Here is a 230,686-nt window from a genome sequence, read left to right as displayed (position 1 = left end):
TCCAGCCATGTAAACCCAGAACAGGATCACCTGTACTGAAAAACCGTTTACTGTCCGGCGCATATTTTGTCAGCTTAGCTGAGTAATGCCGGTTATCCAGCCCCTCAAACATATGCCCGGTACAATCCACTGGTTTGGTGTATACGTTATGACTGCAGGCTGTCAGCGTGGTTATTGAAGCTAATGTGATTAATTTTGATATATTCATTCTTATATCCCCGTTGTATCTATTATCATTATATATAGCGGTATATCACATGATTCAAAAGATTGTGACGCATGCGGTCTGGAATACGTATCAACCAACAGACGTACTTCCAGTTTAGAACCGTTCATTCGCCAGAAATAAGACTCGAATTCCATATATTCATCATAATTTGTTCTTTTCTGAGCACCACCGCCAAATACAACTGCACAGTTATTACCATTATTAGGCATTGTCATAGACCACATTGTATCAGGCCATAGTTTAAGCCGCTGAACATGCAGTATATTTGCAACGCCCCAGTTAGTATTATATACCACCTGATTGGTTAGCGGGTTTATCACAACTATTCCCGTTTTTTGATTACGCACCTTAACAGGAGCGTTGCCAAACTCCCAGATTTCTATATTTCCGCCGGGACCGTCGCGGAAAGGCATCGAGACAAAAGCATTGTTATTCGTATTGTCAAACGCCTGACCACCTATTCTGACCCAGAATGATGCTCTGGCTGCGATCATTTGTGTTTTCGGATGAACTCTGGCAGGAAAATAAACCTCTTTGATGGTTCCCTGTCCGGCATCCTGTACTTTCGGACAATGAAATGACTGCTTTCTGATTAACCCTAACGCTATATTAGTACCGTCAATTTGCATCCGGCCGGTGTCACCAAAACATATAAAACCGTGTTTCATGATTTTACACCATATAATATACGCATATAAGTTTCCCTAGCTCTCTGTTCGTCGTTTCGCCTTAAATTACCCTCAAAAATAATAACGCCATTTTCAACCCGGCAATCGCACCAGCCGTTATGATTGAACCAAAAGCTCGGATTAACCCAGACGAAAATCTCCCCCATAGGGAGCAGGTTCCGGTGATCCCAGCTATATTTAAACTGACCGACCGGTGCAGGATTAATATCATGCCAACCGACGAACCGACCGAGTCTTTTACCGGAATCTAATATTTTATTACCGCGATCATCATATACAATAATCCCGTGAGCCATATTAATACCCCGATATATCACCAATAATGACCGTCAGCCGGTTATTGTCATATACTTTAATACCGCCCGCTGTAATACCGGTACCGTTTGTTGTTGTTCCGTCAAAGAACTCAAATTTATTAGCCTTTGCATCCAGAATAAAACCCTGTTTACCCGGCACATAGTTCTCCGACTGCATTTTGTCAGTGACAACCACACTGTTAAGCCATGTCTGATTAATGAACGCCTCACGCATAAAGACCTGTCCGTCCTTCATGTACATGAACATGTCCATCGATTTTTTCACCGGATTATAAAACGCAAACTGCTGAGCGTTAAAACCGATAAGGGTGTTCACCTGACCACCTTTCAGCTCAGCCCCGATCACCATACCGGCGGAATAATCCTCACCGTTATAACGGATCCGGACTTTCATATCGTGGACCACGGATGCCTGACCGGATGCCATATCCCACTGCGCGCGGATGGAGTTCTGCGCCAGCGCCAGTCCGTCTTCTGCTTTAACCTGTACCGCGTCCAGTTTCTCTGCAAGTGCCGTTGTTTCCGTAACCGTGTAGTTGCGGACTTCGATGATTTCTGCTTTCATCGCACCGTTTTCACGCTGCCAGTAACCCCACTGACCGTAAACGTTATTGGCGTTGTTGATAATGGCCTCGAAGTTATCATTCGCCTGAGACTGCAGGTCTTTAATGATGGCTGAGTCTTCGAGCTCTTTTTGCACTACATCGAATATTTCATCCGCATGGTTATTGGACTGACCTTTTTCTTCAATAAAATGAGACTTACCATACTCATTAATACTTCGGATATAAAACCAGTAATCATGTCCGGGCTTTAACTGACCTTTTGACCACACTTTTGCTCTGCCAAGGAATTCAGCCTTCTGTTCAATGTTATTAATGTTGGTGATTCTTTGCTCGCCGGAAAACCAAAATTCAAACTCAGTATTCAGTGTATGCGGAGCACTGATATGTGGTATCAATTTCACCTCAAAGAAGCCTGACTCAACTCTGATAAACGAAGGGGCCGCTGGTGCACCAATAACCATCTGCACTTTCGATTCGCTTCCCAGCATTCCATTTTTATCTTTGCCGCGTACGCCAACCAGATATTTCCCAGCAGCCAATCCGTTGAAATAATATTCAAGATCAGACGTTTCACCAGTAAAGACAACCTTGTCATCTTTATAAACAGAAACAACGTAAGAAATATTGCGGTTAGCGGTTGCCATGGCCCACATAACTCTGGCCTGAACCTGAGAGCTGTCATTGATATAAGCTACGGAAAGGCGTTCAATGTCAGGGATTCGAACCGTATTTTGTGCAGGCGGATTGCCGGTGAAATTAACACCATCATCAACAATGTGCTCCTTTTTTGGTTCATGGAGAATACAGTTAAACTGATAGTTACCGTCTTTATCTTCAGTAATAGTCAGTACCCGGAACATTCGCGTAATCAGCGTGTTTTTCGATACAGAAAACACACCGAATTTTTGCAGTCCGGCTGGTTCGCTCTTCAGGATAACAATATCGCCATCTACTGATGATATTTCTGTTCTGATGAACTTCCCGCTGCCGCCGAGGTACGCAAAATATCCCTTATCACCAGAAGACCATTTTATAGGTGCATCTGTTTTTACTCTGCTGCCAACAACATCTAAAACCCGGCCACCGACTTTTGAACCCGCAAATGAATCATCCGCTATTTCAATGATGTCACCCGGAAGACAATTAATACCCTCCCTGAAAGTCGTGAATGTTACACTTTCAGTCTCAAGCTTCTCTGTTTCCAGAATCCATTTACCAACACGATGAGCCTGCCCCCTGCTGGTGCAACCGAAAGCCGTTACTTTCTTAACATTCAGTCCGCCAAATCTTATGATCTGACCATCATCCTGTATAAACTCCCTCTCTTCCTTCCAGCCGTTATCCGGGTTAATCCATGAAACTTCAACTGCATTATGCCTTGCACTTTTAGCTGTTGATGTATAATTGAATTTCCCGCCGATAACATTTGAGTTTGTGTATGTCCATTCCGGATCTGCGGGCCTGTCCTGAAAGCAGGTTAACTGCACTCCATCCCATAAAGGCATTCCGCGAAATACGGATGCCAAATCATCAATAACGTCTTTCGCTTTCCGCTGTGAGGTAATATAGGCATTGAAAGTAAATCGTGGCTCTTTGCCGCCAAACCCATCCGAAACCATTTCATCGCAATACCTGGCTATCGCATACAAAGCAAACCGGTCACAACCAAAACGCCCCATCACGGAACCAATCCCGTAACGCTCATTGGTCACCAGATCGTAAAAAATCCATGCGGGATTGTCTGTCCATGCAGGCTTAAACCTCCCCGTCCATATACCGTTATAGCTGCGGGTTTCCGGGTCATAATTATCCGGGACCTGAACAATCAGCCCTTTGATATGATATGTACGTTTAGGCGTGTCACCATACTGAGATTTATCAATGCGCATACCAACCACAGCGGAGTTTGGGTATGAAAATTTAGCATCCGTAATTTCTGTATAGCTGGCCCACACCGTCCCGTTTTTAAGAAGGTCACTTTTACTGTCATCAGTGAGGCGCGATACTCTTATCTGAAACGGCTTTTGCTTTGGCGCGTTAATAATATGTGATTCAAGGTACTGACCACTTATTTTCCCGGGACCTATTGTGATTGTTTTTTCTGTCACCCATCCGCTGCCAACATTAATCTCGACAAGCATCTGAACAGAAGTGTTTTCCTGGTTGCCTTTGTTGTCCTGTTTTACCAGCGCCGAAACACCTAATGTAAAGCGAATGCGATCGACTTCCTGATCAGATACCGTACGCAATATCGGTGTTTCTTTTTTCACTTCCACGTTTACAGGTATTTCTTTCTCAACAAACGGGAAACCATCGAGCGGAGACTGAGACTGCGTACCCGATCTCCACTGAACCTCGACCCCGCGAATATTCGGATTACCTTGTTTATCGACTATAGGCGTTCCGTTCAGCAGGAATCCCTGCATTCCGCCAACCGGTCCTTCTATAGGACCTTCTGACACCAAATCAATAATGTTGAGAAATTGCTTATTTTTCAGGTTGTCATCAACCAGATTCGGCGTGCTTCCGCCGCCACCACCTTTGCCCATTTATACTGTCTCCAACCCCTGTGAAATCACATTTGAGCCAACCACCATCTCTCCATAACAAAGCGGAACGGGATATCCTTGCCCGATTCTGTTGGAAAGTGAGCTGAAATACTGGTTACTTTCTGAATTGCCTTCACTGAAATTTGGTGCGCCCGGTGTTCTTGTCAGCATCGTTGCCACCCCTGCTGCCGCTATCCCGACACCGGCAGCAAACATAGCCGTCGATGTCATCGTTGCCAGAAAACCGCCCGGAATAAAGAATGCCCCGGCAATTAACGCTGCGCCGCCGATAATGCCAAGGAAGCCACCTGATTTTGCGCCACCTATAACCGGCACTATCGTGATAACATCATTATCATTAAGTGGGGTGTTTAATCCTGCCACTATGCAGTCCTCAGTCATATCATGACCGGCAACGCGTACCCTGAACTGCCCACGGTTTATTTCCCGTTTTAATCCGTCAATCTGATAACACAGACATCTTAACGCCTCACCTGCACTGCTGACCTCTAATTCAAACCGGCGTCCATATCGGCGTAAATAGCCAGCAAACTGTAGTCTGACCACTGTTTGTGCCTCCATATGCTGTGTGTGAATTTAAACCAGTAGCCACCGTAAACATCCCGCTTACTCAAACGATCAGGGCGATGATGAAGAATCTCCTGATTACCGATATATAGCGCTGCATGACAAGGTTTTGATGTACCCAGGCAGATAAGAATAACGTCGCCATCCTGTACTTCATCAACCTGATAAAAACCCTGTCCGGAAATGTTATCCAGATACAGATTGTCACCGGTGTACCACCAATTATCATGTCGCTCAAAGTTATCAAGACTGATGCCGCACAAATGGTAAGCATCCCGGATAATGCTGTAGCAGTCCTGCACACCGTGATTAAACTCACGCCCCAGCAATCGCGGAACAGGATTAAATTTCAGTAACCGGTCATCACAAACGAGCCACCACGGTAATCCGGTTTTAACCTGCATATCCCTGTCGCCCGCGCTTAAAAATGGCAGTCCAGCCGGATGACTGTGCACGACAGCTTCCACTTCTGCATGACTCTCAGCTCTCAGCCATTCCTCTGAGCTGATTTCAAAATAATTTTCCGGGTCAGGGTGAATATTGGTACACGGGAAATAAATTCCTCCTGAAACCAGCCCACACGACTCCCTCACACCTTCCGTTGTTGCATGTGCGATAATGTTACTTTCAATCATGGGTTAACCTAGTTTGTTGGAGCCGAGAAACCCACCGAACGGCAATACTGAGGAGTGGCGAAGTTTGCAGCCACGGTACTTATGAGAGCACTGATCTTTTGTCGGTTCATTGGTCGGCTGATCCTTTTCGTCTGCGACAGGAGGCCCGTCATATCCGCAATCCTGTCCACGATATCGCCACGGGCATATATCAGCCTGAATAACCCGGGCGGGAATTTGTGCATTATCTGTTTCTGTCGGCAGCGCCAGCACATATGTAACGAAATCTGAGTCTGAATTTTCACGTTGCTCAATAACAAATTTCTGTACAGCCTCACGGGACGGATCTGCCTGATTGTTTCCATCCGGAAAATTTACCGCATCAAGATATTGCTCCATAACCTGCCGTCTGGTAACAATCGCCCCCAGTGCGTCGTCATAATCGTTATTGATTGCAGTCAGCAACCCATCAATGTTGGCGAATGTCATCTTCGGCCTTGCTGACGCTCCCTGCGCTGTCATGCTGAGTCCGGTTACCTGAACCGGATACGGATCATATCGGTTACCCTGCCAAATCACCGGTTTCAACAGGCCGTTCATTCCGTCATGAAAGCGGTATACATTCCCGCCGAAGCGACTTAAATCCACCTCATACAAATCAAGCATTGCTGATTGTTCAATCTGAGTAACCGCAATCCGCATATCTGCCGGAATATCTCTCACGCAACCACCTCCTCAAATACACAATCAATCTGCCAGACAGACTGTTTCCTCGTTACCTGCCAGTTACGGCACACGAATGTCCGCAGGGTTTTGTCATCCCCTGTCAGCCACAGGAATGATTCCACGGCCCCACGCTGACTGAGAAAATTATCTATTTCACGTCCGACAGAAACCGGTTTGATGAATGCCAGGTTATATGTTTTAAGCTGATTATTGATTCCGTCTTTGGCTCTCTGCTCGTAGCCATTGCCGAATTTTGCAACCCTGACCTTCGGTTCATTATTAATTTGGCAGGCATCCTCAGGACGCCATTTAAATTCATCCATTTATCGGTTCCATTAAAAAAGCCACCGTACTGGTGGCTGTTAATAGCGCTGATTACCTTGTATTGCACCGCTTCTGATTTCTGTCATCAGAACGTCATATACAGTACCTTTAACCATCCTGGTTATCATTGTTGCTTCCTTTTCTGTCATGCCATTGGGAGCCTGAACCTGAAAATTGAAGTACATATCCCCCATGCTGACACCACCATCGCCACCCATCTGCCGGTTACTGATTACTTTTCCGCTGTCACCGGGGATCATGTACTGATGACCGTTCGATGCCTTGAATATTTCAGGCTGCCCGTTCTCACCAACGCGATACATTTTGTTAGCGTCAACGGGGCCACCGTTATAACGGGCACCGGCGACAGCCATTGTTTTACTTGCCGCCATGGCTGACATGTAAGACGCTGAACCGGCTGTAACCGCCGCTCCCATCGTTGCAATAGCAGCACTCATTGCCGCTGGAGCCCATGCTGACTGTGCTGCCACGGCCTGAGCAACAGTAGATGCCTGCGCTGCTGTTGACATGGCCTCACCAACAACCATATTTTTAATCTGCTGCATCCCCATCTGAACTAACGCCCCTACAGCCTCATCAACAATGGTTGATGCTACATTACGGAATGCATCATTAAGACTCTGTGCGCCGGTAATAAGCCCTGTCAGTACGTTGGATGAGCGCTGACCGAGAGCATCAAGACCATCTGCGAGAAACTGATTGGCCTGACTCTGATTACGCCAGATTTCCCACTGAGCATTCAGTCTTGCTTCCTCATACTCAGTGTTTGCTGCATTTATCAGCGCAAGACTTTGCTGTGCCGTAATAACTTTCTGATTTTCAAAATTTTTAATCAGTGCCAACTTCTGAGCGTGCTCATTAGCCAGCGCCTGAACAGGATCAACCTGAGCCATCATATCCTGAACAGGAGTGACGGCTGATTTCGCATTTATCTCCGCCGTTTTTCTGGCGTGTTCCGCTTTTAACTCAATGCTGCGTTTCTGATACTGCTCCTCGGTGATGAGGTTGCCTTTCAGTTGCCGTTCAAGCTGCTCACCGGCATGTTTGATGTCCTGATCAACTTTTGCCTGAGGGTTTTGCTCAAAAGCCTCTTTTCGGTCTTTGATTTTCTGCGTAAGGTCGTACTCTTTACCGGCCAGTGCTGTAACTTCGGCGATCTGAGCGGAATTAGCTTTTGAACCAAGCTTCTGTACTGCTTCAAGAATTGCAGCCTCGCGGGACAGCCCTTTTGTTTCCAGCTCTGCAACCTTCGTCGCATTAGCCAGGTCTGTTATCTTCTGTTTGAGTTTTTCCGCTTCTGTTGCTTCTTTTTTTTGCTTCGGATACCGCCTCCCTTGATATTTTAATACCGGTTTTTTTGGCTTCGCTTGCCTCGCCAGCTTTAGCAGCTAATTCAGCAAGTTTTTCAGCTTCCTGCTCTGATATCCCTTTATCTTCAACATAATACTTGACCTGTAATTGACGTCTTACTACGTCATCCTTCGCTCCAGCCATTTCAATTTCACGTTCAAGCGTCTTTTTCATGTCAGCGCCAGCATCTGACCATTCAACTTTCAGGCTTGCTGAATTGAACTTTTGTTTTGCTTTTGTGGCTCCGTCAAGGTCAAGCCCGTAAGCGCGAAGTGCTGCTCCGGCATTAGGTAGCAAAGTACTCGCATCTCGCTTTAGCAGCTCCTCGCCCTGCAACAATTCCCCGTTTAACTTCGCTTGCGCTGCACTGATAAAATTCACAGTCTTGCTTCTGTCATTTTGCACGCGCTCAAGATTGGCTTCTGCTTTTGCTAATTTTCTGGATATTATTTCGAGGTTCTTCTGGGTACTGCCAAAGTGTAATACCCCATCAGAATATGCTTTGTATGCTGTTTTGAGATTTTTAACCTCCTGCTCTGCAGAGCGCTGAGCATCCGTCAGAACTTCGAGCTCGTCCCTGGCATCTGCTATTTTTGCTGCCAGTTCGGTGCGAGACATTTTATCCATGCTGGCACGCAATTCATTTAGTGAATCAGCAAACTCTTGTGCTGATCTTTTTGCTTCTTCAGCTTTTTGGAAAAAATAATACACAGCGGCTCCGGCCAACATCGCAGCACCAACCGGTCCACCAATCAAGGATAGAGCTTTGCTTGCCAACCCACTTGCAACATTAAGTCTGTTCTGTGCCGCAGCGAGACTATTTGTGGCTACGGTTTCCTGCTGTGTTAATCCTGTTATTACTGCTGAGTTTACTGCCAATTCACGGCGAATTCTGGTTCTCTGCGCTTCAGTAGTGGCTGCTGCCAGCTGCGCACCCAGCGACTGCTGAACTGTCACAGCCAGAGTCTTCTCAGTTGCAATTCTGTTGATGGTTGCCGTGGCGGCTTCGATCTCAACTCTGACCGCTTGTTTTGTCGCCGCCATACCGGCAAGTGTCTCTTTAACTTTCTTTGCCTGAGCGGTAGCTGATAGCGTAAGAGCTCCAACATATCTAGACCCCATGACACCGGCTGCAATAAGCAATACGTTAGTCAGTGATTCCAGATTGTTGCTGGCAGATACGGTAGCGTCGTTGAAGATGTTTATAAATGTCTTAACAGTGGTGTTTTCGCCAAAAAATTTAGTAATATTATTGCTGGCGATCTGAAGAGACTGCGACATTGTTTGTGTTGTATTCGCAAACTCCTTTTCAATAGCTGGTCCCATTTCGCGGAATGCTTTTAACAGTACATCCGTGGTTAATTTGCCTTCTGCGGCCATCGCTCTCAGCTTGCCGATGCTGACACCCAGTGAATCCGCAAGTCCTTTCATCAGTGCCGGAGCCTGTTCACTCATTGAGTTAAATTCCTGCCCGCGCAGTACACCAGATGCCAGTGCCTGTGATAACTGGACAAGTGCACCTTCTGATTCTGCTGCTGTGGCACCTGAAACGGTCATTGCCTTTGAGATAGTGGTGGTTATCTGCCCTAACTCTTCGCCACTGAGCCCGGCACTGCGCATCGCTCTTTCCAGTCGTGAATACAGCGTTGCGATACCGTCAAGGCTTGAACGACTGTTCTGAGCAATATCAAACACGCGCTGATTCACCACAGCCAGCGTCTCTCCGGTCTTTATGGAGTTGACGAGTTTGTTATTCAGCGCCGTCCAAGCTTCCGCGTAGCTGGTAACGGCTGACACAGACCAGTAAGCAGTCAGAGATGCGGCAACCCGCGACAGCGAGGCCATTGAGCGCTCAGTGCCATTGACGGCGGTCGTTGTGCGGTTAAATCTGCCTTCCATATTCCGCAGCCGCTGATCCAGTTGACGCTGTGATGTCAGCAACTGAGCAACATCCATCTGCACCTGATATACGATTTCACCGACGTTTGCCATTTACCGGCTCCTTAAAATGAAAAACCGCCAAATGGCGGATATGTTAAACTGTCTTCCTGCTCACCAACCGGCGCTTGCCCTTAATCAGGTCATCGTTACGGACATCATCGGCCTTGGTGATAGCCTCATACTCATCTGCTGTGAAGCCTTTCTCATCCGGATATTTCGCTTTCAGCATCATCACGAACTCAGTCATCGTGAGTTGCTCCGCTTCACTGCGAGTGATGTTGAAATGCACACGGGCGGCACTGATGTAATCGACGGCGTGGAACTCGTCGGAGTATTCGTCTTTACCTTCGTTGCGCTGGAGTTTTCGCACCTTAGCTTTACCGATAATGCCGTGGGTCATTAGCTCGCGCGCCAGCAGGATGATATCGCGATAATGCATAGCGCCGCGCCGGTACACCATGCCGGATTTGCCAACCCGCCATTCACCGATAACCTCAGAACAGTCATCGTTACAACATGCCTGCATCACGTCCATTGCTGTCGATAAAATGCTGCGCCCGTAAACCGGTTTATTTAACAGTGCAATCAGCCATTCAGGAACCACTCCGTAAGCGTCTACAGCAGACGCTATAATTTGTTGTACCTCTGCGCCATTTAATTGCGTAAACGCACTCACAATCTCTTTAGGCTCACCGATTCGCGTCATGGCATCCAGCGACGGGCGGAACAGGTAATCATTTTCGGCAGTGGATATCACCATCTCGCCGTATTCTAAACGCGGTGTCATATATCCTCCTGAACATTATCAAGGGCACCCGGAGATACCCTTTGTAATATTTAGGCCGCAGTGACTGTAACGACACATTTCGCCGCCTTACTGCCATCTTCCGATGTGACTGTAATATTCGCGGTACCGGCGGCGACACCGGTGACAGTGACAACATTCAGTAGCTTACTGACGGTAGCGAAGTTAGGCTTATCGCTGACCACTTCGTAATTTTTGTTTGTCGCGTCAACAGGATTAAATCCGACCGTGAATGTTGCAGTTTCACCAGCTTTCACAGTCAGTGTCGCGGGGTTGGCTGCGATGCTCTGAACCACGATTTCTTCCTGCAGCCATTCAAAGCTGTCAGCGTCTGCGACTTTCAGTTCACCGGAATACGTGGAGATTTCTTTGGTCGGGAACTCCATAGACCATGATGTGAAGTTCATGTAACTCTGAATCACATCACTACCATCGCCTTTCATGTCAAGCTGCACCCAATATGACGGCTGACGGCTGGCCTTGACTTCAGCAAGGATTTCTTTGGCGATATCAAAAGCAGACGTGGAACCATCAGCACCTTTGCGCTTCAGTTCACCATCAAACTTAATGGTTAAATCCAGACCGGTCACGATGGCCTCAGTCAGGCCTTTCGTGTCATCAGCCTTGGATGTAACTGTTTCAGTTCCGTAATCCACGCTTTTGCTGGTCAGTGCGCCGAGACGCAGAAATGCGGACTGTTCAGGAGCCGTACCGGGGCAACCGGACGCGATGCGGAGAATTCCCGCATTACCCATCACCAGGCCTTTATCATCAGGGCATTGTGCCATGTTGTAACCTCTTTATTTGCAAATAAAAAAGGCCGCCGAAGCGACCTGTTTGAAGTGTGTTTGTTTATGATGTGCAGCGGAAGGTCAGGGGAATCCAATACCTCCCCTCTGCCGTCTGAACCGGATTCACGAACCCGGAAATATTGATAATGAAATTCAAGCCATGAGACTGAGCATGGCACCTGACATAATCAAGTATTTCATAGGCTCTCTGAGCGACGAATTCAACCCAGCCCTTGCCAGAAATTAACGACACAGTGAAAAAATCATCACCACCAAGATCATTGATTCTTCCGGTTCCGTCCCGCTGCTGAAAAACCATGTACGCATCCAGGTCGTGTCCGCCGGATTCTGACCATTCATAGTCCTGAATGATAAAACCGTCAGACAGCCCCGACTCGGAAAAATAACGCTTAACCTGCTCAATGGTGGTCATATGCGCATTTCCTCCGCGACAGCCTGGTCAATCATCTGCTGTGTTTCCTCAAAGCCTTTAGTGAGGAATTCTTTCTTCGCTGTCGGTCTGCGGAAGCTCTGCTTCACATTCGGGTCGTGAACGAAAACAGCATAGGATGCTGAGTAACCCACACGCCCGGTAAACAACGTTCCTTTCACCTCCACATCACGGAACTGAGAGTTGATCAGTGTCTTTGTATCAATCGGTGTGTATACCGCAGCCTGTCTGCCGCCGATATCCAGCGCACGATGCATGGCCCTGCTGACTTTCTTTGACGTGATATTACCGACCAGCGCATTAAGGTCAGCAACAGCACGGTTAATACCGATTACTTTTGCTCCCATGTCACACCGCCGTTGTTAGAGTGTAGTCATCTTTGCCGCCGTCAATATCGCGGTCACGATCAACAGCTTTGATCCTGCTGGCTCCGGCCACGAACGGATCTTGTCCGTCATGCTTGCCGATAGAGATGTAATCATCTTGTGTGGCTTCGCTGTATTCCGTCCAGATGACATTTTTGATGACAATTTCAGTGCCTACCGTTTTTGTTCCGTCACTCATCCTGCTTCCGTAGTCACACCGGATATGAATGGGCTCTGAAAATTTCGGCTTGCCGTAACTGTCTTTGCCTTCAATCTTCCAGATAGTTGCCCATCCCTTGCAAAACCGGCGAAGGATTTTACCCATATCACCCCCGGTTCACGTCAAACTGAATAATGCTGACCGGCCGGTCAATAGGCAGGTTATCTGTGCATCCGGCGGTATCCAGTGCGGATAACAATTTCAGCAACGATTTTCTGCCGTCAGCAAAATACTGGTACGAAACTGAAGCACCGGACGGTGCATGTTCTGATGCAATTTTACGGACATCAGCCGCAGACAGGATGAGGATGACGGAATACACCTTGATAAGCGTCATCACCGCATCCGTATACCCCGCCTTATCAAGGCATCCGTCAATGCTGTCCACTACAGATAATGCGGCGGCAACCGCAAAATCAGGAGCCTCAAACCCCATCATTTCCAGTTGCTCGCCTATCTGCTCCGGACTGATTTGTACTGCCATATCACCTCCGGATTATTACTGCGATTACTTCGCAGATTTAGCAGCCTTACCGACTGCATCAGCATCTTTACCGAATGTCACCATAACCCCGGCAGTGTCTTTGATGCTTGCAGCAATTTGTTTCCAGTTATCAGTTGCGGCTACCTGTTCGTTAGTCGGTGACTTGATACTGTCCTTCGCCCACTGATAACCACGCAAACCGATGGTGAAATCATATTCCCCCTGCATCAGAGCCTTAATGTTTTCCTGTCCGAGAACGTCCTGCGCTTTCATGATCAGCGGTGAGGTCTGTACAGCCGCTGCACCGGTAACCAGACCGAGTGAATGCTGCTTATTACCTTCAGACAGAGACGGAATATCAGAAATTACAAAACGACGCCCGAATCCGTCCTGCTTGATGGCCACGTTACCAATCTGGAACAGGTTACTGGAGTTGGTTAGTGTTTCGTCCATAAAGTCATTGAACGTTGCACCGTCCATCAGCCAGGCGATAATACGGGAATACGCATCACCAAACGGGCGGGTGCCTTTGTTTAGCCCGCGCAGTGATGGTGCGCTTCCTGCTGCTGTCAGATCAGTAACTGCCGCAGCGTTGCCGGAGATTGCCGCTTTCAGTGCCGCACCTGCAGTGTTCAGATAATCCTGCAGCATCGCTTCTGCTGCCTGAGCAGACACCACCGCTGCCGCTTCTGCTACGTCTTTACCCAGGCGCTTCATCATCGTCGGAGTGACAGATACCGGCCCGATACGACCATCGACCTTAATCATCCGGTCGAGAATTTGCCCTAACTCCTGCGGTGTAAGATTACCTGATCCGTATGCATTACGACGCTGTGCCAGACCACCAAGTAACTGCCATGATGTCTGCTCGATGTAATCACCAATATGGTCACCATCACCGAAAACCAGCGCACCGCCGGATGCTTCATTAAACTGCTGTACTGCCTGAGCCACCAGCTCTGTCGCTGCCAGAGATACCTGGTGCTGAAAAATATGCAATGTCATAAATCTTATGCCTCTGTATTTTTTGCAATGATTTCACGTGCGCGATCCACCAATGGATTCACACTTTTGGGTTTATCACTGCCTCCGGCAGGTGATTTGTCTTTGCCTCCGTCACCCCTGGTTCCGGTTGCCTTACTGCCGATAATGACCGGCGCAAATAACTGATTATTTCTGAATTCTTTTTCCAGCTCATCGATAGTCAGAGCTGATAGTTGCCCAGTTGCGTCCACCACGCGGGTTTTACCATCTTCAACGGCAAGGCGTGATTTGATATGCGGCACAATCAGAGCAGCACTGTCACCCGCAAGTTTTGTCGCCAGCGACTGCGCGACGTTATCAACCAAAAGTTTTTGCAGGCTGGCATCTTTTTCCTGTAACTGTGTCAGTAACTCTTTTTCGCGGATGTTGAGTTTTTCAGCCCAGCTCTTTTCCAGTGATTCGATATCACCGTTTTTACGGGCCTGTTCTTCTGCAGCTTTCTTTGCGGCTTCTTCAGCCTGACGGCGCTTTTCCTGTTCTGATTTCTTCTCAGATAACAGTTCATCGACTTTCTTCTGAAGACCGGACACATCCGGGATGTCAGGCATGCCGTCAATCTGGATTTGGTATCCGTCACCGGCTTCTTTGTACATGGCCTTATGCTCTTCAGTCAGCACGTCAAATTCTTCTTTGGTTAATTTCCACTTAAACATCGTCAACCTCTGGTTTTGATGGTGTAGTCACTGACTACAGGTAATAAAAAACCCGCCGGAGCGGGTCATTTGAGTTCGATATCGGCCTTTCTGAAGGCATCGGGTATGATTTTCTGAAGTTCCTTCAGTGTTATTGGTCTGAAGTATTTATCGAGTTGTAATTTTGCGAATCGTTCCGGTGATAACCCGCCGTCACGGAATAACTGTGCCCTGGTCTTACCAAGCACAATGTTCTGCCTGTTCGCTGGCTGGCGGTAAAGCCACTCATAATAAGTTTCTTCGCCCCATTCAGAATTACCGACCGGCTCTGTGACAAACAAGTCTGCATATTTTTCATCAAGCACCGGGAGCAAGCGACTACGGCAGTTAGGGTGAAGCGGAGGCCTCGGTCCTTTACCAAGCGGATAACAGCGGCCGGACAGAGAACGGCACACTGCCGATGTTTTGTTATCCAGTATTGCACTGAATTCCTCATACTTAATCAGGTCAGAATTCTCTTTATAGAAATCCGTCGCCGCCACACTGTGAGCATGTTGTAATGTCGTTCTGGCAACAGTCTGAAATCCCCTGACCACCCTGCCAACCACTGCCGCTGCGATTATCAGCGGTTCCGCTGAGGTTCCGTTAATAGCCGATTGCAGGTCAGCCACACCCCCGCCTGACGACAACGATATCACCACCTGATTCTCTATCTGCTGCATGGCTGTATCGGCCCACGACTCAATGAATTTGGCGAGAAACAGGGAGCTGTTCCATCCCGTCAGAGAGAGCGGTATGTTTTGCACATCTCTGCGCACCTTGTCAGCATCAGCCGGATTAACGTTTTTTACCAGTGAGTTAAACCCGTGATATTCAGCGTCTGCCATCACAACAGCGGCGTTGATAATGTCATCAAGTAACCTGTCAGAATAACCGGAAAGAACTGGCTTCAGCGTTTTTCTCAGCGCCAGCGCAATTGATTTCGCTCTGCTGACTGAGGAAACACTACCGGAATATCCGGATAATGCAGATGCTACAGCAGCGCGAATATCTGACACCAGTTCACGTGTGTCAGCAGTTGATGATTTGAGCCTTTCCAGCATAATCTGAATCATCAGTGCATTATCAAAAATGAGACCCGGCCGCATATTTTATACTCCCAGCATATTTGTACCTCTGATCAACTCCAGCTCTTCAGCTACATCCTCCGGTTTCTCATCCTGCGGGACAAGGTTCGCCCCCTGCATATACCGGATAAAATCTACAATCCGCATATTGCCGGACTGCACAGATGCCAGAAGTGCAGTAATTGCTGCCGAATCAAACTGCGCAATCTCGTATGTCTTATTGAGTTCAACAGAAGCTTCTCCAGCTCCGGCAAACTGAATACAGAAAGCCAGCGCACGATTAAAAGCCTGCTCAACATTACCGGCGCTCAACGATAAAACAGAGTTATCCGTCTGTGCTTCATCCAGTGCCTGTGTTGCTGTTCTCGCCGATGAACCTCGCTCAACCAGCTTTGCTCCCAGCATTGCCATCTGCTTTTCCCGGCGCTCTGCCACAATAATCTGCATGGTGCGTTCTTCCGGCTGTGCAAACTTCATCTCGCCACCCTGAGGCAACAACACTCCTTTGCGGGAACCGACTGTGAACCCGCCTGACATGTGGTTTTTCACCCAGTCATCTGTCAGGCCTGACAGCGCAACCATCGGCTGACCGATAGTGTGTGCTGACTCTGCAATATCTGCCTCAATCTGGTAATGCTTTATATTCATATAAGCTATGTCAGCCAGTGGTGGCGCATCAGGAGTATGGTCATTGTTTTTTGACCCAATCCACGACCATGGCAACTCAGAAAGCGGCTTTCCCTGCGCATCAGTAAATTTTATCCACTCGCCAGAGCTGATTTCACTGTCCTTCTGCCACCGCCTTGAGTGTGCCAACCCGTCGATCAGACGTAACTCAATCCAGCGGTCCTGCATTTGCAGTTCAAAATCATCAGACTCAACCGGTTCCTGATATTTCACAACAACTAGTGATGTTTTCCCGCCGGTGACCCGCCAGTTGATAATCTCCTTCGCCGTAAACAACCGGACGTATGGTCTGCCTTTGTCTGCCTCAGTCTGGATACCTGCCCCACTGAAATCACTGAGCAGTCCGGCACGGCCACGCTGCAATACCTGAGACAATGCATCGCGGATCATCTGAGTCAATGGTTGCCCCTGACCATCAATATCAGCTTCAAGACTCTTTGTTCCACCCGATATACTGATTTTTACCGGCTTACTGAATGCAATACCGAGTAATCCGCTTAATGTTCGTCCGGTTGCATTCAGAAACGAAGCACGGAGAAGATATTTTTTGTATCGCTCACCATCATCGTCATCCCGCTTTTTATCTGCGGGGTGCGGCAGGTACTTTTCACCGCGGCTTTTCACTACGCGCTCACCGTCAACGCAGTCCCCGATCATATTCCATTCCGGTAAAAATTCGGTGTATGCCGGATGTTTGTAATCCACGTTTGTATTCATGTCAGTTCCAGTTGAATGTCAGAGACTTTGTCAGACGTTTGGCGTTGCGGCGACTGACCGCAAAATAACGGAATCCGTCAGCATCGTGTGATGTGTAGTCGTGAAGTGGTTTATCTTTCCAGCACCCGCGTTTGTCATCCCATTCTTTCCGGTACGCCTCAAGGTGGGTAATGCCTTCGCCACACTTGTTCTCATCGAATACACAGAGCGGCAGGATTTCGCGCACTGCCTCAATACCCTCATCAACGGATAGCTTCGGCACCACCTCAAAGCGGATGGAGTAGGTTTGCCCGTCAATTTCGTACCCTTCCTGTGCCAGTTCCCGGCGTGATTTCGCGTCTGAACCGAACTCGCGGTTGTCGATATCATGCGGCCCGTTGTGGCTGGCATATTCATAGCCTTTGTCTTTCAGTACTTTCATGTAGTGCCGCAGACCCTCACCGCTGTTTGAGTAGTGATCGATGATGTGAAATTCTTCACCGACTTCACGCACAAACCAGATTGAAGTGGAGTCACCCACACCGATATCCCAGTACGTATGCACCAGCAGATGTGAGTTATCAGGGATTTCGCCAATGCGTTTATTCTCGTACAGCCAGCGGAATTGCTTGGCGTAATACGCACCATCCACAGACTGCTGAAATGCTTCTGAAGATATTGACGGGTATTCCCTCTTCATATCGTCGCCGAGTGTTTTTTCTTTGGCGTAGTACCAGGCTTTCTGCCGGTCGTTGAGCGTAATTCCGTACTTGCCGGATAGCTCAGCAAAATAATCAGACAGGCGTTGCGGAAGTTGCTCAACAGGGTCGATTGCGTACTGCGGATTCTTCCACCAGGAGAAGAAGAAAAACTTCCAGTCCAGCGGAGATAATAATTTGCCCTGCATCTGCGCTTTTTCAGCCAGTTGGCAATAATCGAAGAAATAACCAGCCCGACCCTCTGCCGTGCTTTCAATCGTAGTGAAACATTCCGTTGATACTGCCTCAAACGCACCTGTGACAATCTCACGGGCCTTTTCCGGCTGCCTGGCGCATATCTTTCCGAACTCCGATACATGCAGGTAACGCAGCGTGCCGCCACGAAACGATACCGACACGGTCACCGAGCCGCCTTTGCTGAATACCAGCTCACCGGCAGAGTCATTGCTCGCAGGATTGGCCGCTTTGATTTCATCCGGAAGTCGCTCGTAGGCGTACTTTATCTTCTCCCTGAACAGGCGTTTTGCGTCCGGTAAGGTGTGCGCTATCAGTGCGCACTTAGCTGATTCAAATATGGCCGCGTCAAGCTGGATAATGCAGACCTCAGTCGTGAATCCAAGCTGACGGGCTTTCAGAATGATATTGCGGTTGTGGATGCCTTCGAAATATTCTGTTTGCTCAGGCGTCATTTTGAAGCGAACCGGATGACCTTCTTTATCGATGATCCAGTACAGATTATTCAGACGCCATTGCTTATTACGCAGTAACGCTAAATGCTCTGGCTTCATGTTATTTACTCGATAGTTCGTCCATCAGGTCAGAGAGTGTGCCGACAACATCATGCTCGCTTTTAACCTGCTCTCGGAATGCCTGGACAGATATGTGCTTACCGAGCAATTCAAGGTTCTTCACCTTGTCAGGCCATTTGATTTTTTTTAGGATGCCGACCATTTCCCGATCTTCACCGCGGCCCTCAAACATATCCGCAAGGTCGAAGCCGCTCAGGTAGCGCCGCCATGATGCAGGCCAGTCAGAAACCGGCCTTATACTCATGTCATCGGTCATAATGTCGAGAACATCCATCTGGTCTATTTCAACCAGGCGCCTCAGCACATATTCAGCATCAACCTTAAGTTGCTCACTGCGGCTGCGCATCAGTTCCTGAATCCGTTTTTCGATGTCAGGTTTTGTCAGGTTTTCATTCCCGACACTTCGCGCAGTTTTATCACTGTACCCCGCACGAATAGCCGCCTGTGTAGCGTTCAAATCTACGAGGTACTCACGACAAAACATTTCCTGTTTATCTGTGAGTGCCATAATTATTCCTTGCTCTTTTCCTCAACCACCGGAATGTATCTGATGTCGCTGATTTCATCCGGTGCGGTATATGTCCATGAGCCATCCAGACCAGAAATACCAATCAGTCCGTTAGTAATGCGGGGCTCTTTCGTTGTCGTCAGTCCGTGATATGTCGTACCGTCCTTTTTGGTTGCTGTGGCTTCGTATTTTTCAGTCATGTCCACCTCAGTTGATTGATGTTCACCATTTCTTCCACCACGGCAGGTGTCGCCGCATATGAGGGTGTCTTTATCCCGGTGTTACCGATTATTCTGGATGTCCACACGCTCGCTGTGAGGAGTGGCACTGGTCATGGCTAATGTGGCAGAGGAGATCGGCAGCTCGCAGGTAATAAAAAACCCGCCGGAGCGGGTTGTTGTGTTTTATTTGCTGAAATATTTAATATTCAGTCCATTCAGTATCCCGGGGAATAAACCGGAATATAATCTTATTGAAATATAAGTATTCTTTCTCTGTCAAAACCATGTTCACCGGCAAAGCTGAGATACTCATTTAACAGCTCTGTCGGCATAGCTGGTGTACGTGATAACACCCACAGGTAATCTTTATCGGGGCCAACAACCAGTGAGTACTGATAGTCATCATCAAGCTTAATAATATTGTAACCTCCATAGAAAGGTCCGAAGAAAGATACCTTTAACGCCCCTGTATCAGCTGAGTTAACAAAATAGGCCTTTCCGGTACTCTCTTTCCATTTATTGTTACTCGCATCCCAACCCCTGTTGATAACCTTCACACCACCATCATCACGAAGAGAATAGTTAGCTGTAACTTTGCTTAAGCCTTTTTCAAAACGATTATCTATCCTGGCAATTTCATACCAGTCACCTAAGTAATGAGATAAATCAAAAGGTTTAACCGGGGTTATATCTTTGGGCACTTTGACACTGCATCCATTAAGCAGAAACATACCCAAAAACATAAAAACTGACTTTATCTGCATCATAACCTCATCAAGTTATTAACCAATGAGATACTTTCGCATAAAAAATGTGTTTGTACGATCTATTCACTGTTCCACAGTAGCCATTACTGTCATCTCAATATCGGTGATACATCAGAGGAACAGCAGGAAATTTCCGGCAGATAAAACAATGCCTTTCCCGCCTGATATTACAGTGTCAACCATGGCACTGCGATATACCCTGTTTTTATGCAGTTATATTTTTCGTACAGACTGAAACACCGGGTAATATTTTTATACAAACTAAAACCAGCTCACAATATGTTAAGCTGGCTTTATGGTGTATTCTCACGTTTCAATAAGAATGATATTCATTATTTTTTAGTAATGAATAACATTTATGATTATATTTTTGGCGTAATTAGATTGCTAAAGGCTCCATATATACAAAGGAGCTTTTTACTGATTCTATATAATCATTCTGAGTTTCAGGAAACAGATATTCATAAGACACATGAAATATATTTATTATCTTAAATACAACACTGACATCTATTTTATTAACACCTCGTTCATACCTTGACAACTGTTGCTGTGACACTCCCAGCATTCTGGCTAACATCTTTGTAGTCAAGCCATTACGGTGTCTTAAATCGCGGATGTTCTGGCCTACAATAAAATTAATATCTTTCATTCTGAACCTCCTAATAAACATATATTAAGAGTAAAGCATAATATGCTGACTGACAAACCAAGTCATCAACAAAAAATAGACTATTCGGAATGATTACCCAACAAAGGAAGATATCTCGAGTAAAAAAACCCGAAACTATAATTTAATGACTATCAAAAAGATTAATTAACCTCATTAACCTTAATTATAAACCTCACACCAAGTAATTATACTTGTTTATGTTTCGTTTAACTTTTAGCAGGTATATTCGATTACAGGAGTCGTAAGTATCCCTTCTATTAATCATTTGCCCGGCAATTGCCGGGCTATTTTTTTATCCTCCCCGCTTCAATCTCCCGTATTGCCCTCTTATCGTGATTACAGTTAGCAATATATTTCATGGCATCAGCCAGCAGCTCAACTGCACCACCGAACGTCAGATCATCCGGTATATCTACCTGCTCACAATCAGCGGTCAGTTGTGGCGGAATCGGTATCACCGGTGCGGGTATTAATTCCGGTCGCGTATCTGCGCAACTCACTGACAGCATCAGCGGGAACAGGAGTAACAGCGCATTCACTGCCCTTAAATACTGTTTTGATAACTGTCTTAACTTTGACATGCTCTGTACCCTCGGTCTGTTTGGCTTTGATGTTGTCGAGTGATACGCGGTGATTGGTGACGATGGCTGAAAGCGTGGTGGTGTTTATCACCTGCTGGGCTGACAGTTGTCCGGACAACCTTGTGTTATTCACCTTCAGTTGCTGGTTATCCCGGTAAATGTCATATACCCACCAGACAGCAGCAATAAACAGCGCGGCAATTACCGCTTCTTTCCGGTTCATAACGCTTCACACTTATAATGGATCACACCACCCAGCGGGTTACCCGGCAGAGGCTTACAGTGATTCGGGAGTGAATACAGATAACAACCCGCCAACAGGGCAGTAGTCAGCAGGATGATAGCAATGATGATCAACGTTAAGGGGTTCCGTGGCATACCGCGTTCTCCGTATCCCGCCGGTTAATCAGACCCTGCCACCGCTTACCACCGGAAAATGTCCAGCGCTTCATTTCGTCACACGCACCGGCGATATCACCGGCGTTGAGTTTGCGCAGCATAGTGGAGTGCGAGAACGCGCCGGGGCCGACGTTGTAGACAAATGAATAGATGGCCGCCCGGGTATTGTCATCAATCGGCACTTTGATCATAGGATCAACCGCGCGCCGGACTTTCGTCAGGTCGTCATGCAACAGTGCCTTGCATTCAGCGTCCGTGTACAGCTTGCCGGGCTGAATATCACTGCCGGTATGGCCATAACATACGGTGAGCACTCCGGCCACATCACGATAAGGCATATACTCAACACCTTCATATACGGGGATCAGCACCAGCGCACCGGCAATTGCCCCGGCAGTACAAGCAGCCATTACCTTTTTAACCAATCGCTTATTCATGATGTTCTCCGGCTTTCAGCTGAAATTCCTTTCGTTTGTAATACCAGTTAACCAGGAACGTACCGACGGTACAGATGATCCCGGCAACAATAGCCCACTGATCCAGAGATAAAATGCCAAAGGCAGAGGTTATAAGCCCCCAGGCGTATGCTGTAGGGCTGGAATATTTGTCGGACATGCGCATATCCACCCCTTGCGGAGTGTTCCGTATGTTGAGTGATAGGGAAATCCCGCAACCGGGTTATATGATTTAAACAGGTTAAAGTGAGGTGGCTGCGGCATTATTCGGAATCCCACCAGAGGCGGGAAATCAATAAGAAGAGCACTGTGACCGAATACGGATTAGGTAATGAGCCTGTCGTATTCCTGTGCTCTTATTATTGCCATGAATAAAAAACCGCGTACAACTCTTATGTTAAGTGATAATAAGGTAATTGATGCTGTGGCAATATAAACGAAAAAGGCCGCAAAAGGCGACCTTTGGAATTTAAATAAATATTATACAACCTTTCTTAATCTATATGACGCACTACAATTGTAAATAATACATCTTAGTTATGTTGTTGGTATACACTTATACTTTCCCCGGTTGCTGTTTGCGGTTTTTTTTGTACACAACTAATGCTCTATCCGGTGATTCAACAGAATTGAATATGTGAGCTATCATTATGGTTTTTTATCATCCTGACTCAGGCATAGCGAACATAAAACAACAGGCCCTTTTGCTATAACAACAGCCTGTTGAATAGCTGCATGCTCTCCCCAGAAATATCCGACATACGCTGTACTTTTAGCCTGCTGTAACTTTTGACATGTAATTTTATGTAAAACAAAACTACTATCACTCTCAGTCAACGTTAAATAATAATCCATATACCCCGCCTGTTATTCTTTATACTTATAAAAACAGGAATAACATATTAACAGGGATTTTAAAAATTAAAAAATCTACTGATTCCCTGTCATAAGAATCCAGCCAGACAACTGATCCTGCCACACCATGGATCTGGTACATCTTTTTTTAAACAAAAAAACAGAATATTATGCATTACAGTCCTCTTGTTTATTCAATTCAGCAAGCGCTAATTCTCTCATCCAATCTGAAAGCAGTGGTTTAGTTTTTACCGCATCCATGAGCGCTCTCTCTTTTTTGGTCAGGCGAACAACAATTACTTCTGTTTTCATATTAGGCACAATAATTTCCCTCTGTTAAGAAATAATATTGGCACAAAATAAAAACAGAGATGTCGACTTTACACGTATTTACATAATAAAAAGCCCCACCATAACTGATGAGGCTGAAAAGACTCTGGTGGAGCACCTAGTCTCCCCGTCTTCATCTTTTACTCTTTAAGTATAGCAGATAAAATCAATACGACCCCCAAAAAACAAGATAATCAAATTTTAATTTAAAAATATAATGGCCGTTTTATGGATGGTGATGTTTTGTATCAATTTATTCCTGACATTTACATAACACAAGTAATCTGTGGATAGTTTTACACATACTTCAAATGTGATTTATGCAAAGTAAACAACCATCAACACAATGGCTAACACCAGCAAAGCAGAAACTGATAACCATTGAAATAAACGGAACACTGTATCAAATTGAAACGGGTTAAACATAGATACTCCTCTGGAACATAGTCCCGTGAGTGCCGCTCATTTCTCTGATTCACCGGTAAAGAAGATAACCTTACGGTTGTAAAGTCAGCTCCCAGACTGAGCCAACGGCACGGTATTGACAACACTACTATACCACATCGTCTTGGCACGGATTTTTTATTTACCTGATATTACTCAGCTTCGCAGTTTACCTTTTTTCTTTTAAGAATTGGTTTTTCTGTATTAGCTACATAAAGAGCAAATACTAATATCAGAATTGTAATTGAATACACGATTAATAATGATGGTTGTTTATGTTCGACTACTACCAGCCTGATAACCGCTGTTATTGCTATATATAAAAAATAATGCAGCGGAAAATGATAGTTTGATTGAAAGTACTTGATTATTAATGCAATAAATTCAAAATATAAAAAATATATAATTATCCCATCAACTAATGAATACAGCGACACCGGGTCATTTTTTTTAAATAACAAAGCAGCAAGGATAATTGTTTCTTTTATCAAAAAAACAATCAATATAATTGCCAAAAGTAACAGTGCCGCACTGCTGATCCACTGAAGCAACCGACTTATTAACTTTGATTGGCTCAACCCTGACATGATGGCTCCTGAGGTTTCCCTCTTCAATATCACATCTATTTTTTATAGAATACAAAAATAAAGAACCGAAGGTACGGAACTTGCTAAACGTCAGCTGATATGAAATGTGTTTATACAGTTTACCACATTCTATTTCTTTAACTGTCTTACTTACACGTGATTACAATAAATAATCAACTTCATCAACATGAGTATAAAAACCCGCAATACGAAGTTTTTGTTTATAAGCAATGTGATACAGAGATCATTCAATGACAATCTTTGTAACTTATTTGTACAGAGAATTTTCTCCCGGAGGTCTGGTCTTAAACCTTCTGTGTGCCCACAAGTATTGGTCCGGAGCATGCATGATTTCTGCCTCAATAATCTGATTTAGTTTCTCAGCATCTGCCAGGTCATCTCCACACGGAAAATCAGCAATTTCTTTACCAATTATTAATTCATAAGGCCTCTTACCACTTTCATTATTTCTTATCATCGTTGCAGTAAGTATCGGTGACTTCGATAATTTGGCTATAGCTGCCACTCCTTTTGATGTAGAAGCATTAGCTACCGAAAAAAAAGGGGCGAAGATAGTACCTTTAGTTCCAAAGTCCTGATCCGGAGCAAACCAAATAGCCTGCCCGCGTTTTAGTTCCGATACCATAAACTTCAGATTCTTACGGTCGATCATCCCGCTTCCGGAGCGGCTTCGGCATCTTGTTTGTATATACTCCATTGCTTTATTGTTGTGGGGACGATACATAGCATTTACAGGAAAACACAGCCCCATAACTCTGCCCCCAAGTTCCAGCGACATGGAATGAATACCAATAATTAAAACACCATTATTTTTGTCATATACATCATTAAAGTTATCACAACCCGTTACTCTAAATATTTCATTAATTTTTTTGTCATTCCAGAACCAGGCAATACCGGTTTCAAATAATGCAATCCCTAAAGATGACAGGTTGCTTGCAACCATACTCTCTATCTGGATTTTATTTCTGTCAGGAAAACATAATTCTAAATTTTTTTTAATTATGGATACCCGCCTTTTCAGGAACAAACCAGAAAAACGACCTAACTTATCGCCTAAAAACACAAGCCATGGATAAGGCATCTGAACCAAACAGAAAAGCAACAGGATACCAATCCAGGTTAAAATGTACCTTGGGTGAAGAAGCCTGATAGAAAATTTATTCAGAGAATACATTTTTTCCTGATAAGTAATAATTACTGCATAATAAAAAGGCCTGATAATATTATCAGGCCTTGTAATTTAGTTTTTCTATTGCCTGGACAACAGCATCACCGTTTTACAAAAAATGCATTTTGCACCATGCGGATTTGATGCAGAAACATCAAAGTGCGAAGTCCGGTATTGTGTTCCACTGCAACAGGGGCACTGAAAAAACAGTGCTATTATCATTGGTGCGCCTTAGAGACCCACCACATTTGATGCAGACGGACCTTTTGCCCCGTCTTCAATATTGAAGGTAACATTCTGACCTTCAAATAATGTTTTGAAGCTGTCACTCTGAATCGCAGAGAAGTGAACAAACACATCTTTGCTACCATCTGCCGGAGAGATGAAGCCAAAACCTTTCGATTCGTTAAACCATTTTACTGAACCAGTCATTGTATTAGACATAGAATTTCCTTTAATTTTTTGATTGCCATAAGGCATATGAGGTTTGTTTTTTATTTTTACTTATGGGAATTAATTAGAAGGAATTCGCAATGAAGTGGTATCGAGGATAACGCTAAATGGTGAACGACTTTAAACTGACTAGCATAAATAGGCCTGTACTTCCAAACCAGTGACCCCATTAAGCCACAGATGATCATAAATAGCAAACTTTATTATTTTATCCCTCAGATGTTACGTATCACTACACGTAAATCACGACTGATTTTAACCAATTATCTTATCTGTTTATCAACATAAAAAAACCCCGTAAAAACGGGGTTTCAGTTTGTAATCAATACGACACAGAAATAACTCTGATCACAATAGCGTCTTTTTTACGATCGTACAGCATTAATTTTTAAATCATGTAATTTGTTCATAAATGTCCGCATACCTCCATGATGTGATGTACCGTCCATTTCCAGTTTTACATCTCCCATTATGAGCATTCCTTCCACCAGCCCTTCTGCCTTCTGGAGTTTTTTCCCTATGTGAGTGTCTGAGCACCCGTATTTCTTGGCCAACTGAATAAACGTCTTACCGAAAACATAGTAATCAAAAAGCAGATCATGCATATCGCTGTTGCGGATGTTCAGTTTTGCCATAATGCCGGATATCACCAGTGCATCATTATCAGTACATTGCTGACGACTCTTAACTTTTTCAGGGATCAGCCCTTTAAACCCGGCAGCAATTGGTGACCAATATACTGATTCCTGATTATCAACAACCCAAGCCCCCCACCGTTCTAACACCTGGCGAATATCACGCATACATTACCTCGTTATTTTGCAGGCTATGAGGTTTAATATCTTCCGATAAAACAGAAATGACGCTTCCCGTATAGTTGCCCTGAAGAGTAGTGTTGCTCCAATGTTTCTCTCTCATTGTTCTCACTCCTGTATGCCTTTCATCTCGAACTCGGTCATAAGCACACCGATGTAGATTATGTACGCTTCGCACCAGGTATCCCGGTGAAACGTCCTGACTGTGTACCGGTTTATTTTCAACTCAGTCGCCAGTGTCGCCTGATTACCATAGTGTTCAGGTATCGGTGTAATTTCAGGTCTTACGCTTTAACTCCCTCACTTTCGCACGGTACTCATCGCGTATACGGATATAGTCTTCCCGCTTCCAGTGCGGTATCTCATGCGGACCGCGTAACCAGTCAACTAACTCCTGTCCAAATTTTTCAATCAGCCGTAACTCGTATTTGTGCGTTACAGTGTTATTTTTGTGTGAGAATTTACCGGCCCCCGCATTGCATGATTTACATTGCTTATAGGTATTTCGCTCCTCAAACCGCAGCTCAGGATGTGACCCGACAGACAGAAAATGACCGCAGTCCCACTGCCCACCATGTAAATCAGGCGGATTAGGTTCACCACAGCTGATGCATGGTTCATCGCGGTCTCTGAGTCTGATGAATTGGTTAAACGCTGTTTGTGCTTGCTGCCGGAAATATGAGGTAGGTTTTACTGCTAACTTGCGGATTTTTAATTTATCTTTTGCTTCACGCTCTTTTTGCTGCTGCTCCTTTCTTAATTTGGCTTCAGCCTTTTCCCTTTCCCTGCTTCGTCGCTTTATTGCCAACTCAGCACCATGCTCCGGACAGCACCACCATTCGTTACTGAATTTCGGGTGAAACCAGTCGCGGCATATCAGGCATTTTCGCCGCGGTTGCTTTGCCACTCTCACCATCTCCTTTTATCTTCTCGACTACTTCCAGATGCGGACATTCACCGGCGCACTGGTCGCAAACATAAACTTCATCGTCGGCCAGTCCTTCGCCGCATATTGCGCAGTTCATCAAACCCTCCCCTGTAATAAATAATTACGCGAACCCACCATGCTTTAGGTGCAAAGTGGAGTTTTTTCCGAAGATCATTGATTAATAACTGCTGAACGTTTTTTACTCACTTTTTAGCCAATCTGGTCTATTATTAATCTGAGTGAATAATGAATATCGGAGGAACTATGTACAAAAATATCCTTGTTCCGATTGATGTATGGGAAAAAGAACTCACTGATATGGTTACTCCTCATGTTGAAAGCCTCGCTAAACTTGAAGATGCCCGTATCCATTTTCTTGCGGTTATACCAGCATTCCCATATGGTGGTTTTGAAAGTGGTTTGTCTGTCGCGGATCTGGAAAAGCGACTGATAGATTCCACAAAAAAAGAATTAGGCGAGATAATCAGGAAATTCAGTTTGCCGGAGGACAGAGCAGACAGATATATCGTAATTGGTCGCCCAAAAGACAAAATACTTGAACGTGCCGAAGCTATTAGTGCAGACCTGATTATCATCGGCTCCCGTCGTCCGAGTATTTCTACCTATCTACTCGGCTCCACTGCTGCGGCAGTCGTCCGTTATGCCAAAACCTCAGTTTTAGTTGTCCGCTGACACCAGTCGCCCGCTCCGGCGGGCTTTACCATTTCTTCTCCTGACTCCCTGCACTAGCGAGTCGAACCAAGTAACATCTGACCGACCGAACCCCGGCTCAATGTATGCCTTGCTGACCACCTTCCCGCAAAATTCGATTAGCTTTCTCTCACCATGCCCGCTAACCGGCACTAACTCACCACTGGATTCACGCATGTAGCGATACAGTCTGGTGACAGCATCCGGCGATATTGCAAATAACTGACTCACATGGCGATTGTGCCTGGTTGTGCCGACTTTTCGCAAACATCCGATATACAGCATTTTGTTGGTAAACCACTTAATGAACTCTGCTGAGTTCCCCGTGTGCAGTCCGGCCTCGTGATTGGTGAACGAATCCAGATCGCGACATGCCCTGATTATGTCAACGCATACTTTGAATTGTTCGTCATTCATCGCCATATCCTGTTAATCATTGCCCGTGGTGTTGGTTTCAGATATCTGACTACCGGCAGATACACGGTGACGTCGAAATACTGAGGATTGATATTCAGTGACTTCACCGGGTTATACCCCTTACGCCTGTAGTAAATGCAGAGATTATCGGCTTCGTCATTGGTGAGAAGTCGGTGTATGTGCGGTTCTTTCATACGTCCTGCTCCTATTCCTGATGTCCGTAATGATTAAACCTGTATCGCGCGGCGCGGGGTTTTATACCTTCACCTATAGCCCACGCCTGCGAATATTCGATTAAGCTTGTCATGCGCTTCTTACTCATGTTTGCGGTACTTTCTCTTGCCAGCGGTACAATCTCTCCCTCAAGTCCCGGAATAAGCGTCCCGTCACGGCCTGTCGCCTTTGCATGTCCGGATACGAAAATACATTTCCAGTCCTGCAATCCCCACGTATTGCCAGCCCATACAATGCCCTGCTCTGCTACATTGCCGCACAGCGCATGAAACATGTCATTTTGGGGAAGGGTTCGCTTCGGATCGGATATTTTTACTTCGAGGGGGAATTCTTCGTTAAGCGGGAGATTGTCGAGCTCTGCCTTGAGATTTCTGAGTATCTGTATATTCCTGAGAAGGAATGTCTGTTTTTGCATTCAACCTCCTGAGGTTATCGGTTGCCGTTAGTTTCTTACGGGTGTATTTTAATTTCTTCGGGTCGTTAGCTCAGCCGGTAGAGCAGTTGACTCTTAATCAATTGGTCGGGAGTTCGAGCCTCCCACGACCCACCATTGCGGTCATCGTATAATGGCTATTACCTCAGCCTTCCAAGCTGATGATGCGGGTTCGATTCCCGCTGGCCGCTCCAATCATTTCAAAAAGTCTTCTGTCCTGGGTTATGACGCTACTTAACCTGCCTGCGGAAGCTTTCCCATGTGAAATTGATAACGGTCGGCGAACCCATTCTCAGGCGGTCAATAACCCGATCACCCAATGCTTTTGCCAGTTCGTCAAAATTGAGATTGGTCAGCACACCTACCGGTTTTTTATTCGATAACCGGCGGTCTACCACCTGAAAAATAATCAGTTCTTCGTTCAGGTTATTGCGCTGTACGCCGACATCATCCAGCACCAGTAAATCCACTTCACACAGGTCGCTGATCAGCTGCGACTCAGTAGTTTTTGCCCCTTTCTGGTATGTCTCACGGACACGCATCATCAGGTCTGGCAGAGTGGCAATCAGAATGCTTTTCCCGTTCCGGATTATCTGGTTGCCGATAGCCGCTGCCAGATGGTTTTTACCGGTGCCGGGATTACCGCTGAAAATAAATCCGCCAAATGATTTACCAAACTCAGATGCGTACTGCTGTGATTTACTGAGTGCCCGCTGTTGTTCCGGCGTTGTCACCAGATAGTTCTCAAACGTGCATTCCTGGTGTAACGGGCTGATACCGGAACGCCCCATGATTTTATGCAGTCGAGCCACACGGTTTTCGTCAGCAATCCGTTTCGCATCGATAGCGCCCTGCTCACGCTGCCACGCCATCAGCTCAGCAGCATTCGTGAATTTTGGCTTGATGTGCTCCGGCTTCATGCGGTTAAACCTCGCCAGAGTCTGTGCTGCTGTTGCCATCAGAAGTCCTCCGGTATGAATTGCTGAACACGCTTAGGCCGGACAATGCGTTGCCGTGTTGGTGGTGATTTCGGCATAAACAAGCCAGTCCACCCGTTTGATATCGATTCGTCGATTACGCTCTCAGGTGTATACCCAGCCTCGTAAAATTTAGTCAGCCTGGATATCAGCCCGTTTAGTGTCTGTTTTGTCCTGATCGGTTTTTTCAGGTCTTTCCGGTAGGTAACCCAGCTCACCCAGGTATCACGGCTCAACCAGTCAGGCAGCGGGTGTGCATTTGCATCAAAGGGTTCTGGCTTGGACGGTTTTTCAGGTTTAGGGGATATAGGGGTATATATATTTTCTTTTTTCTTTAAAGTATTTCTTTTGTGTGTCTCCAAACCAGAGACATCATTTGTCTCTAACTTAGAGACTTTTTTTGTCTCCAGATTAGAGACAGTGTCTCTAAGTTGATTTTTCCACGCCGAAACCTCCTTGTTAACCCCAATCTTATTGCCATCTTTCACGATGTAATTCATTGAAATTAATTCGTTCTTTGCCTTGTTAACGTTCTGACGGGACAGGCCGGTAATTTCCGACAGCTGAGAATCTGCTATCCGGTCATTTTTCTTCCCGAACCCGTATGTTTTTCTGATCAGTGCCAACATTACCCGGAACTGTCTGGCTGTCAGATTGCAGCATGAAAGAGACTCCAGCAGTTCGTTGGCGAGTTTAGTGTAACCATCGTCCAGGTCTGCCACTCGTGGTTGCTCCTGCTTAACAGGGAATTCATACACTTCCGCTGTATTCATAGCGACCTCCATATCTTTGTTTCATAATTACTTTCATGTATAATTACTCCGTTATTTGCTGTATCAAAAAAGGGAAACTTTATGTTTCCCTCTTTTCAACAATACTGGCTATTGATACAGTGTAAATATTAAGTGCTTTTCTTAATGCGCCTCTGCTGCTCCAACAGTCGGGGCGTTTTCTTTGATTCTCATCTGAGAGAGTTCACCAATCTGTTTCCACAGAAACCGATACTCCTCCTCACTGATTTTTCTCTCGCCAGGCAAAACAAAATCCGTGATACCGGCCGCGGCTAATGTCTCGCATATCTCCGGTAACTTTTCTGTTCTGCGCAGGATTGTTGAATCGTGAACACCGAGTAGCTTTGCAACTACCGTCTGTGTGGTGTTTCTGATTGCCTGATGAGCAGTTGTCATCAGATGATTTGACACAAACCGGTTGAACGATTTGCGTGGATTTGCATTTTCCATAATGTAAATTCCTTTTGGTATAGATAGTCCGTAGCTCACATCCTGTGAGGTAGTTTTATATGTAAATCGTCACTTTATCAGTGACTCCGTAGCAGCTAACAGCTCTGCGATTGTTAAAGAGCCAGGGTAACTACATATACCTCTGCGGATACAAAATCTGCATTTCAGTGATTTTTTTTTCGTAAAATTTCACCAATTTTTCAGCAATCTCAAGTGATGCCGTCTGAGCGCCACGCTCCAAACGACTGAGGTTCCCGACATCGTAGTTAATTGCGGCCGCCACCTCTGCAATTGTTAATTGCTTTTCCAAACGAATTTTCCTTAAAGGCGTTATTTGCATATCTCACTCCACCTTGAATGCGCCACACGCATATTACCATATACTTTGATATGCGCAATACGCTTTGTGTGAGACGCATAAATAAAGTTGAATGATAATATGAAAATAGGAACAAAAATTAGAGCTCTCAGAAAACAGAAGGGATTAACAATCCTGCAATTAGCCACTGCTATTGATAGCGACGTGGGGAATATCTCTCGCCTTGAAAGGAATATCCAAGGCTACTCCGAGAGCACATTAACAAAAATTGCGGCTGCTCTTGGTGTCACGGTAGCCGACCTATTCTCCGATACCACTACACAGCAACAAGATGATAATGTTGAGTTTGTTGGATTCGTCCCCAATGGCATGGTTAAAGTAGTTGGGGAAGCATTCCTGGGGATTGATGGCGCAGTGGATATGATAGAGGCCCTTGAGGGATGGGTTCAAATTTACAGCGATGATAAGGACGCTTATGCCCTCAAAGTTAAGGGTGACAGTATGTGGCCCAGGATTCAGTCAGGTGAGTATGTGGTTGTTGAGCCCAACACAGTAGTCAGATCCGGCGATGAGGTCTTTGTGCGCACTGTTGAAGGTAAGAACATGGTAAAAATACTGAATAAAACCAGAGATGGTAGTTACCAATTCACCAGCGTCAACAATACTCACCCGCCAATCACAGTTGACCCACGTGAAGTGGAAAAAATGCATTATGTGGCTGCGATTGTAAAACCGACTAAATTTATCGATAAGTGCGAACAATCATAAACCAGTACTGATAATCAAACGAGTTCTAAGGACAAACTATGGCATTCAATGACACTGAAGTCGTACAAATTAAACAATTTATGAACTATTTCATGGAAAAGCGTCGTCCACCAAAGCATATCCGGGATGAACATGATCTTCAGTATCGTATTGAAGACGATAGCGTAATCATTTTCGAGGTTAGACAACTGTCCTGGAGCACCGGACGTGCGGAAGAAATGCTGGCCAAAATAACAAACAACAGAAACAGCAACTCGTGGTCTCTGTTCTGGTCTACTGAGAATAATGAATGGCGACACTACGACGGCCGAATGATAGGCAGTTTTTCTGACGCAATAAAAATTATTGATGAAGATGCAAATCATCGATTCTTTGGCTGACAGCCTGATGACATATTTTAGAGTAAGGTGGTAGGTGTAGAAATACATAATAAGGATATGACAGTGATAAAAGTTGGCAGGGCTATCCTGGCGGTGAACGCATAGGTGAAGGGCAGCATAACCCCAGCCCTCCCCGCGAGGGCTTTTTTATATCAATTATCGCTCATCAGGTCGATAGCAACCTCATAAACCTCATTCATAAATCTGTCTATTTCTTGTTCTTTATGGGAGTACAGCAATTGCCTGATATTTCCTTTCGTTATCATCTGCCGTGAATCCAGTAACATAATAGCCGCTCTGCCTGTTACTCTGCATACTTCACTGTAAATCAGTTCTCGTTCGTCACTCATTCATCACCTCTGTATATTTATTCAACAATAACATCCACAGCAGCGCTTGGACAGAAAATAATTGTATATTTTTTGTTCCACCCCATGTAATCTACGCCAGATTTTGACGATTTTAAAAAAGACAAATCCCAAATAAAATCAACAATATAAATATCTTAAATCTTATCTAACATTACCCAAGCCAAAATATGCGCTTGACGCATTTGCGTCAAATGCATATCATCATATCCATCAACGGAACACAGCACGTTGATGTTCTTTAAAAACGATGATAGCGAGCTGTGTATTGGCTGTCAGAACGGTGACGCTGATAAAGCGTCAGCCTTCTCAGAAGGTTTCGGGATTGAAGCAACACATGGTTGTACCAATCGCCAAAGCCGACTGTTTGGAGGAAATATGGCAATAATCATAGTGAAAAAATCACGCAAGCCTGAATTTTTACGTGGCAACTCAGCAAACAGGCGTCACGCCAGGAGAAAGGCTGAAGCGATTGCCACCAAAAATGTAAAAATGAAGTTGGAGGAAATATTCAGAACTGAACCGGACAAAAGCCCAATGAGCCGAGTAGAAAAAGCCACATCCGCATGCAGCACCCCAGTTTATGATTCACCGGACAACTGCTGCTTAAACACAACTGCCCTGTATTCAACTAAGCGATATAAGTCAAAACCAAAAACAGAATTTGGTATCACGGCCAGAGCATAGCCCATCCTATGAATGGGCTGACCAAGTATTACTTAAGGTAGAGCAAGTCCAGTGCTGCTTTCTCTGCATCTTCTGGCTCATCAAATGACTCCAGAATGTGCGGGTACCTTGCTGCCTGACTCAAACTTTTAATATTTTTCTCAATTTCGGATTTTTGCTCGGTAGTCAGCGCGTCAAAAATTGATTTTAGCAAAATATGCTGCGCGTCCAGACGCTTTGCAATCACTTCATTATTCATCTTATTTATCTCATTTTATAGGGTTAAAAGCATCTTAACGGATTTCTATCTGTAACACACGGTACCTCATCTGATATGGTTAAAAGCAGACACTTCACCCCATCACATTTACGGTGGATGTTAGGTTAAATAAAACAGGAGATGGATATGACGTCTAGCAATAAGTACTGCATCGACTGAATTGAGCTCATCACATGTTGCTCAGGCAGAGGCGTATGCCGGAAGCTGCTGCAAAGAGTGCAACAATGAGAACATAGAGCCAACAGATAAAAGCATTTTTGATTACCTGAAATATATCGGGCGTCTTGGCGTCTGACAGCCCAGGATACGATCCCCCAGTCAGTAATCTGAAATTTATATTTTCTGCTTCAGAATAGAATAGTAACAGTCTGATATCTTAATTAGATTAACCCCGGGGCGGACGCTGGATTCAACAACTTCCAAAACATCTTTATCAATCAAACGCTTTGCTGCTTTTTTATAAATTCTGATTTTCCTTTTTTTGTATTTTCCATTAAGAAAATATATCAGTAATGCGCGTTCTTCATCATCGAAATTATTTATTACCTTAGGAGCTTTTATGAATCGAAAAATTACTTTTTTTATTAGCTCACTCATTATATCTCCATAGTTTATTGAACATATGAATGATATTTTAGCATAAAATAATATACGATTTTACTGAAATTTTAACTTTTCTCGCAATACGGGGATAACTATTCATTCATCACGTAGCACAGGGATGTGTATAAGAGGAATTACCTCGGATAAAGGAAATATCCGATTACCGCAAGGAAGATAAAGACAACAACAGGAATCCCGATAGTTAATTTCAGATACCTGATGAATGACTTGGTTATAGCTTTTTCTACAGCTTTCTCAATGATCGTCTCGAGTTGTTCAGGGGTTAAATTCATAACTGCTCTCCTTAGTTTTTCTAACTATATCCGGGGAGCGGGCATTGTGCCAGAGTGAAATTATGCGCCATTAATTTATGGAAAAGGCAGTTGGAATATAACTGCCTTAATGTCCATCAGTAGGAAACAAACATAAATGAGACAGGAAGAAAAAAGATACCGCCAGGAATGGTTGCTGTAATCAAAGGTAATAAAGCAAAAGCCTCCATAATCTGCTCCTCATTGTTATCACTAAATATATTTTAATCAGCATCAATAAAATTTAAATATATCCTTTATTTTTCAGGTATATCCGTAGGTAAACAACATGAAAACTAAACCTTGTCGCGCTTCGTGCGGTTCTGACGTGGCGTGCATCTCTATGCCATTTTTACGCCTTGCCCGATGTGCGGCAAGGGTAGCGATATCCACCGGAAAGTCCCGTATTTGGGATCTAGCTAACCAATTACAGATGAGAGCTTACGGGAGAAAGATATGTCGCTGATGACTGCAAAACAAAAACACACCAAGGAACAGGTTATTGAGTTGTTCAATCAGGCTGACATGGATGAAAAGCAGATTGAGCAGATTATGTCGGAGTGGCGTTGGCGCAGGGAGAACGCCAAAACAAGCCGCATTCTCCATCAGTGCAGAATGAGACTACCGGCATGAACACATACACAATACAGGATGCTCAGGTAGAACGGCAACGGATTGCCGAACAGCGCAGAAAACAAGAGCAGAAAGAAAAGGATGATTACTGGTTTCGTGAAAGTGTCGGATTGCCAAACGGACGGGTACCGGCAGAATTTTTAAGCGGAGAATTCACATGATGGAATATCCACGCCGTATAGGGAAACGTTCAGGCTCCGGCGGGACGTATGATGAAAATTATCAACACGCCCTGAAATCAGCAATTAAGCAAATGGATTTGCAACGACGGGGGAAACCGACCGGAGAGCCTTCACTGTCAGAGCAACGGGTTGCCGAGGCACTTTACAACATCTGCCGTATCACCGCCCTTCACTATCCCCCACTACCCGCAAACATCAAAGCAGCACGGAATGCTGCTGAGACACAGGCGTGGAGAGAATGGAGGACTGAACATGGAAAAGCTACCGGTGTCAGTGGTGTTGATTATTACGGCGGCGGGCGTACGGAATCACGCCCCGGCCAGAGATTGGGAGATTAATCATGTCTGAAGTCTATAAGGCAATAAGTGCCGTAGCCAAGGAACTGGCTGAGACAGGCATCAAAAAAGGGAGCAGGAATTCACAACAGGGGTTTATGTTCAGGGGTATCGACGCTGTATACAACGCACTTGCCCCGGCGCTGGTTAAGCATGGCCTGATTATCCTTCCCCGCATTATGGAGCGTTCTGTCACGGAGCGACAGACACAAAAAGGCGGTACCTTATTTTATGTCGTGGTGAAGGCTGAGTTTGATTTCATTGCCACGGAAGACGGCAGCAAACACACAGTGACCACCTTTGGCGAAGCTATGGATAGCGGGGACAAGGCAACCAACAAAGCAATGTCAATCGCCTATAAATACGCAGCCTTCCAGGCGTTCTGTATTCCCACCGAAGAAACTGCAATTGATGCTGATGCAGAGGTTCACGATGTTGCCCCGCGCAACCACACTCAGATTCTGAGTGACTATACCGAATTTCTTAATGTCACAAGTGACACAAAGACGATTGAGGCTGAATACAGAAAAGTGTGGCAAATGCTGAACGGCAGCGACAAGCAGGATGAATGTAAACGACTCACCGGCATCAGGATCAACGAACTTAAGCAGGCGGCATAAATGGCAATTAACGTAATTACAGTCAGCGGCAATCTCGGAAAGGATTGTGAGCAACGATGGACTCCGGCAGGGAAAGCCGTTGCATCGTTCAGTCTGCCGGTTAAGCAGGGATATGGCGAGCACGAAAAGACATCGTGGGTTATCTGCAAAATGTTCGGCGCGAAAGCTGAGAAATTGCCAGAGCACCTGAAAAAAGGAACGAAGGTGACGGTTATTGGCGAGTTTGTCATGGAGGAATGGACTGATCAGAATGGCAGTAAACGGTCTGCACCAGTGATTATCGTGAATCAACTGGATTTCGGCGGCAATCAGGCAGGAGGCCAGAAGCCGCAGACGCAGCAAGCTCCAGCACGGAATGAGCCACCGATGGATTTTGACTATGATGTTCCGTTTTAGGATGAAACGTAATGCAGGGATGATCAGGTAGACGGAAGCGTTAAGTTATAACCCCACAGAAAGCAGAGAACGGACGCAGACGAATAGCAAGGGATTGCCTGACGGAATTAATGCAGCACACATCAGACGAACAACACACCGCAATACTCGACAAATACACACCGAAATTCAAACCACTTAATCACCCGTGCTTTCCTGAGAAGAAAGTGCCCGGGTATTACGTGCGTACGTTACAGCAGGAGGATGAAGTATGGGGGTTGCAACTAAACCCACTTTAACCAGAGGCAGAGCCCTAACTTTATATTGGCCGACGGTAGACGCCTACCCGATGAATAGCAGTGAAGCCTGTGCCTTCATGGGAATATCTTACCCTACCCTGAAAAAATGGATTGATTCCGGCAGGCTGTCCGGCTCGAGAAAAGATCCGCTTAAGCCCAAATCGCCATGGCAGTTTACCCGTGCAAATTGCATTGCAGCCATCAACTACAAAATGCACAATACGCCGGAAAGCGTGATTAGTGCGGAAGAGGAAAGGATATGTCAATCTTCCGGAGAGGCGAGATATGGTACGCCAGTTACTCGCACAATGGTAAAAGAATTAAGGAGTCGCTTGGTACAACGGACAAAAAACAAGCGCAGGAGTTGCATGATAAACGAAAGGCCGAGCTGTGGCGCGTAAGCTCACTGGGTGAAACTCCGAAGGTTACTTTTGAGGTTGCCTGTACGCGGTGGCTCGAGGAAAAATCAGGCAAAAAATCTCTTGATGATGATAAAACCAAAATACTGTTTTGGCTCGATCACTTTGAAGGGATGCACCTGGCAGATATTGATGAGATTAAAATCTATGATGCTGTCAGTAAGCTGCAAAATCAGAAGCTGAAAGAAAATTGGGAAAAGCATATTTCCGGCAGGAAGCGGCGCGCAGTCAGTAAAAAATCAGAGCCGGTTTCTGTAGCAACCAAATCTGCTTACCTGGCTTTCATCAAGTCACTGCTCCGCGCCGCTGAACGCGACTGGAAGTATCTCGATAAAGCCCCGAATATCCGGGTGCCAAAACCGAAGAATAACCGGGTCCGATGGCTCGAGCCACGGGAAGCAAAACGCCTGATCGATGAATGCAGTGAACCTCTTAAATCTGTTGTGACATTTGCTCTGGCTACCGGCCTGCGGCGCTCCAATATTATTAACCTGGAATGGTCACAAATAGATATGCCGAGAAAAGTAGCGTGGATTCCCCCGGATCAGACCAAATCAGGGAAAGCATTGGGTGTTGCTCTTAACGACACTGCGTGCCGCGTCCTGCGTGAGCAGATAGGCAATCACACAAAGTATGTTTTTGTGCATACGAAGGCTAAAAACAGATCTGACGGCTCAATGACTCCGGTTGTCAGAAAAATGCGCGTTGACGGTAATACTGCGTTCAGGACTGCACTTAAACGTGCCGGTATAGAAAACTTCCGTTTTCACGACCTTCGCCACACATGGGCGAGCTGGTTAATTCAGGCGGGAGTACCGCTGTCCGTATTGCAGGAAATGGGGGGATGGGAATCAATAGAAATGGTACGCCGGTATGCTCACCTGGCACCAGGTCATCTGAGCCAGCATGCGCAGCAAATCGATGCTGTTTTTGGTGAGGATGTCCCAAATATGTCCCACCCGACCCTGAGTGTGGTTGGTGAGCACAAATGAAAAACCCGCTAACTGGTTGAGAGTTAACGGGTTTAATATGGTGCCGGCTACCGGAGTCGAACTGGTGACCTACTGATTACAAGTCAGTTGCTCTACCAACTGAGCTAAGCCGGCTAATTTGGCGGAAGGATAGAGATTCGAACTCTAGGACGGTCTCCCGTCGGCGGTTTTCAAGACCGCTGCCTTAAGCCACTCGGCCATCCTTCCATGGGGCGCGATTATGCTGAAAAATGAGGAACCTGTCTACCCCTGTGAGCAAAAAAATCCGATTTTTTTGTTTGTCTGCTCAACATTCACGCACCGGACAGGTCTGAAGGCTGAATACTGCTGTTATTGTGGCGGGAATTAGTATGATAGAATTACTTCCCGGTGAATTTACAGTCAAGTACTTACAATAAGGTCACAACGGAACATATGTACAGACAGTCACATTCCAAGCCTTATGCGATACCCGGCTTTTATGCATCATTTGTTTCGTTATTAGTCTTATCTCTCTTCTTATACGGATATAACTATTACGATGCCTGGCTGGGAAGCAAAAAAGGCGCATTATACAGTTTCAGCAACCGGATAGAACATCAGGTTGAAACGTACCGTTATCAGTCCGCTGAGCTGTTCAGGCTCGCCAATACCGCGGATACCGAGAAACGGCCGGAGCTCGTCCCCCCGCACAAGATCCTCAATGATATTTACTGGATTGACAGCCGGGTGCCGGTTGTGGATGCTATTCTGTTCGGCCAGACTAATGATGATACCTACGCTATCGCACGGCGCTTTTCTGATTATCTGACGATTCTGTGGGGCGGCGAAAATCAGTTTAACTCCATGTATTACCTTAATGGTCTGGATAACAGTCTGCTGCTGGTCACATCCCATTCAGCCCTGCGTCCGGAACTGCGCTACCGTGAAAGCCCGCTGACGCTGGGCGCCGATGAAAAACGGGCGGAAATGCTGGCGGATTCCACCGCACTGGATGAACGGGAGACACTCTCCTCCTTTACCAAGATGCCGTCAGAATCCACGTATTACTATACCTACCGCGCAATGTTTAATAATCCCGGTCAGCTGACCAGCGTGGTGGCGTTTGATTTGCCGGTGAATAACCTGGTGCCTGATAATCTGGATTTGTCCAACCTGTCTCTGATTCCGGCCGCCTCCCATAACCTCAGTAACCGCCAGAATGCCGTGCAAATCAGTATTAACGGCCTGTCGCTGAAACTCAGTTACCGCCTGCGTGAAATGCCGTATCAGGTGGTTTACCAGCTTTCGCTGCTGTCACTGGCAGAAGAGATGCTGGCCGCCAATATCTGGCTGTTAATTTCTGTTTTCCTGTTCAGTATGCTCTCGGTGGGCGGACTTATTTATATCCGCAAGCGATTCATCTCCCCGCTCAATGCATTAGTCCGTCAGGCCAGAAACAGTGAGGCGATAACCAATGAAATTGTGGCACAGGTGCCTGTCGGGCTGGCGATTTATGATTTTTCTGCCAATAAACGACTGGTCAGCAATACGATCGCCAGCCAGTTACTGAATCTCAGCGACCTGAACAAAACCCGCGATATGGCACGGGAACACCAGGGCCGTATCCAGACAACTATTGATAATGTGGTGTATGAAGTCAGTATAAATCCGGTCCGTAATATGAATGATACGTATCTGATTCTGTTCCGTGATGTGGATCAGGAAGCACTGACCGCCCGCCGCCTGCAATTATCTGACCGTGAATATAAGAAAAGTATCAAGGCCCGTCAGTCTGTATTATCGAATATCCGTTCGGAGCTGGTCGTCCCGGTCAAAAAACTCGGTAATGACCTGCATACGCTGGTTCCGTATATCACCGACCCGGCCGGCAGCCGTCTGGCAGAGAGAGTCGTGACGGAGTCCGGTTACCTCAGTGAGTGGATCGAAAATATTATTTTGCTGGCTGATCTGGAAACAGATGACTGGAAACCAACCAATGATGAATTCCTGTTATCACAGATGGCTGAGGATATTGTTAAACAATTTTCACATCAGATAAATGACAAAGGTATTCCGCTTTATTTTCATAACGCGATTAACAAGCAGCTGAATTATATTGGTGATGGCCCTATTATCAGTAAAATCTTTTTATTACTGCTGAATTATGCTGTCAGTAATTTAAAATACGGAAAATTGGTTATTCGTCTTAAGAATATATTTAAAGATGAACATAATAATATCAAGTTAGAAATAATCGCCAGCGGCTCCGGTTTACCGCAATCGGATCTCACTAATCTGCATGATCCGTTTATGTATCCGGTTGCGGATACCGCAGGTCGTCCTAATTCCGGTCTGGCATTCTATTTGTGTGATTTATTATGTAAGAAGCTGAAAGGTGAGCTGAAAATAGACAGCAAACCGGATATCGGCACTCACTATACTGTCGAGCTGCCGCTGCCTGCCACGGAGATGATCGGTGAACCGTCAGGGGTGCTGGAAGATACGCTGTTTAAGATAAATATCATTAACCCGAGCATTCGGGAAATAATTAACACAATTATAATTGAAAACAGCGGAATTTTATTTGATAAAAATCGCGCATTATTGCAAGATGAATATGACATCCTGATAACTGACTTTGATAAGAAAGCGAGAAAGCCAATACTCTTTTTACGAAATGACATTATTGAACACCGAATGATTACACCTTCCCTTGTGGAGTGTAATTATAATTTCAATGATGAAATTCTGAATGCTATTACGCTGCTTATCGAACAAAGCTTAACTTCGGATGAGTTTGATGATAGATTCTTACCCGGGAATCCGGGTATTAATACAGCAGCGCTTTCCGTCAGGGAAGTTGTTGCATTATATAAAAATCAGCTGGCGCAAAGTACGTATAAAGATTTGTTTGCCACCACAGTACCTCCTGATATAAGTAAGATGTACACGGAAGCAGAATTAAGTGAATTGCAGCCACTGGCGCTGACAGTACATCGGGTCAAAGGGGTCTTTGCTGTGCTCGACTTTGATTATCTGAAATCACGCTGTGAAGATATAGAACGCTATATCGCTGACAAAAACAAAATAAAGGTGGATGAAGGTATCCGGGAAATTGATGCCATTGTCACTGAATTGCTGCAGCAAGGTAACCAAGAGTATGAATAACCTGAATGTTATTATCGCCGATGATCATCCTATTGTTCTGTTCGGGATAAAGAAGTCTCTGGAACAACTGGAAACGGTTAATGTTGTTGGTGAATTTGAAGACTCTACTTCTCTTATCAACAGCTTAGCACGCCTGGATGCGGATGTTTTGATCACTGACCTCTCCATGCCGGGAGATAAGTACGGTGATGGTATTACACTGATTAAGTATATCAAACGCCATTATCCTGACCTGGCGATTATTGTGCTGACGATGAACAATAATCCGGCGATCCTCAGCGCTGTACTGGAGCTGGATATCGAAGGGATCGTACTGAAGCAGGGTGCACCGGCTGATTTGCCGAAAGCACTGGCTTCTTTACAGAAAGGGAAAAAATTCACTCCTGACAGTGTTTCCAAGCTGCTGGAAAAAGTGAATGCCAACGGATACGGTGATAAACGTCTTTCTCCGAAAGAGAGTGAAGTCCTGCGTCTGTTTGCTGAAGGGCATCTGGTTACTGAGATTGCGCGGAAACTGAACCGCAGTATCAAAACCATCAGCAGCCAGAAAAAATCGGCTATGCTGAAACTGGGTGTGGATAACGATATCGCGCTGCTGAATTATCTTTCATCTGTAACTATCGACAGTCACAGAGACGAGTAATCCGGAAGCGTATTACCGTACCGATGCAAAAACGCCATTCAGATGAATGGCGTTTTTTTATCCGGCTGTCTGTGATTCTCATTCCGGCCCGGGGGGAGTAACCTGCGGGATGTAACGCTGCATCATGGTTTTCAGCGCCTGCATGGATACCGGTTTGGAGAGGCAATCATTCATGCCGGAAACCAGGCAGCGCTCCCGCTCCTCCGCCATGGCGTTAGCGGTGATCCCGATAACCGGCAGTGTCATGCCCTTCTCCCTCAGCGTGCGTGTCAGGTCATAACCGTTCATATTCGGCATATTGACATCCGACAGAATAATATCCACTTCATGAGTTTCGAGGAAATTAAGCGCATCCAGCCCGTCATCTGCGGTTGCCGTATGGAAGCCGAACAGATGCAGCTGGTCAGATAACAGGTGACGGTTAATCGGGTGGTCATCCACAATCAGTATCCGGACATGCTGTGTCTGCTGATTATCAGGCAGCAACGGCGGCGGCAGCTCATCCGCTTCCTGACGACGGTTATTCAGGCAGTCGGAGACAAAATCAGACAACCCGTCAAGCTGATGGGTATTATGCCGCCAGCGATTACCGCCCTGCGGCACCGGTTTATCGGTATAACCGGCATCCAGCTCAATCAGCAACCGTGCCTGTTTCATCGCCGGGGTCACCACATCCGTTATCACCACCGCACCGGAAATATCACTGCATTCTGACAGCGAAACCGGTACCGGAGCAATATCCTGCCAGTAACGCCGCATGTAATCCGCCAGAACCCCGTTACGGAATTCAAAGACCAGCGGCACTGTCAGCGGTACTATATCCGCATGAGAACCGGGCGTATACGCGGTATAGCACGGGAAACGTATCCCGAACAGACTGCCGACCTCTTTCTGCGATTCGACCATCATATCGCCGTCCATCAGAGAGATCAGTTTTTCACAAATAGGCAGGCCCAGCCCGGTCCCTTGTGACGGACTGTCTGTATTCGGGATTATCTGATAGAACGGATCGAATAATTGCCGCAGTTCATCCCCGCTGATACCGCCGCCGGTATCCTGAATATCCACATGCAGATATTCACCGCAGACATAGACATGAATGCACACCATCCCGACGTGAGTATATTTAATCGCGTTATTAAACAGGTTGGCGATAACCTGCTGCATCCTCACCGGGTCATTACAGACCAGTTCCGGTACGTCCCTTTCAATAAAGCAGTACAGAGAAAGGTGTTTTTTCGCCACCAGCGGCAGGTAGTTTGCCACCACAAAATGAATATGTTCGCGGAAGTTAAACTCTCGCGGCTCAATTTTCAGCTGTTTGGATTCAATTTTAGAGAAATCGAGAATATCACTGATAATCTTCAGTAATAATGAAGAGGAGTTATTCATGGTGCCAAGCAGACGCTGTGCATCCTGTGAATGCGCCATGGACTGTAACAGCTCCAGGTTACCGATAATGCCGTACAATGGGGTACGCAATTCATGACTGACCGTGGCAAGGAACATAGATTTCGACTGGTTAGCCTGTTCTGCCGCCTGTGCCGCATCCTGTAACGAGCTTTCCAGCTGAACGCGGGCGCTGATATCCACCAGCACGCAAATCGCCACTTCTTCGTTCTGGTAACGCGAATGGACAAAGCTGACCTGCAGATGCCCCCCGTTACGGGTCACCATATCCTCCATCCCCTGCCGTTTATCTTTTATCAGCAGACCGATGCGGTTACGATCCTCAAATGAAAGCATACGCCAGTAATTATGAGCCAGTTCATTACTCAGCAGCGCTGTACCGTCAAGGGTGCGCAGGATACAGATCCCGACCGGCGCGGAGGCCACAATTTTATGGTTAAACTGCTCGTGCTCTTCCAGACGTATTGCGCTGTTCTCCGCCGGCATAAATATCCGCCGTTCCAGCAGCCAGGTAAACAGCCCGATAATAATGGCGGAAATCAGGTTAAGAATTGCACCGTAGAGGATCTGGAATTTCAGTTTTTCATAGATAGAATTCAGCGGCGTGGTATACACCACACTCAGCATCGACGGCGCCAGTCTGCGTTTGAAGACCAGTTGGGTAAATCCGTCGTCATAACCGAAATAGTTATCGTCCACCAGATAGCGGTCTTTATTTTTCTGGGTATTAATTTCTTCCGGATAGGAGAGCACGACATCGTCCTGCTCATTAATAATCACCATATTGGCCGGAAAATCGCGCAGACGGTTAAAGTTTTCCAGTTGCAGGTTACGCTCGATTCCCATCAACGCGAGAAAACGACCGTCGTAATACAGCGGCATCATCACAAACAGACTGGCCATTCCCTGATTGCCGCCGGGTGCAGCCCAGTAAATTGTGCGTTCTTTACCCTGACTTTTCAGCCGGAAATAGTTCTGAGAATAATCATTCACCATTCTGCGCAGCGTTTCGCTGCTGGTGGAGAGGTTACGGATCGGAAATGAAACCATACATAAACTTTTCGAGCCGACCAGAAAAACCTGATTCAGTCCCGTCGGAGCAGCAATGTTATTTTGCCAGTAGGTCAGGAGATCTTTAAACGCGATAATATAAGGGCCGCTGCCGGTACGGAAAGCCGCACAGTCCCCCTTGGTATTCAGTGCCCGGTAATCAATAAAAAAGCCGTCAGTGGTACGGTCAGCCGGCTCTCCCGGACGCACTTCTTTATTTTCGACAAACCGTTCATTCATATAACGGATATCGCGGGTAATATCGGTGGATTGCCGGAAATAGGCTAATAAGGCATCGTAATCAGAATAATATTGCTGGCGGATGTCATTGCGCATTCCGTTATAGATATTCAGTAAATAGAATACCGTCACCAGCGCACCCAGCCCCCATAACATCACACCGACGATCCGGAACAGGTAACGCGAAATTTTCAGTGATGTCTGGAAAGATGAAAAGTATCTCAAGGGGGCTCCGCCAATAATGAATCTGATATATTCATGAGGTTTCAGACTGTTATGTCTAGGATATACCACTGTGCGATGTTTACAAAATCCCCGGGGTAAATAAAAAGCAGGAACAATATTATTGTTCCTGCTTTATCGGTTTTTCTGATTTATATTACCGGAAACCGGTGATATTAATCATTATTCTCTTCTGTATTATCATCAGATGCCGCATCTGTTTCTTCGCCGTCGTCAGAAAAATCAGTTTCATCTTCCTCCGGCTCAGCAACACGCTGCAAACCAACCACTTTCTCTTCTTCTCCGGTACGGATCAGCGTCACACCCTGGGTATTACGGCCCACGATACTGACTTCAGAGACGCGGGTACGAACCAGCGTTCCGGCATCGGTGATCATCATAATCTGATCATCCGCATCCACCTGGATAGCGCCCACAACTTTCCCGTTACGCTCACTCACTTTAATGGAGATAACCCCCTGAGTGGCGCGGGATTTGGTCGGATATTCAGCTTCTGCTGTCCGCTTGCCGTAGCCGTTTTCGGTGACGGTCAGAATTTCACCTTCGCCGCGCGGAATAATCAGTGATACCACCACATCATCGTCACTCAGACGGATACCGCGGACACCGGTTGCAGTACGGCCCATGGCACGGACAGCATCTTCCGCAAAGCGGACAACTTTACCTTCAGCAGAGAACAGCATCACTTCATTGCTGCCGTCAGTCAGATCAACACCAATCAGCTCATCGCCCTCGTTGAGGTTAACGGCAATAATACCGGCGTTACGCGGACGGCTGAAGTCCTGAAGGGAGGTTTTCTTCACGGTACCGCTGGCGGTCGCCATAAAGACAAACTTGCCTTCCTCATATTCACGGACAGGCAGAATAGCGGTAATACGCTCGTTCTGTTCCTGATCCAGCGGTAATATGTTGATAATCGGACGGCCACGGGCACCACGGCTGGCTTCCGGTAACTGATACACTTTCAGCCAGTACAGCTTCCCTTTATTGGAGAAGCAGAGAATGGTGTCGTGCGTGTTCGCCACCAGCAGACGTTCGATAAAGTCTTCTTCTTTGATGCGGGCGGCAGACTTGCCCTTCCCGCCGCGGCGCTGAGCTTCATAGTCCGTCAGTGGCTGATACTTCACATAGCCCTGATGGGACAGTGTCACCACGACATCTTCCTGACTGATCAGATCTTCAATGTTGATATCAGCGGTGTTTTCGGTGATATCAGTACGGCGCGCATCATTGAACTGATCTTTTGCTGCCTGCAGCTCTTCACGGATAACTTCCATCAGGCGCTCAGGACTTTGCAGGATATGCAGCAGACCGGCGATCAGTTCCAGTAACTCACGGTATTCATCGAGCAGTTTTTCATGCTCCAGGCCGGTCAGTTTCTGCAGACGCAGATCCAGAATTGCCTGAGCCTGAACTTCGGTCAGATGATACAGACCGTCGCGGATACCAAACTGCTCATCCAGGCCTTCCGGACGCGCGGCATCATCACCGGCACCGGCCAGCATTGCTGCAACGGTACCCAGTTCCCATGCCTGTGCCAGTAAACCGGCTTTTGCTTCCGCAGGCGTTGGTGCACGACGGATAAGCTCGATAATCGGGTCGATATTGGCCAGTGCAATCGCCAGACCTTCGAGGATATGGGCACGTTCACGGGCTTTGCGTAATTCGTAAATTGTCCGGCGGGTCACCACTTCACGGCGGTGGCGCACGAACGCACTGATAATCTCTTTGAGATTGAGGATCTTCGGCTGTCCCTGATGCAGGGCAACCATATTGATACCAAACGTGGTCTGCATCTGTGTCAGCAGATACAGGTTGTTCAGTACCACTTCGCCGACCGCATCGCGTTTGATTTCAATCACAATGCGCATACCGTCTTTATCGGATTCATCACGCAGTGCGCTGATGCCTTCCAGACGTTTCTCTTTAACCAGCTCGGCGATTTTCTCAATCAGGCGGGCTTTGTTCACCTGATACGGAATTTCATTAACGATAATGGTTTCGCGGCCGGATTTTTCATCCGTTTCCACTTCAGCGCGGGCACGGATATGAATTTTACCGCGGCCGGTGCGGTAAGCATCGAGGATACCGCGGCGGCCGTTGATAATAGCAGCAGTCGGGAAATCAGGTCCCGGGATGTGCTCCATCAGGCCTTCGATGCTGATATCTTCATCATTAATATAGGCCAGGCAGCCGTCGATGACTTCACCCAGGTTATGCGGCGGAATATTGGTTGCCATCCCGACAGCAATACCGGATGAACCATTAACCAGCAGGTTCGGGATGCGGGTCGGCATCACTTCCGGGATCATTTCGGTACCGTCATAGTTCGGCACAAAATCCACGGTTTCTTTATCAATGTCGGCTAACAGTTCATGGGCAATTTTCGCCATACGGACTTCCGTATAACGCATTGCGGCTGCGGAGTCACCGTCGATTGAACCAAAGTTACCCTGGCCATCCACCAGCATATAGCGCATTGAGAACGGCTGAGCCAGACGGACAATCGTTTCATACACAGCACTGTCACCATGAGGGTGATATTTACCGATCACGTCCCCGACCACACGGGCAGACTTTTTATAGGCTTTATTCCAGTCGTTACCCAGTTCTTTCATCGCGAATAACACGCGGCGGTGAACCGGTTTCAGACCATCCCTGACATCGGGGAGTGCGCGTCCGACAATAACGGACATGGCGTAATCCAGATATGAGCTTTTCAGCTCTTCTTCGATGTTAACGGGCAAGATTTCTTTGGCATTGTCGCTCATGGAGCCAGTATCCCTCATTCACTCCGGATTCAAAGGTGTGGAACTATACCACAAATCGCCAATGTTTAAAAAAAGAGATAGAGAAATCGGGAGAGTATTTTATTTCTGACGCATCCGCGTCCGGCATTGTATACTGACGCCATCGCGTATTCCGGCAGGTTCTGCCGCAGCAAGAGAGAGAATAAAGACCATGAATGATACCGCTTCCCCGCTGACAGCCAACGTCGATCCTGCCGAAATTAAAAAATTTGAGGATGTTGCCTCACGCTGGTGGGATCTTGAGGGTGAATTTAAACCGCTGCACCGGATCAATCCGCTGCGTCTGGCCTATATTCAGCAGCGGGTTAACGGTGTATTCGGAAAGAAAGTGCTGGATGTCGGCTGCGGCGGCGGAATTCTGGCAGAAAGTATGGCGCGGGAAGGTGCGGACGTCACCGGACTGGACATGGGCACCGAGCCGCTTCAGGTTGCACGCCTGCATGCCCTGGAAAGCGGTACGGATATCACCTATGTTCAGGAGACTGTTGAACAGCACGCTGAACAGCATGCACAGCAGTATGATGTGGTGACCTGTATGGAGATGCTGGAGCACGTACCCGACCCTGCCTCCGTGGTACGGGCCTGTGCCCGCCTGGTGAAGCCGGGGGGCGATGTGGTGTTCTCCACCATTAACCGCAACAAAAAAGCCTGGTTTATGGCCGTTATCGCAGCAGAATATATCCTGAAGATGGTACCGCCCGGCACACACGACGCGAAAAAATTTATCCGCCCGGCAGAACTGATTGACTGGCTGAATAACACCGGCCTGCGTGAGCAGCATATGACCGGCTTACATTACAATCCGTTAAGCGATAAATTCTGGCTGGCACCTAATGTGGATGTAAATTATATGTTGCATACGCGTTTTATTTTATAGTGTCAAGTTAATTGCTCCGCCGATTAATAAAACGCCAAACAAATCGCATTTTTCTAAAATTATCGCTTTGCGTAATAAGGTAAGCACAGTTTCATTTTGTCAGTGATCTCGGTGCTTACCACTCTGTCAGCGGGTGACTATCCTCAAGTTATCCACAAAAGATCCTGATTTTATGCACTTGATCCGGAGCGCATTTATCATTATCTTGTTACCCATCTTTTACAGACACACTACATCTTGTGTTTAAATCGCTCAGCGCCCGCTATTGACTTTCCCGGAATATTTGTTCCGGGGATCGTTTTTTATCGGGCGGATACACGTTATCAGCGCGTTAATCACAATAAGGTGTCATTTTCAAAACAGGGTATATCAACTGATGAACCAGAATCTGCTTGTTACCAAACGTGATGGTCACAAAGAACGTATCGATTTAGACAAAATCCACCGCGTCATTACCTGGGCGGCTGAAGGCCTGAATAATGTCTCTGTCTCTCAGGTCGAGTTACGTTCCCAGATTCAGTTCTACGACGGGATCCGTACCGCAGATATTCATGAAACCATGATTAAGGCCGCAGCCGACCTGATCTCCGCTGAAACACCGGATTATCAGTATCTGTCCGCACGCCTGGCTATTTTTAACCTGCGTAAAAAAGCCTACGGCCAGTTTGAGCCGCCTGCGTTATATGCGCATGTGCAGAAAATGGTTGCCGCCGGTAAATATGACGAAAATCTGTTAACCGATTATACCGAAGCTGAATTTGACCAGATGAATGAGTTCATCGATCACTGGCGTGACATGAATTTCTCCTACGCCGCGGTCAAACAGCTGGAAGGGAAGTATCTGGTTCAGAACCGTGTTACCGGTGAAGTGTATGAAAGTGCACAGTTCCTGTATATCCTGGTTGCGGCCTGTCTGTTCTCGCATTACCCGAAAGAGACCCGTCTGGATTATATCCGCCGGTTCTATGACGCCACGTCAACCTTTAAAATTTCTCTGCCGACACCGATCATGGCCGGTGTCCGCACCCCGACCCGCCAGTTCAGCTCCTGTGTGCTGATCGAGTGCGGTGACAGCCTGGATTCCATCAACGCGACCTCCGGTGCGATTGTCAAATACGTGTCCCAGCGTGCCGGTATCGGTATCAACGCGGGCCGTATCCGTGCACTCGGCAGCCCGATCCGCGGCGGTGAAGCATTCCATACCGGCTGTATCCCGTTCTACAAACACTTCCAGACCGCAGTGAAATCCTGCTCTCAGGGCGGTGTGCGCGGTGGTGCGGCAACGCTGTTCTACCCGATATGGCATCTGGAAGTGGAAAGCCTGCTGGTGCTGAAAAACAACCGTGGTGTTGAGGGCAACCGTGTCCGCCACCTCGACTACGGCGTCCAGATCAACAAACTGATGTATGAACGCCTGATCAAAGGCCAGGATATCACCCTGTTCAGTCCGTCGGATGTACCGGGGTTATATGACGCGTTCTTCGCCGATCAGGATGCGTTCGAACGTCTTTATGAGCAGTATGAGAAAGATCCGTCTATCCGCAAACAGACGCTGAAAGCAGTGGAACTGTTCTCTCTGATGATGCAGGAACGTGCGTCTACCGGCCGTATCTATATTCAGAACGTGGATCACTGTAACACCCACAGCCCGTTTGACCCGTTTATCGCGCCGGTGCGCCAGTCCAACCTGTGTCTGGAAATCGCCCTGCCGACCAAACCGCTCAACGACATGAATGATCCGAACGGGGAAATCGCACTGTGTACGCTGTCTGCGTTCAACCTGGGTGCTATTGAGAACCTCGATGAGCTGGAAGAGCTGGCTATCCTGGCGGTACGTGCCCTGGATGCCCTGCTCGATTACCAGGATTATCCGATTGAAGCGGCACGCAAAGGCTCAATGGGACGCCGTACCCTGGGTATCGGTGTGATTAACTTTGCTTATTATCTGGCGAAGCACGGCGTGCGTTATTCCGACGGCAGCGCAAACAACCTGACTCACCGCACCTTTGAAGCTATTCAGTATTACCTGCTGAAAGCCTCCAATGAGCTGGCGAAAGAGTACGGTGCATGCCCGTGGTTTAACGAAACCACCTATTCACAGGGTATTCTGCCGATCGACACGTACAAGAAAACCCTGGATCAGCTGACTAACGAACCACTGCATTATGACTGGGAAGGCCTGCGCGAAGAGATCAAAAAACACGGTCTGCGTAACTCCACCCTGTCCGCCCTGATGCCGTCAGAGACATCATCGCAGATTTCCAATGCCACCAACGGTATTGAGCCGCCACGCGGCTATATCAGCGTAAAAGCCTCGAAAGACGGTATTCTGCGTCAGGTGGTGCCGGAGTATGAGCGCCTGAAATCCGCCTATGAGCTGTTATGGCAGATGCCGGGTAACGAGGGCTATCTCCAGCTGGTGGGGATTATGCAGAAATTTGTCGACCAGGCAATTTCGTCCAACACCAACTATGACCCGACCCGGTTCCCGAGCGGCAAAGTACCGATGAACCAGTTACTTAAAGATTTGCTGCTGGCTTATAAATACGGTGTAAAAACACTTTATTACCACAATACCCGCGATGGCGCGGAAGATACCCAGGAAGATCTCCCTGAGGAAGTGGTTATTGCCGACGATGATGGCTGTGAAGGCGGCGCGTGTAAAATTTAAGGTAAACAGAATGGCTTATACAACATTTTCACAGGTACATAATGATCAGCTCAAAGAACCGATGTTCTTCGGGCAGCCGGTAAACGTTGCCCGTTATGATCAGCAGAAGTACCCGATTTTTGAATCACTGATTGAAAAACAGCTCTCCTTCTTCTGGCGTCCGGAAGAAGTGGACGTGTCCCGCGACCGCATTGACTACAATGCCCTGCCGGATCACGAAAAACACATTTTCATCAGTAACCTGAAATACCAGACCCTGCTGGATTCCATCCAGGGCCGCAGCCCGAATGTGGCACTGCTGCCGCTGATCTCCATTCCGGAGCTGGAAACCTGGGTCGAAACCTGGTCTTTCTCGGAAACCATTCACTCCCGTTCTTACACGCATATTATCCGTAATATCGTGAATGACCCGGCGGTGGTGTTCGATGATATCGTGGCAAACGAAGAGATCATCAAGCGTGCGGAAGATATTTCCGGCTATTATGATGACCTGATCCGGATGACCAATGAATATCATATGTTTGGTGAAGGTACGCACACGGCAAACGGCAAAACCTTTACGGTTACCCTGCGTGCCCTGAAACGTCAGCTTTATCTGTGCCTGATGAGTGTCAACGCACTGGAAGCGATTCGTTTCTATGTCAGTTTCGCCTGCTCCTTTGCCTTTGCCGAGCGCGAACTGATGGAAGGTAATGCCAAAATCATCAAACTGATCGCCCGTGATGAAGCCCTGCACCTGACCGGCACCCAGCATATGCTCAACCTGCTGCGCAGCGGCCAGGATGACCCGGAAATGGCGGAAATCGCCAAAGAGTGTGAGCAGGATTGCTATGACCTGTTTGTCCGCGCAGCGGAGCAGGAAAAAGAGTGGGCAGATTACCTGTTCTGCAACGGCTCGATGATCGGTCTGAACAAAGATATCCTGTGTCAGTATGTGGAATATATCACCAATATCCGCATGCAGGCGGTGGGTCTGCAACTGCCGTTCAGCGTCCGTTCGAATCCGATTCCGTGGATCAACGCATGGCTGGTATCGGATAACGTCCAGGTGGCACCACAGGAAGTGGAAGTCAGCTCCTATCTGGTCGGTCAGATTGACTCTGAAGTTAATACCGACGAACTGAGTAATTTCGAGCTCTGATGTCCCGCTACAAAGTCACCCTGCATGGCAACATGCAGGGTATTCATCTGCATTATGTCAGTGAAGAACACAACAACCTGCTCAATACACTCGAACAATCCGTCCCGGTGGAATACCAGTGTCGTGAAGGCTATTGCGGTGCCTGCCGTGTCCGCCTGAAACGCGGAAAAGTCGGTTACCGGCAGCGGCCGGTGGCGTTTATTAATGATGGTGAAATTCTGCCCTGCAGTTGTTACCCGCTGAGTGATATTGAAATCGAACTCTGAATGATAATGTGACCGGATCAGCAATCCGGTTTTTTTACACCAGTAATGTAACGATATCTTTACGATATACGTAATTTAAATTTGACACCTTTCCGGTTTTTCATTACGCTTTGCTCACATATTATTGATTGAAATATCATGAGGTTTTGGTGAAAAATCGTACACTCGGCAGTGTTCTGATTGTTGCGGGAACAACGATCGGTGCCGGTATGCTGGCAATGCCCCTGGCGGCTGCGGGGATCGGTTTTCCGGTCATTGCGGTTATTCTGATCGGCCTGTGGGCTATCATGAGTTATACCGCATTACTGATGGTTGAAGTTTATCAGTACAGTTCACCGGATACCGGCTTAGGCAGTGTCGCCCGTCAATACCTCGGATTACCGGGTCAGCTCCTGACCGGTTTCAGTATGTTATTACTGATGTATGCGCTGACTACCGCGTATATCGGTGGCGCAGGGGAAATGATCTCCGCCAGCCTGCAGAACTGGTGGCAATTATCCGTTACACCGGGTACGGCTACTATCATCTTCACCCTGGTAGGCGGCCTTGTGGTGTGTGTCGGGACTCACTCCGTTGATTTTATCAACCGTATCCTGTTCACCGGCAAAATTATCTTTCTGATCATCATGCTCGCCGTCATGATGCCGCATGTGAATATGACTAACCTTGTCAGCATGCCGATCCAGAACGGCCTGGTGCTTTCCGCTATCCCGCTGGTATTTACCTCTTTTGGTTTCCACGGCAGTGTGCCGAGCCTGGTCAATTACATGAACGGCGACAGCAAAAAGCTGCGCTTTATTTTCCTGACCGGCAGTGCCATTCCGCTGGTGGCGTATCTGCTGTGGCAGGTTGCGACCCTAGGCGCGATCCCGTCTGATACCTTCTTCGGTATTCTGGCGCAGAAATCCGGCCTTGACGGGTTACTGACCGCACTCAGCGAAACCGTTGCCAATAAATATGTGGATATCGCAGTCAGCCTGTTTATGGATCTGGCACTGGCCACTTCATTCCTGGGCGTGGCGCTGGGGTTATTCGATTACCTGGCCGATCTGTTCAGACGTAAAAACTCCGCATTCGGCCGTACTCAGACCGGGATTCTGACGTTCGCTCTGCCGCTGATCTGTGCCCTGTATTACAAAAGCTTCACCGGTGCACTGGCGTATGCCGCGATGGCGCTTTCCTTCCTGGCGCTGATCCTGCCATCATTATTAGCGTGGAAAGTACGGCAGAACCCGAAAGCCGGTGCTTACCGTGTTGCAGGCGGTAATGGTGTGCTGCTCTTTATCTTCCTGTTCGGCCTGCTGGTGATCTCTATTGAGTTCATCAAAAGCGCCGGTTATCTGCCGAATATTTGATATTACCTTTCTGAGAATCAGCCCGGTCACGCCGGGCTGATTCTTTTCTGTCTCAGTGCACTGCGTTCAGCCGTTCAAATCCGGCGGTTAAATCCGCGATCAGGTCATCCGTATCTTCCAGACCGATTTGCAGGCGCAGTGTCAGCCCGCCCGGCTGCCAGCGGGTAACGGTCCGGTAACGGCTGCAGTCAAACGGGATAATCAGGCTCTCAAAGCCGCCCCAGGAATACCCCATAGCAAAAATATCCAGCCCGTCGAGCATTCCGGCCAGATCACCCGGGGTATATTTTTCATCCAGTACCACAGAGAACAGACCGGACGACCCGGTGAAATCCCGCTTCCAGATCTCATGTCCCGGGCATTCCGGAAATGCCGGATGCAGCACTTTGCTGACTTCCGGACGTGACTGTAACCACTCCGCAACTTTCAGTGCCCGGTTCTGCGCCTCCTTCAGCCGGATATGCAGCGTGCGCAGCCCGCGCAGTACCAGGAAACAATCTTCGGCTCCCGGCAGCATCGCCATCTGATCGTAGGTTTTGCGCAGTTCCGGCCACCACTGTTCATTGGCGGAAATCAGTCCCATCAGCACATCGGAATGGCCGCCGGGATATTTGGTTCCGGCTTCAAGGGAGATATCACAGCCGTGTTCATGGGCACGGAAAAAGAGCGGGGTCGCCCAGGTGTTATCAATAACAGTTGTAATATGGTGACGTTTTGCCACCGCCGTAATCGCCGGAACATCCTGCACCTCAAAGGTCTGGGATCCGGGGGATTCAAGGAAAATCACGGTTGTTTCCGGACGGATAAGGGATTCAATCCCCGCACCGATCAGCGGGTCATAATAGGTGGTGGTGACCCCCATTTTCGCCAGCAGGCCGCCGCATAACTGCCGGGTCGGGTGATAGACAGAATCGGTCATCAGCAGATGATCACCGCTCTTCAGTGTGGTCAGCAGTGCCAGAGTCACGGCACCGAGTCCTGACGGGGATAAAACCGTGCCTGCGGCACCGGTCAGCTCACTCCAGGCATTTTCCAGTGCCGCAATCGTCGGTGTACCGTCCGTGCCGTAATGGAATTCCGCGCGGCGGTTGATCAGTGCATCATACGACGGAAACACAACCGTGGAGCCGCGGTATACCGGGGTATTCACAAATCCGTGCTGCGCTGCCGGGTTACGGCCGCTTTGCGTCAGCCGGGTTTCTCTCCGCAAAGAACGGCGGGATTGTTCTGACATAATCACCTCAATAATAGTCTGCCTGGTTACACCGTTATCCTGCCATAAGGGCGGCAGCTTTCCTTAGTCGCTTTTCAGCTAAGATATGCCGTTATCCGCACTGCCCGTACAATCGGCTGTATAACAAAATATTTAACGATTTTGCCGTATCACTATTATTAATAAGCCACGAAACCTTATATTATCAACAGATTAATTTTCACATGACGGAAAGGATATGGAATCAGAAATCAGGGACAGACGTCCGATAAAGGCCCGGCAGACCCGCTGGGCGACCGCTGCCGCCCGCCTGCTGCAACGGCGCGGCGCAACACCGAATGGTATCTCTGTTGCCGGTTCTGTCTGTGCATTGTTTGCCGCTGCCGCCTTATATGGTGCACTGAACAGTGAACTCACTGTGCTGCGTATCGTCCTGTTTCTGCTGGCGGCGCTGATGATACAGGGGCGGCTTATCTGCAATCTGCTGGACGGAATGGTCGCGGTGGAAGGCGGACTGCGCAGCCCTGCCGGTGCCGTCTTTAATGATTTGCCGGATCGTATTTCAGACAGTCTTATTCTCGTTATTGCCGGTTACGGGCTGGCCGGTTTTGTGGCCTATGCCCCGCAACTGGGCTGGGCGGCTGCCCTGATGGCGATGATGACCGCCTATGTCCGCGTACTCGGCGGCAGTTGTGAGCAACCGCAGAAATTTTCCGGCCCGATGGCAAAGCAGCACCGGATGGCGCTGCTGACGGCCGGTACCGTTGCCGCCTGTTTTATCCCGCTGTATCAGGCCCAGTGGCTGTTTCTTATCATCCTGTGGGTGATCACCCTTGGCGCCTTCTGGACTGCTGTGCGCCGTACCCGCATACTGATAGAGGATTTACATAAGGATAATAAAGGATGACCCGTAAAACGTTTTCACCGGATCAAAAAATTGTCTCGGCGCTGCTGGTGTCGGTATGCCGGTTTCTGACCGGCATCCGTGCAAAGCAGAACGCTCCGCTGCCGGAAGGCAAACCCTGTATTTATTACGCCAACCACTCCAGTCATCTCGACGGGCTGGTGATCTGGTCCTGCCTGAGCAACGCCGCACGCAAACATGTTCATCCGGTCGCCGCTCAGGATTACTGGGATAAAACCCGGTTCCGCCGTTATATTGCCAAACGCATATTCGGTGCGGTGCTGATCGCCCGCGGTAAAAAAATTGAACCGGCCGCTGACAATGAGCAGCAGAATGCCACCCCGGCTGAAAATCCGCTGGACGTGATGCAAAACGTCCTCAACAGCGGGGATTCCCTGATTTTGTTCCCCGAGGGCACGCGCGGCGACGGTGAAAAAATTCAGGATTTCAAAGCCGGACTCTGGCATTTATCACGTAATAATCCGGACGCCGTACTGGTGCCGGTGTATCTGGAAAATCTCAACCGTGTACTGCCGAAAGGCTCGCGGCTGGTTGTGCCGGTGATCTGCACTGCCACATTCGGTGCCCCGGCTGAACCGGCCGGAGAAGAAGAGAGCAAAGCGGACTTTTTAGTACGGACCCGCCTGGCGTTAGAGGCAATACATCATGAAAGATAATGAATTATTCTGGATCTTCAGCGGACTGTTCGGGTTCCTGGCAGTGGCAACGGTTATCGGTCTGATCCTGAAACAGATTAAGGGAAATACCTCCGTTATCAGCAACCTCAATGCCCGCATCCGTGCCTGGTGGCTGATGTGTATCATTGCGGCAGTCGCTATCAGTATCGGGCCAATCGGCTCGGTGGTGCTGTTTGCCTTTATGTCCCTGCTGGCACTGCGTGAGCTTATCACGCTGACACCGACACACCGCGCCGACCACGGTGCGCTGTTCTGGTGCTTCTTTATCATCCTGCCGGTGCAGTATGTACTGGTCGGTATCCAGTGGTATAACCTGCTGGCGGTCTTTATCCCGGTATATGCTTTCCTGTTTATTCCGACCCGGATGGTGCTTTCCGGCGATACCCGCCATTTCCTGGAGCGGATGGCAAAAATCCAGTGGAGTGTGATGATTGCAGTTTACTGCCTCAGTTATGCCCCTGCACTGCTGGTTCTGCCGATCCCGGGTTTTACGGATAATATCAATCTGCTGCTGTTTCTGATGATCGTGGTTCAGATTTCCGATGTACTGCAATACGTGTTCGGCAAGCTGTTCGGCAAGCACCCGATTGTGCCGAAACTGAGCCCGAATAAAACCGTTGAGGGCTTTATCGGCGGGATCGTCAGTGCCAGCCTGGTCGGGATGGCGTTGTGGTGGGCCACGCCGTTCAGTCCGTGGGCCGCCTTCCTGCTGTCACTGATGATTTGCCTGGCCGGTTTTGCGGGCGGATTATGTATGTCCGCTATCAAGCGGGACAGCGGGATCAAAGATTTCGGTGCGATGATTGAGGGACACGGCGGTATGATGGACAGACTGGACTCCCTTTGCTTTGCCGCCCCGGTCTTCTTCCATGTGCTGAAATATTTTTATACCTGATAACAGAAAACCGGTGCGGTGATCCGCCGCACCGGTTCACCGGTTACCCCGAATTATGCTGATACGCCATCATCCAGCTGACCGCAAAATCCCGCATCTCCCGCGCACTGACCAGCAATGCCGCCGCACTACCAACATTTCCCTGCCGCACGTTGTTATTCTGCTGACAAAAATCCGCGACAATCTGTGCAAAATAGCCTTCCGGAAAACAGTCACACACCGGGTCCGCTGTATCAAACTCCTCACTCATCACCCAGTCCGTACTGCCGTCAGCCCGGCGCAGCGGTAACTCTTTGCGGCGGATGCGTTTATTCCTCAGCGGTGCAATGCTTTCCGCATGATGCAGCAGACTCATGGTATCCGCCGGCGCCCCCGGCATCAAAACCTTACCGTCCTCAGCCACCAGCCGTGCAAACGGTGAATCCTCACCATACCCGTAACACAGCGGATGATTTTCCGTAAAATATGCCGCTTTTGCACCGATTGCCGCGACAGAGGCCCCCGGATTCGCACTGCGCAGCGCGCCTGGCCGGGTACGGAAACATTCGGCAAACACACCATGATCCGGATTTGCCCGGGAAGTCCGCACATCAAACGGCGTAATCAGCGGTTTCAGTGCCGCCGGGACACATCCGTCATCTCCGGTACTGTCTTCATAATTTTCCAGCCAGTTGACATAACACAGCAGTGTGCCGTTCTCACCGGTACACTGTAAAAGTGCATCAATAAGATCATCTGCGCCGTTGAGACATGGCCCGGCGGCACGCAGAGAAGCATGTACCATCACTGCATCTCCAGGCTGTAAACCGAGTACCCGCAGTTGTTCTGCCAGCACCGGCTGTGACCAGTAATATTCATCACCAACGGCAATCATTTTTTGCATTTCAGCACCTTGTATTTATATTATTGATTCGGGTAATCCGCTGTTTTTATTATTTAAGGGAATAACATGATTCAGGAAATCCTGCTGATCCGTCACGGGGAACCGGTACCGGATAAGAAAACGCCGCTGGCACTGCGTGATCTGCATGCCTGGCTGGCAGAGTATGATGCGGGGGGCATTATTCCGCCATCCTCCCCGCCGTTATCCTTGTCCGCAGAGGAATTATCCCGTTATTTCCCGGTGGCCAGCCCGCTGTTCCGTACCACTGCATCACTGGCCGCACTCGGGATCACCCCCTGCGCCATTGTTGACGAACTGCATGAGGCCGTACTTCCGCTGTTCTCACCTGCACTGCTGATGCCGGTAAAACTGCCGCCGATGTGGTGGGTGACGGCATTCCGCCTGTTGTGGCTGGCCGGTGGCGGGAAATCCGTTCCCTCCGTGGCACAGGTGCGTGAACGGGCGCAAAACGCCGCCGGCATCCTGTCCGGCTATGCACAGGAACACGGTGCTGTGCTGGTCATGGCGCACCGGATTATCAATCATGCACTTCGTCCCGCACTGGAACAATCCGGCTGGCAGCTGGCAGAAAAAACACACAACAGTTATTGGGGGATGATGCGGTTCACCCGCACCGCATCACACCGCTGACATCAGCCGGTGTATTCTGATCCGGATCTGCCTGCCGGATATTAAGGTGGTATTAATCTGTATAAATTGTCACGTCCCGCCGCACGTTCCGCCACATCCGCTCTGTTTTTCTTAATTTCCCGTATAAGACTCTGCCTGCGCTGTCCCGCAGGCTGATCATCTGCTGCCTCCTTGCTTATTTTTAAATAGTTATTGCCATTAAATGAATATTTATGTATTTTTAATTAAAAATCACGCATAAAAATGAGGTTGTCATGTTTAAGAAATTGGTCTTTGCAGGCTGTTTATCACTATTAGCATTCACCGGGGTAAGTCAGGCTAAAGAAACTTATGTGGTTGGTGCCGGCGGCACTTATCGCCCGTTTGAATTTGAGAACAGTGAAAAACAACTCGAAGGATTTGATATCGATATTATTAAAGCGGTCGCTGCCGCCGAAGATTTTGATGTCAAATTAATCAACACGCCGTGGGAAGGTATTTTCGCCACACTGTCCGCCGGGGATCGCGATATTTTAATTTCCGGTATTACCATCACCGATAAACGCAGGCAGATGGTAGATTTCTCCGCCCCGTATTTCCCGGCAGAACAGGCTATTGTGGTGAATGAAAACTCACCGATAAGCGCATTATCTGAACTGAGCAAATATAACGTCGGTGTGGTGAACTCCAGCACCGGAGATATTGTGGTTTCTGATGTGCTCGGTAAAAACAGTACTGCTATCAAACGGTTCGATAATACCCCGCTGCTGTTACAGGAATTATATGAGGACGGTGTGGATGCGGCGGTCGGCGATGTCGGGGTCGTGAAGTTTTATATCAAAACCCACCCGGATAAGAAATTTAAACTGATTTACGATAATCATTTTGAAAAACAGTATTTCGGGATTGCCGTCGCCAAAGGTAATACCGAATTACAGGAAAAAATTAACCGGGGTCTGGCAAAAATCATTGCTGACGGAACTTACGCCAAAATCTATCAGAAATGGTTCGATAACGACGTACCTTCCCTGCCCGCGCAGTAATTTATTATTTATCTGATGAGAAACCCGCTCCTGCGGCGGGTTTGAACTGTTTTTTCAGGATGGATGTTATGTCAGCTTTCCGCTGGGAAATTATAGAAGAATACGCCCCGTTATTTATGGAAGGGGCACTGATGACGATTAAATGTACTATTATCTGCGTCATCTTAGGGACCCTGTGGGGACTGACACTCGGCCTCGGCCGGACAGCCCGCGCAGAGCGCGGTCCGGCGAAATGGCTGTTGTTGTTCTTTGTACAGTATCCGGTACGGTTTTATGTCAGTGCATTCCGCGGTACGCCGCTGTTTGTACAGATCATGGTAGTACACTTTGCACTGGTGCCGCTGTTTATTAATCCGCGTGACGGGCTGATGGTCACTGGCGGGATTATCTCTTCAGATACCGCCAGAATGCTGCGTTCAGACTATGGCGCATTTCTCTCCTGTATTGTTGCTATCACACTCAATGCCGGGGCGTATGTTTCCGAGATTTTCCGGGCCGGGATACAGTCCGTTGACCGCGGACAGACAGAAGCCTCCCGTGCTCTGGGCATGAGCTGGGGAAAAACCATGCGCAAGGTGATCCTGCCGCAGGCTTTCCGCCGAATTCTGCCGCCGCTGGGAAACAATGCCATCGCCATTGTCAAAGATTCCTCCCTGGCTTCCGCTATCGGCCTTGCCGACCTGGCCTATGCGGCACGGACAGTGTCCGGTGCATATGCAACTTACTGGGAACCGTACCTGGTCATCTCCGTTATTTACTGGATGCTGACATTCCTGCTGGCACAGCTGGTTCAATACACCGAAAGAAGGTTGAGCAGAAGTGATTCACGTTAAAAATTTACAGAAAAAGTTCGGCAACACGCATGTGCTGCGCGGTATCAGCTGTGATATCCGCCCGCAGGAAGTTGTCTGTGTGATAGGGCCGTCCGGCTCCGGGAAGAGTACCTTTCTGCGCTGCCTGAATGCCCTGGAGCGGGCGGACTCCGGTGAAATCGTGGTTAACGGCACCGATGTGTGTGACCCGAAAACCGACCTGAACCGGATGCGTGCACATGCCGGCATGGTATTCCAGCGCTTTAATCTGTTTCCGCATATGACCGTGCTGGATAATATCACGATGGCACCGCTGATGGTGTCCGGACTGAAAAAAGCCAATGCCCTGCTGAAAGCAGAACAATTACTGGAAAAAGTCGGTCTGCCGGACAAAATTGATGCCTGGCCGGAGAGTTTGTCAGGCGGACAACAGCAGCGGGTGGCCATCGCCCGTGCCCTCGCAATGGACCCGACCGTACTGCTGTTTGATGAACCCACCTCTGCCCTCGATCCCGAGCTGGTCGGCGAAGTGCTGAATGTGATGAAAAATCTGGCACATGAAGGCATGACCATGGTGATTGTGACCCATGAGATGAACTTTGCCCGCGAAGTGGCAGACCGCGTCTTTTTTATCGATCAGGGGGTCATTCAGGAGTCCGGTACGCCGGAGCAGATCTTTAATCACCCGCAAAACCCGCGTACTGCCGCGTTTCTCAGCCGCGTGCTGTAGTTCATAAGGACAGAGACAGACCGTCTCTGTCCTTTTTCCGTTTATGCGGTTAACTCACTGTGTGTAAAAACAAATTTATTCACATCATATAACCCGAGGCTGGTAAGTTTCAGCGTCGGGATCACCGGCAGTGACAGAAATGCCATCTGAATAAACGGCTCGTCCAGCATTACTCCGCAGTCGCGGCAGGCCGCTTTCAGGGATTCGATTTCAGCGGCGATCTCATCCGCCGTTTTATCACTCATCAGCCCGGCGATCGGCAATGTCGCATGACTCAGCACCCGCCCGTCAGCCACCACACACATCCCGCCGCCACCGGCAATCAGCTGATTCACCGCCAGCGCCATATCCATCGGATCAATACCGGCTACCACAATATTGTGGCTGTCGTGACTGACCGTTGATGCCAGTGCCCCTCGTATCAGACCGAAATTATGCAGCAATGCGGTTGCCGGCGGTATCTGGCGGCCATAACGTTCAATCACCGCAAGTGAGCAGATATTATCACAATCGTAGCGGCGTCCGTCCCAGCTGACACGCTGCTCACAGGTGATCAGCTCATTCGGGATCACACTGATGGCACGATACTCACGGCCGGTTTCCGGTACAAAAGCCAGAGATTGTGCGGTCACCGCCTGACGGCGGACCGTATTTTGCATCGGCGGACGTGATGCCGCCTGTTTCGCCTCCCGCTCACGCAACAGTGCCGCCTTATCCACCCAGCGGCCACCGCACATAACAGCCTGAATATCGACCGTTTTCTCATCCCTCAGCAGCACCAGATCCGCCTGTTTCCCCGGTGCCACCAGCCCCAGATTTTTCAGTCCGAAATGCCGTGCGGCAGACCAGCTGGCGACCCGGTAAGCCACATGCACCGGAATCTGATGCTGATTGATCAGACGATACACCAGCGCATTAATATGCCCTTCATGAATGATTTCCCACGGGTTGCGGTCATCTGTGCATAACAGACACTGCGGGCTGCTCATCGCCGTGAGCAGCGGTGCCAGTGCATCCAGATTCCGTGCTGCAGAGCCTTCGCGGATCATCAGTGTCATTCCCAGTGCCAGTTTTTCTAATCCTTCCTCATAGCGGTGAGATTCATGGCAGTTTTCTATCCCTCCGGCAATATAACCGTTAAGATCTTTTCCGGTGACCACCGGACAGTGGCCATCCAGTGTCATATCGCGGAATGCATCCAGTTTATCCAGCGTTTCTGCCTCACCGGCAATCACCGCCGGGAAATTCATCATCTCCGCCAGCCCCAGCACATGCGGATGATCTTTATATTGCAGCATCTCCGTCAGCGGAAAATCCGCGCCGTTCACATCACTGCCCGGCAATGCAGGCACACAGGAGCTGACCTGAACAAACTGATTCTGCTGAGCCTGCTCCGCGCAGCGCAGAAACCACTCTATCCCCTCCTTCCCCATCACATTCACAATTTCATGCGGATCACACACTATCGACGTAACCCCCAGCGGCAGTGTGGCGCTTTCAAACGTAACCGGGGTCATCATGCCGGATTCAATGTGCAGGTGAGAGTCGATAAATCCGGGTACAACCACCGCATTTTTACCGTCAACCACCTGATGTGCGGGGGCATCTTTATACACCGGGCCGACACCGGCAATCACCCGCCCGCTTATCACTACCGGCCCCGGAAATTCCCCGCCGTTAATCAGATCCAGTATCCGGACATTATCAATACGATAATCCGCAGGTACCTCACTGCGGGCTACAGCAAGGAGTGTTGTCATTTCTTCACGGCTGCGCGTGCAGGTGTGCTTATTTTTCTCACTGTTCATCACTGTCCCCTGTTTTTCTCTCACATTGATAATGCGGATTCACGGTGTTCTCTCTGTCCTGTGAGGCATACCGGAATAAAGGTGATCCCCGCCGCAACTGTTACAAATTATTGCGGGATAACCGGATGATTACGGTTTCTCACGGAAAGTCATTACGATGCTGGCATTGATTATGCATTTATCAGACCAGTTATCTTTTCCCCGGGAGACAGGAGCATAAAATGGATAATCACACACCGGAAAACATCCGGGAAACAGGTGTGCTGGGACGTTTATTCCGTTTACAGGCACACGGTACGACTGCACGAACTGAAGTTATCGCCGGTATAACCACCTTTCTTACCATGGTGTATATCATTTTTGTTAACCCGCAAATTCTCGGCGCTGCCGGGATGGACACTCAGGCAGTCTTCGTTACCACCTGTCTGATTGCTGCATTCGGCTGTATTCTGATGGGCTGTCTGGCAAATCTGCCGGTTGCACTCGCACCGGCTATGGGCCTGAACGCCTTTTTCGCTTTCGGCGTGGTTTCTGCCATGGGCTACTCCTGGCAAATCGGGATGGGCGCTATCTTCTGGGGCGCGCTCGGTATGCTGCTGCTGACCCTGTTCCGCATCCGTTACTGGATGATTGCCAATATCCCGCTTGGTCTGCGGGTGGGGATCACCAGTGGTATCGGGCTGTTTATCGCGATGATGGGACTGAAGAATATCGGCCTGGTCGTTCCGAACCCGGACACACTGGTTTCCATGGGCGATCTGACCTCCCACTCCGTCTGGCTCGGTGCACTGGGCTTTTTTATTATCACGATTCTGGCATCACGCCGTATTCACGCAGCGGTGCTGATCTCTATCGTGGTCACCACACTGATTGGCTGGCTGCTGGGGGATGTCACCTACAACGGTATTTTCTCCATGCCGCCGGATGTCACCAGTGTGCTGGGCAAGGTGGATGTGGCCGGTGCCTTTAATATCGGTCTGTCGGGTATAATCTTCTCGTTTATGCTGGTTAACCTGTTTGACTCATCCGGTACTCTTATCGGGGTAACCGATAAAGCCGGACTGGCAGACAAGGACGGCAAGTTCCCGAATATGCAGAAAGCGTTGTATGTGGACAGTGTCAGTTCAGTGCTCGGCGGTTTTATCGGCACATCGTCGGTCACCGCCTATATTGAAAGTACCTCAGGGGTTTCTGTCGGCGGCCGGACGGGGCTGACAGCTGTGGTCGTCGGGCTGCTGTTCCTGCTGGTGATTTTTCTCTCCCCGCTGGCCGGAATGGTACCTGCCTATGCGGTTGCCGGTGCGCTGGTTTATGTCGGGGTATTAATGACATCCAGCCTGGCGCGGGTAAACTGGGATGACCTGACAGATGCGGTTCCCGCCTTTATCACCGCAATTATGATGCCGTTCAGCTTCTCAATCACCGATGGTATTGCACTCGGTTTTATCTCTTACTGTGTGATGAAGCTGGGCACCGGACGCCTGAAAGAGCTGAATCCGTGTGTAATTCTGGTTGCTCTGCTGTTTGTGCTGAAATTTGTGTTTGTCGATCACTGATGTTTCTGCCGGATGGCGGATATTTCCCTCATCCGGCATTTACTTTGTTTTCTTTTTCAGGCGATGGTGCAGCGCCTTAAACGGAATTGCCAGCCCGAGCGTCAGAAAGATAAGGAATACAAACCCCATATTGACATAATCTTCTTTGCTGTTTTCCGCTGCCGGCTCCGGACCTGTCTCAACCGGTTCTCCGTCCTCATCAATCCCGAAATCACCATGATGATAATCCGCCAGAATATCCTGCGCACGGGTTAATTCATCCTGATTAACCAGCAGTTTTACACCGCCGACCGCCTGTGCATACATCTGATTATTCCAGACAATATTTTCATCCAGCAGCATCACCTCAATCCCTTCCGATTGCAGTAAACCGGCCTCAATCCGGGCATCCAGGGGCGACAGATACTGAGCCAGCAATGTATAACGGCTGCGTGTCGGGTGTATGTTCCACATAATACCTCCTTCAGCGGGCTGTATTTCCCTGACTGAAAAGCCAGGATTCAAATGCGTGATGAGCGGCGGATTTCTGAATTCCGGCCGGTGTCAGTGTGTAATAACAGAAAGGATCGGCGATAACTTCAGGGAAAACAATCTGAATTTCCCCTTTTTGCAGGCTGTACTGCAACATATTGCAGGGACCTGCAGCGAACCCCAGACCAGCTTTTATCGCCTCTGCTGTAACATAAAAATGGTCAAAGCGGCGGATAACAGCCTGCGGCCTCTGCTTAATTCCGGCAGCCCTGCACCAGCGCAGCCAGCTATCCGGCCGTGTCAGTGTTTCAATGCAGGGATACTGCATAACATCCTGCGGCGCTGATACCGGGTGACTTGCCACAAAATCCGGTGAGGCCAGAAGAACATGATGATCCCGGAAGAAAGGCGTGATATCCGCAGCCGGATCAATGCGTCGGCGAATCAGCAAATCATGGGCACTGCTGTTCTCCTGCTCCTCGCTGGTAGCGGAGTCAATTCGCAGATGAATATCCGGATGCATTTCATAAAATGAGCCAATGCGCGGCAGCAACCAATACATACAAAAGGAGGCCGGAACACTCACTCTGAGCGGATACCCGGCATTCCCGTTACGGTGGCGCAGCGCCACATCACTGACACCCTCCAGTGCCCGGGTTAATTCCTGTGCCAGAACCAGCGCATAGGGTGTCGGTGCACGCCGCGCACCTTTGCGCCGGAACAGAGTTACCCCGAACCAGGTTTCGGTAACCTGAATCTGCTTGCTGATAACACTGTGCGTCACATTCAGTTTTTCGGCCGCCTCTGTAAAACTGTCGCTCTGACAGGCGGCCAGGAATGCGCGCAATGCAGAAAGCGGTGGTAAATCCCGCATGGTGTTCCTCTTTTTATTCACAACCCGGTGAATTTTCGGCACAGCACCGGCTGCTGACTTTTATTACCCTGAATCACACTTAGCAACCAATTTCAGGAGCCGGATTAACTATGAGTTATCTCTTATTATCACTTGCCAGTATTATTGCAGGGCTTATCAGTGGTGTCACGGGCACCGGTTCATCCTTAATTTTGATTCCGGTGCTGACCGCCACACTCGGCGCAAAAGCTGCCGTGCCGGTGATGGCGATAGCGGCATTGCTCGGAAACATTTCACGGGTGTATCTGTGGCGGAAAAATATTAACTGGTCAGCCTTCCGCTGGTTCGGATTACCGGCACTCCCGGCAGTAATAGCCGGAGCCAACTCCCTGATTGTACTGCCGGAAGCGGGTCTGAATATCATTCTCGGCAGCTTTTTTCTGGTGCTTTGTCCCGTCCGCCACCTGCTGAAACATTATCAGTTCAGACTGCGTAAATCTCATTTGCTGTTCTGCGGGATGCTCACCGGTTTTCTGACCGGTCTGGTGTTTTCCACCGGTCCGCTGATGCTGCCGCTGCTCAGCGCTTACGGCTTATCCCCGGCACCACTACTGGCCACCGAGTCCGCCATTTCTTTTCTGCTGTATCTGACAAAGTCAGTAACATTTACGCAGCTCGGTATCCTCAGCCCGGATATTCTCTTATGTGGTTTTTTTACCGGCATTATGATCACGCTCGGTACTTTCGGTGGTAAACACATTGTCGCGGCTTTACCGGCAGTGCTTTATTCCCTCATTCTGGATAGTGTTTTGATTGTGGCGGGAGGCAGTTTAATAATCCGCGCAGTAATAACATATTAAATCATAATAAGTCATTAAGGTGAGATAAAAAATATCACTCCTTTCTGTTTATGACACCAGAAATGCAAATCTCCGGCCATCATAATAACATCAACAATTATGAGCCTCCTGGTAAATGCATTTATTTATAAACGTGATTTTACTGCACCTAACCTGGCCATGTTAGTCTTTTTTTCATGCATGCTTATTCTGCCAAACAGTAAAAATCGTTTTCAGTCATCACAGAAGGTACCATCATCCTGACACTTCCCCCTGAAATAGCTTGCCTTTCTGAATTAATGAACATTCATTAAACCGGGAGATAATTGAACCTGAAATAAATAATATCTGCGTCATTTTAATCTATAATCACTCCGTTCCCTTTCAGACCTATATTGATGAAAATAAATAATTCGTTACGTTTCATTTTACATTCAGGAAGATATCTGTTCTCTGCCGCTGTCATTTTATGTTCATGATTTCGGAAAAATAATAGTTATAACACCCATTGACTCATAAGATTATTCTGTAAAATATCAGAATTAATGAAATTTTATTACTCACTCATCCTGACCGGCCGATTCATTGTATTTTTGTTTAACCATACCCGCAGATACTCTCCCTGTTTTTCGTAAACATCCTAAATTTTCACTGTGACTCTTATGTTACAGTCAATACACGGTAAATATACAGGGAACCGTATTTCCATGAAGAATTGGATATTTTTAGCCTGGATGCTGAGTCTTCCGTTTACATCTTATGCTTATACTCATGAGCGCGCTCCGAAAGAGCAGGCCATGTCATACGTCATTAAATACTCGGGCAGTCAGACTGATGAGGGGAAAGAAAAAGCGCTTAATCAGTTTGATACACTGATCCGCCAGTACCCGGATGATATTGCACTGCGTCAGCTCTACAGCGATTTACTGATTGTGGATAACCGCTATGAAAAGGCAATCACTCAACTGAAAATTGTATATCAGAATACCGGAATTCCGTCACTGAAACTGATGGAGTGCATGTTAACCGAGCGCATTAAATTGCCTCATAATGTCTGTTACCGGGAAGTGATTTCTGTATTTGAACAGAGTGATATCCGTGATTTTGATTATCTTCTGGCGTTGTATCTGAGTGAATCTCCGGATTTCGAGCGGTATAAAGATCGCTGGCTGGAAACACATACATTATCGGAAGAACAGAAAAAAGTGATTGCATTACAGCCGCGTATGCTGGTTAATGCCTATTACCCTTAATATTATTTCTGCCGGATTATATTGCGTGATAATACGTAATTATCAGTAATCATTATTCTGCCGGAGCAATAAAAACAGGAGTGTTATCATGCCGTTTTTACATAAAAGAATGCACCTGACAGCAGGTGATACTGTAGTGGTGGATTGCGGTCGTTCATGCAATGTTTTAATGATGACCAAAATGAATTTTAATCAGTTCCGGAAAGGAATGCCGTTCCGTACCCATGGCGGCAGCGGTTTTTTTCATGAGCTTCCTGCCAGAATGGTGGTACCTTTTGATGCCGACTGGAATATTACGCTGGATATTGAAGATGGTGCGATGACTGTCGAACACGCCATTACCATCGAGCCGCACGCCGATAAAGCCATTGCCAAAAAATAACCGGGTGATACAGCAGTATTCCCCGCAGAGAATATGTGCTGCGGGGCGGTGTTTATAACGCCAGTAATTTATCCAGCCCTGCCGTTTTTTCTGAATGGCGGGAAACAAAACAGAGCTGATACCAGAGAGAACCACTTTCTGACTGTAATTTTTCCGTGTAAAACGCATTGGCGGATAATTCACGGATAAGCAGCCCGGTTTTGTAAAGTGTCACAACCATAACAAGTGCGGATAATGCCCCGGCCAGCGTGGTCAGGCTGAATACATCTGCCTCTGTCCGGATATACTGAACCAGCAGCAACACAATAAAGCCGGCCTGTGTAATACCTTTCACTATCAGCAGGCGAAAAAAAAAGTCTTTCATATTTTGCTCAAGCGCAAAACACGGATTTTTTAAAATCGCCCGCTCTTCTTTCACCGGTATACTGTAAACATACACTATCCAATGGCTGATATCATGACTGCGGGATACCAGCCCCTTCTCTTTTAAAGTATGTAAACGAAGGGATACCACCAGCTGCCAGACAATACCGTAAAATAACAACCAGAGCAGAAAAGCATTCATGCCCGAAAAACCGGTAAGTACAGCGAGTAATATAAAAAAGGCGGCTCTTCCTGAATAGAGCCAGTAAGGAACAACCTGGTAATTCATCGTCGTTCCCCGGGTTTTTTTGTCCATAAATACGATCCCTCAATAAAAAATACTCCTGTGATATATCGCCAGTATAACCGGAAAGCCCCCAAAATATACTATTCTGACCCGCAACCACAGATTTCCGTTTTCTTCTTAATGTTCCTGAAAAAAATGCCGTTTCTCTCCGCTATGTATACAGACACAATACTATTTTCACCCATAAAAAAACTAATGCGAAACAATAGCTGACAACCTATATTTACTATCAACCCCATGAATTTAACGGAAAATTTCGCGTTACTCATTCTGAGAAATGTGTCACACTATTCGCTGATAACACCATTTTTGAATGAATAAAAATAATGGTTATTTTTTAGCTTAACGGATTTGTTTATGGACGAAAAAACGCCTGCCACGCCGCCGCGCGGCGAACTCAAACGCAGTTTAACCAACCGGCATATCCAGCTGATTTCAATCAGCGGGGCAATCGGCACCGGGTTATTTATGGGCTCCGGTAAAACTATTTCGCTGGCAGGCCCTTCTGTATTATTTGTTTATATGATAATCGGGTTTGTGCTGTTCTTTGTTATGCGGGCAATGGGCGAGATCCTGCTGTCAAACCTGAATTATAAATCGTTCAGTGATTTTGCCGGTGATCTGATCGGCCCGTGGGCCGGTTTTTTTGTCGGCTGGACTTACTGGTTCTGCTGGGTTATCACCGGTATTGCCGATGTGGTGGCCATTACCGGATATATCATGCACTGGGCGCCTGATTTTCCGCGCTGGGTCAGTTCACTGCTCTGTATTCTGCTGCTGTTGTCTCTCAACCTGGCGACCGTTAAATTATTCGGCGAGATGGAATTCTGGTTCTCCATGATAAAAATTGTCGCGATTGTGGGGCTGATTGTCATCGGCGGTATCCTGATCGGCACACACTTTGTCTCACCGGAGGGGCATCAGGCAGCATTATCCAATATCTGGTCTGACGGCGGTATGTTCCCGAAAGGGATAATCGGGTTCTTTGCCGGATTCCAGATAGCGATCTTTGCCTTTGTCGGTATCGAGCTGGTGGGTACGGCCGCAGCGGAAACCCGCGACCCGGTAAAATCACTACCGCGTGCCATTAATGCGATTCCGTTCCGTATCATTGCATTCTATGTACTGGCTTTGATCATTATTATGTCTGTCACACCGTGGCGTTCAATCCCTGCGGATAAAAGCCCGTTTGTGGAACTGTTTATTATGATCGGGGTACCGGCGGCAGCCAGTCTGGTGAACTTTGTGGTGCTGACGGCTGCGGCATCCTCCGCAAACAGCGGTGTGTTTTCCACCAGCCGGATGCTGTTCGGATTAGCCAAACAAGGCAGTGCACCAAAACAGTTCTGCCGTCTGTCCAAACAGTCTGTACCGGCAACAGGGCTGATTTTTACCTGCATCTGTTTGTCTGTCGGGGTCATTCTGCTCTATTTTATTCCTGATGTGATGCATGTCTTTACCCTGGTAACGACGGTATCAGCGATCCTGTTTATGTTTATCTGGAGCATGATCCTGTACAGCTACATTATGTTCCGCCGCCGTCGTCCGGAGCTGCATGCCGCATCCGTCTATAAAGTACCGTTCGGCAGCTGGATACCGTGGGTTTGTCTGTCTTTCTTTGCTTTTGTGATTGTTCTTCTGACACTGGAAACTGATACCCGCCAGGCACTGATTGCCACACCGCTATGGTTTATCCTGCTGGCATTCGGTTACCGGAAAGTCAAAAAACATCGCCTTGCGGAAGCACAAAAATAATAAACAAAAAAATCCCGGCAACGCCGGGATTTTGTTTTCAGACTATGTTATTCCGTCCGTCCGAGGTAACGATCCTCTGCCTCAGAGAAACGCCCCTGAACAGATTTATCCGGCTCACGGCCTGTGAGGCTGACCACCACAATGGCAATACCTGCCAGAATAAAGCCCGGAATAATTTCATATAAATTAAACCACTTATATTCAATCCAGATAAGGACAGTAACCGCACCGGTGAACATTCCCGCCAGTGCGCCGTTACGGGTCATCCGCTTCCAGATAACAGAGAACAGGATCACCGGCCCGAATGCCGCACCGAACCCGGCCCATGCGTTACTGACCAGCCCCAGCACTTTGTTGTTTTTATCCATCGCAATGTAGATAGCAATCGCCGCAATCACCAGCACCATAATACGCCCGACCAGCACCATCTCTTTTTGTGAGGCATTTTTGCGGAAAAACGGCTTGTAGATATCTTCCGTCAGGGCGCTGGCACTGACCAGTAACTGACAGCTCAGGGTACTCATGACCGCTGCCAGAATGGCAGAGAGCAGAATACCGGCAATCCACGGATTAAATAAAATGGATGTCAGGCTCATAAAAATCCGCTCGCGGTTTTCAGTAACCGATCCCGCCAGTTCCGGATTCTGCTGGAAGAAAGCAATACCGAAGAAACCGACACAGATTGTCCCCGCGAGGCAGAGCACCATCCAGGTCATACTGATACGGCGTGCACTGCGGATGGTGTGATGAGAATCCGCTGCCATAAAGCGCGCCAGGATATGCGGCTGCCCGAAATAACCCAGTCCCCAGCCCAGCAGAGAGATAATCGCGACAATATCCAGCCCGCGGAACATATCCACATACGCCGGGCTTTTCGCCTCAATAATCGCCAGCGCAGTATCAAACCCGCCGACAGACGTAATCACCATAACAGGTGTCAGGATCAGGGCGAAAATCATCAGGGTGGCCTGTACGGTATCTGTCCAGCTTACCGCGAGGAACCCGCCGAGGAAGGTATACGCAATGGTTGCCCCTGCCCCGAGCCACATGGCTTTTTCATAACTGATGCCGAATGTGCTTTCAAACAGCAGCCCGCCGGCCACGATGCCGGACGCACAGTAAATGGTAAAGAAAATCAGGATCACGGCTGCAGAGACAATCCGCAGGATGCGGCTTTTGTCCTCAAAACGCTGCGTGAAGTAATCCGGCAGCGTCAGCGCATTATTGACTTCCGTCTGAAGACGCAGGCGTCCGGCAACAATCCGCCAGTTAAGCCAGGCGCCGATACACAGACCGATGGCAATCCAGGATTCGGAAATGCCGGAGAAAAAAACCACTCCGGGTAATCCCATCAGCAGCCAGCCGCTCATATCAGAGGCACCGGCGGATAATGCCGTCACAAAACTGCCCATCCGGCGGCCGCCGAGAATATAGTCGTCGAAGTTATTGGTGGAGCGGTAGGCCATATAGCCGATGAACAGCATCCCGGCGATATAGACAATAAATGTCACAATCAGCGGTGTGGTCAGCGTCATTGTCATAATTAAGTTCCTGTACTGAATTTATAGTCCGTCATGTATCAGCATTGCGTGTACCAATCGCTGTACAGGATGTGCGCGCACCAGTGTCACAGTGTTGCACACCGCCTCAGCCATCCCTGGTCTGCACAGACAATGCCCCGTTAATTATCATTATTTGTTAAATCTGTGATGAGTTGTGTTCAGCCAGATAGTAACGACAACAACAATAAAACAACAATTAATTAACGATATTAAAGTGAAAATTTGTGATTTTTATCACGGGATGTATTATCGGAAAGTGATGCAGTTAATCACTTGTTCTGATTATTATACGCCTTAAAATCGGTAATATACTATTGTTATATAATGGTTTTATTTTAACCAGTACGGTTTATTAATTAATCATTTTCTCCGATCAGTATAAAACAGCGACATTATTCACACTTTATGCATCTCGTTATTTAACAATGTTGCACAAAGTTGCAACCTCATAGATATTAATGTGCAACGCATGACCTGTTGCCGTTTATGAGGAGTGAACATGGTGAGTACCACAATGGGCGTCAGACTGGATGAGGAAACCCGTGAGCGGATCAAAGCTGCGGCACAAAAAATCGATCGCACGCCACACTGGCTGATCAGACAGGCTATTTTTGATTATCTGACTCAGCTCGATTCTTTGCCGGACGGCACACTGCCCGCTGCCGGTGTTTCTTCCGCACCGGAAGATGAAACCGCGCCGGCTGAGCCGCCGGTCAGCCGCCAGCCGTTTCTGGCATTTGCCGGTGACATTCTGCCGCAATCTGTTACCCGTGCGGCTATCACATCCGCCTACCGTATTCCGGAACCGGAAGCTGTGGCCATGTTGCTGCCGCAGGCTCAACTCTCCCCGGAGGCTGCGCAGGCAACCCACAAGCTGGCTTACGGGCTGGCAGAAAAACTGCGTAATCAGAAAAACAGCAGCGGACGTGCCGGGCTGGTCCAGGGGCTGCTTCAGGAATTTTCCCTCTCCTCTCAGGAGGGGATCGCACTGATGTGTCTGGCGGAAGCGCTGCTGCGTATTCCGGATAAAGCCACCCGCGATGTGCTGATCCGCGATAAAATCAGCCACGGTGACTGGAATTCCCACCTCGGCCAGAGCAAATCCATGTTTGTCAATGCGGCCACATGGGGCCTGCTGTTCACCGGTAAACTGGTTTCCACCCATAATGAAGCAGGACTGAGCCGCTCACTGAACCGCATCCTGGGCAAAAGTGGTGAGCCGCTGGTGCGTAAAGGTGTGGATATGGCGATGCGACTGATGGGTGAACAGTTTGTCACCGGTGAAACCATCGCCCGCGCACTGGCAAATGCCCGCAAAAATGAAGCCAAAGGTTTCCGTTATTCCTACGATATGCTGGGGGAAGCAGCACTGACAGAGGCCGATGCGCAGGCTTATCTGGTTTCTTATCAGCAGGCGATTCACGCCATCGGCAAAGCTTCCGCCGGACGCGGTATTTATGAAGGGCCGGGAATTTCCATCAAACTGTCCGCCCTGCATCCGCGCTACAGCCGTGCGCAATATGATCGTGTCATGTCTGAACTTTATCCGATCCTGCGTGACCTGGTGGTGATGGCTCGTCAGTACGACATCGGCATTAATATTGATGCGGAAGAAGCCGACCGCCTGGAAATCTCCCTCGATTTACTGGAAAAACTCTGTTTTGACCCGCAGCTTGCAGGCTGGAACGGTATCGGTTTTGTGATCCAGGCCTACCAGAAACGCTGCCCGGTGGTGGTGGATTACCTGATAGATCTGGCGTCGCGCAGCCACCGCCGCCTGATGATCAGGCTGGTAAAAGGCGCTTACTGGGACAGCGAAGTCAAACGCGCCCAGGTGGACGGGCTGGAAGGCTATCCGGTTTATACACGCAAAGTTTATACGGATATCTCCTACCTCGCCTGTGCCCGTAAGCTGTTGTCAGTACCGAATCTGATTTATCCGCAGTTTGCCACCCACAACGCCCACACGTTATCGGCCATTTATCAGCTGGCGGGCAATAACTATTATCCCGGCCAGTATGAATTTCAGTGCCTGCACGGCATGGGCGAACCGCTGTACGAGCAGGTGGTCGGCAAAGTGGCGGACGGTAAACTGAACCGGCCGTGCCGTGTGTATGCGCCTGTCGGCACCCATGAAACACTGCTGGCCTATCTGGTACGCCGCCTGCTGGAAAACGGCGCAAATACCTCCTTTGTAAACCGGATCGCCGACGGCACTATTCCGCTGGAAATGCTGGTGGAAGACCCGGTTACCGCTGTTCAGGCGATGGCAGCCAAAGAAGGCGCGGTCGGTCTGCCGCATCCGAAAATTCCGCTGCCGCGTAATCTGTACGGCAGCTCACGGGTCAATGCCGCAGGTTTAGATCTGAGTAATGAACACCGCCTGGCGTCACTGTCGAGCGCCCTGCTCAGTCACGCCGGTGATAACCTGCTCAGTGAACCGCTGATCGGCGGGACATTCACATCCGCCGCACCGGCAGACACACAACCGGTGAGAAACCCGGCAGATCATCACGATATCGTCGGGCAGGTTCGTCCGGCGGCGGAAGATGAAGTGAATCATGCACTTGCCACCGCATCTGATGCCGCAGAGATCTGGTTTGCCACACCGCCGCAGGATCGGGCAGAGATCCTTATCCGTGCCGCACAACTGATGGAAGCACAGTTACAGCCGTTGCTCGGGCTCCTGGTGCGTGAGGCCGGTAAAACCTTTGCCAATGCTATTGCCGAAGTCCGTGAAGCCGTTGATTTCCTGAATTATTATGCCGCACAGGTGAAAACGCATTTTGCCGGTGATACACATCGTCCGCTGGGACCGGTCGTCTGTATCAGCCCGTGGAACTTCCCGCTGGCGATATTCACCGGCCAGGTTGCCGCTGCCCTCGCAGCCGGAAACCCGGTACTGGCAAAACCGGCGGAACAAACCCCGCTGGTGGCATCCGTCGCCGTTTCACTGCTGCATGACGCCGGTGTACCGCACGATGTCCTGCAACTGCTGCCGGGAGACGGCGAAACCGTCGGTAACCAGCTGGTGTGTGATCCGCGTGTTCAGGGTGTGATGTTTACCGGCTCCACCGCGGTCGCAAAAATTTTACAGCGCAATCTCGCCGCCCGTCTGAGCAGCGAAGGCCGGGTCATTCCGCTGATCGCCGAAACCGGTGGTCTGAATGCGATGGTAGTGGATTCCTCCGCCCTGACAGAACAGGTGGTGACGGATGTGGTCAGTTCGGCCTTTGACAGTGCGGGACAACGCTGTTCAGCGCTGCGCCTGCTCTGTATTCAGGAGGATGTGGCTGATCGCACCATTGAAATGCTGAAAGGCGCGATGGCAGAATGCCGCCTCGGCAACCCGGATGTGCTGGCTACCGATATCGGCCCGGTGATTGATGAAGAGGCCCATAACGGTATTCGTCAGCATATTCAGCAGATGCGCGGCAAAGGCAGACCGGTGTATCAGTCTGCTTTCGGTATGGATGCCGGTGCGCCGGAGCTCCTTAACGGCACCTTTATCCCGCCGACACTGATTGAGCTGGATGATGTGTCTGAACTGACACGGGAAATTTTCGGCCCGGTGCTGCATGTGGTCCGTTACCCGCGCGACACCCTGCCGGAACTGGCGGAGAAAATTAACGCCGCCGGTTACGGGCTGACATTCGGTATCCACACCCGTATCGACGAAACCATTGCACAACTGACGCAACAGGTTGAAGCCGGTAATATTTATGTTAACCGCAACATTGTCGGCGCAGTGGTCGGGGTTCAGCCATTCGGCGGCGAAGGGCTTTCCGGCACCGGTCCGAAAGCCGGCGGACCGCTTTATCTCCATCGTCTGCTGGCGGAACAGCCTGATGATTCAGTGGTGACGCTTCTGGCAGAGCAGGATGATCGCAATCCGCCGGATGTGACAGTGCGGACTCAGTTGCTGGCGCCGTTTAATGCATTCCTTGCCTGGCTGGAGGCGCAGCGCCGCCACGATGTGCTGACCGCGGTCAGCCGTTACGGTGAATTATCACAGGCCGGAACCTGCCGTCTGCTGCCGGGACCGACCGGGGAGCGCAACAGTTACTATCTGCTGCCGCGCGGAACCATTCTCGGCCTGAATGATTCAGAACAGGATGCCCTGCTGCAACTGGGTGCCACGCTGGCATCAGGTTGTCGTCAGCTCTGGCCTGCGGCGGAACACACCCGTTCACTGTATAATGCACTGCCGGACAGTGTCCGTGCGCAAATCACCCTGACGGAAGACTGGTCAGCGGAGACGGTGGTCTTTAACGGTGTGATTTTCCACGGTGACAGCGACCACTTACAGGCGCTGAACCATACTGTTGCCGCACGCAGCGGGGAAATTGTGCCGGTCGCGGGTCTCAGTCACGGTGACACAAACATTCCGCTGATGCTGTTACTGCATGAGCGTGCTGTCAGTGTGAATACGGCTGCGGCGGGCGGAAATGCCAGCCTGATGACTATCGGCTGATGACTATCGGCTGATGACTATCGGCTGATAATCACAGGGTCTTAAAACGGAAAAAGGGAACGAAAGTTCCCTTTGTTTTATCAGTAAATGATAAAAGGTGGTCTGACAGAAAAATCAGTGCTTGCCCTGCCAGTCAAGATACTGTTCGTACTTGCGCAGTGCAATATTGTAGTTGCTCAGTGCTGAGTCCGATAAATCTTCACTCAGCTGTGCCTGGATAATTTCAGTGGAAAATTCCGTGGTCGCCGGGAAAGCTTTGGAGGACAGCAGCTCATCGAGACGGCGCAGACGGACAACATATTCACGCACGGTGCTGTGGCTCATTTCCGTTTCTTCAAACAGATACTGTTTGAATGCCATGATATCGAAATAATCGGTTGCACTGTTGCAGTAGATCTCGCTGCAAAAACGGCAGAGTGCCACAAATTTGTCCTGTAAGCCCATCCAGGTGGTGTCATCGATCATATCTGTCATTTCAGAAATAGCTTCTTTATTGATCAGCTGACCGTTGAAAACCAGAGAGATGCGATCGAGGGTTTTGTGGCAATGACTGCAGTGAGTCTGACTGTGTTTGAAATCTTTAATGTAACGGCTTACGGGCCGTTTCTTTTGTTTTGAAACAGACATATTCTGGCGCCTTGTGTAGTCTAGTCTAATAAAATAAATCAAAGATAAAGTCAAAGTTACTTCATGGATTTTAAGCGCGCCCGCAGCCTTTTGATTGCCTGGCTGTGTAACTGGCTGACGCGGGATTCCCCCACTTCCAGCACTGCGCCTATCTCCTTAAGGTTCAGCTCTTCCTGATAGTAAAGAGTCAGAACCAGTTTTTCACGTTCAGGCAGTTGTTTTATCGCCTCAACCACCTGGTGACGCAAACTCTCGTCTACCAACAAACCGAGCGGGTTGCCCCCGTCATCATCATCACGGACGGGTTCGCAGCTCTCACCGTGGATTTCATGCCACTCATCGTAAGAAAACAGCTGGCTGTTGTTGGTATCGGTCAACACCTGACGGTATTCCGCGATATCCATCTGTAACGAATCAGCGATTTCCTGCTCAGTGGCTGCGCGCCCCAGAGACTGCTCGAGCGCACGCACGGCTTTGGTTATTTCCCGCGCCTGACGGCGCACACTGCGGGGAGCCCAGTCTCTCCCCCGCAATTCATCCAGCATTGCCCCGCGGACCCGTTGTACCGCATAGGTTGCAAAGGTCGCCCCCTGCATGGCGTCAAAACGTTCAACCGCATGCAGCAAGCCGATACCCCCGGCCTGAATTAAGTCGTCAATATCAACGCTTGCCGGTAATCTTACCTGCAATTTCAGGGCTTCGTGCCGGATAAGGGGATAATAACGCTCCCACAGGCTATTTTTGTTGATAACACCTTCGGCGGTATACAAATCACTCACAACCTGAAACACCCTTCGAGATTCATGAAAGGCTTTTATTATCGTGCCCGAAAAAGATTTCAATCCGGTGAGTAGTGAGGTAAATCACGCCTTATTTGCCTTATCCTAAATCACCTCATTAACAAATAGCAATACTCTCTTTCATTTTTATCATATATTTTGCAAAATTCCGGTTATTTTATATGACAAAAAGAAAAATAGGCGTTCATTAATAGAATAAAAAAACAAATAGTTAGAATATTATTTGTTCTGTTATGGGTAACATCTATAAAAAAAGGTCAGAATATTCTGACCTTTTAAATACCTTAAAGCAACTACGTAAATTAACGTAACAGACTCAGAACACCCTGTGGAACCTGGTTTGCCTGTGCCAGAACAGCGGTACCCGCCTGCTGCAGGATCTGACCACGGCTCATGTTAGACACTTCTGTTGCGAAGTCAGCATCCTGGATACGGCTGCGTGCTGCGCTCAGGTTGTTAACAGAGTTGTTCAGGTTGTTAATGGTAGACTGCATACGGTTCTGGATAGCACCCAGTGAAGAACGGAATGAGTCAACAGTTTTCAGTGCGTCATCCAGTGCTGTTAATGGATTTTTGTTAGAGTCATCCATTGTGCGGCCGGTAGCTGCAGTTGCAGTTACATCAATTGTTGCTTTATCATTTACGGTCGCATCAGGTGTACTGCCTGACTGACCCTTTGTAACACTAGCTTCCAGATGTTTAACTGTACCATCTTTATCTGTAGTTTTAATGACCAGCTTGCTGGCATCAACTTTACCATCAGCATCTACTGCCTGCAGAACTTCATAAGAAGCAAAGTCGCCGGCCTTAACTTTTGCATCTAATGCACTGGTATCCAGTTGTTGCACAACATCAGCATTAGCAGTATTTTTTACAGTAACAGCGCTTGCTGAACTACCGAATTCTTTAACGGTCAGATCAAACTTGTCCAGACCTAATGTACCACGGTCAATTTTCTGCAGTTCGATATCAATTTTCTCACCATCATTAGCACCAACCTGAATAGTCATTTTGGTATTTTGGCTCAGAACTTTCACACCGTTAAACTGAGTTTGTTCAGAGATACGGTTGATCTCATCCATACGCATTTTAACTTCGTCCTGGATAGACTTGGTATCAGACTCTGAGTTAGAACCGGTTTTCGCCTGAACAGTCAGTTCACGGATACGCTGTAAGTTATCGTTGATTTCGTTAACAGCACCTTCAGCGGTCTGTGCGATAGAGATACCGTCATTGGCATTACGCGCTGCCTGAGTAAGACCACGTACGTTAGCGGTGAAACGGTTAGCGATTGCCTGGCCTGCAGCATCGTCTTTTGCACTGTTGATACGTGAACCTGAAGACAGACGTTCGATGGCTGTACCCAGTACGCCCTGTGAACGGTTTAAGTTGTTCTGAGTAGTCAGAGACAGAATGTTAGTATTGATAACCTGTGCCATGATATATGTCCTTGTTATTGAAAATAATAAACAGCGTTTATCTGTTTGGCTTTCTGATTTTCGCCAGCAATAACACTATCGGCACCCTGAGAGGCCACTTTAGGTTTTTTAGTAAATAATTTTATAAAATCGTCGCCAAAATCATTTTCTCAGACATAAAAAAAGCCGGAACAGAGGTTCCGGCAACATCATAAAACAGAGGAATTTATTGATTTATAAAGTTATATTATCAGCCACGCAGCAGGCTCATCACATTGTTAGGGATGGCATTTGCCTGCGCCAGTACCGCTGTACCTGCCTGCTGCAGAATATTGCCGCGGCTCATATTGGATACCTCGGTCGCGAAATCTGCATCCTGGATACGGCTGCGGGCAGAACTCAGGTTATTCACGGAGTTGTTCAGGTTGTTAATGGTGGACTGCATACGGTTCTGGAACGCACCCAGCTGGCTGCGCTGTGTATCCACTTTCGATAATGCTTTATCTAAAGTTCCCAGCGGGCTTCTGTCATCAAGCACTTTCTGGTCAGCGGCATCTAATGCTGCAATATTTTCAATTTTCAGTTCTGCGGCATCTGTTGCCGTTGCTTTCTTTACAGAGACCTCCGCTTTTAACGTGACATCTTTACCGTCAACTTTACCCTGAATATAGACTTTGGTTTTGTCCACCGTACCATCAGCGGCCACCTGGTAAGACACTTTCGCCCCTTCGACAGCTTTACCACCAAACTGAATACCCTTCAGGGCGTCTTCTGCAACCTTTTGTGCATCCTTTTCAGTACCGGCTCCTTGCAGGTCAGCCACAAAATCTCTTGCTGACAGCGTTGGCCCGAATCTAGACGCTGAAATATCCAGTTTATCCAGACCCAGCGCTTCACGATCCACTTTCTTCAGATCAATATCAATCGTTTCGCCGTCATTGGTGCCGACCTGGAATGTCATTTTATTATCGCCGGACAGCACTTTAATGCCGTTAAACTGTGTCTGTTCAGAAATTCGGTCAATCTCTTTCATACGCTGATCAACTTCTTCTTTAATAGAGCTGATATCGCTTTCCGAGTTGGTGCCGTTTTGTGCCTGTACGGTCAGTTCACGAATACGCTGGATATTGTCATTAATCTCATTAACTGCGCCCTCTGTTACCTGCGCCAGAGAAATACCGTCGCTGGCATTACGGGACGCCTGGGTCAGACCTTTGACATTAGCGGTAAAACGGTTGGCAATCGCCTGACCTGCCGCATCATCTTTTGCGCTGTTGATACGGGAGCCGGAAGAGAGGCGCTCAATCGCCGTGCCTAACGCACCCTGTGAGCGGTTTAAATTATTCTGGGTAACCAGTGACAGAACATTAGTATTAATAACTTGTGCCATAATGATATTTCCTTTTTTTGTTTAAAATAATGTGAATTATTTTTCTGCTGCTGCAGTGAGGTAATACTGTTAACGGGAAATAATTCACTTTATTTACAGACAAAAAGACGCCATCTTATTGATATACGGCGTTTTATCCCGATAAATACCAAGCACAAAAAAACCGGAACACGGGGCTCCGGCCAAATCATAAAACAGAGGAATTTATTAATTTATAAACGGATATTATCAGCCGCGCAGCAGGCTCATCACATTGTTAGGGATGGCATTTGCCTGCGCCAGTACCGCTGTACCGGCCTGCTGCAGAATATTGCCGCGGCTCATATTGGATACCTCGGTCGCGAAATCTGCATCCTGGATACGGCTGCGGGCTGAACTCAGGTTATTCACGGAGTTGTTCAGGTTGTTAATAGTGGACTGCATACGGTTCTGGAACGCACCCAGCTGGCTGCGCTGACTGTCGATTTTTGACAGTGCTTTATCCAGTGTGTCCAGCGGAGCTTTCGGTGCTTTGGTACCATTGGCAAGGACTTCTACCTCTTTATTGGTTGCTTTAAACTGTGCAGTGACGTCACTTCCCACTTTTTCAGTTTTATCCAGTGTCACTTCCAGTTTGACGTCTTTACCGTTAGCTGAGCCATCATCAACTTTACCGACAACATAATATTTACCCTGAACAACCTGACCATTCTCATCTTTCACTGCGTGTATATCACCAGCAGCGGGAGCCGTCCCTTTCCACTGCATCCCGGCAGGTGCTTCCACCGTGGCTTTTGCTGCCGGTGCATTGGTGCTGTCCTTAAAATTATTGAGATCAATCGTACCACCATCCCATACATAATTCTTAGAGACTGCCGCGATATCCAGCCCATCCAGACCCAGCGCTTCACGATCCACTTTCTTCAGATCAATATCAATCGTTTCGCCGTCATTGGTGCCGACCTGGAATGTCATTTTATTATCGCCTGACAGCACTTTAATGCCGTTAAACTGTGTCTGTTCAGAAATACGGTCAATCTCTTTCATGCGCTGATCAACTTCTTCTTTAATCGAGTTAATATCGCTTTCCGAGTTGGTGCCGTTTTGTGCCTGTACCGTCAGCTCACGGATACGCTGGATATTATCATTGATTTCATTGACCGCGCCTTCGGTAACCTGCGCCAGGGAAATACCGTCGCTGGCATTACGGGAAGCCTGGGTCAGACCTTTGACATTGGCGGTAAAACGGTTGGCAATCGCCTGGCCTGCCGCATCATCTTTTGCGCTATTGATACGGGAGCCGGAAGAGAGGCGTTCAATCGCTGTGCCTAACGCGCCCTGTGAGCGGTTTAAATTATTCTGGGTAACCAGTGACAGAACATTAGTATTAATAACTTGTGCCATAATGATATTTCCTTTTTTTGTTTAAAATAATGTGAATTATTTTTCTGCTGCTGCAGTGAGGTAATACTGTTAACGGGAAATAATTCACTTTATTTACAGACAAAAAGACGCCATCTTATTGATATCCGGCGTTTTATTACGATAAATACCAAGCACGAAAAAACCGGAACACGGGGTTCCGGCCAAATCATAAAACAGAGGAATTTATTAATTTATAAACGGATATTATCAGCCGCGCAGCAGACTCATCACATTGTTAGGAATGGCATTTGCCTGCGCCAGTACCGCTGTACCTGCCTGCTGCAGAATATTGCCGCGGCTCATATTAGACACTTCGACAGCAAAGTCTGCATCCTGGATACGGCTGCGCGCTGAACTCAGGTTATTCACGGAGTTGTTCAGGTTGTTAATGGTGGACTGCATACGGTTCTGGAACGCACCCAGCTGGCTGCGCTGTGTATCCACTTTCGATAATGCTTTGTCCAGTGTACTTAGCGGACCTTTATCATCGAGTACTTTTTGGTCAGCAGCGCTTAATTCAGCTACACCGGTAAATTCCAGCTTTGCTGCTTGTGATGCACCAGAATCAGCCGCTGTTGCAGTCACACCTGCTTTTAGTATGACATCTTTACCATCGACCTGACCCCGGATATAGACATTTTTCTTATCAACCGAACCATCCGCATTCGTCTGGTAAGAAATTTTCACATCTGTAACATCTTTTGAGCCTAATTTAATTTCTTTTATTCCATCCTCAGCAGCTTTTAGTGCATCAGCATCATTACCATCACCTATAATGTCTGAGACGAAATCGCTTGCTGACAGCGTAGCTCCGAATTTAGACGCTGAGATATCCAGTTTATCCAGACCCAGCGCTTCACGATCCACTTTCTTCAGATCAATATCAATCGTTTCGCCGTCATTGGTGCCGACCTGGAATGTCATTTTATTATCGCCTGACAGCACTTTAATGCCGTTAAACTGTGTCTGTTCAGAAATTCGGTCAATCTCTTTCATGCGCTGATCAACTTCTTCTTTAATCGAGTTAATATCGCTTTCAGAGTTGGTGCCGTTTTGTGCCTGTACGGTCAGCTCACGGATACGCTGAATATTATCATTGATTTCATTGACCGCGCCTTCGGTGACCTGCGCCAGGGAAATACCGTCGCTGGCATTACGGGAAGCCTGGGTCAGACCTTTGACATTGGCGGTAAAACGGTTGGCGATCGCCTGACCGGCGGCATCATCTTTTGCGCTGTTGATACGGGAGCCGGAAGAGAGGCGTTCAATCGCTGTGCCTAACGCACCCTGTGAGCGATTTAAATTATTCTGGGTAACCAGTGACAGAACATTGGTATTAATAACTTGTGCCATAATGATATTTCCTTTTTTTGTATAAAATAATGTGAATTATTTTTCTGCTGCCGCAATGAGGTAACACTGTTAACGGTAAATAATTCGCCTTATTGACATACAAAAGGCCGCAATATTATCAAAATAAAGCATTTTGATTCAAAAAATCATTTTTGAACATTTAAGGGCTGTTTGTCATTATGCTGTCTCTTTTTGCTTCTTAACCTTAATGGTGACAATAACCGCCCTTTCTCTGCGTAACTCCACCCATCATTTTTTGTCGTTAACGCTAAAATTCTTCCGCTGCCAACCGATAACTATGTAAAACCAATTAAATTCAGGAGAAGTACATGGCAGGCATAGCAACGTTAGGAATCGGCGCGGGGATGGATCTCAATTCACAGCTGGATATGCTGGAGAAAGCAGAAATGCGCCGTCTGGAACCATTAACCGCCCAGAAAACAGCATGCGATGCTCAGATTAGTGCATTCGGAAAATTACAGGCAGCACTGGAAAAATTAAAATCGGCTGCAGAGGGTCTGAAGAAATACGACGATATCAGTACAACCAAAGTCAGCGGTGAATATAAAAGCTTTGATGTAACTACTGACGGTAAAGCGGTACCTGGTGTCTATGATGTAAAAGTGGATCAGTTAGCCAAATCCCAGACTATTGCCACAAAGGGTCAGGACAGTAATAAAACACCGCTGGGCGACGGAAGTTCTGAACGCACCATCACCATTACCCAGGGTGACGGAAGTGATCCGAAAAAAACCTTTACTATAAAACTATCCCAGGATCGTACTTCATTAATTGAAATCGCCGATGCAATTAATAAAGCGGACAAAGGGGTAACAGCAGCAGTCATTAAAACCGCGGATGGCAAGTATGTACTGTCGATGTCATCAAAAACCGAAGGTACTGAAAGCCGGATTTCAGTCAGCGTACAGGGAGACGACAAATTAAACAATGTCCTGTGTGTTAAATATGATAGTAACGGTAAATTAGACACCACTCAAAGTGCAATGGTCGAGAAGGTCCCGCCGCAAAATTCAAAATTTTCCATTAATGGTTTTGATTTTGAAGAGCAAACCAACACAATTAAAGATAAATTTCCGGGTTTAACACTGACCCTGAAGAAAAAAAGTGAAAACGGAGAAGCCGAACATTTATCTGTTACTGCTGACAGCGAACCGGCAAAAAAGAAAATTAAAGAATGGGTGGATGCTTATAATGAATATCAGAAACTCTGTAAAGATCTGACCAAATATACCCAGACAGAAAAAGGCCAGGCTGCTGATAAAACAAACGGCCCGTTAATTGGTGATTCAACCATACGCGGTATTCAGAACACCATCCGTGCACAAATCAGAACACCAAATGGTAATGGCGATCCTAATACCATGAACAAAATGGGTATCAAACAAAAATCAGATGGTACCCTGGAAATTGATGACAAAGTTCTGGATAAGGCACTGAAAGAAAATGGCTCCAGTGTAAAAGAGTTCTTTGCCGGTGACGGAAAAGAAACCGGTTTTGCCACCGAAAACTTCAATTATCTGAAAAAGACATTAGACAGCCGCGAAGGTACGATTCATAACGCAACCGACGGTCTGGAGAAGAAGAAAAAAGGTATCGATAAACGTATTGAACAAACCACCAAGCAGATTGAAAACACCATGGATCTGTATCGCCGTCAGTTCCAGAATCTGGACAAAATGATGAACTCCCTGAGTGGCACCACACAAGCACTCGGCAGAATGTTAGGTTAAAAATAATGTATCAGCGCAAGGCAAATCAGGCTTATCAACAGGTTAATCTTGAAAGTGAAATTACCAATGCCTCGCCTTATCAGTTGATCCGGATTTTGTTTAACGGGGCGCTCAGCGCCCTTCGCCGCAGCGAAATCTTTATGGAGCAAAATGATATTGCCGCCAAGGGTAATGAGTTATCAAAGGCCATTAATATTATTGATAATGGTCTGAAACAGGTTCTGGATTATGACGCCGGCGGTGAGCTGGCTCATAATCTGGCCTCTCTGTATGACTATATGATTATGCGGTTACTCAACGCAAATATCGAAAATAACGTGGCCTACGTAAAAGAGGTCTATCAACTGCTCTCCGATCTCGCGGCAACATGGCAACAAATCGGGGCAAATGTGGATGAAAGATAATCAGGTGAGTATTCAAACAACCATCAATTTACACGATATATACCAACATGTACTGACACTGAGTGAAGAACTCGTTACCCTGGCTAAAAACAGTGAGTGGGATGATTTAATTTCCCGTGAAACTGATTATGTTTGCGCGGTTGAACACCTGACACAGTTATCTCATGAACTGGAAAAAGAACAACCGGTTACCGGCGAGCTGGTAGAAATACTGCAGGCTATTATTGAAAATGAACGGGTAACAAAAATCTATTTGCAGGATCACCTCAACTTTCTGAGTAAAGAAATAAAACAGCTTGACCAACAACGGGTGATTAATAAAAGTTACGGGCAATTCAGTGACCCGGATTATGCTATTCATGTTAAACCAGTGGAATAAGTTTTTTTGATCAGCGCAATGTCTTAAAATAATGAAAAAAAAGCCTGATCTGTTCCTGCCGGACAGTCGTTCCCTGTCCGGCAGGAACTTTTTACTATCCGGCGGTATTTTTCACTCCGGGCTTCACACAGTTCCCCAAAAATAACCCCGCCATTACCGCAGCAAAACCACCGATCATACTGACCAGCAGATAGGTTATTCCGGTACCCAGCAGCGCCGGAGATGACATTATTTCGAATGTTCCGTACACAAAACTGCTGAACGTGGATAATCCGCCCATAATACCGGTTGCCACCAGCGCATTCACATACTGATTAATCCGGTTACGCTGTAATAATGCCGCCGTTATTCCCAGCAGGAATGATGCAATAATATTAGCCGCCAGGATATCCGCCGGAAAACCATCACTCAGGGACGGTACACCGAGCATCAGTAATTCGCGGCAGATTGCGCCGAATGCGCCGCCAATAAAAATAAGAATGACCATATTCATATTGCTGTCCTCATGCCGCCAGCCAGACACCCAGTGCAGCGGCTGCAAGACCCGCCACAACCGAGAGCAATAAATACACGAAAGCCAGCATCCGCTGTTTTGAATTCACCAGTTTTGCCGCATCCAGCTGCATACTGCTGAATGTGGTATAACCACCGAGAATACCGGTCAGAACAGCCGCATGCAGGAATGAACCAAAGCGGTCATGCCAGTCAATGACGAATAATGTGCTTAAAAAACCGATAATAAAAGCACCGGAGACATTAATAATAAAGGTGCCCAGCGGGAAGTGACCGTGATAACGCTCACCGGTCAGTTTGCCGACCCACCAGCGCAGTAATGATCCGCTGCCGCCGCCGATACCGACCCAGAAAATATCAATTGCTGTCATATAGCCTCACCTGTAAAGACCATCTTCAGGAGAAATACGTACAGCTGATAGTGTAGATCCTCTCTCTTTACTTCTCAATGACCTGAGTGAAACCGGCTGAATTTGTACAAAGATGCCTGAATTGTAATCCGGTTACAGGTTATACCCTGTAATATTCTGTGTTTATACGAAGAACGGATACCAATAATTGATAATCAGCAGAAAAATACTCCCCCCGCCTGCCAGCGCCGCGATTGCCGGATAACGCTGATGCCGTAGTGCGGCAATTACCGGCTCCCGCAGCATATTACGGTAAAAACGGATAAGATCAGCCGGGAATATCAGCGACAACACAACCAGAAAGAATGTACCTGCCAGATAAAGCGTATTCCAATATTCAGCGGAAACAGGTGGTACCCGCTGATCGTTATTTATCCATTTTGCCAGCATAATTCCGGTTACCGTATACAGCGCGGTTCTGAAATAAAAACCGGCCAGCATCATTATAATTTTTATCAATGACTTATATACTTTCATTCACACTCTTTATATGGATAAAAAAACCAGCTATACGGAACTAATCCTGTTTTTACACTGTCGAAAATAAAGTGAAAGTACACTATTTTAACACACATTAAGGACAACTGATGAAATCAGCCTATGTTATTGCCCCTCTCTTCTTATTAATGGCAGGATGCAGTCAGAATACCCTGACAGAGACAGCAACAGATAATACCAAAACGCTCTATATTGATGCTGAACTGGCAGACTGTGTTGGTGTCGCGCCGATGAAATGCATGAAAGTGAAAGAATCACCGGACGCAGACTGGGAATTCTTCTATCAGAACATTGACGGTTTTACTTATGAACCGGGATATCAGTACCGTGTGTCCGTCAAAACCACCAATGTGCCGAATCCGCCTGCGGACGCACCCAATATCCGTTATCAGTTAATCTCTGTACTGAATAAAGATCCGGTTCCGGCAAAAGGTACAAATATTGGCATGGCAAACCCGGCATCTGTGTATTGTCAGCAATCCGGCGGTAAAACAGAAATCGTAAAAGCAGAATCGGGCTGGACCGGTTACTGTAATTTACCGGGCGGTGAGCGGGTTGAAGAATGGACTTATTACCGAAAAAATCATAAATAAGACGATCAAAAAGAGCGGGCTCTGAAGTGACCCGCTCTCTTTATTTATCTGCGATAACAAAAATGCGCTTTGTTATTTCACTAATTTACAGGTACGGCCTTTATCTTCGGCAATACGCCCGTTCACTGTATCATCTTCTGAGATAGTGGCCAGGTTCAGTTCATTTTTTCCGTTTGCCCAAAGCTGGAAAGTCTCCCCGACATAGCGGGCACCGCTGGCAGCCACAGCCTCTTTCAGAACAATAATTTCATCGCTGTATACCATCACTGCCGTTTTGGGATCAGGGAAAGAAACTTTAATTTTTTGCCCTTCACAATTATAGGTATCTGTTTTTGCAGCAAACGCCTGGCCTGATAATAATGCGGAAACTAACGCGACAGCAGATACAGACAAAATTTTACGCATTGAATTCTCCTGAAAAACGAGTAATACAACCTTTCATATTGTTGCGTTATAATTATGCATCCGGTATCAGGAAGCAATATAGGATATCTCTGTAATCCGGCAGTCCTGTTTATTTTTTGCTGTTATGCAGTGATACTTAAATTACGTTATCCCGGACAGTACTGTTATTGGTGAAATTGCGTAGCCGTTATTTAACATTTATTCCGGCTGACTGGTTATCCGGCGCCGGATATTACTATTTTTATGACAGGATGTAATGGTGAAAAAATTATTATCTGCTTCACTTCTTTTATTCTCACTGACTGCTTATTCAGCAGAAAATCAGGATATTGAAGGAATTTGGGCTATGGTGCCGCTTAAAAACGGAATAGCCAATGTTGTACAGTATAATGCAGACGGTACATCTTCCCTGTATTCCTTTAATTGTGCCAAACCGGATATGAAAGAACCCCCTGAAACAGCATCCTACGCCGTGGATAAAAAAAATAATACGATTGTGCTGACTTCCGGCACTGCTATGGTCAGTCTGAAAATTACCGGTATTACGCAAAAAACCATGAAGCTGGAACAGAAAATTAATGATGATTTCAGTGTGTCATTGCTGTATCTGAAAGTCTCTGAAGTGGCGCCTCTTTGCAGTCTTTATACCGGTGAGGTTAATCCGCCGCCGAAAACCGCCTATCAGCCTGACGATTTTATACCTGCACCGGTGATCCCGCCGCACCCGGAACTCCGCCGTTTTGAAGGAAAGTGGCTGTATAATCATGTTGTTCAGATTGAAATCGCAAAAGACAACAAGGGTAATTTTATTCTGAAACTTGACAGTAATCAGAACTGGAATCATCTGTATAATCAGGTGCACTGGGTTGGTGATGAGCTGCATTTCAAATCATATGCGTATTCAGATAAAGAATCACTGTACGATCACCCGTATCATAAATCGCTGTCAGCGACGATTCTCCGGCTGACATCGGATACCACCATGACTCATTCACATATTACCGGAAAAGAACGCTACGACACCGGACTGATAAAACAATAAGCCCCGCCGGGCTTATTGTTTCTGCCGGTTGACCGCAGCGGTTAGTCTTTTTTCATATTCGCCACTAATTTCTCCAGCATTTCGGCTTTATAGAGTACCGGTGCGATATTACCGCTTTCGATTAACGCATTAGAAACGTCAGATAACCTAAAGCGGACCTCTTTAGCTTCAATACCGACACGGCCCGCAATCAGCGGTTTATTATTCGCTTCCGTACCGGTCATAAACACACTCATCGCCGCAATATTCGGGATCGGTAACTGACCTTTTTCCAGCACCAGTGTCATTTGCAGCTTAAGATCGCCGGGGGTGGATTCTTTAGCGGATTTCAGACGCTTAATCGCTTCCGGGGTAATCATAATACCGGCATAGAGTTCGTCATTTGATAAAATGTAAATCTCAGCATTCACCGCTTTCATATCTTCCGCGATAAACCCGACCCCGACAGGAACGGTAAAACTGGCATAGGAATTAAACCGCTCTTTATAACACTCTTTGTATTCCGCACCGGAGAATACCGCAGGCATTTTTTCTTTAATTCTGATCAGACTTTTTGATTCTTTCCGTGAATCTTCGAAATCATTACAGGCCGGTACTTCCACATTGATATTACCGGTGACCAGTTTATGCTCATGCGACACCAGATCGTCCGTATTTACCTTTGTTTCAACATCGACTTTACACCCTGCCAGTAATGAAACAGAGATAAGAACGGGAAGTATTTTTTTCATTTTTTCACCAATATATGTTTCAGATTCATCTATTTAAACATACCGGCAGTGAAATTAAATAAGTCAGGGGAGTTTTTGTGATATCACTACAGGGTGGCAGGGAAAAGGTTACTGCGTGTGACTGCCGGGGCCTTGTGACACTCTGTTGCCGGCACTGAAATTAATCACGATAGCGGCGGGATATTTGTGGCTTAATCCGGCAAAAAATAAGCCCCTTCCGGGGCTGATTTACTCTTACCGGTGTTTTCCCGGCTTACTTATAGGATGCATCAAACTGTGTCCCTTTAGCCTTGCCATCTTTAATCTCACAAATAACTTTTTGCGCCTTTAAGTTCATCCATACTGTTGATTCGTAAACTTCATTTTCAATATCCCGCTCAACGGTGATTGGATATTCTGAAAAATTAGCAGCACGGCTCAGTATCCTGTCCTTACATGATTTTATATCCGCAACATCACCACCGCCTGTTTCTTTGTATTCAGTAACAGCCGGATATTTTCCGGATTCAATCATTTTATGCAGTTGCTCTGATGAATATCCTTTTCCTTCTTCAGCATAGGCGCCAAAGGCAAGCATGGCTGCAACTGATACTATCAATAACTTTTTCATAGGTACCACCGTTTAGTTTTAACGCCATGATACTAAGCGATACGTACTCTGTTTGTAGTAAGAAAGAACCGAAACATTGCGGATACTGATGTTTTGTCACACCCTCTTCCTGCTTACCAACCGGCGCTTTCCTTCAGTCAGATCATCATGACCAGGCTGACGCGGCAATTAATAAAGCGATTGGTAAAAATCCGTAATACACATTATGCAGCAACAGCGAATGCAAACAGTACCGGCAGAATTCCTGCAATGAGCGGGGAACTAAAAGTATAAAACATGGCAAACATGGTAATCACAATTATCATCCTTAATTAGTTTTGTTCCAATTACTATACCACCCTATCCCGCCCCCGGGATATCAGCAGGTAAACAACATGAAAACCAAACCTTGTCGCACTGTGCGCGGTGCGTATTGTCACACCTCGGGCCGGGCGGAATAAACACGTTCCGCACCGGGTTGAGTATTCAGCACTCGTAATTATCACCGCCATAGCTGTTATCCCGGCGGCGATGTAAGGGGAATTTATTCAGATAACTTGCGGCCACTTCAGCGTTTCAGGAAGAAGCAGTAAGCTGTGTGCCCCGTCGCGGGAAGATATCGGCTTCTCCGCCAAGACAACCACAGACACAAAAAATATATTTAATCTTTCATATCAATATGTTAACGCCATCACACCGGCATTGACATAATTTCCTGGTAAGCGGCCACCAGTTTATTACGTACCTGAATACCCATTTGCAGGCTCAGGCTTGCTTTCTGCATATCCACCATAACATCGTTAAGGGAGATATCCGCTTTACCCAACGTGAAATCTTCCACCTTTTTCGCTGAATTCACACGGGTGGTATTGATCTCATTAACCGCTGAGATCAGATGATCACCGAACCCCGGTGCATCAACGACCGGTTTCGTCTGGCTTGCTGCCTGTGCTGCTGTTACATTCAATTGGGAGATGACTCCCTCAATTGCCTGAATTGTCATGTTTTTTCTTCCGTTAACAGGGATGAATGCGTACAGCGGAAATCATTTCCGGCTGAAAAAGACATCTGTCACATTCTATTGCCTGCATACCCTAACACACCCTTTTTAACTTGAAGCCCGTAAATAACACCAAAATCACGGGCTGATTCTGTCATTAGATTTGTGATTTGCAGGGAATAATAGCAGCGTAAAAAAGTGACGTTACAAAGAGGGAAATTACGTTGTTTCGCCAAAACTATTTTCACCCGTCAAATCTGCAAGGCAGGGAATGTTTATGAGTGCCGCACCACAAGACACCGGAGATACCAAAAAGGGATTAGCCCTGATTATTGACCGCATTAAGGCTGATCCGAAGGTTCCGCTGATGGTCGCCGGCGCTGCCGCAATCGCCATTATTGTTGCATTGTTCCTCTGGATGCGCAGCCCGGATTACCGCGTTCTGCTCAGCAACCTGAGTGCCAAAGACGGCGGCGATATCGTCGGTCAGCTGACACAGATGAATATGCCTTACCAGCTCGCGGATAATGGCAGTGCCATTCTGGTTCCTGCCGATAAAGTGCATGAACTGCGCCTGAAACTGGCGCAGGCCGGTCTGCCGAAAGGCGGTAATACCGGTTTTGAACTGCTGGATAAAGAACAGTTCGGTATCAGTCAGTTCAGTGAGCAGGTGAACTACCAGCGCGCCCTTGAGGGGGAACTGTCACGCACGATTGAATCACTCAGCCCGGTACAGACCGCGCGGGTGCATCTGGCTATTCCGAAGCCGACCCTGTTTGTCCGTGAGCAAAAATCACCGACAGCGTCCGTCACCGTCGGATTACTGCCGGGCCGCGCACTGGATGAAGGCCAGATCAGTGCAATTGTGCATATGGTCTCCGGCAGTGTGTCCGGATTAACATCATCCAACGTTATTATTGTTGACCAGGCCGGACGCCTGCTGACAAACAATGATAACAGCCAGCAGTCTGTCAGCACGTCGCAGATGCGTATGACGCAGGAAACTGAAGCCCGCCTCAAACAGCGTATTGAAGATTTGCTCGCCCCGCTGGTCGGCCGCGCCAACGTACAGGCACAGGTCACCGCTCAGGTGGATTACTCCAAAGTTGAGCAAACCGCTGAAGAATACAAACCAAACCAGCAGCCGGATTCCGCCGCTGTCCGCTCACGTCAGAGCAGCCAGAGTCAGCAGAACAGCAACGGCGGCCCGGGCGGCGTACCGGGTGCATTATCCAATCAGCCGGTCAGTGCCCCTTCCGCCCCTGTTGAAACAGCAAAAGCGGATACAAAAGATAACAAAAATGCATCCCCTGCCGATAATAACCGTAACAGCAACATTAATTCGCAGAGTGATGAAACCACAAACTACGAAGTGGATCGCAAAATCAGTCACACCCAGCGCCAGATCGGTGTGGTTGACCGTCTCTCTGTTGCGGTGATTATTAACTGGCTGCCGCAGAAGAAAGAAGACGGCAGTGAGGAAATGCAGCCACTGCCGCCGGAGATGCTCAAAGAGATTGAATCACTGACCCGTGAAGCAATGGGCTATTCCTCCGGCCGCGGTGACAGTCTGAGCATCACCAACTCCCGCTTTACCGATGAAGGTCCGCTGACCGAAGAGCCGTCTGTCTTCACAAGCCCGGTCATCATTGCGCAGGCACTGGAGTACGGCAAGATTCTGCTGCTGTTACTGGTGGGCTGGCTGCTGTGGCGCAAAGGTATCAGACCGCAGTGGCAGCGCTACCGCAAAGCACAGCAGGCGGAAGCGGAAGCCCGTATGTTTAAGGCGACTCAGATGAAAACCCCGCTCGTGGCTGATGATGTTATCAGTGACGACATGGACGAGAAAACCCGCCGCCGCCTGACCCGTCAGCGTGTCAGTGCCGAAATTCAGAGCCAGCGTATCCGTGAGATGGCGGATAAAGATCCGCAGGTTGTGGCAATGGTTATCAGTCAGTGGTTAGGAAAAGCACAATGAATTTAAGCGGAACAGAAAAGAGCGCCGTCATGCTGATGACGCTCGGTGAAGATCAGGCCGCCGAGGTCTTTAAACACCTGAACAATAAAGAAGTCCAGCAACTGAGTATGGCGGTTTCCAATATGCGCCAGGTTTCCAACGCCGAACTGGCGGAAGTCCTGACGGAATTTGAGGAAGCGGCGATTCAGTACGCGGCGCTGAACATCAATACCAATGACTATCTGCGTTCCGTGCTGGTCAAAGCGCTGGGTGAAGACCGCGCCGCCAGTCTGCTGGAAGATATCTTCGAGAAACACGAAAGTGCGTCCGGGATCGAAAGCCTCAACTACATGGAACCGCAGACGGTGGCCGATATTATCCGCGACGAGCATCCGCAGATTATCGCCACCATCCTGGTGCATTTAAAACGCAACCTGGCCGCCGACGTACTGGAGCTGTTCGACGAACGCCAGCGCAACGACATCATGCTGCGTATCGCCACCTTTGGTGGTGTGCAGCCGGCAGCACTGGCAGAACTGACCGAAGTTCTCAACAACCTGCTGGACGGCCAGAATCTCAAACGCAGCAAAATGGGTGGCGTGAGAACCGCAGCCGAGATCATCAACCTGATGAAGAGTCAGCAGGAAGAAGGTGTTATCGGTGCAATGCGCGATTACGACGGCGAACTGGCACAGCGTATTATCGACGAAATGTTCCTGTTCGAAAATCTTATCGAAGTGGACAACCGCAGTATCCAGCGCATCCTCCAGGATGTCTCCAACGACTCGCTGGTCATTGCACTGAAAGGCTGCAACGAAGAGCTGCGTGACCACTTCCTGCGCAATATGTCGACCCGTGCGGCTGAAATTGTGCGTGATGATCTGGAGTCCCGTTCTCCGGTACGGATGTCACAGGTTGAGAATGAACAGAAATCCATTCTGCTGATTGTCCGCCGTCTGATGGAAACCGGCGAAATTGTGATTGGTGGTGGTGACGATGTCTATGTCTGATAAGGAAAACGCCGGTCTGCCGTGGAAACGCTGGCAGCCGCGGGAGCTGAACCAGTGGGATCTCAATTCCTCTGTACTCCCTGCCCTGTCCGATGAGCCGGAGCCGGAAAAGCCCAAAGTTCCCTGCCTCGAGCCGAAAGAAGTGCTCGAGCAGATCAACCTGCTGGATAACCTGAAAGAAGAGGCGCAGCGCAGCGGTTTTCAGTCCGGTCATGAGCAGGGAGAAAAAGCCGGTTATGATGCCGGGTTTGCCCGGGGTTTGCAGGAAGGAGCGGAACAGGGGCGTCAGCAGGTACTGGCAGAGCAGCAGCCGGTTACTGAAGCCTGGCAGAAACTGTTATCTGAGTTCAGTTACTCACTCGACAGCTTTGACAGCGTGGTGACCCCAAAACTGTTACAGATTGCCCTGACCGCCGCCCGCCAGGTGCTCGGACAGCCTGCGGTCTGTGACGGCACGGCGCTGCTGGAAGAGATCAGCCGCCTGCTTCAGCAGAAACCGCTGTTTGCCGGTCAGCCGGAACTGCGGGTCAACCCGGTACATATTGAGATGCTGGAGCAGCATCTCGGCACCCAGCTCAGTCTGAACGGCTGGCGTCTGGTACCTGATCCGCAACTGCATGCGGGCGGATGCCGTGTGGTGGCGGATGACGGTGAAATTGATATGAGTGTTGCCACCCGCTGGCAGGAGCTGTGCCGGTTATACGCGCCGGAGACATTATCATGACCGCGCGGATTGGCCGCTGGATAGGCGCGCTGGAAGGCTTTGAATCACGGATGTCCGGTGTGGCGATGACCCGCCATTACGGGCGTCTGACCAAGATTACCGGGCTGGTGATGGAAGCCGAGGGCATTAAAATGCCGCTCGGTGCCACCTGCTTTATCGAGCGTGTGATCAACGGAAATACCGAAGAAGTCATCTGCGAAGTCGTCGGTTTTAACGGACCGCGTATGCTGCTGATGCCGCTGGCTGAACTGGACGGTATCGCGCCGGGTGCACGTGTCTATGCACAATCCACCGGAAGCGGCGGGCAGACCAGCCGTCAGCTGCCGCTGGGTGATGAGCTTCTTGGCCGTATTCTGGATGCCTCCGGCAACCCGCTGGACGGCAAAGGGCCGCTGGATGCCAAAATCCGCGCTCCGCTTACCACGCCGCCGATTAACCCGCTGGAACGTTCACCGATTAAGGATGTGCTGGATGTCGGTGTCCGCGCTATCAACGCCCTGCTGACCGTCGGGCGCGGTCAGCGGATGGGGCTGTTTGCCGGTTCCGGTGTCGGGAAAAGTGTGCTTCTCGGCATGATGGCGCGTTTCACACAGGCAGACATTATTGTGGTCGGTCTGATTGGTGAGCGCGGTCGTGAAGTCAAAGATTTTATTGAAAATATCCTCGGCGCGGACGGATTAAAGCGCGCCGTGGTGGTGGCCGCCCCGGCGGACGTTTCCCCGCTGCTGCGGATGCAGGGTGCGTCTTATGCCACGCGGATCGCGGAATATTATCGTGATCTGGGTCGCAACGTGCTGTTAATTATGGATTCACTGACCCGTTACAGTATGGCACAGCGTGAAATTGCGCTCGCCATCGGAGAACCGCCTGCCACAAAAGGCTATCCTCCGTCCGTGTTCGCAAAATTACCGGCACTGGTCGAACGGGCAGGTAACGGCAAAAACGGCGGTTCGGTGACGGCGTTTTACACTGTTCTGACCGAAGGGGATGACCAGCAGGATCCGATTGCTGACTCCGCGCGGGCCATTCTTGACGGCCATATCGTGCTTTCACGATCGTTGGCTGAATCCGGACACTACCCTGCTATCGATATTGAAGCCTCCATCAGCCGTGCCATGACCGAGCTGATTGAGAAAAGTCATTACCGGAAAATTCAGCGCTTTAAACAACTGACCTCGGCTTACCAGCGCAACCGCGACCTGATCAATGTCGGTGCTTACGCGGCGGGCAGTGATCCGATGCTGGATGAGGCTATTCAGCTGTTCCCGTATATGGCGAAGTTTCTGCAACAGGATATCGATGAGCGCTGTGATTACCCGGCCGCCTGTGAGCAGCTCAGTCAGGTGATACCGGACGCATAACGAGGTCATCAATGTCAAATACGCATGCACTCACCACACTGTTAAATCTGGCCGAAGATGCCGCCGAAGAGGCGGCTAAAGTGCTGGCGCAGGTTCGTCAGACACACACGCAGATGAGTCAGCAGCTGACCATGCTGGAGAATTATCAGGCAGATTACCGGCAGAAACTGAATCAGACACTGCATACCGGAATGGCTGCCGATAAATGGCAGAACTATCAGCAGTTTCTGGTCACGCTCGAGCTGACTATTGAGCAGCAGCAGGGCCAGCTGACATTGTGGGAGCAGCGGGTCAGTGATGCCAACCGTCACTGGCAGGAAAAACAGCAGCGCGTCAATGCCTTCGATACGCTGATCCGCCGTGCGGATCATGCAAAAAATCAACGACAAAACCGGCTGGAGCAAAAACAGATGGATGAATTTGCCCAGCGCGCGACTTTATGGAGAACCCGTTAATGGATGTCAACGCCGGTACCAAAGCCGTCAGCTCCGCTGACAATGCACTGAATAAACAGGAATCACCGCGTGCGGAAGATGTACAGGCAACCGCCCTGCCGTTTCAGGCAGTGATGGATGCACAACAGCCGCGCCCGGAAAAACCGGCACAGGCAGTACATGCAGTGAAACAAACCCGCAACGATGCTGCACATAAACAGGCGGCAGACAGCAAAACGGCTGCTGCGCAGGGAAAACAGACCGGTGCGGATACGATGGCACAGCTGAATTTCTCACGCCGCCTTGCCGGAGATACGGCCTCGCCGGCGCTGGATGCAAAACTGCTGACCACCGGGGATGATGCACCTGCATTACCGCTGACAGAAGGTGAAGCGGACAATGCCCTGGCTGCGCTGCTGAAAGAACGGCTGACCGGACGCGAAAGCCGCACTGCGGATAAAGCGGCTGCCGATACAAAGCTGCATATTGATGACAGCGGAAAAAACAGCGCCAAAACCACAGATCTGCCGGAAGAGGTGCTGACGAAGACCAGTGATAAGCCTCTGCTTACGGATGAAAATAATGATGCCCGCACCCTGTTTGTTGATGATAAATCCAAACCGCGCGTGGATCAGCCGCGTTTTTCACTGACCGATGCCCAAAAACCGGATCAGAACACGCTGCCGGATGATTTCCTGCCGCTGAATAAGAAATCCGCGGATACCTCCGTGCCGTTATCTCTGGCTTCCGCCGCTGATAACAGCGCCGATAACAGCAAGAGCGCATTCAGCATCAAAACAGAAAGCTGCGCCTTTCAGACGATAACCGCGCCGGGCAGTCATACTGCTGTGCAGAGCCCGGCACTGATGCCAACTGCGGCACAAAGTACCTCAGCTCAGACAAATGCGCCGGTGGCTCAGCCCGCCATGCAGCTGACCGCCCAACTCGGCAGTGAGTTGTGGCAGCAGCAGGTCAGTCAGAATATGCTCTATTTCTCCCGTCAGGGATTGCAGCAGGCACAGTTGCGTCTGCATCCGGAAGAACTGGGCTCACTGAATATCCATCTTAAAATTGAGGATAATCAGGCGGTTATGCACTTTGTTTCTCCGCACAGCCACGTCCGTGCTGCTATGGAATCCATGATGCCGGTTCTGCGTAACGCCCTTCAGGAGAGCGGCATTCACCTGGCACAGAGTTCCGTCGGGCAGGAATATCACGGTGATCAGCAAAGCGGCGGTGACGATCGTCACAGCAGTAACAGTGCTGATGCCGTGGCATCCGCCGGTGGTATCAGTGGTGTAAATATCAGCACAGATACCATTTCCCGTCCTGCGGCACTTCACGATGCCCGCGCCCGCGGCGGGATCGATACCTTCGCCTGATTTCAGCGCATAACGGCGGTACAGGGACTAAAGCCCCGAGTTACCGCCTTTTTGCTTCGTTTTTCCCCCCTTTAGTCCTTCAGAAGCACGCCATAATGGACGGGCTTACAGAGTATGAAACCCCTGACGGGTTTTGCTATCAAGAAATAGGAATTCAGTTAACATGTCGTCTTCACGCAATGCCTCAAAAGGTTCCAATACCGGGTTACTGGTTATCTTCGCCCTGATTGCCCTCGCAGGAGCAGGTTTCGGGGGTTACAGCTGGTGGTCTTCTCAGCAGGACAACACCACCGCCGGTACCGCAGACGAAATACGGGCCAACATGCCTGAGCCTATCTTTATGGGCATTGAACCGTTTACCGTGAACCTTCCCGGTGCGGATAACGGCCGTGATCGTGTGCTGTATATTGATATGACACTGCGCCTGGCCAATGAGCGTTCCCGCAAACAGCTTCATGAATATCTGCCGGAAGTCCGCAGCCGCCTGTTACTGCTGCTCTCTCAGCAATCACCGCAGGTCCTCGGCACCCACGACGGCAAACTCCGGCTGATGACGGCAGTTAAAACCACCTTAGCCCCGACATTAGTACAGGGACAGCCGGATCAGGAAATTTCGGATGTGTTATTCACCACCTTTATTCTCCGGTAAAACTGATGAGCGATAATATTTTATCTCAGGCAGAGATAGACGCGCTGCTCAATGGTGACTCGCCGTCAGAGCCGCAGCCTGCCGATACAGCACAGGGTAAGGGTAAGGACAAAGTCCGCCCTTATGACCCGAATACCCAGCGCCGCGTGATCCGCGAGCGTATGCAATCCCTGGAAATTATTAACGAGCGCTTTGCCCGTCAGTTCCGGATGGGATTGTTCAATATGCTGCGCCGCAGCCCTGATATCACCGTCGGTGGTATCAAAATTGAACCTTATCATGAATTTGCCCGCAACCTGCCGGTGCCGACCAACCTGAACCTGGTGCATATGCCGCCGCTGCGCGGAACGGCGCTGTTCACCTTTGAACCGGCACTGGTCTATATCGCCGTGGATAACCTGTTCGGCGGTGACGGCCGTTTTCCGGTCCGTTCTGAAGGCAAAGAATTCACCAATACAGAACAGCGTATTATCCACCGCATGCTGAAGCTGGCACTGAATGCCTACCGCGATGCCTGGAAGCCGATTGCTGAACTGGATGTGGAATATGTGCGTTCTGAAATGCAGGTGAAATTCACCAATATCACCACCTCCCCCAACGATATCGTGGTCACCACCTCTTTCCTGGTGGAAATCGGCAATACCGTGGGTGAGCTGAGCATCTGTATTCCGATCGCAATGATTGAACCTATCCGCGAGCGGCTGATTAACCCGCCGATGGAACACGGTCATCAGGAAAATGAAGCCTGGGTTTCCAGCCTGGTCACTCAGGTGAAACATTCCGAGCTGGAGCTGGTGGCGAACTTTGCTGAAATCCCGTTGCGGATTTCAAAATTACTGCAACTGCAAAAAGGGGATGTGATCCCGGTGGAGAAACCGGATCGCCTGATCGTCAGTGTGGATGGCGTACCTGTCCTGACCAGCCAGTATGGCACCCGGGACGGGCAGTATGCGTTGCGTGTGGAACATTTGATTAATCCTGTATTAAACACTCTGGACGAGGAAAAAACCAATGAGTGAGGCGAACAACACTCCTGATATGAACCCGGAACACGATGGCGAGTCTCTGTGGGCAGAAGCAATGGAACAACAAAAAAAAACAGAAACCGGGAGCAGCCAGGCGTTTGATAATCTCGACAGCCAGAATCCGCTGAATCAGCTGTCTGATATCAATCTGATTATGGATATCCCTGTCCGTCTCTCTGTTGAACTGGGCCGGACAAAAATGACCATCAAGAAGCTGCTGAGTTTATCCCAGGGCTCTGTGGTGGCACTGGACGGACTGGCCGGTGAGCCGCTGGATATCCTGATCAACGGCTATCTGATTGCCCAGGGTGAAGTGGTGGTGGTTTCCGATAATTACGGTATCCGCATCACCGATATTATCACCCCGTCAGAACGTATGCGTCGTCTGAGCCGCTGATATGACACCGACCGCTTCCGGAAACCCCGTTTTACCGGCCGCAGAGAAAACGGCAGACAGTGCCGTTTTTTCTTCTGTTTCCCTGACGCCGCCTGCCGTTGGTTCTCAGGCAATTAACAGCACGGACAGCCTGATTCAGGTGTCCGGTGCCCTCAGCGGCATTATCCTGCTGATCCTCGGTCTGACCTGGTTTATCCGTAAATTCGGTTTTACGGCAAAACTGGCCGGGAAAAACCCGCTGCTGACAGTCAGAAGCACCTGCTCTCTGGGTAATAAAGAGCGCCTGGTGGTGGCGGAAATTCAGGGAGAGTGGCTGGTACTGGGCGTCACCGCGCAGTCGGTTAATCTGCTGCACCGCTGCCCGGCCGATCCGGCTGCGGTGACCGATGCCCCTTCCGCCTTTCAGGCGCTGCTGAAAACCAAACGTGCCGCCGGTAAAAATGCGGCACCGGCTGACGAACCACGCTGAGATTTTTCATGATGTTATTGTTCAAACGCGCCATTCCGGCTCTCGCTCTGTTTCTGCTGGTTCCGCAGGCTCACGCTTCATTACCGGGTGTCGTCAGTCATGTGCTGCCGGACGGCGGCCAGAGCTGGTCTCTGCCGGTTCAGACCCTGCTGTTTCTGACACTGCTGGGCTTTATTCCTGCCCTGCTGCTGATGACAACCAGTTTTACCCGCATCATTATCGTGCTGGGATTATTACGCAACGCCCTGGGAACGCCCTCCGCGCCCCCCAATCAGGTTCTGCTGGGTCTGGCCCTGTTCCTGACCTTTTTTGTGATGTCGCCGGTCTTCGATAAAGTCTACGAAGATGCTTACCGTCCGTTCAGTGAAGACAAAATCAGTCTGGAAACGGCCCTTGACCGGGGCACCGCACCGCTGCGCACCTTTATGCTCGGCCAGACGCGCGAAAATGACCTGGCGCTGTTTGCCCGTATCGCCAAAACCGGTGAGATTCAGGAAGCCAAAGATGTGCCGATGCGTATCCTGATCCCGGCCTTTATTACCAGTGAACTGAAAACCGCTTTTCAGATTGGCTTTACCCTGTTTATTCCGTTCCTGATTATTGACCTCGTGGTGGCCAGTGTACTGATGGCGCTCGGGATGATGATGGTACCGCCCGCCACGGTTTCCCTGCCCTTTAAGCTGATGCTTTTTGTGCTGGTGGATGGCTGGCAGTTACTGCTCGGTTCGTTATCACAAAGCTTTTTTTAGTCAGGAGAGAATATGACACCGGAATCCGTAATGGCGATGGGCACTGAAGCCATGAAAATCGCCCTGATGCTGGCAGCCCCGCTGCTGCTGGCCGCGCTGGCCGCCGGTCTGCTGATAAGCCTCTTACAGGCTGCCACACAGGTGAATGAAATGACCCTGTCATTCATTCCGAAAATTCTGTCTGTTATCAGTGTGATTGTGATTGCCGGCCCGTGGATGCTCAATCTGCTCACTGACTACATGCGCACATTGTTAACCAATCTGCCGTTCATTATCGGCTGACCTATGCTAAGTATCACCAGTGAAACACTGACGCTGTGGCTCAGCCAGGGATTTTATCCGTTTATCCGGGTACTGGCACTGCTGGGAACAGCACCGTTTTTCAATGAAAAGCAATCGATCAGTAAAGTGCGGGTGATGCTGGCATTCTTTACTGTCCTGATTGTCTCCCCGCAATTGCCGGTGGTGAATATCCCGCTGTTTTCCGCTCCCGGTTTATGGGTGATTTTACAGCAGGTGGTTATTGGTGTGGCGATGGGACTGACCATGCAGATGGCATTTGCCGCTGTCCGTCACGCCGGTGAAGTGATCGGTCTTCAGATGGGCTTATCTTTCGCCACCTTTTTCGACCCGAGCGGCGGGCCGAACATGCCGATTCTGGCGCGGATACTCAACCTTATCACCCTGCTGCTGTTTCTCGCGTTTGACGGGCATCTGTGGCTGATCCACATCGTGATAAGTTCGTTTGACCTCATACCGGTACAGGTCACCCCGCTCAACCGCGAGGGGTTCCGTATGCTGGTACAAGCCGCTAACCATATCTTTCTCAACGGATTAATGCTGGCATTACCGTTTATCACGCTGTTCCTGATTCTTAACCTGGCATTAGGTATTCTGAACCGGATGACACCGCAGCTGTCTGTTTTTGTGGTGGGTTTTCCGCTGACACTGACTGTCGGTATCAGTATGATGGGTCTGATTATTTCCGTTCTGCCGGGATTTACCGAACGCGTGATCCATCAGGCGTTCGAGCAGCTATCACTTATTTTAAATCTGTTTGCTTTACAGTAACTGCTTCTGACTCATATCCGGCGTCATAACCGCATAAATATCCGCTACCCCCTGTTAATAAAAAAACCGGTAATCACCGAGAAAGTGATTACCGGCTCCGGTAATGGCGTACAAATGAATATTGCTGTGTATAATCCGGAAAACGACTTGAGAAATAACACGGTTACCAGTTACCTGCTGAATATCCGCCATCAACCGGCATGATAGTGCCGTTAATATAGTCAGACTTCAGCAGAAAACGAATGCTTTCAATAATATCATTAATGGTTCCGACTTTATCCGCCGGTGATACTAAATTAATAAAATCCTGATTGAGTTCTGTATTTGCTGCCCCGGCGATATACCCCGGAGCCACTGCATTCACGCGGATGTTTTTCTTCGCATACTCCAGCGCCAGTGCTCTGACCAGTCCGTGCACACCTTCTTTTGCCAGCACACTCAGTGCGGCGGGTATTTTTTGTGACGGTTGCAGGGCAATACAGGAGGTTACCACGATAATTTTACCACCGTGATTTTTCAACATGTTTTTAATCGCCAATTGACTCAGATTAAATAAACTATAAATATTACTGTTTATTAAATGCATGAAATCATCCGGCGTCGTCTTTTCATAAGTTTTGCTGAGAAAAGCACCGGAATTATGAATAATAATATCGATATTTCCGAAGTTAATAATACCCTGCTGTATTAGTTGTCCGGCAAAATCGATGCAGTGGCTTTCACCGGTAACAGGCAGAAATGCGGTTTTATTATCCAATTCCTGTAAAAAATTTTGTTTATTCTCTTCACTGCTGAATATTCCGATCACATTGTAATGCTCATCAAGCAGTGTTCTGACTAATGCTTTCCCCAGACAACTTTCTGCATCAGTGATGATGGCAGTTCGCTGTTGTGGTTTCATAGATAGCCTGTGATTATGATTTAATACTTGCAATTGATGTAAATTATTATATTTCTTCGTTGCGTGAAATAAACTACCCTGATATCACTTCATTACCAACCTGAGGTTAATAATGCCGCGCCATTTTGATGACCTGATGCTGGGAACACTGGAACTGTTTTGCTGTGCTGCTGAACTGAAAAGCTTTACCGGTGCTGCCAAAGCCATGAATATTTCACCGGCAGCCGTCAGTAAAACCATATTACGGCTTGAGCAGAAGCTCGGCAGCGCGCTGTTTCTGCGCTCCACACGACATATCCGCCTGACAGAAGCCGGTGAACAGTATCTCGGTTACTGCAAAACCGCATTGCAGGCTATGTATACCGCCGAAGAAACGCTGCTGGATATGCGTACCATTCCGGCCGGGAAAATCCGCGTCAGCCTGCCGAATGACTATGCTTACCGCAAAGTGTTTCCGCTGATGCCTAAATTTCGTCACCGTTACCCGCAGATAGAGGTCGATTTTCATCTGCGCTTCCGTATCCTGAATCAGGAAACCACGGAGTGTGATGTGGTGGTCACCAGCTGGATTAACCGCCTGCCGGACTGGGTGGCAACCAAAATCGATTATGCCCGGTTCTGGATCCTGGCCTCGCCGGACTATCTGAAACATGCGCCTCCGCTGAACACCCCTGATGATTTGGTCCATCATAATTGCCTCCAGATGCACCTGCCGGAACATACCCGCCCGCTGCCATGGCCGCTGGTGATCAATAATGAAGTGGTACATGTCGAAACCACCGGCGATCTGGCCTTTTTTGAGGATGTGATGGCAGCTTATTATATGGCGGTTGACGGTAACGGCCCGGCGATGATGCATGATTTTATCGCGCATAAAGCGGTGGAAAGCGGAAAACTGGTGCGGGTCCTGGAAGAGTACGCCAATGTCTCACATATCTATTATCTTGCCTGTCCGGCAGATACCCGCCATTCACCGCGTATCCGTGCATTTATGGATTTTCTGACCGAAGAGCTGAAACCGGAAGCGGAATTCCCGGATCACTGGGTGATAGCACCGGTGCGCTGAGCCGTATCCGGCACAAAAAAAGGCCGTCGCAGGGACGGCCAAAGGAATTCAGTACTGCATACGGATAGTTTAACGACCGAACAGCGACATGCTGTTGAGATCTTTAAAGATATCCTGTGAGGCCTGGAACAGCGCCATTTCTTTTTGGTAATTCGACACCGTGCTGGTCCAGTCGGTGTCGACCAGGCCACTGAGACGGCTTTCATTCTGGATTTTCCGGGTCTGGGAGAGGAAGTCCAGGCTGTCAATTTCCTGTAATTGTAAACCCTGTTTAGCTTCAATATTGGAGATTTTTTCCATCCCGGCTTTCACCCCGCGGTTTGCTTCTTCCATGCCGGCTTTTGCTTTGTCCAGATCGGCCTGTGAGGCATTTTGCTGAGGGATCTTCAGGGCATCCAGACCTTTGTTAATCGCGGTGAACATATCAGCAACTTTTTCGCCTTTCGCGTTGGTAGTCGTGGCAAACACTTCCGATCCGGCGAAATAACTGATCATTTCACGGTCACTGCCCACGTTCTGGGTAATGGATTTATCCCCCCCCCTTATACAGCACGTCACCGGTCGTTGCATCCACCTCAAACGGCGGGGTACCTGATTCATAACCGCCAAAAATATAACGTCCGTTACCGTCCGTCGTGTTCCCCAGAGATACCAGCTGATCTTTCAGCCCCTGTAACTGCTCAGCCAATGATGCCCGGTCATTGTCACTGAGTGCTCCCTGGTTGGATGCCTGAATCACCGTCGTATCTATCTGCGTGGAGACTTCATTCATCTGCGATAAAATGCTCATCTGCAACGTCATCCCGGTTTTGGCATAGCCGCGGGTGGATGCATACTGCTGGTTGCGGGTTTCAGACTGACTGACCCGTACTGCCTGTGCAGATGCCTGAGGATCATCCGAAGGTTTACTGACTCTTTTACCGGATGCCAGTTTACTGCCTGCTTCCATCCAGCGCGCAGTGGCATTGTTCATATCTGTTACACGCTGACTGAACATTAAATTGGTACTGAAACGCATGATAATTTCCTTCTTAATTCAAAATCAGAATGCACGCATCAGAACGTTGAATAAGTCCTCAACAGTCGACAGCACTTTGGCATTCGCATTAAAGAATTGCTGCATTTTCTGCATCTGAACACTTTCTTCGTTGGTATTGACGCCTGAAATAGCCTGTTCCTGCTCATAAAAACTGACCGTCAGTTTATTCTGAACCTCAGAGTCAATCTGAGCCTGGCTCGCTTTACTGCCCACGTCATTAACCAGTGATGCATAAAAATCTGACAACGTTGATGTTCCGCCAACCAGTTTCTGATCCTGTAATTTCACCAGCTCTTTAATGTTTTCATTGTTACTGTCGCCGCCAGTACTATCTGCTGCGGCAAAATCTGCTGCATCAGTGATGAGGGTATTCATACCGCCGATAACATTATCCACCGGCTTGAGCAGAAAACTATCGCCCGCCTGTGCTGTGTTATTACTGATCTTAATATCCATGCCATCAAAGCTCAGTGTTCCGGAAGCAGCATCGAAATTCGCATTCACAGCCGTACCTTCCGGTAATTTGGTCACATTCCAGTTGGTACCGTCAAAACTGACATCATAGTTACTGCCGGTTATCTGAGAGGTATCACCATATTTAATATCAAAATCAGCTTTACCTTTGTTATGGGAGTTACCTACCGCACTACCACCGCCGACAGCAAAGAAATCTTTACCTGTCTGACCTTTGGAATCATAACCCTTACGGTGAATCTCATTGAATTTTTCCGCAAAGACCAGCGCCATCTGATTCAGTTTTTGTCTTGCCGGGTCGATAATTTCACGGCGTGAGCGCAGAACACCACTCAGTTCACCACCACGAATTTGTTCATCTTTGATTTCGCGGACGTTACCGGAAGAATCAATAAAACCGACACTCAGACGGCTGTCATCCGTACTGGATGCCACTGCTTCGAGACGGTTAGCGCGTCCGCCTGTCACCAGCGGCAGACCATTCGCAAAGGAAACATTAAAGTTACCGTTCTGTTCGATCACTTTGACGCCGACAACCGAATTTAACTCGCTGACCAGGCGGTCACGCACATCCAGCAGATCATTCGGTTCTGCACCGGTAGTCGCACGGGAGTTACTGATCTGCTCATTCAGTTTGGCAATTTTTTCTGCATAGGTATTAATATCATTGATTTTATTATCAATTTGATGATTTACATCGCTATCCATTTCACGCAGCCGGCGATCAGATTCTTTCAGTTGCCCGACCATCGCCTTGGCTTTACCGAGAAATACATCCACCAGAGTTTTATCACTGGCATCACTGGCCGCTTCGTCCAGAGAGGTGAAGAAACTGCCCAGCATCCCGGCAATATCATCCGTACTGTTAGATAACAAGTCATCCACACCAGAGGCATTTTTCATGTACGCTTCATAGTCACCACTGCGGGAACGCGCATTGTTATACTGCCCATTGACGAACTCATCAAACTCACGGCGGACATGGCTGAAATAGGTGCCGTTACCAAAGTAGCCGTTGGTTGTCATGGTGCCCGGGTTTTCACCGAATACCGCACTCTGACGGTGATAATAGCCCACCCCGGCGTTAGCCAGGTTGTTGGAAATAACACTCAGCCCGCCCTGGGCCGCGTTAATTCCGCTTAATGCGTTATTCATTACATTATTCAGCATGTGCTTTTCCTTTCTCTGGCGACTGCTTTCCCGGCGACTTACTGAAAATGCAGCGCAGATAGCATCCGTTTAAAATTATGTCTTACTTGGTTATCGGAAAGACGGCGCAAAAATTTAGTGTTTCACTCTATTTTTTTTACGCCGGAAACAGTCAGAAAATGTCACTCAGATCGAGTGTGTATGCCTGTACTGCCCGTGAAGCGACCGGTGCCGCCGCCGGCGTGCCGCGAATCTGATTGATGAGGACAATCAGTTTGTCCGAATAGCCCGGATCGGTGGCGTAACCGGCTTTATGCAGACGCTGTGCGGCCTGCTCCGGACTGACTGCCTGTTTCACACCGTGATAGCGCGGATTTTCAGTCAGCAGGCGGGTGTAATCGGCAATCGCCTCTTCATAAGAGCCGTAAACCCGGAAGTTATCCCGCATTTTGATGGTCTTGCCGTTGATCACCTCAGTGGTCATGATATTGGTGACCGGCCCTTCCCAGCCTTTTCCGGCTTTGATACCAAACAGGTTGTGACTGGTTTTGCCGTCAGCGGTCAGAATTTCCCGCTTACCCCAGCCGCTTTCCAGCGCGGCCTGCGCCAGAATCAGCAGATGATGCACGCCGCTTTTTTGTGACGCCGCTTTCGCCGGTGCTGTCAGTTTTGCAATGAAATTCTGACTGTTCAGCCCCAGTTCGCGCACTTTTTTCAACGGTGAACTCAGCGCATCCCCCGCGGAACTGAATTTCCGCATCAGTTGTGCCATCGCCTGCTGCGGCATCGACTGAATAACGGTGGCATCATCCAGCGGCATCATCGACGAACGCAGCGGCAGATCCGGCTCATTACCCGCAGAAAGCTGCTTATACATCATATCGCCGAAGCCCAGCCCCTTTTCTGACAGGTTCTGGGCTATCTGCTGGTCATACATACTGGTCAGCATCCGCGTCTGATCGCTGGAGAATAATCCGTCCTGCGGCAGTGCGGCGCGCATGCTTTTGAGCATCATCTGAACAAAGGTCGCCTCCAGTTGCTGCGTCACCTGACGCAGCCCCTCCTGAGGTTTTTCATTCAGCTGCTGTTTCAGGCTGCCCAGCGACTGCACATCGTAGGCCGCACTCTGCATCAACTGTATGTCGCTCATCAGATGATCTCCAGTTTCGCCCGCAGACAACCGGCGCTTTCCATCGCCTGTAAAATCGACATCAGGTCAGTCGGTGTGGCGCCTAATGTATTGAGTGCCTGAATAACCTGATTAAGATTCGCTCCGGCATTCACTTTCTTCAGTGTACCGTCCTGCTCACGTATCCCGACATTGGTATTGCGGGTCACGACGGTCTGGCCACCGGCGAACGGGGTATCCGGCTGACTGACCTGAGTCTCGCGATCAACTGTCACCGCGAGGCTGCCGTGGGCGACCGCACAACTGTCGAGGGTGACAGTCCGGTTAATGACCACCGAGCCGGTACGGGAATTCAGGATAACTTTGGCTTCATTCTGCGGCGGACGGATATTCAGATCCTGCACCCGCGCCAGGAAGCGCACCTGATCACTGCTGCTCGGCGGTACGCGCAACTGTACGGTACGGGAGTCCAGTGGTGTCGCTGTGCCGAAGCCGTTCAGACGGTTCACTGCGTCACTGATATCCTGCGCCAGCGCAAAACTGTCTTCATTCAGCTGAAGATTAATCACGCCATTCTGACCGAATCCGCCCGGCAGTTCACGCTCAATCGTTGCCCCGCCGCTGATACGGCCGCCGGCCAGCTGGTTCACTTTGACACTGCTGCCTCCGGCACTGACACCGGCACCGCCGACCAGGATATTACCCTGAGCCAGCGCATAAACCTGTCCGTCCACGCCTTTGAGCGGAGTCATCAGCAATGTGCCGCCGCGCAGGCTTTTGGCGTTACCCATTGAGGAAACGACCACATCGATTGCCTGGCCGGAGCGGGCAAACGGCGGCATTTTGGCGGTGACCATCACCGCCGCCACATTTTTCAGCTGCATATTCGTGCCCGGCGGGACAGTGATCCCCATCTGCGACAACATGTTATTCAGACTTTGTGTGGTAAACGGCGTCTGCATGGTCTGGTCACCGGTGCCGTCGAGGCCGACAATCAGCCCGTAACCAATCAGTGCATTCTCACGTACGCCCTGCACGGTGGTCAGATCTTTAATCCGCTCGCTGTGTGCGGGGATACTCGCCACACCCAAAACCGCAATCAGCAGGCCGGTCAGTACTTTTTTCATTCTCACTTTACCTCTGCTCAGTACGGTGACACATTCAGGAAGAAACGCTGTAACCAGCCCATATTCTGCGATTCATTGATATAGCCGTCGCCGACATATTCAATACGGGCATCCGCCACCTGCGTTGAGCTGACACTGTTATCCGCCCCGATGGTGCGCGGGTTGACCACACCGGAGAAACGGATAGATTCCGTGCCCTGGTTGATGGCGATCCGTTTTTCACCCACCACATGCAGGTTACCGTTAGCCAGCAGCTGATCTACTGTGACTGTAATCGTACCTTTAAAGGTGTTCTGGGCATTGGCACCGCCTTTGCCGGTAAATTCACTGTTACCTTTTACGTCCAGCTCTGTATTACCGCCGCCGAGCCAGCCCTGCATAAAGCCGGGCAGAATTGCGGCGAGAAACCCGGTTTTCCCGGCTCGGTTGGCATTCGCGGAGGAGTTTTTGCTGGCGCTGACGTTTTCCTGCAGATTGATGGTGAGGATATCGCCGACGTTACGCGGGCGTCTGTCCTCAAACAGCGGCTGATAGCCGTAGTAGGCCGGCTGTGCGCTCTGAAAAATAGCACCGTTCGCGGCCGGGGCAGTCGGTGCAGCCGGCAGCGCGGTGGTGTGGGTATCCACCAGCGGTTTGGGTTTGATGTAAGCACAGCCGCTGAGTGATACGGCAAGCACTGCCGCTGTCACCAGTCCGCGCCCGCAAACAGATGTTGCAGGAAAACTTGCGCAATCCTGCTGCCGTGGAACAATGCCGCTTTCAGTCATCTTAATACTCTTGCTGTTCTGTGCGTGTCTCAGTCAAAACGCCCCGGCGGTGATAATCTCAGCGCCGGGACAGGGATTACAGTTGTGTCAGACGCTGTAACATCTGATCAGAGGCGGAAACGGCCTTACTGTTGATTTCGTACGCACGCTGCGTCTGGATCATATTGACCAGCTCTTCCGCCACGTTAACGTTCGATGTTTCCACCATACCCTGATACAGACGGCCTGCGCCGTTGGTTTCCGGGGCACTTTCTGTCGGCGCACCTGAGCTGGCGGTTTCCATGTAGAGGTTTTCACCGATACTCTCCAGACCCGCATCATTAATGAAGGTGGTCAGGGTTATTTGTCCGACCTGCTGCGGCTGGCTTTCACCGTACATGGTGACAGAAACAGTACCGTCACGGCCGATTTCCATCTTCTGAGCCCCTTCCGGGATCATAATGGCCGGGACAATCTGATAACCGGATGAGGTCACCAGCTGGCCGTTCTGATCAGGATGCAGTGAACCGTCACGGGTATACGCATCAGAGCCGTCCGGCATCTGGACATGGATAAATCCCTGTCCGCTGATGGCGATATCGGTAGAGGTGCCGGTTTTGTTCAGCGCACCCTGAGCATGAATACGGGTGGTCGCCACCGGACGCACACCGGTACCCAGTTGCAGGCCGGTCGGCAGAGAGGTCTGTTCAGAGCTCATCGCACCCGGCTGGCGGATGTTCTGATAAAGCAGATCTTCAAACACCGCACGCTGGCGTTTAAAACCGTTGGTGCTGACGTTGGCCAGGTTGTTGGAAATAACATCCAGGTTCGTCTGCTGGGCTTCAAGCCCGGTTTTGGCAATCCATAATGAACGGATCATGATAATTCCTTACTGAATATTAACTCACAGAAAGCAGCTGATTGGCCCGCTGGGCGTTTTCATCCGCGCTGTGAACCACTTTCATCTGCATCTCGAAATGACGCGCATTGGCAATCATTTCCACCATCGCCTGTGCCGGATTGACGTTACTGCCCTCCAGCACGCCGGAAGACACTTTGCCGCGCTCACTGACCGGCAGTTCATTGCCGTTGGCGTTACGCGCCGCCGCCGTAAGATGAAACAGCCCGTCTTCCCCGCGCATCAAATCCTGCGGTTTCGCTTCCGCCACTTTCAGGCGGCCAATCTGTCCGAGCATCGTCGGCGGATCCGTCGGGATCAGCGCGGTGATAGTACCGTCACCGCCGATGGTCAGTTCTGCGTGCGGCGGCACATCAATCGCACCGCCGTCACCCTGCAGAAGGTGATCACCCAGCATCAGCTGACCGTCCGCTGAAACCTGAATACTGCCGTTACGGGTATACGCTTCTTCCCCGCCCGGCAGCGCAACCGCCAGGAAATGACCTTCGTTAAGTGCCACATCCATCTGACGGCCGGTGTAATTCAGCGGTCCCTGAGTCATGTCCGCCCCGGGTGTTGAAGAAACCACCAGTGTCCGGGTCTGCTCTGTATCACCGTTTACCGGCACGGCCCGCATCGCGGACAGTTGTGCCTTAAACCCGGACGTCGAGACGTTGGCAATGTTGTTCGAGACAATGGCCTGATTTTCCAGCGCATGCTTAGCGCCGCCCATTGCCGTATAAATGACGTGATCCATGGCCACCTTCTGTCTTTATGCTTAACGTAAGTTAACCAGCGTCTGCAGCATCTGATCCTGCGTTTTGATGGTCTGCGAGTTGGACTGATAGTTACGCTGCATCACAATCATGTTGATCAGTTCCTGGCTCATATCCACGTTGGAGGCTTCCACCGCACCGCCGGTCAGGTTACCGAACTGCCCGGTTCCCGGAACGCCGTCCATCGGGTTACCGGAAGCATTGGTCGCTTTCCAGACGTTACCGCCCTGGGATGCCAGACCATTATTGTTGGCAAAGGAAGAGAGTGCGATTTTGCCGACGGTCCGCTTCTGCTGGTTGGAATAGCTGGCGGTGATGGTGCCGTCATTCTCAATTTTGAAGCTGGTATATTCACCGGACTGATAACCATCAACATCAATTTTGCTGACTGATGATTCGTTGACTTTCTGCTGACGGGTTTTGTTGAAACTCAGGTCAATCGTACCGTTATCCGCACCGTTTAAGCCTGTATAGTTGAATTTAAAATCAGCGGTACCTTTTAATTTACCGTTACCGTCAAATTCCATGTTGCCCAGATCCTGAACAGCCGCTGTTTTATCACTGCTGTCTTTGGCTTTGACGGTCCATTTATTGTCAGCGGTTTTAATAAAGTAAACCGCGACCTCATGGGTATTACCCTGGCTGTCATAGGTGGTCATAGTGGTGCTGAAGTTGTAACTGTCAGGGTTATCAGGGTCAAACGCAGCCACCGTCGGCACTTTATCATCTGAGTTCAGGTTGATTGTTAATTCACCTTTGGCTGACGCTTTGGCATCCATCATATCGGTCGGGATATTCAGTGGCTGCGGCACACCACCGGTCTGGATAGTCACGTCACCATTAGCATCAGTTCCCGCCGGGAAGCCGGTGACCATCATGCCCTGGTTGTTGACCAGGTTACCGCTCTTGTCACGGTGAAATTCACCATCACGGCTGTAAACCACATCACCATTACCATCCAGCAGACGGAAAAAACCGTTACCGGAAATCGCAACGTCTGTGGCACGGTCAGTACGGGTGATAGCACCGTCTTTGAAGTTCTGGGAAACCGCCGCAACGTTAACCCCGAGACCCACACCGGAACCGGCAAACATATCAGCAAAAGACGCATGCGCCCCTTTAAAGCCGTTGGTTGCGGAGTTGGCAATGTTGTTACCGATCGAATCAAGACCGGATGAAGCGGCATTCAGGCCGCTGACTGCTTGTGAAAAAGACATGTCACCTCCATGACAATTGGGTTTAGTAATTAAGAATCCGGATAAACTTTAAATATCTCAGACAGCAGCACGCTGTGGCCGATACCCACATCCAGTAACGGTGCATCCGCACCCGGTGTGACACCATTCACTTTTGCGTATTTCAGTCTGATTACACTACTTTCTGGTATTTCCTCTCCCTTCAGACTGGCCTTAACTTCAAAGGTATATTTTCCTTTGATATCAAGTACCAGCTCACCTTTATCATTACGCCCGTCCCATGTTCTGTCGTAGATATCCGGTTTTGTTTCACCGTCAATCGTGATAGTTCTGGCAATTCCTTTATTTTTATCGCGAATAGTTATCTCGATTTTATCCGCCGGTTTAGCGAGGAAGAAACCAAACGGAGAAGATTCAAATCCGGTCTGAATGTTATTATCGTCATCCTTGCTGTCATCACCTTTGTTATCATCGGCGAATGATGCAATTGATATATCTTCGCCCGGCAGAGGATTATCCGGTTTGACCAGGGTAATATCGTTGCTGACAGGAACCAACACCAAATCACTGCCCGGGATCAGAACATTTTTTCCGACCAGCTGTGTCGCCTGTAATGACTGACCGGAGTTAATTTGTTTTGATATACCACTGACACTGTCATTCAGATTATTCATACTTTCCAGTGTGGCAATTTGCGCCAGCTGACTGGTCAGATCCGTGTTATCCATCGGTTTGGTCGGATCCTGGTTCTGCATCTGCGTGACAATCATTTGCAGAAAGGTATCCCGCATATCGTCACTCTGACTTTTCTGCGGTTTTTTTTGCGTATCAATATCGTTATTGACCGGGTCATTGGTTGTTGCATTAATCCCCATGACTCACTCCGTTACTGTCCGAGGGTTAAGGTCTTCTGCAACAGCACTTTGGCTGTGTTCATCACTTCCAGGTTTGCCTGGTAGCTGCGGGACGCGGAAATGGTGTTGATCATTTCACCCACAGTGTCCACGTTAGGCATCCGCACATAGCCCTTTTCATCCGCCAGCGGGTGTCCGGGTTTGTATTCAAGACGCGGCGGTGCCGGGTCTTCAATCAGCTGGCTGACTTTTACACCGCCGATGTCATAACGCCCCTGCGGAGCGGTCTGAAATACCACCTGTTTTGCACGGTACGGCTCGCCGTCCGGCCCTGCGACACTTTCTGCGTTCGCCATGTTACTGGCGCTGACGTTAAGCCGCTGGGACTGTGCGGTCAGTGCGGAAGCAGAAATATCAAAAATACTCAGTAATGCCATGGTGATTACCCTTGCTGTAAGACAGCCAGCATGCTTTTCACACGGCTGTTAATAAAGGTCAGGTCAGCCTGATATTTCAGGGTGTTATCAGCAAACTGACTGCGTTCAACATCCATATCCACGGTATTACCGTCCATCGATGTCTGATACGGAACCCGGTATTTGAGATCGACCGCTGACGGCATTGCGGCACCGTGTCCGCTGATATGACCTTTTGCGGTCACCGCCATCACCAGGCCGCCGTTTTTCACCGTGCCGTTATTCATCGCCTGTTTCAGCTGATGACTGAAATCGATATCCCGTGCCTGATACCCGGGGGTATCCGCATTGGCAATATTGGATGCCAGGATTGTCTGACGCGTTTCCCGCAGCGAAAGTGCCTGCTGCTGGAATGCAAACGTGGCATTTAACTTATCAAGCATGTCTGCCCTCTGTTGATGTGTTACGCCTGTTTTAGTGACAGGTATATTATCCGCCCCGGGAAAATCTAATGGCGGGATAAACGCGAAATAACCAACCTATTTACCGGATTCAACAGTGCGGAAATTGCGTAAACTGCGACCATCAGAAATAACCGTGTTTGTGCAAGGAGAAGAAAATGACATCCCGTTACCGCACCCTGTTTATCAGCGGATTACTGGTATTTTCCGCCTCAGCACACGCCGGTTTACCGGAAGATATCAACCGTTACTTCCGTCAGCTGCATCCGAAACCGATGCAGGTATCTGTTGAGATAAAAACCCCGATCGACCGCTGGCCCGCCTGCAAAAATCCGGTACTGCAACTGCCTGCGGGCGGACGCAACACCGGTAATGTGTCTCTGCCGGTGTTATGCGGCAAAAAACGCACCTTTATGCAGCTGGCTGTCAATGTCACCGGTCAGTATTACGTGGCGACCCGGCAGATTCAGCGCGGTGATACTGTTCAGTTTGTGGATATCGGCACAAAACGCGGATTACTTCACAAATTGCCTGCGGGCGCCGTTACCGATAAAATGTCGCTCCGCGGTGCAATTGCCCTGCGCAATATTGATGCAGGCCAGACCTATGTTGCCTCGATGACCCGCAAAGCCTGGGCAATAAAAGCCGGACAAAGTGTTTTTGTCATGGCGGACGGTGATAATTTCTCGGTAAAATATGAAGGCCGTGCCATTAATAATGCCGCCGCCGGAACGCCAATCCGCGTCCGGCTGGTCAATGGTCAGGTTATCAGCGGCGAAGCCCTTGAAAACGGCAGCGTGAAAGTGTCACTGTAGTTATATGCTGAGTGATAAATTTAGATATAAAGTTTCAGATAAGATTGCCGATAAACAATGAGCACAAGGGAGGCGCCCCTCCATCTCATACAGATCGGGAAAAGGAAAACAGATATGGCAATTGAGCAAACATCCGCGATTTCAGCACTGACCAAAGTGACTAACCGCGATCCGAAAGAGCTGGCCGCGCCGGTGCGCGATAAAAAAATTCAGGCTGAAGAGACAGTCCGCGAAAGCGCATTTTCGCCGAGCGAACTTCAGAAGCAGCTGCTTGCACCGGGTAAAAACGATATTAATACGGCAAGAGTCGCTGAAATCAAACAGGCACTGAAAGACGGCACATTACGGATGGACGCCGGTAAAATTGCTGACGGCCTGCTGCGCGATGCACATGAATGCATGTTATCCATGGACAGTGCTGATAAAAATGACTGATCAACTAATGGCTGATCAACTGCTGCCGCTGCTGGATCAACAACTCTCTCATTTGCAGTCACTGCACCAGGTGATGAAAAATGAAGAGTTGTTACTCGGCTACCCGCGTGTTCCGCAGTCCCCGTTTCAGGAAGCCACGGAGCAGAAACGCTTTCTGGTTGCCGCTATCGGCCATAATGAAACCCGCCGTCAGGCGCTGGAGCAGGAAAGCGGTCTGTGTGCCCCTTATGAAAATAATGAAACCATGCACACTGTCTGGAATGCGATCAGAGATCTGACCACCACGCTGAAAGAAATGAATTACCGCAATCATCAGATGCTGAAGCTGCATATGCAGTTTAATCAGGAACGGCTGGATTTTATGAAAAAACATAATAACCAGGCAACTTACGGCTCTGATGGCCAGGAATCCCGCACCCCGGTGCTCGGCAAAAAAATTTCTGTCTGATAATTAACTGCCCTCCCCCGGCAGTTAATCTCCCCTGCGTATAATCTCACTGTTTATCATCCTGCGTTACTGCCGTGCCTTCCTGATATCACACCGGTAAACAGGATGCTCTCACATCATACCTTTATACACTTCCCGGAGTGCTGACCTGACATAATCAGTACCGGTTGTACCGATCATTTTTCCGGATACCCGGCTGGCAACCCAATCATTACACAACAATTCAGATATCCGGATAAACAAAGCCCGTCACCGCTTTTCATCAGTGATAAAAACTTTTTCCCGGGAAGAACGGCGGTGCATATAACAAAAAGGGGAACCTGCGTGCGCGGGTTCCCCTTTGGATGGTTATGTTGTCCGGTATTAACCGCCGATCATAGAGGTCATCCGTATCTGACGGCGGTCATTCAGTTCGAGATTAGACATTACTGCCAGCTGCGGCAGACTGCGGCGCAGGAAACGGGATAAAATCAGACGCAGTGAGTGATTGACCAGCAATACCGTTGGTGCGCCCATGGCTTCCTGGTGCTGTACGGCATTCATTGCCTGCATTTCGATATTCTGTGCCAGGTTCGGCTCCAGGCCGCCACCGCTTTTCGACGCCTGTAACAGAATCTGCTCCAGCCCCGCATCCAGACCAATGACCTGAATTTCCCCGGACGCACCGAACCACTGCTGGGTGATGGCGCGACCCAGTGCAATACGCACCTGCGAGGTCAGAACATCCGTATCTTTCTGCTCACCATTCTCACCGGCCTGCTCTGCCAGCGTTTCAATGATGGTGCGCATATCGCGGATCATGACGTTTTCAGTCAGCAGATTCTGTAATACACGATGGAAGATAGTCAGAGATAATGTATCCGGAATCAGATCATCCGCCAGCTTCGGCATCTCTTTCTTCAGGCGGTCATACAGCATCTGCGCTTCCTGACGGCCGAACAGGTCACTCGCGTATTCCAGCAGGATCTGGTTAAAGTGCGTCGCCACCGCCGTGCTGGCCGATACCACTGTGTAACCCTGAATTTGTGCCTGCTCACGCAGATCATCATCAATCCATACTGCCGGTAAACCAAAGGCCGGTTCCTGTGTGGCATCGCCTTCCAGAGAGCCGGCTGCATTGCCCGGGTCAATCGCCAGCCAGCGGCCCGGCTGCGCTTCACCACGCCCGACTTCCGCGCCTTTGATCAGAATCCGGTAGGCGGTCGGTGCCAGTTCCAGGTTGTCACAGATATGCACCACCGGCGGCAGATACCCCACTTCCTGCGCGAATTTTTTGCGCAGTCCGCGGATACGCCCGAGCAGTTCACCCTGCTGATCATTATCCACCAGCGGGATCAGACGGTAGCCGACTTCCATCGCCAGCAGGTCTTCCGCCACCACATCATCCCAGGTCGCTTCCGTGACTTTGTTCGCCTCACGGAAATGCTGCTCCTGCGCATTGGTTTCGGTTTCTTTGACCGGCTCTTTACTTTTCTTCACCAGATACCAGCCGAGTGATGCCAGCGCCACCGTAAATAACAGGAACACAAAGTTCGGCATGCCCGGAATAAGCCCCAGCAGTCCCAGAACCCCTGCACTCAGCCACATCACTCGCGGGTTGTTGAACAGCTGGGTGACCATCTGTTCACCGGCATCTTCATCGGTTGCCACACGGGTCACAATCACACCGGCCGCAGTGGAGATAATCAGTGCCGGGATCTGAGCCACCAGACCATCACCGATAGTCAGCAGCGTATAGGTACTGGCGGCATCGCCCAGCGCCATATGATGCTGAGCCACACCGACAATCAGACCACCGACCACGTTAATGACCATAATCATGATCCCAGCGATAGCATCACCGCGGACAAATTTACTGGCACCGTCCATCGAGCCGTAGAAATCGGACTCCTGAGTCACTTCGGTGCGGCGGCGCTTCGCTTCTTCTTCATTGATGATCCCGGCGTTCAGATCCGCATCAATCGCCATCTGCTTACCCGGCATCCCGTCGAGCACAAAGCGGGCTCCGACTTCGGCAATACGTCCCGCACCCTTGGTGATAACCATAAAGTTGATTAACACCAGGATGATAAAGACCACAATCCCGATAGCAAAGTTTCCGCCGACCAGGAAGTGCCCGAAGGCTTCCACCACCCGGCCCGCCGCCGCAGGACCTGTGTGACCGTCCATCAGAATGATACGGGTTGAGGCCACGTTCAGCGACAGGCGCAGTAAGGTGGAAAACAGCAGGATAGTCGGGAACGCGGCAAAATCGAGTGTGCGGCGGGTGAACATCGCCACCAGCAGCACCATAATCGAAAGCGCGATATTGAAGGTAAACAGCAAATCCAGCACAAACGCCGGCAGCGGCAGTACCATCATTGACAGGATCATCAGGATGAGGACCGGCCCGGCAAGTAACTGCCATTGTGCTCCCTGCATCGTTTTCGGTAATCTCAAAAGTGCAGCCAGATTAGCCATTTCGGGTATTTTCTCCAACAAAATCAAGTGCCTTCGGCACCGGTAAATTCTTCGGTTTTTTCGGTTTCAGGCCGCCCTCGCGACGCCAGCGGCGCAGCTGAAACACCCATGCCAGCACTTCCGCCACTGCGGCATACAGTGCCGCCGGGATCGACTGCCCCACTTCAGCATGACGGTAAAGTGCCCGCGCCAGCGGCGGAGCCTCCAGCAGTAAAATGCGGTTCTCCGCACCAATCTCTTTGATCCGCTGTGCCAGCACACCGGCACCTTTGGCCAGAACCCGCGGCGCGGTCATTTTTTTCTCGTCATATTTCAGAGCAACGGCGTAGTGTGTCGGGTTCGTCACAATCACATCCGCCTGCGGCACATCCGCCATCATGCGGTTACGTGCCATCGCACGCTGCTGCTGACGGATTTTCGCTTTTATCTGCGGGTCACCCTCCTGCTGTTTAAATTCATCCTTGATTTCCTGGCGGCTCATCCGCAGCTTTTTCAGGTGCGAACGGAACTGCCAGAACACATCGAATGCCACCATCGGGATCAGCATAAAAATGATGAGGTAACCGGCAAAAAGTACTTTTTGCATCGCGTTTGCCATCGCTGTTGACGGGGATTCCATCGCCAGATGCAGTAATGACGGCCATGCCTGCCATAAAAAAATCCACGCACCCAAGCCAATCAGCAGGGATTTGAGAATCGCCTTGAATAATTCGGCCAGCGCATTCATGGAAAAAAGGCGTTTCAGTCCCTTCAGCAGGCTGAGTTTTGTCAGGTCAAATTTGATGGATTTGGTGTTAAACGCCAGACCGCCGACCAGCGCCGAGGCGGAAATACCGACCAGAGCCAGACCACCGACAACCGGCAGCAGCGCAAACAAGGCTTCACCAATCACCTTTCCGAGAAAACGCAGCATCAGCCCCGGGTTCTGCAGATAAAAGTTATCGAAGATAAATCCCTGACGAAAAATATCCCGCAGCTGTCCCGCCAGATGGCCGCCGCTTAACCACAGCAGGCTGATACCCGCCAGCATCATCATCAGTGAACTGAGTTCTTTCGAGCGGACAATCTGTCCGTCTTCTTTGGCTTTCTGTTTTTTATGGGGGGTGGGTTCTTCTGTTTTTTCTACATCACTTTCATCAGACACACACGCCTCCGCCGTCTGCCGGGATTTTGCTTATGGCTATAGCATGACAGAGTGCGGCAAATTCAATGGTGGAAAATGACCGAACTTAACGGTGCAATTCCCTGATTAAAGCAGGAGTGGCGGTTTTATCAGCAGAAAATCACTCAGTGACGCCCGGAGGCAGTGGCCGGCCACGTAAAATAACCAATTTCAGCTGCGGAACCTGATGAAAGTCCGTATTTCGGACAATTCGTGAAATTAGGAACAATTCCGATAGGCACTTATTACCGGTACTTTATAATTTGCCACTGTTTTATTCCACGATAATCACAAGGTACTCACGAATGAAAAAAACAATTTTAGCCTGTTCTCTGGGTTTAATGGCTCTGGCTCTGACTGCGTGTTCCGGCGAAGAAAAATCAGCATCATCCGTTCCGGGTGCCACTGAAACCTGTAACAAATACTTCGCTGAAGTCGATGATTTAATGAAGAAAGCGACTGACAAAGCAGGTGATAACGAAGCGGTTAAAGCTCAGTTAGAACCAATGATGAAACAGTACGACGATGCGAAAAAACAGATCGCCGCACTGCCTGCTGACCAGCAGGATGCCGCATGTAAAGCCGGCAGCGAAGCAATGGCCCAGGTCAAACAGGCTATGGGTATCTGATTTCCGTTCTGACGGACTGACAGATCTGAACCGCGGCATCCCTGCTGCGGTTTTTTATGTCAGAAACCAAGCTCATCCAGCAGGTCATCAACCTGTGACTGAGATGCCATCACGTTTGTCCCTTTCGGATCAATCTGCGGCCCGTTTTTCAGGCTGTCGACCGGATGTTTGGCGCGGATGTCTGCCGGAGTGTTTTCCATCAGCAGAAACAGCAACTGTTTCTCCGTTTCTTCCACCACTTCCATCATTTTTTTCACGACCTGACCTGTCAGATCCTGGAAATCCTGTGCCATCATAATTTCCAGCAGCTCACTTTTGGTTACCGCACTGCCGTCAATCACCCGGCGGATAAAGGCCAGGGTGGATTCCTGCAATGCCGGATCAACCTCCGCAGACGGGCAGGACTGCCAGCGCGCCTGCAAATCCAGGGCATCCTCGTGCATTTTTACCTGTAACGGCTTGATGGTATCGATGCCGTTGAGCGTTTTTTCCGCCGCCTGTGCGGTCATCTGAGCGATGTAACGCAGTCTGTCTTTTCCGTCCGGAATTGTCGCGACCGCCTGCTGCACGCCCTTTTCTAATCCCAGTTCACGCATGCTTTCTCTTAACATCCTCGTTAAAAAACCGACTCTGGTGATGATCTGTTTTAAGTCATCATCACTGTTTTTGTTTCTGTCCGTTGATTTATTTTCCGTCATCCTGCTTTCCTTCTGCTGATTCCTCTCAGTTCAGACCCATCTTTTCGAAAACTTTATTCAGTTTTTCCTCGAGGATCGCGGCGGTGAACGGCTTGACAACATAACCGCTGGCACCGGCCTGAGCGGCGGCAATAATGTTTTCTTTTTTCGCTTCGGCAGTCACCATCATGACCGGGATGTGTTTGAGCGCATCATCCGCACGGATGGTTTTCAGCAGCTCCAGTCCGTCCATGTTCGGCATGTTCCAGTCCGCCACCACGAAATCAATCTGACCCGCCCGGATTTTCTCCAGGGCATCCACACCGTCTTCCGCCTCTTCAATTTTGTTGTATCCCAACTCTTTTAAGAGGTTACGCACGATACGGCGCATAGTGGAAAAATCATCAACTACCAGAAAATTCAAATCTTTAGCGGCCATAACCACTCCTGCAATAATACAATGAATAAATACAATGAATAATTACCGGTTCCGTCAGGCGGAAACGGCAGCAAGTCTGCCCAGCACACTGGGGGCAATTTTGACGAGATCCTGAATTTCATCGACTGCATTCAGTTCAATCGCCGCTCTCGGCATGCCGAATACCACACAGCTGCGCTCATCCTGGGCGTAAGTGACCGCCCCTTTCTGCCGCAGATTCAGCATACCGCGCGCACCATCCATACCCATACCGGTCAGCAGTACCGCGATACATTTGCGTGCGGCACATTCAGCCACTGAATCAAACAGCACATCCACGGACGGACGGTGACGGTTCACCGGCGGAGTCTGCTGAAGCACCACCTGGTATCCGTGGCCTTTATCCGCGATCAGCATATGCGCATCCCCCGGGGCAATATAGGCATGCCCTTTGAGCAGCACATCACCGTGTTCCGCCTCTTTTACTGTCAGCGCACAGAGCTTGTTCAGGCGCTCGGCAAATGAGCGGGTAAAACCGGCCGGCATATGCTGGGTGATCACCACCGGCGGACACTCCGGCGGCAGCATCTCCAGGAACTGACGGATAGCTTCGGTACCGCCGGTTGACGCGCCTACCGCAATCAGGCGGTTGTGGCAGACATACGATGACAGCGGTTTGCTTATCACCGCCGGTGCTGCTGTCACTTTTTCCTGACGGCGGAAGCGGTTACCCTGCGTGATTTTTGACATCGCCGCCGCACGGATTTTTTCACCGATAAGATCGCGGTAGCTCATCATGGTTTCACGAATTCCGATTTGCGGTTTGGTGACAAAATCCACCGCGCCCAGTTCCAGGGCTTTCAGGGTCACTTCCGAGCCTTTGGAGGTCAGCGTGGACACCATCACCACCGGCACCGGGTGCAGGCGCATCAGTTTTTCCAGAAAATCGATGCCGTCCATCCGCGGCATTTCCACATCCAGTGTCACCACATCCGGTTCATGCTGTTTAATCAGATCACGCGCGACGTACGGATCAGGTGCCACGTCCACCACGGTCATATCCGGATGACTGTTAATAATTTCACGCATTAACTGACGCATCAGCGCCGAGTCATCAACGCAAAGCACTTTTATTTTTTTCATCACTTCTCCCGGCAGCCTGAATGCTGTAAACGGTCTGTCCTCTGATGACATAACGCGAAGAGAGCTGTGATAAGTTCTCCGAGTGTCCGATAAACAGCAGCCCGTCAGGCTTCAGTAACGGAACAAAACGTTCCAGTAGTTGTTTCTGCATGTCCTTATCAAAATAAATCATGACATTACGACAAAATATGGCATCAAACTGCCCCTGAAACTGCCAGTCGTTGTCCGTCAGATTCAGATAACGGAAATCAATCATCCGGCCGAGCGCCGGTTTAACCCGGGCATAGCCTTCATATTCCCCGACCCCTTTCATAAAATGGCGCTGACGCTGAAGGGCGTTGAGGTTTTTCAGCTCTTCGATACGGTAGACACCCTTGCGGGCCTTATCCAGAACTTCGGTATCGATATCACTGGCGATCACTTTGGCATTCATGGCGTTCGCACCGAGAACATCACTGAGTGTCATGGCGATCGAATACGGTTCTTCCCCTGTCGATGCGGCCGCACACCAGATAGAGATCGGCTGGTTACGGCGGGGACGGATAAAATCAGTCAGTGTCTGAAAGTGATGAGGCTCCCGGAAAAATGCGGTTAAATTGGTGGTCATAGCATTAATAAAAGCCTGCCATTCCGGGTGCAGCGGCTCCCGTTCCAGCAAACGCAGATACTCGGCGAATGTGCTCATATTGCAGTCTCTGAGCCGCTTTAACAGGCGGTTGTAGACCATATTCTTTTTATTCATGCTAAGGACGATGCCTGACTTTTTATGAATAAACCGGCACACCCGACCAAACTCATCATCTGTGAGTGGTTCTATCTGTGGCGCAAAAAGCATCGTACTTGTTGTCCTTTCGGTAAAAACGATTCAGTGACAGTTTCAATACAAACCAATCAGTTACCGCCCGCCGCGGGTCTGCGATACGAACCGGGGCGGGCGGGGATCAGCAGAACCGTCAGCCGGCAAAGCCGGACTGTATGCCCTTGTTCTCCGGCAGCTCAAAGAAAGCGACCGTATCGACCAGGTTATTCGCCTGATCCTCCAGTGCGGCTGTCGCACCTGTTGACTGCTCAACCAGTGCGGCGTTCTGCTGGGTCACCAGATCCATCTGGCTGACGGCGGTTGCCACCTGTTCGATACCGCGGCTCTGCTCGTTGGAGGCAGACGCGATTTCGCTCATCAGTTCCGTCACCTGGTTCACGGCAGTGACCAGTTCTTCCATTGTCTTGCCGGCGCTGTCCACCAGCTGGGTTCCCTGACCGACACGGTCAACAGATTCATCAATCAGGGACTTAATCTCTTTTGCCGCTTCCGCACTGCGCTGTGCCAGCGCACGAACCTCACCGGCGACCACGGAGAATCCGCGTCCCTGCTCACCGGCACGGGCCGCTTCCACGGCAGCGTTCAGGGCAAGGATGTTGGTCTGGAAGGCAATGCCGTCGATCACGCTGATAATGGCGCTGATTTTCTGCGAACTGTTGGCAATCGAGGTCATGGTTTCGATCACGCTGTCCGTGATCTGGCCACCGCGGCTGGCGGTTTTCGATGCCGTGACCGCAAGTTCACTGGCCTGACGGGCGTTGTCGGCGTTCTGTTTCACCGTCGCGGTCAGCTCTTCCATACTGGCGGCGGTTTCTTCCAGCGATGCAGCCTGCTGTTCTGTACGCGATGATAAATTATTATTGCCCAGCGCAATCTCGCGAATTCCGGTATACATTTGGTCTGTATTCAGACGAACGTTTGAGACAGATTCTGCCAGTGATTCCTGCATCAGTTTAAGCTGGCCGAATACCACTCCGATTTCATCGCGGGTGGTCACTTCTATTTTCTGGTTCAGTTTGCCCTGAGCAACCTGCATAAAATGCTCGCTCATGCTGGTCAGCGGGTTAATCACTTTGTGACGCATCCAGAAATGGGCCAGGCCGGAAATCAGCAGAATGGTGGCGGTGACGCAAAAGAACATGATCCACGCCAGACGGTTATAGAAGGTGCCGGACTCAATCGCACTGCGGCTTTCCTCATCCAGCAGAGCCAGATAATCATTGACCACAGCACCCATTTTATCCTGATACATCTGAGTCGGATGTTCCACATACGCCGGGATATTGGCGTTATCAATGTAACCACGCAGTTCTTTGATGACACTGAGGTAAGACTGGTACTGCTCCTCAATGCCGGCAAAATCCTCTTTCTCACTGAGAACCGGCTGGGATTTGAAGTTATTGTAATCTTCCGCTGCTTTCTCCAGCAGTAAATCAAACGCCGCTTTAACCTGGCGGATATCGCTCTCCTCAGAGCCGACTTTGATATGCACAACAACCTGGGTAAGCAGGTTACGGGCCTGCATCAGATCTTCATAAGAAGACACCAGCAAAGCCCGTTTTTTTGAGCCGAGATCGACCCGTTCCAGTGATGATAATTCTGATGAAACAATCCCCAGCGATAATCCGCTGGACACTATCTGCATACCGCAAAAGAAAATAAGCAACAGATATAAACTGACAGAAATCCGTATTCTCTTACCAAACATAATGCTATCCCCACTGCGTCCGGCCGGGCTCACCTGCTTCAATTATTATTATCGCTGTGATGCACAAAAGCGCCGTCAGGTTTCCCTGACAGCGCAAAGCACAGACGCGTCGTTAAAAAGTTTCCCAATTGTCATCATCTTGGTGATTCTTCGATGATATTTTGCTGAGATCCGGGGTTTTCACGACATTCGAAATCGTTCTTGCCGCCGGTTCAGTATGTTTATCGTCCTTGTGTTTCAGGGCCGGTAAACGGAAAATGGCTATCAGTTGTGACAGTTTTGCCACCTGTTCTTCCAGCACATTTGCCGCCACCGCAGATTGCTCAACCAGTGAGGCGTTCTGCTGCGTCACTTTGTCCATTTCGGCAACTGCAATACTGACCTGTGAAATACCTTTACTCTGCTCATCGGATGCGGTGGCGATATGCGCCATAATATCGGTGACCCGGGTGACGGATTCCACAATCCGGGTCATGGTTTTACCGGCATCTTCTGCCTGACGGGCACCGGTTCCGGTACGGGATACCGAATCTTCGATGAGGATTTTGATCTCTTTCGCCGCATCCGCGCTGCGCTGCGCCAGGTTACGGACTTCATCCGCCACCACCGCAAAACCACGGCCGTGTTCACCGGCACGGGCGGCTTCAACCGCCGCGTTCAGTGCCAGGATATTGGTCTGGAACGCAATGCTGTCGATAACAGCGGTGATATCGGAAATTTTCTGGGAACTGTCAGCGATATTCAGCATGGTATTGACCACGTTGGACACCACTTTGCCGCCTTCACGGGCAATCTCGGACGCCTGACCGGCGAACTCACTGGCCTGATGGGCATATTCGGTGTTCTGTTTCACCGTTGCGGTCAGTTCTTCCATACTGGCGGCTGTCTCTTCCAGACAGGCAACCTGCTCCTGGGTACGGGCGGACAAATCATTGTTACCGGCGGCGATTTCGCTGGTTCCCTGATAGATGTTTTCACTGCCGTCACGCACACCGCGCACCGTATTAATCAGCTCCTGCTGCATGTGCTGCACACCGCGGCCGAGATCAGCGATTTCATTATGGCCGTTGACAGGCACTGTCGGAGTCAGGTCACCGGCAGCAAACACTTTGATACGATCAACCAGGCCATTAAGAGGATGAATGATCCCGCGCTGTACATAGCGATAACTGATGATACCGATCAGCGCGAGGATAACCGCCAGTGCAATCAGCATATACAGTGATTCACTGAAGTTATCTTCCGCATTCTGCACTTCACCCCGGAATGCCACCGAAATGCTGTCGAAATACGAATTAAACTGCTCTTCGAATTTCATCTGATAGCCGGATGTGGCATAGGTGTAGAACTGTTCCAGCTGATCTTCACGGACGTAAGACATCAGCCGGGTCAGCGCATTACGGTAGGTTTCATAGGTGGAAAGCAGTTTTTCAAACTTGGCCTTGTCGTAACTGGTGCCTTCCATCATTTTCATATAGCGGGCATACGCGGCATCCGCATCTGCTAACTGACGGGTGGCTTGTTTGATCAGCTCGTCCGGGGTGGCATCGTCTTTAAAAGTGTGCTCTCTGAGCAGAAAACCGTTTGCAGCCCGGTTTAAATTGGCGCGGGCCTGGATCAGGTTAACCCAACTCTGGGTAAGTACCTGTCTCTGGCTCTGAAGTGAATCCAAAAAGTGAATACTGTCGCGGTTTTCACCCAGTTTGCTGAACATCAGTCCGCTGGATGCCAGCTGCAACAGTACGAATATAAGAATAACGGATAAAAGCCCTGATACAATTTTAATTCTGCTATACATAATTTTCTACTGGCATAGTGTTATTGTATTTTTGATATCGGTCACACGACAAAAAACTTTAGTGATGGATTAACCAAAACTATATGGCTGAATTATCATTCAGCCATGCTGTCGATCAGTGCCATTTCCTCGCTGGAAAGCAGCTTTTCGATATCAACCAGAATCAGCATCCGCTCACCGATCGTGCCCAGACCGGTCAGATACTGTGTCGATAAAGTGACCGCAAAATCCGGAGCCGGTGCAATCTGTTCATCTTTAAGCACCAGCACGTCAGACACGCCGTCCACCACAATACCGACCACGCGATCTTTCAGATTGACCACAATCACCACGGTGTTGTCGTTATAAGTGACGTTCTGATGGGAGAACTTCACCCGCAGATCAATAATCGGAATGATCACGCCGCGTAAGTTAGTGACACCCTTAATAAAATCCGGGGTATTCGCAATACGGGTGACCTGCTCATAACCACGGATTTCCTGTACTTTCAGGATCTCAATGCCATACTCTTCTTCACCCAGCGTAAAAATCAGATACCCTTCGCCGTTTTTCTCTTCATCGAGTTTGTTTAAATCTTCATCCATCATCGACATGGTTATTTACCTTTGTTTATTGCATCACGACGTGTGACGTGTTCAGTTTCTTTTTGCACAAAATTTCGTTGTTCATTCTCTGCAATTCCGCCACATCAATAATCAGTGCAACGGAACCGTCGCCCATGATAGTGGCCGCGGAGATCCCCGGAATTTTGCGGTAATTACTTTCAACATTTTTCACCACCACCTGCTGCTGTCCGATCAGTCTGTCCACCAGCAGCGCGTAACGGTTACCGGCGTTCTGAACAATCAGGGCGATACTTTTTGCCAGATCATGCTCAGCCTCTTTAATGCCGAAGACCTTGTGCATTTCGACCAGCGGCAGATATTCACCGCGAACCAGCAGCATTTTTTCCTCACCGGCAAGGCGGTAAATATCTTCCTGACGCGGCTGAAGTGTGCTGATAATGGCGCTGAGCGGTACAATAAAGACATCATCAGCCACTTTGACGGACATGCCGTCGAGAATAGCCAGTGTCAGCGGCAGCAGAATCCGGGTCACGGTACCGCGGCCCTCGGTGAAACCAATCTGAATACGGCCGCCCATATCCTGGATGTTCCGTTTCACCACATCCATGCCCACACCACGGCCGGACACATCGGTGATGACTTCAGCAGTGGAGAAACCCGGCGCCATAATCAGCATCGCGATTTCATCGTTGGTCATGTTGTCGTGCACATCCATACCCTGCTGGCGGGCTTTGGCCAGGATGCGTTCCCGGTTCAGGCCGGCACCGTCATCCCGCACTTCAATGCAGATATTGCCGCTCTGATGTTCCGCCGCCAGGGTCAGCGTGCCGGCTTCCGGTTTGCCGTTGGCCGCACGGACTTCCGGTTTTTCAATACCGTGGTCGAGACTGTTACGCACAAGATGTGTCAGCGGATCGATAATCCGCTCAATCAGGCTCTTATCGAGTTCGGTGGAACTGCCCTCCACTTTCAGTTCGATTTTCTTATTCAGTTTTGAGGCGATATCGCGCACCATGCGCGGGAAGCGGCTGAAGACATAATCCATCGGCATCATACGGATGGACATAACGGATTCCTGAAGTGCACGTGAGTTGCGTTCCAGTTGCACAATAGAACTGAGCAGATCCGCATATTCAGCCTGATCCACCTGCTGGCTGTGCTGGGTCAGCATGGACTGGATAATCACCAGCTCACCGACGAGGTTGATCAGCTGATCCACTTTCTCCACCGCCACACGGATACTGCCGCTGTCACCTTTGTTTTTTGCAGCCGCAGCCGGTGCTTTACGGGCTGCCGGTGCAGCAGATGATACCGCCGGTACCGCCGCGGCAGCCGGTGCGCTGACTGTTTCCGCTTCCGGCTCTGCCGGAGTGCTGTCTGCGGCCAGAATGGCGGCTAATTCCGCTGCCGGAGTTTCTTCATAAGCAATCTGTGAATCATCCACCACAAAACAGAGTACTCCGCTGATGTCATCAATTGCGGTATTGGTGCCCAGCCAGACTTTCAGGGTATCGGTGCCCTGTTCGGTTTTGTATACCGTGCCGAACAGTGATAATTCATCCGCCAGTAAAGCGACTTCACTTTCTTTCAGCTTACTGAGTGTGAAAGTGAAATGATGTGAAAAACCGGTTTCCGTTACAGTGCCGGTATCTTCCGCAGCCGGGGTATCCTCTGCGGCTTTGCTGACAGCTTCCGGTGCGGCAGTTTCAGTGACAGCCACAGCATCGGCCACACTCTGTTCCACATGCCCGAGCACTTCACAGATCCGGTTAAAGCTCTCTTCATCCGGCAGTGTGTCGCTCTTATAGGCATCCAGCTGTGAGCCCATCACATCTTTGGTATCGAGGAAAACGTCAATAATATCCGGCGTCAGCGTCAGTTCATCATGGCGGGCTTTATCGAGCAGGTTTTCCAGGGTGTGTGTGGTTTTCTGCAACAGCGTGAAGCCGAATGTTGCCGCACCACCTTTAATGGAGTGTGCGCTGCGGAAGATAGCATTGAGCTGTTCATTGTCCGGTTCCAGGGGATCAAGTTCCAGCAGGTGCTGTTCCATATCCCGGAGCAGCTCATCGGCTTCATCGAAGAATGTTTGATAAAACTCGGTTATATCCATCGCGGTTATCCAATTTTTTCTTGTGTTACGGCTGACAGGTACTGCCGGAAATCCGGCAGTACCTGTCCATCCTGTTTATTGTGTGGTATCCGCCGCTGCGGCACTGTTCTGCGGCGGCGTCTGATCCGGAGCGACCGGTTCCGGCCCCGGAACCGGCGGGATCTCCGGCGGTTCCGGTGTTTCGCTGCGCGGCGGCAACTGCTTCAGCTGCTGTATATCCGTAACGGGAACGGCCCCTTCATATTCATGGAGGATATTTTCCATCTCCGCTTCATTCAGAACGATGATGCTGATACGGCGGTTCACCGGCGCAAGCCCGTCGTTTTTATCCAGGTGAATAGAGGATGCCATCCCGACCACCCGCAGAATTTTGTTCTCAGCCATACCACCGCGGACCAGTTCACGGCGGGAAGCATTGGCTCGCTCGGCAGACAGTTCCCAGTTACTGTAGTTGCCGCCGTTGGCGTACGGCAGGTCATCGGTGTGACCGGAAATACTGATACGATTCGGTACGTCATTCAGAATCGGCGCAATCGCCCGCAGAATATCCCGCATATACGGTTCAACATGGGTGGAGCCGACCATAAACATCGGACGGTTGGCACTGTCCACAATCTGGATCCGCAACCCGTCATCCGTGGTATCAATCAGCAGATGCGGTTTCAGTTCATTCAGCCGCGGGTCTTTAAGAATGGCCTGTTCCAGATCCTGTTTCAGTTTCTCAAAACGACCGTCGTCATCCTGTCCCTGCTGATCCTGCATGCTGTCAGGGTCCGGCAGAGTGTCACCCTCTTTATAAATAATGTCTTTGCCGCCGCCCGGAATCGGATTGGTCGCATCCCCGGTTTTTGTTCCCGGGTTGATGGCCGTTTTCAGCGGCGTGCGGAAGTATTCCGCAATCTGAGTCAGTTCCTGCGGGCTGGAGATAGAAATCAGCCACATCACCAGGAAGAACGCCATCATGGCGGTCATAAAGTCAGCGTAAGCAATCTTCCATGACCCGCCGTGTCCGCCGCCGTGCCCGTGACTGCCCCGCTTTTTGACGCGGATAATATGCGTATTGCCCGGTTTCATCGTCCGTTTACTCCCCGTCCTGCGCTTCGGTACGGTGGCTGACTTTTACCTCACGGACTTTATCTTCCAGTTCGGTAAAGGACGGACGATCTGCGCTGAACAGCACTTTACGGCCGAATTCAACGGCGATTTGCGGCGGGTAACCCTGTAAGGAAGAAAGGAAAGTCACTTTGATGCATTCCAGCATTTTCAGCTGTTCACCACTGCGCAGGCGGATCAGTGACGCCAGCGGCAGAATAAAGCCATACGCAACGAGAATACCGAGGAATGTCCCGACCATTGCATGCGCAATCAGCGCCCCCAGTTCACCGGCCGGACGGTCGGCAGAACCCAGTGCGTTCACCACGCCGAGGACGGCGGCAACAATACCGAATGCAGGCATGGAATCCCCGACCATATTCAGGCCGGAAGCAGGCACTTCGCTCTCCTGACGGAATGTTTCCAGCTCTTCATCCATCAGTGCTTCAATTTCATGACTTTGCAGGTTACTGGTGATCATCAGGCGCAGATAATCCACCAGAAACATCAGTGCGGCCTGATCTTTAAGAATGCGCGGGTACTGGGAAAAAATATCGCTCTCCTGCGGATTCTCGATATCTTTTTCCAGGGCCAGCAGCCCCTGCTGGCGGGATTTATTAAGAAGCTGGAACAACAGCGCCATCAAATCCATTGACATCGCTTTGTTGTAGGAGGAGCGGCGGAACAGACGCGGCAGCACTTTACCCAGGGCAACAATGGATTTTCCGCTGTTACCGACGACAAATGCGCCAAATCCGGCACCTAAAATAATAACAAATTCAGCGGGTTGATAAAGTGCGCCCATGTGGCCGCCAACCATCAGATAGCCGCCGATGACCGTGCCCGTAACAATGATGTATCCGATGAGTATTAACACGCTATTCCCTTTAACTCAGTTAAGTATCGGATGGCTGTCAAAGGGCACTTTCAGGAAGGACAGGCAAAACGAATTTGCCTGTTTACCAAATCAATCCAGTCACATTACCGCTTTGGCAATGCCATCCTCTCGATATAGCGTAATATCGGCGGGAAGTGAGGAAAGTTTACGTTTTTTTATTGCCCGTGAAGGCGGCTGGCATAAACTGCAGGTAAAGCTGTTTTCAGGGATGTGAGCGTAGGTGACAAATGACCCGCTGCAGCAGCGGCAGACAGAACGCTGCAGCATTCCGCTCTCCACAAACCGCACCAGTGTCCAGGCACGGGTCAGTGCCAGCAGCGGCTCTTCACCGGGAGCCGGCGGACACTGCTCCAGGTACAGCCGGTACGCCTTTACTATCACATCAACACCGGAGCACTGTCCGCTGTTCATCAGGAACTCATAAGCATTATAAAACATGGAGGCGTGAATATTCTGTTCCCATGTCATAAACCAGTCTGTGGAAAACGGCAGCATCCCTTTCGGGGGAGGACATCCGCGCAGCTCTTTGTACAGGCGGATAAGACGTCCGCGACTGATTTGAGTTTCACTTTCCAACATCTGAAGACGAGCACCCAGAGAGATTAATTCCATCGCGAGACGGATATCCTGAGCCTCTTTGATGATACTTTTTTCGGCCATGATACTTATCTTTTTCTTGCGTGTGAGTCAGTGCCAGCCGCGCCGTGCGTTTGCAGCAGGCGGGTTGACAGTAAAATTCCGGTATGAACCTGTTGTAATTCATCCACGCGGGAATCACGTGTGAGTTTTTCAATGGTTTCGCTGCTCTCAAATCTGAACTGACAGATTAGCTGGTTGGTTTCTGCCAGTTTGACCAATTGAGAGAGCGTAAGGTTTGCTAACGTAGTTGCCATTGCATCGTTAATGCCTAAGCGGAACATGGCAGAAGCTTTTTCCTGAGCAATAAGTTTTTGGGCTAACAGCAGGTATGAGAGGTTAATATCATAAATATGCTTCAGAAAATCAGTCGTCTGGCTCATTTTTTATCCTATCCGAATATCAGCAGCATCAAAGTACAGCAGAAACTATCTCCGGCGCTGTGTGATACCGGAGATCCTGTTTTACGTAATGTTATAAATACCGGAGGAGCTCATTCCATTGTTTACTGCCAATCCATATAAATATCCGGCATGCGTGCGAAACACACAAAAGTAAACTTAAATTAAATACACATCAGGAATACCTGTAAACAATAAAAGTAACGATTAAAATCAGCACCAGCTTATTTAATGTCTGAATCATCTTATATCATTTATAGACGTTATTTATTATGCACCACAAAATTAACTATTCAAGCCACTGATGTTTGTTTTTATCTCAGAAAGATAAATATCCCACCATGCATTAGTACAATTTTACTATTAATTATATTTTGTCTCAACATATCTCAAATACCCACCGCACTTATCACTCCCCTAAGTCAAATGCCAGTAATCTTTAGGTAAATATGACTCAAAATACGTGTCGGCTAAGTCCTTTGCACCATGCATATAATGAATACAGATATATTGATACAGATCAAATGGTCTTATTAGGAAAGTCTGCTTTATGCCATAGCCGCGGGGAATACTTGGCAAAAATGGCGGTGTAAAATACTTATTTTTAACCGGTATGGTGATATATCGTACGCTTTAGTTCATTTTTACCTGGTTTATGACCACGTTATAACAAAGTGTAACCATGAACATTTCAGATACCCTGCGCAGATCAATGTTTAGTAATTTTTAACAAAAAATGGGCTGTTTATGACATTAAACATAAAATTATCTTATGTTAATGAGGGTTCTTTATTTAGCAGAGAAGCAATTAAAGATTAAATGAATTTAATTCATTCTTGAGGTTTTCTATTCCGGATGTGCTTTATTTCTTTTAAAAGAATAATGCCTTTTTCTTTTTATATGCTCACTTATTTGTCTTTTCGGAGCGTATAAGGTTATGTATATACGTTCAGATGATACTTTTATAAACTAAACCGCCTCTCCGATTATCTGCCTTTGCTTCTGAAAGGTACATTACCACCCGTTTGTCACAGAAATGTCATTACGTCATCACAATCCCGGTATTTTCCTATTAGCAAAGTCGTTAATTAAATGTAGCATAGATACCGTCAGATAAGCCTGAAGTAATCACCTTCAATATAGTAACCAATGGTTACTATATACTTTTTTTTTTTACAAATTAGAGTAGTATTACGGTTGTCCCCGGATTTTGGATAAACATTTCATCCTGTTCCGCCCGGTACGGAGATACATTTTTTCTGTCACACCCGGAATAAGTAAGCAGATCAAAATTTTCAGTTTTTTGCTTTTTATGTCAGCGACAGATTGCCGGGGAAAAAGTACCACCTTGTGATTACCATCACGATTTATCACCATTTTTCTGAAAACTTTCTTAAATCCGGGCAGACCGTTATGATGAAAATCGTGTTTTTCATCCCGGGATCCCGCTTCACCCCCACGAAAAATCAGCTGTAGTGTGACACTGATCAGGTGATTTCTATCCGCCGGACAGCTGAGGATTTAGTTCTTTATTCTTAAAATAAGTAAAAAACACTCTGCATCCCTATCAAAAATTATCGCTAAATATGAATATTCTGTTGATACACAGAATAAAGCCGGTGGATTTACCCCCGGCTTAATCTTAAGAATTTATTAAAATAATCACGGTAGTCACTGTATAGCGCACAAAAAGTATCAAACCGGCAGTTCAGATGCAATCATCCAGTTTACTGCACTGACACTTCTTTCCAGACTGACCCGGCAGACAATGCCTTCAATCTCTTTTTGCTCTGCCGGTGTCGCACGAACTTCGGCACAAACCTCCAGTTTGCCGCCGGTTGTATCTGCACTGCTGAGTGAGTGCAGCCGGACATGTGAACCATTCAGCGCCTGAAGGATCACCGTTCTGACCAGAATTTCATCTTTTTCATGACAGATAACCCGGATTTTGTAGTCCTGTACGAGATCTGTGGCGTGAATAACCGGCCGTGCATTGATACGCTGCGCAGCTTCCCGCAGCAAAATATTAGCGCATAAGATCACCAGTGCAGCTGTCAACGCCGGACCAAACTCCCCCAGTCCGCACAGCACGCCAATACCGGCAGAGCACCATAATGTGGCGGCCGTGTTCAGTCCGCGGATATTCATACCTTCACGCATAATCACCCCGGCACCCAGAAAACCGATCCCGGAAACCACCTGTGCGGCTATCCGGCCCGGACTATCCGGTGATGTCGTGACAGAACTTAAGATAAATACAGCGGCACCTACTGCCACCAAAGCATTGGTCCGCAGACCGGCCATCCGCTGACGCCACTGGCGCTCCGCACCAATCAGCGCGCCAAGTGCCAGCGCAGCCAGTAAATTGAGTAAATAAGGAATTGCAAACATAGTAACCTCCACCCGAAAGACGCAACAGCGTCAGGTGTTAACAGCAGAAAATGTAAAAATAACGAAAGAATTCTGCTCAGTAACCAGGAGGAAAGAGTGCGTGAGAAACGATAAACATACTGCATACCTGTCGCAGTGATACAACCGGGAACCGGCAGATCATCTGTAATTATAAAAAGTGCAGTACCGCAGAGAGGTGCTGCCCGCCATCATCGTACCGGCAGACAGTTTCAGAAAAGAAAGGTGTGCCGGATCAGTTATTAATTGAGTGATAACTGTGACTGTCCAAATCCGGGTCCTCTGTTCAGAAAAGATGCGCGGAGTATAGGGTGTCCGCAAAAATATGTAAAGTCAGAAATTATTTTTCGGCGTGATGAATACACCATCCCCGCCCTCCTTTTCATTGAAGAACCAGATGCCGTCCGGATATTCCGGCAGAGCCACCAGATACATCACACCTTCACTAAAAGGTTCGATCAGTAATATCCGGCCTTCGCGGGGCTCATCCGCATCCGTTTTGACATAAACGGTGTCGTTAATCTGCATAATCCGGCTCCCGGTGATCATAATAAGGTGATAGATATAAAAAAAAGATATAAAAAAAGCCTGCCACTTACGCGGCAGGCTTGGAATTCGGTTTGGCTATATCTTACAGCGGAGTTACGTTAGCTGCAGCCGGGCCTTTAGCACCATTCTCGATGGTGAATTCTACTTGTTGGCCTTCGCCCAGGGTTTTGAAACCTGCGCCTTGAATGGCAGAGAAGTGAACGAAAACATCTTTGCTGCCATCAGCTGGAGTGATGAAACCAAAGCCTTTAGATTCGTTGAACCACTTAACTTGACCTTTCATTTTGTCAGACATGTGACTTTCCTATATATAAATAAATGCATTGCCATTTTGGCAGGTACTGGCCGGAAGCAAAAACTAAATGGAGGCACACAGCATATGAAACGGTCAAAGGCTATCCTGGATAACACTCAACTTAAACGCTCAAACTCAGTTGTCATACATAAAGCTGCTCTTTTTAGGGCCGCAAACATTAACTCATGAGTGGGGATGAATAGCAACTGATTTATTGCCGTGAATTTTAAAAAAAGTGAAAGAGCTCATATTTATTAACTTTTATCCGGCTAATTGTCTGCGAATTCAGCAAATTGAGCTGCCGGACGCACCTGATTTAACAGCAGTAAGACTATTCTTAATAATCCTTACAACATAACAGTTATTCCTCACAAACGCCGTAACTGTTCTGCGCGGTTGTGTTCCGGACATGTTAATATAATGTATCAGAACAGCAGCAGACCTCCGGAGGTCATTCTATGGATGTCGTCAGAACACTAATTACCGGCGCTCTTGATAATATCAACCAGCGTGAGAAGCGGGACGGGAAACCCCGCTTCAGCAGTCATTTTATCCGCACCTATCCTTATTTATGTCTGGCGATGGTCGTATCCTATCTCGTGCTGGGTGTTCTTATTTATTATGCACCCTACTTCGGTTTTTACTGGCTGCTCGGTTTCAGCGCCCTGTTCCTGGTAATGGCCGCGGTTTTACTTTTTGAAGTTAAGCCCGTTTACCGTTTTTCCGATATCGGCGTACTGGATTTACGGGTGTGCTACAACGGCGAATGGTTTGTCAGCGAAGCCGTACCGCAGGAAACACTGGCCGCTATACTGAGTCACCCTCAGGTCAGCGATACACTGAAGCAGGATATCCGTCATATGACAGAGACAAAAGGTACAATGTCGTTTTATGACCTGCATCTGATGGCCTATCCGGAAGAACACCCGGAAAAACCACGCTCTCACTGGATGAAAGGTGCGGCTTAACCCTCTGTTTATGCCTGTTTTTTATTCACCCGGGTTACTTGCTGAGCAAACGGTATAAAATTGTTTTTTTCCCGTTGACACAACCGGGTCACCCCGTTAATATGCGCCTCGTTCCCAAGGGAACACGCTTCCTCCATAGTTCAGTCGGTAGAACGGCGGACTGTTAATCCGTATGTCGCTGGTTCGAGTCCAGCTGGAGGAGCCAGATTTAAGAGCCCGCTCACTGAGCGGGCTTTTTGCATTTCTGCCCCTGCTTATCTGCAATTGCTCAAGCCTTAGCCACTCAGTCATTTTTTTGCATTTTGCCCTTTACAAGCTGCCGCAGGATAGCTATGATTCACCCCGTTCTCGCGAGAACGCAATTCCTCCATAGTTCAGTCGGTAGAACGGCGGACTGTTAATCCGTATGTCGCTGGTTCGAGTCCAGCTGGAGGAGCCAAATTTAAAAGCCTGCTCACTGAGCGGGCTTTTTTCATTTCTGCTGATCATCGGTCTCCCTTATCGCCTTTCCTGTTATCTCCGTCAATTAAAAACCCGGATTTATACCTGTTAACCCTGTGATTTTGATGATTATTCCGCCTGAATGCTCATAAGTACAGCAAACAGATCACATTCCCTGATTTTCGCTTTGACAATCCGTACTGACCGCATTACTATGCACCCCGTTCTCACAGAGAACACGCTTCCTCCATAGTTCAGTCGGTAGAACGGCGGACTGTTAATCCGTATGTCGCTGGTTCGAGTCCAGCTGGAGGAGCCAGATTTAAGAGCCCGCTCACTGAGCGGGCTTTTTGCTTTCTGACACGCCGCCATCTTTTATTTAGCTGTTTTTATTTATCTGTTTTTATTTCCTGTGACTGACTGATTTACAGGCAAAAAATTCCGTTTCACGCTGTTATTTTCCGCAAAGTGATCATAAACAAAGCGAACGATTCAAAAAGTTATTTTTCATTTTGACAAACCCGCACCACCGCACTACTATGCACCCCGCGTTGAAGATATTCCTCCATAGTTCAGTCGGTAGAACGGCGGACTGTTAATCCGTATGTCGCTGGTTCGAGTCCAGCTGGAGGAGCCAACGTTTACCTCTCCTGTTTATTTCTCTGTTTTATCCGCCGTATCCCGTATCAGACCCTGAACATATAATGCGTGCCGTCCGGCAGCTCAACATCAATATTCAGTTTTCCGCCGATAGCGTCCACATAGCGTCTCAGCGTGGATAATTTGACATCACGCCCCGGTTTTTCCATCCCGGCGACCGTCGGCTGTTTGATTCCCAGCGCTTGTGCCATTTCCACCTGTGTTTTGTTCACTTTTTCCCGCAGTTCCGCCAGATGGATATTCAGCAGGATCTCGTCCGCCTGAACCCGTGCTGCTGCCGCAACTTCCGGCTTTTCCTCAGCCAGCAGTTGTCTGAGTGACTTTCCCATTGTTAACTCCTGTTTTCCGGCCTGTTCAGCCATTCTGTATACTCACGGTCAGCCTGCGGGATCATCTGCATATAAAAACGTTTTTCTTTGCCGGTTTTATATCCCGCGCACAGCAAAACACCTCTCCGTTCAGGGTCGAATGCAAAAAATGCCCTTATCGGCTGCCCCCTGCTTTGTATACGTAACTCTTTCATATTCGTATAACGCGAACCTTTCACAGTATCCGCATACGGTCTTGATAAACCGGGTCCGGTCTTCTCCAATACCAGCATCGCCGCCAGTATTGCTGTACGATCCCCGTCATCCTGCTCAGCAAACCACGCTGCAAAATTATCTGTTGTAATTATCTTCCACACGTTATGTCCTTATAATATAGATCAGATGCTATATAGGTGCAAAGCAATAGTGCGGATTTTACAACAGACACCAAAAACAACCGATCAATGATCCCGCTAATCCCGGTACACCTTCAGTATTCCCCCGTCTGTTTCTGTAACAACACCGCCGTTTTTCCGCCGGTCACGCAGAAACGCAAATTAACATGGTATTTACCGGCGAATCGTTCTATCATTCTTTTCCGGCTTATGGCACCCGCCATCAGGTTATCCTTTACTTATTTCGGAGCCGGTTCAATGACTCATCCTGTTACTTCCCTGAAAATCCGCCGCCCTGACGACTGGCATATCCATTTCCGTGATGGTGCGATGCTCAGTACTGTTGTGCCTTTTACCAGTGAATTTTTCGGGCGCGCTATTGTGATGCCGAACCTGGTTCCGCCGGTTACCACTACTGATGCCGCAATAGCGTACCGCGATCGCATTCTGGCCGCAGTGCCGCGGGGACACAACTTTACCCCGCTGATGACCTGTTATCTGACCGATAACGCAGATGCGGCAGAGATTGAGCGCGGTTTCCGTGAAGGTGTGTTTACCGCCTGCAAACTGTATCCGGCAAATGCGACCACCAACTCCGCTCACGGCGTGTCGGATATCCGCAATATTTATCCGGTGCTGGAGATGATGTCCCGCAACGGCATGCCGCTGCTGGTGCACGGCGAAGTGACTCACGCCGATATTGATATTTTCGATCGCGAAGCCCGCTTTATCGATGATGTGATGATCCCGCTGCGCCGTGATTTTCCGGCACTGAAAGTGGTTTTTGAACATATCACCACCAAAGATGCCGCGCAGTATGTACTCGGCGGGGATGATAATATCGCCGCCACACTGACACCACAGCATCTGATGTTTAACCGCAACCATATGCTGGCCGGCGGTGTGCGCCCGCATCTGTTCTGTCTGCCGGTACTGAAACGCAATGTGCATCAGGAAGCACTGCGTCAGGCAGTGGCGGGCGGCTGTAAACGTTTCTTCCTCGGCACAGACAGTGCACCTCATGCGCGCCACCGCAAAGAGTCTGCCTGCGGCTGTGCCGGGGTGTTTAATGCCCCGACTGCACTGGCTGCTTATGCCACTGTCTTTGAGGAGATGAATGCGCTGGCACACTTTGAGGCGTTCTGCTCACTGAACGGCCCGGCGTTTTATGGCCTTCCGGTCAATGATGGTTTTGTCGAATTAACCCGCCGGGAAGTTATCACACCGGAAACTATTAACGGTGCAGAGGATATATTAGTTCCTTTCCTGGCCGGAACCGATGCCCGCTGGGATGTAAAAACCTGCCGTTAAGTAATACTGACCGGGTATAAATACGCAGTCCTTCAGAGCAATAAGATGAAAAACGTCTTATTGCTCAGTTTTTATGTTCAGAGAAGACAATTTTCCCGTTTTTTGCATAATAAAAGTCTTATCCCCCCCTTTTTACTTTGCAAAAAGACCTTATACTGATACTACCCGTTGTTAACGGGATGTCAGCTCTTAGTCAGAGATATTAACCATCTTGCAGTATGATTAGGAGGTTCAATGAACGATAAAAAAGCCGTCATTCAGACTCATCCGGTCATCGGATGGGACATCAGTACCGTCGACAGTTACGACGCTATGATGCTGCGCCTGCATTATCTGCAGGATCAGTCCCAGTCTCCCGAACATGCAGAAGTGGATAAAACCATGTGGCTGACGACAGATGTCGCCCGTCAGTTAATTGATATACTTCAGGCCGGTATCGATAAAATTGAATCCGGTGAATATTATAATCAGTCAGACAATATCAGACACTGACCGGTAAAGACTGCACAAGAGGGACACCATTTGGTGTCCTTTGTGTTTTCTGCGGCAAAAAAAGACCACCCGGAGGTGGTCAGAGGTATTGCATTACAGCTTTATAATAATTGTCGGATGATGGGTTGAGGCAGATAATGTAATCAGGCCGCGGAAATCCGTTCCACTCTCGCCGGCAGTCCCTGCCGTACAGAAGCACCGGTTACCCAGTCCAGCCAGGTGTTCGCCACCTGACGGGTCGGGTCAGCGAAGCCCAGGTCGTTAATATTAATACCGGACGCGATGCGCTTATCCGTCGCCAGCGCTTCACCGTCAAGATAATGCTGGCGTGCACCCATTTCGTGATGTCCGTAACCGTGTTCAATCGCCACTACACCCGGCATCACACCGCTCAGCAGGCTGATTTGCGCTTCGACGCTGCCGCCAGGTGTGGTGATACGTACCAGATCCCCGTGCTGCACACCGAATTTTTCGCCGTCGGCCGGGTTAATTGCCACCAGATTTGACGGTTTTACATGGTGCAGACGCTCTATCATGGTGGTTGAGCTGCTCATCACATGGGATTTAAAGGACATCAGTTTCAGCGGCCAGTTTTCTGCCGGATAAACACGGTCAATATCACTGCCGTCAGACAGGCGCGGCGGATAATAGGCCGGACATCCGCTGAAACGCTCACCGGTGATGGCATGGCGGTTCTGCGCCACATCCGCATTCCAGATCTGCAGCGGCTGTTTCCATTGCGGCCCGGTTTTCTCTCCGTCCCAGCCCTTTTCATACGGTGCAAAACGACCGCCGCGGCTGTAGAGATATGCCACCCGGCTGATTTCATCCGCTTTCAGTACCTGCTGCATGGCTGGCATGATGCGATCCACTCCGGAAAGACGGATATCCGCCTCTTTGGCTTCCGGCCCCGGTTTCTCGCCCATAAAGGCGGTATTCGCGGCCACACGCAGATAATAGTCCTCTGCCGTGTTCAGCGGGTACGTGTTGCCGTCATTGTCTGCGATAGCATCGTCGCCGAATCCCGGCAGATCCAGGGCTTTTGCCACCGCAATACAGAAGGATTCCATAGCAACCGGCTGACCATCCGCTGTTTTTGCCACACGCGGCTCAACAACCGGCCAGCGGGCAGTGGTGGCTTTGGTCTGCACACCGGACCACGGCGCACTGAATCCCCAGCTTTCAAAGTTATGGGTATCCGGGACAATGTAGTCTGCCAGTGCGGTGGTTTCATTCATAAAGGCATCAATGCCGATAATCAGCGGCAGATGTGCCGGATCTTTCAGTTTCGCTTCCATCACCTGACGCATTCCCGCAATACCGTACAGCGGGTTGGTCATATTGGTGATCCAGGCTTTCAGCTTGTGCGGATACCCCTCAAGCGCGGAGCCGAGTTGTTCTGTCAGCTGACCGGCTGCCAGCGGATACCACGGTGCTTTGGCCGGATACGGGTTCTGACCGGCAGACACTTTGTTTTTGTACTCATCGGACTTTTCATAAACTGACTTACTGCGCGCCAGGTTCATGCCTTTCGGTTTCACTTTGCCCGGGAAGCTGTCCATTTTGTAGCACGGCCCGTCATTGGCGCCGTTGAACTTACCACCGCCGACAGACACACCACCTTTCAGGTTCATGTTGCCAATCAGTGCGTTCAGCATAATCACCGCCCAGGCATTATAAAAACCGTTACCGGACATCATACCGCCATGGGAAATTACGGCTGCCTGGCGGCCGTACGACGTCAGTGTTTTCGCCAGTGCGGCAATTGTTTCTTCCGGCACACCACAGCGGGCGCTGTATTCTGCCGGGGTAAAGCGCTGCGCGGACTCTTTCAGCAGCAGGAAGCTGCTCTTCAGATTTACAGTGGTGCCATCTGCCAACGTGACCGGCTGACTGACTTCCAGTACCGCACGGTCACAGTTATCCGCAGGCACCAGCTCACCCTGCTCTGTCAGCACGATATACACCGGTTCTTCAGATGTCTGTCCGTTCAGCGCTTCCGCTGTCAGATGCTGACCGGCCAGCGGATGGGCATCATCGGTGATCACGAGGTGCGAGGCATTTGTCCAGCTGCACTCCCCCGTACGTTTCATTGACACTTCACCCGGAACCGCAAGATACTCCCTGTTGCAGCGGTTGTTCTCAATCATCCAGCGGATCATCCCCATCACCAGCGCGGAATCAGTACCGGGCGTGATCGGAACCCAGTGTCCGTGATCATTGGCGAGTGTGGTGGTCAGCGGCAGTGCCGGAGAGACAACCGCATAGTTAAAACTGTCCCGGATCCGTGCATTGGCCAGCTGGCGCCCCTGTCGTTTGAACGGGTTACCGGACTGCGCCGGAGAGGTGCCGAGGAACAGAGCAAACTTCACATAATCCCAGTCCGGTTTGACGTGGGCGTTTTTGTCGAGATCGTTCATCAGCGCCCCGGAACCGGCACGGTAAGCCAGCCCGCAGTACGAGCCGTGCGCACCAAAGTTTTTGCTGCCGAACGCATTCAGGGCAAAACGGCGGATAAAGGTATCGCGCCCGTCATCCCCGGCGTTGGTCACCAGTAGCTGGTTTGCCACCGGTCCGAGTGCCGGCTGTGCCGGGTCAATCAGCGTATTGAGGTCACGGATAGCACGCAGACCGTCCACATGACCTTCACCGAACAGATCCCCGCCTTCCGTCACTTCTTTTATCAGTTGTTCAAAGCTGATGCGCTGCCACTTGCCTTCGCCGCGTTTACCGGCGCGCTTCATCGGCTCAAGGATACGCAGCGGGCTGTGCAGGCCTTCCATCAGGGTCGCACCGCGGGCGCAGGCAGTGGATCGTCCCTCCAGACCGCTTTCGCCGCCCATATTTTTCAGGGCTTCCGCCAGCGGCGTGTTATAGGCGATATGGCGGTCGTGTGAGAGCGGATGATACGGGTTACCGGCAATGCGGATCACCTGATTGGTTTCACGGTCAACACGGGCGCGGATACCGCACTGCGTCCAGCAGCCGAAACACTGCGTCATCGAGACCGCCTGTGTGCTTTCCGCCTGCCAGCCCTTCACCGCGTTCCCTTCCGGGATCAGCGAGTTGCCGTTAATACGATGCAGAGTCACTTTTCCGGAGGTACCGTTCATCAGCCCGTCGACGGCGCGTTTCGCCACATCGCGGTAACTGTAACCGAACGCTGCCAGTCCGCCGATCGCCAAACCTGCTTTTAACCACTGACGTCTTGTTGACTTAGCCATGTTGTACACCCCCGTCCTGCGCGACTTTCTGTTGATTCTGTACTTTGTTATTAACCCAGCGGATACCTTCACGGAATATAATCACGAGAGCTATCCATAAACCGATCGTACCGATAATGGCCTGAATACCATCCGTCCCCATCGGCAGGCTGTACGGATTGTGCATGACATTGTATTTCGGTAACGTCTGTACCTGCATCAGAAGCAGCCAGCGCAGCGACCAGGTCAGGAACAGCGTCAGCAGCGTGTGAATGGTGACATACGCCACTGAACCACGATGTGTCAGCAGACGAACCGCCAGCACCATCAATGCAATCCACAGAACAATTTCCCCCATAGCCAGCGTCCATCCGGTTGTGCCGAAACGGAGCTGTTCACGGATAGCCGCACCGGAAATGGTATCACCGGCGATCCAGAACCCCATGCACACTGCCAGCAGCAGTAAGGAAACCACCTGTAAACGCGCCAGTTGTGCCTGGTACTGCGGCTCACGGCGGGCACCCAGCATCATCAGGGCAGGCAGAGCCTGCAATGCACTGAAAAAGAGCAGCACAGGTATCCAGTAACTGAACCAGATAGGATGCGCACGCACCACAGAAACCTCACGGCCGGTATACAGCAACAGGCCGATGGCGAATGCGGCACTGCCGAGCGCCACCCAGCGGGTCAGTTTAAATTGCTTATGCCAGATTTTGTCCGCCACCAGCGCCAGAAAATAGAGACCAATACAACCGGTAAACGCCGGCAGGAACACAGCTCCCCACGGCATCCATGACCACGGTGTCGGATAGGCGTAGAAGTGCCAGACGCGGGCGGTCTGATGCAGATCCGCCGTCAGTGCCAGCGGAGCAGCGATCCCGAGCGTGATACTGATAAAGACCGCGAGCATCTCCAGACGGGCATCCCGTTTATCTCCGCGCCAGCGCTGCCAGCAGGCATACAGGGCGGCACAGGCGGCTATCCCGATCATAAAGAAGTATTGTACCGCCCACGGCAGCCAGGTAATTTCCTGCGGCCGGACCAGCACTTCCTGAATTAACATCACTTGTTCAGTCATCAGTGGATCTCCTGCCATAATGCGGGCTGTCCGCGGTTTTCCAGAGGATGAACAAAAGCCTCATCCAGTCCCAGATAGAACACCTGCGGCAGTGTGCCGTTTTCCGGTTTCAGTACCTTAATCGCCGCTTCGTGCTCTCTGAGCATTTTGCTGATGGTACTGGACGGATCTTTCAGGTCACCGATAATACGCGCGCCGCCGACACAGGATTCAACACAGGCCGGTAATAACCCGGCTTCCAGGCGGTGGGCACAGAATGTGCATTTATCTGCGGTTTGTGTGCTGTGGTTAATAAAGCGGGCGTCATACGGACAGGCCTGCACACAATAGGCGCAGCCGACACAGCGGGTGTTATCCACCACCACGATACCGTCTTCCCGCTGGAAGGTGGCCTGTACCGGACAAACCGGCACACACGGCGGATTATCACAATGGTTGCACAGACGCGGCAGCAGCACGTTGGTTGTTGCCTCTTCATTACGGATCTGAATCTGATACTGACTGACACTGGTGCGGAACTGCCCCTGCGGGCTCTGATTTTCAACAGAACAGCTGACGGTACAGGACTGACAGCCGACACAGCGGCGTAAATCAATCAGCATACCGTAGCGCTTTGACGGGTCACCTTCACGGCGGGTCGGCGAAAAATGCAGACCGGCCTCCGCCATCGGAACCAGAGCCGTACCTGCTGTCAGGACGCCCAGGTTTTGCAGAAATTTTCGTTTGCCAAGATCCATACTGCTCTCCGGTGTATTTGGAACTTCATTGCTCGTCGTATTCAAACTCAACCAAAAAGGAATAAACATGTTGTTGAGTAAAGGGATATGTCATTATGGGGATTGTAAAAATTGCCGGAGACTTCCCCTATTGTGGTTAACCACATAACGGGGAATACGTTGATCTAAAACAACAGATTTTTCCCGGAAAACTGACTCAGGACGCACTGAACCCGGAACATATGTAAGATGGCCGTACGCACAGGGTTGCTGACCATACTGTTATTATTCACCTCCTATTCGTTTGCCGCACAATGGACTATCGGTGTGCTGGCTCTGCGGGGGGATGCACCGACACGTCATTACTGGGAGCCGCTGACAGAACAACTCAACCGCGCGCTGCCCGGTGAACACTTCACGCTGCTGCCGCTGACGCTGGATCAGATGCGGGAAGCCCTGCACAGTAATAAAGTGCAGTTTGTCCTCACCAATCCGGCACAATTTATTCAGCTGGACAGTAATTTTCCCCTGCGCTGGCTGGTTTCCCTTCGTTCGGCTTATGAGCCGGATAACGCCACCCGGAATGTGATCGGCAGTGTCCTGCTGGTGCGCAAAGAGAGCCCTTATCAGACACCGGCGGATCTGACCGGTAAAAAAGTCGGCGCGGTCGCACCCGATGCCTTCGGCGGCTATTTATTAGGCTATAAAGCATTACGCGATGCAGGTATCAACCCGCCGCGTGATTTCCATCTTCAGTTCTCCGGTTTTCCGGCTGATGCCCTGCTCTATCTGTTACGGGATAACGCAATTTCCGGCGCGATTGTCCCGGCATGTCTGATTGAATCCATGGATAAAGAGGGGCTCATTCATCAGGATGATTTCCGCCCGCTGATCCGGCACGACAGCACCATTCCCTGCTGGACGAGCAGTGAGTTATACCCGAACTGGTCATTTGCCGCAGGCAGTGATGTCCCGGATGAACTGGCAGATGAAGTCACCCGCGTCCTGCTCAACAGTCACGGTGAAAAGGCGATGCGCTGGGGTGCGCCGTCATCCACCCGTCAGGTGGAAAACCTGCTGCGCGAGGTCAATCAGCACCCGCAGCAGCGTCAGTTCTGGCAGGAGATTATCAGCTGGAGCCGGAAAAACAGCTGGCTGTTAGGCTCGGTTGCCCTGGTCTTTCTGCTGCTCGGCATTAATCATGTCTGGATTGCTTTCCGGGTACGCCGCCGCACCCGCCAGCTGGAAGCCGCGCATTCTCAGTTACAGCGCCAGCAGCAGGATCTGGAAAAAGCCCAGCAACTCAGTGTGCTCGGGGAGATGGCCTCCGGCTTTGCTCATGAACTGAATCAGCCGCTGTCCGCTATCCGTCATTATGCCCAGGGCTCGCAAATCCGGCTGGAACGGGAAGATCCCGCACATCCGCTGCTGCCGGTTATGTCGCAGATTGACAGCCAGGCCGAACGCGGCGCCAGTATTATCCGTAATCTGCGGCTGTGGGCGGGAAACAGCCCGTCCTCACCGGAAGGCGCACCGGTGCCGCAAAATGTGGCCGCGGTGCCGGATCTGGTCTGGAAACTGCTGCGGGTTACGGAACGATATCCTGCTGCGGTTTTATATAACACCGTTGCTCATGATGCCGTATTACACTTACCTCCGGCACTGCTCGATCAGGTGCTTTCCAATCTGTTCAGCAACAGTCTTCAGGCCGGGGCGGACTGCATCCGGGTAACGCATCACCACACTCCCGGCGGGCAGATAGTGGTGGTACAGGATAACGGCGGCGGGATGGATGAAACGCAGCTGATACAGCCTTTCTCACCGTTCCGGTCTACCCGTGCGGAAGGGCTCGGGCTCGGACTGGTGATCTGCCAGCGCCTGATGCGCAGCCAGGGCGGTGATATTCATATGGAAAATTGCACCGGTCCGGACGAACAGCCCGGCTTATGTGTTACCCTTATCTTCAGTGAACCGACAGAGGAGCCCCCATGCCCGTGATCCACCTGGTTGATGATGATATTGCTGTGACACAGGCGTGTCAGTTTTTACTGGAGAGCCTCGGTTATGACGTCTGTGTCTGGAATGACAGCCGGACATTTATTGCACAGGCACCGCTGCACACTTACGGTATTGTATTACTGGATATGCGCATGCCGTATATGGACGGCTGCCGGGTGCATCAGATCCTTCTGGAGCAGCACAGCACACTGGCGGTTATTTTCCTGACCGGCCACGGTGATCTGCCGATGGCGGTTGAACAGATGAAACTCGGTGCGGTGGATTTCCTGCAGAAACCGGTTGCCACACAGCCGTTACAGGCGGCGCTGACTCTGGCGGAGGCGGCGACTGCCAAAGCAGTGACCTGCGCACAAATCCGCGAACGTTTTCAGACCCTGACACCCAAAGAGCGTCAGATCGCCGGTTTTGTGGCGCGGGGGCTGATGAACCGGGAAATCGCCGATATCGCCCACGTTGCGGTAAGAACCGTCGAAGTGCACCGCGCCAAAGTGATGGAAAAAATGGCGGCCGGCAGTCTTGCTGAGCTGGTCACGCAACTCAACAGTATTACCGCTCCTGAAAACAGCACTGCGGAATACTGACATCTGCCGCCGATACAACGTATAATTTAGTGTTATATCATTTACATGAACCCGCATCTGCTGATGCTTCTGATAACAACGATGTCTGACTATGATTACAGCTCCTGAATTTCAACGCTCGTTTCTGCATCCCCGCTACTGGCTGACCTGGCTTGGCCTGGGCGTGCTGTATGTGCTGGTGTTGCTGCCGTATCCGGTGATTTATTGGCTTGGCACCCGGCTGGGCCGCCTGTCCATGCGCTTTCTCAAACGCCGTGCGGAAATTGCTGATCGCAATCTGCAATTGTGTTTTCCGGATATGCCGGATGAAAAACGCAAAGCGATGGTGGTGGCAAACTTTGAATCCGTCGGTATGGGGCTGTTTGAAACCGGTATGGCCTGGTTCTGGCCGGACTGGCGGATAAAACGCTGGTTTCGTACTGATGGCTTTGAGCACATCTATGAAATACAGAAAGAGCGTAAAGGCATCATTGTTGTCGGTATCCATTTCCTGACGCTGGAACTGGGCGCGCGGATTATCGGGATCATGAGCCCCGGAATCGGTGTTTACCGTCCGAATGATAACCCGGTCATGGACTGGGTACAGACAATCGGCCGTATGCGCTCCAATAAATCCATGATTGACCGTAAAGATGTCAAAGGGATGATCCGCGCCCTGCGTGACGGTGAGATCCTCTGGTACGCGCCGGATCATGACTACGGCCCGCATAAAAGTGTTTTTGCGCCATTCTTTGCAGTGGAGAAAGCCGCCACCATTACCGGTACCTCTATACTGGTTAAAGCAGGCCGTGCTGTTCTGGTGCCTTTTACCCCCCGCCGCTTACCGGACGGTAAAGGCTATGAATTACTGGTTCAGCCGCCGGCGGAAAACTTCCCGGAGAATGATGATATTGCCGCGGCAACGTTTATGAACCATATTGTGGAAACTGAAATTTTGCGCGCCCCGGAGCAGTATATGTGGCTGCACCGGCGCTTCAAAACACGGCCGGAAGGCGAACCGTCCCTCTATCATAACCGGGATAACGTCCATTAATCCGCTCACGGCTGTTTCATCTGAAACAGCCGTGTTTGTTTTACCGCTCTGACAAAGGAATGAAATCACTACACTAATGCAGAACAAAGCCCCCAACCGTAACTGGAAACGAAATCTTTATGTTGTGTGGTTCGGCTGTTTTCTGACCGGCGCCGCCTTCAGCCTGATCATGCCCTTTCTCCCGCTCTATGTGGAAGAGCTCGGGGTGACAGACCACGAAGAACTCAATTTATGGACGGGAGCGGCATTCAGTATTACTTTCCTGTTTTCTGCTATCGCTGCACCTTTCTGGGGCAAACTCTCTGACCGCAAAGGCCGTAAACTGATGCTGCTGCGCTCGGCGCTCGGTATGGCTATCGTCATGCTGCTGATGGGCTTTGCGCAGAATGTCTGGCAGTTGCTGTTTCTCCGCGCTCTGCTCGGGCTGCTGGGCGGTTTTGTACCGAATGCCAATGCCCTGATTGCCACTCAGGTGCCGGTTAAACGCACCGGCTGGGCGCTGGGCACACTCTCCACCGGGGCCGTCAGTGGTGCACTTATCGGCCCGCTTATCGGCGGTTTTCTGGCGGATCACACCGGGTTGCGCCCGGTCTTCTATATTACCGCCACCGTGCTGTTTATCTGCTTTTTTGTCACCCTGTTTTTTGTCCGCGAAAACTTCACCCCGGTATCACGTAAAGATGCCCTCAGCACAAAGCAGGTCTTTGCAGCGATAAAAAATCCGCGCCTGGTGATCTGTCTGTTCTTTACCACGATGTGTATTCAGATAGCCGCGGGATCGGTCAGCCCTGTTATCACCCTCTATATCCGGGAGCTGGGCGGACATACTGAAAACCTTGCCTTTATCAGCGGACTGATTGCCTCCGTACCGGGACTGGCAGCACTTATCAGTGCCCCGCGCCTCGGGAAGCTGAGTGACCGGATAGGGCCGGATAAAGTACTGATTGCCATGCTGGCTGTCTCTGTTTTTGTCATCCTGCCGATGGCCTGGGTAACCCATTACTGGCAGTTGGGTGCCCTGCGTTTTCTGCTCGGTGCCGTTAATGCCGCCTTACTGCCCGCGGTACAGACGCTGATTATTTATCATATCACCCATGAAATCGCCGGACGGATTTTCAGCTATAACCAGGCACTGCGCGATGCCGGTAATGTTACGGGACCGTTAATGGGCGCCTGGGTTGCCGCACATTTCGGCTTTGCTTCTGTCTTTTATTTCACCGCCGCCGTTGTACTGTTCAATCTGTTTTATTCGTGGCGGTGCATAAAATCGCAGAGCACACCGGAAATTAAACCGGCCGATATCGGATAGATATCGCCGGTTTTCATCCGCTTACTTTTCACTGTCAGCAATTTGTTACCGAAGTTTCATCTTTCCGTTACCCGTCAACTTTAACTTGTTGTTTTAAAATAATTTTATAATTATACGAAAGCCTCATAATCCACATCTTCTGTCAAGAGACCTTGTCACATTTTGTATAAATAAGTCTTGTGAAATGAGATTTTTGTCGACATTTCATCTAAAAAATGGTTTATAAAATAGAAAACGTGCTTTAAGTGAATACGATTCACGATAAGTATGTTAATAATACTTTAATAAGACAGGATGTTTATTGATACGCAAAAGTATCATTTTGTTAACAGGAACTGTTTATCCTTACCATTTTCAGGCTTATTCCCCTGAATAAGCCTTTGGGAAATTACAGATGCAATCAACAACAAACAAAAAACGTACTTTCTTCGGGCACCCTTACCCGCTGAGCTCTCTGTTCTTTACCGAGATGTGGGAACGCTTCTCCTTCTACGGTATTCGTCCGTTACTTATCCTGTTTATGGCAGCCACCGTCTATGAAGGCGGGATGGATATTCCGCGTGAACAGGCGTCCGCTATCGTCGGTATTTTTGCCGGTGCGATTTACCTGACCTCCCTGCCGGGCGGCTGGCTGGCGGATAACTGGCTGGGACAGCGCATGGCGGTCTGGTACGGCTCCATTATCATTGCACTGGGTCACCTCTCGATTGCCCTGTCGGCAATCTGGTCACCAAAGCTGTTCTTTGTCGGTCTGCTGTTTATCGTTATCGGTACCGGGTTATTTAAAACCTGTGTGACGGTGATGGTCGGTACGCTGTACAAACAGGACGATACACGCCGTGACGGCGGTTTTTCCCTGTTCTATATGGGGATTAACATGGGCTCCTTTATCGCGCCGCTGGCGACCGGCTGGTTAGTACCTAACTTCGGCTGGCACTGGGGCTTCGGTATCGGTGGTCTGGGTATGTTAGTGGCACTGCTGGTCTTCCGCTTCTATGCTGTACCGCTGATGCGTCAGTATGACGGTGAAGTGGGTCTGGATTCCAGCTGGGATCGCCCGACTGTCGTGCGCAAAAATGTCGGTATGTGGGTCGGTCTGGCAGCGGCGGTTATCGCGGTTGTCACAGCACTGATCGCTACCGGTGTTATCCCGTTCAACCCGATGCTGGTTGCCACCAACATGGTTTACCTCATCTCCGGGATGGTTATTCTCTACTTCATCTACCTGTTTGTGTTTGCCGGTCTGGAAAGCAGTGAGCGCATCCGGTTGTTTGTCTGTTTTATTCTGTTAGTCACCGCCGCCCTGTTCTGGTCTGCGTTTGAACAGAAACCGACGTCATTCAACCTGTTCGCGAAAGATTACACTGACCGCAACCTGTTCGGTTTTGAGATCCCGACAGTCTGGTTCCAGTCCATCAACGCCCTGTTTATCATTCTGCTGGCTCCGGTGTTCAGCTGGTTATGGCCTGCCCTGGCGCGCCGTAATATGAACCTGAGCAGTATCACCAAGTTTATGTTTGGTGTGCTGTTTGCGGCGGGTGGTTTTGCTGTGATGATGATGGCGTCTGAGCGTGTAATTGAAACCAGCGCCGGTGTGTCACCGATGTGGCTGACCTTCAGTATCCTGCTGCTGACGCTGGGTGAACTGTGCCTGAGCCCGATTGGGCTGGCGACCATGACATTACTGGCGCCGATGAAAATGCGCGGCCAGGTGATGGGTCTGTGGTTCTGTGCCAGTGCGCTGGGTAACCTCGCAGCCGGTATCATGGGCGGTAATGTGCGTCCGGATCAGCTGATGAACCTGCCGGGCTTCTTCTCACACGTTTCTGTTGCCCTGCTTATCTGTGCCGCGGTACTGTGTGTGCTGATTGTTCCGGTGCGGAAAATGCTGCAAAGCGCAGACAACAAATCTGCCTGACAGCGATAGTATATAAAGACAGAAAGGGTGAGCCGAAGCTCACCCTTTTTTTATGCGCAGACTGCCCGGCGTGTCACCGTAAAAACGGCGGAACGCACTGGTCAGGGAGGATTGGGTACTGTAGCCGCAACGCAGCGCAATTTCCGGCAGAGCCAGCGACGTATGGCAGATAAGATGGTGTGCCCGGCGCAGGCGGATTTCTGTCAGAAAAACGGCCGGTGTCTTCCCGGTTGCTGTCAGCATGCGGCGTTGCAGTGTACTGGCCGACAGCGCACAGCACGAAGCCATTTCACTGACCGTCCACGGATAATCCGGGCGGGCTGTCAGCCGTTGCGTCAGTTTTTGCAGCCAGCGCCGATCCTGCCCGTCCGGCTGTAACTGAGACACGAGCTGTTCTGCCAGCAGGATGCGTGCACTTTCCGGATGCTGCTCAATCATGGACGGATAACAGATAAGCCAGTCCACATAAGCACGGGTGGCATCAGGCAGGACTGACCACAGAGAATCAAGGTTTTCGAAGGAAAAGCTGTCAGCAGGCAGTTCGAGCACCACCTGCCGGTTATGACCGGTACCGCAGAAACGATGATGATATCCCGGCGGGATCGCCGCCATCCGTCCCTTCTCCACCGAACCGCTGTCATTGCCGACCGTCAGTTCCATTGCGCCGCTGCCGCCGAGCACCAGCTGCCACATATCATCATGACTGTGTTCCAGGATCTCGTGCTGATAAGTACGTAATGCAATAACAGGTCGTTTCATGGGATATTGAGCCCGGCTTGCGGAAAACGACAGACGGCAGTGTATTACATCAGCCGGTGACCCGCCGGTACAGGCAGGGAAAATTCCGCAATAACGATATCCCCGTCCGCATTGGCGGCACCGGTGATCAGCACTTCAGATTTTACGCCTGCCACCCGTTTCGGGGCAAAATTGCATACGCATAATACCTGACGTCCGATTAATTCTTCCGGTTTATATAACACAGTTACCTGTGCGCTGGAGGTTTTCACACCGAACTCACCGAAGTCCACGGTGAAGATAAAGGCAGGCTTACGGGCTTTCGGGTTTAATTCTGCGGTCAGTATCACACCGACCCGCAGTTCCACTTTTTCAAAATCGGCCCATTCAATTTCTGCTGATGTCATAGCGCTCTCTGTCTGCTGTACAACGGTTAATAATGAGAATCTTTCACCTCATTATAACGGTGATACACTACCGCTGCTGTTGCCGGACAGTCAAATCTTATCGCCGGACAGGCAACTCAGCGGTAAGCCTCTGAACCCGGCAGTGATTCACGGGTCAGACCGAGAGAGAGCATCATTTCCTCCACTTCCTCATCCAGACGGCTGAGATCCAGGACACGGTCAACAACAATATTCTGCTTATCATTATCCAGCAGTACCACCGGCACCGCGCGATAGCTGTTAATCATTTCAATCGCTTCTGACAGCGGAATCTTATTCAGCACCAGTGAACCGGATAACCAGTCAATATCGGTATATTTACGCTGAAATACTTTAGCCCGGCCTTCCGGCAGAATTTCCAGACGTTGTCCCGGCCCCACAGTTTCAGTTTTGCCGTTAAAAAAGGTAGTGACCGTTTTATCCAGCGGGCAGACAGAGACTTTGTTATCCGCAATATCCACCACAAAGTTACCGTTGCCGGACTCCACACGGACACCATTGGCAGAGACCCGGAACGGGCGCTGCTCCTCATTATTTTCGCTGACAGCAAAACGCGCACGGCCGGACAGCAGTTTTACCACACGGCTGCTGTTATCATAGGCCACCACAGCACGTGACTCGGTATCCAGCTTCAGCTGGCTGCCGTCCCGGAGGGCGTATTGTTTAATCTCTCCCCGGTGTGTGTAATGTTCCTCCACACCGTCAGCTTTCATCCTGATGGCATTGTATATTCCGTAACCTGCCATGATAATCAGGAAGATAAGTAATGTAATGAGTAAACGGCGTCGCCGTTGTCTGAAAAATAGGCGTTTCAACTGCATTCTCCTGCGGATTGTAATCCCCGGAATCTGTTTTTTCCGGCGTCACATATAGCGTCCGGCTGCCGGATTGTTCCGGTTGCCTGTTGATAAGAAATTCCGATTAATCACTGCCGTTATTGTCAAAAACTGCGGGTGTCAGACTGTTATTGTTAATTATCCGCAGAAACCGCGTACAGTGATGAATATCAGATAATTATCATTTACAAAGAAAAATAAGCTCGCAGATATCTGGTGATATCCACAACAAAAATAAGGTAAAAATCAAAATATCATCTTTTAATTCAGCTAATTAATCGATGATTCGATTCCATTAGTGCAGCTGAGTATAATACACTTTGTCTGATGTAAAGCCGTGCTTTTACGTTTTGTTACACTATCTGCCATCCGGAAACACTCTTTTGATGCGTACTCTTTTTCCGCCTGTCTTTTGTACCGGGTTGATAATAAAGTGAGTAATTCATTATAAATATTAAACAAGTTTATATGATTCAGCTTATCAATAAATGCATACAAAAAACCGGCAAAAATGTCATTTGCCAGAGGATCATACTTAATGGCATTATATCTTCCATAATATAACGTTTTCTCTGACCCCGGAGGGCTGTCGCATGCTGGATATTATCCATTACCCGCTGTTTTTACTGTCTGTGTTTATCTTTGCAGTAACCCCGGGACCGGATATTGCCTATGTTTTGGGACAAAGTCTGGCTAACGGCCGCAAAGCCGGTATTTTGTCCGCACTGGGTGTGATGCTCGGCAGCAGCGTGCATGCGATTGCAGGGGCGGTCGGGCTGGGGGCGATTATTGCCGCGTCGCCGACACTGTTTACGGTGATTAAGTATCTCGGTGCGCTTTACCTGGCATTTCTCGGTGTCAAAATGATCCTCGGCACACTCAGAAAACGCGGGCAATCTGCGGATGAAGATAAAGACGTGGTGATTCAGAAAGCAGCAGCAAAATCGATTCTGATCCGCGGATTTATCACCACGCTGACCAACCCGAAAGTACTGCTGTTTTTTATTGCCTTTTTCCCGCAGTTTATTGCGGTTGGCGGAGGTTACTATGCAGAATCTTTTCTGCTGCTCGGTGCAACCTATGCCCTGCTCGGGTTCTGCACCGATACCATACTGGCTCTGATTGCCGGAACACTGGCCGCGCGGATTTCCGGCAGCCCGAAAGCACATTACTGGATTGACCGTCTGGTCGGCACCACCTTTATTGCGCTCGGGCTGCGTCTGGCATCAGTGGCACGCTGAGGATTCAGGCCGCGATATTCGCATCCAGATGGGCGAGATAGCGGCGGATATCCTCATCAATATGCGGATCTTTAACCACGTCGAAACAGGCAAATGTCGGCAGTGATGTCATCCCGGTAAACTGATTGGTTTTATGCAACGGGAAATACACACTGTCGATACCCCGCCCCTCAAAAAACTGATTTTCATCCTCAAACGCGTCCTGCGGTGCGTTCCAGGTCACCGATAACATATACTTTTTATCTGTCAGCACACCGCCGGAACCGTATTTTTTACTGCTGTCACGGCGGCTGCGCCCGTCATTAATATGAAAACGGTCATCAGATTGTGTAAAGACCTCATCGATATATTTTTTCACAATCCACGGCCCTTCCATCCACCAGGCCGGCATCTGGTAAATAATCACATCCGCCCACAGGTAGTTCAGCACTTCCTGCTCGTCATCATAACCATCATCAATACGGGTGACGCGGACATTCATGCCTTTTTCTGTCAGATGGCGGCGGGCGATGTCTGTCATGTGATCATTCAGTTTGCCGTCAGAACCACCGAACTCTTTTGAACCATTAATAATAAAGATATTTTTCATTGTGTTACCTGCTCAGTAATGATGCCGTTAATATCGTTATCCTAACCGGCTCACTCTGCAAATACGTTAGCCTGTCCGCTCTGATATTTGCCTGATCCTGTCATTTTGCGCAAAATCCATACGCAAATCAGATCAGAACCCGTTTTTTATCCTGACCCGGCGGCAGCCCGAACAACCGGCGATATTCACGGTTAAACTGTGAGGCGCTTTCATACCCGACGCGGAAAGCCGCTTCTGATGCATCCGCAGATTCCACCAGCAGCAGACGCCGGGCTTCATTGAGCCTCAGCCATTTCTGGTATTGCAGCGGACTCATCCGGGTCACCCGGCGGAAGTGGCGGTGAAAGGAGGATTCACTCATCTGTGCATGTCGGCAGAGCATTTCAACCGATACCGGCTGATCAAAATGCGCTTTCAGGTAGTTCAGTACGCTGCTTATCTGACGGCACTGTTTATTATGGGAAGCCATCAGCTGAAGCCGCGCCCCCTGGCCGCTTTTCAGCAGGTAATAGAGAATTTCTTTGTGGATCAGCGGCGCCATTACCGGAATATCATCCGGTTTTTCCAGCAGTGCCACCAGGCGGCAGACCGCACTGAGCAGGTCTTCTGTGACCGGACAGACTGCCTGCGGCACGGCAGATGCTGAGGAGAGCAGCCGGAAGCCGCTTTCCTGCAACAGTGCAGGAAGATCGCTGAGATTAAGGCTGACCAGCAGCGCCAGAAACGGTGCCTGTTCTGATGCCTCACAGACCTGCGCGATAGCAGGGATATCCACGGATGTCAGCAGCACATCCCCGGCACGGTAACAATAGGTGTGATCCCCGAGCGTGATCCGTTTTGCCCCCTGAACCGCGAGTGCGATACCCGGTTCGTAAGTCCAGGTTTGCGCCTCCGCCGGCGCGGTCCACCGGCACAGTGCCAGCCCCGGAACATCCGTATCCCACCCGCCGCAGCGCTCTGCGGTGTGGAACTGTAACCTCGCTTTCAGACAGCGCAGGCGATCATCCGTTTCCATTACACTCTCAGACAGTAATTAAGACGGTTACAGCATAACGGAAAATACCGGCGCCGTACTGTCTTTTACACTACAGCGCCGGTTGTCAGATTCAGCGGAAGAAATTATCCCCCTGCGACATCAGAGTGGATTCTGTCGCTTCCAGTAATTCCAGCATATTCGCCATATGCGCTTTGATTTCACAACTCGCGGCATCCAGCAATGTACACATATTGGTGACTTTTTCGACATAATGCAGGCTTTCATGAAAACTCATCGCCAGGTCTGTCAGTTCTCCGCGGATCACGGATAAATCATGACTGCCGAGATGGTTGTGACTGTGGCTGTTCAGCAGTTCAATCCGCTGCTGAGTACTTTGTCCGCGGTTTTGCAGCACCACTACCGACTGTTTCAGCTTATAGAGATTGCGCTGTAAATCACCGCCGAGACCGCTGAGGGTTTTGCAGCTCCATTTGGCGGATTTACGTTGTGCTTCAGTTTCGCCGATTTCCGCTGCAACGCCCTTCTTGTCATGCAGATAATGTTTCATTTTGCGGCCACGGCGGATCGCTTTTCCCTGCGCCATTACAGTCAGTGCACAGGATGCGACCATTTTACTGATCCCGCCGTCAGGGATAAAGGCCAGCGGCGCGGTCAGCCCGGAGGTCAGATTTTTTTTCAGCTTATCACGTCCCATATCCGCCATTTTACGCATAATCCGGTAAGTGCTCTGACTGCGGCCTTTTTCATAGTAATCCGCCGTTTCCTCCAGCAGACTTTTTCCGCCGATCACGTCTCTGTCGAGGTGTGTGCGTTGTGTGCTGTCCGTACCGACCATCACTGCGGTATGCGTTCTGATGCTCAGTGCCTGAGAAATATAGGTCGCATACATTTTCTTCACCGATTGCGCAATTTTGGTGCGCTCTGCGGCCATGATTTTTTCATCCAGTGCAGTGAGCGGTATCGCCGTCACTGATGATGCGTATCCCAGTACCGTATTGGTATATCCGAGACCCGTATTGATATCTGCTGCCGATATTGCCATAAAATTCCCTTTTTATTGTTGGAGTCAGACTAGCCGCCGATCAGTACTGACGGCATTCCGGAGACAATGATGCCGCCGTGTGCCGTACTGTCACCCAGACGGGCGGCAGGTTTATTGTTAATAAGAACGGTCATGCTGCCGGTGATGATACTGTCAGGCACGCCAATACAGAGACACATCTGTCCCAGCGTCGCCGCCGGTAAGCCTCCGGTCAGTACGGTCGCCGGTGCGGGCAGTACCGGGCCGCCGACATGCGGAACCGGTACCGGAGGTGTTTGTGCCGGGCACAGATGCATATCGCCGCTTCTGGCCGCCGGTTTCATTGTTTATCTCCGCGGGCAATCGCCAGCCCGTGTGCCAGAAAGATCCGGTAACGTTCCGCAAGGTGCGCGCCATCAGGCATCACCGCCATCAGGTTTACCGCACCGCTCAGCGCCTGTGCATATAAAAACGGCGGTGCCGGTAACGGCGGCTGTTCTGCATCCAGCATGCTGCCGGTACTCCAGAAAACTGCCTGTGCCAGCCAGCCGGCGGCGGCGGATAATCCCTGCCGCTGTGCCGCCTCACCGCAGGCACGACGCTCTGATTCACCGGAACGGGTGATCCAGTGCCTGACACTGTCCAGCACAACACGCTCCGGTTCGCTCCACTCCGTCAGTTGCTGTGTACAGCAGTATCCCCACCAGAGTGCTTCTTTCAGCGGCAGGCCGTGTGCCAGAAAAAGGACGGCATCACCGTAATGTCCCTGCTGTTGCGCCGCACCCAGAAAATCAGCCGGATCAGGATATTGCGCTGCCAGCGCGGTTGCCTCACCGGAGGGGGTATAGTGTTCCATCACCGGTATTACGCTGCTGTATGGCATTTTGTTCAGCATCGCCGCTCCTTAATTAATTTTTGTCAGTGCACCACTGATTTGCACCATTGCCCCGGCTTTGACTTCTGTCATTGCCGAACCATTGATTTCCACCAGCGCACCGCTCAGTTGTGCTTTTGCCTGTGCCGCCATAGTCAGCACCGCACTGTCGAGTGCAATTTTGCCGTTCCCTTTCAGGGTAATCTGAGGAGCCTGTATGGTAATGCCGGAAGCGGAAAGCTCAATTTTGCTGCCGCCCGCCGTCAGCGTCAGGGTCTGAGATGCGGATAAGGTGATCGTTTTTGCATCCCCCGAAAGGGTGCTGTCAGCCTGTAATGTCAGGTTTTTTCCGCTGTTCTGGGTTATCCCCTCAGCCGCTTTCAGCTGCCATTGTTTATCGCTCTGATGATGCGAATTTTCTTTGCTGCTGATGGTCAGGTTTTTTTTCTGTTTCACAGCGGATGTTGCCTTTAATCAGACTGGTCCAGTCATTGTTGGCTGTCAGCTGTAAATCCTTCTGTGCCGCCAGCGCCAGGCACTCCTCATCCCGTTTGTCCTCAAAGCGCAGCTGATTGCCGTCGCCCCCGGCACCCGCCGGAGATGAGCGGCTGTATATGCCGCCGGTCAGCGGCCCGGAAAAAGGACGGGCATGATTCTGATGCCAGAGTGCGCCTGTGACCACCGGTTTATCCGGATCACCGTTGAGAAACTGCACCACCACCGCATCCCCGGCGCGCGGCAGAAACTGAATCCCCGCCCCGGCACCCGCGCTGTGCGAAAGTACCGGCAGCCAGGCCTGAGATAATCCGCTGTCCTGATCGTTACTTTCCCAGTGAAAGCGGACTTTGACACGCCCCTGAGCGTCATAACAGGTTTCGTCTCCTTCACGGGCAACGACGGTTGCCGCCTGAATACCGTCATAACGGGGCGCGGAAACCGGCGGCAGCCGGAACGGTGTGCAGACCTGATGACAGCGGAATGTATTGCTGTACACCGGGTTTCAGCTGCTTTCACTGCAATCAAGGGTGTGCGTGATATCGCTGACATAATATTCGCCGTTGTATTCCCCCGCCGGATGGTCACTCATCCGGAAGCGCATACCGGCACACAATGTCATCACCGCCGACCCGGCCTCATAATAATGCGCGGCCGCGGCGGCAGCTTCACAGGCAAACCGTGCCGCAGCAGGCTGGCCGTCATAATAGTGTGTCTGTTGCGTGGTACCGCTGCCGGTGAGTGTCTGCCGGTCAGTGCGGCTGTGATGCTGCTCCTGTGACCAGCTTTCTGCGGAGAATACCCCGCTGCTGACCCGGCGGCAGTCGCGGAACGGTGTGATAAGACGGGCGGAAATCGCCCCGGCTGACGGCACATGCTGTAATCCGTCCGTGATTGTCCACTGCGTGATATTGCCGGGATTGCGCAGGCAGAACCAGCCTTGCCCCGCCATTATCCGGCGGATCATGGCGCTGTCACTTTCATCCATCTGACACACGCAGGGACGGGTCTCCCCCTCCCCGCTGAGAGAAAAACGGACAAATGCCGTCAGCTGATGCAGATTGAGCAGTGTGCTGATCTGCCCTTTGCTGTTCTGATTCTGAAATAAGCGCCGCTGACGTCCGTGACGGAGAAAGGTCAGCGGATCAACCGCAATAATACGGTAAAAATAGAGCTGTTTATCCGGATGAAAACCGTCACATTCAATTTGTTGTATCAATCCGGCAAATGTCCGTTCACGACAGGTGACCACAGCCATTTTTCCCGGCAGCCCTTCATCCGGCGGTGACGGGCTCAGAAGATGTACTTCCAGCCATGTGCCGTCTGATAACGACTCCTTTGCATGCAGACGGGTCGCCACATACGGTGCACTGTTATCCAGCGTTACGGTAAGCGGACGGGGCTGACCGGCATAGTTTTCCATAACATAATACTCATCATTCAGCCTGACAGAGTACACAGAGTGCCACAGTACGGCGGCGTTCTGCCCTCACCTGTCAGCGGGATTTTGTGGATTTTCAGCGGAATTACCGCTGCTGAACAGTGACGGCGGCAGATGATAATCCGCAAACAGTCCGGCGGCTGACGATACCGCTCTGCCGTTGATCCGGCTGCGGAACCGGAACATATAACCGTTTTCCGTGACCACACTCTCCGGTGATGCGGCAAGCCCCTGAGACTGTGCCGTCAGCAGCCAGCGCAACAGTCCCCATTCCCCCGGATAAGAGGCGGAATACACGACTTTGCCGTGACGGAAATAGTCCGCTGTCAGCGGCTCTGCATCTGCGGCAGGCGGCCAGTAAAAATCCTGCCATAACGACGGGCCGTGCTGGTAGAGCAGTGTGTCATTTCCCTGTGCCAGCCGGATGCCCGATAATTGCGGTGTCAGCGCCACCGGACGTAATGAGATCCGCATATTCAGCGCCGCGGGGGCATCCGCATAGAATAACTGACGTAACTGTCCGGTCTGTGCTTCCGGCTTTTTCAGTGCCGCATACAGCGGATTGTTGTGGTGATCCGGCGGCAATAACTGCATAAAAGTGTCCATCACTCCGCCGGGGGTCAGAAAAGTATGCAGATCATCCGGTTTCACGCCCTGTGCATTGTGGCTGAACGGGTAGTACGGGGCGAGCCGGTCACGCCAGAACGGGTAGACGGTGGTCTGCCATTGTCTGTCAAGATAGTGTGCCGCCAGACCGGACTGTAACTGTGCAGACGTCTGCTGCCACTGCCGCAGCAAAGTCTCCAGTACCGGCGGCACATTTCCCGGCCCGGCCTCCGGCAGCTCCGTGCTCTTCATTACCTGCTGATAGCCCCATGCCTGCGGATCATCTCCGGCCATTCCCTGCTCCCAGTACTGCCGGAGAGATACCGACGATTGCTGCAGGGCAGCCAGCGCCGGTGACGGCATACCCTCCGGGGTCAGTAATACGTGCCATGCGGAAAACGCGCGGCTGATATTGCCCCCCGCCGGTTCATCTGTTTTTTTATATTGACTGAATGCGGATTGCAGCCGCCCTGCTTTTCTCAGCTTACTGCTGAGCTTGCTCATCCCCAGTAATGAGGCAGTCTGCTGTCCGGATTTCAGATCCGGTGCGGTACCGGGTTTTGCCGCCGCAAACGTGGTGTTGCGGCTGATCCCCTGCACCAGCGCCGTCACCGGGTCACTGAACGGTTGTTCTGTCAGCCGCAGTGCCGTGATCAGTGCTTCCGGTGAACCGGTATGACGCGGTGCCAGCGATAACAAAAACTGCTGCCAGTAGCGGATATATTCCTCATCATACTGACGGCTGATTTGCGCGATGATACTCTCCGGTGCAACCGGTGTATTCTCCGCCCACTGTTGCAGGAGATCCGCAAACCGGGACTGAAAATCCGGGTCTTCCCACTGTGCCTGCCAGGCGGTGTAACCGGCTTTGGTCATGTTATACGGGACCGATAAAAACCGGTGTTCCGGCTGAAACAGTGGTGTGATATCCGCCGGAAACAGGGTGTTCAGCGGCACCGTGCCATGTTCCCGGAGAAACTGCTCCCGCAGCACCGGGTAGATCCATTGCGCGGGATCAGATGCTGCCACTTTCTGCCGTGCCTGCGCCACCAGTGCGGCGTTGTATAAACGGCGTTCCTCTTGGGTCAGCGGCTGAACCGGATAATCATCCAGCAGAGAAAGAATATCGTCACCGCTGTCAGCATCACTGATATCTGTTCCGCGGTGGTCATCCGCAAACAACTGCCGGTAATCGCCGGTAATCTGTAACAACTGCGGTGAAGATGATATCACCGCCTGTTGCAGACGCTGCTCCCGCTCAGCAGCCAGCAGCGGAAATAACACCGTGCGGATCTGCTGCTGATAATCGCGGTACAGCGGCAGAAACGGGGATGAAAACCAGCGCTGCTCATACTCATGGCGGATCGCTGTGACCACCGGCTGTAAAAGATGCAGGTGGTGAACCCGTTCTCCGGCCGGTGCCGGTGCAATGCGTGACAGATATTCAAGGTGTTCGCTGAGAGTCTCCTGCTGTACCTGAAAATGGTGCCATTGCATCACACCGGCGGCGGCCGTGCCCGCCAGACACACGCTGACCGCCAGACAATACCCCGTCAGTCTGCGCCGTTCCCGCCCCGGACAGATAACTTCATCACGGCCATGAATAACCCGTTCAAATAATGGTGTAGCGATATGCTGTTCCCCGCATTCCGCCGCGCACAACAGTGCCGATGACATCACCAGACGTGTGCCCGCCGTGTGCTGGTGCTGCAGGGCCGCCACATACTGTGTCTGTCTGTTAAGGTGTGCCTCCAGTTGTGCGGGGAACGACAGCACGGCCGCATTCTGTTCCGGCTGCCCGTCTGTCAGCCCGGTGAATTGCTCCCGTTGTAATGACAATATTAAATCCGCCGTAAACTGTACAAACGGGGCATCGGGCAGCGCTTTCCGCTCACGGCTGAAATCCGTGCTGTGACAAAACTGTGCCCGCTGCGGATCGGCAAATCCGCGCCGCAGAGCAGGCACACTGCCGAGCCCCGGGAACATCAGATGCAATGGCGGGCGGCATCCGAGTAAAACTGAAAATGTGATACAGGCTTCATGGTGCTGCCGCCCGGACTGAATCACCTGTTCATCACTGAGCGCCGCAAGTACCGGTGCCGGAGACAATAAGATAAAACCGTGCAGCGGCTGAGACGGATTCAGACGCACCAGGTGCCGGGCACTCTCCTGCCCGCCGTCTCCGGTGAGCCACGCCGGTGTGCTGATACGGATCACGGTATTACCCGCCTGATAACAGAAAGGCACCTGCTCTTCCGCCAGCGGGGTAAACCCGTGCTGACGCATAAACGCCTGTGCCTGCGGCAGATCGTCACACAGCAGCCAGTAAGTGCTGATGCGGCGCCTGTCCCACCGGGGTGCCCCGCCGCTGCGGCGCAGACGGCGGCGTGTCTGATACAGGTACCGGCGCAGCTCACGGCGCTGTTGCTGCCGCTGTAACTGCTTCACATCCGGCTCTGCCCGCCATGAAGTTTTGAACAGTCCGTAAACCGCAAGACACAAACTCAGCAGCGACACAAATACCGGCAAAAGTGCACTGCCGCCCTCTGTCAGCCAGTAATACCAGGCCGTTGCGGTCAGTCCGGTAAGCAGCAGGATCACCAGCGCATACATTATTGCGGTTCTGATTTTCATCACCAATCTCCGTTGTTCAGAACAAGGCTGTCAGCGCATCACTCACTTGCTGTAATAACTGCTGATAACTGAAATCCGCCGCCGCCCGGAATGCTGCGCACAGCAGCAGTGAACAGGAAAAAATCAGCGGCAGAAGAATACATTTCGCAGGCCGGTTCCGGACGGTACAGCGTCCCGGCGGCGCAGACAGCGAGTCCTGACGGCTGCTGATCAGAATATGGCGCAACCGGCTGTAACAGGCGGCCAGAGCTTCCGGTCGTGCGCGGTATTCCCCGCGGAATCCGAGTGATAACAGATAAAACTGTAATTCGAGAAAATCCCGCAGCGGAACGGGGTTATGCACCGCAAGGTGCAGATAGCGGAAAAAGTCCTCTCCGCCGCGCCGGTTCTGAAACACCGCCCCGGTCAGCGTATGTTCCTGCCAGACCGATTCCGCTCCCCACGACGTGCTCAGCACCGCTTCATCCAGCGCGGCACACCAGACAAAGGCACTTTTTCCGATCAGGGAAGGATGCAGCTGACGGGCGGCGCAAATCCGGTAAAACCGGCTCACGCCCTGTAACATCTGCTGCCGGAACAGTGTCAGATCCGGCGGAGTCCCGCCCTGCACCAGCATAATCAATGCCTGAAGCAGCGGTTGTCCTGCGCTGATCAGCACATTTTGTCCGGTGTCCGGATGTCCGGCTTCTGCGGTTGTTACGGAACCTGTCTCCATGACGTATTACCTCCGGGTTATCAGGATGGCATTCAGCCGGGCATGCGGCAGCTGGCCGTCAATGTGCAGCGCCAGAACCGGGTCGTCCTGTGCCATCTGCGCCCACAGCGGGCTGCGGATATCCGGTTCAAAATAAATTGCGCCCGGATGTGTTGTGATCCCCTCCGGAACGCTGTTCAGATGCAGCAGCGGAATACCGGTCAGCCCGTTATTCACACAGGCCGCTATCTGACGGTTTCCGGCCAGTTTCAGCAGGCGTGCTGTCCGGCCTGCATCCGGCGGCCTGCCGCTGTCATCCGCATATTCCACGATCAGGCGGCTTTGCTCCGCAAAGGCGGATTCCGGCAGCGCAAGCCGCAGTAAACGCCGGGTTGTCAGCAGCCGGGTATCCCAGTTCAGCGGCTGTATATGCTGCCGGGTCTGCGAGGCAAGAAAGTGCTTCAGTGACTGAATACAGGGCGTAAACAGCCCGGCGTGATCGTCATTCCGCCACGGTTGCGGTTCAGGCGGTGGTGTCGCGGCCAGCGCATATAAAACGGATTGCAGATGCAGACAGAAACGGTAAAAATCCCGGCAGAAGATACGATCGTCCGCCGCCAGACTTTGCAGTTGTGTCAGCAGCGGTTGTAAATGAAGACAAGCCGTTTCCCCGGCCGGAGCGTTATAAAGCCGCTGAAGCCGCTGTACCAGCAGCAGCCGGATATCCTCTGCCCTGCGGCTCAGCCACGGGTTATCCTGCACAAACAGATACGGCGCACAAAATTCCGCCTCCGGCAGCGGGTGTCCGGCTCCCTCCCGGCAGTGCAGCCGGGCAACCGTCAGTCCGGTTTCATCCTCACGGCACTGTGAGGCACATTTAAGCTGAAGATTCAGATGCGCGGTACTGGTCATCACCGGTTCACGCATCTGCGGTTCCCGGTTTTCACTGACGCTGAGCGGTTTTGCGGTAAAACGATCCGGCGCACTGCTCAGCGGCAGAGTCAGCAGAAACGTCATATCCCCCGCCAGTCCGTCCAGACTGACACTCAGCGGCGTGTCTGTGATAAACGGCGTACCGTCCGGCATCACACCGTGTGCCTGTAACAGCGTCAGTTTTCCCGCCCCTGTCAGGGACTCATCTGTCACCAGCCGGGAAAAACCGGCAAGACCGCCGCTCAGCTGTTGTGTCACATCACGCAGACAATGGCTGTGCAGACGACTTTCCTGGATAAAATGCTCCGGCTGGAGAAATAACCCCTCCTGCCACCAGATACCGGCCGTTTCATTAATCATCATTGCCCCCTGCTGAGAGTGACAATGTCTGCCCATCCAGAAACAGCGATATCTGCATCACCGGCAGCGGAAGAACCGCAATCACCTGCTTGTTACCTGCCTCTGCCGCCGAGAAACCGGCAAGCACACCGATATGTGTCACACCGGGCTGCAATTGCAGCAACAGCGTTTCCAGACCGCCGGGATAGACCGGCGCCGTCACCTTTCTGGCCAGCAGCTGTTCTTTGAGTAACCTCTGATCCTGCTGCCACAGCGGCATAAAGCGTTCACGCTGAAAGATTTCATCGCTGCTGAGCTGGTAGATCCGCAGCACAACCGGCGCCGGGCGGTTATCCGCATTCGGGTTACTGTTTTCATGCGCCCGGATCACCACACGTAACAGACCGGTATCCGGCGGTGTCCCGAAGCGGCAGGACACCGGACCGAAAAATAAAAAAATAAAAATAAACAGATAGATACGTCGTTTCATGATGACTGAATAATTTGGGTGTAAAATTCACTGCGGAAATAATCTGTCAGTTTGGTTTTCAGATGGTCATCCGCGATCTGCTGGCTGAAGAAGCGCTTGTAGGTCTGCCAGTAATCGATTTTTCCGGCAATTTTCTGGTCACGGTGCAGTGCTTCCAACTGCTGAGGGGAAATATCACGGATTATTTTTTCCGCCGCCAGGTCCAGTGCCCGGCTGATTTCCGGCAGCAGTGATTGCAGCAGCACCAGTTTGTCGCCGGCCAGTACCGGCGGCAAAACAGCTTCCGGCGGCGCCGTAAACACAGGAACGGGTTCAGGAACAGGCACACCGGCCGGTTCAGAAACACTCGCCGGTTCCGGTACGGGTTCTGCAACCGGTGCAGGGCTGCCGTACGGTCTGGCCACCGCTGAAAAATGGTAACGGATATCATGCGGTGCCGGTTTTTTCACCGGCGCGGTGCCGAGGAACGGGTCATCATCAAAACAGGTGTTATCATCTGCCGGAGAGAACAGGCTGCGCAGGGCATTTTCTTCGCCCTGTGTATTCAGCGGCTCCGGTGTCCGGCTCAGCGGGGAAAAACAGGATACCAGCAGCCGGAAAGCGCCGATCCCCAGCATGTCGCCGTCCTGTAACAGATAGTCCGTGCCATGACCCAGCGCATCGTGCCGGTTATTGATAAACACGCCGTCACGGCTGGTATCGGTCAGAATATAACCGGCGGCAGTGCAGCGGAGTGTGGCGTGAATATCCTCAATACGGGAATGCGGGTCATCCAGCACAATATCGGCCTGAGCATCACGCCCGATAGTGCCGTCTCTGCCGTCAAAACAGTATTGTGACAGAGGGTTATTCTCCGGCGCGCTGACTATCCGAATCGTCAATGACATAGCGGTGATCCTGATGTTAATCAATAGAAACAACGGGGTTATTATCAGTCACTGATAATGAAACCCGGGTAATGGCAGTCTGCTGTCTGCGTTTTTCAATACAGGCTTCGGCAATCTGCGGCAGAAGTTTACCCGTAATCCCCTGCTCAACCGCTCTTGCGCCGGTTTCTGCTGAATAAGGCAGTGACAACAGATAAGTGACTAATTCATCTGAATAATCAAACGCGCACTGATAGGTTTCCTGAATGCGTTTACCCACCCGTTCCAGTGACAGCCGGGCAATCGCCGCCATTTCCGTGTCATTGAGCGGGTAGTACGGGATAATGGTGGTGCGGCCGAGAAACGACGGCCGGAAATGACGCAGCAGTGCCGGGAAGATCAACTGCACCAGTCCGGCTGTACCCGGACGCTCATCACGGCAGTGCGCCGCAATCTCTTCTTCCGCCGCATTGCTGGTCATAATGATGATCGTGTGACGAAAATCGATTTCCCGCCCTTCACTGTCAGCGATACGGCCTTTGTCGAAAATCTGATAAAACACGTCATGAATGGCCGGATGCGCTTTTTCCATCTCATCAAGCAGCAGGATAGTGTACGGATTACGGCGCACGGCTTCGGTCAGCACACCGCCTTTGCCGTAGCCGGTATAGCCCGCCGGGGCACCCAGCAGCATGGAGACTTTGTGCGGCTCTTTAAACTCCGTCATATTCAGTGTGACCATCCGCCGTTCGTCGCCGCAGAGCGCCTCACAGAGTGCCAGAGCAGTTTCGGTTTTGCCGGTACCGCCCGGGCCGCACATCAGAAATACCCCCTGCGGCCGCAGCGGGTTATTCAGACCACTGCGGGCAATGCGGATAGCCTGTGCCACCGCCGCAACCGGCGCGGTCTGGCCGATCACCCGTTCCGCCACTTTTTCTTCCAGGCGGCTCAGCCGGGAAATGTCATCCGCGGCCAGATGCCCGGCCGGAATGCCCGTCCACAGCGCAATAACCTCCGCAATATGATGGTCATTCACGGCATCTGCCGCACTTTCCGGAGTGACGGAGCGTGCAACCGATAACCCGGCGCAGGCGGTATCCAGCAGACTGATCGCTTTATCGGGCAGTTGCCGCTCCGGCAGATAACGGACAGAAAGCCGTACCGCCGCTTCACAGGCAGCTTCCGTCACCGGCAGGCCATGATGCTGTTCCAGTACCGGTTTCAGGGTATTGAGGATGGTCAGCGTGGTGGCCTCATCCGGCGGAGCGATTTTTACCGGCTGGAAACGCCGCGTCAGCGCGGGATCCGGCTCAATAAACTGTTTGTATTCGGACCAGGTGGTTGCAGCCAGCGCTCTGAATTCACCGCGTGCCAGCGCCGGTTTGAGGATGTTGGCCGCATCCCCCTGACCCGCTGTGCCGCCTGCACCGATCAGGGTATGGGCTTCATCAATAAAAATGATTTTTTCTGTGCTGCCGGTGCGGATCTCCGCCAGCAGGTTTTTCAGCCGCTGCTCAAATTCCCCTTTCATAGCGGCACCCGCCTGTAATGCTGTCAGATCCAGCTCCCAGACTTCGCAGCCGCGCAGACGCTCCGGCACATTGCCGTCACTGATCTGCTGCGCCAGGCCTTCCGCAATGGCGGTTTTTCCCACACCTGCCTCGCCGACCATAATCGGGCTGTTCTGACGGCGGCGGCAGAAAATATCCAGAATCTGACGGATTTCACTGTCACGGCCAATCACCGGGTCGAGTTTTCCCGCCCGCGCCAAAGCCGTCAGATCGCGGGCGTACGTCTCCAGCAGTGTTGTTCCGTGGCTGTCCTGTGCCACCGGAACGGCGCCCGGCGGCAATGCCGTTATCTGCCGCGCCAGCCACTGTGCGTCCACGGATTGTGCCCATGCCGTCACCGCAGGCGGAATACCGCTGCACGCTGTCTGCCGCAGCAGTTGTAACAGATGAATATCACTGATCTGCTGCCCGCCCTGATTCAGCGAGACATGCAGCCAGAGCTGTTTCATCAGTTCTGTCAGTTCCGGGGCAAACACCGGGGACGCATCCGCCGCCTGCGGCAGCAGCGCCAGTGCATCATTCAGGCTGTATTGCAGTGCCGCATTATCTGCCGGTGCCTCACACCAGTTCAGATCACGGCAGGCGGCGATCATCAGCAGCCAGTGCAGCGGTGTGACCGCCCGGTGATGACGGCGGACACACTCCTGCGCCGCATCCTCCAGTGCCGTCACCAGCGGCGGCGATAACCGCCGGATAAGTTGATGTAAATCGATAGTCAGCATAGCGGTTCCTTGTCAGAGCCGGGTATTTCGTCCCAGCCGTAATGCGGCAGCAGCAAGTTGTGCAGGCATCATCTGTGTGTTATCTGTCCGGAAAATAACGTCAAACGTCAGCGGACGGCGGAAAAAGGTACGGATAAATAATCCGAGATAATGGTGATATTCTCCGCCGGTCTGCCAGCTGTCGCGGGGTTGCAGCGGATCAGTAAATACATGTACCTGCAGATGCGCATTCCGCAGATAGCAGTGCGTGCCTGCCAGCGCACCGCCGCCGAGGCGGTTTCCGGTACCGGCAGGCGGGTGATACGGCATACGGACAGGCGGGGCGTACTGAAATTCTGTGCGGCAGGCAAAAAAAGCCGATACTGTCCTGTTCAGTGCCCGCAGCCGGGTATTGCCGCCCCATACCTGCGCCGCTGCCGGGTAACAGACAGCCGCTTCCGGCAGCAATGTCTGTATCAGCGTTGTCAGCGGTAATTCCGCAGCAGCGGATTGTCCGCCGTGCTGCCGGTCTGCCGTCTGCTGTAACCGGCGGCAGACCGCATCAAAAACCAGAAAAAAATCCTGCGGGGCGGTCTGCTGGTGAGCCTGTGCATATTCCGCCACCGGGCCGGTAATATAACGCGGCAGCACACCACCGGTACCGAGCAGGCCGGGGGGATCAGAACGGCTCATCAGCGATCCTTACCGGGCCGTGATATGCCGCACCACGGTCATTACGGCGGCGCAGTATGAGCTGAATAAATTCATGGTCATGACTCAGTGCGGAGAAAAGTGCTTCCAGCAGTGCGGCAAAGAAGGCCGTTCCTGACACGGGCGTGTTGTGTGCCAGTGTGACGGTAATATGCCGCCCCGGAATCGTCAGCGGAAGGTGATGATAAAAACGGACAGTCACGCCGGGTGAGGATGTGACCTCTTCAATGGCGGCAATCAGCGCGGTGATCACCGGTGAATTCTGCCGGTCATACAGCGACAACAGGGCTTTGAGTGGTGCGGCACCGTGCGGTGAATCAGTAAGATCCGTCAGCCGGGTCTGCCGGAGCCGTAAAAAGAGCGCGCACGGATCCGGCTGCACCGGCAGAGGAAGCTGCATTGCCCGCTGAGCGGCAACAACGTGATAGGTCAGCGGATCAGCCTGCTGCGGTGTGACCGGTTCTCCGGCCGCTGTCTCTGCCAGCGCTCCCTGAGTCCCGCGTCCGCGCACAACCCAGAGCCGTGCATGCCCCTCCCCGCTGTCTTCATCAGATAACAGGCAGTTAAGATGTGTCACATCTCCTGCCGCACCGCACACCGGCTGCCAGCAGCAGGCAGAGTGCTGTGTAACCGGCTGATGGTACAGCTGCGGCACCGGCCGGGCAGGCAGTGTGGTGATATCCGTCACCGCGTCCGCTGAATACAAAAGCACATCCGCCCGGGTATCTGCACACAGCGGATGCGGATTGGTGTCCGGCGATACCCGTAACGGCTCACTCTGATGTTCAAAGCAGTTTATCAGCACAGCACGGAACAGCACGATGCTGTCATTGCGGGCAAAGCGTGCCGGTTCCGGCAGCATGTCGCGGAAAATAAATGTCAGTGTGAACTCCTGCCCGCTGCACTGCTGCAGTGAATCCGCCGGTGATATCACCGTGCCTGCCGCCTGTTCCGGATACCACAGCGCGTCATATAACAGTGCCTGCACATTATCTTCCGCTTCCGTACGCTGAGTCAGCGGTAATCGCTGACACGCCTGCGGCGGTAAAAACATCTCTGTTTCCCCGGCATTCAGCCGGATGGCGGCACACTGACGGTGAACAGCATCATCAATCAGCCAGGGAAGCTCGCCGTCGCCGGTAAAATGCAGCGTCAGAGAGGTCAGATTCAGTTCTGATACCGGGAGCCCCGGCACGGTCACCGAAAAAGTCAGTTGCAGGGAACAGGCTGCGGTACGGCTCTCCCCCTGCTCCGGATAGATCACCGCCTGCGGAATAAACCGGTGTCCGGTTATTGCCAGCGGCGTCAGCGTCAGCGGCTGCTGTGTCCGCCAGTGTATGGTATCCCCGGCGGCATTCAGGGTGGTGAACGGTGTATCCGCCGCCAGCGTCTGCACCTGTGCCGCCGCCTGCGGTGTGAATACCACCGGCAGCAGCGCAGGCACCGGGCGCAGGTAGTCCGGAAACACAGTACGGACAAGTGTTTCTGTCAGCTGCGGCGCAGTCAGATCCAGCTGCTGCGCCGTCAGACCCGTCAGATACGCCACGCCATCGAGAAGCGCACGCAGTTGCGGATCGGTAATCGTCTGTCTGCTGATCCCCAGCAACTGCGCCTGATGCGGATGCTGACGACAGAAAGCATCCAGCCCCTCCAGCAGCTGCTGCCGCTGCTGTTCAAAATAATATAGTGTGTTGTCACGCACCGGCGGCCTCCGTGTTTATCAGTTGTCCGGCATTAAAATCCAGACAGACCGGCAGACACACTTCCCGGCCGCCGTACAGTGCGGTGATCTCAAAATGAATCTGATGCTGCCGGTATGAATGCGGCACGATGCTGACACTCACCTGCTGTAAGCGCGGCTCATAGCAGCGGATAAGACTTTCGATTTCCTGTGTGATTGCCGTGAGATGGAATTTTCCCTGCGCCCGCAGCAGATGGCTCTGACCAAACCCGGCGATACCGCTGCCTTTCCTGCCGTCCTGCCAGATCGGTGCTCTGGCGTTGATGATCCGGTACAGATGCGCCGTAACCGCCCGTTCCGTACAGGGCTGATACGGCGGCTCATCCGCTTCGTGGCACAGCCGTTCGAGCAGGCTCATAACAACACCTCTCCCTGCGGCCGGGAAAACCAGAGTGTGAGATCCACATTCGCCTCGCTGATATCGTACTGATACTGCGGCTGCAGGCAGATACGGCACTGATAACGCGCCGGGTCCGCCGGATCCGCACTCATGATGACAGACGCACGGCGCAGCGGATAATCGGCCATAATGACATCCTCGCCGTAATCAACATCGCTGACATAACGTTTCAGCCATTTTTCCACTGCACGCTGACACGCAGCCGGGGAATCAAAATTGCCGATTTTGTCGCGAATCTGCGTCCGGATGGCATGCGCAAACCGGCATGCCATCAGATTCACCGGCAGCATGGTCAGTTGCCGCCAGCGGGGCTCCGGCGGCAGCCAGACACTGTAATAACTGAAAAAACCGTACTGCCCGCTGAGATACAGTGAAGTACAGGCGGTCAGCCCCTGTTCTGCCCAGAAATTATCCTGTTCGCAGGCCAGATCGGTTTCCGTGACTATCTCCGGCGGCGTAAGCGCATCTCCTCCTGTCAGCGGAGCCACTATCGCCCCCTGCGTGCCGCCGCTGTCATAACTGCGCAAAAAGCCAAACCAGCTGATCCGCTCAAACTCACGGATAACATTCATCACCACCAGCCAGGCAGCATTGCCCCATAATTCCCCGCCATGCGGATTATCCGGCTGATAAACAAAGCCGCAGCGGGGTGTTTTATGTGGATAACGCAGCAGAAAACGCGGCAGCGCGAGATAAAGAAAGCGCGCTTGTTCGTGACAACGTAACTTTTGCCACAGGCAGTAATCCGGGCTGTTCAGAATACGGGAAATTCTGTCGTGATCCGCGGAGAACCAGTGCAGGTCATCTCCGGTAAAATGCGGGTCAGTACCGGTGATCACCGGACATAATGACACTTCTCCCAGCTCAGCCAGCCGGGTGGCGGTATACAGCTCGTCATACTCACCACCGCCGGTAAATACCATCTGGTGATCCACCAGCAGCAGCCCGAACGGCAATCCCCCCGCCGTATTCAGTTCACGCTGATACAGCAGGCGGTATAACAGGGTATGACGGATATCAAAGGCGGTGTTCAGCTCCCGGGCCAGCAGCGGCCAGGAGAGATCCAGCAGGCGGATAACCACCCGCCGGGGGGATGAGACCAGGGCGGTCAGATGACGCAGACTGCGCCAGCGGGCTTCCAGCGCGCAGAAATCCGGGTGATGCAGCACCTGTTGCAGCTGAGTGGTGCACAACCGGTCGATACCGTGAACAGCGTGCTGTATCAGCGCACAAAACTGACTGTGATCCTGCCGGGCCGCCGCCTGATGCAGCGCAGTCTGAAAATCCGTCATCCGTGACATCCTGTATTACCCGCCCGGAATATCCGCCACCATCCGCAGCGAAGCCGTAAGCGCTTCCATCTGCAACCACGGTCTGATCCACGCCACCGCCGCATACATACCGGGACGGCCGGGTAAATCTGTCACGGTGACTTTGGCTTCCGCCAGCGGATGCGTGGCTTTGGCTTCATTACCGATAGCATTGGGATTAACATACTGATGCAGCCAGCGATCGAGGGATTTTTCCACATCCGCCGCCGAAAGATTTGAACCGACACGGTCACGGCCAATCACCTTCAGATACTGTGCGATACGGCTGCTTGCCATGACGTAAGGCAGTCTGGCTGAAATTGCCGCATTAGCTGTCGCCGCCGGATCAGTATAGATTTTCGGTTTATGTACCGTCTGCGCGCCCATAAATACGCCGTGTGCAGCATTTTTGTAATGCACAAGCGGCAGAAAGCCGAGGTCACTGAGCTCTTTTTCCCGCTCATCGGTGAGATTCACCTGTGCCGGGCAAAGCTGAACGGCGTCACGGGCATCATTGCGGTAAATATAATTCGGCAGATTATCCACTTTGCCGCCATTCTCCGCCCCGCGCACCGCAGTACACCAGCCGAAGCGGCGGTAAGCCTGTGTCAGCAGCAACCCGTAAGCATAGGCTGCATTGCTCCAGACAAACTGATCCTGTGACGACACGTGAGCGGAGCCGTCCGCCCGCTGCGGTAATTCCTCAAACTCAAATCCGCTGATACTTTTTCCGCCGGTGCCGTAAGGCTGACGCGCCAGGGTTTTCGGCAGTGTCAGTGCCACATAACGGGATTCATCGGAGGAGCGGAATGCATTCCACGAGGCATACGCGGGAGCATCAAACCCGGCGGCCACCGGTTTGCCGTCTGCAAATTGGGTCACTGACTGAAAATCAAACATCGACTGCCCCGCCGCCGCCACAAACGGCGCATGTGAGGCACTGGCCACTTCGCCGATGTAACGCAGCAGCGCCACATCCTCATCACCGTAGCCAAATTCAAAATCCCCGAGCAGCACCCCGTACGGCTGACCGCCCGCGGTACCAAACTCCGCCTGATAAACACAGTTAAAAAACGGGCTGCGATCAATCGCCGGTGCATTCTCAAACTGTTGCAGCAGCTCGGTTTTGGTGTAATCCGCCATACGGATTTTCAGATCAGCGCCGGGGTCACTTTCCCTGACCAGCTTATGCAGCCCCAGCCAGCTGCCCTCCAGCCGCCGGAAATCCGGAGCGGTCATCACTTCGGATAATTGTGCTGAAATCTGTTTATCAATCATAGCGATAGCTTTACGCAGCGTGAGCGTCAGGTTTTTGTCCCAGCTCACGGTGCCCGCCATGGCCTGACGGGTCAGCGCGGTCATCAGATCACGGGTGGTATCCGGCGGCGTCTGCACGGTGGCCTGCACTGCGCGATCCAGAAAACTGAGTTCCGCCGTGCTCTGTGATGCTGCCGCCTGTTGCTGCAGGGTGTCGCTCATCAGCGTTCCTCCTGTACAGCCAGCTCGGAGGAAAGCGAACTCAGCGCTTCAGTGTTTTGCAGGATTTCTTTGAGCAACTGCTCCAGATCACGGGAGCGGTCTGCTTTGCTGAGCAGCGTTTTCAACTGATTACGGGTTTCAACCAGCGATTTAAGCGGTGCAATCTGATTAACCAGATTTTCCGGATGGAAATCCGCCATCGAGGTAAAAGAGAGTTCAACCGGAAATTCACTGCCGTCATCACTGAGTGTATTGGTGACATTAAAGGTCAGTTCCGGGTTTACCTGCGCCATCACATCATTAAAATTGTCGTTATCAATACCGGTAAATTCCCGGTCTTCCGGCGCACATTTTTTATCCGCCGGTTTGTGGCCGGAGAAATCACCGACCACCCCGACGACAAACGGCAGCTCCCGGTTTTCTGATTCCCCGTTTACTTCAACATCATACGTAATACTGACGCGGTTTTTATTTACCCGCTTGTGCTGTGCATTCATTGCCATAACAATTTTCCTGCGGTTATCAAGAAAACGGGAAGCCCTCAGGCTTCCCGTTCAGTATTATTTCGCGCCGGACAGCAGTTTGCCCTGCGGCAGGTTGTAGGTAACAATACCGCCCTCTTTCAGCTCACCGCCTTCCAGTTCATAGGAATGTTTCTGTGAAATCTCCACATAGGAGAACGTGATCATTTCATGCGGCTGTGCGCCGTCATAACCGCTGACGTTGTAACCGGTCAGGCGGGCATGAGAAAGTTTGATCTGGAAATACACCGATGCGCCGGAACCGTCAGCTTCCGGTTTGGTAAAGGCGATTTCCACCGTTTTACCTTCTTTACCCGGATTAAACAGGAAAGAAAGCAGATCTTCCGATGCACCATCAATCTGTTTTGCCACACTGACCGGCTGAATCGCGACCATACCGGAATCGGCGTTATTGCCGTTACCGATATCCATCGCCACATTGCGGGAACCTCCCCAGCTGTAAGAATCCACCGCAAACCAGTTTGTGCCGTCCAGGCCGATAACTGTTGCGCCGCCTTTAATATCAACGCCATCAATTCGCATATAAATACTTGCCATAACTATCCTTATTATGTGTGTGTAATAATTACCAGCGCAGTGCGGTATTACCGCGCTCTGCCGGTAAGGTCGGGTTTTCATCTGCGGATGCCGTACCGGATATACCGCTTTCCGGCTCCGGCAATTCCGTCATCTGCATGTCATTCAGACCGGTCAGTGAAAAAATCCGGTCCAGCAGTGTACTGTTGTCTTCCAGTAATATTTCCTGCCACAGCCCGGCCAGAGACATCTGTCCCCAGCGGATGGCTTTTTCCAGCAGGTAGGAGATCGGGCTGTGAGGTTCGCTGTCTCTGAAATAGCGTGAAATTTCGCGCAACTGCCGCAGTGCCGTATCACGGTTATGATGATTACGCTGACTGAGTGCCGGAAAATCCGGGCGGGCGGTCTGTCCCGCTGCCGGCGATACCGGTTTTTGCGGCGGAGATTCCGGCTGTACATCCGTTACCGGTGGTGCTGACAACGGCAGACCGCTGACAGCCATCACAGCGCTGCGGTAACCGGTCAGTAATTCGGTAAAAAAGGCGGGATGTACTGTGCCGGCAGCGCTTCGTGCCGCAAAAAATGCAGCCAGCGGCTGTAAGTGCGCCAGGCACTGTGTCAGCATATCAATGCGCTGACGGGCATCTGTCCGGGCTTCTTCAGAGCGCGCCGGGAGATCCGGCAGCGCTCCGCGGTGCTGACATTGCAGATAATGGTAATAGGGGATGTCATCCGCCACCGGCAACAGTAATACCGCACTGTAAAACAAACAATTTTCGGTACCGGTGCCCAAAATCAGACTCAGTTCCTGTAATTTTATCTGCTCTGCCTGCGGGTCTTCCGTATGTTGCGGCGGCAGGTGTTCCCAGCGCTCTGTCATCTGGACAGAGAACCAGGCAAGAGACTGCTCAAGGGCGCAGAGAGACGGGTCCTGTAAAATCTGACACCAGAGATACCAGCCGGAAAGACTGATATCACGGGCAGTATCTGCCAGAACCGGAAACAGCGCATCCGCCAGTGCGGTCTGATCGGCAAGCATCTGCTGCCGGTGCTGCACCCTGCTGTCCTCATCGGTTTGCTGTAACAGGCGGCGCAGTGAAGACTGGGCGATATTGAACAGATTACGCAGCGGCCGGTAACGGGCACTGTCTGCTTTTAAATACTCCCCCTGCGGCTGTGTTTCACAGACGGGCAACCACAGTGCTTTCTGCTCATCCTGAGACAATGGCATACCTTTCCCTTTACTTTCCGAGCCTGTTTTCCGATGCGGAAAGTAAACCATATTGAAAGGATTACCACTGTCAGCAACTTCATTGATTTTTTTAGCTTTGCGCCAGACTGCGGCAGCAGATTGTGCAGGAGAACACCGTCGGCACTGAATTTACTTTATCTTTTAAAAACAGAAAATTAGCTTAAATATCAGATAATAATCCTGATCATCCTTTATTAGCAGACTTATTATTTTAGCTTTACCCATTATTTTGTGATCTGTTGCTGTTTATTTTTGATGAATTTCAGCGGTAAAATAAAAACAATAATCCGCCCTGAAGATTTATTCAGGACAAAACTCGGTCGGCGGTGAAATTATCACCGCGTTTGCATAATGTGGCTAACTATCATGAGTAATGTAATTGCGTTTACTGATGCGGACACCAATCCCTGTATGCAGTGCGGGGCATGCTGTGCCTATTTCCGGGTCTCATTTTATCACGGAGAAATGGATATCACGGGCGGTGTGGTACCGGCAGAGATGACAGAAAAAGTGAATGATTTTATGGCCTGTATGAAAGGTACAGATCAGAAATCCCCGCGCTGTATCAATCTTCAGGGGGAAGTCGGTCAGTGTGTGGCATGCAGTATCTACACACAGCGTCCGTCCCCCTGCCGTGAATTTGATCAGTCATGGGTCAGCGGTGTGCACAATGCCGCCTGTGACCGGGCAAGAGCCGCACACGGCCTGCCTCCGCTGGAACCGCCATCCCGGCATAATGATCACGCCGCCTGAGCACCGCCGTTTTGCACTAACGTTTTTACGGCTGTTCAGGTAGGATAGCAGCATTAAAATCAGACTGAATAAGGACAGCCGTATGAGCGATTATGCACAAAGTGTTGCTGATGTGGAAAAAGCCATTGAGAGCAACAGTATCACTGAAATGAATGAACTGATGGTCAGCCTGGGTGACAGTAACCCGCTGCCGTATGAACAGCGTTATGAGTTACAGCAACGCCTCCGTCAGGCGATAATGGATCACGGAAAAATACATCACTAGTTAATTCTTATTCCGTACCGGCTTTTATTCAGCATAATATGCCGGTGCGGAGTGTCATGTTTATTCCGTTAATGTCAGCTTTTGCAAAAATCGCTGTCATCCCTGTACTAACGGCCGCTTAATCCGCTATTCTTTTCCTGTCAGCTACCTTATTCATTCATCTGATTATTATTTATAACAAATCAATCTTATCTGCCCATTAATTAAAAACCGAAAATAAGACACAGTATATTATTGTTTTATATTACAGTTTTATGAAATTTATCATTTTATTCTCTGCTAAAAAATACCTTATTTATCTATAGAGGAAAGGGAATAATCAGCATATGATATTGAATATGTTTCACCGACGTGACCATTTAAACGTGCGTTGTATGTTGTGTTCTGTTTTGCTGAACATCTGCCGGGTTTGTAAGGAATGCTTATTATGGAAGTATCAAACTATTCACCGCTACTGAGCTATTACGCGTACATTAAAAAATTTATTGCGTCTCCGGCAACCATGGGAACCATTACCCCCTCATCACGCTGGCTGTGTCGTGCAATGGTCCGCCACGTCGACTGGAACGGTGTTCAGCATTTTGCTGAACTGGGTGCCGGTACCGGGGTTATCACCCGTCAGATTCTGGATCAGATGAATCCGCAGGCAAAACTGGATGCCTACGAGATTGATCCGTATTTTGTCAGTCTGCTGAATAAATTTCAGGACAGCCGTCTGGGGATTTTTTCGGACTCGGCGGAAAAACTGAACCACCCGTATAATGTGATTTTTTCCGGCCTGCCGTTCCTGTCTATTGACCGCCGGGTCGGGCTGCGTATTCTGAAAGCAGTACGTGACAATCTTGAAATCAGTAACGGACAGTTTATTCTGTTTCAGTACACCACCAAGTTTGAGAAATACCTGCACCGCTATTTCCATTTCCGCAAAGAGCGTGTGATGTTTAACGTTCCGCCGGCGTGGGTGTATATCTGTACCCCTAAAAGACGTCATACCAATAACTGATCATACGCAGGTGTCCCTCCATACCGGGACACCTGCCATCTCAATACCTCTGATTTACAGGTTATTATGTTAACTGTCATTCCTGCAAAACCGGCTTATTTTCCGCGCCTTGTGGCTATCTGGGAATCATCCGTCCGCGCCACACATGATTTTTTAGGTGAGGCTGATATTGAAAAGCTGCGTCCGCTGCTGCTGAATACCTATCTGCCGAACCTGAATGTGGTGATGGCTCAGGATGAAAACGGAGAGATTCACGGCTTCCTCGGCACAGACGGAAACCGGATTGAGATGCTGTTTGCGGATGCGGCAATTCGCGGCAAAGGCACCGGTAAATTCCTGCTGAATTATGCAATTGAGCAGTTACAGGCCGATGAGCTGGATGTGAATGAACAAAACCCGCAGGGCGCCGGTTTTTACCGCCATATGGGCTTTATACAGACAGGCCGTTCTGAACTGGATGGTGAGGGAAACCCGTTCCCGCTGCTGCACATGAAATATACCGGCAAAACAGCGGGATGATGTCTCAGCCGAAGACACCGGTTGAGAGATAACGGTCACCGCGATCGCAAATAACAACCACAATCACCGCTCCCGGTTTTTCTTTCGCAATCCTCAGCGCACCGGCCACCGCCCCGCCGGAGCTGACCCCGCAGAAAATACCTTCCTGCTGTGCAAGCTGACGCATGGTGTTCTCCGCGTCCTGCTGGGTGATATCCAGAATATCATCCACCAGCTGCGGCTGAAAAATACCCGGCAGATACCCCGGTGACCAGCGCCGTATCCCCGGAATCTGGCTGTTTTCCGCCGGTTGCAGACCGGTGATATTCACCTGCGGCGCGACCTCTTTCAGGTAACGCGCCACCCCGGTGATGGTGCCGGTGGTGCCCATCGCGGAAACAAAATGTGTGATACGGCCACCGGTCTGCTGCCAGATCTCCGGACCGGTTGTCCGGTAGTGGGCCAGCGGATTATCGGGGTTATTAAACTGATCGAGCACATAGCCCTCCCCGTCCGCTGCCATCTGCCGCGCCAGATCCCGTGCACCTTCCATGCCCTGCGCCCGGCTGACCAGCACCAGTTCCGCACCGTACGCCTTCATGGCGGCCTGACGTTCGGCACTCATATTTTCCGGCATCAGCAGTTTTAATTTGTATCCGCGTATGGCGGAAATCATCGCCAGTGCAATACCGGTATTGCCGCTGGTGGCTTCAATCAGCGTGTCGCCGGGACGAATTTCCCCGCGCTGTTCAGCGCCTTCAATCATACTTTTCGCCGCACGATCTTTTACCGAGCCGCCGGGGTTATTGCCTTCCGGTTTGATCCAGATTTCCGCACCGTACTCTTCCCCCAGCCGGGCAAGCCGGAAAAGCGGGGTATTACCGATACCATTACTGATAGATGCCACGTTATTCAGCCTCCTGAGCCGTAAACTGAAACCATACCGCCGCAGCAAGGCAATATGCAACCGGATTTATTCTCATGTTCATGCGCACTGCGCCTGCGGCAGCAGTGCCAGTTCGTGTTCACCGCGGAACAGCCGCAGCTCTCTGATAGTCAGCCAGACAGAATCACCGGCAGCAGCGCGGGTGTCCGGCGGTAATATCACCGTCACTTCATCTTCTGCGGCTTCCGTGGTCACCACCGCAGTACGGTAGTGACCGTGTGAACGGAGCGTCACTATCCGTGCGGCAACCGCATCTGCTGAAAACGTATGTTTCAGTGTCAGCGACCACGGGCGCACAAATACGGCCACCGGCCCGGAACCGGCCGTCAGCGCGGTAACCGGCTGATGCACACCGCCGACCCGTACCACACCGTCAGTACCGATATCACCGCGGAAAATATTTATCTGACCAAGAAATTCCGTCACAAAACGGTTACTATCATCATTGCCGAGGCTTTCCGGTGCCGCGACCTGCTCTATATGCCCGCTGCGCATTACCACGATACGATCGGCCACTTCCAGTGCTTCTTCCTGATCGTGTGTCACAAACACAGCGGTGAATCCCAGCGACTGATGCAGCTGACGCAGCCAGCGGCGCAGTTCGGTTCTCACCCCGGCATCCAGTGCACCGAACGGCTCATCCAGCAGCAGGATACGCGGCTCCGCCGCCAGCGCTCTGGCCAGTGCCACCCGCTGCTGCTGCCCTCCGGAAAGCTGCGCCGGATACCGATCCGCCAGGTGCGGCATCTGAATTTTTTCCAGCAGTGACATCACTTTATCGCGGATCTGCGTTTTTGACGGCCGTGTTTTACGCGGCAGAACGGTCAGCCCGAACGCGATATTGTCAAACACCGTCATATGCCGGAACAACGCATAGTGCTGGAATACAAACCCGGCACGGCGCTCACCGGCGGCCATCCCGGAGACTTCCTCACCGCTGATATACAGTTCACCGGCGGTGTGAGGCGTCAGTCCGGCAATAATGCGCAGCAGTGTGGTTTTTCCGGAGCCGGACGGCCCCAGTAACGCCACCATTTCACCGTCCGCCACCGACAGCGAGATATCCTGCAATACCGGCTCTGCGCCGAAATGATGTGTCAGATGACGGATCTCAATGCTCATATTTCCTCCGGTATCCCTGATATGCCATCACGCCGTGACGAATGCATAAGGTCACAACAGCCATCAGCGCCAGCAGCCCGGATGCGGTAAACGCCGCCACCGTCTGATAATCCTGATGCAATAATTCCACCTGCAGCGGCAAAGTGAACGTTTCCCCGCGAATCGCCCCGGAAACCACCGAGACCGCACCAAACTCCCCGATAGCACGGGCATTGGTCAGTATCACACCGTAAAACAACGGCCAGCGGATATTCGGCAGCGTCACCCGCCACCAAATCTGCCACGCACGGGCTCCCAGCAGCACAGCAGCCTCTTCCTCCTGCGCGCCCTGACTGAGCATCACCGGCACCAGTTCTCTGACCACATAGGGACAGGTCACAAAAATAGTCACCAGCACAATCCCCGGCAGCGCAAACATGATTTGGGTATCCAGCGAGCTTTCCAGAAAACCGCCAAGCCAGCTGTTCGAGCCGTACAGCAGCAGGTAAAGCAGCCCGGCAATCACCGGCGATACCGCAAACGGCAGATCCGCCAGTGTCAGCAGTAACTGACGGCCGGGAAAACGGAACCGTGTCACCAGCCACGCCAGCAGTGTGCCGAAAATCAGATTCACCGGTACGGTGATCAGCGCCACAATCAGCGTCAGCCAGATAGCATGCAGCATATCCGCCTCCGCCAGCGCCCGGACCACACCACCGATACCGTCAGATAACGCGGTGACAAAAATCCATATCAGCGGAACAATCAGGATCACAAACGTCAGCAGCAGACCGGCGCCAATCAGCAGCCATTTCTGCCACGGGAAACGCCTGCGGCGCAATGAATCAGCCATGTGACCTGCCTGTGCGCAACCCGGCGCGGCTCTGGATGATATTCACCGCCAGCAGCAGCACCAGTGATGTCATCAGCACCACAGAGGCAATAGCTGCTGCTGCCGGATATTCAAATTCCTGCAAACGGACAAAAATCAGGAACGATACCACTTCCGTCTGCCACGCCAGATTACCGGCGATAAAAATCACCGCGCCGAACTCACCGAGACTGCGGGTAAACGATAAAACGGTGCCCGCCAGGGCGGCAGGCGCAATTTCCGGCCAGATCACACGGCAGAATATCTGAAAACGCGAAGCACCCAGCGTTTCTGCCGCTTCCTCATATTCCGGTTTCAGGGTTTCCAGCACCGGCTGTACCGTGCGGACAACAAACGGAATACTGGTAAACATCATCGCGACAGCAATACCAATCCAGGTATTCACCACCGTGATATTAAATGAGTCAAAAAAACGGCCGTACCAGCCGTTGGGGGCAAACAGTGTGGCGAGTGTCAGCCCCGCTACCGCGGTGGGCAGTGCAAAGGGCAGATCCATCAGGCCGTCGAGAATACGGCGGCCGGGAAAGCGGTAGCGGGTCAGAATCCAGGCCATCAGCACACCAAAAACAGCATTGAACAGACTGGCGGCCAGCGCAGCGAGCAGCGTGACTTTATAGGCGGCAACCACCTGCGGACCGGTGATCACCTGCCAGTACTGCGCCCAGCTCATCTGTGACAGCTGTAATACCAGCGCGGTGAGGGGCAGCAGCAGGATCAGCCCGCTGTAAAGCAGGGTAAACCCGAGGGATAGGCCGAATCCCGGCAATACCCGCCTTACCATATCAGCGTCCCTGAGCCATCAGAGTGTCAAATTCACCGCCTGAATTAAAACGACTTTTCATCACTTCAGACCATGAACCAAACTGATCTTCCACTTTAAACAGCGTGACCGGCGGAAATTGTCCTTTGGTCGCCGCCATTACATCCGGGTCGGTAACACGGTAATTAAACTGAGTCATTTTTGCCTGCGCAGCCGGGCTGTACAGGAAAGTCAGATACGCATCAGCAACGGCCTGAGTGCCATTTTTTTCCGTGTTTTTATCCACCCGCGCCACCGGAAATTCCGCCAGAATATTCGATGCCGGAACGATAACATCGTAATCATCAGCGCCATATTCATTGCGGATATTATTCACTTCTGATTCAAAACTGATCAGCACATCTCCCAGCCCGCGGTCGATAAATGACGTGGTGGCTCCGCGGCCGCCGGTATCAAATACCGCGACATTACTGAGGAATTTTTTCATCTGCTCCTGCGTTTTAGCACTGTTTTTACCGTTTTTCTGCTGCCAGAAACCCTCCGCAGCCAGGTAAGTATAGCGGCCGTTACCGGAGGTTTTCGGATTCGGGAAGACGATTTTCACATCATCACGCAGCAGGGAATCCCAGTCTTTTATCTGTTTCGGGTTTCCTTTGCGTACCAGAAAAGCCATGGTGGAATAATACGGAGAACTGTTATTCGGCAGACGGGCCTGCCAGTCAGCCGCCAGCAGGTTTCCTTTATCATGCAGAATCTGCACATCTGTTACCTGGTTATAAGTGACCACATCTGCCCGCAGTCCCTGTAATATCGCCAGGGCCTGTTTTGAGGAGCCGCCGTGCGACTGGCGGATAGTCAGCGGATCATCCGGGTGTTCCGCATTCCACTGTTTTTCAAACAACGGGTTAATGTCCGTGAACAACTCACGGGCAATATCATAGGAGCTGTTCAGCAGCTGAGCAGCACCGGCGGCGCCACTCCATACCGCAGAGAGGAGCAGCAGACCGGCAGGTAATACAGCGTTGGCAGACAGTTTCACGGCGGAGAACCTCATTATGATGATGCGTTTCAGGGAACTCCGGTCAGTGTGCATATATCAGTAAAGTGATACAAGCCATTTACTTATACCATTATGGAATTATATATAGTGATTATTTCCTTCCGGATATTATGCATCGATATGTTTCTTTTCTTCCTGCTTTGCTGATGCTTTTTCATTATGCTGATTGTGATCACAACTGCCGTGTGAACCGTGTCCTCTGTGCATAAAGAAGTGCATCAGCGGGCAAATCAGTAACATCAGCAGAAACCAGTTTTCTCTGAAAAATTCGTACATGGGGAACCTCCTGTGTGGTTGATACCTGCAGGATAGGGGGTGCCCTCAGGGGAAGGTACAGCGGAATAGTGTCATTTAGCCTTTGTTTTTGTAAGGATAAAGACAGGTGTGAAAATGTGCAGCACCACGGAGCAGGTACAACGGTGATAACGGGCAAAGGAAACGAAAAGCATGCGCGCCATGGATGGCGCGCCTGAGCTTACAGGGATGTATTCACAGCGACTTTTCGTTTTTGCCCGTTATCAGCCGGTTCCGGACTTAAAGTGACATCCGCTTACAGCGCGCTCAGCTGTTCCAGCGACGGCGCATAATAGTAAGCACCTGTTTTCGGTTTACTGAAACGCAGCAGATCATCAAATTTGCCGTCAGTTTCACCGAACATACTCAGCAGTTGCTGCTCAATATTGTGCAGGCGACCACAGTACGCGATAAAGAACAGTCCGTGCTCACCACTGGCAGTACCGTACGGCAGGCTCTGGCGCAGAATGGAAAGTTCTTCGCCCTCCTCCTCAATGACCACACGCGACACATGAGACGTTACATTACGCACATTCTCATCCAGCTCGGTACTGTCCGCTTTGGTGCGGCCAATCATCTTTTCCTGCTGTTCTTCAGAAAAACGCGTCCATTTATTCAGGCTGTGCGCCCAGCGCTGTGTGAGGATATAACTGCCGCCCGCATCTTCTCCATCCGCGATCAGTGCCACATCCGGACGCTCTTCCCCTTCCGGGTTTTCAGTACCGTCAATGAAACCGCTCAGGTCGCGCTCTTCTGTCCAGCGGAAACCGTGTGTTTCACCCTGAATATCAACCGCACCGGCAAATGCCGCCACCGCCGCCTGTGCCAGCGAGAAGTTGATATCATGACGCTGAGAATGAATGTGGATCAGTAAATCATACTGAGTGGCCGGTGCCAGACCGCGCCCCAGTTCACGGAAGTTTTTCAGTTCCGGCGCACTGCTCTCACTGCCCAGCTGACGCCACAGATCATGACCGAATGCCACTGTCGCACTCAGCTGATCAGAGGCAAATTGTGCCTGTAATTTTTTCAGTGCCGCCAGGAAAATCTGACAACCGCGCCGGATTGCCGGTAAATCATCTTTCGTGTTTGCTTCAATAAAAATACCGAAACGGCAGTGTTCCGGCAGAATACCGCTTTGTGCTTGTGACATATTGCTCCCTTTGCATCGTCAGTCTGATCAGGAAATGGCCTTATCATAAATCACTGACACGGAATTACATTGCTATTCCGCAAGTTCATCTGTCATTGCGGGTTATTTATTTGCCCAGACGATATAACTGACTGTCCAGTTTTTCAGAATATCATCTGACGGCATCAGTGTTTCAGGACCAAACCAGATTCCGCGGAAAACATAGGAAATACGCGGGGTCTGTGGTGAACGACAGATAACCTGTGCAACATTGTCAAATTCAGATGTCAGCGTACAGGCACCGGCAGCTGCCTGCGGATAGATATCAGAAAACCGTGTTCCGGTTCCGGTATCCCACTCAGTGCGGATATCCGCATCATTGACGACAATACGCTGCACAGTTCCGTTTTCCGGCCCGGACAGCCGGATAACGGTTTTATCATCCTTCCGGCCCTCAAAAATCTTAACGATCTCACCCTGCTCTGTCTGCATACCACCGCGCAGCGTGTATTTGTCGTCCAGACCCTGACTGATTGCACTTTCTGTCATGGCGGTCTGATTATTCACATCACCGACCCCCTGTGCCGTCATCGTCATTGCACTGCTGCTGAACCAGCTTACCGGCGATAATGATGACCATGAAAACGAACTGCACCCGTTCAGCATCAGTACGGTACCGGCCACGGCGGCCAGTTTAATTGCCTGATAACACTTCATTCATTGCTCCTTTCATTCGGTTCAGATATCAGACTCCGGAATTGACAAAACATTCATTCTGAATTATTACATCAAATAACTTTAATGAAATAAGTATATTTACGAATTCAGTAAATTAACGTTTCCGATAAGATATGTCCCGGCATATCACCGACATTCTCATTTACCGGCGTCGTAAGCTATGGCTGAAATGACATTCACATCATCGTCTTTTTACCTGTTTTCAGCAGTTGTTCTGACAGGTATATCAGGGTTTCAGCCTGCTGCTGCTTTGCCGTCATTTTCCGCGTATGAATATCATCAGAGTACTGTCAAATGTGAAACGCCGCAGCGTTTTGTCATCAAACAACTGCCCTATCTGCAGGATAACAGCCGTGTGATCCTGGAAGGTAATATTCAGTCTCAGATTTCAGCGGAACACTATCTGCTGGGGGATTACAGCGGTATTGTCGAAGTAAAAATCCCGGCAGATTTGTGGGGAAAAAAGATTATCACGACTAACGATATTATCCGTATTGAAGGCGGAATGGAAAAAGACCGCCATGAGATTGTGGTGACTGCCGATGCGCTCAGTGTGGTGAATCCGGGCAGTTAATATTCCGGATCGGTGAGCAGGCGTTTCGTGTAGGTCAGGCTGTCCTGCTGACATTCGTCGTAAGCCAGTTTGTCAAACATACTCAGCGTGGCGGTATTGTCATCCGGGATCACCAGCAGCAGTTGCGGACATCCCCGCGCCAGCAGCTTTTTCTCCAGTCTCACCACCATGGCGTTTGCAATTCCCCGCCCCTGAAACTCCGGATGCACGGCCAGGTAATAGGCATAACCCCGGTATCCGTCATAGCCGCCCAGCAGCGTACCCACCACTTCACCGTTGACCTCTGCCACCAGAAACAGTGCCGGATCATGTGCCATTTTCCGCTCGATCACGGTTTCCGGGTCATCCGGAGGGGTGACCAGATCACAGCGTTCCCAGAGCGCAACAACCTCTTCAAAATCACCTTGCTGAAATGTGCGAATGTCCATACCGTTACCTGTCTGCCGGTTGTCTGCCCGTGTCCGTGACGGAACGGGTGTGATATCTTATAAAAACAAAATGATATACTAAAGTTTATCCGCAGCTCAATGGTCGTGATGTAATGAATATCCCTGATAGTGACAGTGTTAAAGATTTTTTCCTTCAATTGCAGGACTCCCTTTGCGGACAACTGGCCGCCAGTGACGGCGGTGCGGCGTTTACTGAAGATAAATGGCAGCGGGAGTCCGGCGGCGGCGGACGCAGCCGGGTACTGAAATCCGGCGCACTGTTTGAGCAGGCCGGTGTCAATTTTTCACACGTCAGCGGGGATAATCTGCCGCCATCTGCCACCGCACACCGGCCGGAACTGGCCGGGTGTCACTATCAGGCCATGGGTGTCTCTCTGGTGCTGCATCCGCATAATCCGTATGTGCCAGCCGCGCACGCTAATGTCCGCTTTTTTATGGCTGAAAAAGCCGGATGTGAGCCGGTCTGGTGGTTCGGTGGCGGTTTTGATCTGACACCTTTTTATCCGTTTGCCGAAGATGCCGTACACTGGCATACCGTGGCGCGGGATATCTGCCGGCCACTGGGTGAGGATGCCTGGCCGCGTTATAAAAAATGGTGCGATGACTATTTTTATCTGAAACACCGTAATGAAGCCCGTGGTATCGGCGGTCTGTTCTTTGATGACCTGAATAAACCCGGTTTTGAGGAATGCTTTGCCTTTACTCAGGCTGTCGGCAACGGCTTTACCCGCGCTTATCTGCCCATCGCGGAGAAACGCCGTTCCGTCCCTTATGGTGAGCGCGAGCGGCAGTTCCAGCTCTACCGGCGCGGCCGCTACGTTGAGTTCAATCTGGTGTGGGATCGCGGAACCCTGTTCGGCTTACAGAGCGGCGGCCGGACAGAATCTATCCTGATGTCAATGCCGCCGCTGGTGCGCTGGGAATATGATTACCAGCCGCAGGCCGGTTCCCCTGAAGCCGCGCTGGACGATTTCCTGATCCCGCGGGACTGGGTCTGATATCAATTCACAGTGTGCTGACTGAAAAGCAGGCTGATAGTCTGCTGCGGTAAGTATTTTCCCCGTAAAAATAGCGGTTCCAACCAGAGGAGAACCGCTTATGTCAGCACACGCCCCGCGCTATTCATTTTTACCGCCCTGGATTCTGAAGAAACGGCTGCTTCATGAAGAAAATAATGAAGAAGCGCTGTTATGCTATCAGCATATACACCAGCTTTTAGGTTACAACCACCAGCCCGGCACAGACACCACGCCGTGCAATTATGCCTCTCTGACAGAAACCGGATGCCATTTACCGGTACACCGCCGTGTTATGCATCTGAAAAACCTGACTACCGTTCCTGCGCTGTATTACCGGGAAGACAGAAAAGCAAAAAACACACAGCACTATCCGGCCGTTCTCAGTGATACGGACACGGACAATATGTTTGAATACCTTAATATTATTTACGGTTTTTTCGACGATGTTTTTGATTACAAATCGTTCAATGACAGCAATGCCACTATCTCTGCCATGACACATTACGGGCGCGGCTATTGCAATGCGTTCTGGAACGGTGCTCACCTCGTTTTTGGTGCCGGTGATGCCCCGCTGAGTGAATCCCCGCTGTTCCTGAGTTTTGCTCAGCTGGATATCGCCACACACGAGTTTTCCCATGCCGTCATTGACCACCTTTCTCCGCTGACTTACAGCCATCAGTCCGGTGCCCTGAATGAATCCGTCTGTGATGTGTTTACCATCATGCTGGGCCATTATCACCGCCGCCACGCGAGCCACCAAGGGGACTGGCATATCGGCAGAACATTATTTAATAAACAGAGCGGCATAAAAGCATTACGTTCACTATCTTCACCGGGAAATGCCTATAACCATCCGGTGATTGGTAAGGATAAACAAGTGGCACATATGCGCGATTATGTTGAGCTGCCGGATGACCCGGAAAATGATAACGGCGGAGTGCATTGCTACTCCGGTATCCCGAATCATGCATTTTATCATTTCGCTTCCGCTCTCGGCGGGTACAGCTGGGAAGTGGCAGGCCAAATCTGGTTTGATACCCTGCGCAGAGGTAATCTGCCGCCGGAGTGTGATTTCCGGACTTTTGCCCGCGAGACCATGACCGTCGCCGGCGATAATTATGATGAGGAAGTTGCAGCGGTACTGATGAGTGCCTGGCACGCCGTCGGGCTGGAGCCGTGATAATATTCAGATATAAAAAACCCGCATTAAAATGCGGGTTTTCTTTGTTAACGCCCTTTCTTAATATGAGACATCAGGCGTTTACGTTTACGCAACTGAGTCGCTGTCAGGACGTTTTTCTTATCCGCAAACGGGTTTTCACCCTCTTTAAACTGGATACGGATAGGCGTACCCATCACTTTCAGTGACTGACGGAAATAGTTCATCAGGTAGCGTTTATAGCCATCCGGTAAATCCGATACCTGGTTACCGTGGATAACAATAATCGGCGGGTTATAACCCCCTGCATGCGCATATTTCAGTTTGACACGGCGACCGCGCACCAGTGGCGGCTGATGATCGTCGGCTGCCATTTTCATAATGCGGGTGACCAGTGCGGTACTGACACGACGGGTCGCGCAGTCATACGCTTCCTGCACAGAATCAAACAGATTACCGACGCCACTGCCGTGCAGCGCAGAGATAAAGTGGATACGGGCAAAATCAACAAAGCCGAGGCGCAGTTCCAGCATATCTTTGACATGATCACGGTCGTCTGCGGTCATACCATCCCATTTATTGATGGCGATAACCAGAGAGCGCCCGGCATTAAGAATAAAGCCCAGCAGTGACAGATCCTGGTCTGAGATTCCCTCACGGGCATCAATAACCAGCAGCACCACGTTAGCATCCTCAATGGCCTGCAATGTCTTGATGACCGAGAATTTTTCAACCGTTTCAGTGACTTTCCCGCGCTTACGCACACCCGCTGTATCGATAATGATATATTCGCGTCCGTCACGTTCCATCGGGATATAGATACTGTCGCGGGTCGTACCCGGCATATCGTAAACCACCACGCGCTCTTCGCCGAGGATACGGTTGGTCAGTGTGGATTTCCCGACATTCGGACGCCCGACAATCGCCATTTTAATCGGCTGATCAATCGGGTTGAAATCATCTTCCTCTTCACCGTCTTCCGTTTCTGCGGCCTGAGCCAGCGCTTCCTGCTCTTCCCAGTAAGCGGCGTTAGCTTCTTCTTCGGTTAACTCGCGATCATCATCCTCACTTTCCGGCTCGCCGTAGAACGGCACCAGAGCACGGGTGATCAGCTGACTCACGCCGCGTCCGTGTGATGCCGCGATAGGCACCACTTCGCCCAGACCCAGGCTATAGAACTCGCCCAGCGCCAGATCCTGATCGATACCATCGATTTTGTTCGCCACCACAAACGTGGTTTTGTTATCGCGGCTGCGCAGATGTTTGGCGATACCGCTGTCCGCAGGCATCAGACCGGAACGGGCATCCACCATAAACAGCACGATATCGGCTTCTTCAATCGCCAGCAGTGACTGTGCGGCCATGTGGGTTTCAACACCCTCTTCCGTACCGTCAATACCCCCGGTATCGATAATAATAAATTCCTGTCCCTCAACCTCTGCACGACCGTACTTACGATCCCGCGTCAGGCCGGGGAAATCAGCAACCAACGCATCGCGCGTACGCGTTAAGCGGTTGAATAATGTGGACTTCCCGACATTGGGACGCCCGACCAGAGCAACGACAGGTATCATGCTTTTACTGCCTCATAACACTGAAAAAATCCCCTGCACCATACAGGAGATTAAAGACGAAACGGCCCCTGTCATTCAGGAGCCGTCAATGAAACCACTCCGCAGTCAGTTACCCTGCCGGAGTGATGCCGGAAACAGCGGTTTACTGTCAGCGGCGGAGTAAATACAGGCGTCCGTCACGGGCCTGTACCATCAGTTTATCACCGGCAACTGACGGACGGCTGAGAATACCTGAACTGCTCAGTTTATTCTGTGCCACGAACTGCCCGTTGGACGTATCCAGCCAGTGGAGATAACCTTCACCATCACCCACCACCAGGTACCCGTTAAAGAGTTCCGGTGCGGAAAGATTACGGTGCAGTAATTTATCCTGTGACCACATAGTGACGCCATCAGCAGCCCGCAGGCCATAGACGTTATCATTCTGATCAACGACATAGAGCGATTCGCCATCCAGCACCAGTTCATTCACTGAGCCGAAATCACGTTTCCACAGGATCTGCCCGCTGCGCATATCCATCGCCACCAGATTACCGTTATAAGCGATAGCATAAACACGGCCGTCAGCAACAACCGGCGTCATATCCACGTCATTCAGACGGCTGATTTCGGTGGTCCCGGTAGCCTGCGAAATACGCTGCTGCCAGATAAGCTGCCCCTGACCCAGCATAACCGCACTGACACGGCCGTTATCACCGCCGACAAACGCGGCGCCCATTGCCACGGCAGGTGCGGATTCACCACGGACCGACAGGCTCGGGGTATCCAGGTTCAGGCTCCAGCGCTGTTCGCCGGTAGCGGTATCGAATGCCTGCAGCAGACCATTACCGGTATGCACCAGCACCAGTCCCTCACTGACTTCCGGACGGGACAGCACTTCGCCGCCGGCGTTTGCCGTCCAGGCTATTTCACCGTCATTTGCGTTCAGGGCGATCAGCGTACCGCGTTCAGTACCCACATAAAGGTGTTCACCGGAAACGGTCAGACCGCCGGATAACATCGCCGGGATACTGGCAGATAAGAAACCGGTTTTTTCTGCCAGGTTCACTGACCAGATTTCAACGCCGGAATCAGCATCCAGCGCTTTGACCAGGCCATTGCGATCTGCGGCATAGATACTGCTGCCTTCCCATGCAGGGGAAAGGTGAGAATAGTATTTACCGATACCGTCACCGACGGATTTATCCCACACCGTTTCCGGTGTGAACTGGTTTGTCACTTCCGGCAGTGGTGACATCACGATAGTATCCTGTTCACTTGAACAGCCGGCCAGCAGCACAGAAGCGACTAATCCCACCAGCAGTGTTTTACGCAGTTGCATTATCGATAGTCCCCTCACCCGGCTAAGTTATCGAGTTTGAATGTCATAACGGATTTGATAGTCCCGGCGCCTTCACTCTGAATACCGGCGGTATAGGCTTCCTGCGCGCCTTTTACATCCCCTTTCTGTAACAGGGCGTCACCGCGGATATCCTGTGCGTAAGCCGCCCAGCCTTTCCCTTTTACTGCCGCAACGGTTGCCAGCGCGGCATCCGGTTTTTTCTGTCCCAGTTGTACGCGGGCCAGACGTGCATTAATCAGATCTTTCAAATCTTCATTATCGGTTTTTGTCAGCGCCTGACTCAGGGCATTTTCCGCCGCAGGGAGGTCGTTGCTGTCAACCGCTTTCATCGCCAGATCAAGACCGGCGATGGCACCATAGTTATTGTTGGCATCCTTCGCAAAGGCCTGCAGACGGGCAGCCTGCTCCTCCGGAGAGCCTTTTGCCGCGATCGCCGTTTCATAGGCAATAGCCGCGTCCTGTAATTTGCTAACCTGGTGAGACTGATAATAGTTCCAGCCGGCGATACCGCCGATACCGATGATCAATCCTGCTGCAATTGCTTTGCCGTTTTCAACAAAGAAATTCTTCAGCGCTGATACCTGTTCATTGTCTGTGGTATAGACTTCCACACGTCTCTCCTTAACCTAAAAGTTCGCTCAGACGAGCGGAAAGCCCGCTCTGTGCCAGCGTCTGCTGCTCACCGGTGGCCAGTTCTTTGACAGTGACTGTCCCGTTGGCAATTTCATCCTCACCTAAAATCAGGGCGATACGCGCACCATTTTTATCCGCACGGCTCAGCTGTCTTTTAAAGTTGCCGCCGCCGTAGTTGGTCATGATACGCACATCCGGCAGGCTGTCGCGGATCTGTTCCGCCAGCATCATCGCTGCCACCTGGCTGCCTTCACCGAAAGACGCCAGATAAATATCGGTCACCGCTGTTTCGCTCACAAAATCAGGATTCACAGCCTGCACCAGCAGTACCATGCGCTCCAGACCCATCGCAAAACCAACCGCCGGGGTATTATGACCGCCGAGCTGCTCTACCAGCCCGTCGTAACGGCCGCCCGCGCAGACAGTCCCCTGCGAGCCCAGTGCGGTGGTTACCCACTCAAACACGGTACGGTTGTAGTAATCCAGACCACGGACCAGACGCTGATTGATGCGGTACTGAATACCGGCAGCATCCAGAATCGCGCACAGGCCGTCAAAGTGAGTTTTGGATTCTTCATCAAGATAATCAAACAGTGCCGGTGCATCGTTCAGGAGCTCCTGAACAACTTTGTCTTTGGAATCCAGCACACGCAGCGGGTTGGTGTACATCCGGCGTTTGCAGTCTTCATCCAGCTTGTCTTTGTGCTGTTCCAGGAACGCGACCAGCGCTTCGCGGTAGTTTGCACGCGCCTGCAATGAACCGATTGAATTCAGTTCCAGGGTGACATGCTCCGCAATGCCCAGTTCACGCCACCAGCGGGCGGTCATCATAATCAGCTCGGCGTCAATATCCGGGCCGCTCAGGCCGAAAATTTCCGCACCCAGCTGATGGAACTGACGATAACGGCCTTTCTGCGGACGCTCATGGCGGAACATCGGCCCGATATACCAGAGACGCTGTTCCTGATTATACAGCAGACCCTTTTCAATCCCGGCACGAACACAGCCCGCTGTTCCTTCCGGCCGCAGTGTTAAACTCACATTTTCTTCGCGGTCCTGAAAAGAGTACATTTCCTTTTCAACAACATCAGTCACTTCACCGATGGCGCGCTGAAACAGGGGGGTATGCTCGACGATCGGCGTACGGATTTCACTGATCCCGTAGCTTGTCAGAATGCGTTTAAGCGTGTTTTCAATACGCTGCCATACCGCAGTATCAGCAGGCAGATAATCATTCATACCACGAACAGATTGGATTTTTGTCGCCACGTTAATTCTCTTAACTCAATGAAATATGTTTCCGATTATAAAAGCGACCCTGTGCGGGCGCAATATCGGGAGGCGGATATATCGTCTTAAAACCGTATCTCTGCCAAAACAGACAAAACCGGCTCATCAGTCATGAGCCGGTCCGCGATTACTCTTTATCAACCAGACTGATATCAATCCGGTTGTTTTTATCCAGCATAGCCGCCTTGGCACGGATTTTCGCTTCCAGCTGATCAATCATATCCGTGTTATCCAGACGCTCTTTCTGACGGACGCCGTCTTCGTAGAATCCGCTGCGGGTTTTCGCACCGGTCACGCCCAGCGTGGAGACTTCCGCCTCGCCCGGGCCGTTGACCACACAACCGATAATCGATACATCCATCGGTGTGATGATATCTTCCAGACGCTGTTCCAGGGCATTCACCGTGCCAATCACGTCGAACTCCTGACGGGAGCAGGTCGGACAGGCGATAAAGTTGATGCCGCGTGAGCGGATACGCAGGGATTTCAGGATATCAAACCCGACTTTCACCTCTTCCACCGGATCGGCCGCCAGCGAGATACGCAGAGTATCACCGATACCCTCCGACAGCAGCATACCTAATCCGATCGCGGATTTCACCGAACCGGCACGTGCACCGCCCGCTTCGGTAATCCCCAGGTGCAGCGGCTGATCAATCTTCTTCGCGAGCAGACGGTATGCACCGACCGCCAGGAAAACGTCAGACGCTTTTACACTGACCTTGAATTGATCAAAGTTCAGACGATCGAGAATATCCACATGACGCATGGCAGATTCGAGCAGCGCTTCCGGTGTCGGTTCGCCGTATTTCTCCTGGATATCTTTTTCCAGTGAGCCGCCGTTCACCCCGATACGGATAGGAATATTATAGTGACGCGCGCAATCCACCACCTGACGGATGCGATCCTCACTGCCGATATTGCCCGGGTTGATACGCAGACAATCCACACCGTATTCCGCCACTTTCAGCGCGATACGGTAGTCAAAGTGAATATCTGCCACCAGCGGTACTGATACCTGTTGTTTAATCAGTTTAAAGGCTTCCGCCGCATCCATCGTCGGTACTGACACGCGGACAATGTCCACGCCGACGCGCTCAAGGGATTTTATTTGTCTGACGGTCGCCTCAACATCCGTTGTCCGGGTGTTTGTCATTGATTGCACTGCGATAGGTGCACCATCACCGACCGGCACATTCCCCACATAAATACGGGTGGATTTGCGTCTTTTTATCGGGGATTCATTATGCATATGTCTTTCTCCGGAACATCCTTGTGCCCTTAATCATTGCTGTGTTTATTATGTAGTAAAGATTTAATTTATAAATCAATTATTCACCGGCTTTCGGCACACTCAGTTTTGCCACTGTGTTTGCTTTGATGAAACGGCTCAGGTCAACGCTCTGACCTTTGAACTGTACATCGACGGCAGCCGGAGCGCCGATTTTCAGACGGTAAGGTTCTGCGCCCGCAAATTCCAGGGTATCCCCTTTCTGTTTGGTGCCGCTGAAAATTTTTGTTCCTTTATTATCAGTCACTTCCAGCCAGCAGGTATTTTTGAACGTCAGCACCAGACCATCCTGTGTCTGCGTGGTCGTCGGCAGCGTTCCGCCTTCGCTGTCCACGGCACGGTTAACAACCGGTGGTATGCGGTCACTGCCCGGCAGCGGTACGATTTTACTGCTGTCAATTTCCTGATCCTGCGGAGTGGCCGCTGATAATTCCAGTGCAGCGGTATTGGTATTACCTGCCGGTGCTGAATCCGGTGTTCCTGCCGGGGTATTCAGTACCTGAGGTGCGGTACTGTCTGCCGGATCGGTTCCCGGAACATCTGCCGGGGCATTGACCGTGACATCATTCTGTTGTGCCAGTGAAGCTATATCGGCCTGCTGTGCCTGATACTGCTGCCACCACCATACGCCCACCAGGGCCAGTACCACTAACAGGACCAGCCAGGTAAATTTCATCAGCCAGCCTTCGCGTTTTTTACGCTGACGCCCCAGCGTCACACTTTTCATCGGCTGGACTTTGGTCATCTGTGCGGGAGCGATTTTATCAAGATAAGGCATGATCTCCGGTTCGGGGATCTGCAGCAAACGGGCATAGGCACGGATATAACCGCGGATAAACGTCGGGTTGGCTTCTTTCAGTGCATCTTCTTCGATTTCACGCACTGTTGTCAGTTTAAGACAAAGTCTGTCGGCGACTGTTTCCCGTGATAACTGAAGTTGTTCCCTACGTTGTGTTAAAAGCTGGCCAAGAGTGAGTTGGAAATTATCTTGAGATTGAGAGTTATTCATGAGTTTCAGGACACAAACAGTTCTGGTTACGAGAAAGCGCGGAGATCTGCCCTTCCGCGCACCGAAGTTCCGTATTCCGGCATACAGCATGCCACCTGTGATGATAAAAATAATCCTGAAAACAACATCACTTTTATATTGTTTTACAGACTGTTATCCGGCGGACACTCATAAGCCAAAATGTACTGTACCACACTATCACTGCCTGACGGGGAATTCACGGCTAAATTCAGGTATTTTTCCGCAATTTCAGGCTGCTGATCGCATTTCGCACTCAGCGCCGCGCCTGCCAGCGCACCGGTATGCTGCGGCTGTGCTTTCAGTACCCGGTCAAAATGATAGCGTGCGGCATCATACCGGCCGGCCTGAAGATAAGCCTCACCCAATGCAAGACGGGTACCGGTCGCCGCCGGTACTGTCTGTGTCACGGGTGCTGTCCGGCATCCTGCCAGCAGCATGACTGCAATTAATCCCGGGGAATACGTCCTTATCATACTGCCTCCTTGTCTGTAAGGCAGGTATATTAACGTAAAGTGTCACCCGGGAATGTTACTTAATATTACTGTCAGACTGTTTTGACAGAAATTGGTTCACCGGCCATGCGTTTTTTCAGTGTCCGTTTGGTCCGGTCGATGACATCACCGGCCAGCTGTCCGCAGGCGGCGTCAATATCATCACCGCGTGTCTTGCGGACAATAGTGGTAAATCCGTATTCCATCAGCACTTTGGCAAAGCGGTCAATCCGGCTGTTGGAGCTGCGTCCGTAAGGTGCGCCCGGGAACGGGTTCCACGGGATCAGGTTGATTTTACTCGGTGTATCCTTCAGACAGGCCGCCAGCTGATGTGCCTGATCAGTGCTGTCATTGATGTGATCCAGCATGACGTATTCCACGGTGACACGCCCGCCGTTCGCATTGGATTTTCCGAGATAACGGCGCACAGATGCCAGGAATGTCTCAATGTTATATTTCTTGTTGATCGGAACGATTTCGTCACGAACATCATCCGTCGGGGCGTGCAGGGAAATCGCCAGCGCCACATCGATCATATCACCGAGTTTATCCAGTGCAGGTACCACACCGGAGGTTGAGATAGTCACGCGGCGTTTGGACAGCCCGAAACCGAAGTCATCCAGCATGATTTCCATGGCCGGAACAACATGGGTCAGGTTCAGCAGCGGTTCACCCATTCCCATCATAACCACATTGGTAATCGGGCGGCGGCCGCTGGATTTCAGGGAGCCGATAATTTTCGCGGCACGCCAGACCTGGCCGATAATTTCGGAGACCCGCAGATTGCGGTTAAAACCCTGCTGTGCGGTTGAGCAGAATTTACATTCCAGCGCACAACCGACCTGGGAAGAAACGCACAGTGTGGCGCGGTCTTCTTCCGGGATATAGACGGTTTCCACTTCCTGATCACCGACACGGATAGCCCACTTGATGGTGCCGTCCGCAGAACGTTGTTCTTCCGAGACTTCCGGCGCGCGGATTTCCGCCACCGCTTTCAGTTTGGTGCGCAGTACTTTGTTGATATCGGTCATCAGATCGAAATCATCATAGCAATAGTGGTAAATCCACTTCATTACCTGGTCAGCACGAAAAGGCTTCTCGCCCATATCGGCGAAAAACTGGCGCATTTCTTTGCGGGTCAGATCGAGTAAATTAATTTTTCCGTTGATTTTTTCAGGAGCAATCGGAGCGGAGCCTGTTACACAGGCGTCTTGTGTGGTCAGTTCTGACATTGTTAACATTGCCTCGTTGTTACACTTTCGGCGGTGACACGCGGCGCGCATCACAGATACAGGAATAAGAATAGCCGCTGAAACGGACTGCGTCACGGATACGGCGGAAACATAAAAGCCCCGTATCATGACGGGGCGCGGCATTGTACAAACATTCGCGGTGATATGGCAAATTAAAACACGTAAATGTAAATCGATTTATTAAATAATAATACTTGTTTAAATCGTTTTTTTAGATATTAATGATATTAACACTCACCTTTTACAGGTAATTAAATCTGAAACAAAGGAGTTGTTATGCATAAAATTATACTTGTCCCGATCGATCTGAATGCCGGTGCGTTATCTCAAAATGTCATTACTGAAATTAACGACTATGCTAAAGATAAAAATGTGAAGTTTCATTTTGTTACCGTTATCCTCCCGTCTGAGCAGCTGTTTGACTATGGCCTGACCTTCCCTGTCATGACCGAAAATGCAAAATCAGAAGACCAGCGCATCAAAATGCTGCTGGAGAAACTCGACGCGGTGACAGAAAAATTTGCCGTACAGAAAAGTCAGATATCCACCGGTGTTCTTATCGGAAGTGCGGCAGAAGCCATTCTTGAAAATGCAGAAAGAATTAACGCCGACCTGATTGTTATCGGTTCCAAAAACCCGACCATGAAAAGCCGTTTTCTCGGCTCCACCGCATCGGCACTGATCCATTATGCCACTATCTCTGTCCTTGTTGTCCGGTAAAAAAGCAAAAGCCCGGATGACCGGGCTTTTGAGACTGAATTCACTGATAAAGCAGGATAACACAGGGTTTTTCCTGCTTTGTGTTATCAGCGCGGGCAGATTTCATCTTCAGTGAAGAAATAGGCGATTTCACGCGCGGCGGATTCTTCCGCATCAGAGCCGTGTACCGCGTTTTCAGTGAAACTGTCCGCGTAATCAGCACGCAGTGTGCCGGCCAGTGCGTTATCCGGATTGGTGGCGCCCATCAGGTCACGGTGACGCTGTACGGCATTTTCCCCTTCCAGCACCTGTACCATAATCGGCCCGGAAGTCATGAATTCCACCAGACCATCAAAGAACGGGCGGCCTTTGTGCTCAGCATAGAATCCTTCAGCCTGTTCGCGGCTCAGGTGCAGCATTTTGGCGGCAATAATACGGAAACCGGCACTTTCAAAACGGTGATAAATAGCCCCGATAGCATTTTTCTTTACGGCATTTGGCTTAATGATAGAAAATGTGCGTTGTACAGACATTTAATTGACCTCAAATGTGCGCATGTGCGCTGTTGTCATTGTTATTTGCGGCTGACGGCAGACCGGTCCACACCTTGTGGTAAGGTGATGATTATACGGGCTCACCGCTGTTTCGCCTACAGTTACGCAACATTTTTGCAAAGTATTCCTGATAACAGATCACAGATTTTCCGTCTGTATCACACTTTTTCCGCTGAACTTCCTGTCGTTTCTGTTATTTCAGGGTAAAACTGACTGAACTGACCTGGCCGCTGAGATCCAGTACCGTCAGCTGATAACGCCCGGGGGTATCCAGTGTCAGCAACAGCGGATCACCGGATTCGGTGCTGCCGGCCTGATCACCGTTAAGAAACCACCACTGTGTGCCTTCGCCGCCCTGAGTCACCACCCGCAAATCAAGGGTTTTCGCCAGCGGCAGACGCCGCAGCACATCCCCTTCACGGATACCGGAAATCAGCAGAGGGGCAGCTTCCACCCGCAGCGGCGGGCAGGTTTTGCTCACCGGCGGCAGGCGATGACTGCGGCGCTCCCCCGGCGGCAGCCAGCTCTCCAGCGCAATCGGCCACAGTGCCACGGTTTTCTCCTGTGCATCCGGACAATCCGGAGACACCCGTTCCCCCTGCCCGTTCACCCAGATCACCGCATTGGTGCCGGACAGACTCTCCTGTCCTGCTGACGGCAGTGTCGGCGGTACGGTATTATCCAGCACCAGCGCTATCCGCTGCTGGCGGCAGTTCGGGTCCTGCTTGTCAGCAGCCAGTCCTGACGGCCAGCAAATCATTTTACTGCTGACACTGACGGGTTTCGGATCCGGTAATTTTTTGCCGCCGCGTGTGCGCAGATAGCTGTCAACCTGATACAGGATCGGAATCGCGGTCGCAAACCCGGCCTGTCCGGCCACCGGTGTCCCGTCCGGACGCCCGACCCACACCCCGATGGTGTAGCGGTTATTCACGCCCAGCGCCCAGGCGTCGCGGTAGCCGTAACTGGTGCCGGTTTTCCATGCCAGCGGCACGTCCTGAGCCAGACGGTCATCTGCCAGCGGCCGTGTTTCCCCTGCCATAACCCGCCGGGTGATCCACGCCGCCCCCGAGGAGATAAGCTGACGTTCAGCCAGCGGATCGTCCGGCCGGAAACGTACCGGTGCCACTTTACCCTGCCGGGCAAATGCACTGTACGCGGCAATCAGCTGATCCATCCGCGCCCCGGTACCGCCCAGAATCAGCGACAGGTTCGGATCACTGCCAATCGGGAAACGCAGTTCCAGGCCGACGTTACGCAGTTTGGCACTGAAACGTTTCGGACCGTAGACATCCAGCAACTGAACCACCGGCAGGTTCAGAGAGCGGCGCAGTGCCTCGCTGACACTCACCGGCCCGCTGAATCCGGTATCAAAGTTACCCGGACGGTAATCATTAAAACGGCGCGGTACATCCTGTAACAGGGATTCGCTGTGGATCAGCCCTTCATCCATCGCCAGGGCATATAAAAACGGCTTCAGGGTTGAGCCGGGCGAACGCCAGGCGCTGTTCACATCCACATGACCGAAACGGGTGTCATCAGAGAAATCAATGGAGCCGACATAGCCCTTCACACTCATGTCGCGGTTATCCACCACCATAATGCCGAGGGAGGTTTTTTCCGGCAGCTGATATTTGCGGTTGCGGGCCATCTCCTCCAGCTGACGCTGAATGGCAGGGTTGATGGTGGTGCGGATCACCGGGTCTTTCACGCCCGACGCCACGCGCCGTGCCAGCAGCGGTGCGGAGTGCGGTACCTGGCGGGGTGCCAGCCAGATGCTCTCCTGTTTTAAGTCATTCACTTTTGCCTGCGGCCACACCTGAAACTCCGCCAGCCGGTCGAGTACTTTATTCCGTGCCGCTTCCGCCCGCTGCGGATAGCGATCCGGGCGCAGACGGCTCGGTGCCTGCGGCAGAACCGCCAGCAGCGCCGCTTCCCCGGCGGTCAGTTCTGACGGCGGTTTACCGAGATACATCCAGCTCGCCGCCCCGATCCCCTCAACCGTCCCGCCGTACGGCGCGCGGTTGAGATACATCTCCAGAATTTCATCTTTGGAATAGTGCCATTCCAGCTGAATAGTCCGGAAAACCTGCTTCAGTTTGCCGGTCAGAGTACGATCATGGGGGTCAATCAGGCGGGCGACCTGCATGGAGAGTGTACTGCCGCCGGAGACAATGCGTCCGGAGGTCAGATCCTGTAATGCCGCGCGGCCGATAGCCACCGGGTTAATCCCCGGGTGCTGATAGAAATAGCGGTCTTCGTATGTCAGAAGCGCTTCAATAAATTCCGGTGATACATCCTTCAGCGTGACCGGGTAGCGCCACACACCGTTGCTGTCGGCAAAACGCCACAGCGGTGATCCGTCCTCAGCCGTGACCGTTCGCGCCATCACCACCTCATCCAGCGGTAACGGCCAGATTTTATCGGCCAGCCAGAGCAGCGGCGGCGTCAGAACAATTGTTATCAGACCGGTGAGCGCAAGACGTTTAAACCACACTTTCATGTATCAAACCGCATTATCAGAATTTCTGAGATAAAAATGCCCTTATAGTTCGTTATAAGGGCATGTTCGTTATAAGGATATGTTTGTTATTAAGGCATAAGACCTGTGTTTGCTGCCGCAGCCCGGACAGGCTGCGGACAACAATCGTGCTGTTAACGAACCACTTCCAGTGTTGCCGGTGTCACACCGGTGGCGCGCCAGGACGGAATATACATCGATTCCACCTGCGGAGCCGGAACACTGTATTTACCCGGTGTGACCGCACGGGCCAGATAGACCAGCGTCACCGGACGGTACTCTTCCACCGCCACCTGGGAAACAAAGCGGTCATCACGGTACTCGGTATGGCGGATATTGGCCTGCTGCATATCCTGGATTGCTTCCGCCAGATTCGGCGCGCTGTCAGCCAGGCTGGCACTTGCCGCCGCCAGATTCTGGTTTTCCAGCTCCAGACCGGCCGGTAACAGATCCACCACCAGCGCATCCGGCACGTTGCGGTCAGCCTGAATATCCAGGCGGACAGCCACGAGATCGCCGCTGCTCAGACGGTCAATACTGATCGGATTACCGTTCAGATCCATATACGTCCGTTTGATCTTCAGCACTTCAGAAGACGGAGCCGGTGCCTGCAGCGGATAACCGGTGATATTGACACGACCGAACAGCTCCGTATCACCCCGGTTTGCCACACTGATACCGTTATTCAGCTGTGCGGCAGTGAGGGTTTCACGCAGCGCACTGTCACGGCTGACTGCCGGGGCCTGCCCGTTGATCAGTGCCGACCACGGTTTTTCACTCTGATTAATGTACTGACGACCTGCCAGGTACAGCGCGTTGCTCTCCTGAGTGGAGAAGTAACGGTTATTCTGTATCTCCGCAGAAAGCGCCTGCAACTTGCCGTAACGCTGATCCGCATTCGAATCCGCCTCACTGAGCAGTGCAATAATCATCGCATCATCACGGATGGTACTGCCGTAATCGCCGGTATAGACGCTGTCACGGTTTTTCATCACACCCAGACGGATGGCTTCATTACCGCGATCCGCATCGCCCATTTTCTTCAGGGCAATACCGAGCTGCACCAGCGCCAGACCACTTGCGGCATCGTCACGGCGCTGATACACCTGACGCAGTGCACCGAGCGGTGCTTTCTGCTGCTGTGCCAGCACATAACCGGCATACGCCTGTACTGCAAAGCGCATCTGGTCACTGTTGCCGTAATAGCTGCTGCTGATCACCGAGCGATCCTGCAGATAGCGCAGCAGGCGGTTATTGGCGTTGCTCAGGGCATCTGCCGGAACCTCAAAGCCGCGCTGTCCGGCACGGAACAGGAAATCGGTCGCGTAAGCCGTCAGCCACGGCTCTTCCGCACCACTGTTGTCCCACAGGGAGAAACTGCCGTCGCTGCGCTGCATACCGAGCAGATGCGGGATACCGGTCATCACCGCCTGGCGGCGTCCGGCGTCAGTCTGGGTTTTGATGCCCAGTTTTTTCAGTTCTGCTTCAGATGAGTACAGGGACGGATACAGCCCGCTCACGGTCTGTTCCAGACAGCCGTACGGATAGGCATAGAGCTCACGGATGTAACGCGAGATATCCAGCGGCGGACGACTGGTCAGCATCATTTCACCGGACACCGTATTGCCGTCCAGATAACCAAGCTGGTCAGCCGGTAATGCCCATTCCGCGCTATTGCCGAGTGACATGGAGTAAGACACCGTTTCTGCCGGATACGCCGGACGGACACCGATTTTCCAGCTGTTTTTATAGGTGTTGCTGCTTTCATCAGGCAGTTTCAGCCCTTTGACGGTCATAAACACCTCGCCCTGACCAAAGCCGTTTGCGGCTTCAACCGGAACATTCACGGATGTGCGCTGGCCTTTCGCCAGCGTGATTTCTTTCTCTGCCGCACCTTTGAGATGCACCATGCCGTCCGCGCTGAAATTAACGGTCAGGTTCTGTGTTTCATCAGTCAGGTTGGTCAGATCGAGTGTCAGCTGCGAGCGGTCACCGCCGGCCATAAAGCGCGGCAGCGCCATCTGGCTGATTACCGGCGCGGCAACAATCACTTTATTTTGTGCGTGGCCGAAATCCTCATCTGTCCACGCCTGCGCCATCAGACGCAGTTCGCCGTTGAAATCCGGAATCGCCAGGGTAACGGTACCTTCGCCCTGCGCATTCAGTTCCACCGGTGCCGCCTGCTGCGCGATAATCTGTACTTCGGTCAGCGGTTTCAGGCCGCCGCGATCAAGGTCATCGCCGCCGTCACCACCAAACCGCAGCGTACCAAGACGACCGCCGCCCTCAATCAGCTGACCATAGACATCATACTGATCAACACTGTAGCGTTTGCGGCCGAAGAAGGCATCGTACGGATCAGGTGTTTTATAGTCGGTAATATTGAGCACACCGGTGTCCACGGCAGAAATCAGTACATTGACTTTTTCCGGTGCCGGTTTGCCGTCCTGCGCTTTTGCTTTGATTTTGACAGTCAGATCCTGATTCGGACGGATACGGGCCGGGGTATCCAGCGCCACATCAATCTTACGGGCCGGATCGGCCATCGGAATATGCAGAATACCGACCGCGCGTTTGACAGTCGCCTGGCGGGAACTGTCCCCCGGACGGACAACCACGGCAGTCGCGTACAGATCATGGCGCGTCCACTCTTTGTTCAGCGGTACTTCCACATCGGTGCCGCCTTCCGGTACATCCACTTCCTGCCACCACAGCGGGCCGTCACTGGATTCCAGCAGCACATAGCCTTTACCGGCCTGCGGCGCGGTGACATTCAGTTTCACTTTATCACCGGCGTGATAATTTGGTTTATCCAGTTTCAGTTTCACCTGATCCGGGCGAACCGCACCGGTGCCGCCGGTGTTATCCTGCCAGGAATATCCCGCCCAGAAACGCACACTGCTGGTCAGCCCGGTGGACGGGTCCACCACCTCCAGGCGGTATGCCCCCCACGAAACCGGAACGGTCACTTTTGCCGTGCCGTCTTTGGCGATGGTGATTTTGTCATCGGACATCACCAGGTCTTTCTGGTCATAACCGGATGACCAGCCTTCGGAATCAGACCAGCGCCAGTAATAGTCGCGGCGCTCATAAATCAGACGCGCATTCAGATCATCGGCCTGTAACTTATTCCCCTGACGGTCGGTATAGACAATTTCAAATTCAGCCAGTGAATCTTCATCCATACTGTACTGAGATACATATTTGTCTGTACGGTAGTCATACACCTCTTTTTTGGCGAAGATCGGACGAATACCGGCCATTTTCGCTGCAGGCCATACCGCGACATCTGCACGGCGCGTCACCGGACGACCGCCGGTTTCCATCAGGCTTGCCTGGAGGATCAGTTTGAACGGCGATTTAACCTCTTTCCAGTAATCATTACTGATGGTAAATGCCAGCTCTCCGCTGTCATTCATGGTTTCATCGAATTCGTCCAAGGTACGGGTCAGGTTTTCTTCCTGAATATTACCGAATTCAAAACCCGGCAGTCTGGCGGAGATTTCGCGATCCGGACGCATAAATAGCTGCCCGGTCAGCTGGTTACCGGCTGCCGGTGCACCGTAAAGATAATGGCCTTCAATCTCAAAATCGGCGGACTGCTGTGTGGTGATCGGCTGCTTGTCGGTTTTGATTTCCATCGCCATGCGTTCCGGCATGAAATCTTCCACATTGACGCTGTAGAAGCGCGGCGTGTTGTCCCCGAGGTCAAAACGCAGTGTCAGTTTACCGGTTTCGATATTTTCCGGGATAGCGTACTGATACTGGTAAAGGCCGTTTTCCGGCTGCCAGACGAAGGTGGAGGCCACCTGGCCGTCATTTTTCAGTACATCCACTTTGACCGGCTGATCTTTGACCGGACGTCCATCGCCGTCACGCAGCAGACCGTTGATAACCAGGGTTTCCCCCGGACGGTACAGATCACGCGGACCAAAGACGAAGAACTGTTTTGCATAGCCCTGCGGACCGGCGATATCAAATTCCGCCAGGTCGAGTGCCGGGTTTTTCAGGTCGATCATACTGGTCTGGCCGTTCTGAATAGCCAGCAACAGCGCGGCATCCGCCCCGCGATCCAGTTTTGCATGACCACTGCTGTCGGTTTCGGCTTTACTCAGAAGCTGACCTTTGCTGTCGAGCAGACGGATTTCCACCCCTTTCAGGGCGCTGCCTTTCGCCAGCGACTGTGTGAACACATCCAGCTCATTCAGATAGCTGTGCATGGAAACGCCGATATCACTCAGGGTAAAGAGTGTGGCAGGCATGGTGTAGCTGTAGCGCCCGGCCTGCTGCATAACCGCCAGGTACACGCCCTCTTCCTGTAACTGCTTGATATCTTTGAGCGGGATCTGCATATTTTCGCGGGTGTTTTTCTGCGGATTCAGATCAAAACGCCCGGTATAGACCAGATCGGTGTTATTCAGCAGGTCATCAGAATTCCAGTACTGGAGATTGTTACCGTACTGCCAGCTTGCGAGGAAAGAGGCCAGGGAATCCGGTTTGATGCGGTAAAAGTTAACATCAATACTGTCCACGTTCAGTGCAAATACCGGCAGTCCCTGCAGGACATCCGACGGGAACAGTGAACCACGGCTGGCAAAGCCGACACTCGGAACCACATCAGCTGTGGTCAGTTTTAAATCATAACCGTTAACCAGTGTGCGTTCGTTAATACCGCGCACGCCGCGGTCGATACTCAGCTGTAATTCCCGCGACGGCGGCAGATGACGCATGCGCAGTTCCGTCAGGTTATCCGACAGCTCCCACGCGCCTTCCAGTTTTCCGTTTTTCACATCCACCAGACGGGCAAACTGACTGAAATCCTGGTTCGGGTCCAGCGGAACAGAGAACGTCACCACCATCGCATTCGCACCGTCGAGCTGAATCTCAGAGGCATCGATGATCGTCACATCTTTCCCGGCATAACGTTTGGCCAGCTCTGCCAGTGATGCGGCGTCATGTGTTTTTTTCGGAGACTGAGGGGAAGCAGATGAGGAAGACGAATTTTGTTTATTATTGGCCGGCGCGCTGTCATTACTGCCCGCCGCCGTGGTGTTACTGCCGGTATCATCACAACCCGTGAGTGCGAGCGCTGAAGCAAGCAGCACTGCAATGCAGCGCTTTTTGCCGGGACCCTGTCCTGCAATCGGAGAACGCATAATCAATCCTTTCTGGTGAGCCCGGAAAACGGGCACTTGTTCGGTATTATTTCACGAAGTGTAAACAAAGCCTAAACAAGCGTATAGTGCATTATTCTGAATATATGCACCATACATATTCACCATCCGGATAAATTATTGTTACGCCTCTGTTACCGGAATCGCATTACGCAGCCAGCCACCGAGACGGCGCTGATAGAATGCCTGTATATGTTGCGTCAGAAAGTGTGTCAGTCCGTCATTTTCATCCGGATTTAACAGACAAAAATCAATGTGTTCCCCGTCAGCGAGATGCTCCATGGCAGCCTCTGCCGCCTGCCGGATCACCGTATCCGCCTCTTCTTCTTCGCTGAGTTCCAGCACAATCAGTAATGCCGCCTCATCCGGGGCCGTCGTATTTTTTTCGGCTGCCATTACCCAAAATGCACGGCGTACCGGTTTATGCTGTTTAAACACACCGGTCAGTGCATCAAGCACTGCGTCCGGTTTATTTTCCGGCACGCTGAGCAGCAGTGCTGTACCCTGCTCAATCATGACTTCCTGTACCGGGAGTATATCCGCCATCACAGATCTCCTTATTTCAGCTTCTGTATTTCAGTGTCTGTTTTTTTAAACGTTACAGAAAAACGGCCACACGTATGTGTGACCGTTTTACAGCAGAATCAGTATTGCACTGTCCGGTTATTGTCCGGCTTTTTTCAGCAGCAGTGCCGCCACGGTGCGCACACCATACCCGGTAGCACCCGCTGACCATAATTCAGACGGCGCTTTGCGGTAAGTCGCTGAGCAGTCAATGTGCAGCCAGCTTTTGCGGTAATCTTCCACAAAGTGGGACAGGAATGCCGCTGCGGTGCTTGCCCCGGCGGTATTCGGTGCACCGGTGTTGCTCAGATCAGCGAAAGAGGACGGCATCTGACGGCGGTGGAATTCCGCCAGCGGCAGGCGCCAGAACATCTCTTTTTCCTGATCAGCGGCTGACATCAGTTCATTGTACAGTGCGTCATCAAAACTCATCACAGAGTGATAGTCGTTACCGACGGCAGTTTTTGCCGCACCGGTCAGTGTCGCCGCATCAATAATAAACCCGGCGTTATCTTTGTCCGCTTCAATCAGACCATCCGCCAGCACCAGACGCCCTTCCGCATCGGTATTCATGATTTCAACGGATTTGCCGTTGCTGTAACGGATGATATCACCCAGTTTGAACGCATTGCCGCTTACCAGGTTATCCGCGATGCACAGATACAGTTTGACGCGTTTTTTCAGACCACGGCAGACTGCCATCGCCAGTGCGCCGGTCAGTGTGGCCGCGCCGCCCATATCCGATTTCATGGAATCCATAGAGGAAGACGGTTTCAGGCTGTAGCCGCCTGAGTCAAAGGTGATCCCTTTACCGACCAGGCTGGCGAAGACAGGTGTGTTTTCCTGCTTGCCCGGGTTGAAATCCAGTGCCAGCAGTACCGGCGGGCGTACCGAGCCGCGCCCGACAGTGTGGATACCCATGTAACCCTGGTCACGCAGGTCATCACCTTTGATGATACGGTAGCCGACAGAATCACAGGAAACACCGCACAGCAGATCAATCGCACGCTGCGCCAGCTGTTCCGGGCTCTGCTCTTCCGCAGGAGTGTTGATAACATCACGTACCCAGTCAATGATGCGGATACGGTGTTCCAGTTCGGTTTTATCCGCTTCCGGCAATTCCGGCCATTCAATAGAGCGTGCGCCTTTCGGACCGCGGAAGCCCTGCCAGAATGCCCAGCTGGTTTCCAGATCCCAGTTGCTGCCGCTCAGGACCACATTGCGGATACCCTGACCGTCAATTTTGCGGCCTGCGCTCTGCACGGCGCACAGCATCCCTTTGCGGCTTAAATGAACGGTCATTCCTTTGTCAGTCGCGCTGACCAGGGCTTTTTCTCCCCACGCCGGAGAAGCAGGTTCATACGATAAGGTTACAGGCATGATGAGTTGCGTCATTTCGTTCTCTCTTTTGACTTTTAGACTGCCGTAACAGTCAGATTTTATTTGAGGAATGCACGGCGTGCCGGTCTGCACAGGAGGCGGTAACAGCATACGCGCATCAGAGACCGCACGCTAACACAATTGTGCGGCCTGATGCGCGTAACAAAAGACATCATTCGAATTCGTCGAGCCAGACTAACAAAATTGCTTCTAATACTTTTTCGTTAGATTTTTCCGGTGCATCGTCGAAATCATCCAGTTCGCAAATCCACTGGTGCATATCGGTGAAACGCACCGTTTTCGGGTCCGTGTCCGGGTACAGATCATACAGCGCTTCACCGATTTCACGGCTGTCCTGCCATTTCAGTCCCATTTTCAGGCTCCTTTATCAGTGCTCACGTGCATGGTTGATGGTGTATTTCGGGATTTCCACCACCAGATCTTCATCCGCGACTTTCGCCTGGCAGCTCAGACGGCTTTCCGGTTCCAGTCCCCAGGCTTTGTCCAGCATGTCATCTTCCAGCTCACTGCTCTCTTCGAGGGAGTCAAACCCTTCGCGGACGATACAGTGGCAGGTGGTGCAGGCACATGATTTCTCACAGGCATGTTCAATTTCGATACCGTTACGCAGGGCAACATCCAGAATTGACTCACCTTCATTTGCGTCGTATACCGCACCTTCAGGGCATAATGACTCATGCGGTAAAAAAACAATCTTAGGCATAATCTTCCCGTTATATCTCATCCACAGAGTGACCCGCGAGTGCCTTGCGGACAGAATTGTCCATCCGGCGTGCCGCGAATACCTGTGTTTGCTTGTCCAGTTGTTTAATTGCGTTTTCAATCGCGACAGGAGAGTCGCCTTCAACGCTCTCAATAAGCACGCCGACTGCCGCATCAATAGCGGCATTTTCGTCGTCGCTCAGTAAATTGCCATCCTCTGAAAGTGCCTGAGTCAGGCTCTCCAGCAGGCGGGCGGCTTCCACTTTTTGTTCCGCCAGACGGCGGGTGGATAAATCATTTTCTGCGTTTTCGAGTGAATCTTTGATCATCCCGGCGATATCGGTATCGCTCAGGCCGTAAGACGGTTTGATCTGGACAGAGGCCTGCACACCGGTGGATTTTTCCAGTGCACTGACACTCAGCAGTCCGTCCGCATCCACCTGAAAAGTGACACGGATATGGGCATTACCGGCGGCCATCGGCGGGATACCGCGCAGTGTGAAACGCGCCAGCGAACGACAATCACTGACCATTTCCCGCTCACCCTGTAACACATGAATGCTCATTGCGGTCTGACCATCTTTAAAGGTGGTGAATTCCTGAGCACGTGCCGCCGGGATGGTGGTATTGCGCGGAATAACTTTTTCCACCAGGCCGCCCATGGTTTCCAGCCCCAGCGAGAGCGGGATAACATCCAGCAGCAGCATGTCGCTGTCCGGTTTGTTACCGGCCAGAATATCCGCCTGAATGGCCGCACCGACAGCAACCACTTTGTCCGGGTCAATCGAGGTCAGCGGCTCTTTGCTGAAGAATTCGCCGACCAGTTCACGCACCAGCGGCACACGGGTTGAACCACCGACCATCACCACTTCGCGGACTTCATCCTGATCCGTTCCGGCATCTTTCAGCGCACGGCGGCAGGTCATCAGGGTTTTTCTGACCAGCGGACGGATGAGTTCCTCAAACATGTCACGGGTCAGTACGCCCTGCCAGCCATCCAGTGTAATCGTGGTTTGTGCGGCACCGGACAGTGCAATTTTCGCTTCCGCCGCCGCGTTTAATACTTCGCGGTGCTGCGAATGCCCCTGCGGCTGAATGCCGCGCTGCGCATAAACCCAGTCGGCGATCAGGTTATCGAAATCATCGCCGCCGAGCGCGGTATCACCACCGGTCGCCAGAACTTCAAACACACCACGGCTCAGACGCAGCACTGAGATATCAAAGGTGCCGCCGCCGAGATCATAAACCGCAATCACGCCTTCCTGACCGGAATCCAGCCCGTAGGCGATCGCCGCAGCGGTCGGTTCATTCAGAAGACGTAACACGTGTAATCCGGCAAGACGGGCAGCATCTTTGGTGCCCTGACGCTGGGCGTCATCGAAATACGCGGGAACGGTGATCACCACGCCATCCAGTTCACCGCCGAGAGTTTCCTGTGCGCGCTGTGCCAGCACCGATAAGATATCCGCTGAGACACGGACAGGATCAGTCAGTCCGGCTGCGGTACGGATGATCGGCAAACCGTTTTCACCCGCCTGTAACTGATACGGTAAATCAGGGTAGCGCTGCGTGATATCCGTCAGTGAGCGTCCCATCATACGTTTGACTGAGATAATGGTATTCTGAGGATCTGCCGCTGCATTTGCACGGGCATCCCAGCCGACCAGGCGGCTGTCCGCGCTGTACTGCACCACGGATGGCAGTAAATAACGCCCTTCGTGATCGGGCAGCACGTCGGTTTCCCCGCTGCGCACCGTTGCGACCAGTGAATGGGTGGTGCCTAAATCAATACCCGCGGCAAGGCGGCGCTGATGCGGGGCGGGAGCCTGTCCCGGCTCGCTGATTTGTAACAGTGCCATATTTTTCCCCTAGAAACTGTCGAGCAGACGTTCTTCAAGATTTTCAATTTGTTGCGTCAGTTTACTCAAAAATCGTAATTTACGCACGCTGTCCGCCGCAGCGGCCCACTCTTCGCCATCAAGCTGACGAACCATCTCTGCCATCCGGGTTTTTGTCATTTTAGTGATATTGGCAGCAAAACCGGCCAGTGCATCACTGTCCTGTTTCTGTTCGATGATATCGAGGGCTTCGCGCAGCTCCAGCTGCTCCATCAGAAATGCGGTGTCATGCATTGTGTGCTGTTCATTATTGATATCAATATCATGTAACAGCAGCATATATTCCGCACGTTTGAGGGGATGTTTCAGGGACTGGTATGCATCATTGATGGTTGCGGCCATCGTCAGTGCCTGCGCCTGCTCTTTTGCATCACCGGCGGCAAATCTGTCCGGGTGATACTGACGCTGCAAATCCTGATAACGACCGGCAAGTGCCTGTGTGTCAAGATCATAACGCACAGGCAGGCTGAACAGGGAAAAATAGTTCATAGTTTACTCTTCGCGGATAAGTGGATCGGTTAAACGTGAAAACTCTCGCCGCAGCCGCATTCGCTGCCGACGTTCGGGTTATTAAATTTAAACCCTTCGTTTAACCCTTCCTTCACGAAATCCACTTCAGTTCCGTCAAGATAAACAATACTTTTTCCGTCGATGATCACTTTTACGCCGTGATCTTCAAACACAACGTCATCATCATTAATGACATCGGCAAATTCAAGTACGTAAGCCATACCAGAGCAACCGGAGGTTCTCACGCCTAACCGCAGACCTACTCCTTTACCGCGGTTTGCCAGAAAACTGGTGACCCGGTTTGCCGCACTTTCTGTAAGAGAAACGGACATTACACACCTCGCTCTATAAACCAGTATGGCGGATGACCGATGAGATCAGTATCCGCCATTATTTTATTGTTTTACCTGCTGCACACCGGCAGCGGCGGGCTATTAGTTGCCCCGGCGTTTACTTTTGTAATCCGCAATTGCTGCTTTGATTGCATCTTCAGCCAGAATCGAGCAGTGAATTTTCACCGGCGGTAATTCCAGTTCTTCCGCAATCGCTGTATTTTTGATGGCTTCTGCTTCATCCAGGGTTTTCCCTTTCATCCACTCAGTCACCAGTGAGCTTGATGCAATCGCCGAGCCGCAACCGTAAGTTTTGAAACGCGCGTCTTCAATCACGCCGTTATTGTCAACTTTGATCTGTAACTTCATTACGTCGCCACAGGCCGGTGCACCCACCATGCCGCTGCCGACAGTCGGGTCTTCGTTGTCGAATGAACCGACGTTGCGCGGGTTTTCGTAGTGATCGATTACTTTATCGCTATAAGCCATTGTTTATACTCCTGAAACCGTCTGATTAATGGTGTGACCATTCAATGCTGTTAATATCAACACCTTGCTTGTGCATCTCCCACAGAGGGGAAAGATCACGCAGGCGGCCAATTGCGCTATGGATAAGTTTAATCGCATAGTCAATCTCTTCCTCAGTCGTGAAACGACCCAGAGAGAAGCGGATTGAGCTGTGCGCCAGTTCGTCAGTCATTCCCAGGGCGCGCAGAACATAAGACGGCTCCAGGCTGGCGGACGTACAGGCAGAACCGGATGATACCGCAAGATCTTTCAGCGCCATCATCAGGGATTCACCTTCAACATAGTTGAAACTGACGTTAAGAATGTTCGGTGCCGAGTGCTCCGGGCAACCATTCAGATAGGTTTCTTCGATATCTTTGATGCCGTTCCACAGACGCAGACGCAGTGCGGACAAACGCTCAGATTCCGCTGCCATCTCTTCTTTGGCGATACGGTAAGCTTCACCCATACCGACGATCTGATGCACTGCCAGTGTACCGGAACGCATACCGCGCTCGTGACCACCACCGTGCATCTGTGCTTCGATACGGATACGCGGTTTGCGGCGGACATACAGCGCGCCGATACCCATCGGACCGTAAATTTTATGGCCGGAGAAGGACATCAGATCCACTTTCAGCTTGCTTAAATCAACCGGTACTTTGCCAACGCTCTGGGTAGCATCCACATGGAAAATAATCCCTTTGCTGCGGCACAGCTCACCAATTGCTTCGATATCCTGAATCACACCAATTTCATTATTGACGTGCATGATGGAGACTAAAATGGTGTCCTCACGCATTGCCGCTTCCAGCTCAGCCAGGTCGATCAGACCATTACGCTGCGGCGCAAGATAGGTCACTTCAAACCCTTCGCGCTCTAACTGACGGCAGGTATCCAGCACCGCTTTATGTTCGGTTTTGCTGGTAATGATGTGTTTGCCTTTTTTACCGTAGAAATTGGCCGCACCTTTAATCGCCAGGTTGTCAGACTCAGTGGCACCGGAGGTGAAAACAATTTCACGCGGGTCCGCACCGACCAGGTCTGCTATCTGGTTACGGGCAATATCGACGGCCTCTTCGGCCTGCCAGCCAAAGCGGTGGGAACGGGACGCCGGGTTACCGAAGACGCCGTCCATTGTGAGGTATTGCATCATCTTTTCAGCAACACGCGGATCAACCGGGGTGGTTGCTGAATAATCTAAATAAATCGGTAATTTCATCGCTCAATTGCTCCATGAACTACGGTTGCGTTATTAACGCAGGTTTCTGCTTATGCTTGCAGATTGATAATTGTTTCGTTAATTGCCAGACTATGTGTACGACGTTTATCATCCTGCCGATCAGCAACATCAATCACTTCTTTATGATTTACTAACTCTTCAAGACTGATACTGCTTAAGAAATCAGTAATACGGTCACTCAGGTCACGCCACAGCGCGTGTGTCAGACAGCGGTCACCGCCCTGACAACCTTCCTGAGTTCCCTGACAGCGTGTCGCATCAACGGATTCATCGACGGCCGAGATGACCTGAGCAATGAAAATCTCACCGGCACCGCGTGCCAGCAGATACCCGCCACCCGGCCCGCGGACACTGGAAACCAGCTCGTTTTTACGCAGACGGGAGAAGAGTTGCTCAAGATAAGAGAGGGAGATACCCTGACGTTCAGAAATGTCAGCCAGTGGTACGGGCCCCTCATGGGAGTGCAGCGCTACGTCGAGCATAGCGGTTACCGCATAGCGCCCTTTTGATGTCAGTCTCATAACCGGATCCCCGTGATAAATGGTGAAGAAATTGTGTCATTCCTGAGTAATTTAGTCAACTATTTAACCCAGTAATTTACTCAACTATTTTTTCGCCCATTTTTCAACAGAAGTCAGGATACCGCGCAGAATATTCAGCTCCTGAACTTCCGGATGCGCGCGGGTAAACAAGCGGCGCAGACGGTTCATAATCTGGCCCGGATGTGCCTTACGGATAAAACCGGATTCATTGAGAACCGATTCCAGATGCGAATAAAACCGCTCCATATCATCTGCCGGCGGATAGTGTACCTCATCTGTGTCATCATTATTTGCCGGTTCGCTCTCATTCTGAGAGGCAAGAAATGCCATCCGGATCTCATAACTGACCAGTTGCACTGCCATCGCCAGATTCAGCGAGCCGTATTCCGGATTGGTCGGAATATAAAGATGATAATTACATTTCTGTAATTCATCGTTGGTCAGCCCGACACGTTCACGGCCGAAAATAATAGCGACCGGCGCAGTCTGTGCGGTTTTAACACTTTTTTCCCCGCATTCACGCGGTTCAACCATCGGCCACGGCAGCGTGCGCGAACGCGCACTTGTACCGATCACCAGTTCACATCCGGCAATCGCCTCATCCAGCGTGCTGACAATCTTTGCATTGCCGATAACATCACTGGCACCGGCGGACAGCGCGATGGCGTGAGAGTCCGGTTGTACCTGAGGATTGACCAGATAAAGGTTGGATAACCCCATCGTTTTCATAGCCCGCGCTGCGGAGCCCATATTGCCTGTATGTGAGGTTTCCACCAGGACGATTCGGATATTTTCGGACATAACACACTTTATTTGAGAAATTATCGCAATATCTTAACACAAGAATAGTCAGATTGACGATCACCTGTTATACTCTGCCGCGATTATTTTCGTTCTTTAACATCCCGGTGGACAACCCCATGCATCCGATGCTTACCATCGCCATACGTGCTGCACGTAAGGCCGGCAACCTGATTGCCAAACACTATGAAATGCCTGACACTGTTGAGACAACTCAGAAAGGTGCCAATGACTTTGTGACGAACATCGATCGCGAAGCTGAGCAGATGATTATCGAAATCATCCGCAAATCTTATCCGGCACATACCATTGTTTCTGAAGAGTGCGGCCTGTCAGCCGGCGAAGAAAGCGACATGAAATGGGTTATTGATCCCCTGGATGGCACCACCAACTTCGTTAAACGTCTCCCGCATTTCGCTGTTTCTATCGCATTTTGTATCAAAGGCCGCACTGAAGTGGCGGTTGTCTACGATCCGATGCGTAACGAATTATTCTCTGCGGTCCGTGGTCAGGGCGCACAGTTAAACGGTTACCGTCTGCGCGGTGCCACTGCCCGTGATCTCGACGGCGCAGTACTGGCAACCGGCTTCCCGTTCAAAGCAAAACAGCATGCTGATACTTATATCAAAATGCTCGGTAAACTGTTCACCCGCTGTGCAGATTTCCGCCGTACCGGCTCTGCCGCACTGGACCTGGCTTATCTCGCTGCCGGCCGTGTGGACGGTTTCTTTGAGATCGGTCTGAAGCCATGGGATTTCCTGGGCGGTGAACTGCTGGTCCGTGAAGCGGGCGGTATCGTTACTGACTTCACCGGTGACCACCGTTATATCGACAGCGGCAATATCGTTGCCGGCAGCCCGCGTGTGGTACGTGCACTGCTGGCAGAAATGCGTGATGAACTGACTGAGTCACTGAAACGCTGATTTTGCTCCGCCAGATGTGAAAAAGGGTTATGACGAGAGTCATAACCCTTTTTTGTTATGCATTTTCCGGGGTCTGAGGGCGGATTTTAGGCCGCAGGAACAGCGCAGGAACCACCGTCAATGCCATCAGATAAAATATCCCGCCGTGGATATCTTCATACAGATACCCCGCCACCAGTGTCATCACCGCAATTGCCCCGCCCATGGCCAGCGCGGAATACGCCGCCTGCAACGGAATGATTTCGGTGGATTTGCGGGCGCCGATAAAGCGCATTGCCGCCAGGTGACACACAGTATAGGTACCGCTGTGCAGGATCTGCGCCACAATCAGCACCGGCAATGCGGCCGACATGCCCAGCAGCGACCAGCGCAGAATACCGCAGATACCGGAAAGCAGCAGCAGGTTTGCCGCGCTCCAGCGCCGGAACAGCTTATTACTGAACGTAAAGACGATCACTTCCGCCACCACGCCCAGCGACCAGAGATAGCCAATCGCAGCATCCGAATACCCGACCTTCTGCCAGTAAATCACACTGAAGCCGTAATAGGCGGCATGCGCCCCCTGCAATAAACTGACGCACAGCAGAAAGCGGACAACCGCACTATCTTTCAGCAGAACACTGAACTTCACCTGTGGCCCGCGCTGCTTCATTTCCCCGGACGGCATAATGCGCGGACGCAGCAGCGACGTCAGCAGCAGAGTTCCGGTACTGACCACCAGCGCCGCCAGAATCACCTCATGCTTCCAGATATCCATCAGCATGCCGGTGACAGAAGTGGCAATGATAAAGGCCACTGAACCCCAGACACGGATCGAGCCGTAATCCATCGGAAACTGTTTTTGCCAGGTCGCGGCGAGGGAATCCCCCAGCGGGATCATCGGTGAGAAAAAGAGGTTGAACCCGGCCATCACAAAAAAGAGCCAGAGCCAGTGCGAGCCGAAATAAAACGCCAGCGCAAACAGAAAAGCGCAGAGTGCCATCAGGCGCAACGCAAAAATCAGCCGTGACGGATCTTTAAACAACGGCGTAATAAACAGACTGCCGATAAAACGCGCCACCAGCCCCACACTGAGCAACATACCGACCGTTGCCACATCATGCCCTTCACCTTTCAGCCATGCGCCCCAGTAGGGAAGAAAAATCCCGTAGGAAAAAAAAATACGTAAAATAATCAAGCGCCAGCCAAAGCGATGACGGAACAAACATCTGCCTCTCCTTTTCAGAAATACAAAAAACCCGCTTGCGGCGAACGAAGCGGGTTTTGGTTACATCAGATTGGTAACGCGATTATGCGTAAACCGGGTATTTCGCGCAGATAGCCAGAACTTTTTGTTTCACAGCTTCAATGGTCGCTTCATCATTGAGGTTATCTAACACGTCACACATCCAGCCGGCCAGTTCACGGGCTTCTGCTTCTTTGAAGCCGCGGCGGGTAATTGCCGGGGAACCGACACGGATACCGGAGGTCACAAACGGGCTCTTCGGATCGTTCGGCACACTGTTTTTGTTCACAGTGATGTTAGCACGGCCCAGTGCAGCATCGGCATCTTTACCGGTGATGTCTTTATCGACCAGATCCACCAGGAACAGATGGTTCTCAGTACCACCGGACACCACTTTATAACCACGGTTCAGGAAGACTTCAACCATTGCTTTGGCATTTTTCACAACCTGGACCTGATTTGCTTTAAATTCAGGCTCCATTGCTTCTTTTAACGCCACTGCTTTACCGGCGATAACGTGCATCAGCGGACCGCCCTGGTTGCCCGGGAACACGGCTGAGTTCAGTTTTTTGTACAGATCTTCATCACCGCCTTTCGCCAGGATCATCCCGCCGCGCGGACCCGCCAGGGTTTTGTGCGTAGTGGTGGTGACAACATGCGCATGCGGAACCGGGTTAGGATAAACACCCGCAGCAACCAGACCGGCAACGTGTGCCATATCAACAAACAGGTAAGCACCGATGCTGTCCGCGATTTCGCGCATTTTCGCCCAGTCAACCACACCGGAATAAGCAGAGAAGCCGCCGATGATCATTTTCGGCTGATGTTTTTTCGCCTGTTCGGCGACATCGTCATAATCGATTTTACCGGCAGAATCGATACCATAAGGGACGATATTGTACAGTTTACCGGAAAAGTTTACCGGAGAGCCGTGAGTCAGGTGACCGCCTTCCGCTAAATTCATCCCTAATACTGTATCGCCCGGTGAAAGCAGTGCGGAGTACACTGCAACGTTAGCCTGGGAGCCGGAATGCGGCTGAACGTTGGCATAATCTGCACCGAACAGTTCTTTTGCACGGTCAATCGCCAGTTGTTCCACGATATCCACATATTCGCAGCCGCCGTAATAGCGTTTGCCCGGATACCCTTCCGCATATTTGTTGGTGAGCTGGGAGCCCTGAGCTTCCATAACGCGCGGGCTGGTGTAGTTCTCAGAGGCAATTAATTCAATATGCTCTTCCTGACGACGATCTTCGTCTTTCATCGCCTGCCAGAGTTGTGGGTCGTAATCTGCAATATTCATTTCACGCTTTAACATTAGCTTCTCCTGACTCGCCTGATGCCGATAAAAAAACACCCCTTTCCGGGGACGAATGCCCTACAGTGTAAACCCTTTTTCTGAATTGAGATAGCCCCTGAAACAAAAAATACGCAAACGATTGCATAGTGGTAAAATCAGGTAATTACCGCACTTATTATTTCATAAGAATATCCTGTTCATCGGACGCAATACCGGATTTGTGATCCCCTCCTGCCCCCGCTCACTGATCAATTTCGCTATTTTCAGCGGATTTTCAGAAACAGCAGAAAAATTTGCGCTTTACAAATTCTGCCCTGTATTATAAGTTGCATTAAAAATACATGTTATAAATTTCACACTGATGTGATGCTTTTTCAGGAGCCCTGCTATGCTCGATGCACAAACTATCGCCACCGTAAAATCCACTGCCCCGCTGATTGCCGCCACCGGCCCGAAACTGACCGCGCATTTTTATGACCGCATGTTTCGTCAGCATCCGGAATTAAAAGATATCTTCACCATGAGTCACCAGCAGAATGGTGCACAGCGTGAAGCCTTGTTTAATGCGGTCTGCGCCTATGCCATGAATATTGATAACCTCGGCGCACTGGGCGCGGCAGTCGAAAAAATTGCCAACAAACACGCCAGTCTGATGATCAGACCGGAACATTACCCGATTGTCGGGGAAAACCTGCTTGCCACCATTGAAGAGTTACTCAATCCGGGTGAAGAAGTGCTGACCGCCTGGGGTAAAGCTTACGGCGTACTGGCAGATATCTTTATTCAGCGCGAAGCCGGGTTATATCAGGAAAAAGCGGCGTCACAGGGCGGATGGGAAGGTCTGCGTGAATTCCGTGTGATCCGCAAACAGCCGCAGAGTGAGCTGATCACCAGTTTTGAACTGGCGCCGGTTGATGGTAAGCCCGTCGCGGATTACCGGCCGGGTCAGTATATCAGTGTCTATATCAATGATGACGCGCTGGATAATCAGGAAATCCGCCAGTACTCCCTGACGCAGGCACCGGACGGTAAAACCTACCGGATTGCGGTTAAACGTGAGGACAAAGGTACGATTTCCGGCTGGCTGCACGCTAATGTACAGGAAGGCGATGTGGTAAAACTGACGCCGCCGCTGGGTGATTTTTTCCTCGACGCTGAAAAAGAGACACCGGTCGTTCTGATTTCAGCCGGTGTCGGCCTGACACCAATGATGGCGATGTTACAGACACTGGCTGCACAGCAACATCCGGCGGATGTGACCTGGCTGCATGCGGCAGAGCACGGTGGTGTGCATGCCTTTGCGGATGAAGTAAACCGCACCGGTGCTCAGTTACCGGCGTTCAGTCAGACTGTCTGGTACAGAGAACCGCGTGCTGATGAAGCTCACCCTCACCTGACCGGGCTGATGGATTTAACCGCTCAGCAGGATGTCCTGCTCAGTAAAATACGCCACTATTACCTGTGCGGCCCGGTGGCCTTTATGCAGCATATTGCGCGTCAGCTGACTGCAATGGGCGTCAATGCAGACCAGATCCATTATGAATGTTTCGGTCCGCACAAAATTTTATAATCGCGACAGAATAACAATAACAACACACTGTCCGGGTATCGGACAAAACAGTTGTAACCCGCAGATATCCGTGTATTGGACTGAATAGTTGTAATACGCGGATATCCGGTAAAAATGCGGATGAATAATGGTCCGGAGCTTATATCATTTACACTGGCGCCCGGCCGCAAGAAAATGGTGTGATGCTGAATTTTCTGTATTAATTTTTATACCCGTCAGACAACCCTCTTTTCAGAAGATGTAATCAAATAAAAAACAGACCACATAAGTATCCGGTAAATTAATTCAGCTTATAATATCGAAATCAAAATACATTATTGATCTCATATATGGCAATTAAACGTCCCAAAATCTTTGTTTGAACTGTAGTAATGATGAACATGGCTTGTTGTTTTTACATTATGCTTTTTAGCAACAGATATCGAATGAGCATAAAATGTGGTAATACACATATTGATAGATTTTGCAGCCAGGCCCATATTTTCGTAATGTTTAAATGACTGTATGACTTCACGCTCAGTCGGAGTAAAAATATCCATGTGAGCTATTTTAAGTAATTTTTCCAGAAGGACATTAACTTTCATTGAGTTTTTAATAATTTTGGTGTTAGTCCAGGCGGATAATGCGCTTTCTATACGTATGCCTGCTATATTACTTAACATGCAGGATACGATATTATCAGCAAAGATTAGCGTTGCCCTCTGGTCATGGCTGAACATGCTAATATCCCGGATAACCTCCTCAATTTTATTATAGCTTTCCAGATCTATAAGAACGACGGGGGTTGCACAACTGTGTTGCCCTGTTTTCGATGTCACCCCTTCAGCAAGGAATATGTTTTTTGACAATAAAACAACATCAACACTCTGAGCGTGAGTCATTTTAATTCTCCGGATAGTTTTACAATATAGTCAAACGGTTTTGCCGCCGTATGTTCCTGTTGTTCCGGCACCGGGCTACTCTTATTACACGAGAGGCCATACATCCATCGGGACATAGGGTGATACGGAAAAACTCTGGTGCTGAGGATTGTAATGCGCAGAAAACCAGCGCGGTACAATTTATTGAATAAACCATGTTTTATAAATTAATATATTAAAAACACCAGTCGATATAGATATATATTCTGATAAATATAAGCCGATGATATGGCCCGGCTGGTGATAAGACATGCCCATCTGTTATCCCAGGTAGTTTATAACTGCACGTACAATGCAATTTCTTACCTTTGCTGAAAATGGCTCCCGTCATTGATAAGGCTCGTACCGCACTCAGTTGATAATTGTTTTTTATACCAGACGCAATTTTAACTCCAAACTTACCCTGCGCGGTATATTTTATAAAAACATGATTGCTTTATGTGATTTTATACCAAATAAAAGTCAGGTTATGATTTTTTATCCTGGCTGGTATTTTGATCTGTTTTCACTTCCCCCGGGAGTCTGTAGAATAAGTGATTAATAACATCTGTAAACTTGCAGGATAACGTACTCATATAATTTATTAATGTATAATATCCCTTTCAGCTCACTACTGGATTTGTTCTATGCTATACATAATCGATGATGAAATAATTTTCGATAACGATGGACGTTCTCTTTATCACAAATCAGTACCTGATGAAGCTATTTCTGTTTCTGAGACTGCATGCCGGTTACTACACTATCTGGTTCAAAATCCGAACATTGTACTTGGCAAAGAAAAAATTATTGAAGAAGTCTGGGGAAAATTTGGTTTTTCAGGCTCGGGAAACAGCCTGTCTCAGTATATAACTATTTTACGTAAATATTTTACAGCATATGGTTTCAGTCAAATTATTAAAACCGTACCTAAATATGGATTTTCGTTTAACGCTGACATTACGGTTTTTGATCAGGATACAGATACTGATTTATTTCCATCACCCGTTGTTTCTCCTCCGAAAAAAACTGACGGGAGAACATTGCCAAAATTCAAAGCATTAATCACATGCTTCAATTTATCGCTCATCATACTCCTTATTGCTTACTCGGCAGATATGACGCGCCGGGACAAATTTGAGTTCAAATCTGTTTCACTTTATGACATTGGCCGAATCGGGACTTGTCCGGTGTTTACTATTTATCCCGGTTCTGAATCATTCAAAGAAACCAAAATAAACCTGGTAAAAAGCATGACCCATGAAGTGCTTCCTTGTGTAAAAGATAACTTTTATATCTTTGATTCCGAAGACCTCTTTGTTTTTGAATCAAAAGGACGAGCCTTCGTTTCGAGATGTGCATATCAGCAGAATACGGATAAAAAACTTTCAGGATGTGAGGTTGTTTATGTACGCAACTATTAAGAAGTCCGGTCACATTGTGACTTTACTTTTAATGGTGTTTACAGCGGCCGTTACCGGTGTAATTTATTACGATAAAAATAACCCGGATATTACGCTGGAATGTTCCGCAACAAATAACTGGGTTAAATTACCCGGAGGCTACAGGCTTAATGACACAATGACACTGATTCTTGGCGAAGGCAAAAAGGGCCGGATTCACTTATCGGGAATAATTGAAAATAAGGAAACTGAATACCTTCTGTCCAGATCAATTCTCTTTACTTACCAGGTCGTAAACGGAGAGACAGTTGCTATGAGGAATATCCGGCTTGTGAAGGGTGCCAGCGATTCTTTCCCTGACCCGCTTTTTAATAGTATGATTTACGACCTCTCCGAAACAGAAAAAGAACTTCATATACAAAAACTTCATAACAGCTATATTCTCAGTACACCTTATTCAGCCTATTCGATGTGTGTGGAATATAATTAGGTTATTCTGTGTCTCCGCGCCCCTCACACGCCTTTAACCGGGCGTGTTTTTTTCCGGCTCACAACTTATCTGTATATTATCCCCCGCCTGATACAGGCGGCCACAGACCGGGTTTTCCGCTCTTACAAGAGGCATGCCATATAGTACTCCGGATGAAATAAGATCACAGAATTTTTACTGCCTGAAAATAACAGGCTGATATCAGGGAACAGAACAAATACAAAATTAATGAGAGGTCTGGTTACTGAAAGATATTTGCAGCTGAAATTATCTCTTTATTACTAATATATTATTTTAAAGAATATTTTTATGTACTTTCAGATATACTTCCCCCATATTGAAATACAGCCTCACCTGAGTTTCAGGTGAGGCCTTTTTATCAGATCAGAAATTCCTTACACATATTGCCCTGCCATTTGATATTGCGGTTGCATTCTCCATCATATAACCATCCGTCAGATTGAAATAGTGGTTAATTAAACTATCCTCTAACACCCAGTAATTATTTACAGCACCGGGCACAAAACCAGCCAAAAAGTATGTATATGGCCATTGATTCATACTATTAACCGATGACGGCATGACATCAGCTTCATGCGCCCATTCGCCATAGGGCTGGCAAGCGGTTGATATATCTGCAACAGAACTCGCTGTTGTTATAAAAGTAAACCACTTTTTCACGTTAAAATCATATTTAAGCGGTGCACCCCCGTCTTTTGGCGCAGCAGTTATTGTTACAGCTCCCCCTGAATTAAGGGTTACAGTACCTGTCTGGTCAACATCAGCCGATGATGAACTGCTGCTCCACTGATAATCACTGTTTGACGTCGTTAAGCCATCTATCTGGAGCTGAAAGACTGCACCTTTAAACCCGGCGCCGGGAAAACCTTTTGTCACCCCCCGGGGCCTGGCGTCATTTTTACCTGCAGCATGAATAATCGCACCTGTAATTTTACTAACCTTCATAAAATTAACGGATACTGACGCATTGGCACCATTATTCAACGCAGCTGTGACATCAACAGAACCCTCAGTGGTATGAGTCAGAGAAGCGCTTATCGTCCCGCCAGCGCGAGTTTTACCTGTGAAGAACACCTTATTATCCGCACTAAACGATACTTCAGTATCTGGTACAAGGTTACCATTGGCATCAGTGACTGTCGCCTCAACCTCACCGGTATCCTTTCCGTCTGCCAGAGCTTTGTCTTTCGTCACAATCAGATTACCCTGCTCAATCAGCGCTGTTGCAGGGTCCCCCACAAATGTCGGCGCAACCGTCTGACTGACACCGTTTTTCAGCATGGCCGTCACGTTAGCCGGACCTGCCTTGGTACTGGTCAGGGTGGCTTTCACTGTACCATCCGTACCCGAGACACCCGATGCCACAATCACAGCACCGTTATCAGCAGTGAAGTCGACATTGATACCAGCGAACGGTTTACCATTTGCATGGGTGACTTTCGCCTGCACTTCATTGGTGGCCTTACCATCTGCAACCGCGTTATCCTGCGTAACCGTCAGGTCGCCATCGGCAATGTTCGCCTTGCTTTCATCAGGCGTAAAGGTGATGGTGACTTGCTCTGTGTGCAGACCAGCCTCAGCCGTAACAACTACCTGACCACCCGCCTGCGCTGTCAGTGTTACTTTAGCGATGCCATCATCGCCTGTTGCCATAGATCTATTTGATAGATTGGCCTGTGAGGCTGGGGCGTCAAAGCTCACGGTATAATTCGGAACAACGTTACCAAACTTGTCAGTAACTTTTGCCTGCACTTCGTTAGTATCTTTATTGTCAGCCAGAGCATTGTCCTTCGTAACGGTCAGATTGCCCTTCACGAGGGTTGCTGTTCCCTTGTCTGCAACAAAACTACCGTGTATCTTCTTACTGACACCATTTGGCAGCGTTGCTGTAATGACCACATCATCCATTACTGTTGTGTTGACAGGATATACTCTTAACCACCCGTGATTATCGCTACTCGAAGCGACCATATTGTCAGGAATCGTTACGTCACTTTCTTTATCGGCATCCCCAACGCGACCGATAGTCACACCATTCTCTGCCGTAAAGCTGACCTTAACTCCATCGACAGGCTTACCATTTTGGTCTCCGATCTGAACAATTGCATTGCAAGATTTCTGCCATTTATCACTAACAACGCAGTTCGCGCCAGCAAATTTCCCGACAATGAAAACCAGTTTGGTTTCATCAACCTTGAACGTGGTTGCGACTTTCTGGCTGACTTTGTTCACCGTGGCTGTGACATTTGCCACACCGGCGGTCTGGCTGGTCAGGGTCACTTTCACGAGACCGTCCCGGTCAGTTTTGCCCGTCGCCGCAATAATTGCGCCGTTATCTGCGCTGAAGGCCACATCCACATCCGGAACCACGTTGCCGTTGGCATCGGTGACTTTTGCCCGGACTTCGTTGGTGGCTTTACCGTCTGCAACCGCGTTGTCTTTTGTGACAGTCAGGTCACCGTTGATGATGGTTGCCGTTCCGGCATCACCGATAAAGTTGAGGTAAGTCTCCCCTTTCAGGGTCCCATTGTAGCTGCCTGTCATCGTGATGGTACCAGCTTTAAGACTCGTGACTGGCAGCACTGCTTTCCCGTTAGCGCCTGTTGTTACACTGGTCTGTTTGCCTGGGGCATTGTCACCCTCAAAGTCAATTTTCACCCCCGAAATCGGGGCGCCAGTGCTAATTTCCACCACTTCCATGACCGCTTCATCAAACGCTTTCCCGTCAGCTATCGCGTTATCTGCACCCGTTGACAGGTCAAACGCAGCGGCATCAACATCGTAGGCGAATGTGGTATTCACCGACTGACTGTTGCTGGTACCGTCCACCGTCGCAGTGACAATGACGATGCCGCCTTTGTTGCTGGTCAGCGTCACCTTCACCGTGCCGTCTGCGGCAGTTTTGCCGGTAGCGGTAATAACAGCACCGTTGTCTGCCGTAAAGC

The 230,686-nt window shown here is 50.5% G+C and carries 235 protein-coding genes, 8 tRNA genes and 2 pseudogenes (1 of these 245 running past the window's edge); 81 read left to right on the top strand and 164 right to left on the bottom strand.

The window, feature by feature from the left end; all coding sequences use genetic code 11:
• Positions 1–210: 210 nt before the first annotated feature.
• From JC793_RS08230 to JC793_RS08065, 37 genes are all read right to left on the bottom strand, one after another.
• Entirely contained in the window at positions 211–897 is a 687-nt protein-coding gene (locus tag JC793_RS08230; protein ID WP_052926046.1) for a hypothetical protein, read from the bottom strand.
• On the bottom strand, positions 894–1,214 hold the full coding sequence (locus tag JC793_RS08225) for a hypothetical protein (RefSeq protein WP_004238646.1): 321 nt from the start codon (positions 1,212–1,214) through the stop codon (positions 894–896). Before JC793_RS08225 ends, JC793_RS08230 begins: the two co-directional genes overlap by 4 nt.
• Position 1,215: 1 nt before the next feature.
• On the bottom strand, positions 1,216–4,350 hold the full coding sequence (locus JC793_RS08220) for a TipJ family phage tail tip protein (RefSeq protein ID WP_052926045.1): 3,135 nt from the start codon (positions 4,348–4,350) through the stop codon (positions 1,216–1,218).
• Entirely contained in the window at positions 4,351–4,932 is a 582-nt protein-coding gene (locus tag JC793_RS08215) for a tail assembly protein (RefSeq protein ID WP_230058898.1), read from the bottom strand.
• The gene (locus JC793_RS08210) at positions 4,860–5,573 is read right to left on the bottom strand and encodes a C40 family peptidase (protein WP_036414553.1); all 714 of its coding nucleotides are present in this window, start codon (positions 5,571–5,573) and stop codon (positions 4,860–4,862) included. The genes JC793_RS08215 and JC793_RS08210 overlap by 73 nt, the downstream gene beginning before the upstream one ends.
• 3 nt (positions 5,574–5,576) lie before the next feature.
• Positions 5,577–6,275: a phage minor tail protein L gene (locus JC793_RS08205; protein ID WP_036423162.1), complete on the bottom strand. Its 699-nt coding sequence runs from the start codon at positions 6,273–6,275 to the stop codon at positions 5,577–5,579.
• The gene (locus JC793_RS08200) at positions 6,272–6,601 is read right to left on the bottom strand and encodes a phage tail protein (RefSeq protein ID WP_052926044.1); all 330 of its coding nucleotides are present in this window, start codon (positions 6,599–6,601) and stop codon (positions 6,272–6,274) included. The genes JC793_RS08205 and JC793_RS08200 overlap by 4 nt, the downstream gene beginning before the upstream one ends.
• Before the next feature lie 39 nt (positions 6,602–6,640).
• The gene (locus JC793_RS19550) at positions 6,641–7,519 is read right to left on the bottom strand and encodes a hypothetical protein (protein WP_247717344.1); all 879 of its coding nucleotides are present in this window, start codon (positions 7,517–7,519) and stop codon (positions 6,641–6,643) included.
• A gap of 361 nt (positions 7,520–7,880) precedes the next feature.
• Positions 7,881–9,965 (bottom strand): tape measure protein, encoded by a 2,085-nt coding sequence (locus JC793_RS19545; protein WP_247717343.1) that lies wholly within the window; start codon positions 9,963–9,965, stop codon positions 7,881–7,883.
• Positions 9,966–10,008: 43 nt separating this feature from the next.
• Positions 10,009–10,701, bottom strand: coding sequence for a DUF6246 family protein (locus JC793_RS08190; RefSeq protein ID WP_052926042.1), 693 nt, complete (start codon positions 10,699–10,701; stop codon positions 10,009–10,011).
• 50 nt (positions 10,702–10,751) lie between these two features.
• Positions 10,752–11,507, bottom strand: coding sequence for an Ig-like domain-containing protein (locus JC793_RS08185; RefSeq protein WP_052926041.1), 756 nt, complete (start codon positions 11,505–11,507; stop codon positions 10,752–10,754).
• Positions 11,508–11,571: 64 nt separating this feature from the next.
• Complete coding sequence (locus JC793_RS08180; RefSeq protein ID WP_052926040.1) at positions 11,572–11,943, bottom strand: phage tail termination protein; 372 nt, start codon at positions 11,941–11,943, stop codon at positions 11,572–11,574.
• A complete protein-coding gene (locus tag JC793_RS08175) occupies positions 11,940–12,308 on the bottom strand; it encodes a hypothetical protein (protein ID WP_052926039.1) in 369 nt (122 codons plus the stop codon). Before JC793_RS08175 ends, JC793_RS08180 begins: the two co-directional genes overlap by 4 nt.
• A gap of 1 nt (position 12,309) precedes the next feature.
• Positions 12,310–12,651, bottom strand: coding sequence for a hypothetical protein (locus JC793_RS08170; RefSeq protein WP_052926038.1), 342 nt, complete (start codon positions 12,649–12,651; stop codon positions 12,310–12,312).
• A gap of 1 nt (position 12,652) precedes the next feature.
• Positions 12,653–13,030 carry a DUF7370 family protein gene (locus tag JC793_RS08165; RefSeq protein ID WP_004242363.1) on the bottom strand — a complete coding sequence of 126 codons (378 nt, stop codon included), beginning with the start codon at positions 13,028–13,030 and terminating at the stop codon, positions 12,653–12,655.
• A gap of 24 nt (positions 13,031–13,054) precedes the next feature.
• A complete protein-coding gene (locus JC793_RS08160; RefSeq protein WP_052926037.1) occupies positions 13,055–14,035 on the bottom strand; it encodes a major capsid protein in 981 nt (326 codons plus the stop codon).
• 5 nt (positions 14,036–14,040) lie between these two features.
• Positions 14,041–14,727 carry a hypothetical protein gene (locus JC793_RS08155; RefSeq protein WP_052926036.1) on the bottom strand — a complete coding sequence of 229 codons (687 nt, stop codon included), beginning with the start codon at positions 14,725–14,727 and terminating at the stop codon, positions 14,041–14,043.
• 65 nt (positions 14,728–14,792) lie between these two features.
• Positions 14,793–15,854: a phage minor head protein gene (locus JC793_RS08150; RefSeq protein WP_052926035.1), complete on the bottom strand. Its 1,062-nt coding sequence runs from the start codon at positions 15,852–15,854 to the stop codon at positions 14,793–14,795.
• A gap of 3 nt (positions 15,855–15,857) precedes the next feature.
• Positions 15,858–17,237 (bottom strand): DUF4055 domain-containing protein, encoded by a 1,380-nt coding sequence (locus JC793_RS08145; protein WP_054425002.1) that lies wholly within the window; start codon positions 17,235–17,237, stop codon positions 15,858–15,860.
• A gap of 1 nt (position 17,238) precedes the next feature.
• Entirely contained in the window at positions 17,239–18,723 is a 1,485-nt protein-coding gene (locus JC793_RS08140) for a terminase large subunit (protein WP_052926033.1), read from the bottom strand.
• Position 18,724: 1 nt separating this feature from the next.
• On the bottom strand, positions 18,725–19,252 hold the full coding sequence (locus JC793_RS08135) for a terminase small subunit (RefSeq protein ID WP_048822290.1): 528 nt from the start codon (positions 19,250–19,252) through the stop codon (positions 18,725–18,727).
• A 2-nt stretch (positions 19,253–19,254) separates the two neighbouring features.
• Positions 19,255–19,452, bottom strand: a complete 198-nt coding sequence (locus JC793_RS08130; RefSeq protein WP_036414521.1) for a hypothetical protein — start codon at positions 19,450–19,452, stop codon at positions 19,255–19,257.
• A 269-nt stretch (positions 19,453–19,721) separates the two neighbouring features.
• Positions 19,722–20,237 carry a lipocalin family protein gene (locus JC793_RS08125; RefSeq protein ID WP_036414519.1) on the bottom strand — a complete coding sequence of 172 codons (516 nt, stop codon included), beginning with the start codon at positions 20,235–20,237 and terminating at the stop codon, positions 19,722–19,724.
• A gap of 382 nt (positions 20,238–20,619) precedes the next feature.
• The gene (locus JC793_RS08120) at positions 20,620–20,892 is read right to left on the bottom strand and encodes a helix-turn-helix domain-containing protein (RefSeq protein ID WP_218428123.1); all 273 of its coding nucleotides are present in this window, start codon (positions 20,890–20,892) and stop codon (positions 20,620–20,622) included.
• A 305-nt stretch (positions 20,893–21,197) separates the two neighbouring features.
• Positions 21,198–21,422, bottom strand: a complete 225-nt coding sequence (lysC, locus tag JC793_RS19815) for an Rz1-like lysis system protein LysC (protein WP_421533417.1) — start codon at positions 21,420–21,422, stop codon at positions 21,198–21,200.
• Complete coding sequence (locus JC793_RS08115; protein WP_052400349.1) at positions 21,340–21,717, bottom strand: hypothetical protein; 378 nt, start codon at positions 21,715–21,717, stop codon at positions 21,340–21,342. Before JC793_RS08115 ends, lysC begins: the two co-directional genes overlap by 83 nt.
• Positions 21,714–21,872 carry a hypothetical protein gene (locus JC793_RS08110; RefSeq protein ID WP_171819744.1) on the bottom strand — a complete coding sequence of 53 codons (159 nt, stop codon included), beginning with the start codon at positions 21,870–21,872 and terminating at the stop codon, positions 21,714–21,716. Before JC793_RS08110 ends, JC793_RS08115 begins: the two co-directional genes overlap by 4 nt.
• A complete protein-coding gene (locus JC793_RS08105; RefSeq protein ID WP_052926032.1) occupies positions 21,854–22,330 on the bottom strand; it encodes a lysozyme in 477 nt (158 codons plus the stop codon). Before JC793_RS08105 ends, JC793_RS08110 begins: the two co-directional genes overlap by 19 nt.
• Positions 22,323–22,514, bottom strand: a complete 192-nt coding sequence (locus tag JC793_RS08100) for a phage holin family protein (protein WP_004238694.1) — start codon at positions 22,512–22,514, stop codon at positions 22,323–22,325. Before JC793_RS08100 ends, JC793_RS08105 begins: the two co-directional genes overlap by 8 nt.
• Positions 22,515–22,996: 482 nt before the next feature.
• Positions 22,997–23,203: a hypothetical protein gene (locus tag JC793_RS08095; RefSeq protein ID WP_036414512.1), complete on the bottom strand. Its 207-nt coding sequence runs from the start codon at positions 23,201–23,203 to the stop codon at positions 22,997–22,999.
• Between the two features lie 168 nt (positions 23,204–23,371).
• Positions 23,372–23,524, bottom strand: a complete 153-nt coding sequence (locus JC793_RS08090; protein ID WP_087825463.1) for an MbeCy — start codon at positions 23,522–23,524, stop codon at positions 23,372–23,374.
• A 605-nt stretch (positions 23,525–24,129) separates the two neighbouring features.
• On the bottom strand, positions 24,130–24,564 hold the full coding sequence (gene psiE / locus JC793_RS08085) for a phosphate-starvation-inducible protein PsiE (protein WP_036414510.1): 435 nt from the start codon (positions 24,562–24,564) through the stop codon (positions 24,130–24,132).
• A gap of 268 nt (positions 24,565–24,832) precedes the next feature.
• Entirely contained in the window at positions 24,833–25,762 is a 930-nt protein-coding gene (lpxL, locus tag JC793_RS08080) for an LpxL/LpxP family Kdo(2)-lipid IV(A) lauroyl/palmitoleoyl acyltransferase (protein WP_036414508.1), read from the bottom strand.
• A gap of 75 nt (positions 25,763–25,837) precedes the next feature.
• A complete protein-coding gene (ymcF, locus tag JC793_RS19540) occupies positions 25,838–25,978 on the bottom strand; it encodes a cold shock small protein YmcF (protein WP_223302381.1) in 141 nt (46 codons plus the stop codon).
• A 9-nt stretch (positions 25,979–25,987) separates the two neighbouring features.
• Complete coding sequence (gene cspE / locus JC793_RS08075) at positions 25,988–26,200, bottom strand: transcription antiterminator/RNA stability regulator CspE (protein ID WP_046024440.1); 213 nt, start codon at positions 26,198–26,200, stop codon at positions 25,988–25,990.
• A 374-nt stretch (positions 26,201–26,574) separates the two neighbouring features.
• Positions 26,575–27,012: an antiterminator Q family protein gene (locus JC793_RS08070; RefSeq protein WP_048822286.1), complete on the bottom strand. Its 438-nt coding sequence runs from the start codon at positions 27,010–27,012 to the stop codon at positions 26,575–26,577.
• Positions 27,013–27,301: 289 nt separating this feature from the next.
• The gene (locus tag JC793_RS08065) at positions 27,302–27,931 is read right to left on the bottom strand and encodes a recombination protein NinG (protein ID WP_218428121.1); all 630 of its coding nucleotides are present in this window, start codon (positions 27,929–27,931) and stop codon (positions 27,302–27,304) included.
• 285 nt (positions 27,932–28,216) lie between these two features.
• Here JC793_RS08065 and JC793_RS08060 point away from each other — a divergent pair, with 285 nt between their 5' ends.
• Positions 28,217–28,645, top strand: coding sequence for a universal stress protein (locus tag JC793_RS08060; RefSeq protein WP_036414499.1), 429 nt, complete (start codon positions 28,217–28,219; stop codon positions 28,643–28,645).
• Positions 28,646–29,285: 640 nt separating this feature from the next.
• Here JC793_RS08060 and JC793_RS08055 read toward each other — a convergent pair.
• Entirely contained in the window at positions 29,286–29,729 is a 444-nt protein-coding gene (locus JC793_RS08055) for a recombination protein NinB (protein ID WP_046024444.1), read from the bottom strand.
• A 59-nt stretch (positions 29,730–29,788) separates the two neighbouring features.
• Between JC793_RS08055 and JC793_RS08050 the strand changes: the two genes are divergently transcribed.
• Positions 29,789–29,864: transfer RNA gene (locus JC793_RS08050), tRNA-Lys, on the top strand.
• 2 nt (positions 29,865–29,866) lie between these two features.
• Positions 29,867–29,941 (top strand) — tRNA-Gly (locus tag JC793_RS08045).
• Between the two features lie 36 nt (positions 29,942–29,977).
• Here the strand turns inward: JC793_RS08045 and JC793_RS08040 are convergent.
• The 4 genes from JC793_RS08040 to JC793_RS08025 form a co-directional block, all read right to left on the bottom strand.
• Positions 29,978–30,706 carry an ATP-binding protein gene (locus JC793_RS08040; RefSeq protein WP_052927416.1) on the bottom strand — a complete coding sequence of 243 codons (729 nt, stop codon included), beginning with the start codon at positions 30,704–30,706 and terminating at the stop codon, positions 29,978–29,980.
• A complete protein-coding gene (locus JC793_RS08035; protein ID WP_048822229.1) occupies positions 30,706–31,497 on the bottom strand; it encodes a replication protein in 792 nt (263 codons plus the stop codon). Before JC793_RS08035 ends, JC793_RS08040 begins: the two co-directional genes overlap by 1 nt.
• Positions 31,498–31,638: 141 nt before the next feature.
• Positions 31,639–31,965, bottom strand: coding sequence for a hypothetical protein (locus JC793_RS08030; protein ID WP_004240105.1), 327 nt, complete (start codon positions 31,963–31,965; stop codon positions 31,639–31,641).
• Between the two features lie 130 nt (positions 31,966–32,095).
• Positions 32,096–32,275: a helix-turn-helix domain-containing protein gene (locus JC793_RS08025; protein ID WP_306384067.1), complete on the bottom strand. Its 180-nt coding sequence runs from the start codon at positions 32,273–32,275 to the stop codon at positions 32,096–32,098.
• Between the two features lie 129 nt (positions 32,276–32,404).
• Here JC793_RS08025 and JC793_RS08020 point away from each other — a divergent pair, with 129 nt between their 5' ends.
• Together JC793_RS08020 and JC793_RS08015 are read left to right on the top strand one after the other, a co-directional pair.
• Positions 32,405–33,052 carry an XRE family transcriptional regulator gene (locus tag JC793_RS08020; RefSeq protein ID WP_036414490.1) on the top strand — a complete coding sequence of 216 codons (648 nt, stop codon included), beginning with the start codon at positions 32,405–32,407 and terminating at the stop codon, positions 33,050–33,052.
• Between the two features lie 38 nt (positions 33,053–33,090).
• Complete coding sequence (locus JC793_RS08015; RefSeq protein WP_052927415.1) at positions 33,091–33,432, top strand: DUF3024 domain-containing protein; 342 nt, start codon at positions 33,091–33,093, stop codon at positions 33,430–33,432.
• Between the two features lie 152 nt (positions 33,433–33,584).
• On the opposite strand, the gene JC793_RS08010 is transcribed toward JC793_RS08015, so the two are convergent.
• Positions 33,585–33,782, bottom strand: a complete 198-nt coding sequence (locus tag JC793_RS08010) for a DUF2767 family protein (RefSeq protein WP_036414486.1) — start codon at positions 33,780–33,782, stop codon at positions 33,585–33,587.
• A gap of 252 nt (positions 33,783–34,034) precedes the next feature.
• Here JC793_RS08010 and JC793_RS08005 point away from each other — a divergent pair, with 252 nt between their 5' ends.
• Positions 34,035–34,487 (top strand): transcriptional antitermination N peptide, encoded by a 453-nt coding sequence (locus tag JC793_RS08005; RefSeq protein ID WP_230058901.1) that lies wholly within the window; start codon positions 34,035–34,037, stop codon positions 34,485–34,487.
• A 28-nt stretch (positions 34,488–34,515) separates the two neighbouring features.
• On the opposite strand, the gene JC793_RS08000 is transcribed toward JC793_RS08005, so the two are convergent.
• The gene (locus JC793_RS08000; RefSeq protein WP_004240099.1) at positions 34,516–34,725 is read right to left on the bottom strand and encodes a hypothetical protein; all 210 of its coding nucleotides are present in this window, start codon (positions 34,723–34,725) and stop codon (positions 34,516–34,518) included.
• 354 nt (positions 34,726–35,079) lie between these two features.
• Entirely contained in the window at positions 35,080–35,343 is a 264-nt protein-coding gene (locus tag JC793_RS07995; protein ID WP_052927414.1) for a hypothetical protein, read from the bottom strand.
• 773 nt (positions 35,344–36,116) lie between these two features.
• Between JC793_RS07995 and JC793_RS07990 the strand changes: the two genes are divergently transcribed.
• The 6 genes from JC793_RS07990 to JC793_RS07965 all read left to right on the top strand — a co-directional run bounded on the left by JC793_RS07990 (position 36,117) and on the right by JC793_RS07965 (position 39,515).
• On the top strand, positions 36,117–36,293 hold the full coding sequence (locus tag JC793_RS07990) for a hypothetical protein (RefSeq protein WP_218428119.1): 177 nt from the start codon (positions 36,117–36,119) through the stop codon (positions 36,291–36,293).
• Complete coding sequence (locus tag JC793_RS07985; RefSeq protein WP_166707596.1) at positions 36,290–36,454, top strand: hypothetical protein; 165 nt, start codon at positions 36,290–36,292, stop codon at positions 36,452–36,454. The genes JC793_RS07990 and JC793_RS07985 overlap by 4 nt, the downstream gene beginning before the upstream one ends.
• Positions 36,451–36,813: a hypothetical protein gene (locus tag JC793_RS07980; protein WP_052927413.1), complete on the top strand. Its 363-nt coding sequence runs from the start codon at positions 36,451–36,453 to the stop codon at positions 36,811–36,813. The genes JC793_RS07985 and JC793_RS07980 overlap by 4 nt, the downstream gene beginning before the upstream one ends.
• Before the next feature lie 2 nt (positions 36,814–36,815).
• Positions 36,816–37,430, top strand: a complete 615-nt coding sequence (locus JC793_RS07975; protein ID WP_054426069.1) for an ERF family protein — start codon at positions 36,816–36,818, stop codon at positions 37,428–37,430.
• Positions 37,431–37,826 carry a single-stranded DNA-binding protein gene (locus JC793_RS07970; protein ID WP_052927411.1) on the top strand — a complete coding sequence of 132 codons (396 nt, stop codon included), beginning with the start codon at positions 37,431–37,433 and terminating at the stop codon, positions 37,824–37,826.
• Positions 37,827–38,363: 537 nt separating this feature from the next.
• Entirely contained in the window at positions 38,364–39,515 is a 1,152-nt protein-coding gene (locus JC793_RS07965; RefSeq protein ID WP_052927410.1) for a tyrosine-type recombinase/integrase, read from the top strand.
• A 38-nt stretch (positions 39,516–39,553) separates the two neighbouring features.
• On the opposite strand, the gene JC793_RS07960 is transcribed toward JC793_RS07965, so the two are convergent.
• Both JC793_RS07960 and JC793_RS07955 read right to left on the bottom strand, forming a co-directional pair.
• Positions 39,554–39,629 (bottom strand) — tRNA-Thr (locus JC793_RS07960).
• Positions 39,630–39,634: 5 nt separating this feature from the next.
• Positions 39,635–39,722: transfer RNA gene (locus JC793_RS07955), tRNA-Ser, on the bottom strand.
• Positions 39,723–39,929: 207 nt separating this feature from the next.
• Here JC793_RS07955 and rcsD point away from each other — a divergent pair.
• Positions 39,930–42,644: a phosphotransferase RcsD gene (rcsD, locus tag JC793_RS07950; protein ID WP_218428117.1), complete on the top strand. Its 2,715-nt coding sequence runs from the start codon at positions 39,930–39,932 to the stop codon at positions 42,642–42,644.
• Positions 42,637–43,287, top strand: a complete 651-nt coding sequence (rcsB, locus tag JC793_RS07945; protein WP_046892372.1) for a response regulator transcription factor RcsB — start codon at positions 42,637–42,639, stop codon at positions 43,285–43,287. Before rcsD ends, rcsB begins: the two co-directional genes overlap by 8 nt.
• A gap of 78 nt (positions 43,288–43,365) precedes the next feature.
• Here the strand turns inward: rcsB and rcsC are convergent, their stop codons facing one another.
• Positions 43,366–46,212 carry a two-component system sensor histidine kinase RcsC gene (rcsC, locus tag JC793_RS07940; protein ID WP_166707538.1) on the bottom strand — a complete coding sequence of 949 codons (2,847 nt, stop codon included), beginning with the start codon at positions 46,210–46,212 and terminating at the stop codon, positions 43,366–43,368.
• 173 nt (positions 46,213–46,385) lie between these two features.
• Positions 46,386–49,001 carry a DNA topoisomerase (ATP-hydrolyzing) subunit A gene (gene gyrA / locus JC793_RS07935; protein WP_166708949.1) on the bottom strand — a complete coding sequence of 872 codons (2,616 nt, stop codon included), beginning with the start codon at positions 48,999–49,001 and terminating at the stop codon, positions 46,386–46,388.
• 190 nt (positions 49,002–49,191) lie between these two features.
• On the opposite strand from gyrA, the gene ubiG reads away from it, so the two are divergent.
• The 5 genes from ubiG (at position 49,192) to tyrP (ending at position 55,350) form a co-directional block, all read left to right on the top strand.
• Entirely contained in the window at positions 49,192–49,917 is a 726-nt protein-coding gene (gene ubiG, locus JC793_RS07930; RefSeq protein ID WP_052927406.1) for a bifunctional 2-polyprenyl-6-hydroxyphenol methylase/3-demethylubiquinol 3-O-methyltransferase UbiG, read from the top strand.
• A 376-nt stretch (positions 49,918–50,293) separates the two neighbouring features.
• The gene (gene nrdA, locus JC793_RS07925; RefSeq protein ID WP_072871823.1) at positions 50,294–52,588 is read left to right on the top strand and encodes a class 1a ribonucleoside-diphosphate reductase subunit alpha; all 2,295 of its coding nucleotides are present in this window, start codon (positions 50,294–50,296) and stop codon (positions 52,586–52,588) included.
• A 10-nt stretch (positions 52,589–52,598) separates the two neighbouring features.
• Positions 52,599–53,729 (top strand): class Ia ribonucleoside-diphosphate reductase subunit beta, encoded by a 1,131-nt coding sequence (gene nrdB / locus JC793_RS07920; protein WP_046892677.1) that lies wholly within the window; start codon positions 52,599–52,601, stop codon positions 53,727–53,729.
• Positions 53,729–53,995 carry a class I ribonucleotide reductase maintenance protein YfaE gene (gene yfaE, locus JC793_RS07915; protein WP_046892376.1) on the top strand — a complete coding sequence of 89 codons (267 nt, stop codon included), beginning with the start codon at positions 53,729–53,731 and terminating at the stop codon, positions 53,993–53,995. The genes nrdB and yfaE overlap by 1 nt, the downstream gene beginning before the upstream one ends.
• A 209-nt stretch (positions 53,996–54,204) precedes the next feature.
• On the top strand, positions 54,205–55,350 hold the full coding sequence (gene tyrP, locus JC793_RS07910; RefSeq protein ID WP_243847005.1) for a tyrosine transporter TyrP: 1,146 nt from the start codon (positions 54,205–54,207) through the stop codon (positions 55,348–55,350).
• A gap of 52 nt (positions 55,351–55,402) precedes the next feature.
• Here the strand turns inward: tyrP and metC are convergent, their stop codons facing one another.
• Positions 55,403–56,584: a cystathionine beta-lyase gene (gene metC, locus JC793_RS07905; RefSeq protein WP_107679371.1), complete on the bottom strand. Its 1,182-nt coding sequence runs from the start codon at positions 56,582–56,584 to the stop codon at positions 55,403–55,405.
• A gap of 217 nt (positions 56,585–56,801) precedes the next feature.
• Between metC and JC793_RS07900 the strand changes: the two genes are divergently transcribed.
• From JC793_RS07900 to JC793_RS07890, 3 genes are read left to right on the top strand one after another with little or no spacing between them, the layout of a single operon-like run.
• Entirely contained in the window at positions 56,802–57,470 is a 669-nt protein-coding gene (locus JC793_RS07900) for a CDP-alcohol phosphatidyltransferase family protein (protein ID WP_218428115.1), read from the top strand.
• On the top strand, positions 57,467–58,144 hold the full coding sequence (locus JC793_RS07895; RefSeq protein ID WP_112550436.1) for a lysophospholipid acyltransferase family protein: 678 nt from the start codon (positions 57,467–57,469) through the stop codon (positions 58,142–58,144). The genes JC793_RS07900 and JC793_RS07895 overlap by 4 nt, the downstream gene beginning before the upstream one ends.
• Entirely contained in the window at positions 58,134–59,060 is a 927-nt protein-coding gene (locus JC793_RS07890; RefSeq protein WP_046892381.1) for a phosphatidate cytidylyltransferase, read from the top strand. Before JC793_RS07895 ends, JC793_RS07890 begins: the two co-directional genes overlap by 11 nt.
• Positions 59,061–59,103: 43 nt before the next feature.
• On the opposite strand, the gene aac(3) is transcribed toward JC793_RS07890, so the two are convergent.
• Positions 59,104–59,943 (bottom strand): aminoglycoside 3-N-acetyltransferase, encoded by an 840-nt coding sequence (gene aac(3) / locus JC793_RS07885; protein ID WP_218428113.1) that lies wholly within the window; start codon positions 59,941–59,943, stop codon positions 59,104–59,106.
• Positions 59,944–60,009: 66 nt separating this feature from the next.
• Between aac(3) and JC793_RS07880 the strand changes: the two genes are divergently transcribed.
• The 4 genes from JC793_RS07880 (at position 60,010) to JC793_RS07865 (ending at position 63,158) form a co-directional block, all read left to right on the top strand.
• Complete coding sequence (locus JC793_RS07880) at positions 60,010–60,594, top strand: hypothetical protein (protein ID WP_218428111.1); 585 nt, start codon at positions 60,010–60,012, stop codon at positions 60,592–60,594.
• Between the two features lie 254 nt (positions 60,595–60,848).
• Positions 60,849–61,616, top strand: a complete 768-nt coding sequence (locus JC793_RS07875; RefSeq protein WP_218428110.1) for a basic amino acid ABC transporter substrate-binding protein — start codon at positions 60,849–60,851, stop codon at positions 61,614–61,616.
• Positions 61,617–61,684: 68 nt separating this feature from the next.
• Entirely contained in the window at positions 61,685–62,449 is a 765-nt protein-coding gene (locus tag JC793_RS07870; RefSeq protein ID WP_046892384.1) for an amino acid ABC transporter permease, read from the top strand.
• The gene (locus JC793_RS07865; protein WP_218428108.1) at positions 62,436–63,158 is read left to right on the top strand and encodes an amino acid ABC transporter ATP-binding protein; all 723 of its coding nucleotides are present in this window, start codon (positions 62,436–62,438) and stop codon (positions 63,156–63,158) included. Before JC793_RS07870 ends, JC793_RS07865 begins: the two co-directional genes overlap by 14 nt.
• Before the next feature lie 41 nt (positions 63,159–63,199).
• On the opposite strand, the gene adeD is transcribed toward JC793_RS07865, so the two are convergent.
• A complete protein-coding gene (gene adeD, locus JC793_RS07860) occupies positions 63,200–64,966 on the bottom strand; it encodes an adenine deaminase (RefSeq protein ID WP_218428106.1) in 1,767 nt (588 codons plus the stop codon).
• 221 nt (positions 64,967–65,187) lie between these two features.
• Here adeD and JC793_RS07855 point away from each other — a divergent pair, with 221 nt between their 5' ends.
• Positions 65,188–66,522: an NCS2 family permease gene (locus JC793_RS07855; protein WP_218428104.1), complete on the top strand. Its 1,335-nt coding sequence runs from the start codon at positions 65,188–65,190 to the stop codon at positions 66,520–66,522.
• Positions 66,523–66,561: 39 nt separating this feature from the next.
• Here the strand turns inward: JC793_RS07855 and JC793_RS07850 are convergent, their stop codons facing one another.
• A complete protein-coding gene (locus tag JC793_RS07850) occupies positions 66,562–66,975 on the bottom strand; it encodes a putative signal transducing protein (RefSeq protein ID WP_218428102.1) in 414 nt (137 codons plus the stop codon).
• A 10-nt stretch (positions 66,976–66,985) separates the two neighbouring features.
• Positions 66,986–67,867, bottom strand: a complete 882-nt coding sequence (locus JC793_RS07845; RefSeq protein WP_218428100.1) for a LysR substrate-binding domain-containing protein — start codon at positions 67,865–67,867, stop codon at positions 66,986–66,988.
• A gap of 110 nt (positions 67,868–67,977) precedes the next feature.
• Between JC793_RS07845 and JC793_RS07840 the strand changes: the two genes are divergently transcribed.
• From JC793_RS07840 to JC793_RS07830, 3 genes are all read left to right on the top strand, one after another.
• A complete protein-coding gene (locus tag JC793_RS07840; RefSeq protein WP_218428098.1) occupies positions 67,978–68,706 on the top strand; it encodes a sulfite exporter TauE/SafE family protein in 729 nt (242 codons plus the stop codon).
• A gap of 686 nt (positions 68,707–69,392) precedes the next feature.
• The gene (locus JC793_RS07835) at positions 69,393–69,938 is read left to right on the top strand and encodes a hypothetical protein (RefSeq protein ID WP_054426042.1); all 546 of its coding nucleotides are present in this window, start codon (positions 69,393–69,395) and stop codon (positions 69,936–69,938) included.
• Between the two features lie 88 nt (positions 69,939–70,026).
• Positions 70,027–70,320 (top strand): DUF1883 domain-containing protein, encoded by a 294-nt coding sequence (locus tag JC793_RS07830; protein WP_046892391.1) that lies wholly within the window; start codon positions 70,027–70,029, stop codon positions 70,318–70,320.
• Between the two features lie 52 nt (positions 70,321–70,372).
• Here JC793_RS07830 and JC793_RS07825 read toward each other — a convergent pair whose 3' ends face one another.
• Positions 70,373–70,999 carry a hypothetical protein gene (locus tag JC793_RS07825; RefSeq protein WP_218428096.1) on the bottom strand — a complete coding sequence of 209 codons (627 nt, stop codon included), beginning with the start codon at positions 70,997–70,999 and terminating at the stop codon, positions 70,373–70,375.
• A 348-nt stretch (positions 71,000–71,347) separates the two neighbouring features.
• On the opposite strand from JC793_RS07825, the gene cycA reads away from it, so the two are divergent.
• Positions 71,348–72,745, top strand: a complete 1,398-nt coding sequence (gene cycA, locus JC793_RS07820; RefSeq protein ID WP_218428095.1) for a D-serine/D-alanine/glycine transporter — start codon at positions 71,348–71,350, stop codon at positions 72,743–72,745.
• A gap of 47 nt (positions 72,746–72,792) precedes the next feature.
• On the opposite strand, the gene putP is transcribed toward cycA, so the two are convergent.
• Positions 72,793–74,280: a sodium/proline symporter PutP gene (gene putP, locus JC793_RS07815; protein ID WP_218428372.1), complete on the bottom strand. Its 1,488-nt coding sequence runs from the start codon at positions 74,278–74,280 to the stop codon at positions 72,793–72,795.
• A gap of 526 nt (positions 74,281–74,806) precedes the next feature.
• Between putP and putA the strand changes: the two genes are divergently transcribed.
• Positions 74,807–78,781 (top strand): trifunctional transcriptional regulator/proline dehydrogenase/L-glutamate gamma-semialdehyde dehydrogenase, encoded by a 3,975-nt coding sequence (putA, locus tag JC793_RS07810; RefSeq protein ID WP_218428093.1) that lies wholly within the window; start codon positions 74,807–74,809, stop codon positions 78,779–78,781.
• 114 nt (positions 78,782–78,895) lie between these two features.
• Here the strand turns inward: putA and fliZ are convergent, their stop codons facing one another.
• The 6 genes from fliZ to JC793_RS07780 form a co-directional block, all read right to left on the bottom strand.
• The gene (gene fliZ / locus JC793_RS07805) at positions 78,896–79,408 is read right to left on the bottom strand and encodes a flagella biosynthesis regulatory protein FliZ (RefSeq protein WP_004236794.1); all 513 of its coding nucleotides are present in this window, start codon (positions 79,406–79,408) and stop codon (positions 78,896–78,898) included.
• Between the two features lie 56 nt (positions 79,409–79,464).
• Positions 79,465–80,187, bottom strand: a complete 723-nt coding sequence (locus JC793_RS07800) for an RNA polymerase sigma factor FliA (RefSeq protein ID WP_046892681.1) — start codon at positions 80,185–80,187, stop codon at positions 79,465–79,467.
• A 323-nt stretch (positions 80,188–80,510) separates the two neighbouring features.
• Positions 80,511–81,647 (bottom strand): FliC/FljB family flagellin, encoded by a 1,137-nt coding sequence (locus JC793_RS07795; protein ID WP_218428091.1) that lies wholly within the window; start codon positions 81,645–81,647, stop codon positions 80,511–80,513.
• 229 nt (positions 81,648–81,876) lie between these two features.
• On the bottom strand, positions 81,877–83,016 hold the full coding sequence (locus JC793_RS07790) for a FliC/FljB family flagellin (RefSeq protein ID WP_218428089.1): 1,140 nt from the start codon (positions 83,014–83,016) through the stop codon (positions 81,877–81,879).
• Between the two features lie 228 nt (positions 83,017–83,244).
• Positions 83,245–84,399: a FliC/FljB family flagellin gene (locus tag JC793_RS07785; RefSeq protein ID WP_218428087.1), complete on the bottom strand. Its 1,155-nt coding sequence runs from the start codon at positions 84,397–84,399 to the stop codon at positions 83,245–83,247.
• Positions 84,400–84,627: 228 nt separating this feature from the next.
• Positions 84,628–85,773, bottom strand: coding sequence for a FliC/FljB family flagellin (locus tag JC793_RS07780; RefSeq protein WP_218428085.1), 1,146 nt, complete (start codon positions 85,771–85,773; stop codon positions 84,628–84,630).
• Positions 85,774–86,102: 329 nt separating this feature from the next.
• Here JC793_RS07780 and fliD point away from each other — a divergent pair, with 329 nt between their 5' ends.
• The 3 genes from fliD to fliT are packed head-to-tail and all read left to right on the top strand — an operon-like array spanning position 86,103 to position 88,307.
• Positions 86,103–87,524: a flagellar filament capping protein FliD gene (gene fliD, locus JC793_RS07775; RefSeq protein WP_218428083.1), complete on the top strand. Its 1,422-nt coding sequence runs from the start codon at positions 86,103–86,105 to the stop codon at positions 87,522–87,524.
• Positions 87,525–87,529: 5 nt separating this feature from the next.
• Positions 87,530–87,928, top strand: coding sequence for a flagellar export chaperone FliS (gene fliS, locus JC793_RS07770; RefSeq protein ID WP_218428081.1), 399 nt, complete (start codon positions 87,530–87,532; stop codon positions 87,926–87,928).
• Positions 87,918–88,307, top strand: coding sequence for a flagellar protein FliT (gene fliT / locus JC793_RS07765; RefSeq protein WP_218428079.1), 390 nt, complete (start codon positions 87,918–87,920; stop codon positions 88,305–88,307). Before fliS ends, fliT begins: the two co-directional genes overlap by 11 nt.
• A 94-nt stretch (positions 88,308–88,401) precedes the next feature.
• Here the strand turns inward: fliT and JC793_RS07760 are convergent, their stop codons facing one another.
• From JC793_RS07760 to JC793_RS07750, 3 genes are all read right to left on the bottom strand, one after another.
• A complete protein-coding gene (locus JC793_RS07760; RefSeq protein ID WP_046892401.1) occupies positions 88,402–88,800 on the bottom strand; it encodes a CrcB family protein in 399 nt (132 codons plus the stop codon).
• Between the two features lie 10 nt (positions 88,801–88,810).
• Positions 88,811–89,191: a fluoride efflux transporter CrcB gene (gene crcB, locus JC793_RS07755; protein ID WP_046892402.1), complete on the bottom strand. Its 381-nt coding sequence runs from the start codon at positions 89,189–89,191 to the stop codon at positions 88,811–88,813.
• Positions 89,192–89,353: 162 nt separating this feature from the next.
• Positions 89,354–89,707 (bottom strand): hypothetical protein, encoded by a 354-nt coding sequence (locus JC793_RS07750; RefSeq protein ID WP_247717342.1) that lies wholly within the window; start codon positions 89,705–89,707, stop codon positions 89,354–89,356.
• A 110-nt stretch (positions 89,708–89,817) separates the two neighbouring features.
• On the opposite strand from JC793_RS07750, the gene JC793_RS07745 reads away from it, so the two are divergent.
• Positions 89,818–90,321 (top strand): DUF4377 domain-containing protein, encoded by a 504-nt coding sequence (locus JC793_RS07745; RefSeq protein ID WP_218428077.1) that lies wholly within the window; start codon positions 89,818–89,820, stop codon positions 90,319–90,321.
• Positions 90,322–90,393: 72 nt separating this feature from the next.
• Here the strand turns inward: JC793_RS07745 and JC793_RS07740 are convergent, their stop codons facing one another.
• On the bottom strand, positions 90,394–90,726 hold the full coding sequence (locus JC793_RS07740) for an MliC family protein (protein ID WP_107679389.1): 333 nt from the start codon (positions 90,724–90,726) through the stop codon (positions 90,394–90,396).
• A gap of 346 nt (positions 90,727–91,072) precedes the next feature.
• Here JC793_RS07740 and JC793_RS07735 point away from each other — a divergent pair, with 346 nt between their 5' ends.
• Positions 91,073–91,768 (top strand): hypothetical protein, encoded by a 696-nt coding sequence (locus JC793_RS07735; RefSeq protein ID WP_218428075.1) that lies wholly within the window; start codon positions 91,073–91,075, stop codon positions 91,766–91,768.
• Between the two features lie 41 nt (positions 91,769–91,809).
• Here the strand turns inward: JC793_RS07735 and JC793_RS07730 are convergent, their stop codons facing one another.
• From JC793_RS07730 to fliE, 3 genes are all read right to left on the bottom strand, one after another.
• Entirely contained in the window at positions 91,810–92,499 is a 690-nt protein-coding gene (locus JC793_RS07730; RefSeq protein ID WP_218428073.1) for a DUF7424 family protein, read from the bottom strand.
• Positions 92,500–92,752: 253 nt separating this feature from the next.
• Positions 92,753–93,109 (bottom strand): hypothetical protein, encoded by a 357-nt coding sequence (locus tag JC793_RS07725; RefSeq protein ID WP_218428071.1) that lies wholly within the window; start codon positions 93,107–93,109, stop codon positions 92,753–92,755.
• A 670-nt stretch (positions 93,110–93,779) separates the two neighbouring features.
• Positions 93,780–94,091, bottom strand: a complete 312-nt coding sequence (gene fliE / locus JC793_RS07720; protein ID WP_218428069.1) for a flagellar hook-basal body complex protein FliE — start codon at positions 94,089–94,091, stop codon at positions 93,780–93,782.
• A gap of 274 nt (positions 94,092–94,365) precedes the next feature.
• On the opposite strand from fliE, the gene fliF reads away from it, so the two are divergent.
• From fliF to fliR, 13 genes are all read left to right on the top strand, one after another.
• Positions 94,366–96,066 carry a flagellar basal-body MS-ring/collar protein FliF gene (gene fliF, locus JC793_RS07715; RefSeq protein ID WP_218428067.1) on the top strand — a complete coding sequence of 567 codons (1,701 nt, stop codon included), beginning with the start codon at positions 94,366–94,368 and terminating at the stop codon, positions 96,064–96,066.
• Positions 96,063–97,055: a flagellar motor switch protein FliG gene (gene fliG / locus JC793_RS07710; RefSeq protein WP_052927391.1), complete on the top strand. Its 993-nt coding sequence runs from the start codon at positions 96,063–96,065 to the stop codon at positions 97,053–97,055. The genes fliF and fliG overlap by 4 nt, the downstream gene beginning before the upstream one ends.
• Positions 97,048–97,779, top strand: coding sequence for a flagellar assembly protein FliH (gene fliH, locus JC793_RS07705; protein WP_218428065.1), 732 nt, complete (start codon positions 97,048–97,050; stop codon positions 97,777–97,779). The genes fliG and fliH overlap by 8 nt, the downstream gene beginning before the upstream one ends.
• Positions 97,776–99,140 carry a flagellar protein export ATPase FliI gene (gene fliI / locus JC793_RS07700; protein ID WP_046892411.1) on the top strand — a complete coding sequence of 455 codons (1,365 nt, stop codon included), beginning with the start codon at positions 97,776–97,778 and terminating at the stop codon, positions 99,138–99,140. The genes fliH and fliI overlap by 4 nt, the downstream gene beginning before the upstream one ends.
• A gap of 11 nt (positions 99,141–99,151) precedes the next feature.
• On the top strand, positions 99,152–99,595 hold the full coding sequence (gene fliJ, locus JC793_RS07695) for a flagellar export protein FliJ (protein WP_046892412.1): 444 nt from the start codon (positions 99,152–99,154) through the stop codon (positions 99,593–99,595).
• On the top strand, positions 99,595–100,956 hold the full coding sequence (locus tag JC793_RS07690; protein WP_218428063.1) for a flagellar hook-length control protein FliK: 1,362 nt from the start codon (positions 99,595–99,597) through the stop codon (positions 100,954–100,956). The genes fliJ and JC793_RS07690 overlap by 1 nt, the downstream gene beginning before the upstream one ends.
• A 163-nt stretch (positions 100,957–101,119) precedes the next feature.
• Positions 101,120–101,605 carry a flagellar basal body-associated protein FliL gene (gene fliL, locus JC793_RS07685; protein ID WP_218428061.1) on the top strand — a complete coding sequence of 162 codons (486 nt, stop codon included), beginning with the start codon at positions 101,120–101,122 and terminating at the stop codon, positions 101,603–101,605.
• A 5-nt stretch (positions 101,606–101,610) separates the two neighbouring features.
• Complete coding sequence (gene fliM / locus JC793_RS07680) at positions 101,611–102,624, top strand: flagellar motor switch protein FliM (protein ID WP_218428059.1); 1,014 nt, start codon at positions 101,611–101,613, stop codon at positions 102,622–102,624.
• A complete protein-coding gene (gene fliN, locus JC793_RS07675; RefSeq protein WP_218428057.1) occupies positions 102,617–103,027 on the top strand; it encodes a flagellar motor switch protein FliN in 411 nt (136 codons plus the stop codon). Before fliM ends, fliN begins: the two co-directional genes overlap by 8 nt.
• A 1-nt stretch (position 103,028) precedes the next feature.
• Complete coding sequence (gene fliO, locus JC793_RS07670; protein WP_218428055.1) at positions 103,029–103,496, top strand: flagellar biosynthetic protein FliO; 468 nt, start codon at positions 103,029–103,031, stop codon at positions 103,494–103,496.
• A gap of 8 nt (positions 103,497–103,504) precedes the next feature.
• Positions 103,505–104,245 (top strand): flagellar type III secretion system pore protein FliP, encoded by a 741-nt coding sequence (gene fliP, locus JC793_RS07665; RefSeq protein ID WP_218428053.1) that lies wholly within the window; start codon positions 103,505–103,507, stop codon positions 104,243–104,245.
• 12 nt (positions 104,246–104,257) lie between these two features.
• A complete protein-coding gene (gene fliQ / locus JC793_RS07660; RefSeq protein WP_046892418.1) occupies positions 104,258–104,527 on the top strand; it encodes a flagellar biosynthesis protein FliQ in 270 nt (89 codons plus the stop codon).
• 3 nt (positions 104,528–104,530) lie between these two features.
• Positions 104,531–105,316, top strand: coding sequence for a flagellar biosynthetic protein FliR (gene fliR, locus JC793_RS07655; RefSeq protein WP_218428051.1), 786 nt, complete (start codon positions 104,531–104,533; stop codon positions 105,314–105,316).
• 163 nt (positions 105,317–105,479) lie between these two features.
• Here fliR and JC793_RS07650 read toward each other — a convergent pair whose 3' ends face one another.
• The gene (locus JC793_RS07650) at positions 105,480–106,217 is read right to left on the bottom strand and encodes an SDR family NAD(P)-dependent oxidoreductase (RefSeq protein ID WP_218428049.1); all 738 of its coding nucleotides are present in this window, start codon (positions 106,215–106,217) and stop codon (positions 105,480–105,482) included.
• A 112-nt stretch (positions 106,218–106,329) separates the two neighbouring features.
• Here JC793_RS07650 and JC793_RS07645 point away from each other — a divergent pair, with 112 nt between their 5' ends.
• Positions 106,330–107,283, top strand: coding sequence for a LysR family transcriptional regulator (locus JC793_RS07645; protein ID WP_218428047.1), 954 nt, complete (start codon positions 106,330–106,332; stop codon positions 107,281–107,283).
• A 69-nt stretch (positions 107,284–107,352) separates the two neighbouring features.
• On the opposite strand, the gene JC793_RS19895 is transcribed toward JC793_RS07645, so the two are convergent.
• The 12 genes from JC793_RS19895 to flgB form a co-directional block, all read right to left on the bottom strand.
• The gene (locus JC793_RS19895; RefSeq protein WP_489886179.1) at positions 107,353–107,751 is read right to left on the bottom strand and encodes a flagellin family protein; all 399 of its coding nucleotides are present in this window, start codon (positions 107,749–107,751) and stop codon (positions 107,353–107,355) included.
• Positions 107,752–107,812: 61 nt separating this feature from the next.
• Positions 107,813–108,301, bottom strand: a complete 489-nt coding sequence (flgL, locus tag JC793_RS19890; protein ID WP_489886178.1) for a flagellar hook-associated protein FlgL — start codon at positions 108,299–108,301, stop codon at positions 107,813–107,815.
• 24 nt (positions 108,302–108,325) lie between these two features.
• Positions 108,326–109,966 carry a flagellar hook-associated protein FlgK gene (gene flgK, locus JC793_RS07635; protein WP_218428045.1) on the bottom strand — a complete coding sequence of 547 codons (1,641 nt, stop codon included), beginning with the start codon at positions 109,964–109,966 and terminating at the stop codon, positions 108,326–108,328.
• A 151-nt stretch (positions 109,967–110,117) separates the two neighbouring features.
• Positions 110,118–111,095, bottom strand: coding sequence for a flagellar assembly peptidoglycan hydrolase FlgJ (gene flgJ / locus JC793_RS07630; RefSeq protein WP_052927386.1), 978 nt, complete (start codon positions 111,093–111,095; stop codon positions 110,118–110,120).
• Entirely contained in the window at positions 111,095–112,201 is a 1,107-nt protein-coding gene (locus JC793_RS07625) for a flagellar basal body P-ring protein FlgI (protein ID WP_218428043.1), read from the bottom strand. Before JC793_RS07625 ends, flgJ begins: the two co-directional genes overlap by 1 nt.
• Before the next feature lie 17 nt (positions 112,202–112,218).
• Positions 112,219–112,968: a flagellar basal body L-ring protein FlgH gene (locus JC793_RS07620; RefSeq protein ID WP_218428041.1), complete on the bottom strand. Its 750-nt coding sequence runs from the start codon at positions 112,966–112,968 to the stop codon at positions 112,219–112,221.
• Positions 112,969–113,044: 76 nt separating this feature from the next.
• Positions 113,045–113,827, bottom strand: a complete 783-nt coding sequence (gene flgG / locus JC793_RS07615; protein WP_046892427.1) for a flagellar basal-body rod protein FlgG — start codon at positions 113,825–113,827, stop codon at positions 113,045–113,047.
• A gap of 19 nt (positions 113,828–113,846) precedes the next feature.
• Positions 113,847–114,602: a flagellar basal body rod protein FlgF gene (locus JC793_RS07610; protein WP_218428039.1), complete on the bottom strand. Its 756-nt coding sequence runs from the start codon at positions 114,600–114,602 to the stop codon at positions 113,847–113,849.
• Positions 114,603–114,623: 21 nt separating this feature from the next.
• On the bottom strand, positions 114,624–115,838 hold the full coding sequence (flgE, locus tag JC793_RS07605; RefSeq protein ID WP_218428037.1) for a flagellar hook protein FlgE: 1,215 nt from the start codon (positions 115,836–115,838) through the stop codon (positions 114,624–114,626).
• A 29-nt stretch (positions 115,839–115,867) separates the two neighbouring features.
• Positions 115,868–116,692, bottom strand: a complete 825-nt coding sequence (locus tag JC793_RS07600) for a flagellar hook assembly protein FlgD (RefSeq protein ID WP_218428035.1) — start codon at positions 116,690–116,692, stop codon at positions 115,868–115,870.
• Positions 116,693–116,703: 11 nt separating this feature from the next.
• Positions 116,704–117,108, bottom strand: a complete 405-nt coding sequence (gene flgC, locus JC793_RS07595; protein WP_004236840.1) for a flagellar basal body rod protein FlgC — start codon at positions 117,106–117,108, stop codon at positions 116,704–116,706.
• Positions 117,109–117,113: 5 nt separating this feature from the next.
• The gene (gene flgB, locus JC793_RS07590; RefSeq protein WP_218428033.1) at positions 117,114–117,530 is read right to left on the bottom strand and encodes a flagellar basal body rod protein FlgB; all 417 of its coding nucleotides are present in this window, start codon (positions 117,528–117,530) and stop codon (positions 117,114–117,116) included.
• 176 nt (positions 117,531–117,706) lie between these two features.
• Here flgB and flgA point away from each other — a divergent pair, with 176 nt between their 5' ends.
• The 3 genes from flgA to JC793_RS07575 all read left to right on the top strand — a co-directional run bounded on the left by flgA (position 117,707) and on the right by JC793_RS07575 (position 119,246).
• On the top strand, positions 117,707–118,363 hold the full coding sequence (gene flgA, locus JC793_RS07585) for a flagellar basal body P-ring formation chaperone FlgA (RefSeq protein ID WP_054425700.1): 657 nt from the start codon (positions 117,707–117,709) through the stop codon (positions 118,361–118,363).
• A 114-nt stretch (positions 118,364–118,477) separates the two neighbouring features.
• On the top strand, positions 118,478–118,798 hold the full coding sequence (gene flgM / locus JC793_RS07580; protein WP_218428031.1) for a flagellar biosynthesis anti-sigma factor FlgM: 321 nt from the start codon (positions 118,478–118,480) through the stop codon (positions 118,796–118,798).
• Between the two features lie 7 nt (positions 118,799–118,805).
• Positions 118,806–119,246, top strand: coding sequence for a flagella synthesis protein FlgN (locus JC793_RS07575; protein WP_182105064.1), 441 nt, complete (start codon positions 118,806–118,808; stop codon positions 119,244–119,246).
• 363 nt (positions 119,247–119,609) lie between these two features.
• Here JC793_RS07575 and flhA read toward each other — a convergent pair whose 3' ends face one another.
• Both flhA and flhB read right to left on the bottom strand, forming a co-directional pair.
• A complete protein-coding gene (gene flhA, locus JC793_RS07570) occupies positions 119,610–121,706 on the bottom strand; it encodes a flagellar biosynthesis protein FlhA (protein WP_218428029.1) in 2,097 nt (698 codons plus the stop codon).
• Positions 121,699–122,850: a flagellar biosynthesis protein FlhB gene (flhB, locus tag JC793_RS07565; protein WP_054425696.1), complete on the bottom strand. Its 1,152-nt coding sequence runs from the start codon at positions 122,848–122,850 to the stop codon at positions 121,699–121,701. Before flhB ends, flhA begins: the two co-directional genes overlap by 8 nt.
• Before the next feature lie 323 nt (positions 122,851–123,173).
• Here flhB and JC793_RS07560 point away from each other — a divergent pair, with 323 nt between their 5' ends.
• Entirely contained in the window at positions 123,174–123,497 is a 324-nt protein-coding gene (locus tag JC793_RS07560; RefSeq protein WP_046892437.1) for a DUF5339 domain-containing protein, read from the top strand.
• A gap of 59 nt (positions 123,498–123,556) precedes the next feature.
• Here the strand turns inward: JC793_RS07560 and JC793_RS07555 are convergent, their stop codons facing one another.
• The 15 genes from JC793_RS07555 to cspE (JC793_RS07485) form a co-directional block, all read right to left on the bottom strand.
• The gene (locus JC793_RS07555) at positions 123,557–124,195 is read right to left on the bottom strand and encodes a protein phosphatase CheZ (RefSeq protein WP_046892438.1); all 639 of its coding nucleotides are present in this window, start codon (positions 124,193–124,195) and stop codon (positions 123,557–123,559) included.
• Positions 124,196–124,220: 25 nt separating this feature from the next.
• On the bottom strand, positions 124,221–124,613 hold the full coding sequence (gene cheY / locus JC793_RS07550; protein WP_004236857.1) for a chemotaxis response regulator CheY: 393 nt from the start codon (positions 124,611–124,613) through the stop codon (positions 124,221–124,223).
• A 54-nt stretch (positions 124,614–124,667) separates the two neighbouring features.
• Positions 124,668–125,735 (bottom strand): protein-glutamate methylesterase/protein-glutamine glutaminase, encoded by a 1,068-nt coding sequence (locus JC793_RS07545; protein ID WP_046892439.1) that lies wholly within the window; start codon positions 125,733–125,735, stop codon positions 124,668–124,670.
• Positions 125,707–126,570, bottom strand: coding sequence for a CheR family methyltransferase (locus JC793_RS07540; protein ID WP_218428027.1), 864 nt, complete (start codon positions 126,568–126,570; stop codon positions 125,707–125,709). Before JC793_RS07540 ends, JC793_RS07545 begins: the two co-directional genes overlap by 29 nt.
• A gap of 118 nt (positions 126,571–126,688) precedes the next feature.
• Positions 126,689–128,263, bottom strand: a complete 1,575-nt coding sequence (locus tag JC793_RS07535) for a methyl-accepting chemotaxis protein (RefSeq protein ID WP_166707500.1) — start codon at positions 128,261–128,263, stop codon at positions 126,689–126,691.
• Positions 128,264–128,375: 112 nt separating this feature from the next.
• Positions 128,376–130,061 (bottom strand): methyl-accepting chemotaxis protein, encoded by a 1,686-nt coding sequence (locus JC793_RS07530; RefSeq protein WP_046892442.1) that lies wholly within the window; start codon positions 130,059–130,061, stop codon positions 128,376–128,378.
• A 95-nt stretch (positions 130,062–130,156) separates the two neighbouring features.
• The gene (cheW, locus tag JC793_RS07525) at positions 130,157–130,654 is read right to left on the bottom strand and encodes a chemotaxis protein CheW (RefSeq protein WP_046892443.1); all 498 of its coding nucleotides are present in this window, start codon (positions 130,652–130,654) and stop codon (positions 130,157–130,159) included.
• A 16-nt stretch (positions 130,655–130,670) separates the two neighbouring features.
• The gene (gene cheA / locus JC793_RS07520; RefSeq protein ID WP_218428025.1) at positions 130,671–132,740 is read right to left on the bottom strand and encodes a chemotaxis protein CheA; all 2,070 of its coding nucleotides are present in this window, start codon (positions 132,738–132,740) and stop codon (positions 130,671–130,673) included.
• Positions 132,741–132,815: 75 nt separating this feature from the next.
• A complete protein-coding gene (gene motB, locus JC793_RS07515; protein WP_218428023.1) occupies positions 132,816–133,814 on the bottom strand; it encodes a flagellar motor protein MotB in 999 nt (332 codons plus the stop codon).
• Positions 133,815–133,821: 7 nt separating this feature from the next.
• Entirely contained in the window at positions 133,822–134,709 is an 888-nt protein-coding gene (motA, locus tag JC793_RS07510) for a flagellar motor stator protein MotA (RefSeq protein ID WP_046892445.1), read from the bottom strand.
• A 99-nt stretch (positions 134,710–134,808) separates the two neighbouring features.
• Positions 134,809–135,390, bottom strand: coding sequence for a flagellar transcriptional regulator FlhC (gene flhC / locus JC793_RS07505; protein ID WP_218428022.1), 582 nt, complete (start codon positions 135,388–135,390; stop codon positions 134,809–134,811).
• 5 nt (positions 135,391–135,395) lie between these two features.
• Positions 135,396–135,749: a flagellar transcriptional regulator FlhD gene (gene flhD / locus JC793_RS07500; protein ID WP_004240016.1), complete on the bottom strand. Its 354-nt coding sequence runs from the start codon at positions 135,747–135,749 to the stop codon at positions 135,396–135,398.
• Between the two features lie 1,713 nt (positions 135,750–137,462).
• Entirely contained in the window at positions 137,463–138,158 is a 696-nt protein-coding gene (locus JC793_RS07495; protein WP_046892447.1) for an MgtC family protein, read from the bottom strand.
• 351 nt (positions 138,159–138,509) lie between these two features.
• Positions 138,510–138,704: a protein DsrB gene (dsrB, locus tag JC793_RS07490; protein WP_046892448.1), complete on the bottom strand. Its 195-nt coding sequence runs from the start codon at positions 138,702–138,704 to the stop codon at positions 138,510–138,512.
• Between the two features lie 103 nt (positions 138,705–138,807).
• Complete coding sequence (gene cspE / locus JC793_RS07485) at positions 138,808–139,020, bottom strand: transcription antiterminator/RNA stability regulator CspE (protein ID WP_004240014.1); 213 nt, start codon at positions 139,018–139,020, stop codon at positions 138,808–138,810.
• A 458-nt stretch (positions 139,021–139,478) separates the two neighbouring features.
• Between cspE (JC793_RS07485) and JC793_RS07480 the strand changes: the two genes are divergently transcribed.
• The 5 genes from JC793_RS07480 to JC793_RS07460 all read left to right on the top strand — a co-directional run bounded on the left by JC793_RS07480 (position 139,479) and on the right by JC793_RS07460 (position 141,066).
• Positions 139,479–139,988, top strand: a complete 510-nt coding sequence (locus JC793_RS07480) for a YlaC family protein (protein WP_166707496.1) — start codon at positions 139,479–139,481, stop codon at positions 139,986–139,988.
• Positions 139,989–140,117: 129 nt separating this feature from the next.
• Positions 140,118–140,193, top strand: a tRNA-Asn gene (locus JC793_RS07475).
• Positions 140,194–140,351: 158 nt separating this feature from the next.
• Positions 140,352–140,427 (top strand) — tRNA-Asn (locus tag JC793_RS07470).
• A gap of 245 nt (positions 140,428–140,672) precedes the next feature.
• A tRNA-Asn gene (locus JC793_RS07465) sits at positions 140,673–140,748 on the top strand.
• 242 nt (positions 140,749–140,990) lie between these two features.
• Positions 140,991–141,066: transfer RNA gene (locus tag JC793_RS07460), tRNA-Asn, on the top strand.
• Between the two features lie 49 nt (positions 141,067–141,115).
• Here the strand turns inward: JC793_RS07460 and proR are convergent.
• Together proR and JC793_RS07450 are read right to left on the bottom strand one after the other, a co-directional pair.
• Positions 141,116–141,418 (bottom strand): transcriptional regulator ProR, encoded by a 303-nt coding sequence (proR, locus tag JC793_RS07455; protein ID WP_046892450.1) that lies wholly within the window; start codon positions 141,416–141,418, stop codon positions 141,116–141,118.
• A 2-nt stretch (positions 141,419–141,420) separates the two neighbouring features.
• Positions 141,421–141,774: a type II toxin-antitoxin system RelE/ParE family toxin gene (locus tag JC793_RS07450; RefSeq protein WP_072871765.1), complete on the bottom strand. Its 354-nt coding sequence runs from the start codon at positions 141,772–141,774 to the stop codon at positions 141,421–141,423.
• Positions 141,775–142,050: 276 nt separating this feature from the next.
• Between JC793_RS07450 and pyrC the strand changes: the two genes are divergently transcribed.
• On the top strand, positions 142,051–143,103 hold the full coding sequence (gene pyrC, locus JC793_RS07445) for a dihydroorotase (RefSeq protein WP_218428020.1): 1,053 nt from the start codon (positions 142,051–142,053) through the stop codon (positions 143,101–143,103).
• Positions 143,104–143,337: 234 nt separating this feature from the next.
• Entirely contained in the window at positions 143,338–143,595 is a 258-nt protein-coding gene (gene bssS, locus JC793_RS07440; RefSeq protein ID WP_024473889.1) for a biofilm formation regulator BssS, read from the top strand.
• A 143-nt stretch (positions 143,596–143,738) separates the two neighbouring features.
• On the opposite strand, the gene ttrA is transcribed toward bssS, so the two are convergent.
• The 3 genes from ttrA to ttrB are packed head-to-tail and all read right to left on the bottom strand — an operon-like array spanning position 143,739 to position 148,613.
• A complete protein-coding gene (gene ttrA, locus JC793_RS07435) occupies positions 143,739–146,819 on the bottom strand; it encodes a tetrathionate reductase subunit TtrA (RefSeq protein WP_218428018.1) in 3,081 nt (1,026 codons plus the stop codon).
• Positions 146,812–147,876, bottom strand: coding sequence for a tetrathionate reductase subunit TtrC (gene ttrC / locus JC793_RS07430; RefSeq protein ID WP_218428016.1), 1,065 nt, complete (start codon positions 147,874–147,876; stop codon positions 146,812–146,814). Before ttrC ends, ttrA begins: the two co-directional genes overlap by 8 nt.
• On the bottom strand, positions 147,876–148,613 hold the full coding sequence (gene ttrB / locus JC793_RS07425; protein WP_046892453.1) for a tetrathionate reductase subunit TtrB: 738 nt from the start codon (positions 148,611–148,613) through the stop codon (positions 147,876–147,878). The genes ttrC and ttrB overlap by 1 nt, the downstream gene beginning before the upstream one ends.
• A 228-nt stretch (positions 148,614–148,841) precedes the next feature.
• On the opposite strand from ttrB, the gene ttrS reads away from it, so the two are divergent.
• The 5 genes from ttrS to JC793_RS07400 all read left to right on the top strand — a co-directional run bounded on the left by ttrS (position 148,842) and on the right by JC793_RS07400 (position 155,452).
• The gene (gene ttrS / locus JC793_RS07420) at positions 148,842–150,590 is read left to right on the top strand and encodes a tetrathionate respiration histidine kinase TtrS (RefSeq protein WP_218428014.1); all 1,749 of its coding nucleotides are present in this window, start codon (positions 148,842–148,844) and stop codon (positions 150,588–150,590) included.
• Positions 150,581–151,192, top strand: a complete 612-nt coding sequence (ttrR, locus tag JC793_RS07415; RefSeq protein WP_218428012.1) for a tetrathionate respiration response regulator TtrR — start codon at positions 150,581–150,583, stop codon at positions 151,190–151,192. Before ttrS ends, ttrR begins: the two co-directional genes overlap by 10 nt.
• Positions 151,193–151,283: 91 nt before the next feature.
• A complete protein-coding gene (locus tag JC793_RS07410; RefSeq protein ID WP_107678427.1) occupies positions 151,284–152,225 on the top strand; it encodes a Kdo(2)-lipid IV(A) acyltransferase in 942 nt (313 codons plus the stop codon).
• A 76-nt stretch (positions 152,226–152,301) separates the two neighbouring features.
• The gene (mdtG, locus tag JC793_RS07405) at positions 152,302–153,534 is read left to right on the top strand and encodes a multidrug efflux MFS transporter MdtG (RefSeq protein WP_166707488.1); all 1,233 of its coding nucleotides are present in this window, start codon (positions 152,302–152,304) and stop codon (positions 153,532–153,534) included.
• A 394-nt stretch (positions 153,535–153,928) separates the two neighbouring features.
• Positions 153,929–155,452 (top strand): peptide MFS transporter, encoded by a 1,524-nt coding sequence (locus JC793_RS07400; RefSeq protein ID WP_052927354.1) that lies wholly within the window; start codon positions 153,929–153,931, stop codon positions 155,450–155,452.
• Positions 155,453–155,491: 39 nt separating this feature from the next.
• Here the strand turns inward: JC793_RS07400 and JC793_RS07395 are convergent, their stop codons facing one another.
• The 3 genes from JC793_RS07395 to JC793_RS07385 form a co-directional block, all read right to left on the bottom strand.
• Positions 155,492–156,211 carry a helix-turn-helix domain-containing protein gene (locus tag JC793_RS07395; protein WP_218428010.1) on the bottom strand — a complete coding sequence of 240 codons (720 nt, stop codon included), beginning with the start codon at positions 156,209–156,211 and terminating at the stop codon, positions 155,492–155,494.
• 44 nt (positions 156,212–156,255) lie between these two features.
• Positions 156,256–156,597 (bottom strand): tRNA-binding protein, encoded by a 342-nt coding sequence (locus tag JC793_RS07390; protein ID WP_046892460.1) that lies wholly within the window; start codon positions 156,595–156,597, stop codon positions 156,256–156,258.
• Between the two features lie 116 nt (positions 156,598–156,713).
• Positions 156,714–157,451, bottom strand: coding sequence for a FecR family protein (locus JC793_RS07385; RefSeq protein ID WP_230058957.1), 738 nt, complete (start codon positions 157,449–157,451; stop codon positions 156,714–156,716).
• A gap of 614 nt (positions 157,452–158,065) precedes the next feature.
• Between JC793_RS07385 and JC793_RS07380 the strand changes: the two genes are divergently transcribed.
• On the top strand, positions 158,066–158,713 hold the full coding sequence (locus JC793_RS07380; RefSeq protein WP_046892462.1) for a LysE family translocator: 648 nt from the start codon (positions 158,066–158,068) through the stop codon (positions 158,711–158,713).
• A gap of 4 nt (positions 158,714–158,717) precedes the next feature.
• Here JC793_RS07380 and JC793_RS07375 read toward each other — a convergent pair whose 3' ends face one another.
• The 22 genes from JC793_RS07375 to JC793_RS07270 form a co-directional block, all read right to left on the bottom strand.
• Positions 158,718–159,302 carry an NAD(P)H-dependent oxidoreductase gene (locus JC793_RS07375; RefSeq protein WP_046892463.1) on the bottom strand — a complete coding sequence of 195 codons (585 nt, stop codon included), beginning with the start codon at positions 159,300–159,302 and terminating at the stop codon, positions 158,718–158,720.
• A gap of 127 nt (positions 159,303–159,429) precedes the next feature.
• Positions 159,430–160,317 carry an AraC family transcriptional regulator gene (locus JC793_RS07370; protein ID WP_218428008.1) on the bottom strand — a complete coding sequence of 296 codons (888 nt, stop codon included), beginning with the start codon at positions 160,315–160,317 and terminating at the stop codon, positions 159,430–159,432.
• Between the two features lie 91 nt (positions 160,318–160,408).
• A complete protein-coding gene (locus tag JC793_RS07365; RefSeq protein WP_218428006.1) occupies positions 160,409–161,341 on the bottom strand; it encodes a hypothetical protein in 933 nt (310 codons plus the stop codon).
• Positions 161,342–161,370: 29 nt separating this feature from the next.
• The gene (locus JC793_RS07360; RefSeq protein WP_112549798.1) at positions 161,371–161,664 is read right to left on the bottom strand and encodes a PAAR domain-containing protein; all 294 of its coding nucleotides are present in this window, start codon (positions 161,662–161,664) and stop codon (positions 161,371–161,373) included.
• A complete protein-coding gene (locus tag JC793_RS07355) occupies positions 161,661–162,215 on the bottom strand; it encodes a DUF6931 family protein (RefSeq protein WP_218428004.1) in 555 nt (184 codons plus the stop codon). The genes JC793_RS07360 and JC793_RS07355 overlap by 4 nt, the downstream gene beginning before the upstream one ends.
• Positions 162,216–162,224: 9 nt before the next feature.
• Entirely contained in the window at positions 162,225–162,650 is a 426-nt protein-coding gene (locus tag JC793_RS07350) for a DUF2345 domain-containing protein (protein ID WP_218410675.1), read from the bottom strand.
• Entirely contained in the window at positions 162,589–163,188 is a 600-nt protein-coding gene (vgrG, locus tag JC793_RS07345; protein WP_218428002.1) for a type VI secretion system tip protein VgrG, read from the bottom strand. Before vgrG ends, JC793_RS07350 begins: the two co-directional genes overlap by 62 nt.
• A 6-nt stretch (positions 163,189–163,194) precedes the next feature.
• On the bottom strand, positions 163,195–164,112 hold the full coding sequence (locus JC793_RS07340; protein ID WP_218428000.1) for a contractile injection system protein, VgrG/Pvc8 family: 918 nt from the start codon (positions 164,110–164,112) through the stop codon (positions 163,195–163,197).
• Positions 164,113–164,178: 66 nt separating this feature from the next.
• Positions 164,179–167,370 (bottom strand): ImcF-related family protein, encoded by a 3,192-nt coding sequence (locus JC793_RS07335; RefSeq protein WP_218427998.1) that lies wholly within the window; start codon positions 167,368–167,370, stop codon positions 164,179–164,181.
• 16 nt (positions 167,371–167,386) lie between these two features.
• Entirely contained in the window at positions 167,387–168,085 is a 699-nt protein-coding gene (gene icmH / locus JC793_RS07330; RefSeq protein ID WP_218427997.1) for a type IVB secretion system protein IcmH/DotU, read from the bottom strand.
• 6 nt (positions 168,086–168,091) lie between these two features.
• Positions 168,092–169,360, bottom strand: a complete 1,269-nt coding sequence (gene tssK, locus JC793_RS07325) for a type VI secretion system baseplate subunit TssK (protein WP_218427995.1) — start codon at positions 169,358–169,360, stop codon at positions 168,092–168,094.
• A complete protein-coding gene (tssJ, locus tag JC793_RS07320; protein ID WP_218427993.1) occupies positions 169,350–169,826 on the bottom strand; it encodes a type VI secretion system lipoprotein TssJ in 477 nt (158 codons plus the stop codon). The genes tssK and tssJ overlap by 11 nt, the downstream gene beginning before the upstream one ends.
• On the bottom strand, positions 169,823–170,713 hold the full coding sequence (locus tag JC793_RS07315) for an FHA domain-containing protein (protein ID WP_166707476.1): 891 nt from the start codon (positions 170,711–170,713) through the stop codon (positions 169,823–169,825). The genes tssJ and JC793_RS07315 overlap by 4 nt, the downstream gene beginning before the upstream one ends.
• A 16-nt stretch (positions 170,714–170,729) precedes the next feature.
• Entirely contained in the window at positions 170,730–172,985 is a 2,256-nt protein-coding gene (locus tag JC793_RS07310) for an AAA family ATPase (protein ID WP_218427991.1), read from the bottom strand.
• A gap of 12 nt (positions 172,986–172,997) precedes the next feature.
• A complete protein-coding gene (locus JC793_RS07305; protein WP_218427989.1) occupies positions 172,998–173,657 on the bottom strand; it encodes a type VI secretion system baseplate subunit TssG in 660 nt (219 codons plus the stop codon).
• The gene (locus JC793_RS07300) at positions 173,644–175,377 is read right to left on the bottom strand and encodes a type VI secretion system baseplate subunit TssF (RefSeq protein ID WP_218427987.1); all 1,734 of its coding nucleotides are present in this window, start codon (positions 175,375–175,377) and stop codon (positions 173,644–173,646) included. Before JC793_RS07300 ends, JC793_RS07305 begins: the two co-directional genes overlap by 14 nt.
• Positions 175,370–175,774, bottom strand: a complete 405-nt coding sequence (locus tag JC793_RS07295; protein WP_218427985.1) for a GPW/gp25 family protein — start codon at positions 175,772–175,774, stop codon at positions 175,370–175,372. The genes JC793_RS07300 and JC793_RS07295 overlap by 8 nt, the downstream gene beginning before the upstream one ends.
• Positions 175,771–177,108, bottom strand: a complete 1,338-nt coding sequence (locus JC793_RS07290) for a type VI secretion system contractile sheath domain-containing protein (protein WP_218427983.1) — start codon at positions 177,106–177,108, stop codon at positions 175,771–175,773. The genes JC793_RS07295 and JC793_RS07290 overlap by 4 nt, the downstream gene beginning before the upstream one ends.
• Positions 177,109–177,123: 15 nt before the next feature.
• Positions 177,124–178,605, bottom strand: a complete 1,482-nt coding sequence (gene tssC / locus JC793_RS07285) for a type VI secretion system contractile sheath large subunit (RefSeq protein ID WP_218427982.1) — start codon at positions 178,603–178,605, stop codon at positions 177,124–177,126.
• A complete protein-coding gene (gene tssB, locus JC793_RS07280) occupies positions 178,605–179,108 on the bottom strand; it encodes a type VI secretion system contractile sheath small subunit (protein ID WP_166707469.1) in 504 nt (167 codons plus the stop codon). The genes tssC and tssB overlap by 1 nt, the downstream gene beginning before the upstream one ends.
• Positions 179,109–179,165: 57 nt before the next feature.
• Positions 179,166–179,684, bottom strand: a complete 519-nt coding sequence (locus JC793_RS07275) for an Hcp family type VI secretion system effector (protein WP_166707468.1) — start codon at positions 179,682–179,684, stop codon at positions 179,166–179,168.
• Positions 179,685–179,712: 28 nt separating this feature from the next.
• Positions 179,713–180,894 (bottom strand): type VI secretion system ImpA family N-terminal domain-containing protein, encoded by a 1,182-nt coding sequence (locus JC793_RS07270; protein ID WP_218427980.1) that lies wholly within the window; start codon positions 180,892–180,894, stop codon positions 179,713–179,715.
• A gap of 387 nt (positions 180,895–181,281) precedes the next feature.
• Between JC793_RS07270 and JC793_RS07265 the strand changes: the two genes are divergently transcribed.
• The 4 genes from JC793_RS07265 to JC793_RS07250 all read left to right on the top strand — a co-directional run bounded on the left by JC793_RS07265 (position 181,282) and on the right by JC793_RS07250 (position 183,455).
• Positions 181,282–181,668 carry a YkgJ family cysteine cluster protein gene (locus JC793_RS07265; RefSeq protein ID WP_166707466.1) on the top strand — a complete coding sequence of 129 codons (387 nt, stop codon included), beginning with the start codon at positions 181,282–181,284 and terminating at the stop codon, positions 181,666–181,668.
• An 82-nt stretch (positions 181,669–181,750) separates the two neighbouring features.
• Positions 181,751–181,933, top strand: a complete 183-nt coding sequence (locus JC793_RS07260) for a DUF2526 family protein (protein WP_004241466.1) — start codon at positions 181,751–181,753, stop codon at positions 181,931–181,933.
• Positions 181,934–182,360: 427 nt separating this feature from the next.
• Positions 182,361–182,936: a class I SAM-dependent methyltransferase gene (locus JC793_RS07255; protein ID WP_166707465.1), complete on the top strand. Its 576-nt coding sequence runs from the start codon at positions 182,361–182,363 to the stop codon at positions 182,934–182,936.
• A gap of 66 nt (positions 182,937–183,002) precedes the next feature.
• Positions 183,003–183,455 (top strand): GNAT family N-acetyltransferase, encoded by a 453-nt coding sequence (locus tag JC793_RS07250; RefSeq protein WP_218427978.1) that lies wholly within the window; start codon positions 183,003–183,005, stop codon positions 183,453–183,455.
• A 4-nt stretch (positions 183,456–183,459) separates the two neighbouring features.
• Here JC793_RS07250 and cysM read toward each other — a convergent pair whose 3' ends face one another.
• From cysM to JC793_RS07210, 8 genes are all read right to left on the bottom strand, one after another.
• Positions 183,460–184,341: a cysteine synthase CysM gene (cysM, locus tag JC793_RS07245; protein ID WP_218427967.1), complete on the bottom strand. Its 882-nt coding sequence runs from the start codon at positions 184,339–184,341 to the stop codon at positions 183,460–183,462.
• 78 nt (positions 184,342–184,419) lie between these two features.
• Entirely contained in the window at positions 184,420–185,502 is a 1,083-nt protein-coding gene (locus JC793_RS07240) for an ATP-binding cassette domain-containing protein (RefSeq protein WP_218427965.1), read from the bottom strand.
• On the bottom strand, positions 185,492–186,334 hold the full coding sequence (gene cysW / locus JC793_RS07235; RefSeq protein WP_166707461.1) for a sulfate/thiosulfate ABC transporter permease CysW: 843 nt from the start codon (positions 186,332–186,334) through the stop codon (positions 185,492–185,494). The genes JC793_RS07240 and cysW overlap by 11 nt, the downstream gene beginning before the upstream one ends.
• Complete coding sequence (cysT, locus tag JC793_RS07230; protein WP_218427963.1) at positions 186,327–187,154, bottom strand: sulfate/thiosulfate ABC transporter permease CysT; 828 nt, start codon at positions 187,152–187,154, stop codon at positions 186,327–186,329. The genes cysW and cysT overlap by 8 nt, the downstream gene beginning before the upstream one ends.
• A 1-nt stretch (position 187,155) precedes the next feature.
• Positions 187,156–188,187 (bottom strand): thiosulfate ABC transporter substrate-binding protein CysP, encoded by a 1,032-nt coding sequence (cysP, locus tag JC793_RS07225; protein WP_046892484.1) that lies wholly within the window; start codon positions 188,185–188,187, stop codon positions 187,156–187,158.
• Between the two features lie 114 nt (positions 188,188–188,301).
• Positions 188,302–188,469, bottom strand: a complete 168-nt coding sequence (locus JC793_RS07220; RefSeq protein WP_166707459.1) for a DUF2933 domain-containing protein — start codon at positions 188,467–188,469, stop codon at positions 188,302–188,304.
• Positions 188,470–188,743: 274 nt separating this feature from the next.
• Positions 188,744–189,640, bottom strand: coding sequence for a Dyp-type peroxidase (locus JC793_RS07215; RefSeq protein WP_218427961.1), 897 nt, complete (start codon positions 189,638–189,640; stop codon positions 188,744–188,746).
• A 102-nt stretch (positions 189,641–189,742) separates the two neighbouring features.
• Entirely contained in the window at positions 189,743–190,336 is a 594-nt protein-coding gene (locus tag JC793_RS07210; RefSeq protein ID WP_218427959.1) for an RpoE-regulated lipoprotein, read from the bottom strand.
• A 181-nt stretch (positions 190,337–190,517) separates the two neighbouring features.
• Between JC793_RS07210 and JC793_RS07205 the strand changes: the two genes are divergently transcribed.
• Positions 190,518–190,931, top strand: coding sequence for a YgiW/YdeI family stress tolerance OB fold protein (locus JC793_RS07205; RefSeq protein ID WP_166707456.1), 414 nt, complete (start codon positions 190,518–190,520; stop codon positions 190,929–190,931).
• Here the strand turns inward: JC793_RS07205 and JC793_RS07200 are convergent.
• Entirely contained in the window at positions 190,928–191,359 is a 432-nt protein-coding gene (locus JC793_RS07200; RefSeq protein ID WP_127376424.1) for a GNAT family acetyltransferase, read from the bottom strand. The genes JC793_RS07205 and JC793_RS07200 overlap by 4 nt on opposite strands.
• Positions 191,360–191,472: 113 nt before the next feature.
• On the opposite strand from JC793_RS07200, the gene hemF reads away from it, so the two are divergent.
• Positions 191,473–192,378 carry an oxygen-dependent coproporphyrinogen oxidase gene (gene hemF / locus JC793_RS07195; protein ID WP_166707455.1) on the top strand — a complete coding sequence of 302 codons (906 nt, stop codon included), beginning with the start codon at positions 191,473–191,475 and terminating at the stop codon, positions 192,376–192,378.
• A 100-nt stretch (positions 192,379–192,478) separates the two neighbouring features.
• The gene (locus tag JC793_RS07190) at positions 192,479–193,579 is read left to right on the top strand and encodes a M4 family metallopeptidase (protein WP_218427957.1); all 1,101 of its coding nucleotides are present in this window, start codon (positions 192,479–192,481) and stop codon (positions 193,577–193,579) included.
• A gap of 47 nt (positions 193,580–193,626) precedes the next feature.
• Here JC793_RS07190 and der read toward each other — a convergent pair whose 3' ends face one another.
• The 8 genes from der to rlmN all read right to left on the bottom strand — a co-directional run bounded on the left by der (position 193,627) and on the right by rlmN (position 202,441).
• The gene (der, locus tag JC793_RS07185) at positions 193,627–195,132 is read right to left on the bottom strand and encodes a ribosome biogenesis GTPase Der (RefSeq protein ID WP_112550682.1); all 1,506 of its coding nucleotides are present in this window, start codon (positions 195,130–195,132) and stop codon (positions 193,627–193,629) included.
• Between the two features lie 148 nt (positions 195,133–195,280).
• Positions 195,281–196,453: an outer membrane protein assembly factor BamB gene (bamB, locus tag JC793_RS07180; RefSeq protein WP_046892493.1), complete on the bottom strand. Its 1,173-nt coding sequence runs from the start codon at positions 196,451–196,453 to the stop codon at positions 195,281–195,283.
• Between the two features lie 14 nt (positions 196,454–196,467).
• Positions 196,468–197,085, bottom strand: coding sequence for a YfgM family protein (locus JC793_RS07175; protein WP_052927319.1), 618 nt, complete (start codon positions 197,083–197,085; stop codon positions 196,468–196,470).
• Positions 197,086–197,095: 10 nt separating this feature from the next.
• Positions 197,096–198,376, bottom strand: a complete 1,281-nt coding sequence (gene hisS / locus JC793_RS07170; protein WP_046892495.1) for a histidine--tRNA ligase — start codon at positions 198,374–198,376, stop codon at positions 197,096–197,098.
• A gap of 148 nt (positions 198,377–198,524) precedes the next feature.
• Positions 198,525–199,649 (bottom strand): flavodoxin-dependent (E)-4-hydroxy-3-methylbut-2-enyl-diphosphate synthase, encoded by a 1,125-nt coding sequence (gene ispG, locus JC793_RS07165; protein ID WP_046892496.1) that lies wholly within the window; start codon positions 199,647–199,649, stop codon positions 198,525–198,527.
• A 79-nt stretch (positions 199,650–199,728) separates the two neighbouring features.
• Complete coding sequence (gene rodZ / locus JC793_RS07160) at positions 199,729–200,697, bottom strand: cytoskeleton protein RodZ (protein ID WP_247717341.1); 969 nt, start codon at positions 200,695–200,697, stop codon at positions 199,729–199,731.
• A gap of 143 nt (positions 200,698–200,840) precedes the next feature.
• Positions 200,841–201,191: a tetratricopeptide repeat protein gene (locus JC793_RS07155; RefSeq protein ID WP_054424515.1), complete on the bottom strand. Its 351-nt coding sequence runs from the start codon at positions 201,189–201,191 to the stop codon at positions 200,841–200,843.
• A gap of 71 nt (positions 201,192–201,262) precedes the next feature.
• Positions 201,263–202,441 (bottom strand): dual-specificity RNA methyltransferase RlmN, encoded by a 1,179-nt coding sequence (gene rlmN, locus JC793_RS07150; RefSeq protein ID WP_046892498.1) that lies wholly within the window; start codon positions 202,439–202,441, stop codon positions 201,263–201,265.
• Between the two features lie 297 nt (positions 202,442–202,738).
• On the opposite strand from rlmN, the gene JC793_RS07145 reads away from it, so the two are divergent.
• The gene (locus JC793_RS07145) at positions 202,739–203,182 is read left to right on the top strand and encodes a universal stress protein (protein ID WP_054424513.1); all 444 of its coding nucleotides are present in this window, start codon (positions 202,739–202,741) and stop codon (positions 203,180–203,182) included.
• Positions 203,183–203,268: 86 nt separating this feature from the next.
• On the opposite strand, the gene ndk is transcribed toward JC793_RS07145, so the two are convergent.
• The 14 genes from ndk to trmJ all read right to left on the bottom strand — a co-directional run bounded on the left by ndk (position 203,269) and on the right by trmJ (position 219,910).
• Positions 203,269–203,694 (bottom strand): nucleoside-diphosphate kinase, encoded by a 426-nt coding sequence (ndk, locus tag JC793_RS07140; protein WP_046892500.1) that lies wholly within the window; start codon positions 203,692–203,694, stop codon positions 203,269–203,271.
• Between the two features lie 214 nt (positions 203,695–203,908).
• On the bottom strand, positions 203,909–206,218 hold the full coding sequence (pbpC, locus tag JC793_RS07135) for a peptidoglycan glycosyltransferase PbpC (RefSeq protein ID WP_218427953.1): 2,310 nt from the start codon (positions 206,216–206,218) through the stop codon (positions 203,909–203,911).
• 152 nt (positions 206,219–206,370) lie between these two features.
• The gene (locus JC793_RS07130; RefSeq protein ID WP_218427951.1) at positions 206,371–211,392 is read right to left on the bottom strand and encodes an alpha-2-macroglobulin family protein; all 5,022 of its coding nucleotides are present in this window, start codon (positions 211,390–211,392) and stop codon (positions 206,371–206,373) included.
• Positions 211,393–211,533: 141 nt separating this feature from the next.
• On the bottom strand, positions 211,534–211,956 hold the full coding sequence (locus tag JC793_RS07125) for an enhanced serine sensitivity protein SseB C-terminal domain-containing protein (RefSeq protein ID WP_214095414.1): 423 nt from the start codon (positions 211,954–211,956) through the stop codon (positions 211,534–211,536).
• A gap of 117 nt (positions 211,957–212,073) precedes the next feature.
• Positions 212,074–213,369 (bottom strand): aminopeptidase PepB, encoded by a 1,296-nt coding sequence (gene pepB / locus JC793_RS07120; protein WP_218427949.1) that lies wholly within the window; start codon positions 213,367–213,369, stop codon positions 212,074–212,076.
• Positions 213,370–213,526: 157 nt separating this feature from the next.
• A complete protein-coding gene (gene iscX / locus JC793_RS07115) occupies positions 213,527–213,727 on the bottom strand; it encodes a Fe-S cluster assembly protein IscX (RefSeq protein ID WP_046892505.1) in 201 nt (66 codons plus the stop codon).
• 15 nt (positions 213,728–213,742) lie between these two features.
• On the bottom strand, positions 213,743–214,078 hold the full coding sequence (gene fdx / locus JC793_RS07110; RefSeq protein WP_046892506.1) for an ISC system 2Fe-2S type ferredoxin: 336 nt from the start codon (positions 214,076–214,078) through the stop codon (positions 213,743–213,745).
• Positions 214,079–214,088: 10 nt separating this feature from the next.
• Positions 214,089–215,936: a Fe-S protein assembly chaperone HscA gene (gene hscA, locus JC793_RS07105; RefSeq protein ID WP_218427947.1), complete on the bottom strand. Its 1,848-nt coding sequence runs from the start codon at positions 215,934–215,936 to the stop codon at positions 214,089–214,091.
• Positions 215,937–215,945: 9 nt separating this feature from the next.
• Positions 215,946–216,464: a co-chaperone HscB gene (gene hscB, locus JC793_RS07100; RefSeq protein ID WP_166707447.1), complete on the bottom strand. Its 519-nt coding sequence runs from the start codon at positions 216,462–216,464 to the stop codon at positions 215,946–215,948.
• Positions 216,465–216,493: 29 nt separating this feature from the next.
• Positions 216,494–216,817, bottom strand: coding sequence for an iron-sulfur cluster assembly protein IscA (gene iscA / locus JC793_RS07095; protein ID WP_046892509.1), 324 nt, complete (start codon positions 216,815–216,817; stop codon positions 216,494–216,496).
• A 102-nt stretch (positions 216,818–216,919) separates the two neighbouring features.
• Positions 216,920–217,306 carry a Fe-S cluster assembly scaffold IscU gene (gene iscU, locus JC793_RS07090; protein ID WP_046892510.1) on the bottom strand — a complete coding sequence of 129 codons (387 nt, stop codon included), beginning with the start codon at positions 217,304–217,306 and terminating at the stop codon, positions 216,920–216,922.
• A gap of 25 nt (positions 217,307–217,331) precedes the next feature.
• Positions 217,332–218,546 carry an IscS subfamily cysteine desulfurase gene (locus JC793_RS07085; protein WP_046892511.1) on the bottom strand — a complete coding sequence of 405 codons (1,215 nt, stop codon included), beginning with the start codon at positions 218,544–218,546 and terminating at the stop codon, positions 217,332–217,334.
• Between the two features lie 50 nt (positions 218,547–218,596).
• Positions 218,597–219,088 carry a Fe-S cluster assembly transcriptional regulator IscR gene (gene iscR / locus JC793_RS07080; RefSeq protein WP_046892512.1) on the bottom strand — a complete coding sequence of 164 codons (492 nt, stop codon included), beginning with the start codon at positions 219,086–219,088 and terminating at the stop codon, positions 218,597–218,599.
• Positions 219,089–219,172: 84 nt separating this feature from the next.
• Complete coding sequence (gene trmJ / locus JC793_RS07075; RefSeq protein WP_166707446.1) at positions 219,173–219,910, bottom strand: tRNA (cytosine(32)/uridine(32)-2'-O)-methyltransferase TrmJ; 738 nt, start codon at positions 219,908–219,910, stop codon at positions 219,173–219,175.
• A gap of 119 nt (positions 219,911–220,029) precedes the next feature.
• Between trmJ and suhB the strand changes: the two genes are divergently transcribed.
• Positions 220,030–220,833 carry an inositol-1-monophosphatase gene (suhB, locus tag JC793_RS07070; protein ID WP_052927311.1) on the top strand — a complete coding sequence of 268 codons (804 nt, stop codon included), beginning with the start codon at positions 220,030–220,032 and terminating at the stop codon, positions 220,831–220,833.
• A 55-nt stretch (positions 220,834–220,888) separates the two neighbouring features.
• Here suhB and JC793_RS07065 read toward each other — a convergent pair.
• Both JC793_RS07065 and glyA read right to left on the bottom strand, forming a co-directional pair.
• Positions 220,889–222,041: pseudogene (locus tag JC793_RS07065) on the bottom strand (3-phenylpropionate MFS transporter).
• An 81-nt stretch (positions 222,042–222,122) separates the two neighbouring features.
• Complete coding sequence (glyA, locus tag JC793_RS07060) at positions 222,123–223,376, bottom strand: serine hydroxymethyltransferase (RefSeq protein WP_004236943.1); 1,254 nt, start codon at positions 223,374–223,376, stop codon at positions 222,123–222,125.
• 370 nt (positions 223,377–223,746) lie between these two features.
• Between glyA and hmpA the strand changes: the two genes are divergently transcribed.
• The gene (hmpA, locus tag JC793_RS07055) at positions 223,747–224,928 is read left to right on the top strand and encodes an NO-inducible flavohemoprotein (protein ID WP_218427945.1); all 1,182 of its coding nucleotides are present in this window, start codon (positions 223,747–223,749) and stop codon (positions 224,926–224,928) included.
• Positions 224,929–225,012: 84 nt separating this feature from the next.
• A pseudogene (locus JC793_RS19810) lies at positions 225,013–225,125 on the top strand (IS3 family transposase); the annotation flags it as partial.
• A 126-nt stretch (positions 225,126–225,251) separates the two neighbouring features.
• On the opposite strand, the gene JC793_RS07050 reads toward JC793_RS19810, so the two are convergent.
• A complete protein-coding gene (locus JC793_RS07050; protein WP_218427944.1) occupies positions 225,252–225,809 on the bottom strand; it encodes a hypothetical protein in 558 nt (185 codons plus the stop codon).
• Between the two features lie 665 nt (positions 225,810–226,474).
• On the opposite strand from JC793_RS07050, the gene JC793_RS07045 reads away from it, so the two are divergent.
• Together JC793_RS07045 and JC793_RS07040 are read left to right on the top strand one after the other, a co-directional pair.
• Positions 226,475–227,251: a winged helix-turn-helix domain-containing protein gene (locus JC793_RS07045; RefSeq protein ID WP_166707443.1), complete on the top strand. Its 777-nt coding sequence runs from the start codon at positions 226,475–226,477 to the stop codon at positions 227,249–227,251.
• The gene (locus JC793_RS07040; RefSeq protein ID WP_218427942.1) at positions 227,235–227,720 is read left to right on the top strand and encodes a FidL-like protein; all 486 of its coding nucleotides are present in this window, start codon (positions 227,235–227,237) and stop codon (positions 227,718–227,720) included. Before JC793_RS07045 ends, JC793_RS07040 begins: the two co-directional genes overlap by 17 nt.
• A gap of 384 nt (positions 227,721–228,104) precedes the next feature.
• Here the strand turns inward: JC793_RS07040 and JC793_RS07035 are convergent, their stop codons facing one another.
• Positions 228,105–230,686 carry the end of an Ig-like domain-containing protein gene (locus JC793_RS07035; protein ID WP_218427941.1) on the bottom strand. Its footprint extends 5,602 nt past the window's final position, so only the last 2,582 of its 8,184 coding nucleotides appear in the window; the start codon falls outside the window, past its right edge; the stop codon is at positions 228,105–228,107.

Source organism: Morganella morganii, assembly GCF_019242955.1.
Classification (GTDB): domain Bacteria; phylum Pseudomonadota; class Gammaproteobacteria; order Enterobacterales; family Enterobacteriaceae; genus Morganella; species Morganella sibonii.
This window is presented reverse-complemented; position numbering and strand designations above follow the sequence as displayed.

Excerpts from the sequence above, each read along its gene's own strand:
- JC793_RS08230 (WP_052926046.1), bottom strand. The coding sequence starts at position 897 with ATGAAACACGGTTTTATATGTTTTGGTGACACCGGCCGGATGCAAATT.
- JC793_RS08225 (WP_004238646.1), bottom strand. The coding sequence starts at position 1,214 with ATGGCTCACGGGATTATTGTATATGATGATCGCGGTAATAAAATATTA.
- JC793_RS08220 (WP_052926045.1), bottom strand. The coding sequence starts at position 4,350 with ATGGGCAAAGGTGGTGGCGGCGGAAGCACGCCGAATCTGGTTGATGAC.
- JC793_RS08215 (WP_230058898.1), bottom strand. The coding sequence starts at position 4,932 with ATGGAGGCACAAACAGTGGTCAGACTACAGTTTGCTGGCTATTTACGC.
- JC793_RS08210 (WP_036414553.1), bottom strand. The coding sequence starts at position 5,573 with ATGATTGAAAGTAACATTATCGCACATGCAACAACGGAAGGTGTGAGG.
- JC793_RS08200 (WP_052926044.1), bottom strand. The coding sequence starts at position 6,601 with ATGGATGAATTTAAATGGCGTCCTGAGGATGCCTGCCAAATTAATAAT.
- JC793_RS19550 (WP_247717344.1), bottom strand. The coding sequence starts at position 7,519 with ATGATGGCTCAGGTTGATCCTGTTCAGGCGCTGGCTAATGAGCACGCT.
- JC793_RS19545 (WP_247717343.1), bottom strand. The coding sequence starts at position 9,965 with ATGGCAAACGTCGGTGAAATCGTATATCAGGTGCAGATGGATGTTGCT.
- JC793_RS08190 (WP_052926042.1), bottom strand. The coding sequence starts at position 10,701 with ATGACACCGCGTTTAGAATACGGCGAGATGGTGATATCCACTGCCGAA.
- JC793_RS08185 (WP_052926041.1), bottom strand. The coding sequence starts at position 11,507 with ATGGCACAATGCCCTGATGATAAAGGCCTGGTGATGGGTAATGCGGGA.
- JC793_RS08180 (WP_052926040.1), bottom strand. The coding sequence starts at position 11,943 with ATGACCACCATTGAGCAGGTTAAGCGTTATTTTTCCGAGTCGGGGCTG.
- JC793_RS08175 (WP_052926039.1), bottom strand. The coding sequence starts at position 12,308 with ATGGGAGCAAAAGTAATCGGTATTAACCGTGCTGTTGCTGACCTTAAT.
- JC793_RS08170 (WP_052926038.1), bottom strand. The coding sequence starts at position 12,651 with ATGGGTAAAATCCTTCGCCGGTTTTGCAAGGGATGGGCAACTATCTGG.
- JC793_RS08165 (WP_004242363.1), bottom strand. The coding sequence starts at position 13,030 with ATGGCAGTACAAATCAGTCCGGAGCAGATAGGCGAGCAACTGGAAATG.
- JC793_RS08160 (WP_052926037.1), bottom strand. The coding sequence starts at position 14,035 with ATGACATTGCATATTTTTCAGCACCAGGTATCTCTGGCAGCGACAGAG.
- JC793_RS08155 (WP_052926036.1), bottom strand. The coding sequence starts at position 14,727 with ATGTTTAAGTGGAAATTAACCAAAGAAGAATTTGACGTGCTGACTGAA.
- JC793_RS08150 (WP_052926035.1), bottom strand. The coding sequence starts at position 15,854 with ATGCGGCCGGGTCTCATTTTTGATAATGCACTGATGATTCAGATTATG.
- JC793_RS08145 (WP_054425002.1), bottom strand. The coding sequence starts at position 17,237 with ATGAATACAAACGTGGATTACAAACATCCGGCATACACCGAATTTTTA.
- JC793_RS08140 (WP_052926033.1), bottom strand. The coding sequence starts at position 18,723 with ATGAAGCCAGAGCATTTAGCGTTACTGCGTAATAAGCAATGGCGTCTG.
- JC793_RS08135 (WP_048822290.1), bottom strand. The coding sequence starts at position 19,252 with ATGGCACTCACAGATAAACAGGAAATGTTTTGTCGTGAGTACCTCGTA.
- JC793_RS08130 (WP_036414521.1), bottom strand. The coding sequence starts at position 19,452 with ATGACTGAAAAATACGAAGCCACAGCAACCAAAAAGGACGGTACGACA.
- JC793_RS08125 (WP_036414519.1), bottom strand. The coding sequence starts at position 20,237 with ATGCAGATAAAGTCAGTTTTTATGTTTTTGGGTATGTTTCTGCTTAAT.
- JC793_RS08120 (WP_218428123.1), bottom strand. The coding sequence starts at position 20,892 with ATGAAAGATATTAATTTTATTGTAGGCCAGAACATCCGCGATTTAAGA.
- lysC (WP_421533417.1), bottom strand. The coding sequence starts at position 21,422 with ATGCTGTCAGTGAGTTGCGCAGATACGCGACCGGAATTAATACCCGCA.
- JC793_RS08115 (WP_052400349.1), bottom strand. The coding sequence starts at position 21,717 with ATGAACCGGAAAGAAGCGGTAATTGCCGCGCTGTTTATTGCTGCTGTC.
- JC793_RS08110 (WP_171819744.1), bottom strand. The coding sequence starts at position 21,872 with ATGCCACGGAACCCCTTAACGTTGATCATCATTGCTATCATCCTGCTG.
- JC793_RS08105 (WP_052926032.1), bottom strand. The coding sequence starts at position 22,330 with ATGAATAAGCGATTGGTTAAAAAGGTAATGGCTGCTTGTACTGCCGGG.
- JC793_RS08100 (WP_004238694.1), bottom strand. The coding sequence starts at position 22,514 with ATGCGCATGTCCGACAAATATTCCAGCCCTACAGCATACGCCTGGGGG.
- JC793_RS08095 (WP_036414512.1), bottom strand. The coding sequence starts at position 23,203 with ATGGATTATTATTTAACGTTGACTGAGAGTGATAGTAGTTTTGTTTTA.
- psiE (WP_036414510.1), bottom strand. The coding sequence starts at position 24,564 with ATGTCAGGGTTGAGCCAATCAAAGTTAATAAGTCGGTTGCTTCAGTGG.
- lpxL (WP_036414508.1), bottom strand. The coding sequence starts at position 25,762 with ATGTATTCTCTGAATAAATTTTCTATCAGGCTTCTTCACCCAAGGTAC.
- ymcF (WP_223302381.1), bottom strand. The coding sequence starts at position 25,978 with ATGATAATAGCACTGTTTTTTCAGTGCCCCTGTTGCAGTGGAACACAA.
- cspE (WP_046024440.1), bottom strand. The coding sequence starts at position 26,200 with ATGTCTAATACAATGACTGGTTCAGTAAAATGGTTTAACGAATCGAAA.
- JC793_RS08070 (WP_048822286.1), bottom strand. The coding sequence starts at position 27,012 with ATGCGTGATATTCGCCAGGTGTTAGAACGGTGGGGGGCTTGGGTTGTT.
- JC793_RS08060 (WP_036414499.1), top strand. The coding sequence starts at position 28,217 with ATGTACAAAAATATCCTTGTTCCGATTGATGTATGGGAAAAAGAACTC.
- JC793_RS08055 (WP_046024444.1), bottom strand. The coding sequence starts at position 29,729 with ATGCAAAAACAGACATTCCTTCTCAGGAATATACAGATACTCAGAAAT.
- JC793_RS08040 (WP_052927416.1), bottom strand. The coding sequence starts at position 30,706 with ATGGCAACAGCAGCACAGACTCTGGCGAGGTTTAACCGCATGAAGCCG.
- JC793_RS08035 (WP_048822229.1), bottom strand. The coding sequence starts at position 31,497 with ATGAATACAGCGGAAGTGTATGAATTCCCTGTTAAGCAGGAGCAACCA.
- JC793_RS08030 (WP_004240105.1), bottom strand. The coding sequence starts at position 31,965 with ATGGAAAATGCAAATCCACGCAAATCGTTCAACCGGTTTGTGTCAAAT.
- JC793_RS08020 (WP_036414490.1), top strand. The coding sequence starts at position 32,405 with ATGAAAATAGGAACAAAAATTAGAGCTCTCAGAAAACAGAAGGGATTA.
- JC793_RS08015 (WP_052927415.1), top strand. The coding sequence starts at position 33,091 with ATGGCATTCAATGACACTGAAGTCGTACAAATTAAACAATTTATGAAC.
- JC793_RS08010 (WP_036414486.1), bottom strand. The coding sequence starts at position 33,782 with ATGAGTGACGAACGAGAACTGATTTACAGTGAAGTATGCAGAGTAACA.
- JC793_RS08005 (WP_230058901.1), top strand. The coding sequence starts at position 34,035 with ATGTTCTTTAAAAACGATGATAGCGAGCTGTGTATTGGCTGTCAGAAC.
- JC793_RS08000 (WP_004240099.1), bottom strand. The coding sequence starts at position 34,725 with ATGAATAATGAAGTGATTGCAAAGCGTCTGGACGCGCAGCATATTTTG.
- JC793_RS07995 (WP_052927414.1), bottom strand. The coding sequence starts at position 35,343 with ATGAGTGAGCTAATAAAAAAAGTAATTTTTCGATTCATAAAAGCTCCT.
- JC793_RS07990 (WP_218428119.1), top strand. The coding sequence starts at position 36,117 with ATGTCGCTGATGACTGCAAAACAAAAACACACCAAGGAACAGGTTATT.
- JC793_RS07985 (WP_166707596.1), top strand. The coding sequence starts at position 36,290 with ATGAACACATACACAATACAGGATGCTCAGGTAGAACGGCAACGGATT.
- JC793_RS07980 (WP_052927413.1), top strand. The coding sequence starts at position 36,451 with ATGATGGAATATCCACGCCGTATAGGGAAACGTTCAGGCTCCGGCGGG.
- JC793_RS07975 (WP_054426069.1), top strand. The coding sequence starts at position 36,816 with ATGTCTGAAGTCTATAAGGCAATAAGTGCCGTAGCCAAGGAACTGGCT.
- JC793_RS07970 (WP_052927411.1), top strand. The coding sequence starts at position 37,431 with ATGGCAATTAACGTAATTACAGTCAGCGGCAATCTCGGAAAGGATTGT.
- JC793_RS07965 (WP_052927410.1), top strand. The coding sequence starts at position 38,364 with ATGTCAATCTTCCGGAGAGGCGAGATATGGTACGCCAGTTACTCGCAC.
- rcsD (WP_218428117.1), top strand. The coding sequence starts at position 39,930 with ATGTACAGACAGTCACATTCCAAGCCTTATGCGATACCCGGCTTTTAT.
- rcsB (WP_046892372.1), top strand. The coding sequence starts at position 42,637 with ATGAATAACCTGAATGTTATTATCGCCGATGATCATCCTATTGTTCTG.
- gyrA (WP_166708949.1), bottom strand. The coding sequence starts at position 49,001 with ATGAGCGACAATGCCAAAGAAATCTTGCCCGTTAACATCGAAGAAGAG.
- ubiG (WP_052927406.1), top strand. The coding sequence starts at position 49,192 with ATGAATGATACCGCTTCCCCGCTGACAGCCAACGTCGATCCTGCCGAA.
- nrdA (WP_072871823.1), top strand. The coding sequence starts at position 50,294 with ATGAACCAGAATCTGCTTGTTACCAAACGTGATGGTCACAAAGAACGT.
- nrdB (WP_046892677.1), top strand. The coding sequence starts at position 52,599 with ATGGCTTATACAACATTTTCACAGGTACATAATGATCAGCTCAAAGAA.
- yfaE (WP_046892376.1), top strand. The coding sequence starts at position 53,729 with ATGTCCCGCTACAAAGTCACCCTGCATGGCAACATGCAGGGTATTCAT.
- tyrP (WP_243847005.1), top strand. The coding sequence starts at position 54,205 with ATGCTGGCAATGCCCCTGGCGGCTGCGGGGATCGGTTTTCCGGTCATT.
- metC (WP_107679371.1), bottom strand. The coding sequence starts at position 56,584 with ATGTCAGAACAATCCCGCCGTTCTTTGCGGAGAGAAACCCGGCTGACG.
- JC793_RS07900 (WP_218428115.1), top strand. The coding sequence starts at position 56,802 with ATGGAATCAGAAATCAGGGACAGACGTCCGATAAAGGCCCGGCAGACC.
- JC793_RS07895 (WP_112550436.1), top strand. The coding sequence starts at position 57,467 with ATGACCCGTAAAACGTTTTCACCGGATCAAAAAATTGTCTCGGCGCTG.
- JC793_RS07890 (WP_046892381.1), top strand. The coding sequence starts at position 58,134 with ATGAAAGATAATGAATTATTCTGGATCTTCAGCGGACTGTTCGGGTTC.
- JC793_RS07880 (WP_218428111.1), top strand. The coding sequence starts at position 60,010 with ATGATTCAGGAAATCCTGCTGATCCGTCACGGGGAACCGGTACCGGAT.
- JC793_RS07875 (WP_218428110.1), top strand. The coding sequence starts at position 60,849 with ATGTTTAAGAAATTGGTCTTTGCAGGCTGTTTATCACTATTAGCATTC.
- JC793_RS07870 (WP_046892384.1), top strand. The coding sequence starts at position 61,685 with ATGTCAGCTTTCCGCTGGGAAATTATAGAAGAATACGCCCCGTTATTT.
- adeD (WP_218428106.1), bottom strand. The coding sequence starts at position 64,966 with ATGAACAGTGAGAAAAATAAGCACACCTGCACGCGCAGCCGTGAAGAA.
- JC793_RS07855 (WP_218428104.1), top strand. The coding sequence starts at position 65,188 with ATGGATAATCACACACCGGAAAACATCCGGGAAACAGGTGTGCTGGGA.
- JC793_RS07850 (WP_218428102.1), bottom strand. The coding sequence starts at position 66,975 with ATGTGGAACATACACCCGACACGCAGCCGTTATACATTGCTGGCTCAG.
- JC793_RS07845 (WP_218428100.1), bottom strand. The coding sequence starts at position 67,867 with ATGCGGGATTTACCACCGCTTTCTGCATTGCGCGCATTCCTGGCCGCC.
- JC793_RS07840 (WP_218428098.1), top strand. The coding sequence starts at position 67,978 with ATGAGTTATCTCTTATTATCACTTGCCAGTATTATTGCAGGGCTTATC.
- JC793_RS07835 (WP_054426042.1), top strand. The coding sequence starts at position 69,393 with ATGAAGAATTGGATATTTTTAGCCTGGATGCTGAGTCTTCCGTTTACA.
- JC793_RS07830 (WP_046892391.1), top strand. The coding sequence starts at position 70,027 with ATGCCGTTTTTACATAAAAGAATGCACCTGACAGCAGGTGATACTGTA.
- JC793_RS07825 (WP_218428096.1), bottom strand. The coding sequence starts at position 70,999 with ATGGACAAAAAAACCCGGGGAACGACGATGAATTACCAGGTTGTTCCT.
- cycA (WP_218428095.1), top strand. The coding sequence starts at position 71,348 with ATGGACGAAAAAACGCCTGCCACGCCGCCGCGCGGCGAACTCAAACGC.
- putP (WP_218428372.1), bottom strand. The coding sequence starts at position 74,280 with ATGACGCTGACCACACCGCTGATTGTGACATTTATTGTCTATATCGCC.
- putA (WP_218428093.1), top strand. The coding sequence starts at position 74,807 with ATGGTGAGTACCACAATGGGCGTCAGACTGGATGAGGAAACCCGTGAG.
- fliZ (WP_004236794.1), bottom strand. The coding sequence starts at position 79,408 with ATGTCTGTTTCAAAACAAAAGAAACGGCCCGTAAGCCGTTACATTAAA.
- JC793_RS07795 (WP_218428091.1), bottom strand. The coding sequence starts at position 81,647 with ATGGCACAGGTTATCAATACTAACATTCTGTCTCTGACTACTCAGAAC.
- JC793_RS07790 (WP_218428089.1), bottom strand. The coding sequence starts at position 83,016 with ATGGCACAAGTTATTAATACTAATGTTCTGTCACTGGTTACCCAGAAT.
- JC793_RS07785 (WP_218428087.1), bottom strand. The coding sequence starts at position 84,399 with ATGGCACAAGTTATTAATACTAATGTTCTGTCACTGGTTACCCAGAAT.
- JC793_RS07780 (WP_218428085.1), bottom strand. The coding sequence starts at position 85,773 with ATGGCACAAGTTATTAATACCAATGTTCTGTCACTGGTTACCCAGAAT.
- fliD (WP_218428083.1), top strand. The coding sequence starts at position 86,103 with ATGGCAGGCATAGCAACGTTAGGAATCGGCGCGGGGATGGATCTCAAT.
- fliS (WP_218428081.1), top strand. The coding sequence starts at position 87,530 with ATGTATCAGCGCAAGGCAAATCAGGCTTATCAACAGGTTAATCTTGAA.
- fliT (WP_218428079.1), top strand. The coding sequence starts at position 87,918 with ATGAAAGATAATCAGGTGAGTATTCAAACAACCATCAATTTACACGAT.
- JC793_RS07760 (WP_046892401.1), bottom strand. The coding sequence starts at position 88,800 with ATGAATATGGTCATTCTTATTTTTATTGGCGGCGCATTCGGCGCAATC.
- crcB (WP_046892402.1), bottom strand. The coding sequence starts at position 89,191 with ATGACAGCAATTGATATTTTCTGGGTCGGTATCGGCGGCGGCAGCGGA.
- JC793_RS07750 (WP_247717342.1), bottom strand. The coding sequence starts at position 89,707 with ATGAAAGTATATAAGTCATTGATAAAAATTATAATGATGCTGGCCGGT.
- JC793_RS07745 (WP_218428077.1), top strand. The coding sequence starts at position 89,818 with ATGAAATCAGCCTATGTTATTGCCCCTCTCTTCTTATTAATGGCAGGA.
- JC793_RS07740 (WP_107679389.1), bottom strand. The coding sequence starts at position 90,726 with ATGCGTAAAATTTTGTCTGTATCTGCTGTCGCGTTAGTTTCCGCATTA.
- JC793_RS07735 (WP_218428075.1), top strand. The coding sequence starts at position 91,073 with ATGGTGCCGCTTAAAAACGGAATAGCCAATGTTGTACAGTATAATGCA.
- JC793_RS07730 (WP_218428073.1), bottom strand. The coding sequence starts at position 92,499 with ATGAAAAAAATACTTCCCGTTCTTATCTCTGTTTCATTACTGGCAGGG.
- JC793_RS07725 (WP_218428071.1), bottom strand. The coding sequence starts at position 93,109 with ATGAAAAAGTTATTGATAGTATCAGTTGCAGCCATGCTTGCCTTTGGC.
- fliE (WP_218428069.1), bottom strand. The coding sequence starts at position 94,091 with ATGACAATTCAGGCAATTGAGGGAGTCATCTCCCAATTGAATGTAACA.
- fliF (WP_218428067.1), top strand. The coding sequence starts at position 94,366 with ATGAGTGCCGCACCACAAGACACCGGAGATACCAAAAAGGGATTAGCC.
- fliG (WP_052927391.1), top strand. The coding sequence starts at position 96,063 with ATGAATTTAAGCGGAACAGAAAAGAGCGCCGTCATGCTGATGACGCTC.
- fliH (WP_218428065.1), top strand. The coding sequence starts at position 97,048 with ATGTCTGATAAGGAAAACGCCGGTCTGCCGTGGAAACGCTGGCAGCCG.
- fliI (WP_046892411.1), top strand. The coding sequence starts at position 97,776 with ATGACCGCGCGGATTGGCCGCTGGATAGGCGCGCTGGAAGGCTTTGAA.
- fliJ (WP_046892412.1), top strand. The coding sequence starts at position 99,152 with ATGTCAAATACGCATGCACTCACCACACTGTTAAATCTGGCCGAAGAT.
- JC793_RS07690 (WP_218428063.1), top strand. The coding sequence starts at position 99,595 with ATGGATGTCAACGCCGGTACCAAAGCCGTCAGCTCCGCTGACAATGCA.
- fliL (WP_218428061.1), top strand. The coding sequence starts at position 101,120 with ATGTCGTCTTCACGCAATGCCTCAAAAGGTTCCAATACCGGGTTACTG.
- fliM (WP_218428059.1), top strand. The coding sequence starts at position 101,611 with ATGAGCGATAATATTTTATCTCAGGCAGAGATAGACGCGCTGCTCAAT.
- fliN (WP_218428057.1), top strand. The coding sequence starts at position 102,617 with ATGAGTGAGGCGAACAACACTCCTGATATGAACCCGGAACACGATGGC.
- fliO (WP_218428055.1), top strand. The coding sequence starts at position 103,029 with ATGACACCGACCGCTTCCGGAAACCCCGTTTTACCGGCCGCAGAGAAA.
- fliP (WP_218428053.1), top strand. The coding sequence starts at position 103,505 with ATGATGTTATTGTTCAAACGCGCCATTCCGGCTCTCGCTCTGTTTCTG.
- fliQ (WP_046892418.1), top strand. The coding sequence starts at position 104,258 with ATGACACCGGAATCCGTAATGGCGATGGGCACTGAAGCCATGAAAATC.
- fliR (WP_218428051.1), top strand. The coding sequence starts at position 104,531 with ATGCTAAGTATCACCAGTGAAACACTGACGCTGTGGCTCAGCCAGGGA.
- JC793_RS07650 (WP_218428049.1), bottom strand. The coding sequence starts at position 106,217 with ATGAAACCACAACAGCGAACTGCCATCATCACTGATGCAGAAAGTTGT.
- JC793_RS07645 (WP_218428047.1), top strand. The coding sequence starts at position 106,330 with ATGCCGCGCCATTTTGATGACCTGATGCTGGGAACACTGGAACTGTTT.
- flgL (WP_489886178.1), bottom strand. The coding sequence starts at position 108,301 with ATGCGTTTCAGTACCAATTTAATGTTCAGTCAGCGTGTAACAGATATG.
- flgK (WP_218428045.1), bottom strand. The coding sequence starts at position 109,966 with ATGCTGAATAATGTAATGAATAACGCATTAAGCGGAATTAACGCGGCC.
- flgJ (WP_052927386.1), bottom strand. The coding sequence starts at position 111,095 with ATGAGCGACATACAGTTGATGCAGAGTGCGGCCTACGATGTGCAGTCG.
- JC793_RS07625 (WP_218428043.1), bottom strand. The coding sequence starts at position 112,201 with ATGAAAAAAGTACTGACCGGCCTGCTGATTGCGGTTTTGGGTGTGGCG.
- JC793_RS07620 (WP_218428041.1), bottom strand. The coding sequence starts at position 112,968 with ATGACTGAAAGCGGCATTGTTCCACGGCAGCAGGATTGCGCAAGTTTT.
- flgG (WP_046892427.1), bottom strand. The coding sequence starts at position 113,827 with ATGATCCGTTCATTATGGATTGCCAAAACCGGGCTTGAAGCCCAGCAG.
- JC793_RS07610 (WP_218428039.1), bottom strand. The coding sequence starts at position 114,602 with ATGGATCACGTCATTTATACGGCAATGGGCGGCGCTAAGCATGCGCTG.
- flgE (WP_218428037.1), bottom strand. The coding sequence starts at position 115,838 with ATGTCTTTTTCACAAGCAGTCAGCGGCCTGAATGCCGCTTCATCCGGT.
- JC793_RS07600 (WP_218428035.1), bottom strand. The coding sequence starts at position 116,692 with ATGGGGATTAATGCAACAACCAATGACCCGGTCAATAACGATATTGAT.
- flgC (WP_004236840.1), bottom strand. The coding sequence starts at position 117,108 with ATGGCATTACTGAGTATTTTTGATATTTCTGCTTCCGCACTGACCGCA.
- flgB (WP_218428033.1), bottom strand. The coding sequence starts at position 117,530 with ATGCTTGATAAGTTAAATGCCACGTTTGCATTCCAGCAGCAGGCACTT.
- flgA (WP_054425700.1), top strand. The coding sequence starts at position 117,707 with ATGACATCCCGTTACCGCACCCTGTTTATCAGCGGATTACTGGTATTT.
- flgM (WP_218428031.1), top strand. The coding sequence starts at position 118,478 with ATGGCAATTGAGCAAACATCCGCGATTTCAGCACTGACCAAAGTGACT.
- JC793_RS07575 (WP_182105064.1), top strand. The coding sequence starts at position 118,806 with ATGGCTGATCAACTGCTGCCGCTGCTGGATCAACAACTCTCTCATTTG.
- flhA (WP_218428029.1), bottom strand. The coding sequence starts at position 121,706 with ATGGCTAATCTGGCTGCACTTTTGAGATTACCGAAAACGATGCAGGGA.
- JC793_RS07560 (WP_046892437.1), top strand. The coding sequence starts at position 123,174 with ATGAAAAAAACAATTTTAGCCTGTTCTCTGGGTTTAATGGCTCTGGCT.
- JC793_RS07555 (WP_046892438.1), bottom strand. The coding sequence starts at position 124,195 with ATGACGGAAAATAAATCAACGGACAGAAACAAAAACAGTGATGATGAC.
- cheY (WP_004236857.1), bottom strand. The coding sequence starts at position 124,613 with ATGGCCGCTAAAGATTTGAATTTTCTGGTAGTTGATGATTTTTCCACT.
- JC793_RS07545 (WP_046892439.1), bottom strand. The coding sequence starts at position 125,735 with ATGAAAAAAATAAAAGTGCTTTGCGTTGATGACTCGGCGCTGATGCGT.
- JC793_RS07540 (WP_218428027.1), bottom strand. The coding sequence starts at position 126,570 with ATGCTTTTTGCGCCACAGATAGAACCACTCACAGATGATGAGTTTGGT.
- JC793_RS07535 (WP_166707500.1), bottom strand. The coding sequence starts at position 128,263 with ATGTTTGGTAAGAGAATACGGATTTCTGTCAGTTTATATCTGTTGCTT.
- JC793_RS07530 (WP_046892442.1), bottom strand. The coding sequence starts at position 130,061 with ATGTATAGCAGAATTAAAATTGTATCAGGGCTTTTATCCGTTATTCTT.
- cheW (WP_046892443.1), bottom strand. The coding sequence starts at position 130,654 with ATGTCGATGATGGATGAAGATTTAAACAAACTCGATGAAGAGAAAAAC.
- cheA (WP_218428025.1), bottom strand. The coding sequence starts at position 132,740 with ATGGATATAACCGAGTTTTATCAAACATTCTTCGATGAAGCCGATGAG.
- motB (WP_218428023.1), bottom strand. The coding sequence starts at position 133,814 with ATGAAACCGGGCAATACGCATATTATCCGCGTCAAAAAGCGGGGCAGT.
- flhC (WP_218428022.1), bottom strand. The coding sequence starts at position 135,390 with ATGGCCGAAAAAAGTATCATCAAAGAGGCTCAGGATATCCGTCTCGCG.
- flhD (WP_004240016.1), bottom strand. The coding sequence starts at position 135,749 with ATGAGCCAGACGACTGATTTTCTGAAGCATATTTATGATATTAACCTC.
- JC793_RS07495 (WP_046892447.1), bottom strand. The coding sequence starts at position 138,158 with ATGTTTGCAATTCCTTATTTACTCAATTTACTGGCTGCGCTGGCACTT.
- dsrB (WP_046892448.1), bottom strand. The coding sequence starts at position 138,704 with ATGCAGATTAACGACACCGTTTATGTCAAAACGGATGCGGATGAGCCC.
- cspE (WP_004240014.1), bottom strand. The coding sequence starts at position 139,020 with ATGTCTGACAAAATGAAAGGTCAAGTTAAGTGGTTCAACGAATCTAAA.
- JC793_RS07480 (WP_166707496.1), top strand. The coding sequence starts at position 139,479 with ATGGATGTCGTCAGAACACTAATTACCGGCGCTCTTGATAATATCAAC.
- proR (WP_046892450.1), bottom strand. The coding sequence starts at position 141,418 with ATGGGAAAGTCACTCAGACAACTGCTGGCTGAGGAAAAGCCGGAAGTT.
- pyrC (WP_218428020.1), top strand. The coding sequence starts at position 142,051 with ATGACTCATCCTGTTACTTCCCTGAAAATCCGCCGCCCTGACGACTGG.
- bssS (WP_024473889.1), top strand. The coding sequence starts at position 143,338 with ATGAACGATAAAAAAGCCGTCATTCAGACTCATCCGGTCATCGGATGG.
- ttrA (WP_218428018.1), bottom strand. The coding sequence starts at position 146,819 with ATGGCTAAGTCAACAAGACGTCAGTGGTTAAAAGCAGGTTTGGCGATC.
- ttrC (WP_218428016.1), bottom strand. The coding sequence starts at position 147,876 with ATGACTGAACAAGTGATGTTAATTCAGGAAGTGCTGGTCCGGCCGCAG.
- ttrB (WP_046892453.1), bottom strand. The coding sequence starts at position 148,613 with ATGGATCTTGGCAAACGAAAATTTCTGCAAAACCTGGGCGTCCTGACA.
- ttrS (WP_218428014.1), top strand. The coding sequence starts at position 148,842 with ATGGCCGTACGCACAGGGTTGCTGACCATACTGTTATTATTCACCTCC.
- ttrR (WP_218428012.1), top strand. The coding sequence starts at position 150,581 with ATGCCCGTGATCCACCTGGTTGATGATGATATTGCTGTGACACAGGCG.
- JC793_RS07410 (WP_107678427.1), top strand. The coding sequence starts at position 151,284 with ATGATTACAGCTCCTGAATTTCAACGCTCGTTTCTGCATCCCCGCTAC.
- mdtG (WP_166707488.1), top strand. The coding sequence starts at position 152,302 with ATGCAGAACAAAGCCCCCAACCGTAACTGGAAACGAAATCTTTATGTT.
- JC793_RS07400 (WP_052927354.1), top strand. The coding sequence starts at position 153,929 with ATGCAATCAACAACAAACAAAAAACGTACTTTCTTCGGGCACCCTTAC.
- JC793_RS07395 (WP_218428010.1), bottom strand. The coding sequence starts at position 156,211 with ATGAAACGACCTGTTATTGCATTACGTACTTATCAGCACGAGATCCTG.
- JC793_RS07390 (WP_046892460.1), bottom strand. The coding sequence starts at position 156,597 with ATGACATCAGCAGAAATTGAATGGGCCGATTTTGAAAAAGTGGAACTG.
- JC793_RS07380 (WP_046892462.1), top strand. The coding sequence starts at position 158,066 with ATGCTGGATATTATCCATTACCCGCTGTTTTTACTGTCTGTGTTTATC.
- JC793_RS07375 (WP_046892463.1), bottom strand. The coding sequence starts at position 159,302 with ATGAAAAATATCTTTATTATTAATGGTTCAAAAGAGTTCGGTGGTTCT.
- JC793_RS07370 (WP_218428008.1), bottom strand. The coding sequence starts at position 160,317 with ATGGAAACGGATGATCGCCTGCGCTGTCTGAAAGCGAGGTTACAGTTC.
- JC793_RS07365 (WP_218428006.1), bottom strand. The coding sequence starts at position 161,341 with ATGGCAATATCGGCAGCAGATATCAATACGGGTCTCGGATATACCAAT.
- JC793_RS07360 (WP_112549798.1), bottom strand. The coding sequence starts at position 161,664 with ATGAAACCGGCGGCCAGAAGCGGCGATATGCATCTGTGCCCGGCACAA.
- JC793_RS07355 (WP_218428004.1), bottom strand. The coding sequence starts at position 162,215 with ATGCTGAACAAAATGCCATACAGCAGCGTAATACCGGTGATGGAACAC.
- JC793_RS07340 (WP_218428000.1), bottom strand. The coding sequence starts at position 164,112 with ATGGAAAACTATGCCGGTCAGCCCCGTCCGCTTACCGTAACGCTGGAT.
- JC793_RS07335 (WP_218427998.1), bottom strand. The coding sequence starts at position 167,370 with ATGAAAATCAGAACCGCAATAATGTATGCGCTGGTGATCCTGCTGCTT.
- icmH (WP_218427997.1), bottom strand. The coding sequence starts at position 168,085 with ATGGAGACAGGTTCCGTAACAACCGCAGAAGCCGGACATCCGGACACC.
- tssK (WP_218427995.1), bottom strand. The coding sequence starts at position 169,360 with ATGATGATTAATGAAACGGCCGGTATCTGGTGGCAGGAGGGGTTATTT.
- tssJ (WP_218427993.1), bottom strand. The coding sequence starts at position 169,826 with ATGAAACGACGTATCTATCTGTTTATTTTTATTTTTTTATTTTTCGGT.
- JC793_RS07315 (WP_166707476.1), bottom strand. The coding sequence starts at position 170,713 with ATGTCATTGACGATTCGGATAGTCAGCGCGCCGGAGAATAACCCTCTG.
- JC793_RS07310 (WP_218427991.1), bottom strand. The coding sequence starts at position 172,985 with ATGCTGACTATCGATTTACATCAACTTATCCGGCGGTTATCGCCGCCG.
- JC793_RS07305 (WP_218427989.1), bottom strand. The coding sequence starts at position 173,657 with ATGAGCCGTTCTGATCCCCCCGGCCTGCTCGGTACCGGTGGTGTGCTG.
- JC793_RS07295 (WP_218427985.1), bottom strand. The coding sequence starts at position 175,774 with ATGAGCCTGCTCGAACGGCTGTGCCACGAAGCGGATGAGCCGCCGTAT.
- JC793_RS07290 (WP_218427983.1), bottom strand. The coding sequence starts at position 177,108 with ATGACGGATTTTCAGACTGCGCTGCATCAGGCGGCGGCCCGGCAGGAT.
- tssC (WP_218427982.1), bottom strand. The coding sequence starts at position 178,605 with ATGAGCGACACCCTGCAGCAACAGGCGGCAGCATCACAGAGCACGGCG.
- tssB (WP_166707469.1), bottom strand. The coding sequence starts at position 179,108 with ATGGCAATGAATGCACAGCACAAGCGGGTAAATAAAAACCGCGTCAGT.
- JC793_RS07275 (WP_166707468.1), bottom strand. The coding sequence starts at position 179,684 with ATGGCAAGTATTTATATGCGAATTGATGGCGTTGATATTAAAGGCGGC.
- JC793_RS07270 (WP_218427980.1), bottom strand. The coding sequence starts at position 180,894 with ATGCCATTGTCTCAGGATGAGCAGAAAGCACTGTGGTTGCCCGTCTGT.
- JC793_RS07265 (WP_166707466.1), top strand. The coding sequence starts at position 181,282 with ATGAGTAATGTAATTGCGTTTACTGATGCGGACACCAATCCCTGTATG.
- JC793_RS07260 (WP_004241466.1), top strand. The coding sequence starts at position 181,751 with ATGAGCGATTATGCACAAAGTGTTGCTGATGTGGAAAAAGCCATTGAG.
- JC793_RS07255 (WP_166707465.1), top strand. The coding sequence starts at position 182,361 with ATGGAAGTATCAAACTATTCACCGCTACTGAGCTATTACGCGTACATT.
- JC793_RS07250 (WP_218427978.1), top strand. The coding sequence starts at position 183,003 with ATGTTAACTGTCATTCCTGCAAAACCGGCTTATTTTCCGCGCCTTGTG.
- JC793_RS07240 (WP_218427965.1), bottom strand. The coding sequence starts at position 185,502 with ATGAGCATTGAGATCCGTCATCTGACACATCATTTCGGCGCAGAGCCG.
- cysW (WP_166707461.1), bottom strand. The coding sequence starts at position 186,334 with ATGGCTGATTCATTGCGCCGCAGGCGTTTCCCGTGGCAGAAATGGCTG.
- cysT (WP_218427963.1), bottom strand. The coding sequence starts at position 187,154 with ATGGTAAGGCGGGTATTGCCGGGATTCGGCCTATCCCTCGGGTTTACC.
- cysP (WP_046892484.1), bottom strand. The coding sequence starts at position 188,187 with ATGAGGTTCTCCGCCGTGAAACTGTCTGCCAACGCTGTATTACCTGCC.
- JC793_RS07220 (WP_166707459.1), bottom strand. The coding sequence starts at position 188,469 with ATGTACGAATTTTTCAGAGAAAACTGGTTTCTGCTGATGTTACTGATT.
- JC793_RS07215 (WP_218427961.1), bottom strand. The coding sequence starts at position 189,640 with ATGTCACAAGCACAAAGCGGTATTCTGCCGGAACACTGCCGTTTCGGT.
- JC793_RS07210 (WP_218427959.1), bottom strand. The coding sequence starts at position 190,336 with ATGAAGTGTTATCAGGCAATTAAACTGGCCGCCGTGGCCGGTACCGTA.
- JC793_RS07205 (WP_166707456.1), top strand. The coding sequence starts at position 190,518 with ATGGCTGAAATGACATTCACATCATCGTCTTTTTACCTGTTTTCAGCA.
- JC793_RS07200 (WP_127376424.1), bottom strand. The coding sequence starts at position 191,359 with ATGGACATTCGCACATTTCAGCAAGGTGATTTTGAAGAGGTTGTTGCG.
- hemF (WP_166707455.1), top strand. The coding sequence starts at position 191,473 with ATGAATATCCCTGATAGTGACAGTGTTAAAGATTTTTTCCTTCAATTG.
- JC793_RS07190 (WP_218427957.1), top strand. The coding sequence starts at position 192,479 with ATGTCAGCACACGCCCCGCGCTATTCATTTTTACCGCCCTGGATTCTG.
- der (WP_112550682.1), bottom strand. The coding sequence starts at position 195,132 with ATGATACCTGTCGTTGCTCTGGTCGGGCGTCCCAATGTCGGGAAGTCC.
- bamB (WP_046892493.1), bottom strand. The coding sequence starts at position 196,453 with ATGCAACTGCGTAAAACACTGCTGGTGGGATTAGTCGCTTCTGTGCTG.
- ispG (WP_046892496.1), bottom strand. The coding sequence starts at position 199,649 with ATGCATAATGAATCCCCGATAAAAAGACGCAAATCCACCCGTATTTAT.
- rodZ (WP_247717341.1), bottom strand. The coding sequence starts at position 200,697 with ATGAATAACTCTCAATCTCAAGATAATTTCCAACTCACTCTTGGCCAG.
- JC793_RS07155 (WP_054424515.1), bottom strand. The coding sequence starts at position 201,191 with ATGATAAGGACGTATTCCCCGGGATTAATTGCAGTCATGCTGCTGGCA.
- rlmN (WP_046892498.1), bottom strand. The coding sequence starts at position 202,441 with ATGTCAGAACTGACCACACAAGACGCCTGTGTAACAGGCTCCGCTCCG.
- JC793_RS07145 (WP_054424513.1), top strand. The coding sequence starts at position 202,739 with ATGCATAAAATTATACTTGTCCCGATCGATCTGAATGCCGGTGCGTTA.
- ndk (WP_046892500.1), bottom strand. The coding sequence starts at position 203,694 with ATGTCTGTACAACGCACATTTTCTATCATTAAGCCAAATGCCGTAAAG.
- pbpC (WP_218427953.1), bottom strand. The coding sequence starts at position 206,218 with ATGAAAGTGTGGTTTAAACGTCTTGCGCTCACCGGTCTGATAACAATT.
- JC793_RS07130 (WP_218427951.1), bottom strand. The coding sequence starts at position 211,392 with ATGCGTTCTCCGATTGCAGGACAGGGTCCCGGCAAAAAGCGCTGCATT.
- JC793_RS07125 (WP_214095414.1), bottom strand. The coding sequence starts at position 211,956 with ATGGCGGATATACTCCCGGTACAGGAAGTCATGATTGAGCAGGGTACA.
- pepB (WP_218427949.1), bottom strand. The coding sequence starts at position 213,369 with ATGACGCAACTCATCATGCCTGTAACCTTATCGTATGAACCTGCTTCT.
- iscX (WP_046892505.1), bottom strand. The coding sequence starts at position 213,727 with ATGGGACTGAAATGGCAGGACAGCCGTGAAATCGGTGAAGCGCTGTAT.
- fdx (WP_046892506.1), bottom strand. The coding sequence starts at position 214,078 with ATGCCTAAGATTGTTTTTTTACCGCATGAGTCATTATGCCCTGAAGGT.
- hscA (WP_218427947.1), bottom strand. The coding sequence starts at position 215,936 with ATGGCACTGTTACAAATCAGCGAGCCGGGACAGGCTCCCGCCCCGCAT.
- hscB (WP_166707447.1), bottom strand. The coding sequence starts at position 216,464 with ATGAACTATTTTTCCCTGTTCAGCCTGCCTGTGCGTTATGATCTTGAC.
- iscA (WP_046892509.1), bottom strand. The coding sequence starts at position 216,817 with ATGTCCGTTTCTCTTACAGAAAGTGCGGCAAACCGGGTCACCAGTTTT.
- iscU (WP_046892510.1), bottom strand. The coding sequence starts at position 217,306 with ATGGCTTATAGCGATAAAGTAATCGATCACTACGAAAACCCGCGCAAC.
- JC793_RS07085 (WP_046892511.1), bottom strand. The coding sequence starts at position 218,546 with ATGAAATTACCGATTTATTTAGATTATTCAGCAACCACCCCGGTTGAT.
- iscR (WP_046892512.1), bottom strand. The coding sequence starts at position 219,088 with ATGAGACTGACATCAAAAGGGCGCTATGCGGTAACCGCTATGCTCGAC.
- trmJ (WP_166707446.1), bottom strand. The coding sequence starts at position 219,910 with ATGTCCGAAAATATCCGAATCGTCCTGGTGGAAACCTCACATACAGGC.
- suhB (WP_052927311.1), top strand. The coding sequence starts at position 220,030 with ATGCATCCGATGCTTACCATCGCCATACGTGCTGCACGTAAGGCCGGC.
- glyA (WP_004236943.1), bottom strand. The coding sequence starts at position 223,376 with ATGTTAAAGCGTGAAATGAATATTGCAGATTACGACCCACAACTCTGG.
- hmpA (WP_218427945.1), top strand. The coding sequence starts at position 223,747 with ATGCTCGATGCACAAACTATCGCCACCGTAAAATCCACTGCCCCGCTG.
- JC793_RS07050 (WP_218427944.1), bottom strand. The coding sequence starts at position 225,809 with ATGACTCACGCTCAGAGTGTTGATGTTGTTTTATTGTCAAAAAACATA.
- JC793_RS07045 (WP_166707443.1), top strand. The coding sequence starts at position 226,475 with ATGCTATACATAATCGATGATGAAATAATTTTCGATAACGATGGACGT.
- JC793_RS07040 (WP_218427942.1), top strand. The coding sequence starts at position 227,235 with ATGTACGCAACTATTAAGAAGTCCGGTCACATTGTGACTTTACTTTTA.